195 protein-coding genes, 10 tRNA genes and 2 rRNA genes (2 of these 207 only partly in view) are annotated in these 230,686 nt (G+C 30.2%); 96 read left to right on the top strand and 111 right to left on the bottom strand.

What is annotated here, in order from left to right:
- Window positions 1-350, bottom strand: partial view of a PhoH family protein gene (locus tag ABNT14_RS03145; RefSeq protein ID WP_101902365.1) — the 5' portion only. The gene continues 604 nt to the left of window position 1, outside the view; 350 of the gene's 954 nt are visible here — the first part of the coding sequence; the start codon lies at window positions 348-350; its stop codon lies off the left edge, out of view.
- Window positions 351-483: 133 nt separating this feature from the next.
- Between ABNT14_RS03145 and ABNT14_RS03140 the strand changes: the two genes are divergently transcribed.
- From ABNT14_RS03140 to gldG, 4 genes are all read left to right on the top strand, one after another.
- Window positions 484-1,347: an SAM hydrolase/SAM-dependent halogenase family protein gene (locus ABNT14_RS03140; RefSeq protein WP_101902290.1), complete on the top strand. Its 864-nt coding sequence runs from the start codon at window positions 484-486 to the stop codon at window positions 1,345-1,347.
- 65 nt (window positions 1,348-1,412) lie between these two features.
- Window positions 1,413-1,943, top strand: a complete 531-nt coding sequence (locus ABNT14_RS03135) for a GNAT family N-acetyltransferase (protein WP_101902291.1) — start codon at window positions 1,413-1,415, stop codon at window positions 1,941-1,943.
- On the top strand, window positions 1,943-2,662 hold the full coding sequence (gene gldF / locus ABNT14_RS03130) for a gliding motility-associated ABC transporter permease subunit GldF (protein ID WP_101902292.1): 720 nt from the start codon (window positions 1,943-1,945) through the stop codon (window positions 2,660-2,662). Before ABNT14_RS03135 ends, gldF begins: the two co-directional genes overlap by 1 nt.
- Window positions 2,655-4,298, top strand: coding sequence for a gliding motility-associated ABC transporter substrate-binding protein GldG (gene gldG, locus ABNT14_RS03125; RefSeq protein WP_101902293.1), 1,644 nt, complete (start codon window positions 2,655-2,657; stop codon window positions 4,296-4,298). The genes gldF and gldG overlap by 8 nt, the downstream gene beginning before the upstream one ends.
- 129 nt (window positions 4,299-4,427) lie before the next feature.
- On the opposite strand, the gene ABNT14_RS03120 is transcribed toward gldG, so the two are convergent.
- Entirely contained in the window at window positions 4,428-5,096 is a 669-nt protein-coding gene (locus tag ABNT14_RS03120) for an aquaporin (RefSeq protein ID WP_200809371.1), read from the bottom strand.
- A gap of 132 nt (window positions 5,097-5,228) precedes the next feature.
- On the opposite strand from ABNT14_RS03120, the gene ABNT14_RS03115 reads away from it, so the two are divergent.
- Entirely contained in the window at window positions 5,229-6,446 is a 1,218-nt protein-coding gene (locus ABNT14_RS03115) for an NAD(P)/FAD-dependent oxidoreductase (RefSeq protein ID WP_101902294.1), read from the top strand.
- Here ABNT14_RS03115 and ABNT14_RS03110 read toward each other — a convergent pair.
- Window positions 6,443-7,207: a TIGR02757 family protein gene (locus tag ABNT14_RS03110; RefSeq protein ID WP_101902295.1), complete on the bottom strand. Its 765-nt coding sequence runs from the start codon at window positions 7,205-7,207 to the stop codon at window positions 6,443-6,445. The genes ABNT14_RS03115 and ABNT14_RS03110 overlap by 4 nt on opposite strands.
- 188 nt (window positions 7,208-7,395) lie before the next feature.
- Entirely contained in the window at window positions 7,396-8,757 is a 1,362-nt protein-coding gene (gene rimO, locus ABNT14_RS03105; RefSeq protein WP_101902296.1) for a 30S ribosomal protein S12 methylthiotransferase RimO, read from the bottom strand.
- Between the two features lie 139 nt (window positions 8,758-8,896).
- On the opposite strand from rimO, the gene ABNT14_RS03100 reads away from it, so the two are divergent.
- Complete coding sequence (locus tag ABNT14_RS03100; RefSeq protein WP_145993568.1) at window positions 8,897-10,093, top strand: hypothetical protein; 1,197 nt, start codon at window positions 8,897-8,899, stop codon at window positions 10,091-10,093.
- 63 nt (window positions 10,094-10,156) lie between these two features.
- Here the strand turns inward: ABNT14_RS03100 and ftsY are convergent, their stop codons facing one another.
- The 7 genes from ftsY to ABNT14_RS03065 form a co-directional block, all read right to left on the bottom strand.
- On the bottom strand, window positions 10,157-11,110 hold the full coding sequence (gene ftsY / locus ABNT14_RS03095) for a signal recognition particle-docking protein FtsY (RefSeq protein WP_101902298.1): 954 nt from the start codon (window positions 11,108-11,110) through the stop codon (window positions 10,157-10,159).
- Window positions 11,111-11,319: 209 nt separating this feature from the next.
- On the bottom strand, window positions 11,320-11,472 hold the full coding sequence (locus ABNT14_RS03090; RefSeq protein WP_083501047.1) for a DUF4295 domain-containing protein: 153 nt from the start codon (window positions 11,470-11,472) through the stop codon (window positions 11,320-11,322).
- Between the two features lie 37 nt (window positions 11,473-11,509).
- Window positions 11,510-11,692: a 50S ribosomal protein L33 gene (rpmG, locus tag ABNT14_RS03085; RefSeq protein WP_058884603.1), complete on the bottom strand. Its 183-nt coding sequence runs from the start codon at window positions 11,690-11,692 to the stop codon at window positions 11,510-11,512.
- A 27-nt stretch (window positions 11,693-11,719) separates the two neighbouring features.
- Complete coding sequence (gene rpmB, locus ABNT14_RS03080; RefSeq protein ID WP_101902299.1) at window positions 11,720-11,959, bottom strand: 50S ribosomal protein L28; 240 nt, start codon at window positions 11,957-11,959, stop codon at window positions 11,720-11,722.
- Between the two features lie 258 nt (window positions 11,960-12,217).
- Window positions 12,218-13,465: a competence/damage-inducible protein A gene (locus ABNT14_RS03075; protein ID WP_101902300.1), complete on the bottom strand. Its 1,248-nt coding sequence runs from the start codon at window positions 13,463-13,465 to the stop codon at window positions 12,218-12,220.
- A gap of 43 nt (window positions 13,466-13,508) precedes the next feature.
- The gene (locus ABNT14_RS03070) at window positions 13,509-14,117 is read right to left on the bottom strand and encodes a fumarylacetoacetate hydrolase family protein (RefSeq protein ID WP_101902301.1); all 609 of its coding nucleotides are present in this window, start codon (window positions 14,115-14,117) and stop codon (window positions 13,509-13,511) included.
- Window positions 14,118-14,204: 87 nt separating this feature from the next.
- Complete coding sequence (locus ABNT14_RS03065; protein WP_058884600.1) at window positions 14,205-15,044, bottom strand: 1,4-dihydroxy-2-naphthoyl-CoA synthase; 840 nt, start codon at window positions 15,042-15,044, stop codon at window positions 14,205-14,207.
- A 93-nt stretch (window positions 15,045-15,137) separates the two neighbouring features.
- Between ABNT14_RS03065 and ABNT14_RS03060 the strand changes: the two genes are divergently transcribed.
- The gene (locus ABNT14_RS03060) at window positions 15,138-16,403 is read left to right on the top strand and encodes an alpha/beta hydrolase-fold protein (RefSeq protein ID WP_101902302.1); all 1,266 of its coding nucleotides are present in this window, start codon (window positions 15,138-15,140) and stop codon (window positions 16,401-16,403) included.
- 73 nt (window positions 16,404-16,476) lie between these two features.
- Here ABNT14_RS03060 and ABNT14_RS03055 read toward each other — a convergent pair whose 3' ends face one another.
- From ABNT14_RS03055 to ABNT14_RS03040, 4 genes are all read right to left on the bottom strand, one after another.
- Window positions 16,477-16,926: a DNA-binding protein gene (locus tag ABNT14_RS03055; protein ID WP_101902303.1), complete on the bottom strand. Its 450-nt coding sequence runs from the start codon at window positions 16,924-16,926 to the stop codon at window positions 16,477-16,479.
- A 9-nt stretch (window positions 16,927-16,935) separates the two neighbouring features.
- Window positions 16,936-18,648, bottom strand: coding sequence for a 2-succinyl-5-enolpyruvyl-6-hydroxy-3-cyclohexene-1-carboxylic-acid synthase (gene menD, locus ABNT14_RS03050; protein ID WP_101902366.1), 1,713 nt, complete (start codon window positions 18,646-18,648; stop codon window positions 16,936-16,938).
- A gap of 146 nt (window positions 18,649-18,794) precedes the next feature.
- The gene (gene fsa, locus ABNT14_RS03045) at window positions 18,795-19,448 is read right to left on the bottom strand and encodes a fructose-6-phosphate aldolase (RefSeq protein WP_058884596.1); all 654 of its coding nucleotides are present in this window, start codon (window positions 19,446-19,448) and stop codon (window positions 18,795-18,797) included.
- A gap of 75 nt (window positions 19,449-19,523) precedes the next feature.
- Window positions 19,524-20,324, bottom strand: a complete 801-nt coding sequence (locus ABNT14_RS03040; protein WP_101902304.1) for an SDR family oxidoreductase — start codon at window positions 20,322-20,324, stop codon at window positions 19,524-19,526.
- A gap of 107 nt (window positions 20,325-20,431) precedes the next feature.
- Between ABNT14_RS03040 and ABNT14_RS03035 the strand changes: the two genes are divergently transcribed.
- The gene (locus tag ABNT14_RS03035) at window positions 20,432-22,090 is read left to right on the top strand and encodes a M1 family metallopeptidase (RefSeq protein ID WP_101902305.1); all 1,659 of its coding nucleotides are present in this window, start codon (window positions 20,432-20,434) and stop codon (window positions 22,088-22,090) included.
- Between the two features lie 146 nt (window positions 22,091-22,236).
- Here the strand turns inward: ABNT14_RS03035 and ABNT14_RS03030 are convergent, their stop codons facing one another.
- Both ABNT14_RS03030 and recF read right to left on the bottom strand, forming a co-directional pair.
- On the bottom strand, window positions 22,237-22,533 hold the full coding sequence (locus ABNT14_RS03030; RefSeq protein ID WP_101902306.1) for a DUF721 domain-containing protein: 297 nt from the start codon (window positions 22,531-22,533) through the stop codon (window positions 22,237-22,239).
- A 21-nt stretch (window positions 22,534-22,554) separates the two neighbouring features.
- Window positions 22,555-23,634, bottom strand: coding sequence for a DNA replication/repair protein RecF (recF, locus tag ABNT14_RS03025; protein WP_101902307.1), 1,080 nt, complete (start codon window positions 23,632-23,634; stop codon window positions 22,555-22,557).
- A 112-nt stretch (window positions 23,635-23,746) separates the two neighbouring features.
- Between recF and ABNT14_RS03020 the strand changes: the two genes are divergently transcribed.
- From ABNT14_RS03020 to ABNT14_RS02990, 7 genes are all read left to right on the top strand, one after another.
- Window positions 23,747-24,529 carry a tetratricopeptide repeat protein gene (locus tag ABNT14_RS03020; protein WP_101902308.1) on the top strand — a complete coding sequence of 261 codons (783 nt, stop codon included), beginning with the start codon at window positions 23,747-23,749 and terminating at the stop codon, window positions 24,527-24,529.
- Window positions 24,529-25,035: a 6,7-dimethyl-8-ribityllumazine synthase gene (gene ribH, locus ABNT14_RS03015; protein WP_101902309.1), complete on the top strand. Its 507-nt coding sequence runs from the start codon at window positions 24,529-24,531 to the stop codon at window positions 25,033-25,035. The genes ABNT14_RS03020 and ribH overlap by 1 nt, the downstream gene beginning before the upstream one ends.
- Before the next feature lie 176 nt (window positions 25,036-25,211).
- Complete coding sequence (locus tag ABNT14_RS03010; protein WP_101902310.1) at window positions 25,212-25,484, top strand: riboflavin synthase subunit beta; 273 nt, start codon at window positions 25,212-25,214, stop codon at window positions 25,482-25,484.
- Between the two features lie 11 nt (window positions 25,485-25,495).
- Window positions 25,496-27,364: a DNA mismatch repair endonuclease MutL gene (mutL, locus tag ABNT14_RS03005; RefSeq protein ID WP_101902311.1), complete on the top strand. Its 1,869-nt coding sequence runs from the start codon at window positions 25,496-25,498 to the stop codon at window positions 27,362-27,364.
- Window positions 27,365-27,373: 9 nt separating this feature from the next.
- Window positions 27,374-28,099, top strand: a complete 726-nt coding sequence (locus ABNT14_RS03000) for a rhomboid family intramembrane serine protease (protein WP_101902312.1) — start codon at window positions 27,374-27,376, stop codon at window positions 28,097-28,099.
- Between the two features lie 41 nt (window positions 28,100-28,140).
- Window positions 28,141-29,007 carry a rhomboid family intramembrane serine protease gene (locus ABNT14_RS02995; protein ID WP_101902313.1) on the top strand — a complete coding sequence of 289 codons (867 nt, stop codon included), beginning with the start codon at window positions 28,141-28,143 and terminating at the stop codon, window positions 29,005-29,007.
- 14 nt (window positions 29,008-29,021) lie between these two features.
- Window positions 29,022-30,035 carry an endonuclease/exonuclease/phosphatase family protein gene (locus ABNT14_RS02990; protein ID WP_101902314.1) on the top strand — a complete coding sequence of 338 codons (1,014 nt, stop codon included), beginning with the start codon at window positions 29,022-29,024 and terminating at the stop codon, window positions 30,033-30,035.
- On the opposite strand, the gene ABNT14_RS02985 is transcribed toward ABNT14_RS02990, so the two are convergent.
- Genes ABNT14_RS02985 through ABNT14_RS02975 form a run of 3 tightly spaced genes read right to left on the bottom strand, consistent with a single transcriptional unit; the run spans window position 30,013 to window position 32,502 of the window.
- Window positions 30,013-31,677, bottom strand: coding sequence for an ABC transporter substrate-binding protein (locus tag ABNT14_RS02985; RefSeq protein ID WP_101902315.1), 1,665 nt, complete (start codon window positions 31,675-31,677; stop codon window positions 30,013-30,015). The two genes, ABNT14_RS02990 and ABNT14_RS02985, sit on opposite strands and share 23 nt — an antisense overlap.
- A gap of 4 nt (window positions 31,678-31,681) precedes the next feature.
- Entirely contained in the window at window positions 31,682-31,999 is a 318-nt protein-coding gene (locus tag ABNT14_RS02980; RefSeq protein ID WP_101902316.1) for an antibiotic biosynthesis monooxygenase family protein, read from the bottom strand.
- The gene (locus ABNT14_RS02975) at window positions 31,996-32,502 is read right to left on the bottom strand and encodes a GNAT family N-acetyltransferase (protein WP_101902317.1); all 507 of its coding nucleotides are present in this window, start codon (window positions 32,500-32,502) and stop codon (window positions 31,996-31,998) included. The genes ABNT14_RS02980 and ABNT14_RS02975 overlap by 4 nt, the downstream gene beginning before the upstream one ends.
- Window positions 32,503-32,541: 39 nt before the next feature.
- Between ABNT14_RS02975 and mtaB the strand changes: the two genes are divergently transcribed.
- The 4 genes from mtaB (at window position 32,542) to ABNT14_RS02955 (ending at window position 35,725) form a co-directional block, all read left to right on the top strand.
- Window positions 32,542-33,861 (top strand): tRNA (N(6)-L-threonylcarbamoyladenosine(37)-C(2))-methylthiotransferase MtaB, encoded by a 1,320-nt coding sequence (gene mtaB, locus ABNT14_RS02970; RefSeq protein WP_101902318.1) that lies wholly within the window; start codon window positions 32,542-32,544, stop codon window positions 33,859-33,861.
- 34 nt (window positions 33,862-33,895) lie between these two features.
- Complete coding sequence (locus ABNT14_RS02965) at window positions 33,896-34,555, top strand: alpha/beta hydrolase (RefSeq protein ID WP_101902319.1); 660 nt, start codon at window positions 33,896-33,898, stop codon at window positions 34,553-34,555.
- A gap of 64 nt (window positions 34,556-34,619) precedes the next feature.
- Window positions 34,620-35,522, top strand: a complete 903-nt coding sequence (locus ABNT14_RS02960; protein WP_101902320.1) for a lytic transglycosylase domain-containing protein — start codon at window positions 34,620-34,622, stop codon at window positions 35,520-35,522.
- Between the two features lie 2 nt (window positions 35,523-35,524).
- Window positions 35,525-35,725, top strand: coding sequence for a hypothetical protein (locus ABNT14_RS02955; protein WP_101902321.1), 201 nt, complete (start codon window positions 35,525-35,527; stop codon window positions 35,723-35,725).
- Between the two features lie 24 nt (window positions 35,726-35,749).
- On the opposite strand, the gene ABNT14_RS12375 is transcribed toward ABNT14_RS02955, so the two are convergent.
- From ABNT14_RS12375 to ABNT14_RS02940, 4 genes are all read right to left on the bottom strand, one after another.
- The gene (locus ABNT14_RS12375) at window positions 35,750-35,842 is read right to left on the bottom strand and encodes a DUF2196 domain-containing protein (RefSeq protein ID WP_145993516.1); all 93 of its coding nucleotides are present in this window, start codon (window positions 35,840-35,842) and stop codon (window positions 35,750-35,752) included.
- Window positions 35,843-36,012: 170 nt separating this feature from the next.
- Complete coding sequence (locus ABNT14_RS02950) at window positions 36,013-36,204, bottom strand: cold-shock protein (protein ID WP_101902323.1); 192 nt, start codon at window positions 36,202-36,204, stop codon at window positions 36,013-36,015.
- Between the two features lie 207 nt (window positions 36,205-36,411).
- Window positions 36,412-36,603 carry a cold-shock protein gene (locus ABNT14_RS02945; protein ID WP_101902323.1) on the bottom strand — a complete coding sequence of 64 codons (192 nt, stop codon included), beginning with the start codon at window positions 36,601-36,603 and terminating at the stop codon, window positions 36,412-36,414.
- A gap of 205 nt (window positions 36,604-36,808) precedes the next feature.
- Window positions 36,809-37,000: a cold-shock protein gene (locus ABNT14_RS02940; RefSeq protein ID WP_101902323.1), complete on the bottom strand. Its 192-nt coding sequence runs from the start codon at window positions 36,998-37,000 to the stop codon at window positions 36,809-36,811.
- A gap of 500 nt (window positions 37,001-37,500) precedes the next feature.
- On the opposite strand from ABNT14_RS02940, the gene ABNT14_RS02935 reads away from it, so the two are divergent.
- From ABNT14_RS02935 to ABNT14_RS02920, 4 genes are all read left to right on the top strand, one after another.
- Window positions 37,501-42,447, top strand: coding sequence for a PKD domain-containing protein (locus tag ABNT14_RS02935; protein WP_200809372.1), 4,947 nt, complete (start codon window positions 37,501-37,503; stop codon window positions 42,445-42,447).
- Window positions 42,448-42,474: 27 nt separating this feature from the next.
- Window positions 42,475-42,654, top strand: a complete 180-nt coding sequence (locus ABNT14_RS02930; RefSeq protein WP_101902324.1) for a hypothetical protein — start codon at window positions 42,475-42,477, stop codon at window positions 42,652-42,654.
- Window positions 42,655-42,795: 141 nt separating this feature from the next.
- The gene (gene uvrB, locus ABNT14_RS02925) at window positions 42,796-44,781 is read left to right on the top strand and encodes an excinuclease ABC subunit UvrB (RefSeq protein WP_101902325.1); all 1,986 of its coding nucleotides are present in this window, start codon (window positions 42,796-42,798) and stop codon (window positions 44,779-44,781) included.
- Window positions 44,782-44,808: 27 nt separating this feature from the next.
- On the top strand, window positions 44,809-45,792 hold the full coding sequence (locus ABNT14_RS02920; protein WP_101902326.1) for a hypothetical protein: 984 nt from the start codon (window positions 44,809-44,811) through the stop codon (window positions 45,790-45,792).
- A 79-nt stretch (window positions 45,793-45,871) separates the two neighbouring features.
- Here ABNT14_RS02920 and ABNT14_RS02915 read toward each other — a convergent pair whose 3' ends face one another.
- From ABNT14_RS02915 to sucC, 5 genes are all read right to left on the bottom strand, one after another.
- On the bottom strand, window positions 45,872-46,216 hold the full coding sequence (locus ABNT14_RS02915; protein WP_101902327.1) for a hypothetical protein: 345 nt from the start codon (window positions 46,214-46,216) through the stop codon (window positions 45,872-45,874).
- A gap of 443 nt (window positions 46,217-46,659) precedes the next feature.
- Entirely contained in the window at window positions 46,660-47,082 is a 423-nt protein-coding gene (locus ABNT14_RS02910; RefSeq protein ID WP_101902328.1) for a hypothetical protein, read from the bottom strand.
- A 64-nt stretch (window positions 47,083-47,146) separates the two neighbouring features.
- Window positions 47,147-47,308: a hypothetical protein gene (locus ABNT14_RS02905; RefSeq protein ID WP_180947576.1), complete on the bottom strand. Its 162-nt coding sequence runs from the start codon at window positions 47,306-47,308 to the stop codon at window positions 47,147-47,149.
- 52 nt (window positions 47,309-47,360) lie between these two features.
- Window positions 47,361-51,302, bottom strand: a complete 3,942-nt coding sequence (locus tag ABNT14_RS02900) for a VPS10 domain-containing protein (protein WP_101902329.1) — start codon at window positions 51,300-51,302, stop codon at window positions 47,361-47,363.
- Between the two features lie 279 nt (window positions 51,303-51,581).
- On the bottom strand, window positions 51,582-52,778 hold the full coding sequence (sucC, locus tag ABNT14_RS02895; protein ID WP_101902330.1) for an ADP-forming succinate--CoA ligase subunit beta: 1,197 nt from the start codon (window positions 52,776-52,778) through the stop codon (window positions 51,582-51,584).
- Between the two features lie 226 nt (window positions 52,779-53,004).
- On the opposite strand from sucC, the gene ABNT14_RS02890 reads away from it, so the two are divergent.
- A complete protein-coding gene (locus tag ABNT14_RS02890) occupies window positions 53,005-55,470 on the top strand; it encodes a DUF5916 domain-containing protein (RefSeq protein ID WP_101902331.1) in 2,466 nt (821 codons plus the stop codon).
- Window positions 55,471-55,570: 100 nt separating this feature from the next.
- Window positions 55,571-56,239 carry an ABC transporter ATP-binding protein gene (locus ABNT14_RS02885; RefSeq protein WP_101902368.1) on the top strand — a complete coding sequence of 223 codons (669 nt, stop codon included), beginning with the start codon at window positions 55,571-55,573 and terminating at the stop codon, window positions 56,237-56,239.
- 64 nt (window positions 56,240-56,303) lie between these two features.
- Here the strand turns inward: ABNT14_RS02885 and ABNT14_RS02880 are convergent, their stop codons facing one another.
- A complete protein-coding gene (locus tag ABNT14_RS02880) occupies window positions 56,304-56,777 on the bottom strand; it encodes a thioredoxin family protein (protein WP_159459525.1) in 474 nt (157 codons plus the stop codon).
- Window positions 56,778-56,833: 56 nt separating this feature from the next.
- Window positions 56,834-57,862 (bottom strand): tetraacyldisaccharide 4'-kinase, encoded by a 1,029-nt coding sequence (gene lpxK, locus ABNT14_RS02875; RefSeq protein ID WP_101902369.1) that lies wholly within the window; start codon window positions 57,860-57,862, stop codon window positions 56,834-56,836.
- Between the two features lie 215 nt (window positions 57,863-58,077).
- Here lpxK and ABNT14_RS02870 point away from each other — a divergent pair, with 215 nt between their 5' ends.
- Together ABNT14_RS02870 and ABNT14_RS02865 are read left to right on the top strand one after the other, a co-directional pair.
- On the top strand, window positions 58,078-59,172 hold the full coding sequence (locus tag ABNT14_RS02870; RefSeq protein ID WP_101902333.1) for a Nif3-like dinuclear metal center hexameric protein: 1,095 nt from the start codon (window positions 58,078-58,080) through the stop codon (window positions 59,170-59,172).
- Between the two features lie 6 nt (window positions 59,173-59,178).
- Complete coding sequence (locus ABNT14_RS02865) at window positions 59,179-59,949, top strand: zinc ribbon domain-containing protein (RefSeq protein ID WP_101902334.1); 771 nt, start codon at window positions 59,179-59,181, stop codon at window positions 59,947-59,949.
- Between the two features lie 108 nt (window positions 59,950-60,057).
- Here the strand turns inward: ABNT14_RS02865 and ABNT14_RS02860 are convergent, their stop codons facing one another.
- The 3 genes from ABNT14_RS02860 to ABNT14_RS02850 form a co-directional block, all read right to left on the bottom strand.
- Complete coding sequence (locus tag ABNT14_RS02860; RefSeq protein WP_101902335.1) at window positions 60,058-60,981, bottom strand: PorP/SprF family type IX secretion system membrane protein; 924 nt, start codon at window positions 60,979-60,981, stop codon at window positions 60,058-60,060.
- Between the two features lie 181 nt (window positions 60,982-61,162).
- The gene (locus tag ABNT14_RS02855) at window positions 61,163-62,326 is read right to left on the bottom strand and encodes a cysteine desulfurase family protein (RefSeq protein ID WP_101902336.1); all 1,164 of its coding nucleotides are present in this window, start codon (window positions 62,324-62,326) and stop codon (window positions 61,163-61,165) included.
- 15 nt (window positions 62,327-62,341) lie between these two features.
- Window positions 62,342-62,890 (bottom strand): Smr/MutS family protein, encoded by a 549-nt coding sequence (locus tag ABNT14_RS02850; RefSeq protein ID WP_101902337.1) that lies wholly within the window; start codon window positions 62,888-62,890, stop codon window positions 62,342-62,344.
- A gap of 82 nt (window positions 62,891-62,972) precedes the next feature.
- On the opposite strand from ABNT14_RS02850, the gene ABNT14_RS02845 reads away from it, so the two are divergent.
- Complete coding sequence (locus tag ABNT14_RS02845; protein WP_101902338.1) at window positions 62,973-63,605, top strand: hypothetical protein; 633 nt, start codon at window positions 62,973-62,975, stop codon at window positions 63,603-63,605.
- 1 nt (window position 63,606) lies between these two features.
- Here ABNT14_RS02845 and ppk2 (ABNT14_RS02840) read toward each other — a convergent pair whose 3' ends face one another.
- A complete protein-coding gene (ppk2, locus tag ABNT14_RS02840; RefSeq protein ID WP_101902339.1) occupies window positions 63,607-64,386 on the bottom strand; it encodes a polyphosphate kinase 2 in 780 nt (259 codons plus the stop codon).
- A 1-nt stretch (window position 64,387) separates the two neighbouring features.
- A complete protein-coding gene (gene ppk2, locus ABNT14_RS02835) occupies window positions 64,388-65,245 on the bottom strand; it encodes a polyphosphate kinase 2 (RefSeq protein ID WP_101902340.1) in 858 nt (285 codons plus the stop codon).
- Between the two features lie 69 nt (window positions 65,246-65,314).
- Between ppk2 (ABNT14_RS02835) and ABNT14_RS02830 the strand changes: the two genes are divergently transcribed.
- The 6 genes from ABNT14_RS02830 (at window position 65,315) to ABNT14_RS02805 (ending at window position 71,202) form a co-directional block, all read left to right on the top strand.
- Window positions 65,315-66,262, top strand: a complete 948-nt coding sequence (locus tag ABNT14_RS02830; protein WP_101902341.1) for a lipid A deacylase LpxR family protein — start codon at window positions 65,315-65,317, stop codon at window positions 66,260-66,262.
- An 84-nt stretch (window positions 66,263-66,346) separates the two neighbouring features.
- A complete protein-coding gene (gene dnaN / locus ABNT14_RS02825; protein WP_101902342.1) occupies window positions 66,347-67,465 on the top strand; it encodes a DNA polymerase III subunit beta in 1,119 nt (372 codons plus the stop codon).
- Window positions 67,466-67,687: 222 nt separating this feature from the next.
- A complete protein-coding gene (locus tag ABNT14_RS02820; protein ID WP_232118285.1) occupies window positions 67,688-68,224 on the top strand; it encodes a DUF5683 domain-containing protein in 537 nt (178 codons plus the stop codon).
- Between the two features lies 1 nt (window position 68,225).
- Window positions 68,226-68,927 carry a 4-hydroxy-tetrahydrodipicolinate reductase gene (gene dapB, locus ABNT14_RS02815; protein WP_101902343.1) on the top strand — a complete coding sequence of 234 codons (702 nt, stop codon included), beginning with the start codon at window positions 68,226-68,228 and terminating at the stop codon, window positions 68,925-68,927.
- Window positions 68,928-69,007: 80 nt separating this feature from the next.
- The gene (gene lepB, locus ABNT14_RS02810; protein WP_101902344.1) at window positions 69,008-70,591 is read left to right on the top strand and encodes a signal peptidase I; all 1,584 of its coding nucleotides are present in this window, start codon (window positions 69,008-69,010) and stop codon (window positions 70,589-70,591) included.
- Window positions 70,591-71,202: a WbqC family protein gene (locus tag ABNT14_RS02805; RefSeq protein WP_101902345.1), complete on the top strand. Its 612-nt coding sequence runs from the start codon at window positions 70,591-70,593 to the stop codon at window positions 71,200-71,202. Before lepB ends, ABNT14_RS02805 begins: the two co-directional genes overlap by 1 nt.
- Before the next feature lie 206 nt (window positions 71,203-71,408).
- Here ABNT14_RS02805 and rlmF read toward each other — a convergent pair whose 3' ends face one another.
- Together rlmF and bshC are read right to left on the bottom strand one after the other, a co-directional pair.
- Entirely contained in the window at window positions 71,409-72,263 is an 855-nt protein-coding gene (rlmF, locus tag ABNT14_RS02800) for a 23S rRNA (adenine(1618)-N(6))-methyltransferase RlmF (protein ID WP_101902346.1), read from the bottom strand.
- Window positions 72,264-73,856, bottom strand: coding sequence for a bacillithiol biosynthesis cysteine-adding enzyme BshC (bshC, locus tag ABNT14_RS02795; protein WP_101902347.1), 1,593 nt, complete (start codon window positions 73,854-73,856; stop codon window positions 72,264-72,266).
- Between the two features lie 349 nt (window positions 73,857-74,205).
- Here bshC and ABNT14_RS02790 point away from each other — a divergent pair, with 349 nt between their 5' ends.
- From ABNT14_RS02790 to ABNT14_RS02775, 4 genes are all read left to right on the top strand, one after another.
- Window positions 74,206-76,149 carry a BatA domain-containing protein gene (locus ABNT14_RS02790; protein ID WP_101902348.1) on the top strand — a complete coding sequence of 648 codons (1,944 nt, stop codon included), beginning with the start codon at window positions 74,206-74,208 and terminating at the stop codon, window positions 76,147-76,149.
- A complete protein-coding gene (locus ABNT14_RS02785; protein ID WP_101902349.1) occupies window positions 76,146-77,405 on the top strand; it encodes a dihydroorotase in 1,260 nt (419 codons plus the stop codon). The genes ABNT14_RS02790 and ABNT14_RS02785 overlap by 4 nt, the downstream gene beginning before the upstream one ends.
- Window positions 77,406-77,407: 2 nt before the next feature.
- A complete protein-coding gene (locus ABNT14_RS02780; RefSeq protein ID WP_101902350.1) occupies window positions 77,408-77,734 on the top strand; it encodes a DUF4870 domain-containing protein in 327 nt (108 codons plus the stop codon).
- A 72-nt stretch (window positions 77,735-77,806) separates the two neighbouring features.
- Window positions 77,807-78,445 (top strand): alpha/beta hydrolase, encoded by a 639-nt coding sequence (locus ABNT14_RS02775; RefSeq protein WP_101902351.1) that lies wholly within the window; start codon window positions 77,807-77,809, stop codon window positions 78,443-78,445.
- 34 nt (window positions 78,446-78,479) lie between these two features.
- On the opposite strand, the gene bcp is transcribed toward ABNT14_RS02775, so the two are convergent.
- Entirely contained in the window at window positions 78,480-78,935 is a 456-nt protein-coding gene (gene bcp / locus ABNT14_RS02770; protein WP_101902352.1) for a thioredoxin-dependent thiol peroxidase, read from the bottom strand.
- A gap of 123 nt (window positions 78,936-79,058) precedes the next feature.
- Between bcp and ABNT14_RS02765 the strand changes: the two genes are divergently transcribed.
- Window positions 79,059-79,712: an endonuclease III domain-containing protein gene (locus tag ABNT14_RS02765; RefSeq protein WP_101902353.1), complete on the top strand. Its 654-nt coding sequence runs from the start codon at window positions 79,059-79,061 to the stop codon at window positions 79,710-79,712.
- A gap of 41 nt (window positions 79,713-79,753) precedes the next feature.
- Here ABNT14_RS02765 and ABNT14_RS02760 read toward each other — a convergent pair whose 3' ends face one another.
- Together ABNT14_RS02760 and ABNT14_RS02755 are read right to left on the bottom strand one after the other, a co-directional pair.
- Window positions 79,754-79,897: a hypothetical protein gene (locus ABNT14_RS02760; RefSeq protein ID WP_180948560.1), complete on the bottom strand. Its 144-nt coding sequence runs from the start codon at window positions 79,895-79,897 to the stop codon at window positions 79,754-79,756.
- Window positions 79,898-79,963: 66 nt separating this feature from the next.
- Window positions 79,964-80,551 carry an RNA polymerase sigma factor gene (locus ABNT14_RS02755; RefSeq protein ID WP_101902354.1) on the bottom strand — a complete coding sequence of 196 codons (588 nt, stop codon included), beginning with the start codon at window positions 80,549-80,551 and terminating at the stop codon, window positions 79,964-79,966.
- A 224-nt stretch (window positions 80,552-80,775) separates the two neighbouring features.
- Between ABNT14_RS02755 and uvrA the strand changes: the two genes are divergently transcribed.
- Window positions 80,776-83,565: an excinuclease ABC subunit UvrA gene (uvrA, locus tag ABNT14_RS02750; RefSeq protein ID WP_101902371.1), complete on the top strand. Its 2,790-nt coding sequence runs from the start codon at window positions 80,776-80,778 to the stop codon at window positions 83,563-83,565.
- A 79-nt stretch (window positions 83,566-83,644) separates the two neighbouring features.
- Here uvrA and ABNT14_RS02745 read toward each other — a convergent pair whose 3' ends face one another.
- Together ABNT14_RS02745 and ABNT14_RS02740 are read right to left on the bottom strand one after the other, a co-directional pair.
- The gene (locus ABNT14_RS02745) at window positions 83,645-84,280 is read right to left on the bottom strand and encodes an HmuY family protein (protein WP_101902355.1); all 636 of its coding nucleotides are present in this window, start codon (window positions 84,278-84,280) and stop codon (window positions 83,645-83,647) included.
- Window positions 84,281-84,310: 30 nt separating this feature from the next.
- Complete coding sequence (locus ABNT14_RS02740; RefSeq protein ID WP_101902356.1) at window positions 84,311-86,380, bottom strand: TonB-dependent receptor plug domain-containing protein; 2,070 nt, start codon at window positions 86,378-86,380, stop codon at window positions 84,311-84,313.
- A gap of 100 nt (window positions 86,381-86,480) precedes the next feature.
- On the opposite strand from ABNT14_RS02740, the gene ABNT14_RS02735 reads away from it, so the two are divergent.
- The 5 genes from ABNT14_RS02735 (at window position 86,481) to ABNT14_RS02715 (ending at window position 92,497) form a co-directional block, all read left to right on the top strand.
- On the top strand, window positions 86,481-87,383 hold the full coding sequence (locus ABNT14_RS02735; RefSeq protein ID WP_101902357.1) for a DUF6607 family protein: 903 nt from the start codon (window positions 86,481-86,483) through the stop codon (window positions 87,381-87,383).
- 6 nt (window positions 87,384-87,389) lie between these two features.
- Window positions 87,390-88,880, top strand: coding sequence for an ankyrin repeat domain-containing protein (locus ABNT14_RS02730; protein ID WP_101902358.1), 1,491 nt, complete (start codon window positions 87,390-87,392; stop codon window positions 88,878-88,880).
- A gap of 47 nt (window positions 88,881-88,927) precedes the next feature.
- Complete coding sequence (locus tag ABNT14_RS02725) at window positions 88,928-89,401, top strand: DUF2271 domain-containing protein (protein WP_101902359.1); 474 nt, start codon at window positions 88,928-88,930, stop codon at window positions 89,399-89,401.
- A 13-nt stretch (window positions 89,402-89,414) separates the two neighbouring features.
- Window positions 89,415-91,619 carry a PepSY domain-containing protein gene (locus ABNT14_RS02720; protein ID WP_101902360.1) on the top strand — a complete coding sequence of 735 codons (2,205 nt, stop codon included), beginning with the start codon at window positions 89,415-89,417 and terminating at the stop codon, window positions 91,617-91,619.
- A 320-nt stretch (window positions 91,620-91,939) separates the two neighbouring features.
- Complete coding sequence (locus tag ABNT14_RS02715; protein ID WP_101902361.1) at window positions 91,940-92,497, top strand: YqgE/AlgH family protein; 558 nt, start codon at window positions 91,940-91,942, stop codon at window positions 92,495-92,497.
- Here ABNT14_RS02715 and ABNT14_RS02710 read toward each other — a convergent pair.
- Together ABNT14_RS02710 and ABNT14_RS02705 are read right to left on the bottom strand one after the other, a co-directional pair.
- Window positions 92,494-93,324 carry an aminotransferase class IV gene (locus ABNT14_RS02710; protein WP_101902372.1) on the bottom strand — a complete coding sequence of 277 codons (831 nt, stop codon included), beginning with the start codon at window positions 93,322-93,324 and terminating at the stop codon, window positions 92,494-92,496. The genes ABNT14_RS02715 and ABNT14_RS02710 overlap by 4 nt on opposite strands.
- A 94-nt stretch (window positions 93,325-93,418) precedes the next feature.
- A complete protein-coding gene (locus ABNT14_RS02705; protein WP_101902362.1) occupies window positions 93,419-93,802 on the bottom strand; it encodes an START-like domain-containing protein in 384 nt (127 codons plus the stop codon).
- A gap of 113 nt (window positions 93,803-93,915) precedes the next feature.
- Here ABNT14_RS02705 and ABNT14_RS02700 point away from each other — a divergent pair.
- The 3 genes from ABNT14_RS02700 (at window position 93,916) to ABNT14_RS02690 (ending at window position 95,507) form a co-directional block, all read left to right on the top strand.
- Window positions 93,916-93,989: transfer RNA gene (locus ABNT14_RS02700), tRNA-Met, on the top strand.
- Window positions 93,990-94,315: 326 nt separating this feature from the next.
- Window positions 94,316-94,570, top strand: coding sequence for a hypothetical protein (locus ABNT14_RS02695; RefSeq protein WP_101902363.1), 255 nt, complete (start codon window positions 94,316-94,318; stop codon window positions 94,568-94,570).
- Window positions 94,571-94,757: 187 nt separating this feature from the next.
- On the top strand, window positions 94,758-95,507 hold the full coding sequence (locus ABNT14_RS02690; protein WP_101902364.1) for a DUF4184 family protein: 750 nt from the start codon (window positions 94,758-94,760) through the stop codon (window positions 95,505-95,507).
- 55 nt (window positions 95,508-95,562) lie between these two features.
- On the opposite strand, the gene ABNT14_RS02685 is transcribed toward ABNT14_RS02690, so the two are convergent.
- The 3 genes from ABNT14_RS02685 to ABNT14_RS02675 are packed head-to-tail and all read right to left on the bottom strand — an operon-like array spanning window position 95,563 to window position 110,718.
- Window positions 95,563-97,509, bottom strand: a complete 1,947-nt coding sequence (locus ABNT14_RS02685) for an OmpA family protein (RefSeq protein WP_101902158.1) — start codon at window positions 97,507-97,509, stop codon at window positions 95,563-95,565.
- Window positions 97,510-97,532: 23 nt separating this feature from the next.
- Entirely contained in the window at window positions 97,533-98,447 is a 915-nt protein-coding gene (locus tag ABNT14_RS02680) for a PorP/SprF family type IX secretion system membrane protein (protein WP_101902159.1), read from the bottom strand.
- 10 nt (window positions 98,448-98,457) lie between these two features.
- A complete protein-coding gene (locus tag ABNT14_RS02675; RefSeq protein ID WP_348719396.1) occupies window positions 98,458-110,718 on the bottom strand; it encodes a gliding motility-associated C-terminal domain-containing protein in 12,261 nt (4,086 codons plus the stop codon).
- A 644-nt stretch (window positions 110,719-111,362) separates the two neighbouring features.
- Between ABNT14_RS02675 and ABNT14_RS02670 the strand changes: the two genes are divergently transcribed.
- The 3 genes from ABNT14_RS02670 (at window position 111,363) to ABNT14_RS02660 (ending at window position 111,667) form a co-directional block, all read left to right on the top strand.
- Window positions 111,363-111,435, top strand: a tRNA-Gly gene (locus tag ABNT14_RS02670).
- A gap of 43 nt (window positions 111,436-111,478) precedes the next feature.
- Window positions 111,479-111,551: transfer RNA gene (locus ABNT14_RS02665), tRNA-Gly, on the top strand.
- A gap of 43 nt (window positions 111,552-111,594) precedes the next feature.
- Window positions 111,595-111,667 (top strand) — tRNA-Gly (locus ABNT14_RS02660).
- 412 nt (window positions 111,668-112,079) lie between these two features.
- Here ABNT14_RS02660 and ABNT14_RS02655 read toward each other — a convergent pair.
- Window positions 112,080-112,724 carry a rhomboid family intramembrane serine protease gene (locus ABNT14_RS02655; protein WP_101902638.1) on the bottom strand — a complete coding sequence of 215 codons (645 nt, stop codon included), beginning with the start codon at window positions 112,722-112,724 and terminating at the stop codon, window positions 112,080-112,082.
- Window positions 112,725-112,816: 92 nt separating this feature from the next.
- On the opposite strand from ABNT14_RS02655, the gene ABNT14_RS02650 reads away from it, so the two are divergent.
- Entirely contained in the window at window positions 112,817-113,719 is a 903-nt protein-coding gene (locus ABNT14_RS02650; protein ID WP_101902639.1) for a lysophospholipid acyltransferase family protein, read from the top strand.
- A gap of 103 nt (window positions 113,720-113,822) precedes the next feature.
- On the opposite strand, the gene ABNT14_RS02645 is transcribed toward ABNT14_RS02650, so the two are convergent.
- Both ABNT14_RS02645 and bshB1 read right to left on the bottom strand, forming a co-directional pair.
- Window positions 113,823-113,898: transfer RNA gene (locus ABNT14_RS02645), tRNA-His, on the bottom strand.
- Window positions 113,899-113,963: 65 nt separating this feature from the next.
- Window positions 113,964-114,680 (bottom strand): bacillithiol biosynthesis deacetylase BshB1, encoded by a 717-nt coding sequence (gene bshB1, locus ABNT14_RS02640; protein WP_101902640.1) that lies wholly within the window; start codon window positions 114,678-114,680, stop codon window positions 113,964-113,966.
- 137 nt (window positions 114,681-114,817) lie between these two features.
- Here bshB1 and ABNT14_RS02635 point away from each other — a divergent pair, with 137 nt between their 5' ends.
- The 3 genes from ABNT14_RS02635 to ABNT14_RS02625 all read left to right on the top strand — a co-directional run bounded on the left by ABNT14_RS02635 (window position 114,818) and on the right by ABNT14_RS02625 (window position 116,614).
- On the top strand, window positions 114,818-115,567 hold the full coding sequence (locus tag ABNT14_RS02635) for a Rossmann-like and DUF2520 domain-containing protein (RefSeq protein WP_101902641.1): 750 nt from the start codon (window positions 114,818-114,820) through the stop codon (window positions 115,565-115,567).
- A 10-nt stretch (window positions 115,568-115,577) separates the two neighbouring features.
- Window positions 115,578-116,105 (top strand): KdsC family phosphatase, encoded by a 528-nt coding sequence (locus ABNT14_RS02630; protein WP_101902642.1) that lies wholly within the window; start codon window positions 115,578-115,580, stop codon window positions 116,103-116,105.
- Window positions 116,106-116,188: 83 nt separating this feature from the next.
- A complete protein-coding gene (locus tag ABNT14_RS02625; RefSeq protein ID WP_172505116.1) occupies window positions 116,189-116,614 on the top strand; it encodes a DUF2147 domain-containing protein in 426 nt (141 codons plus the stop codon).
- Window positions 116,615-116,690: 76 nt separating this feature from the next.
- Here the strand turns inward: ABNT14_RS02625 and ABNT14_RS02620 are convergent, their stop codons facing one another.
- The 6 genes from ABNT14_RS02620 to ABNT14_RS02595 all read right to left on the bottom strand — a co-directional run bounded on the left by ABNT14_RS02620 (window position 116,691) and on the right by ABNT14_RS02595 (window position 121,746).
- Window positions 116,691-117,581 (bottom strand): hypothetical protein, encoded by an 891-nt coding sequence (locus ABNT14_RS02620; RefSeq protein WP_101902643.1) that lies wholly within the window; start codon window positions 117,579-117,581, stop codon window positions 116,691-116,693.
- Between the two features lie 167 nt (window positions 117,582-117,748).
- Complete coding sequence (locus ABNT14_RS02615) at window positions 117,749-118,312, bottom strand: phosphatase PAP2 family protein (RefSeq protein ID WP_101902644.1); 564 nt, start codon at window positions 118,310-118,312, stop codon at window positions 117,749-117,751.
- Between the two features lie 12 nt (window positions 118,313-118,324).
- Window positions 118,325-119,371, bottom strand: a complete 1,047-nt coding sequence (locus tag ABNT14_RS02610) for a peptidylprolyl isomerase (RefSeq protein ID WP_101902645.1) — start codon at window positions 119,369-119,371, stop codon at window positions 118,325-118,327.
- A 90-nt stretch (window positions 119,372-119,461) separates the two neighbouring features.
- Entirely contained in the window at window positions 119,462-120,190 is a 729-nt protein-coding gene (locus ABNT14_RS02605) for an FKBP-type peptidyl-prolyl cis-trans isomerase (RefSeq protein WP_101902646.1), read from the bottom strand.
- A gap of 13 nt (window positions 120,191-120,203) precedes the next feature.
- On the bottom strand, window positions 120,204-120,728 hold the full coding sequence (gldI, locus tag ABNT14_RS02600) for a gliding motility-associated peptidyl-prolyl isomerase GldI (protein WP_101902647.1): 525 nt from the start codon (window positions 120,726-120,728) through the stop codon (window positions 120,204-120,206).
- On the bottom strand, window positions 120,718-121,746 hold the full coding sequence (locus ABNT14_RS02595; protein ID WP_101902648.1) for a DHH family phosphoesterase: 1,029 nt from the start codon (window positions 121,744-121,746) through the stop codon (window positions 120,718-120,720). Before ABNT14_RS02595 ends, gldI begins: the two co-directional genes overlap by 11 nt.
- 78 nt (window positions 121,747-121,824) lie before the next feature.
- Between ABNT14_RS02595 and ABNT14_RS02590 the strand changes: the two genes are divergently transcribed.
- Together ABNT14_RS02590 and ABNT14_RS02585 are read left to right on the top strand one after the other, a co-directional pair.
- Window positions 121,825-122,844 carry an alkaline phosphatase D family protein gene (locus ABNT14_RS02590; RefSeq protein ID WP_159459532.1) on the top strand — a complete coding sequence of 340 codons (1,020 nt, stop codon included), beginning with the start codon at window positions 121,825-121,827 and terminating at the stop codon, window positions 122,842-122,844.
- Between the two features lie 92 nt (window positions 122,845-122,936).
- On the top strand, window positions 122,937-123,356 hold the full coding sequence (locus tag ABNT14_RS02585) for a nucleoside-diphosphate kinase (RefSeq protein ID WP_101902650.1): 420 nt from the start codon (window positions 122,937-122,939) through the stop codon (window positions 123,354-123,356).
- Between the two features lie 171 nt (window positions 123,357-123,527).
- Here ABNT14_RS02585 and ABNT14_RS02580 read toward each other — a convergent pair whose 3' ends face one another.
- Together ABNT14_RS02580 and ABNT14_RS02575 are read right to left on the bottom strand one after the other, a co-directional pair.
- Window positions 123,528-124,190 (bottom strand): HAD family hydrolase, encoded by a 663-nt coding sequence (locus ABNT14_RS02580; RefSeq protein WP_101902651.1) that lies wholly within the window; start codon window positions 124,188-124,190, stop codon window positions 123,528-123,530.
- A 94-nt stretch (window positions 124,191-124,284) separates the two neighbouring features.
- Window positions 124,285-124,704: a DUF2141 domain-containing protein gene (locus tag ABNT14_RS02575; RefSeq protein ID WP_101902652.1), complete on the bottom strand. Its 420-nt coding sequence runs from the start codon at window positions 124,702-124,704 to the stop codon at window positions 124,285-124,287.
- Window positions 124,705-124,835: 131 nt separating this feature from the next.
- Between ABNT14_RS02575 and pdxH the strand changes: the two genes are divergently transcribed.
- The 4 genes from pdxH (at window position 124,836) to ABNT14_RS12370 (ending at window position 129,115) form a co-directional block, all read left to right on the top strand.
- Entirely contained in the window at window positions 124,836-125,483 is a 648-nt protein-coding gene (pdxH, locus tag ABNT14_RS02570; protein ID WP_101902653.1) for a pyridoxamine 5'-phosphate oxidase, read from the top strand.
- Window positions 125,484-125,514: 31 nt separating this feature from the next.
- The gene (locus ABNT14_RS02565) at window positions 125,515-126,003 is read left to right on the top strand and encodes a SixA phosphatase family protein (RefSeq protein ID WP_101902654.1); all 489 of its coding nucleotides are present in this window, start codon (window positions 125,515-125,517) and stop codon (window positions 126,001-126,003) included.
- Between the two features lie 9 nt (window positions 126,004-126,012).
- Window positions 126,013-126,909 (top strand): ethanolamine ammonia-lyase reactivating factor EutA, encoded by an 897-nt coding sequence (locus tag ABNT14_RS02560; RefSeq protein WP_101902655.1) that lies wholly within the window; start codon window positions 126,013-126,015, stop codon window positions 126,907-126,909.
- 121 nt (window positions 126,910-127,030) lie between these two features.
- Window positions 127,031-129,115, top strand: coding sequence for an OmpA family protein (locus tag ABNT14_RS12370; RefSeq protein WP_101902656.1), 2,085 nt, complete (start codon window positions 127,031-127,033; stop codon window positions 129,113-129,115).
- Window positions 129,116-129,325: 210 nt separating this feature from the next.
- Here the strand turns inward: ABNT14_RS12370 and ABNT14_RS02550 are convergent, their stop codons facing one another.
- The 3 genes from ABNT14_RS02550 to ABNT14_RS02540 form a co-directional block, all read right to left on the bottom strand.
- On the bottom strand, window positions 129,326-130,771 hold the full coding sequence (locus ABNT14_RS02550; protein ID WP_101902657.1) for a DUF389 domain-containing protein: 1,446 nt from the start codon (window positions 130,769-130,771) through the stop codon (window positions 129,326-129,328).
- Between the two features lie 124 nt (window positions 130,772-130,895).
- Complete coding sequence (locus ABNT14_RS02545; protein WP_101902658.1) at window positions 130,896-132,011, bottom strand: C1 family peptidase; 1,116 nt, start codon at window positions 132,009-132,011, stop codon at window positions 130,896-130,898.
- A 73-nt stretch (window positions 132,012-132,084) separates the two neighbouring features.
- Window positions 132,085-134,493: a TonB-dependent receptor gene (locus ABNT14_RS02540; protein WP_101902659.1), complete on the bottom strand. Its 2,409-nt coding sequence runs from the start codon at window positions 134,491-134,493 to the stop codon at window positions 132,085-132,087.
- A 187-nt stretch (window positions 134,494-134,680) separates the two neighbouring features.
- On the opposite strand from ABNT14_RS02540, the gene ABNT14_RS02535 reads away from it, so the two are divergent.
- Window positions 134,681-135,823, top strand: coding sequence for a M14 family metallopeptidase (locus ABNT14_RS02535; protein ID WP_101902660.1), 1,143 nt, complete (start codon window positions 134,681-134,683; stop codon window positions 135,821-135,823).
- A 15-nt stretch (window positions 135,824-135,838) separates the two neighbouring features.
- Window positions 135,839-136,684, top strand: coding sequence for a hypothetical protein (locus tag ABNT14_RS02530; protein ID WP_101902661.1), 846 nt, complete (start codon window positions 135,839-135,841; stop codon window positions 136,682-136,684).
- 213 nt (window positions 136,685-136,897) lie between these two features.
- Here ABNT14_RS02530 and trxB read toward each other — a convergent pair whose 3' ends face one another.
- Window positions 136,898-137,836: a thioredoxin-disulfide reductase gene (gene trxB / locus ABNT14_RS02525; RefSeq protein ID WP_058884412.1), complete on the bottom strand. Its 939-nt coding sequence runs from the start codon at window positions 137,834-137,836 to the stop codon at window positions 136,898-136,900.
- A 176-nt stretch (window positions 137,837-138,012) separates the two neighbouring features.
- Here trxB and ABNT14_RS02520 point away from each other — a divergent pair.
- The 3 genes from ABNT14_RS02520 (at window position 138,013) to ABNT14_RS02510 (ending at window position 139,165) form a co-directional block, all read left to right on the top strand.
- Window positions 138,013-138,087 (top strand) — tRNA-Pro (locus tag ABNT14_RS02520).
- Window positions 138,088-138,238: 151 nt separating this feature from the next.
- Window positions 138,239-138,604, top strand: coding sequence for an MmcQ/YjbR family DNA-binding protein (locus ABNT14_RS02515; protein ID WP_101902662.1), 366 nt, complete (start codon window positions 138,239-138,241; stop codon window positions 138,602-138,604).
- A 3-nt stretch (window positions 138,605-138,607) separates the two neighbouring features.
- Window positions 138,608-139,165, top strand: coding sequence for a 5-formyltetrahydrofolate cyclo-ligase (locus tag ABNT14_RS02510; RefSeq protein WP_101902663.1), 558 nt, complete (start codon window positions 138,608-138,610; stop codon window positions 139,163-139,165).
- Between the two features lie 64 nt (window positions 139,166-139,229).
- On the opposite strand, the gene rho is transcribed toward ABNT14_RS02510, so the two are convergent.
- Window positions 139,230-140,933 carry a transcription termination factor Rho gene (gene rho, locus ABNT14_RS02505; protein ID WP_101902664.1) on the bottom strand — a complete coding sequence of 568 codons (1,704 nt, stop codon included), beginning with the start codon at window positions 140,931-140,933 and terminating at the stop codon, window positions 139,230-139,232.
- Window positions 140,934-141,134: 201 nt separating this feature from the next.
- On the opposite strand from rho, the gene ABNT14_RS02500 reads away from it, so the two are divergent.
- The 4 genes from ABNT14_RS02500 to ABNT14_RS02485 all read left to right on the top strand — a co-directional run bounded on the left by ABNT14_RS02500 (window position 141,135) and on the right by ABNT14_RS02485 (window position 145,226).
- A complete protein-coding gene (locus ABNT14_RS02500; RefSeq protein WP_101902665.1) occupies window positions 141,135-141,572 on the top strand; it encodes a DUF4293 domain-containing protein in 438 nt (145 codons plus the stop codon).
- Window positions 141,573-141,800: 228 nt separating this feature from the next.
- A complete protein-coding gene (locus tag ABNT14_RS02495; protein ID WP_101902666.1) occupies window positions 141,801-142,451 on the top strand; it encodes a response regulator transcription factor in 651 nt (216 codons plus the stop codon).
- Window positions 142,452-142,668: 217 nt separating this feature from the next.
- Complete coding sequence (locus ABNT14_RS02490) at window positions 142,669-143,367, top strand: hypothetical protein (protein WP_101902667.1); 699 nt, start codon at window positions 142,669-142,671, stop codon at window positions 143,365-143,367.
- A gap of 23 nt (window positions 143,368-143,390) precedes the next feature.
- The gene (locus ABNT14_RS02485) at window positions 143,391-145,226 is read left to right on the top strand and encodes a tetratricopeptide repeat-containing sensor histidine kinase (protein ID WP_101902668.1); all 1,836 of its coding nucleotides are present in this window, start codon (window positions 143,391-143,393) and stop codon (window positions 145,224-145,226) included.
- Here the strand turns inward: ABNT14_RS02485 and ABNT14_RS02480 are convergent.
- Complete coding sequence (locus ABNT14_RS02480) at window positions 145,223-145,717, bottom strand: YfcE family phosphodiesterase (RefSeq protein WP_101902669.1); 495 nt, start codon at window positions 145,715-145,717, stop codon at window positions 145,223-145,225. The two genes, ABNT14_RS02485 and ABNT14_RS02480, sit on opposite strands and share 4 nt — an antisense overlap.
- Window positions 145,718-145,978: 261 nt before the next feature.
- Between ABNT14_RS02480 and truA the strand changes: the two genes are divergently transcribed.
- The 3 genes from truA (at window position 145,979) to ABNT14_RS02465 (ending at window position 149,070) form a co-directional block, all read left to right on the top strand.
- The gene (gene truA, locus ABNT14_RS02475) at window positions 145,979-146,713 is read left to right on the top strand and encodes a tRNA pseudouridine(38-40) synthase TruA (protein ID WP_101902670.1); all 735 of its coding nucleotides are present in this window, start codon (window positions 145,979-145,981) and stop codon (window positions 146,711-146,713) included.
- Window positions 146,714-146,742: 29 nt separating this feature from the next.
- Window positions 146,743-148,479, top strand: a complete 1,737-nt coding sequence (locus ABNT14_RS02470; protein WP_370425186.1) for an ABC transporter ATP-binding protein — start codon at window positions 146,743-146,745, stop codon at window positions 148,477-148,479.
- A gap of 69 nt (window positions 148,480-148,548) precedes the next feature.
- Window positions 148,549-149,070, top strand: a complete 522-nt coding sequence (locus tag ABNT14_RS02465) for a hypothetical protein (protein WP_145993573.1) — start codon at window positions 148,549-148,551, stop codon at window positions 149,068-149,070.
- Window positions 149,071-149,117: 47 nt separating this feature from the next.
- On the opposite strand, the gene cdaA is transcribed toward ABNT14_RS02465, so the two are convergent.
- Both cdaA and folP read right to left on the bottom strand, forming a co-directional pair.
- Window positions 149,118-149,900: a diadenylate cyclase CdaA gene (gene cdaA, locus ABNT14_RS02460; protein WP_101902673.1), complete on the bottom strand. Its 783-nt coding sequence runs from the start codon at window positions 149,898-149,900 to the stop codon at window positions 149,118-149,120.
- 48 nt (window positions 149,901-149,948) lie between these two features.
- Window positions 149,949-150,770, bottom strand: coding sequence for a dihydropteroate synthase (gene folP, locus ABNT14_RS02455; protein WP_101902708.1), 822 nt, complete (start codon window positions 150,768-150,770; stop codon window positions 149,949-149,951).
- Window positions 150,771-150,892: 122 nt separating this feature from the next.
- On the opposite strand from folP, the gene ABNT14_RS02450 reads away from it, so the two are divergent.
- The 4 genes from ABNT14_RS02450 to ABNT14_RS02435 all read left to right on the top strand — a co-directional run bounded on the left by ABNT14_RS02450 (window position 150,893) and on the right by ABNT14_RS02435 (window position 153,616).
- The gene (locus ABNT14_RS02450; RefSeq protein WP_101902674.1) at window positions 150,893-151,438 is read left to right on the top strand and encodes a DUF1599 domain-containing protein; all 546 of its coding nucleotides are present in this window, start codon (window positions 150,893-150,895) and stop codon (window positions 151,436-151,438) included.
- A 16-nt stretch (window positions 151,439-151,454) separates the two neighbouring features.
- Window positions 151,455-152,432 carry a DoxX family protein gene (locus ABNT14_RS02445; RefSeq protein ID WP_101902675.1) on the top strand — a complete coding sequence of 326 codons (978 nt, stop codon included), beginning with the start codon at window positions 151,455-151,457 and terminating at the stop codon, window positions 152,430-152,432.
- Between the two features lie 82 nt (window positions 152,433-152,514).
- A complete protein-coding gene (gene crcB / locus ABNT14_RS02440) occupies window positions 152,515-152,886 on the top strand; it encodes a fluoride efflux transporter CrcB (protein ID WP_101902676.1) in 372 nt (123 codons plus the stop codon).
- A 25-nt stretch (window positions 152,887-152,911) separates the two neighbouring features.
- Window positions 152,912-153,616 carry a crotonase/enoyl-CoA hydratase family protein gene (locus tag ABNT14_RS02435; protein ID WP_101902677.1) on the top strand — a complete coding sequence of 235 codons (705 nt, stop codon included), beginning with the start codon at window positions 152,912-152,914 and terminating at the stop codon, window positions 153,614-153,616.
- Between the two features lie 623 nt (window positions 153,617-154,239).
- On the opposite strand, the gene ABNT14_RS02430 is transcribed toward ABNT14_RS02435, so the two are convergent.
- Window positions 154,240-156,180, bottom strand: a complete 1,941-nt coding sequence (locus ABNT14_RS02430) for an oleate hydratase (RefSeq protein WP_101902678.1) — start codon at window positions 156,178-156,180, stop codon at window positions 154,240-154,242.
- Window positions 156,181-156,549: 369 nt separating this feature from the next.
- The gene (locus tag ABNT14_RS02425) at window positions 156,550-157,428 is read right to left on the bottom strand and encodes a helix-turn-helix domain-containing protein (protein WP_101902679.1); all 879 of its coding nucleotides are present in this window, start codon (window positions 157,426-157,428) and stop codon (window positions 156,550-156,552) included.
- 172 nt (window positions 157,429-157,600) lie between these two features.
- Here ABNT14_RS02425 and ABNT14_RS02420 point away from each other — a divergent pair, with 172 nt between their 5' ends.
- A complete protein-coding gene (locus ABNT14_RS02420) occupies window positions 157,601-158,005 on the top strand; it encodes a DoxX family protein (RefSeq protein WP_101902680.1) in 405 nt (134 codons plus the stop codon).
- 52 nt (window positions 158,006-158,057) lie between these two features.
- Here ABNT14_RS02420 and ABNT14_RS02415 read toward each other — a convergent pair whose 3' ends face one another.
- Window positions 158,058-158,675 carry a DUF1684 domain-containing protein gene (locus ABNT14_RS02415; RefSeq protein ID WP_101902681.1) on the bottom strand — a complete coding sequence of 206 codons (618 nt, stop codon included), beginning with the start codon at window positions 158,673-158,675 and terminating at the stop codon, window positions 158,058-158,060.
- A gap of 391 nt (window positions 158,676-159,066) precedes the next feature.
- Here ABNT14_RS02415 and ABNT14_RS02410 point away from each other — a divergent pair, with 391 nt between their 5' ends.
- From ABNT14_RS02410 to ABNT14_RS02370, 9 genes are all read left to right on the top strand, one after another.
- Window positions 159,067-159,297, top strand: coding sequence for a hypothetical protein (locus tag ABNT14_RS02410; protein WP_101902682.1), 231 nt, complete (start codon window positions 159,067-159,069; stop codon window positions 159,295-159,297).
- Window positions 159,298-160,112: 815 nt separating this feature from the next.
- Window positions 160,113-160,186, top strand: a tRNA-Thr gene (locus ABNT14_RS02405).
- 58 nt (window positions 160,187-160,244) lie between these two features.
- On the top strand, window positions 160,245-160,892 hold the full coding sequence (gene udk, locus ABNT14_RS02400) for a uridine kinase (protein WP_348719403.1): 648 nt from the start codon (window positions 160,245-160,247) through the stop codon (window positions 160,890-160,892).
- A gap of 2 nt (window positions 160,893-160,894) precedes the next feature.
- Entirely contained in the window at window positions 160,895-161,212 is a 318-nt protein-coding gene (locus ABNT14_RS02395; RefSeq protein ID WP_101902683.1) for an FtsB family cell division protein, read from the top strand.
- Complete coding sequence (locus ABNT14_RS02390) at window positions 161,212-162,561, top strand: methylmalonyl-CoA mutase subunit beta (RefSeq protein ID WP_101902684.1); 1,350 nt, start codon at window positions 161,212-161,214, stop codon at window positions 162,559-162,561. Before ABNT14_RS02395 ends, ABNT14_RS02390 begins: the two co-directional genes overlap by 1 nt.
- The gene (scpA, locus tag ABNT14_RS02385; protein WP_101902685.1) at window positions 162,554-164,617 is read left to right on the top strand and encodes a methylmalonyl-CoA mutase; all 2,064 of its coding nucleotides are present in this window, start codon (window positions 162,554-162,556) and stop codon (window positions 164,615-164,617) included. Before ABNT14_RS02390 ends, scpA begins: the two co-directional genes overlap by 8 nt.
- Before the next feature lie 5 nt (window positions 164,618-164,622).
- Window positions 164,623-165,501 (top strand): phosphatidylserine decarboxylase, encoded by an 879-nt coding sequence (locus ABNT14_RS02380; RefSeq protein WP_101902686.1) that lies wholly within the window; start codon window positions 164,623-164,625, stop codon window positions 165,499-165,501.
- Between the two features lie 106 nt (window positions 165,502-165,607).
- Window positions 165,608-168,757, top strand: coding sequence for a cytochrome c biogenesis protein CcsA (gene ccsA, locus ABNT14_RS02375; protein WP_101902687.1), 3,150 nt, complete (start codon window positions 165,608-165,610; stop codon window positions 168,755-168,757).
- 62 nt (window positions 168,758-168,819) lie between these two features.
- Complete coding sequence (locus ABNT14_RS02370; RefSeq protein ID WP_101902688.1) at window positions 168,820-169,335, top strand: hypothetical protein; 516 nt, start codon at window positions 168,820-168,822, stop codon at window positions 169,333-169,335.
- 66 nt (window positions 169,336-169,401) lie between these two features.
- Here the strand turns inward: ABNT14_RS02370 and ABNT14_RS02365 are convergent, their stop codons facing one another.
- Entirely contained in the window at window positions 169,402-170,679 is a 1,278-nt protein-coding gene (locus tag ABNT14_RS02365) for a UDP-N-acetylmuramoyl-tripeptide--D-alanyl-D-alanine ligase (RefSeq protein WP_101902689.1), read from the bottom strand.
- 65 nt (window positions 170,680-170,744) lie between these two features.
- The gene (gene gldJ / locus ABNT14_RS02360) at window positions 170,745-172,460 is read right to left on the bottom strand and encodes a gliding motility lipoprotein GldJ (RefSeq protein ID WP_101902690.1); all 1,716 of its coding nucleotides are present in this window, start codon (window positions 172,458-172,460) and stop codon (window positions 170,745-170,747) included.
- A 305-nt stretch (window positions 172,461-172,765) separates the two neighbouring features.
- Here gldJ and porV point away from each other — a divergent pair, with 305 nt between their 5' ends.
- From porV to ABNT14_RS02335, 5 genes are all read left to right on the top strand, one after another.
- Window positions 172,766-173,854 carry a type IX secretion system outer membrane channel protein PorV gene (porV, locus tag ABNT14_RS02355; protein WP_101902691.1) on the top strand — a complete coding sequence of 363 codons (1,089 nt, stop codon included), beginning with the start codon at window positions 172,766-172,768 and terminating at the stop codon, window positions 173,852-173,854.
- Between the two features lie 83 nt (window positions 173,855-173,937).
- The gene (locus tag ABNT14_RS02350) at window positions 173,938-174,420 is read left to right on the top strand and encodes a cytidine deaminase (protein ID WP_101902692.1); all 483 of its coding nucleotides are present in this window, start codon (window positions 173,938-173,940) and stop codon (window positions 174,418-174,420) included.
- A 183-nt stretch (window positions 174,421-174,603) separates the two neighbouring features.
- Window positions 174,604-175,677, top strand: coding sequence for a 3-oxoacyl-ACP synthase III family protein (locus ABNT14_RS02345; RefSeq protein ID WP_101902693.1), 1,074 nt, complete (start codon window positions 174,604-174,606; stop codon window positions 175,675-175,677).
- A gap of 73 nt (window positions 175,678-175,750) precedes the next feature.
- Complete coding sequence (gene guaA, locus ABNT14_RS02340) at window positions 175,751-177,286, top strand: glutamine-hydrolyzing GMP synthase (protein WP_101902694.1); 1,536 nt, start codon at window positions 175,751-175,753, stop codon at window positions 177,284-177,286.
- A gap of 25 nt (window positions 177,287-177,311) precedes the next feature.
- A complete protein-coding gene (locus ABNT14_RS02335) occupies window positions 177,312-179,171 on the top strand; it encodes a LysM peptidoglycan-binding domain-containing protein (RefSeq protein ID WP_101902695.1) in 1,860 nt (619 codons plus the stop codon).
- 74 nt (window positions 179,172-179,245) lie between these two features.
- Here the strand turns inward: ABNT14_RS02335 and ABNT14_RS02330 are convergent, their stop codons facing one another.
- From ABNT14_RS02330 to ABNT14_RS02185, 30 genes are all read right to left on the bottom strand, one after another.
- Complete coding sequence (locus tag ABNT14_RS02330) at window positions 179,246-180,313, bottom strand: glycosyltransferase family 4 protein (protein ID WP_101902696.1); 1,068 nt, start codon at window positions 180,311-180,313, stop codon at window positions 179,246-179,248.
- 71 nt (window positions 180,314-180,384) lie between these two features.
- Complete coding sequence (rfbB, locus tag ABNT14_RS02325; protein WP_101902697.1) at window positions 180,385-181,410, bottom strand: dTDP-glucose 4,6-dehydratase; 1,026 nt, start codon at window positions 181,408-181,410, stop codon at window positions 180,385-180,387.
- Window positions 181,411-181,464: 54 nt separating this feature from the next.
- Window positions 181,465-182,025, bottom strand: coding sequence for a dTDP-4-dehydrorhamnose 3,5-epimerase (rfbC, locus tag ABNT14_RS02320; protein ID WP_101902698.1), 561 nt, complete (start codon window positions 182,023-182,025; stop codon window positions 181,465-181,467).
- Between the two features lie 13 nt (window positions 182,026-182,038).
- Window positions 182,039-182,911: a glucose-1-phosphate thymidylyltransferase RfbA gene (gene rfbA / locus ABNT14_RS02315; RefSeq protein ID WP_101902699.1), complete on the bottom strand. Its 873-nt coding sequence runs from the start codon at window positions 182,909-182,911 to the stop codon at window positions 182,039-182,041.
- A 3-nt stretch (window positions 182,912-182,914) separates the two neighbouring features.
- Window positions 182,915-183,667, bottom strand: a complete 753-nt coding sequence (locus ABNT14_RS02310; RefSeq protein ID WP_101902700.1) for a glycosyltransferase family 2 protein — start codon at window positions 183,665-183,667, stop codon at window positions 182,915-182,917.
- A 34-nt stretch (window positions 183,668-183,701) separates the two neighbouring features.
- Window positions 183,702-184,508, bottom strand: coding sequence for a glycosyltransferase family 2 protein (locus tag ABNT14_RS02305; protein WP_101902701.1), 807 nt, complete (start codon window positions 184,506-184,508; stop codon window positions 183,702-183,704).
- An 8-nt stretch (window positions 184,509-184,516) separates the two neighbouring features.
- Entirely contained in the window at window positions 184,517-185,782 is a 1,266-nt protein-coding gene (locus tag ABNT14_RS02300) for an O-antigen ligase family protein (RefSeq protein WP_101902702.1), read from the bottom strand.
- Complete coding sequence (locus ABNT14_RS02295) at window positions 185,769-186,827, bottom strand: glycosyltransferase family 4 protein (RefSeq protein WP_101902703.1); 1,059 nt, start codon at window positions 186,825-186,827, stop codon at window positions 185,769-185,771. Before ABNT14_RS02295 ends, ABNT14_RS02300 begins: the two co-directional genes overlap by 14 nt.
- A 6-nt stretch (window positions 186,828-186,833) precedes the next feature.
- Entirely contained in the window at window positions 186,834-187,826 is a 993-nt protein-coding gene (locus tag ABNT14_RS02290; protein WP_101902704.1) for an ATP-grasp domain-containing protein, read from the bottom strand.
- 2 nt (window positions 187,827-187,828) lie between these two features.
- Entirely contained in the window at window positions 187,829-189,013 is a 1,185-nt protein-coding gene (locus ABNT14_RS02285; RefSeq protein ID WP_101902705.1) for an NAD/NADP octopine/nopaline dehydrogenase family protein, read from the bottom strand.
- Entirely contained in the window at window positions 189,010-190,236 is a 1,227-nt protein-coding gene (locus tag ABNT14_RS02280) for an oligosaccharide flippase family protein (RefSeq protein ID WP_101902706.1), read from the bottom strand. Before ABNT14_RS02280 ends, ABNT14_RS02285 begins: the two co-directional genes overlap by 4 nt.
- 39 nt (window positions 190,237-190,275) lie before the next feature.
- Window positions 190,276-191,337 (bottom strand): Wzz/FepE/Etk N-terminal domain-containing protein, encoded by a 1,062-nt coding sequence (locus ABNT14_RS02275; RefSeq protein WP_101902707.1) that lies wholly within the window; start codon window positions 191,335-191,337, stop codon window positions 190,276-190,278.
- 14 nt (window positions 191,338-191,351) lie between these two features.
- On the bottom strand, window positions 191,352-193,778 hold the full coding sequence (locus tag ABNT14_RS02270) for an SLBB domain-containing protein (RefSeq protein WP_348719395.1): 2,427 nt from the start codon (window positions 193,776-193,778) through the stop codon (window positions 191,352-191,354).
- A complete protein-coding gene (locus ABNT14_RS02265) occupies window positions 193,768-194,016 on the bottom strand; it encodes a hypothetical protein (RefSeq protein ID WP_348719394.1) in 249 nt (82 codons plus the stop codon). The genes ABNT14_RS02270 and ABNT14_RS02265 overlap by 11 nt, the downstream gene beginning before the upstream one ends.
- A 173-nt stretch (window positions 194,017-194,189) precedes the next feature.
- Window positions 194,190-194,762, bottom strand: a complete 573-nt coding sequence (locus ABNT14_RS02260) for an acyltransferase (RefSeq protein ID WP_101901927.1) — start codon at window positions 194,760-194,762, stop codon at window positions 194,190-194,192.
- Window positions 194,755-195,720, bottom strand: coding sequence for a Gfo/Idh/MocA family oxidoreductase (locus tag ABNT14_RS02255; protein ID WP_101901929.1), 966 nt, complete (start codon window positions 195,718-195,720; stop codon window positions 194,755-194,757). The genes ABNT14_RS02260 and ABNT14_RS02255 overlap by 8 nt, the downstream gene beginning before the upstream one ends.
- A gap of 1 nt (window position 195,721) precedes the next feature.
- The gene (locus ABNT14_RS02250; protein WP_101901930.1) at window positions 195,722-196,993 is read right to left on the bottom strand and encodes a nucleotide sugar dehydrogenase; all 1,272 of its coding nucleotides are present in this window, start codon (window positions 196,991-196,993) and stop codon (window positions 195,722-195,724) included.
- A 222-nt stretch (window positions 196,994-197,215) separates the two neighbouring features.
- On the bottom strand, window positions 197,216-199,645 hold the full coding sequence (locus ABNT14_RS02245) for an SLBB domain-containing protein (protein WP_348719393.1): 2,430 nt from the start codon (window positions 199,643-199,645) through the stop codon (window positions 197,216-197,218).
- Window positions 199,635-200,660: an NAD-dependent epimerase gene (locus ABNT14_RS02240; protein WP_214983855.1), complete on the bottom strand. Its 1,026-nt coding sequence runs from the start codon at window positions 200,658-200,660 to the stop codon at window positions 199,635-199,637. The genes ABNT14_RS02245 and ABNT14_RS02240 overlap by 11 nt, the downstream gene beginning before the upstream one ends.
- Entirely contained in the window at window positions 200,660-201,985 is a 1,326-nt protein-coding gene (locus ABNT14_RS02235) for a UDP-glucose dehydrogenase family protein (protein ID WP_101902259.1), read from the bottom strand. The genes ABNT14_RS02240 and ABNT14_RS02235 overlap by 1 nt, the downstream gene beginning before the upstream one ends.
- A 200-nt stretch (window positions 201,986-202,185) precedes the next feature.
- Window positions 202,186-202,260 (bottom strand) — tRNA-Val (locus tag ABNT14_RS02230).
- 36 nt (window positions 202,261-202,296) lie between these two features.
- A tRNA-Val gene (locus ABNT14_RS02225) sits at window positions 202,297-202,371 on the bottom strand.
- A gap of 26 nt (window positions 202,372-202,397) precedes the next feature.
- A tRNA-Val gene (locus tag ABNT14_RS02220) sits at window positions 202,398-202,475 on the bottom strand.
- A 68-nt stretch (window positions 202,476-202,543) separates the two neighbouring features.
- Window positions 202,544-203,752: a bifunctional folylpolyglutamate synthase/dihydrofolate synthase gene (locus ABNT14_RS02215; RefSeq protein ID WP_101902260.1), complete on the bottom strand. Its 1,209-nt coding sequence runs from the start codon at window positions 203,750-203,752 to the stop codon at window positions 202,544-202,546.
- Between the two features lie 69 nt (window positions 203,753-203,821).
- A complete protein-coding gene (locus ABNT14_RS02210) occupies window positions 203,822-204,670 on the bottom strand; it encodes an energy transducer TonB family protein (RefSeq protein WP_101902273.1) in 849 nt (282 codons plus the stop codon).
- 55 nt (window positions 204,671-204,725) lie between these two features.
- Window positions 204,726-205,118 (bottom strand): ExbD/TolR family protein, encoded by a 393-nt coding sequence (locus tag ABNT14_RS02205; RefSeq protein WP_101902261.1) that lies wholly within the window; start codon window positions 205,116-205,118, stop codon window positions 204,726-204,728.
- A 1-nt stretch (window position 205,119) separates the two neighbouring features.
- Window positions 205,120-205,806 (bottom strand): MotA/TolQ/ExbB proton channel family protein, encoded by a 687-nt coding sequence (locus ABNT14_RS02200; RefSeq protein WP_101902262.1) that lies wholly within the window; start codon window positions 205,804-205,806, stop codon window positions 205,120-205,122.
- Window positions 205,807-205,890: 84 nt separating this feature from the next.
- Window positions 205,891-207,363, bottom strand: a complete 1,473-nt coding sequence (nhaB, locus tag ABNT14_RS02195) for a sodium/proton antiporter NhaB (RefSeq protein ID WP_101902263.1) — start codon at window positions 207,361-207,363, stop codon at window positions 205,891-205,893.
- A 20-nt stretch (window positions 207,364-207,383) separates the two neighbouring features.
- The gene (locus ABNT14_RS02190; RefSeq protein ID WP_101902264.1) at window positions 207,384-208,616 is read right to left on the bottom strand and encodes a Glu/Leu/Phe/Val dehydrogenase dimerization domain-containing protein; all 1,233 of its coding nucleotides are present in this window, start codon (window positions 208,614-208,616) and stop codon (window positions 207,384-207,386) included.
- Window positions 208,617-208,806: 190 nt separating this feature from the next.
- Entirely contained in the window at window positions 208,807-209,874 is a 1,068-nt protein-coding gene (locus tag ABNT14_RS02185) for an anhydro-N-acetylmuramic acid kinase (protein WP_101902265.1), read from the bottom strand.
- 100 nt (window positions 209,875-209,974) lie between these two features.
- Here ABNT14_RS02185 and ABNT14_RS02180 point away from each other — a divergent pair, with 100 nt between their 5' ends.
- The 4 genes from ABNT14_RS02180 to ABNT14_RS02165 all read left to right on the top strand — a co-directional run bounded on the left by ABNT14_RS02180 (window position 209,975) and on the right by ABNT14_RS02165 (window position 214,680).
- Window positions 209,975-211,117 (top strand): acyl-CoA dehydrogenase, encoded by a 1,143-nt coding sequence (locus tag ABNT14_RS02180; RefSeq protein ID WP_101902266.1) that lies wholly within the window; start codon window positions 209,975-209,977, stop codon window positions 211,115-211,117.
- Between the two features lie 92 nt (window positions 211,118-211,209).
- Window positions 211,210-212,163, top strand: coding sequence for a glycosyltransferase family 2 protein (locus tag ABNT14_RS02175; RefSeq protein WP_101902267.1), 954 nt, complete (start codon window positions 211,210-211,212; stop codon window positions 212,161-212,163).
- Window positions 212,156-213,019, top strand: coding sequence for a lysylphosphatidylglycerol synthase transmembrane domain-containing protein (locus ABNT14_RS02170; RefSeq protein ID WP_215099715.1), 864 nt, complete (start codon window positions 212,156-212,158; stop codon window positions 213,017-213,019). The genes ABNT14_RS02175 and ABNT14_RS02170 overlap by 8 nt, the downstream gene beginning before the upstream one ends.
- The gene (locus ABNT14_RS02165; RefSeq protein ID WP_101902269.1) at window positions 213,016-214,680 is read left to right on the top strand and encodes an ArnT family glycosyltransferase; all 1,665 of its coding nucleotides are present in this window, start codon (window positions 213,016-213,018) and stop codon (window positions 214,678-214,680) included. Before ABNT14_RS02170 ends, ABNT14_RS02165 begins: the two co-directional genes overlap by 4 nt.
- Here ABNT14_RS02165 and ABNT14_RS02160 read toward each other — a convergent pair.
- The 9 genes from ABNT14_RS02160 to ABNT14_RS02120 all read right to left on the bottom strand — a co-directional run.
- Window positions 214,672-215,460: a tRNA pseudouridine(38-40) synthase TruA gene (locus ABNT14_RS02160; RefSeq protein ID WP_101902270.1), complete on the bottom strand. Its 789-nt coding sequence runs from the start codon at window positions 215,458-215,460 to the stop codon at window positions 214,672-214,674. The two genes, ABNT14_RS02165 and ABNT14_RS02160, sit on opposite strands and share 9 nt — an antisense overlap.
- On the bottom strand, window positions 215,461-216,663 hold the full coding sequence (locus ABNT14_RS02155) for an acetate/propionate family kinase (protein ID WP_101902271.1): 1,203 nt from the start codon (window positions 216,661-216,663) through the stop codon (window positions 215,461-215,463).
- Window positions 216,664-216,685: 22 nt separating this feature from the next.
- Complete coding sequence (pta, locus tag ABNT14_RS02150; RefSeq protein WP_101907114.1) at window positions 216,686-218,782, bottom strand: phosphate acetyltransferase; 2,097 nt, start codon at window positions 218,780-218,782, stop codon at window positions 216,686-216,688.
- Between the two features lie 205 nt (window positions 218,783-218,987).
- Window positions 218,988-219,875 carry a PorP/SprF family type IX secretion system membrane protein gene (locus ABNT14_RS02145; RefSeq protein ID WP_101902272.1) on the bottom strand — a complete coding sequence of 296 codons (888 nt, stop codon included), beginning with the start codon at window positions 219,873-219,875 and terminating at the stop codon, window positions 218,988-218,990.
- 6 nt (window positions 219,876-219,881) lie between these two features.
- Window positions 219,882-221,486 (bottom strand): gliding motility-associated C-terminal domain-containing protein, encoded by a 1,605-nt coding sequence (locus ABNT14_RS02140; protein ID WP_348719392.1) that lies wholly within the window; start codon window positions 221,484-221,486, stop codon window positions 219,882-219,884.
- 88 nt (window positions 221,487-221,574) lie between these two features.
- Window positions 221,575-222,462: a PorP/SprF family type IX secretion system membrane protein gene (locus ABNT14_RS02135; protein WP_101907117.1), complete on the bottom strand. Its 888-nt coding sequence runs from the start codon at window positions 222,460-222,462 to the stop codon at window positions 221,575-221,577.
- 6 nt (window positions 222,463-222,468) lie between these two features.
- A complete protein-coding gene (locus ABNT14_RS02130; protein WP_348719391.1) occupies window positions 222,469-227,787 on the bottom strand; it encodes a gliding motility-associated C-terminal domain-containing protein in 5,319 nt (1,772 codons plus the stop codon).
- Between the two features lie 900 nt (window positions 227,788-228,687).
- Window positions 228,688-228,796: ribosomal RNA gene (gene rrf, locus ABNT14_RS02125) — 5S ribosomal RNA — on the bottom strand.
- A 105-nt stretch (window positions 228,797-228,901) separates the two neighbouring features.
- A 23S ribosomal RNA gene (locus tag ABNT14_RS02120) occupies window positions 228,902-230,686 on the bottom strand; it runs 1,091 nt beyond the window's last position.

Genomic DNA, 230,686 nt, shown 5'->3' with positions numbered 1-230,686 from the left:
CGTTGATTTGATGTTTGTGCTTTTATTAAATTTCCATTAACGCCATGCACTAAAACACCTTCTATTTTAGCCGATTTTCTAAATTCCTCTTCTTTTCCTGTGGCTGTTAAAATACGTTCAATACTATTTTCATCTAATTTATTGTACTTATTAAAATACTTAATTAGCATGCCTAAACGTTTTTCTAACTCATCTAAAATTTCTGATTCGCCATATAATTTTAATTTATTTCCTCTAGATACAATTTTAACTTTTGGAAAATACTTTTTTAGCGTTCTAATAGTACTATCTTGCGTTCCAAAAAATTCATTTGGATCAATTTCTGTTATTTCAAAGATACGTTCATTCAAAAGATACATGTTTTAATATTATTCACTTTAAAAATAATGATTATTTTTATTGAATTATGTAATTTTGCCATAAAATTTAGCAGACTATTTAAGGTTTGCCAATTAACAAATAATTAATACGCAATTATATTTAATGTCTATAATTACTTTAACCACCGATTTTGGAACAAAAGACCACTTTGTAAGTGCAGTTAAAGGAGCTATTTATAGTGAATTACCTGAGGTTAAAATTGTTGACATCACACATAACATAACCCCTTTTAACATTACAGAAACTGCCTATATTTTAAGAAATACTTATAAAAGTTTCCCTGATAAAACAATACATATTGTTGGTGTAGATTCTGAATTAAGCAAAGAAAACAAACATATTGCTATTGAATTAGACAATCATTATTTTATTTGCCCTGACAACGGCATTATTTCAATGATTACTTCAGATATAAAACCTACAAAAATTGTTGAAATAAACATTCACAATCATATTGAAACTAGTTTTCCTGTGCTCGATGTTTTTGTACAAGTAGCCTCACATATTGCACGTGGAGGTAGCTTAAATATTATTGGAAAAGAAATTGATGTATATAAAAATAGTGTTGAAATAAAAACAACCGTAAATAAGCAACAAACTATTATTAGTGGCGGAGTTATTTATACTGATAATTATGGGAATGTAATTACTAATATTGATAAAAAACTATTTAAATCCGTAGGAAAAGGACGAAATTTTATTATTACCGCCAAGCGCTATACCTTTACTAAAATTTACAAACGTTATAACGAAATTGTAGATTATTCAATTCCAAAAGAAAAAAGAAATAATGATGGCGAAAAATTAGCCATTTTTAATTCATCAGGATTTTTAGAAATTGCCATTTACAGAAGTAACTTAAATACTGTTGGAGGTGCTTCTACGCTATTAGGTTTAGGTTATAGAGACAGTATTACTGTTGAATTTGAAGCTATTCCTTCAGCTAAATTCACCTCCAAAAACTAAAAAAATAGCTATTTAATAACAAATCTCTAAACTTAGAGTATTAATAAATCCATACGCTTACAATAATGAATTACCCTACAGTTTTCCCAAAAATTTCTACAGAAAGATTAACATTGCGCCAAGTATCTTTTAACGATAAAAGAGCTATCTTTAAATTACACTCTAACAAAGTAGTTAACAAATTAATTACAAGAGAAACCCCTAAAAATTTAAATGATGCTGATGCTTTTATTCAAGCTTGTTTAGATAATTTTGAAACTCAAAACAGTATTTTTTGGGCAATTGAATTGCAAGAAACCACTAAAATTATTGGCTCAATTAATCTTTATGATATAAATTCGGAAGATAATTCAGCAAAAATAAGCTATGAATTAACACCTGATTATCAAAAAGAAGGTCTTATGAGCGAAACCATAAAAACTATTTTAGATTTTGCAAAATTAACTACCAAATTAAAAACTATTGACGCTATTACACATCAAAATAATTCTAATGCTATAACGTTATTAGAAAAAAATCAATTTACTTTACAAGAAACTAATCAAAATTTACCAGAAGACAATGCTGTTTTTCGTCTTGACATAAACCAAGAATAATGTATCCAATACTTAAAAAAGAAATTAACTCATTTTTTTCATCTCCAATAGCCTATTTAGTTATTGGAGTGTTTTTACTCATAAATGGTTTGTTTTTATGGGTTTTCAAAGATGATTTCAACATTTTAAATGCTGGTTTTTCAGATATCAGTTCGTTCTTTTATTTAACACCTTGGTTATTTTTATTTTTAATTCCTGCCATTACCATGAAAAGTTTTGCTGATGAATTTAACAGCGGAACTATTGAACTATTAAGAACAAAACCACTAACCGATTGGCACATTATTTTAGGTAAATTTTCGGCATCATTATTATTAGTTTGCATTGCTTTATTACCTACCTTAATTTACGTTTACACAGTTTATATACTTGGTAATCCTATTGGTAATTTAGACATCGGCATTACCATTGGTGCATATTTAGGGGTGCTTTTTTTAGCTGCAACTTATACCGCAATTGGTTTATTCACCTCTACACTTTCTAAAAATCAAATTGTCGCTTTTATTTTAAGCGTTTTTATCAGCTTTATTTTATTCTACGGATTTGACTCTTTAAGTTCTTCTTTTGGAAATTCAGGATATACACTACAACAATTTGGAATGTACGAACATTTTAAAAGTATTAGCCGTGGCGTTGTAGATACCCGCGATATTATTTATTTTATCAGCCTTACTTTTTTCTTTTTATTGATGACCAAACAACAGTTAAAAAATGAATAAAAAGCTACAATATAGCACCCTTGCTTTCTTCGGATTATTATTGATAAACTACCTTTCAAAATCCGTTTACAAACGCTTCGATTTAACACAAGATAACCGTTATACGATTTCTAAAACCAGTATTAATCTATTAGATAAATTAGAAAATACTATTTTTATTAACGTTTATTTAGAGGGCGATTTTCCTGCCGAATTTAAACGCTTACAAACCGAAACACGTCTGTTTTTAGAAGAATTAAAAGCCCTAAATTCAAACGTTCAATTTCGATTTATCAACCCGAATAATATTCGTGAAAATCTAATAAAAAAAGGCATGATGCCAAGTCAATTAACTGTCGAAGAAGACGGGAAATTGTCGGAAGCTATTATTTTTCCTTGGGCAGAAATTAGCAGCGGAAAAAGAACTGAATTGGTTTCTTTATTACCAAATACGGTGGCTAAAACACAAGAAAAACAGCTACAAAATGCCATTGAAAAACTAGAATATTCTTTTGCAAATGCGATAAACAATATTACAACGAATCAAAAACAAAAAATCGCCGTAATTGCTGGTAATGGCGAATTAGAAGATATCGATTTGTATAGCTTATTGAGCGAAGTTGGCAAAAAATATCGATTAGCAAAATTTACTTTAGACAGTGTGGCTAAAAATCCTCAGAAAACAATCCATGATTTAACCAACTATGATTTAGCAATTATTGCAAAACCTACCCAAAAATTTACCGAAAAAGAAAAATTTACACTCGATCAGTTTATTAGCAACGGAGGTAAAACACTTTGGATGATTGATAATAATTATTCCGATACCGATAGTTTATATAATACGGGGAAAATGCTCGCTTTCCCACGTGATTTAAACCTAACTGATTTATTATTTAGCTATCAAATCCGTATTAATAACTCATTAATTCAAGATTTATATTCAGCTAAAATACCGTTAGCAACAGGAAATACAGGAAATCAGGCACAGTTTAAACACTTAAATTGGTTTTATCATCCGCTGGTAAATCCAAACCCAAACCACCCGATTACCAGAAATATTGCTCCTGTTCGTTTTCGTTTTACCACACAAATAGATACCTTAAAAGGACACATTAAAAAAACACCGTTATTTGTTACTTCTGTATTAACAAAAAAGATAGGCACGCCTAATTTTATTGAATTACAAAGTATTGCTAAACAGCCAAAAGAAAAACAATACAATAGCGGACCACAATTGTTAGCTGTTTTGTTAGAAGGTAATTTTAATTCGGCATATAAAAACAGAACAAAACCTTTTAATACGCCACTTTTTAAAGCAAAAAGTACTGCAAATAAAATGGTTGTTATTGCCGATGGTGATATTGCTAGAAATCAAATTTTAAAAGGAAAACCACACGATTTAGCCTTAGATAAATGGACTGGCGAACACTTTGGAAACAAAGAGTTTTTAATAAATACCATTGATTACTTACTAGACGATACTGGTTTAATTAATTTGCGAAATAAATCGATTGCTATTCATTTATTAGACAAACAAAAAGCCTATACTCAAAAACGTTTTTGGCAATTTATAAATATCGGTGTTCCGTTAATTTTACTTGCCTTATTTGGGCTTGGATTTCGTTATTTTAGGAAGAGAAAATATGAAAATTAAGCAATATCTTCAAAATATATACAAAACCCTAGCCCCGATTGTAGCAATTGTTTGAGCTCCTTTTTTTGATTTTTCTTCAAAAAAAGAGCGAGTGCGAAAAGCGGGAAATAGCTTCTAATAAAAAAGAAATTACTTGACTAATTTCCAAGAAAAAACAGCTAATATCGCACCTAAAATAGGAGCTAAAATATACAACCATAAATGCTCTAAATGCCCTGATATTAAAGCGGGAGCAATTGAACGTACTGGATTCATGGATGCTTTTGTCATCGGGCCTGCAAACATCGCTTCTAGTAAAACTACGCCTCCAATTGCGATTCCTGCCATTACCCCAACTTCCTTGCTTCCTGACGAAACATTGATAATAGTTAGCATTAAAAAGAAGGTTAATAAAAGTTCTAAAATAAATGCACGCCACGGTACAATTGATGGAATTGTTGCACCAAAATATTCACTTTCAGGAAATAAAACACAGAGCATACAGCTTGCTAATATTGCTCCTATTAATTGAAAAACAATATACTTTGGAACTTCTTTCCACGGAAATTTTTTAGCAAAAGCGAAAGCAATAGTGACCGCAGGATTAAAATGTGCGCCCGAAATTTCGCCAAAAGCATAAATCATCGCCATTACAATTAACCCCCAAGTTATGGCAACGCCCGTATGGGTTAAATCTGTTCCACCAGTAATTTCATTTACCGTCATCGCTCCTGTTCCGCAAAAAATTAGGGCGAAAGTTCCTATTAATTCTGAAATATATTTTTTCTTCATTTTGCAAATATCAAATAAATATTTCATATTTATTTGATATTTATTTTACCTTTTTAACAACTAAATTTTCTCTTTTAAATATCCACTGATAAAAACCGAGTTCCTTTGATTTTTTACATTTATAGGACTCTTTCAATAAACAAATAGTAATTTTGCAAAATGAAGAAATCAATAGCCATTATTGGCGGTGGCGCAGCTGCACTTTTTACTAGTGCATTTTTAGATACCAAAAAATTTGACGTTACTATTTATGAGCAAAAAAAATCGGTAGGGCGCAAATTTTTAGTGGCTGGTGATGGCGGTTTTAATCTTAGCCACGGCGAAGATATCCATAAAATGATAACCAGATATACTCCTGATTATTTCTTAAAAAATGCCTTATTAAATTTTTCAAATGATGATTTACAGGCTTGGTTATTAAAATTAAATATCCCGACTTTTAAAGGAAGTAGCAACCGAATTTACCCCGAAAAAGGCATCAAACCAATTAGTGTTTTATCAAAAATTAAACAATTTTCTTCGGATAAAGGCATTCGTTTTTTATGTGATTACAAGTGGAAAGGTTGGACTTCTGATAATAATTTGATTTTTACGCATCAAAATAATACCGAAAATAAAAATACTATTATTTCTGCCGATTACACTATTTTTTCTATGGGTGGCGGAAGTTGGAAAATTACTGGTTCTGATGGTACTTGGTTGCCTATTTTTAAGGATAAAAGCATTAAAACACGTCCTTTTTTGCCTGCAAATTGTGCCTATAAAATTGCATGGAAACCTGATTTTATTTTAAAAAATGAAGGAAAACCTTTAAAAAACATTGCGCTTTCTTGCTTCGAAAAAACCCAAAAAGGAGAGCTTGTAATTACAAAATTTGGCTTGGAAGGAAATGCTATTTATGCGTTAAGCCCAGAAATACAATCGAAACTTTCCCAAAACAAACAAGCACTTATTTATTTAGATTTAAAACCGATGTTTAGTTCAGATGAAATCTTCAAAAAAATAACAGCTTCGAATTATAGCATTACTGATATTCTTAAAAAAGTATTAAAATTAAGCCCTGTTCAAATTGATTTATTAAAGTCATTTTTAACGAAAGAGGAATATCTTGATAAAAATATTTTAGCACAAAAAATAAAGTCCTTGCCGCTTATCATAGAAGATTCTGCGCCGTTAAATGAAGCGATTTCTACAACTGGCGGCGTTTCTTTAGAACAAGTTACTGAAAATTTTGAGCTTAAAAAGCTTAAAAACACGTTTTGCATCGGTGAAATGCTCGATTGGAATGCTCCAACGGGTGGTTATTTATTGCAAGCTTGTTTTAGTATGGGTGTTTTTGTTGCTGATTATCTAAATGAAAAAAATAAATTCTCTTAAAACTTCTCAAAAACTCCCAAACCAAATAAGGCAAAATCATATTTCACAGGGTCTTCGCTGTCTAGTTTTCTAAGCGAAGTATCTAATTCTAACAACGCTTTGGCATCGTTTTGTTTTCGGGTTAAAAGCCCTAATTTACGCCCAACATTCCCTGAATGAACATCTAACGGACACGACAAAATGGCGGGTGATATGTTTTTCCAAAGACCAAAATCTACGCCTGTATTGTCATTTCTAATCATCCACCTAAGCCACATATTAATTCTTTTACATGCCGATTTTTTATACGGATCAGATACGTGTTTTGTGGTTCTGCTTGGATGTTCTATTTCAAAGAATATCTTTTTCAATTCATGAATTGCAGGTTGTAAAGAATCTTGAGAAGCGTGTTTATTGAAAATATTTTCTAAGCCATTATGATGCATATAAATATGTTTTAACGCCTTTATAAAATGTGAAAAATCGATAGCATTAAAAGTTCTATGCACAAAACCATCTAAGTTTTCTAAATGATGCTCTTGATGATTCATGACAAAATCGTAGGGTGAATTTCCTAGTAAATCCATCATTTTATTGGCATTTTTTAAGATGCTTTTTCTATTTCCCCAAGCAATTGTTGCTGCCAAAAAACCCGAAATTTCAATATCTTCTTTTACTGAAAATTTGTGAGGAATAGAAATTGGATCGGGGGCAATAAAGTCAAAATTATTATATTGCTGTACTTTTGCGTCTAAAAATTCTTTTAATTCATTTGGATTCAAAATGGCGGTTATTTTGTGTGATTATTTGGTAAAAGTAATAGATTTAAAAAACAGTAGCAATTTCATTAAAACATAAACATTTTTTTTACAGCAATATTTTAAATTTTAAACTAAAAAAAACCCGCTAAAAGCAGGTTTTTTATAATTATAATCTCTTTAAAAAACTTTTAAAATCTTTCAAAAAATATTTAATGATTTATTTTTTTTCGCTGATGTAAACTTACTGGCTTTTCTTGCTTTACAAGCGGAGTTCCGTATAAGTCAAAATCACCCGCTTCATCAATTTTAATATCGATAAATTCCCCTAATTTAATATAATGTTTAGTAGCATCTACAATTACATCATTATCAACATCTGGTGAATCATATTCAGTACGCCCGTAAAAATATTCGCCATCTTTTCTATCGAATAAACAACGGTACGTTTTACCAATTTTTGCTTGGTTTAATTCCCAAGAAATTTGCCCTTGTACTTCCATAATTTCATTTACTCTTCGGAATTTTACATCAGCAGGAACATCATCTTCTAAAACAAAAGCACCTGTATTTTCTTCATGAGAATATTCAAATGCTCCCATTCTTTCGAAACGCATTTCTTCAACCCATGCCTTTAACTCTTCAAATTGCTCTTCTGTTTCCCCTGGATATCCAACAATTAAAGTTGTACGAATTGCCATTTTTGGCACTGTTTCTCTAAATTTATGAATTAATGAAGTTGTTTTTTCGTGAGTAGTACCACGCTTCATCGATTTTAAAATTTCGGTATTAATATGTTGTAACGGAATATCTAAATAATTACAAACTTTTGGCTCATTTTTCATCACCTCTAAAACATCCATTGGAAAACCTGAAGGAAAGGCATAATGTAAACGAATCCACTCAATTCCATCAACTTTTACAAGCTCTTTTAATAAATCGGCTAAGGCACGTTTTTTATAAATATCCAACCCATAATAGGTTAAATCTTGTGCGATTAACATCAATTCTTTGATACCTTTTTTAGCTAATTTTGTAGCTTCAATCACAAGTTCCTCTATTGGTGTCGATTTGTGTTTACCACGCATTAAAGGAATTGCACAAAATGAACATGGACGGTCGCAACCTTCGGCAATTTTTAAATATGCGTAATGTTTTGGCGTAGTTGTTAAACGCTCTCCAATTAATTCATGCTTATAATCCGCCTCTAAAACCTTTAATAATTCAGGTAATTCATGCGTTCCAAAATATTGGTCAACATTTTTAATTTCGTTTTCTAAATCGGGTTTATAACGTTCACTTAAACATCCTGAAACAAAAACTTTGTCGATTTCCCCCGCTTCTTTTCGTTGTGCATAATGCAAAATAGTATCAATACTTTCTTCTTTTGCTTTCCCGATAAAACCACAAGTATTGATAACAACAATATTTCCATCATCATCTTTATCTTCATGAACCACGTTTTTACCATTCGCTTTTAACTGTCCCATTAAAACTTCACTGTCGTAAATATTTTTAGAACATCCTAAGGTTACTACGTTAATTTTATTCTGCTTTGGTGATTTTGTGCGCATTGTACTGTAAAAATTTAGGTTGCAAAGATACTGTTTAAACAACAAGTTTATAAAAATTATAAGTCTCAATTTGATTTTTGATAAATTTGTATTTTTGCCACTACTTTAAAACTAGTTAAATCTGTAACGATTCATCAGCATGAATAAAATACTACTTATTATCATTATCATTATTTCATCTTCGAGTGTACATTCACAAACGCTTAAAGATTCCCTAAATATTATTTATAAAAACTATTTTGATATTTTAAAGACCCACAAGAAAATAGACACGATTGTTTTAAAAGTTGAAAATTTCAAAGAGTTGATGGAGTCTAACAACCGTAAAATTAAAAGCTTAACCGATGCCGAGCTTTTTAGTTTGAAAAAACAACTCCAACAACGAAGAAAAAAAATAGTCAATACCACAGATTTTGTTTTTGCAGCAAATGCAAGTTTAAATGCCATCAAACAACTAGATGCAACGAGCGATTATCTGACTAAAATATCAAGTTTAAACAACCCTGAAAATGCGGAATTAGGTTTTTCATTATCGAATCAAATTGCTATTATTATCGAAAAAAACATCTTTAAAGGAAAAAGTAAAATCAATGGAATTAAAAAATCGAAGTTTTTACTTTTTGTTGATAATATCATAAAATCGCCGATAACCAAGACAATCAGTAGTGCCATGCCTGTTGTTAATTCGATTAAATCTATTGTCGATTTAGTAATCGGAAACGCTATAAAAGATAAAAATGTATCTATAAATCATATTGTTGAACTAAAAAAATCATTAAAAGTATATTTAGAACATTATGAAGGCTTGGCAAAATGTCAAGTTAATTTTGAACAAAATTTAAGAACCTTAGATATCAGAAAAAAAGGATTAGTGTTGTTATTAACCCAATATACTACCGAACGTTCGAACACCTTAAGCCCTAATATGATATCAGAAAAAGACAAAAAAACCTCCTTAACACAATTAATCAATAGATATTATACCAAAAATATTGTTCAGCAAAAAGTGGCACAAATAATTAATTTAAAACCATCTTCTTACAATGCTCATTTGACCGATAATAAATTAATTTATCCAAATTATGCGTTAAATCAAGCAAAATTTATTAGAGATGAAATTGAATCTTTAAGTAAAGAATACGCTTCTACATTTACCATTTATCAACTTGAACTTAAAAAAGTTTTACAAAAAAGTAAGAATATTGGTGATACAACTAAAATAGATGCTAAAATAATTGACCTTGAAAATAAATTATTAGAAGTAAAAAATACCTTTGAAGATAATTTAAACATCTATAAATTAAATCATACTTTTAAAGATTTAATTCGTTATTAGTTTTATTTAGAATAATATACACGTAAAAAAGCTCTTAAAATTAAGAGCTTTTTTTATGTTTTTTTATTTAAAGAAAGAATCTACAAATTCGTGTTTGTTAAACACTTGTAAATCGTCAATTCCTTCACCAACACCAATATATTTTACAGGAATTTTAAATTGGTCGGAAATACCAATTACAACGCCTCCTTTTGCAGTTCCATCTAATTTGGTAACAGCCAAAGAGCTAACTTCGGTAGCTTTTGTAAATTGTTTTGCTTGTTCAAAAGCATTTTGCCCTGTTGAACCGTCTAAAACTAATAACACTTCATGTGGAGCATTGGGTATTACTTTTTGCATTACACGTTTAATCTTCGTTAATTCATTCATTAAATTAACTTTATTGTGTAAACGACCTGCAGTATCAATAATAATAACATCCGCATTTTGATTTACACCAGATTTAACCGTATCAAATGCCACAGATGCAGGGTCAGACCCCATTTCCTGACGTACAATAGGAACATCAGTTCTATCTGCCCAAACCTGTAATTGGTCAATTGCTGCGGCTCTAAAGGTATCGGCAGCCCCTAAAACCACCTTTAAACCTTGCTTTTTAAATTGCGATGCTAATTTACCAATCGTCGTTGTTTTACCAACACCATTTACACCAACCACCATTATTACATGTGGTTTATTGTTTGTAGAAATAGTAAATTCGGTAGCATCTTTGGTATTTGTTTCTGATAATAAACCTGCAATTTCTTGTCTAAGAATTTGATTTAATTCGTCAGTACCTACATATTTATCTCTAGCAACTCGAGCTTCAATTCTGTCAATAATTTTCAGTGTAGTAACTACACCAACGTCTGAAGAAATTAAAACTTCTTCTAAATTATCTAAAACATCGGCATCGACTTTTGTTTTACCAGCAACAGCTTTCGATAATTTAGAGAAAAAACTTGTTTTTGTTTTTTCTAATCCTTTGTCTAATGTTTCTTTTTTCTCTCTTGAGAAAATTTTCTTAAAAAAACTCATAGTTAAATTTTACAATCATTTATAAAGGTTAAAAACTATACCAAACTTACACTATAGTCAAATTGTCATTGTTTTTGTCATCAATTACAGGTATAATTACAACAAGTTTATGAGAATAAAAATAAGTAACATTCAAAAATACCGTTTTTTAACACAAAAAAAAGCTACTCTCTTATGAAAGTAGCTTTTATATATTTTGTAAACAAGTATTAATTTTTCTTGATAAAATCATTTACTTGTGCAGGATCCATAATAGCTTCAACGAATGTATAAGCTCCTGTTTTTGGAGACTTTACCATTTTGATTGCTTTAGTTAATCTTTTCGCTCCTGTTTGTAACGATGCTACTGATTTCTTTGCCATGTTCTATGGGTTATTTAAAGTTTTAAAAAACTTTTAATTATTTAATTTCTTTGTGAACTGTCATCTTCTTTAAGATAGAATTAAATTTCTTTAATTCCATTCTATCAGGAGTGTTTTTTTTGTTCTTTGTAGTAATATAACGTGAAGTTCCTGGTAAACCAGTTGCTTTGTGTTCAGTACATTCTAATATAACCTGAACTCTGTTTCCTTTTTTTGCCATCTCGGTGAAATTTTATCTAGTAAGGAATTATTTAGTTAAAAAACCATTCTCTCTAGCGCTTTTAATCACAGCAGAGATTCCTTTTTTATTAATATTTTTTAATGCAGAAGCTGATACTTTTAAAGTAATCCACTTATCTTCTTCTGGTATAAAGAAACGCTTAGTCATTAAGTTAGCGTTAAATTTTCTTTTAGTTCTATTTAATGCGTGAGAAACATTGTTCCCAACCATTGCTTTTTTTCCTGTAAGTTCACAAACTCTAGACATCTTCTTGACAGTTTTTAGTATTATTTCTAAACGAGGTGCAAATTTACGCAATTATATTGATTGCGCAAAAAAATCTCTTTTAAATTCTTATTATTTTTGATCTATTCTAACTGAGGTTAAGCATCTAACCTACTGGAAGCGTAACTGACGGCAAATCTACAATTTTTTTTGAATATATATGCCTTATTAAATAAATATTTAATAACTTATTCGCATTTTATTTATCAATAAATAATAACGGGCTAAAAAAACAATTCATTACTCTTTTAAAATACGTTCTCGCAACAAATCTAAAGCTTTAGTAACTGTTCTATTTAACACTTTTTCGCGAGGTTCCCCAAAATTAAACTCATACACCTCAACTCTCTGTTTACTTGCAATAGCAATACAAACAACACCTACACTTTTATCGGTATCATCAGTAGTTGGTCCTGCGTTTCCTGTTACCGCTATAGCAAAATCTGTTTTTAATTTTTTTAAACAACCAACTGCCATTTGTTTAGCAACCTGTTTACTAACAACGCTAAATTCTTGTATTGTTTGTTTTGAAACACCTAATAATTGTTCTTTTAATTCGGCGGTATAGGTTATAAAACCTCCTTTAAAATATGCAGATGAACCTGCTATTGATACTAAATTAGCTCCTATTTTTCCTCCTGTTAGACTTTCGGCAGTGCTTACTGTTTTATTTTTAGCGATTAATAAATCTCCTACTCTTTTCTCTATAGATGCAGCTGTATCAAAACCTACAATAACATCCGAAATTAAAGTATTTAATATTGCTACTTTACTAGCTACTTCTTTTTCTATAACTTCTTTATTCGTTCCTTTTGCTGATATTCTCAGTCTTACTTTTCCAAAAGATGGTAAATACGCTAACTTTATATGTGATGGCAAGCTATTTTCCCACTCTTCAATTCTTTCTGCGATAACAGTTTCACCTACGCCAACTGTCATAATTGTGGTGTGCGATATAAATGGCAGCTCATATTTTTGCTGAATCCGAGGTAATACTTCATTTGTCATTAAACCTTTCATTTCATAAGGCACTCCAGGTAATGACACAAAGACAGTATTATTTTCAAAAAACCACATTCCTGGAGCCGTACCAAATTGATTCATCAACAAAGTTGCTTTTGATGGTAATTCAGCTTGATATTTTTGAACCTGGTTATAAGGATGCTTTATCTTTTCAAATAATTCTTTAATATGGCTAATAACTTCATCATATATAATAACCTTATCATCATTAAAATATTCGGCTATTGTTTTTTTAGTGATATCATCCTTCGTTGGACCCAAACCACCAGTTATAATTACAATATCCGCTCTATTTTCGGCCTCTTTTAAGGCATTTAATATATGTTGTTTCTCATCTTGAATAGATGAAATTTGATATACCGAAACCCCAATTTTATTTAACTCTTGTCCTATCCATTGTGAATTTGTATCAACAATTTGACCGATTAAAATTTCATCACCAATAGTTATTATTTCTGCATTCATATGTTTTCATTAAAAAAGAATCCCGCAAAAAAGCGGGATATATTTATTTTATTTTAATATTAAAAGCTTGCTTACCTTCAATAACACCTGTTAAAACATCATTTTCAACGACCCTACCAACTCCTGCTGGAGTTCCTGTAAAAATAACATCGCCTTTTTTCAAGGTAAAATATTGCGATACATAACTAATTAATTCATCAATTTTCCAAAGCATCGTTTCAGAGTTTCCATCTTGAGCAACTTCATCATTTTTATATAATTGAAAAGAAATACTTTCTAAATTAAAATCTTCCTTCGGATAAAAATTACCAATAACAGCACTACCATCAAAGGCTTTTGCTTTTTCCCAAGGTAAACCTTTTTCTTTACATTTTGCTTGTACGTCTCTTGCTGTAAAATCGATTCCTAAACCTATTTCATCATAATATTTATGTGCAAATTTTGACGAGATATGTTTCCCTACCTTATTTATCTTTACCAAAACCTCCACTTCATAATGAATATCATCAGAAAAAGGCGGAATAAAAAAAGGCATTTTCTTTGGAAGAATTGCCGAGTCTGGTTTTAGAAAAACAACAGGACTCTCTGGCTTTTCGTTTGCCAATTCTTCAATATGTTTGGCATAATTACGCCCGATACAAATTATTTTCATTTATTTTAATTTCGAATTAATAATTTAAAATTACGAATTCTTAAAAAATAACAATTCGTAATTCATCATTGAAAATTTATGAATTGACTATGGTATCCAAGTTTTAGGGAAATTCGGTTTTCTTTTTTCTAAAAACGCATCACGCCCTTCTTTTGCTTCATCGGTCATATAAGCTAAACGGGTAACTTCACCAGCAAAAACTTGCTGTCCAACCATGCCATCATCTGTTAAATTCATAGCGAATTTTAACATTTTTATTGATGTTGGCGATTTTTCTAAAATCTCTTGCGCCCAATCAAAAGCAGTTTGCTCTAATTCATCATGAGGAATTACCGCATTAACCATTCCCATATCGTACGCTTCTTGCGCAGAATAATTTCTTCCTAAAAAGAAAATTTCACGAGCTTTTTTCTGCCCAACCATTTTTGCTAAATATGCTGACCCATATCCTGCATCAAACGACGTTACATCGGCATCGGTTTGTTTAAAAATAGCGTGTTCTTTACTTGCCAAAGTTAAATCGCAAACAACATGTAAACTATGTCCGCCACCAACTGCCCAACCTGGAACCACGCAAATTACTGCTTTTGGCATAAAACGAATTAATCGTTGTACTTCTAGAATATTTAAACGGTGGTAACCATCTTTACCAACATAGCCTTTATCGCCACGGGCATTTTGATCGCCACCCGAACAAAAACTCCAAACACCATCTTTTGACGAAGGACCTTCTGCCGATAATAAAACTACTCCTATATTAGTATCTTCATGTGCATCCTGAAAAGCATCTAACAATTCAGAAGTTGTATTTGGTCTGAAAGCATTTCGTATATCAGGACGGTTAAACGCTATTCTTGCTACGTTATGCGACTTTTTATAAGTAATATCTTCATACTCTTTGGCGACTTTCCATTGAGGTTGTATCATAATTTTATTATAGTATCGTTAATAAGTACAGCAAAAATAACATAATAACTTTGTTTTTCTTTTTTATATTTGAACGATATAATACAAACCTCTATGAAACAACTCTTTTTTTTAGTCGCTTTAGCAATAAGTACTAGCATTTTTTCACAAAAAGTGATTACTCACAATATTAATTCTTCCTTTTTTAAGAAGGGTCGATCTGTAAAAATTTACATCCCCAAAAATTACGAAAAAGATGAAACCACCAAATACCCTTTAGCTATTGTTTTAGGCAGTCAATATCTTTTTGATATGTATGTAGGTAATGCAAAACTATATGCAAATACCGACAAAGCTCCCCGACAAATTGTTGTTGGAATTGATATGGAAACCACCTATAAAAAAGATATTTCTATTATTCCATCTAATAATGCCCTAACAAGTAGTGCTAAAAAATTTCAGAAGTTTATCAAAAAAGAACTGATTCCTTATATGGAATTAAATTATAGAACTTCTCCTTTTATGACAATAGCTGCAGAAGGAAAAGCAGCTAATTTTAGCACCTATTTTTTAAAAGATGCCGAGCCTTTATTTAACGCTTTTATATGTATTACACCACAGTTCACAAAATTTAGTGCTAGCGCTATTGAATCTTATTCTTTAGGAAGATTAGCTCAAAAAGACAATACCTATTTTTTATACACTAGCAACAATAAAAAATACATCAACCCGAAACAACATGAATATTTTAGTGAAATTAGTACTTTTCTAGCTTCTTTTGAAGCAAAAAACCTACACATTACTTTTGATAAATTTGAAAACGCTCCTAGTTATTTATCTGTAATTGGCGAAACCATACCACGAGCATTTGAAAAAATGTTTTATTTATACGCTAAAATAACCAAAAGTGAATTTGACCAAAAAATTAAAGATTTAGATCCTTTAGAAGCAATTAAATATGTAGAGCAAAAATATTTAGACATTCAATATTTATACGGTTCAAATTTAAATGTTCGATTAGAAGATATTTTTGCCATTGAAAATATTGTTATTGATAAACAAGACGGAGATTATTTACGTGTTTTAGGTGATTTTGTAATGATAAAATATCCTAATTCACATATTGGCGATTTTTACGTTGGAAAATACCACGAACTAGGAAAAGCCTATGATAAAGCAGAGTTTTACTACAAAGCAGCCTTTGGAAAAATGAATCCTTCCGACCCAAATGCCAATGCTTTTTATGAGAATATTAAACGTGTAACCAGCTTAAAAGAAAGCCAACCAAAGGAAGAAGCTTTACCTGAAGAAAATTTAGAAGATACTCCAGAGGAAAACCCCGAAGACAATAATAACGAGAATAACGAAGACAGCGAATAATTTTAAGCCTTAAAAATCAAAAAATCCGTAGCTTTTTACACTGCGGATTTTTTTTATTTTTTTCATTTAAAACCTATTTAATCAATTCGATTCTATCTTGTTTTAAAAGGATTTTTTTATCCTTATATAAACCACCAATAGCTCTTTTAAATGCTTTTTTACTCATTTGTAAACGAAATTTAATGGCTTCTGGCGAACTTTTATCCGTAAGCATTAAATAGCCTTTTTCATCTAATTTACGCATAATTACATCGGCATCAGTATCAATTACGTTCCTAAAACCTTGCGGACGTAACGATACATCAATTTTACCGTCATCACGTATTTTTTTAACGTATCCGTAGGTTTCCATGCCTTCTTCAATATCTTGATATACTTCACTATTAAACAATAAACCGTCAAATTCATCATCAATTAAAACAGTATACCCTAAAGGTGTTTGCTCTACTATTTTTAAATTTATTTGGTCTCCTTCTTGTAACCCATCTTGTGAGTCTTCATATAATCCGTCTTGTAATTCCATCTTGTAAGTTTATAAATTTTTAAAATAGTTCTTTAAAACTACGTCATTTATTTCTTTTGGAGTAAAAACCTCCATTATTTTTGGTTTCTCAGATTCCGCATAAAAATCATTCAATCCGTTCAATTCTGCTGTTAATTCTTCTAAATTTGAAATAGCCGTATATTCAAAATCATACATTTTTGCCAAATGTTCCGCCGTTAAATGATGTGGCGTTTCAAAATAATTTGTGGCATTTGTAGTCGATGGTCCAGGGATAAACCTAAAAATTCCACCACCAGCATTGTTTATTATAATAATTCTAAAATCAGTAGGAATATTAGTGTTCCATAAAGCATTGCTATCGTAAAAAAAGCTCAAATCTCCTGTAATAAAAGTGGTTTTTTTGATATTTTTTGTAGCAAATCCCGCTCCGATTGCGGTACTTGTACTTCCGTCAATCCCGCTTGTACCTCTATTACAAAATATTTGCAAGGTTTTATTCGTATCAAATAATTGTGAATACCTGATAATAGAACTATTGCTAATTTGAAGTTGTGAATTACTAGGAATTACTTTTAAAACGGTTTCAAATACTTTTAAATCGGAATATTCACAATTTGCTAAATATTGTTGATGTTTTTGATGTCGTTCTTGCTTTTTAACTAGCCATTTTTGTTGATAAATATTGCTAATTTCTGCTAATTCACTTACTTTATTTTCTTGCTGATTTGCTAATTTTCGCAAAAAATGTACGGGTTTCTCTTGCACAAATTCCGATAAACATTGATAGGTATCCATCGGTTTAAATTCATCAATATGCCAATGATGTTTGGGTGTATATTTTCGTAAAAATTGCTTTATTTTCTTAGAAATTACCATTCCTCCCAAAGTAATTAAAACCGCTGGACGCAATGCCAAAAAATCAGCTTCGTTTAAAGGAATAATCAATTTATCAATGCTGTTGATAAATTTTGAATGATATAAATTTGAAGTCGTTTCTGTAAAAACTAAAACAGACTGATTGTCCGCTAAATTACTTAAAACCACTTGTAATTCATCATCAGGAAAATGACTTCCTACTAAAATAATTTTTTTAGAAGATGTATTCCAAATTTCTAGTAATTTCTGATAATTTTTAGCATTTTTTTCATGATTTTTGTGATTTTCATCTAAATTATCAGAAAAATCAACAGTTTTCAATTCATCAACAGTTTCATACAAAGGCTCATCAAAAGGAACATTTATATGAATTGGTGCTTTTTTTGAAATTGCAATTTGCAAGGCTTTACTTACTAAAGTTTTATTTTGAATAAACTGATTGCCCGATTTATTGGTCGATTCTGTTAAATTTGCCGAAAATAACACATGATTTTCAAACACATTTTCCTGACGGATGGTTTGCCCATCGCCAATATCAATTAAATGTTTGGGTCTATCCGCAGAAATTACCACCAGTGGAATATTGCTATAAAAAGCCTCCGCTATAGCGGGATAATAATTTAATAATGCAGAGCCTGAAGAACAAATCATAGCCACAGGTTTTCGCTTTTGCTGAGCGATTCCTAAGGCAAAAAAAGCGGCACAACGTTCATCAACAACACTTAATGTTTCTATATTCGGGTGATTTGAAAGCCCAATAGTAAGCGGTGCATTTCTTGAACCTGGTGAAATAATAACGGTATCAATATTAAATTGATGACATGCCGAAATAACTAATTGTGCGAGTTCTTTTTTTGGATACATTTTTTTCATTTAATGAGTTTCAAGCTTAGCAAAACTCAATATTACTAAGTATTTCTTTTATTTTTAAAGAAATAAAAAGTCAGAAAAATTAAAGACAAAACATCCTTTTACTTCTCTGACTTCCTATTTTAAAACAGTAATATTGTTTAGTTTCCTTTTTTATAATCTTCTAAAAATTTGGCTAAACCGATGTCTGTTAAAGGATGTTTTAACAATCCTTCGATAGCACTTAAAGGTCCTGTCATTACATTTGCCCCTAATTTTGCACAGTCAATAATGTGCATGGTATGACGTACAGATGCCGCTAAAATTTGTGTTTCAAAATTATAGTTATCATAAATTAAACGAATTTCAGAGATTAAGTTTAATCCATCTGTTGAAATATCGTCTAAACGACCAATAAATGGCGATACATAGGTTGCCCCTGCTTTTGCCGCTAATAACGCCTGACCTGCTGAAAAGACTAAAGTTACATTAGTTCTTATTCCTTTATCGGAAAAATATTTACAGGCTTTAATTCCATCTTTTATCATTGGTAATTTTACCACAATTTGAGGATTTAAAGCAGCCAAAGCATCTCCTTCTTTTTTCATCCCTTCGAAATCTGTTGAAATAACCTCAGCAGAAACATCGCCTTCAACAATTTCACAGATAGCCTTGTAATGATTTATGATATTTTCATGCCCTGTAATTCCTTCTTTTGCCATTAAAGATGGATTCGTTGTTACACCGTCTAAAATTCCTAAAGCTTGTGCTTCTTTAATTTGTGCTAAATTTGCTGTATCAATAAAAAATTTCATCTGTATATATGTTATGTGGTTAAATTAATTTTAATTAAAAGTGATTTTTGACTTTACAGAATATTGCCTGCAAATTTACAATTTATAATGGTTCATTAGTAATTTTTGATATATATTATCTGGTAAAACACGCTTTAAAATTACGGAAAATTTTTCCATAAAACCACCTATTTTATAATGAATTTTCGGGTTTTTATCTTCAATAATTCGATGCAGTGCCTTTGCCATTACATCAGGGTTCATTCCTGATGATACATGTGCATCCATCAACGCTAAATTTTCGGCATATTTTTCTTTATAAGCCGATTTTTCATACACTGGCGTATGGTAGCGTCCTGCGGCAATATTGGTGGCAAAATCACCAGGAGCTACATTTATTACTTTAATCCCGAAGCTTTTCACCTCCATACTGATGGCTTCTGTAACGAGTTCTAAAGCACCTTTACTTGCCGAGTAAATTCCTCTAAAAGGCAATCCCATATACCCTGCGATAGAGGTTAAATTAATAATAACACCCGATTTTTGATGACGCATTTGTGGTAAAACAGCCTTGATAACATCAATCGCGCCAAAGAAATTTGTGTTAAAATTGGCACGCATTTCATCGGTTGGCGTGTCTTCAATCGACCCTGTTATTCCTTTTCCTGCATTGTTTATTAACACCTCTATTTTGCCTTCTTTTTCGATGATAATTTCAATAGCTTTTTGTATGGTTGCTGGTTTTGTAACATCTAAAGCAACCATTTTATATGGTAATTTTAAATCTGATGGATTTCTACTTGTTCCGTAAACGGTGTAATTTTTATGATGCAAATAAGTAGCAACTGCTTTTCCGATTCCAGAAGATGCACCTGTTATTAATACGACTTTTGACATTAAATTGATTTTATGCAAATATCAGAAAAGTTCGCTATAATTAAGAAGAGTTTAAAAATACTTATCTTTGTAATTCTTATTTTTTCAGAAAACAGCAGTATCTTATTATGTATAAAAAATTAATTATAAGTATTTTCTTCTTACTTATCAGCAGCAATATCTTAGCACAAACGGGGCTATTTGAACACCATAAAAATTTCACACATCAAGACAGTTTGAGAGGGTCAATTACACCTGAAAGAATTTGGTGGAATTTGACCTATTATCATTTAGATATTGCTATTAATCCTGATAAAAAATTTATCCAAGGAAAAAACACGGTACAATACACGGTTTTAAAACCACATAATGTATTGCAAATTGATTTACAAGCGCCTTTAAAAATCACGAAAGTTATTCAAAACGGCAAAGAATTAAAAGTAACTCATCAAGGAAATGCGCATTTTATTCATTTAAAAAAGCATCAAAAAACAGGTACTGTTAATTCTTTAGATGTTTACTATCAAGGACACCCAAAGGTTGCTAAAAATGCGCCTTGGGACGGTGGTTTCACCTGGAAAAAAGATAAAAATGGCAATCATTTTGTAGCCACTTCTTGCCAAGGATTAGGCGCTAGTGTTTGGTGGCCAAACAAAGACCATATGTACGACGAGGTAGACAGCATGGCAATTAGCGTGCGTGTTCCTAAAAATTTGATGGATATTTCTAACGGAAAATTACGCAAAATAGAACAACATAAAGATGATACAAAAACCTATCATTGGTTTGTTAATAATCCTATTAATAATTATGGTGTAAATATAAATATTGGCGATTATGTGCATTTTTCTGAAAAATATAACGGCGAAGCGGGTGTTTTAGACATGGATTATTATGTGTTGCGAAACAACTTATCGAAAGCAAAAAAGCAGTTTAAAGATGCCCCTAAAATGATGAAAGCTTTTGAGCATTGGTTTGGGAAATATCCTTTTTATAAAGATGGATACAAACTCGTGGAAACGCCGTATTTAGGTATGGAACATCAAAGTTCGGTTACGTATGGAAATAATTTTAAAAACGGATATTTAGGACGTGATTTATCGGGGACTGGTTGGGGTTTAAAGTTTGATTTTATTATTATTCACGAATCTGGGCATGAGTGGTTTGCCAATAACATTACCAATAAAGATATTGCCGATATGTGGATTCATGAGAGTTTTACCGCCTATTCTGAAAGCTTATTTTTAGACTATTACTACGGTAAAAAAGCGGCTTCTGAGTACGTTATTGGAACTCGAAAAAGTATTTTGAATAACATTCCTATTATTGGGCAATATGGTGTAAACAGTGAAGGTTCTGGCGATATGTATTATAAAGGTGCAAATATGTTACACAACATTAGAACCTTGCTTAATAATGATGAAAAATGGCGACAAATTTTACGTGGCTTAAATTCGGTTTTTTATCATAAAACAGTAACGACCAAGCAGGTTGAAAATTATTTAATAGCACAATCGGGCTTAGATTTATCTTGTATTTTTGATCAGTATTTGCGTACAGTGAAAATTCCTGTTTTTGAATATAAAATCAAAAACAATAACATTTCATATCGATGGAAAAATGTTATTGATGGTTTTAATATGCCGATAAATATTTTAGTTGATAAAAAAACACAGCAATTAAAACCTTCTAAAAATTGGCAAAAAACAACATTTTCTTCGGATAAAACAGCGACTAAAATTACAGTGGATGAAAATTTTTATGTAGATATTAAAAACATAAAATAAACACAACATACATTACGTACAAACACTATCTATCGCGTCTAACATACAGGGTTATAAATAATTTACATCTATAAAATGTTATACCCATAAAAAAGACGCGATAACCGTAAAGAGACGCGATAAATCGACGTCTCTCTACATTATTATTACACCAACATTAATTTTTTGATCAAATTTTCGCCCATTTCTTCGTTCATCATTTTTATGATTTTATCTTTTCCGTAATTTAATTCCTCCCTTAAAACAGAAGAAGATAATCGAACAATTAGCGTTCCGTTTTGCAACCTTACTTCGGTTGTATAAGACGTTACTCCTGCGCCCATTAATTTGGTCCAAGCTTCTGAAATATGAATTTTCTGAAAGCCTTTTTTTAAATTTCCTTCTTTAATATAGCTTCCTAATAAATCTTTTATTGAAAAACTATCGTTTTCTCGTTTTGCCATACTTTTTTAAATTTATGATTACTACAATTTAAAAATCTGATATTCTTGATTGCTATTTTTAAGCACATTTTCGGTTCTATCAAAATGTGTATCGGTTATAAAAATTTGCCCAAAAGCATCATTATTTACCAAAGCAACAATTTGTGCTACCCTATTTTCATCTAATTTATCAAAAATATCATCTAATAAGAGAATTGGCGTTACATTTGATTGTTTTTTTAAAAATTCAAACTGCGCTAGTTTCAGGGCAATTAAGTAGGTTTTTTGCTGTCCTTGCGAACCGAATTTTTTAATCGGATATTGGTCAATTTCAAAATTCAAATCATCTTTATGAATTCCTGATGTTGTATATTGCAACATCCTATCTTTGGCTAAACTATTGGCAAATAAATCAGTTAAAGAAGCGTCGTGCAACTGACTTTTGTAACGCAAATTTACGGTTTCTTTATTGCCTGAAATTATATGGTGTTTTGCATTAAAAATTGGCACAAATCCTTCCAAAAAAGCTTTTCTCTTTTGATAAATTACAGTTCCATATTCTACTAATTGAGCATCATATACCTTTAAATTTAGAGCATCAAAAGTTCTGTTTGCTACAAAATATTTTAACAAGGCATTTCTCTGACTGATAATTTTATTATACGAAATTAAGCTTTGTAAATAATTTTTATCTTGCTGAGAAATAACGTTGTCCATAAATTTGCGACGGGTTTCACTACCTTCTACAATTAAGTTTCTATCGGCTGGCGAAATAATGACTAATGGCAATTGCCCAATATGCTCCGAAAACTTTTCGTAAGGCTTACCATTTCTTTTTAATATTTTTTTCTGACCTCTTTTTAAAGAACATAAAATTTTTTCATTTCTACTAGCTAACTGATATGCGCCTTCAATCATAAAAAAATCTTGCCCATGACGAATATTTTGACCCGCTATCGAATTAAAGTAACTTTTTGCAAACGATAAATAATAAATAGCATCTAACACATTCGTTTTACCAACACCATTACTACCCACAAAACAGTTTATTTTCTCTTGAAAATCAAACGATTGCGTTTCAATATTTTTAAAATTTACTAAAGATAATTTTTGCAAATACATGATTTTTTTTTTTTTCAGAAAAGAAAGCGCAAATTATCATTTTTTCAGGAATAATCCATTTTTAAAATCCAATTTAAAAAGCTATTTTTGTTCCACAAATTTTTAAGCAATTATGGCTACATACAAGAAGAGGGGTTACAAACCTAAAAAAGAAAAGGTTGAGCAAGAAGTTGAAGAGAACTTTGATGAATCGCAAAGTACAACAGCCGAAGTATTTAATACTTTAGATGATACCGCAAATAAATCAGAACAGTGGATTGAAAAAAACAGTAAGAATTTATTTTTAGGATTGGTAGCTGTTGCAGCTGTAATTTTAGGTTATTTAGCGTACAATACATTTATTTCTGAGCCCAATGAAAAAGAGGCGTCAAATGAATTATCTCACCCAAGAGTCTTTTTTGATAAAGCAGAAAAATCAGCTGGTAAACCTGCAGAAGCTCTTTATAATATTGGACTTAATGGTGGTGATGGTAAATATGGTTTTATTGATATTGCTAGTAAATTTAGTGGAACAAAAGCAGGAAATTCAGCAAATCTTTATGCAGGTCTTTCTTTCTTAAAAACAAAAAAATACGAAGAAGCAATTAAATATTTAAGTGATTTTAATTCAGAAGATGAATTATTAGGAGCTATTGCTTTAGGAGCTATTGGTGATGCGTTTGCTGACATTAACCAATCGGAAGATGCTTTAACATACTATCAAAAAGCAGCTAAAAAGAAAAGTAATGATTTTACAGCTCCTTTATTCTTATTTAAAGCAGCACAAACTGCTATGAATTTAAAAGAATATACTACTGCTGAAAAATTATATACAACTATTAAAGAAAAATACGCTAGTACTGACCAAGGTCGAGATATTCAAAAATATATCAATAGTGCAAAATACGCGCAATAATGGCAACAACAAATTTATCTTATTATGATAAAACAACTATCCCAAATGCGAAATCTTTTCGATTTGGGATTGTTGTTTCAGAATGGAATCCTGAAATTACAGAAAACCTTCATAAAGGTGCTATTGAAGCATTTTTAGATTGTGGGGCAGAAAAAAACAACATTATTTCTTGGGATGTTCCTGGAAGTTTTGAATTGGTTTATGGATGTAAAAAAATGATTGAATCTCAAAAAGTAGATGCAATTATTGCCATTGGAAACGTAATTCAAGGAGAAACAAAACACTTCGATTTTGTATGTGATGGTGTTACACAAGGTATTGTAGATTTGAACATTAAATATGATGTTCCTGTAATTTTTTGTGTATTAACTGATAATACAAAACAACAATCACTTGATAGGTCTGGAGGAAAATTAGGTAATAAAGGTATTGAATGTGCTATTGCAGCTATTAAAATGGCAGCACTTAAAAACCTAGACAAACCTTCTACTTCTCTAGGGTTTTAAATATATTATTTAAATATCAGTTAAAATTAAAAAGAACCAAAATATATAATATATTGGTTCTTTTTAACTTTAATTTAGGCTTATTTTTTTGACAATTAGTCATAATTCAGTAACTTTGAATTTAGTCTTAATTTGGTGTAATTTTTGTTGCATTACAGTATTCAAAAGCAGTAACTATGGGATTTATTAAAAAAGAAAATAAAAAATTCGATTACAAACCAACTTACTACAAAGGCGAAGGAAATCCTTATCAAGTAAAACATAAATTTGATAAATATCGTACAACTGTTGGTAAAACAAAAGGATTAAAAGCTAAGTTTACAACAGCAATTGATGAGTTTAAAAACTCTAAAAATGGAGGTTTCAATAGCACAATTTTAATTTTAATTGCTTTTTTTACACTTTTATTTTTATTTATTATCGATTTTGACCTTTCTATCTTTTTATAAAAAAATAACAAATGTCTGATATTATACAATTATTACCAGATCATGTTGCTAACCAAATTGCTGCTGGTGAAGTAGTACAACGCCCAGCCTCTGTAGTTAAAGAATTAATAGAAAATTCAATTGATGCAGGTGCAAATACGATAAAACTGTTAATTAAAGATGCAGGTAAAACCTTAATTCAAGTAATTGACGATGGTAAAGGAATGAGTATTACTGATGCTCGATTAAGTTTTGAACGTCATGCAACATCAAAAATTAAAGATGCTCAAGATTTATTTAACTTAAACACCAAAGGTTTTAGAGGAGAAGCTTTAGCATCTGTAGCTGCTATTGCACATGTAGAGTTAAAAACAAAACAAGAAAATGAAGAACTTGGTTCTTGTATCAAAATAGCAGGAAGTAAAATTGTTTCACAAGAAAGTATTTCTACACCAAAAGGAACAAGTATTGCTGTTAAAAACTTATTTTATAATATTCCTGCACGTAGGAATTTCTTAAAATCTGACAGTATTGAAACCCGTCATATTGTAGATGAATTTCAAAGAGTTGCTTTAGCACATCCTGATATTTCATTTTTATTACAACACAACAATACAGAACTTTATCACCTTAAAAAAAGTAATTTACGTAAAAGAATTGTAGCTGTTTTTGGTAATAAAATGAATGAACGATTAGTTCCTATTTCAGAACAAACAGATATTATTTCAATAAGAGGTTTTACTACAAAATCTGAATTTGCTAAGAAAAAAAGAGGCGAACAATACTTTTTTGTAAATAACAGATTTATAAAAAGTTCATACTTAAACCATGCCGTAGTTATGGCTTTTGAAGGATTATTAGAAGCTGGCTCACATCCTTCTTATTTTTTATATTTAGAAGTTCCGCCAAATAGTATTGATATCAATATACATCCAACAAAAACGGAAATTAAATTTGATAACGAAAAAGTTTTATATGCTATTTTACGTGCAACTATAAAACATAGTTTAGGGCAATATAATGTTACCCCTGCATTAGATTTTAGTAGAGATGCAAACTTAGATACGCCGTATGATTATAGTAAAAAATCTTCTGACTCATCTAAACTTCCTCCAATTACTGTGGACCATAATTTTAACCCGTTTACATCATCTCCTAGTTATGAAGAAAAATCTGACACTTCAAATTACTCTGATGAGCAAAATAACTCAAATTCGGTAAGTTATCAATCTAATTTCAAAAAAGATACAGGCGATTGGGAGGCTTTATATCCTAATAATAAATCGATAGATAATACAAAACAAGAACAACTTTTTGAATCTCAACAAGAAACTGAAACGGGTAAAACCTTTCAAATTCAAAAAAAATATTTATTAAGCTCTATTAAATCGGGGGTAGTTTTAATTAATCAATCGTTAGCACATCAACGTGTTTTATATGAAGAATTTTTAGAAAATATTACCGTTAAAGAAGCTAGTAGTCAACAATTATTATTTCCTGTAAATATTTCTTTTTCTAAATCGGATATAGGAATGATTTATACCATAAAATCAGATTTAGAAAGTGCTGGTTTTATGTTTGAAGAATTTACTAAAGAAAGTGTTATTATTCGTGGAATACCTACTTCAATAAGCGAAAGTCAAATCACCTTAATTTTAGAAGAATTATTAGACGATATTAAATTAGAAGTGCCAGATGCTAGTTTTAGTCATTTTGATGTTATGGCAAAATCTTTTGCAAAATCATTAGCTTTAAAAACAGGAACAGTATTATCTATTAAAGAACAAGAAAACTTAGTAAACGATTTATTTTCTTGTAGAGAACCTAACACATCACCATTTGGTAAACCTACGTTTAAAACACTAACATTAAACGAAATTGATACCATTTTTAATAAATAAAAAATAATTATGGCAAAAATAACCGACGCTATAAAGCATTTAATAATCATTAACGTGATTATGTATTTTGCGCCACAACTTTTAAATTTAGATTTAACAAATATTTTTGCATTACATTATCCAGAAAATGAACACTTTGGGTTTTGGCAATATATTACTCATATTTTTATGCATGGAAGCCCTATGCATTTACTTTTTAACATGTATGCTTTATGGGCTTTTGGTACTCCTTTAGAACAAATGTGGGGTAAAAATAAATTTATTTTCTTTTATTTTTCAGCGGGTATAGGTGCAGGTTTAATATATACGCTTGCTGATTATTACCAATTTAGTGGAATTTATAATCAATTGATTAATTTAGGAGTATCAGGTACTGAGATAAAAAATCTTTTAAATACAGGGCAATATAATGATACCTTAATTACGCTTTCTAATGAAAAAATGAGCGAATTTTATAGCCTTTATCATACTCCTGCTGTTGGTGCATCAGGAGCTGTTTATGGTATTTTAGTTGCCTTCGGATTAATGTTTCCTAATTCAAAATTAGCTTTAATATTTTTTCCAGTACCAATTGCAGCAAAATACTTTATTCCTTTAATGATTGCTGGTGATTTATTTTTTGGAGTAACAAAATATTCTATTGGTAACATTGCTCATTTTGCACATGTTGGAGGAGCTATTATTGGTTTTATTATTGCTTGGTATTGGAAAAAAAATCAATTTAAAAATCATTAATTTAGTATATTACATTGTTTTTTATAAAATAAAGCTAACTAATGGAAACTTTAAATACGTTAAAATATCGATTTAAAAATGCGGGCATTGTAGAACAATTAATCTATGTAAACCTTGCAATATATATATTGGTTTTTATCACCAATATATTTCAACCGAATAATAATTTTATTATTGAATGGTTTTCTTTACCTGCAAATTTTGATGAATTTTTATCAAAACCATGGACAATTATTACTTATGGTTTTTTACATGCTGGCTTTATTCATATACTATCAAACTTATTTGCGCTGTTTTATATAGGTCATTTTTTCAAACAATATTTTACATCAAAACAACTCCTTAATTTCTATCTTTTAGGGACGTTATTTGGAGGTATTATTTTTGTTACTAGTTATAGTTTTTTCCCATTTTTACAACAAGTTACCGATAATGATGTTTTATTAGGTGCATCCGCAGGTATTTCTGCTATTTTTATAGGAAGTGCTACTTATATGCCTAATTATGAATTAAAAATACCTTTAATTGGTTTTGTGAAATTATGGAAATTAGCGGGTATTTGGGTAGCTCTCGATGTACTTCAAATACCTGCTGGAAATCTTGGAGGACATTTAGCACATATCGGTGGGGCGTTATTTGGTTTTTTATATGTTTTAAAAGCAAGTAACAAAGAAATAATAGTTTTTAACACGCTACGAAAAACTGTCAGTAAGTATTTTGAAAAAAAAGAGAAACCATTAAAAACAGTTTATAAATCAGGGAAAAAACCAACCAAAACGACTTTTAAAAAGACTCAAAAATCTAAAAACCAACAAAAAATTGATACTATTTTAGATAAAATAAGTACATCTGGCTATGATACTTTAACCCAAACCGAAAAAGATTTTTTATTTAAACAAGGTAAATAATGCAAGATTAAAAGATGAAAAAATCCCCTATCATACAGAAGTTCTTCTTCTTGATAAATTCAATTTTAGCTACACTATTATTGCTTTGTTATGTTTTACCCTATGTGTCGCCACAGGTAATTCCTGCCCTAGCAGTTTTGAGTTTATTTGTGCCATTATTAATTGTTTTGAATTGCTTTTTTTTCGTTTATTGGTTGCTTAAAATTAATAAAAAAGCGTTACTATCACTACTTATTTTAAGTATCGGATGGGTAAGCTCTACACCACTTATAAAATTATCAAATAAAGAAACAGTTTTAAATGATGACTTAAAAGTAATGAGCTACAATGTGCATCTATTTAATTATTACAAACATATAAATGACATTACCACCGAACAAAAAATATACGAGTTCATCAACAATCAAAACCCCGATATTGTGGCTATGCAAGAGTTTTATCGATCTGAATTATTAGACATAAAACTGCCTTATAAATATATTAAAACCAAGTCAAAATCTAGAAAATTTGGACTTGCTATTTACAGTAAATACCCCATTGTAAACTCTGGTTCTTTAAACTTTAAAAATAGCGCAAACAATACTATTTTTGCCGATATTGTTAAAAATAAAGACACCATTCGTATTTATAACGTGCATTTAGAGTCGTTAAAAATAAATCCGAATAAAGACTATTTTGGCGAAAAAGATTCAGGGCATTTATTTAAGCGTTTGGCAAATGGATTTAAAAAACAAGTATCGCAAACCGAGCTAATTTTACAGCATGAATATTCTTGGAAGAAGAAAAAAATTATATGTGGCGATTTTAATAATACCGCATATTCTTGGGTGTATCAAAAGTTATCTGAAGATAAAAAAGATGCCTTTTTAACCGCTGGAATTGGCTTAGGTAAATCATTCCGATACATGTATCCGATGCGTATTGATTTTATGCTAACCGATAATACCGCCACTATAAATCAATATAAAACATTTAGCGATATTAAATTTTCGGACCACTACCCTATTATGACCCGTTTGCATTGGTAGTTTTTTTAACCCTTTTTAAATTCAATAAATCAATTGGGTTAATACCTAAATTATATATGTTTTTTTGACTAAAACGAATAACTTCATCATAATAAAGAGGAACGATTGGTGCTTGTTCAATAATAATACTATCCATTTTTTGGTATAATTGATAGCGTTTTTTTATGTCAATTTCTTGTATTGATTTTTCATATAAAACATCAAACTTATCATTTTTAAAATGTGTATAATTAGGACCATTAGGTGTGAAATTTTTGCTATAAAATAACGACAAATAATTTTCTGCATCAGGATAATCGGCAATCCAACTAGCTCTAAAAATCGGCAATTTACCACTTGATTTTGCTTGTCGTAAAGTCGATGGAGGAATCACCGATACGGCTACTTGCAATCCTATATTTTGTAATTCTCGTTGGATAAATTCACATAAATCTAAATAATTTCCGTTGGTTGTAATGGTAATTTTAGGGTTTTTATCGCCTGTTTCTTGCATATATTTTTTCACTAATTCTGATGCTTTTTCAGGTTGATACGAATATCCTTTTTGATTATTGAATGACGGCAAACCTTTGGGAATAAATCCATTTTCGGCTGGAGTTCCGATGCCATTTCGTAAAAATTTAATCATTTTTTCACGATCAAATCCTTGATTAATTGCCTGTCGTATTAATTTTGACTTTGTTGGATAATTCTCAGTATTTTCTGAATAAATTCCCAAATATTCCGTGTTTAAATATGCCCCAGTTTGCATGATTATTTTATCAGTATATTTATCTTTTAAAGTTCCATCGGTATTTAAAATATCGTCTTTATAAGAGGCATCTAAACTTTTCATAAAATCAAGATTTCCTTGGATAAATTGCAGATATTCACTTTGTTTATCAGGCAAAAAAGTAATTGCCACGGCTTCTAAATAAGGTAATTTATCCCCATTTGTATCTTTTTCAAAATACAACGGATTTTTACGCAAAACTAATTTGGTATTTTCTTCCCATATTTTAAATTGAAAAGCCCCTGTTCCTATCGGATTTGCTCGAAAAGAATTTCCAAAATAATCCACAGCTTCTTTAGGAACTACCGAACAATATTTCATTGCCAACAATCCTAGAAAAGGCGGAAAAGCTTGTTTTAAATTGATAGTGAAAATAGAATCATTTTCGGCTTTAAAATTTTTTACATTTTGAAGAACCCAGCCACCTGGAGATGCTATTTTTTTTGATACTAATCGATCTAATGAATATTTAAAATCTGTAGCAATAACATTTCTTGTAGAATCTTTACCAAATAAATGATGCTTATGAAACTTCACATCGTTTCTTAAAGTAAAACGATACGTTTTTCCATCTTCAGAAATCGACCATTTTTCAGCAATATCTGGCTGAATATGTAAACTATCATCCAACTGAACCAAGCCATTAAATAATTGATTTACCACCCAAATATTCCGCTGATCTTTGGCAAAAGCAGGGTCTAACGAAGTAATATTTGAATGTTCATTATATCTAAAAACTTGTGAATCTGTAAATTTACTACTTTGTTTGGTACAGGAATACAATCCTATAAAAAGAATGAATAAAATGAAATAATTACTCTTACTTTCTTTTAAAAAGCTACTTAAAATTTTTGAAATTGTTTCGTACATTTAGTTACTTATTAAATCCATATTCACGTTCCACTTTACAAATTCGCAATTGATATTTTTTATACCATTGCGCTCTGCCCATTTCTCTAGCTTCTAGATGTTCAATATTATTTTTCCACTGAACAATTGCATCTAAATCTTGCCAATATGAAACGGTAATTCCGACTTTTGAACGAGCAAATTCGATACCTAAATACCCTTTTTGTTGCTTTGCTAATACTTCCATTTTAGTTGCCATAGCATCATATCCATTCAAATTATCCGATAATATCGTTGTAAAAATAACCGCATAATATGGCGTTTTTAAAGAATCTTCTATCATAAAATTAACTCATATTTTGTTTCAGGTAAGCCAATATCATCGCTTATTAAATTTTTAACTACTTTAAAATTAAAACGTTTTAAAATTTTACTAGAAGCAATATTTCTATCAATAACATAGGCTATAATTTTTTTCATTCCTACCCTTTTACAATAAACAATCAATCCTTCACATAACTCAGTCGCATAACCTTTCCCCCAATACTCCTGAATAAATCGATAACCAATTTCATCATCTTCTTTATTCTCAACATCTTTAATTAAACCTAAAGTACCTATAAAACGACTATCTGATTTTCGTTCTATTGCATAAATAAAAAAATCATTACTTGGTTTTTCATATTTTTTTATCAACGTTTTTAATTCCTTTTCACACTCTAAAATTGTTTTAACCTCACCTGTTGCATATAGCAAAACCAACGGGTTACTTTCTAGGCAATGAAAAGGTTTTAAATCAGTAAAAATAAGTTTTCTAATGAGTAATCTTTCCGTTTCAAAAATCATGAATAAAATTGTAATTTTGTAATCGATAAATGTACAAGAATGAACGCAGATAAAAAAGTAGCTTTTTATACTTTAGGATGTAAATTAAATTTTTCTGAAACCTCAACAATTGCTAGAAACTTTGTAAATGAAGGTTTTGAACGTGTCGGTTTTGATGAAAAAGCCCAAATATATGTAATAAATACCTGCTCGGTAACTGATAATGCCGACAAACGTTTTAAATCGATTGTAAAAAATGCTTTAAAACAAAATGAAGACGCTTTTATAATTGGCGTTGGTTGTTATGCCCAATTAAAACCCGAAGAATTAGCCAATGTAAATGGCGTTGATTTGGTATTAGGAGCAACTGAAAAATTTAACGTTACCAGTTATATCAACGATTTAACTAAAAATGATATTGGCGAGGTTCATTCTTGCGAAATTGAAGAAGCCGATTCGTATATTGGTGCATATTCCATTGGCGACCGAACTCGTGCATTTTTAAAAGTACAAGATGGTTGCGATTATAAATGTACTTATTGTACAATTCCGTTAGCTCGTGGTATTTCTAGATCAGATACTTTAGATAATGTTTTAAAAAATGCCAAAGAAATTTCTGAAAAAGGAATTAAAGAAATCGTGTTAACTGGTGTTAATATTGGCGATTACGGAAAAGGTGAATTCGGAAACAAAAAACACGAACACACTTTTTTAGAATTAGTTAAAGAATTAGATGATGTTGAAGGAATTGAACGCTTGCGTATTTCTTCTATTGAGCCTAATTTATTAAAAGATGAAACTATCGATTTTGTATCGAAATCGAAAACTTTTGTGCCTCATTTTCACATTCCTCTGCAATCTGGTAATGATGAATTATTGAAAAAAATGAAACGTCGTTATTTAACAAAAACCTATACTAACAGAACGCAAAAAATTAAAAAAGTAATGCCAAATGCCTGTATTGGCGTTGATGTTATTGTAGGTTTCCCTGGTGAAACAGATGAATTATTTTTAGAAACATACAATTACTTGAACGAAATGGATATTTCATATTTACATGTATTTACTTATTCTGAAAGACCAAACACAGAAGCTGTTGGTATGGACGGAATAGTTCCCAAAAACGTACGTGCAAAGCGAAGTAAAATGTTACGTGGTTTATCTGTTAAAAAACGTAGAGCATTTTATGAAACTCAAATAGGAAACACCTTAACAGCTTTATTTGAAAGTGAAAATAAAGAAGGATATATTCATGGTTTTACACAAAATTATGTAAAAGTTAAAACTCCTTGGAACCCTGAATTAGTAAATACTTTACACAGTGTTACCTTAACTAAAATTGATGAAGATGGTTTAGTTCGTTTTAATTTTGATGACTAAAATTTAATGAATTTTGATAAAAAAATAAATATTAATGGAAAAAAAACACCTCTATTTTGTACCTGGTTTAGGAGCAAATACCAAAATATTTGAATACTTAAATTTATCAAAAGAAAAATTTGAACTTCATTTTCTAGAATGGTTATTGCCTATTTCTATTGATGAAAGCATCGAAGCATATGCTCGAAGAATGTGCGAAAATATTCATCATGAAAATCCTATTTTAATTGGGGTTTCTTTTGGAGGAATTATGGTGCAGGAAATGAGCAAAATTATTAGTTGTGAAAAAGTAATTTTAATCTCAAGCATTAAAAATAATAAAGAATTGCCAAAACGCTTAAAATTAGCTTATATAACAGGCATTTACAAACTTTTTCCATCAAAAATAATTGCAAATATAGAACACTATGAACGTTACTTTTTTAATGATTATCTAAAAAAACGAGCCGAATTATATAAAATATATTTATCAAAAAGAGATGAAAATTATTTACAATGGTCGGTTTATAACGTATTGCATTGGCAACAAAGTGAAACTTTATCAAACATAACCCATATACACGGAACTGATGATGAAGTTTTTCCTGCAAAAAATCTTCAAAATTATATTAAAATTGAAAAAGGAACACATATTATGATTTTAAATAAAGCAAAAACTATTTCTGAAATTTTAGAAAAAGAATGTTTTAAATAGTTAACTTGTTATAAATAGCTGAAAATTAGAAAAAGAGTTTAAATTTACTTAAAAATTAAAGAAAATGAATAAATCCATCCGTTTTTTATCACTTATAACTATTAGTTTTGTAGCCGTATTATTTACAAACACTATCAGTCAAAAAAAAGAACCCAAAATAAAAAATGTAGCTGAAAGCTATGAAATTAGAGCTGTAAAAGCGCCAAGTTATATGGAATTAGCTGGTGAGCGTGTTCCCTTAGAAAAAGCAGATGTTAAAGAACATATGGACCGTGAATTATTGGTAAATACCTATTGGCAATCTAACGGATTATTATTAATAAAACGTGCCAATAAATTTTTTCCAATTATAGAACCTTTATTAGAAAAATATGGAGTGCCTGATGATTTTAAATATTTATGCGTTGCCGAAAGTGCTTTAATTAATATTCCATCATCAAAAGGTGCCGCTGGATACTGGCATTTTATGCCTGCCACTGGACGTGAATATGGACTAGAAGTAAATAGAAATGTAGATGAGCGTTATAATTTAGAGAAATCGACAAGAGTTGCTGCCGAATATTTAAAAAAAGCTAAGAAAAAACTAGGTTCTTGGACACTTGCAGCAGCTGCTTATAATGCTGGAAATGGTCGAATTTCACAACGTTTAAAGCAACAACAAGTTGATAATTACTATGATTTACTTTTAAATAGTGAAACTAGCAGATATATTTTTAGAATTTTAGCTTTAAAAGAAGTTTTATCAAACCCACATAAATATGGTTTTATGTATGATCAGGAAGACCTATACACCTTTCCTGTAACCTATAATGTTAAAGTAAATACGTCAATCACAAACATTACCAACTTTGCAAAAAAATATGAGGTTACTTATAAAGAGTTAAAATTAGTAAACCCTTGGTTGCGAGAATCAAAGTTAAATAATAAAAGTAAAAAAACATATACTATTAAAATACCTGTTAATTAATAATGAAAAAAGCAATCCCATTTATATATATTATATTAGGAATTTTTATTTTAGCAGAATCAATTTCTAATTTCCTAGAAAACAAAGAATTATATAGAGTTTTTTTCAGTATTACTACTCAAAGTAAATATATATACTTACTTGTAAAAGTATTATTTGCTAGTTTATTTTTAGTAGACGGAATTAAAAAACTTAAAAAATAATAGTTCAACAGCAAATTAGCTTGGCTAGTTTGCTGTTATTTTTTGTACTCTTCCTACAATTACAGGTACTAATTCTACTTTTATTCCATGAGGATAATTTACTGAACTTGTTAATATTTAACTTACAACCCCTGAAGTTAATTTACCTGTTCTTTACTGTTTTAACCACAGTACATTGTAATATCTTTTTTATTTGTTACTGTATATTTAGTTTCTTTTTTAAAATAAAAAAACCTATCAATAAATTGATAGGCTTCTTTAAAAAGTTTTTACTCTGGTAAAATATATTATAATACTCTTACGTCTACAGCGTTTAATCCTTTTCTTCCTTCTTGTAATTCGAATTCAACTTCGTCATTCTCACGAATTTCATCGATTAATCCTGATACATGTACAAAATGTTCTTTGTTTGTTCCTTCTTCTGTAATAAATCCAAATCCTTTTGACTCATTGAAGAATTTTACGGTACCTCTATTCATAATATAAAAAATATATGTTGCTTACTTAATTGATTACAACGTTTTGCAAATGTAACACCAAATATTTAATTTTCAGGTAAATATTTGATATTATTACAATTATATTTTATAAGAAGATACAATAATTAGTTGTTCTGACCTTTTACAACAAAAAGCCTATCAATAAATTGATAGGCTTTTTAAAAAAGTTTACTCTGGTAAAATATATTATAATACTCTTACGTCTACAGCGTTTAATCCTTTTCTTCCTTCTTGTAATTCAAATTCAACTTCGTCATTCTCACGAATTTCATCGATTAATCCTGATACATGTACGAAATGTTCTTTGTTTGTTCCTTCTTCTGTAATAAATCCAAATCCTTTTGACTCATTGAAGAATTTTACGGTACCTCTATTCATAATATAAAAAATATATGTTGCTTACTTAATTGATTGCAACGTTAATTGTATTACAAATGTAATGCCAAAATTTTAAAATAAGGGTGAATTGCAATTATTTTTTTCAACTTATTTGAAAACAAAATTTAAATTCATTTATAACAGCAAAAAAGCCTATCAATAATTAATAGGCTCTCTTTAAAAAGTTTACTCTGGTAATAATATATTATAATACTCTTACGTCAACAGCATTTAATCCTTTTCTTCCTTCTTGTAATTCGAATTCAACTTCGTCATTCTCACGAATTTCATCGATTAATCCTGAAACATGTACAAAATGTTCTTTGTTTGTTCCTTCTTCTGTAATAAATCCAAATCCTTTTGACTCGTTAAAGAATTTTACTGTACCTCTATTCATAATAATTAATTATATGTTAGTTACTTTAGTGTAAACAACGTTTATTTAGTTGCAAATGTATTGTTTTTTTTTTGAAAAAAACAATAAATAATTGTTGTATTATTCTTTTTTCACTTCCTAATTAAAGTTTATAACTCCCTATTATTTAACTAAAAATTAAGCGATTAAAAAACAAATAAACTTTTTAACTATTCTCTTGTTTATCTATTTAAAATAATTAATTTAGCACTAAAACAACATTAAAATTATGATATAAATATTATTAATAGCTTAAAAATGAATTTTTAATAAAACTAAATCAATTATTATGGCTTAATATTACCCAATTCTTTTCATATATTAATAATAACAATACAATAAAACAAATACCTAAGAAAAAATTGAATAACAATAAAAAGAATACTTAAAGTTATCATTATGTAAAAATCAATCATGTAACAAATACTAAAAAAGAAGTTTCTCTTTTTATCTATAAAATTTTATTTAATAAATACATCTTTATGAGTTTCAAAAATTATTTATCAACACTTTGCTTTTTACTGATTGCTTTTACTGCTTTCAGTCAAAAAAAAACCACAAACGGTTGTGGTACAAAACTGTCACAAAAAGACAAAACTAAATTTCGACAATCAATATCAAAATTTAAAAGAGAACAACAAACCAATAAAAGAGTAGGGATAAGAAATTATCAAATTCCTGTGGTTTTTCATATTCTACATAACGGACAAGGTGAAGCAGGTTCTGTTAGTAAAGAAAATATGGCATGCCGAATTAACGACGTAATGGAAGTTGTTAATAAAGATTTTCGTGGTGAATTCCCTAGATGGAATAATTCCGACCCAAGATTTGACGGCGTAAAACAAAAAATGGATAACATCGAATTTTTACTAGCTACCGAAGACCCTGATGGAAACCTTTTAGAAACTCCAGGTATGAATTGGCTTATCGAAGACGGGCTTGTAGAAGATGGTTACGACCCTAAAATTACCACAAACGATTGGTGGTGGGGAAAAAATGGTAAATATTACTTACAAGTATTTATTGTATCTCATTCCAATGGAATATCGGAAGGAAAATGGCAATCTGGACATGCTTTTTTACCTATACAAGACGCAGTTCCAAGAGTTGTATTTAACTGGAGATATGTAGGAAGACAAACTGCTTGTACTGATAATCCATCATCAAGTTCAGAAGGCTATGCAAAAGTAATGTCTCATGAATTTGGTCATTATTTCGGATTAAGACATACTTTTCATGAAAGTGATACCGATAAAGGAACTTGGACTGTTGAAAATGATGGAATTGACGATACTCCTCCAACAATGGGCTCTGAAGGATGTAATAGAGACGTTTTAAATGCTTGTGGCGTATATTCTAATTTGGAAAACTACATGGATTATAATGTTGATTGTCAAATTATGTTTACAAAAGACCAAGTTACCGTAATGAATAAATGGCTTGAAGATACTTCTGAAGCAAAATACCCTAGAAGTTTACTTTGGCAAACAAATAATTTGATTGCTACAGGTATATTACCTCATGCTCCAGTTGCTAATTTTAAAAGCAATGTAACAGCTATTTGTAGTAATCAGCCTGTAGAGTTTAACGACAATTCAACAGGAAATCCAACTTCTTGGAAATGGACTTTCGAAGGAGGAACACCTGCTACATCTTCAGAAAAAAACCCAACTGTTACTTACGCAACTAAAGGACAATACAAAGTAAAATTACAAGTTTGGAATAGTGTTGGTGTAGGTTATAGTGAAATTGAAACAGCAAATTTTATTGATGTTGATCAACATGCAACAGCTGATACTACCGAAAATTTTGAAGGAACTTTTCCTCCTCAAGGATGGAAAGTTATCAATCCTGATGGAAAACTAGCTTGGGGAAAACGTAGCGACGCAGGAAATGGCGATTCGTCATGTGTGGTTATGAACAACGCCGATAACGACAAAATTGGTGAAGAAGACTACTTACAATTGCCTTTTTATAATTTAACAAATGCTAAAAATGCACAACTTTATTTTGATGTTGCTTATGTTAAATTTGATGAAGTGAGTGCCGATATGCTAAAAGCCGAAGTTTCTACCGATTGTGGAGCTACTTGGACAGAAGTATATTCAAAAACACACACCGAATTAGAAACTGCTTTATCTGCCTTATCGCCAAATGATTGGATTCCTAATCAAGAATCACATTGGAGAAAAGAATTAGTCGATTTAAGCGATTATGACGGACAAGCAAATTTAGCCATTCGTTTTAAAAATATATCAGGATACGGAACTCGTGTTTGGCTAGATAACGTAATCGTTGCCTTAGATAATAGCAATGGTCCAGTAGTCGATTTTTATACTAAAAAAAGAAATTCAGTATGTGAAAGTGAAGTGGTTCAATTTTTTGATACCTCAACAGGAACAACAGCAACTTCATGGAATTGGAAATTTCCTGGAGGAACTCCTGCCACTTCTACCGAGCAAAATCCTACGGTTACCTATAATACTTACGGAAATTATAACGTAAGTTTAAAAGTTGAAAATACTGATGGTTCATCAGAAAAAACCATAGAGAATTTTGTCGTTTTAAAAACACCAACGACGCAATCTTTTACTGAAGATTTTTCAGGAACCTTCCCTCCTGCCAATTGGAATATTCGTAATTTCGATGGAAAATTAGAATTTGAACAAAGTAATTTGGCTGGAAATGGCGATGGTTTTTGTATGATGATGAACAATGCCGATAATGAAACTGTTGGTGAATTAGATGAAATTATCATGCCTTCTTTAGATTTATCCGTAGGCGCTACCGATTTTTATTTCGATGTTGCTTATACTAAATTTGATGATGCAAGTCCTGATAAATTGGCAGTTATGGCTTCTAGCGATTGTGGTGCTACTTGGCAAACTTTATACGATAAAACACATACTGTTTTAGAAACTGTAAATGTTGTTGATGACCCTGCAACAGATGCAAATGAACCTAATAATTGGATTCCTACCACAGCATCAGACTGGAGAAAAGAGCGTGTAAATCTTAGTGATTATCAAGGATTATCAAACGTATTAGTAAAATTTGTAAATACATCAGGATACGGAACTCGTATTTGGATTGACAATGTTACCGTTAATTTCGATAGTAAAGAAAAACCAACTTCTAGTTTTGAAAAACAAGGAGAAAGTGCCTGTCTAGGAAACAATGTACAATTTAATGATACCTCAACAGGAGTACCAACTTCTTGGGCTTGGACTTTTGAAGGCGGAACACCTGCAACTTCAACAGAAAAAAACCCAGTAGTAACCTACGATACCGCAGGGAATTATAGCGTAACTTTAACCGCCACAAATGCCACAGGAACAGGAACAACCACCACCAAAACAAATTTTGTTACCGTAAAAGATGTTACTGCTTTACCATATAATCAAAACTTTGAAGGAACATTCCCTATTGCTAATTGGGAAATTATAAATCATGATAATGATGAAATTTTATGGGAAAAAAGAGATGATGCTGGTAATGGAGACTCTTCTTGTATGATTATCAATAATGCCGATAATCCTACGGATAAAATCGATGAATTAATTATCAATCCATTAGATTTTTCTTCGGAAGGAGATAAAAAAATGGCTTTTGATGTATCATATACTAAATTCACCAACGCATATACTACCGATGCAGAATCAGATTCTCCTGATAATTTAATCGTGTTAGTTTCTAAAAATTGTGGATTAACTTGGACGGAAGTTTACAATAAAACACATACTGAATTAGAAACAGTTCAAGTTCGTGACTTAGAAGCAACTCCTGATAAAAATGAGGCAAATGATTTTGTTCCTTCAAAAGCATCTGACTGGAGAAAAGAGAGCATCGATTTAAATGATTTTACAGGAAATTCAAGTATTTTAATCAAATTTAAAAATATTTCAGGATACGGAACTCGTATTTGGATTGATAATTTAAGTGTAACCTCAACAATTACCAATGACGATATTACTTGGAAAGGAACTACGGATAATGATTGGAACACAGCATCAAACTGGAGTACAAATTCTTTACCAACCTCAACGAGTCGTGTGGTAATTCCTGCTGGATTATCAACATATCCAACAGCAAATAATGATGTTGTATTTAACAGTTTAACTATTGAATCGGGTGCTACTTTTATGGCTAAAGCAAACGTTACAGGAACGGTTACTTATAAGAGAAACATCGAAAATACCGATTGGTATTTAATTTCATCGCCTTTAAAAGAGGAAACTCTTGAGAATTTTATTACTGGTGGAACACTTTCTTTTGCATCAGGAACACGAGGAAATATCGGTTTTGCACCTTTTAATAATGAGCATCTTACCAAAGCTTGGGATTATCAAACAATAAATTCTACAGGAAATTTTGACCTAGCAAAAGGATATTCACTAAAATTAGCAACGCCTAGCGATATTTCTTTCACAGGAAAAATAAATACCAATGATGTAAACATCGAAATTAATAACGGTGCTAGGAATAACTATAATTTAGTTGGAAACCCGTTTACAACTTATGTTAATTCAAAAACTTTTACAGCAAATAACGCATCAAAAATTTCTGAAAAAACAATTTGGATTTGGAACGGAACAATTTATGAAACGTATAATGATGAAAATCCGTTGGAAATTGCACCTGCACAAGGTTTCTTTATAGAAACTACTGACGCATTACCTGCAAATAGTAGTATTACTTTTGCAAAAGCAAATCAAAGTCATCAAAATACCGATACTTTTAAAAGAGAAGCACCGAAAACTTCTTTTGAATTATTTGTAGAAGATGAAACTCGTCAGAAATCAACCAAAGTATTTTATGCAAACAATAAAACCACTGGTTTTGATAACGGTTCAGATTCTAAATTATTTGGGGGAGTTTCTAGTAATTTCGAAGTATTTACCGAATTAATTTCTGATAATAAAGGAAATAAATTAGCGATTCAAACCTTGCCAACTTCTAAAATTGAAGAACTAGTAATTCCTGTTGGATTAACAACAAAAATGGGTAAAGAAGTAAGTATTTCTGTAGATGCTAAAAATCTTCCTGCGGATGTAAAAATCTATTTAGAAGATAGAATTGCCAATACATTTACCAATATTTCTGATAAAAAAATTGTAGTTAAAAATAACACAAAAGGAGCTGGACAATTCTATATTCATACAACTTCAAAAAGACCTGATGTTATTGTTAATAAAGGTTTAGAAAATGTAAGTATTTATAAATCTGATAATAATGCGATTACCATTACAGGTTTACAAACACAAAACGCTACTTTAAAAGTATATTCGATGTTAGGGAAAAGAGTTTTTGAAACTTCATTCAAATCAACAGGAGTTAGCCTAATTCAATTACCAAAAACATCGAAAGGCGTTTATATTGTCGAATTAATTTCAAATACAGGAAAAATTACTAATAAAATTATTTTATAATAATTTTTAATAAAAAACATAAATATTATGAAAAAACAAACCGAAGACAATAATAATATTTCAAGAAAAGAAGCCTTGAAAAAAATAGGAAAATACGGAAAATATGCTAGTTTAACAGCATTAGGAACCTATATGATTTTGAATCCGCAAAAAGCACAGGCACAAAGCCCAACTGGTCCTGAAGCTCCAGGTACTGGTGGATTTTAATTAAATTAACTTCTTTTACATTACTAAAACCCTCGAAAAATTCGAGGGTTTTTATTTGCCTATTTTCCTTCAAAATTTCATTATAAAAAACAGCATTGAACACCGATAGTTTTTAACACAAACAATCCGTATTTTTGTTTTATGAATTTTGAATTACACTCCAACTTTAAGCCAACTGGCGACCAGCCAACCGCTATAAAACAATTAGTAAACGGATTAAATACCAACGAAAAACACCAAACACTTTTAGGTGTTACTGGTTCTGGTAAAACTTTTACCGTAGCAAATGTTGTTGCCCAAGTAAACCGTCCTACCTTAGTTTTAGCGCATAATAAAACATTGGCGGCGCAATTATATGCCGAATTCAAGCAGTTTTTTCCTAAAAATGCAGTTGAATATTTTGTTTCTTATTACGATTATTATCAGCCCGAAGCCTATATTCCTGTTACAGGAACTTTTATCGAAAAAGATTTATCTATTAATGATGAAATAGAGCGCCTGCGAATTAGCACCTCTTCATCCCTACTTTCTGGGCGTAGAGATATTATTGTTATCGCATCGGTTTCTTGTTTATACGGAATTGGAAATCCGAAGGAATTTAAAAAAAATGTAATTCCTATAAAAGTCGATCAACAAATTTCACGCACCAAGTTTTTACACAAACTAGTTACCAGCTTATATTCTCGCACCGAAACCGAAATAAAAAGTGGTACTTTTAAAGTAAAAGGCGATGTGGTAACTATTTACCCATCCTATGGCGATAGCGGCTATAAAATTCATTTTTTTGGCGATGAAATTGAAGAAATCGAAACTTTTAACATCGAAAATAACCAACGTATTGAAAAGTTAAACGAACTCACTATTTACCCTGCCAACTTATTTGTAACCTCTCCCGATGTATTGCAGAATGCCATTCACAGCATACAAGATGATATGGTAAAACAAGTCGATTATTTTAAAGAAATCGGAAAACATTTAGAAGCAAAACGCTTACTAGAACGCACTGAATTCGATTTAGAAATGATTCGTGAATTAGGCTATTGTTCAGGAATTGAAAATTATTCTCGATATTTAGATGGACGAGAATCAGGCACTCGCCCCTTTTGTTTGTTAGACTATTTTCCTGACGATTTTTTAATGGTTATTGATGAAAGCCACGTTACTATTCCACAAACTCACGCCATGTACGGTGGCGATAAAAGCAGAAAAGTAAACTTAGTAGAATACGGTTTTCGCTTGCCTGCGGCAATGGATAATCGTCCGTTAAAATTTGAAGAGTTTGAAGAATTACAAAATCAAGTAATTTATGTATCGGCAACGCCTGCCGATTATGAATTGCAAAAAACCGAAGGCGTATTTGTAGAGCAAGTAATCCGCCCAACGGGTTTATTAGATCCAATAATTGAAGTCCGCCCCAGCGAAAATCAAATTGATAATTTAATTGAAGAAATACAAATTCGTGTAGAAAAAGACGAGCGTACTTTAGTAACCACCTTAACAAAACGAATGGCGGAAGAATTAGCCAAGTATTTAACCCGAATTCAAGTTCGTTGTCGTTATATTCATTCGGATGTAGATACTTTAGAGCGTGTTCAAATAATACAAGATTTACGAAGAGGTTTGTTTGATGTTTTAATTGGTGTCAATTTATTGCGTGAGGGTTTAGATTTACCCGAAGTATCGTTAGTTGCTATTTTAGATGCCGATAAAGAAGGTTTTTTACGCAGTCATCGCTCGATTACCCAAACCGTTGGTAGAGCCGCAAGAAATGTAAACGGACGTGCTATTTTATATGCTGATAAAATAACCAATAGCATGAAACGCACTATAGATGAAACCAATTATAGGCGTAAAAAACAGCAAGATTACAATACTAAAAATGGTATTACGCCAACGCAAATCAACAAAAAACTAGATAATACGCTTTCTCAAGATACTATTACTTCTTTTCATTATGATAACGCGATTGATAAGGTTGCAAAACAAGATTTGCAGTTTTTATCTAAAGAAGAAATAGAAAAACGCATCAGAAATAAACGAAAAGAGATGGAATCTGCTGCTAAAAATTTAGATTTTATGGTAGCCGCAAAATTGCGTGACGAGATTGCTGTTTTAAAAAAAGCTTAGAATCATAAAAAAGCCGACTAACAATAAATGAAAAAGCATAACAAAAAAATATTCCTAATAATTACAGTTCTCTTTTTAATACAACAATGCACCGATATTAATTTAATCCCCGCATTTGTATTAAATAAAAGTGATTACAAATATTTAAGCGATAATATTAGTGCTAAAAATTATGTTGTGAACAGAGTTTCAGAATATAATTATTCATTTATTACCTATGATACAATCAATAATTATTTTATTATAGATGATTCATACAGTAAAACAAAAATAGATTCTAAGGGTAATATCAAAATAAAAATACCGCATCCTTCTGGAAATTTACCTTACAAAACTCATTATGTATTTACAGACAGTACAATATGTGACCTTTCTAAAGATAAATTACAAATGATTCAATATTATAAAAAAATAAATCCTGATAAACAGAACTGGTTTTTATTATTTAAAGAATATTACCATAAAGCAACTACCGTTATTTATGGTAATGATGATAAAATCTATTTAAAAATTAAAGAAGGTTGGGTTCTTTTTCGTTCATTTAATGGGCCTTATTTAGATGGCGATTATATCACTGAAAGAACATTAAAAGGGTATCCTGCAAAACAAAGAAAGTTAATCTATTTAAAAAGTTTGAAATCTTTTAGATATTCAGATTGGAGTCACGGTAGCTATTATCCTGAAGATAAAATAAAATACTTAGACCAAAAAATAAAGAAGATTTCATTTAAAAAAATAGGCGTTTCTGGAACATTTACATATACTTCAATAATTTCTCAACATTTTGGAATTGAGTACTATAAATTCAAAAAAAAAAATGGGTTTATTAGGTTTAAAGAAAGTGCTAACAAATACCCTTTTATACTTTTTAAATCTAAACGATACGTAAGTCATTATACTATTCCTGAAAAATTTAAGACAAAAACAGAGGTTTCTTTTATAGATTGCTCTTATCCTTCAAACCAATATGAAAGTAAAAGTGATGGTTTATATATTGTTAAACCTAAATAATTAGTTTTATTATTCTTAAAAACAAAAAAGGCTTCTATGAATATCATAAAAGCCTTTTAATAAAATTTATTCTTTTAAATTATTTAGCTGCCACTAAAGTAACAGGTAAATTATACACATCAGTTGTAACTTTTCCTGCTATTTTCTTGTAATTTAAGCTGGTTTTGATATAGTTTTCTATTCTTTGATTATCATTTTTTGAATTTACAGATAATACTATCAATTCATTTTTACTGTTTACTGTTAATTTAACGATTACAGATACGTCAGAGTTCAATTCAAATTTAGGGTTCTTTAATAATTTATGAACCTCTTTGTTTATTAATACTAATTCTTCTTTTTTATCCGAAGGATTTGTAGCGTTCGCAACTAATACGTTTACTGATAAAAAAAGTGCTACTAATAAAAATTTAATTGTTTTCATAATGTTTTTTAATAAGGTATTTTAACCAAATTTTTGTTTTCTTTATATTTTTTTCTGTCCTATTAACCTTTATAGTTAATTAATTGTCAAAATGTTACTGGGTTTGCAAACCAGTACAAACTTACGGCAGAATAATGGTTACAATGTTAGAAAACCTTTAACATAAACTCATAAAAAAGTTACTTAAAAATGGGTTAAAAAGCTAAATTTATCGCTTTTTTAAAAACAGCTTAAAAATTCTAAATAATAAGATATTAATTAATGAAAGATTTTGATAATAAAATAGAATTATCAGTATCTATTTTGCAACTAAAAACCAAAAGACTTAGAATATCTATAATTTTAAAATTACATATTTACAAAAAAAAGGCGTAACAATTAGTTCACATTAAGAATAAAAACATGATTTACAATCAATTAAACACTAAAAAATATCGTTTTTTTTATCTTCTTAATCGTTTTTTTTCAACAGTTACTTTTCCTTCTAAAATTAAAGGTTTGTTTTTTACTAAAACATTTAACTTTAAATGCTCGATGCTTTCTCTAGGAAAAACAGCCTTCCCTACATTAATACTAACATGATAAGTACCCGCAGATAGTATTTCTTGCTGATTTTTAAGCTTTCCGTTTGGAATTTCAATAATCGTTAAATTTTGATATTTTTTATCAGCAATTTCTATTGATACAATTTTAAACGCCTCTTTTGACGATTCTATAATAACAGAATACTTCATTTTTGAGGTATCAAACCTAGAACCTGCCGAAATATATTGTTTTTTAATGTCGCTTATAAAAACCGATTTACAACTAAATAATAAAGGCATAATTAGCATCATTATAATTTTAGAACTATTATTCAATATCATTTATATATTTTTTATAAAAAACACGATACTACAATTGTAATACCGTGTTTTATACTAATAATTATTAAAAATTTGTACCTGGAATATCAGGTGTATTTGGGCTTTGCGCCTGTGCTTTTTGAGGATTCAAAATTAAATAGGTTCCTAATGCGGTTAAACTAGCATATTTACCGTATTTACCTATTTTTTGTAGCGCTTCTTTTCTATTTATTTTATCTGAATTCATTTTGTCTTAATTTTACGATGCCGTAGTTATTTGGGCTTCATTTTTATATCAATTATTTTACAACAACCTTTTTTGTTGCTCTTTTATTTCCTGAAACAACTTTAACAATATAAACACCTGCTGGTAAATTATTTAAATCTACTCCTTTAAACTCAGCTGGTTTTAGTGTTTTACTTAATACTTTTTTACCTATAATATCAAATAAATCGATTGTTAATGAAATTGAATTATGACCAATTACTTGTAAGAAATTATTATCCGTATAAACTTTTAAACTTGATGCAACTAATTTCGTTTCTAACTCATTTAAAGCTCTTTTAGAAAAATGTATATAAAATCGTCCAAATTCATTTGAGTTTTTCTGTAAAGTTACTTCATAATTTTTGGTATTGCTTATTTCATGAAATTTTGCGGTTTCTTTATCTTCTATAAAAACCTTTATGTTTCCAGGTAAATTATGAATTTCTGATGAAAAAACTACCTTTTCTTTTGATGTTGCGGTAAGTTTTAAAGGAATAATTTGACCTTCAATATCATCCGAAGAAACCGATTGAATTGCATATTCATTACTTTTTACTTCATTTATAATTTTAGAAGTTAAATCAAATGTAGCATCTCCAAAATTTATAATATCCATTGCTACATCAAATCCTTGAGTCGCATTTTTTGAAAAAATAATATCGGTATTTACCTTTATTTTTTCTTTTTCAACAAATACTTTTACAAAAGAATTTTGGCTTCTGTTAAAGGTATTATTCCCCTTTAAAATTGTTTTTGTACCAATATTAGCTTTCTTAAAAATTACTTTTTCATCAGTTGATGATGCTTTTGTTTTGATAAAAAACCCTTGACCTGGCGCTAATACTTTTTGAGTTGATGATGCTAAATTAGTGTAAGCAACATATTTATTTTGAGTACTTTCCCATAAGTATATTGCCTGTGCATTAGCCGCTAATTTACTAGTATTATTTGTGATAAAATTTTCTGAAATACTTTTATTTATAGGATAATATGCCGAAAAAGGATTTCCAATAGCATTCCATTTATCAGAAGATACACTTACATTTAAATTACTATTATACATTGCTCCTGAAAAAGAAACCGCACCAGCTGTTTCTCTAGAAATGGCATAACCTGTTCCGTTTTCAAACAATGTATTTTCACTAATATTTTGATCAAAATACTCCCATTTAGTCCCTACTAAATTGGCGTCATTATATTTCGATATTGCATATTTAGAAGTAGCATTTTTTCGAATATCATTTGATACTTTCGATGCAAAACCTTTAATCGATTGACCAATTACAGGCGATGAAATTAAAGACCATTTATTCGCTAATAAACCACCTCTATTATACATAAGATTACCTGTTGCATTTCCATTTACCATAAAAACACCACTATTGGTTTCATCTGATAAAATTGATACAAAAGTATTGTCGTTTATTGTTGATACATAATCATTAACAACCGTTAAACTATTGGTGTTTTTTATCTCTAATTTAGCATTGTTAATTTCTAATGATTTTACTGTAACTCCATCTACATTTACCGATACTACATCTTGCTCTTGTTTTATTGCAACATCATCAACTGAAGTTGGTAATGTTTTACCTTCCCAATTTGTAATTTCAGACCAATTATTATTGGTAACACTTTTAAAATGTTTTTGATCGTTATAAACCCACATTCCTCTACCAAAAGTACCGACATAAACATTTCCATTACTTTTACTTACTTTAATGTCACTAATAATAACATTTGGTAAACCAGCACCTAATTTTGTCCAGTTAGTAGTTGTATTATTGGTATAATAAAGACCTAATTCAGTTCCTACATAAATAGTTTCATTGCTTTTATTAGTGTCTAATATTATTTTTTTCATGATAATGTTAGGCATATTAGCACTTATATTTACCCATGAAGCACCATTATCGGTACTTTTATAAATTTTTTCACCAGCATTATACGATGCCACTGTTGCATAAACAATAGCTGTATTTGGTACGGCATACACACTATTAATAGATAAATTTGAAGCTGGATTAGAAATTGTAACCCAAGTTGCACCATCATCATTACTTCTTCTTAGTTCTTTATCTGCTCCTAAATAACCTATAGCAAAAATTCTTGTAGCACCATTATATAAAGACACATCTAAAAAAGAAGTTTCTACTAAACCTGTATTTAGAGCCACCCAATTAACACCTCTGTCTGTAGATTTTTTTACATCACCATGCCCTGCGTAAATAGTTGCTGCAATTGTTGGGTGTAAAGCTAAAGGAGAAATAAAATCAGCATCATTTGAATCCGAAAGAATTGTTACAGATGAATATGCACTACTTGAATACCCATCATTTGTTCTGTATAAAGCACCATAAGTTCCGCCTAAATAGCGAATATTTGAATCTGAAATATCAATTCCTGTAGCTGTTCCATCACCTGCTGAACAAGCTACCCATTTTTGACTACCACCTTTTGAAACTTTTGAAAAACCATCATTATCTTGATTTGCCATCATATAATCATCACCATTAAGTCCTTCTGTAATGGCTATATTATAAGGTTGAGAAATTACCAAACCATCTGAGATATCGGTCCAACCACCTGTTGCACTTGTAGCAGTAAAAGCACCTTTATGAACTCCACCATCATGACTATTTATTACGGTAACACCATCGGATAAAAAAGATAAGTAATGATGATCAGGATGTACATAAAAACCGACCCCTCGAGGATCATCATAGGCGTTTAAATACATTGAAAAAGAAGCACCATTATCTGTCGATTTATACACATTTACACCTCCTACAAGAATATCATCTTTGTTTGTAGGCGACACAGCAATACATTGGTTATAACCCCACTGTGAATTAAAATTAGTTATAGTTGTTTCACTAATTTTATCGGCAGCGGTATCGGTATTATCAAAACGAAAAACTGTAAAAATACCATCTTGGGTAATTCCATAAAAATTTTCAGTATCATTTACAGAAGTAGTTAACTTTAACTTTTTAGGATTAAAACCTTGCAAAACTGAATGCTCTGAAAAATTATTACCGCCATCAGAAGAATACCACAAACCTCCATAAGCATCAGATACTACTACTTTATTAGAATTATTAGGATCAAAAATTATAGTTTGAAAATTATCACCAGTATAATTTGGGGTCGTATTCATATTAACCCAAGTAGCACCACTATCTGTAGATTTTTGAATTTCATTATTGGTCAGTGCATAAATTGTAGTAGACGAATTAGGCGCAAAACTTAAATCTCTAATATATTCATTATCCGTTAATGAAAACGTTAAACCTGTTACAGCCCAATTTTCACCTGCATCTATTGACTTAAACAAACCTATTGAATTAACATGTCCTCCATCTTCATCACCAGTAGCCATATATAATATGTCGGAATTTTGAGGATCAATAATAATATCGGTAACTCCTAAACCTGCTAAATCATCTGTTTTAGGCAACCAAGTTGTTCCGCCATCTGTTGTTTTCCACAAACCTCCTGCGGCAGATCCGGCATACATTATTTGTGCATTATTAGCGTCTGTTGCTACTACGTTAACCCTTCCTAAACCTGGATATGCAGTATACCCGTTTTCTAACACATTTTTTTTAGGACCTATTTGCTCCCACGACGTAACGGTATTTGACCTTTGTGATTTTGTATTTGAATTATTTAATAAAAGATCGATGTATTCTTTTTTATTTTCTTTCTTAACAAAAGAACCGTCAGCGTTAATTCTGTCTTTCCAAATCCAAACCCAACGTTCAAACTGTTTTGTTGCTTTCTTTTCTTTTTTTGATACAACCCCTCTTGAGCGTTGTTTTCTTTCCGATAACTCTTTTCTTGTTTTATGTACAATTTCAAAAAAATTTGCTCCTTCTTTTAAAGAGGCTTCTTTGTAATTTGTAATTTGAGCGCTTACCTGAAAGGTAAAAGCAATTAAAAAGAGTAGTTTTACTATTATTTGTTTCATTTATAAATATTTAGGGGATTAATAATCAAAAGTAAGATGAAAAAAGATACAGCAACACACAAATGCGATGAACACACATTAAATAGCAGTAAGAAACTGTTTTTAAGAAGTAAAATTGCCTATACATGATTTTATTGGTACTTTTAAAAGATTCAAAAAACACCTAAAATAATTTATCAGGTAACAACTTTTTCACTTTATTAGGTCTATAAGTTACAAAAAAATCGCCTCATAAATAAATTATGAGGCGATTTCAATATATAAACAAAAAATTAATTTCTAAGCTTCTAAAACTTCTGCAACTTTATCAGCAGCTTCTTGAAATTCAGTAGCTGAAATAATTTCCATTCCACTGTTATCAATTAATTCTTTCGCTTCTTTTGCATTTGTTCCTTGTAAACGACAAATAATAGGTACATTAATTTTGTCTCCCATATTTTTGTAAGCATCTACAACTCCTTGAGCAACACGGTCACAACGAACGATTCCTCCAAAGATATTTACTAAAATAGCTTTTACGTTGGTATCTTTTAAAATAATTCCAAAAGCAATTTCAACACGTTCAGCATCGGCAGTACCTCCAACATCTAAAAAGTTAGCTGGCTCACCACCTGCTTGCTTAATTAAATCCATAGTTCCCATTGCAAGTCCTGCTCCGTTTACCATACACCCAACATTACCATCTAAATCTACATAGTTTAAACCTGCAGCTTTAGCTTCTACTTCAATAGGGTTTTCTTCACGTAAATCACGCATTGCAGCATAATCTTTATGACGATATAAAGCGTTTTCATCTAAAGTAACTTTAGCATCAACCGCCATAATTTTATCATCAGATGTTTTTAACACAGGGTTAATTTCAAACATTGCTGAATCAGATTTGATATATGCTGTATATAAAGCACTAGCAAACTTTACCATTTCTTTTAAAGCAGCACCACTTAAACCTAAGTTAAAAGCAATTTTACGCGCTTGAAAAGGCATTAATCCTAAAGCAGGATCAATTTCTTCTGTAAAAATTAAATGAGGAGTTTCTTCGGCAACAGTTTCAATATCCATTCCACCTTCGGTAGAATACATAATCATGTTTTTACCAGTAGCACGGTTTAATAAAACTGACATGTAATATTCGTCTGGCTCACTAGCTCCAGGATAATATACGTCTTCACATATTAACACTTGGTTTACTAATTTACCTTCCGCTGAAGTTTGAGGTGTAATTAACATCATTCCTAAAATATCATTAGAAATATTTTTTACGTCCTCTAAGTTTTTAGCCAACTTAACTCCACCACCTTTTCCACGACCACCTGCGTGTACTTGTGCCTTAATTACGTGCCAACCTGTACCGGTTTCTTCCGTTAATTGCTTTGCTGCCGCAACAGCTTCTTCTGGTGTATTTGCAACAATTCCTCGTTGAATACGAACCCCAAAACTGTTTAATATTTCTTTACCTTGATATTCGTGTAAGTTCATTAGATATGAATTTTTAAAGTCCAACAAAAATACAAATTCAATTTACAATACATTACTATTTAGTATAATTATTACTATTTTCTTATAACTTTTATTTTGGGTTTTCTTTTCGTTTCATTGTAACACGCATTTTTTAACACCTATTTAATGTAATTAACATTAAATTGTGATTTTAAAGCTTAAATCCTAAATATTTTTACAAACCTCCTTAAGCCCTTGACTAACTATGTATAAAACAACCTCATTATTGATTTTAATGCTATTTATCTGTAAAAATAGTATTGCACAAGAAATTCATAAAAAAAGAAAAAAATTATCCGCTACACGCATACAAACACCCCCGGTTATTGATGGGGTTATAAATGAATCAATATGGGAAAAAGCCCCTATTGCTAATAATTTTGTAATGATGCGTCCCACTAACGGACAAAACGAACCTAGCACTCATAAAACTCAAGTAAAGTTAGTGTACGATAATGATGCTATTTATGTAAGCGCTTTTATGTATGCGCCAAATCCTGCTAAAATACCTGCCGAATTTAACAACAGAGACAACATAGGAAATGCTGATTTTTTTATGCTGATGATAAACCCAAATGATGACGGGCAAAACCCAACCATGTTTATTGTTAGTGCCGCAGGAGTTCAGGCAGATTCAAAAGTAGCTAACGGTAATGAAGATTTTAATTGGAATGCTGTTTGGCAAAGTGCCATTAAAATAAACAAAAATAGCTGGACGGTAGAAATGAAAATACCCTACAGAGCTTTACGTTTTACAAACAGCGATGTACAGTCATGGGGAATTAATTTTCATCGAGAAGTTAAAAATTTAAATGCACGTTTTACATGGAATCCTATTGATAATACACAAGGAAACTGGACACAATACGACGGTTTACTAGAAAACTTAAAAAATATTACACCACCTACTCGTTTAAATTTTTACCCATACACATCGGCAACAACAACTTCTTTTAAAGGAAAAACAAATTTTGATTGGAGCGTTGGTATGGATGTAAAATATGGGCTTACCGAAAATTTTACTTTAGACGCCACTTTAATTCCTGATTTTGGACAAACCGCTTTTGATAATGTTACCCTAAACTTAGGTCCTTTTGAACAGCAATTTTCAGAGCAACGACAATTTTTTACCGAAGGAACGGCTCTTTTTACCAAAGGAAATTTATTTTATTCTCGTAGAATTGGAGGTAAACCAATAAAAAATGCTTCTGTAAATGAGCAAACAGAAACCCTTATTGAATCGCCTAAAAAAGTACAAATGTTAAACGCTATAAAAGTTTCTGGTAGAACAAAAAAAGGCTTAGGTATTGGTTTTTTTAATGCCGTTACTGCCAAAACAATCGCCACAATTCAAAATAACACCACCAAAGAAAATAGAGAACAAGTTATTAATCCTCTGTCAAACTACAATATTTTAGTTTTAGATCAGCAATTTAATCAAAATTCAGCGGTAACTTTAATTAATACAAACGTTACTAGAAATGGACATTTTAAAGATGCTAATGTTACAGGTTTACTTTGGCATTTAGAAGATAAAAACAGTAATTACAATATAGATGGTTCTGTTAAAATGAGTAATATTTCCGATGATAAAAACAACCCGAATACTGGTTATACATTTGACACTAGCATTGGTAAAAAGTCTGGAAAATGGCGGGGTGAAATTGGTTATAACTTAAAAAACAAAGATTTTAACCCAAATGATATGGGAATTTTATTTCGTAATAACCAACAAGCTATTTATGGATTTACGGCATATCATTTATTAAAACCTACAGGTATTTTTAATAATTACAAAATAAATACTGCTTACAATATTAACTTTTTACACAATCCTGGCACTTATACAGGTAGCAATATAAACACCGCTTTTCAGGCAGAAACTAAAAAACGTTTTTCTTTTGGGGCAAACATAATTTATAGCAGTAAACGTAAAGATTTTAACGAACCAAGACAAGGAACAACAAGCGGAATTTACTTTAAAAGACCACAAAGAACACGCATTAGCCACTGGGGATCTACCGATTACAGAAATAAATTTGCTATTGATTATAACTGGAGATATTCTTTTTTCAAAAACAATCCAAAAGAAAATTATGGCTTTAAAATTTCTCCAAGATATCGTTTTAACAATCAATTTTCGTTAGTTTATGGCTTTAAATACGGGCAGACAAACAATGGACAGGGTTTTGTAAATGATATAAATCAAGAAGATATCGATAAAAACCCAATACTTTCTCCTTTTTTAGATGAAATTATCTTCGGTCAAAGAAACTGGACTCGCTTCAATAATTCGTTAACAGGTAAATATAGTTTTAATACAAAATCAACACTTTCTTTAGCTTTCAGACACAATTGGAGTAAAGTTCCTTATAAGGAGCAATTTTATACTTTAAATAAAAATAATGGCGAATTAATTGAAAGTAATTATACCGACAATCATCATAAAAATTTTAATAGTTGGAATATTGACCTTAATTATTTGTGGCAGTTTGCCCCAGGTAGTCAATTAACTGCTTTTTATAGAAATACCATTTCTAATGATACAGATGTTGCTACTCAAAATTTCTCAGAAAATTTAGAATCACTTTTAAAAGAAGACAATCAACATACTTTTTCTGTCCGTCTTGTTTATTTTATTGATTACAACAATATCAAAAAATTAATTTAACACGGTTTTAATTTATCTTTTGAAATCAGACTTGCTTTAAAAGGCTATCTAATTTCTTTTTTATACATTCGTTACCTTGAAAATAAAACGAGGATTATCTATGATTATAGCTAAAAATATCCATAAATACTATGGTGATGTTGAAATTTTAAAAGGCGTAAATCTTCATATTAAAAAAGGAGAAATTGTTGCTATTGTTGGGCCTTCTGGAGCCGGAAAAACAACACTTCTTCAAATTTTAGGAACTTTAGATAGCCCCCAAAAAACACAAAACTACGAGTTATTATTAAATACTATTTCAATCAAAGGATTAAGCGACAAAGCTATTTCTTCTTTCAGGAATAAACACATCGGATTTATTTTTCAATTTCATCAATTACTACCTGAATTTACAGCACTCGAAAACGTCTGTATTCCTGCTTTTATTAGCGGAAAAGCGAAATCAGCAACTCAAAAAAGGGCAAAAGAATTATTATCATTCTTAGGATTATCGCACAGAGAAAACCATAAGCCAAACGAACTTTCAGGAGGAGAGCAACAACGAGTAGCCGTAGCGAGAGCCTTAATTAACGAACCCGCTGTTATTTTTGCCGATGAACCATCAGGAAATTTAGATTCTACCTCAGCAGAAAATTTACATAAATTATTTTTTGAATTACGAGACAAATTTGGGCAAACCTTTGTATTGGTAACCCACAACAAAGAACTAGCTCAAATGGCAGACAGAACCCTGACCATGAAAGACGGAATTATTGTTGATCCAACATAGAAATTTCAACATAAAAAAAAGCGAAACTTTAAGTGTTTCGCTTTTCTATTTTTTATCAAAATTTTTAATTATTCTTTATAATTTTCGTTAAAAACGGGTAATAATACTCCGCCATATATGCCCCTTTTTTCTTTCCTAAAACATTTCCTTTTGAATTAACCACAACCACTGTAGGAAACGCATTAATTCCGTACCTATATTTTAATTCTTTATTTTCTTTTTTAGCTGCTACCGAAACCAAGTCTCTATTTCTAGGAAAATCTGCTTTATAAAAAATTAAATTCCCTTCAGAAAAGTTTTTAAATTTCATTGTTTCAAACAGCTCTTTATCAACTCTTTTACATGGATGACACCAATCTGAGCCTGTAAAAAACACCAAAACAGGCTTATTCTCTGTTTTCGATTTTTCAATAGCCGTATTAAAAGAACTTTCCCATTGTATTTTTTGCGATTCAGCTTGGTGAGCTACAGTATGTTCTTGCGCAAAAGATATTTGAGTTCCTAAAATTAATACTAAAGTTAAAAATATTTTTTTCATTGTGATTCTCATTTTATAACTCAAAAATATCAAAAATAATACCAAAAACTAAAAAATTAACGATTTATTTCGTTGATTATAAAATCAGTAAATAATTTTTCATCTTTTATAAACGTACTTTTTATCGAAATATAACACACCTTTTTAAGCTGATCTTGCAAACGCATATAATCTTTTTCGGTGGTTACAATTATTTTATTGTTTGCTGATAATTTATTGAAATCTGTTTTTATTTTTTCAATATCATTGCTTGTAAAATTATAATGGTCAGGATATTTTAAATGCTTATAATTTATTTTTTCTTCGGATAAAAATGTTAGTAATGATGTCGGATTTGCAATTCCTGTAACCAATAAAACTTCTTTATTTTTTAAATCGGATATTGTCAATGTTGTATCGAGTCCTTTTAAGTTTTCATCATAAGAAATCGTTGTAAAAAAGACTTGCTGATGTGCTTTTGGTTTTATCTTTTTAATAATTTGTTGTTGTTTTTCTTCAGATAAATTTTCAGGACATTTTGTTACAATAATAATTTTTGCACGCTTTGCTCCTCTTCTAGCTTCTCTTAAATTACCTGTTGGCAATATAAAATCATCGACATATAAATCATCATATTTTGTCAATAAAATACTTGTACTTGGCGTTACTTTTCTGTGCTGATACGCATCATCTAACAAAACAACTTGTAAATCTGCATCATTTTTTAATAAATTTTGAATCCCATTTGTTCTATCGGCATCAACGGCAATAGTCGCATCATTTTTAAATTTCGTGTAAAACTGTAACGGTTCATCGCCAACATCATCAGCAGAATGTGTGTCATTTAACAACTGAAAACCTTCCGTTTTTCGTTTATAACCACGACTTAAAACGGCAATTTTATAATCATCTTTTAATAATCGGATTAAAAATTCAATTTGTGGCGATTTCCCTGTTCCGCCAACGCTTAAATTTCCTACCGAAATAACAGGAACTTTAAAAGAAGTAGATTTTAAAATATTAATATCAAAAAACCAATTACGAATTGTTGTAATAACATCGTATAAAACAGCAAACGGAAACAATAAAAATCGAAGTAATTTCATAACATCAAAAGTAAAAATAATTTGAAGCAATTTCCCGCTTTCCGCACTCGCTTTTTTTATTTTTTCGAAAAGAAAAATAAAAAAGAGCTCAAACAATTGCTTCAATCGGGGCTAGGCATTTGTACTCTATTTAAAAATTGTGCATCTTTTAAAATAAAAAACATATCAAAAGCAAGTTTTAGTAACTTTGAAACATCTTTTTTAAATTAAAAAAAATGCAAATAAAAGACGTTACAAATTATATTGAAGAATTAGCTCCACTTGCTTACGCCGAAAGTTTTGACAATGTTGGCTTATTAATTGGCGATTATTCTACAAAAGTAACAGGTGTTTTAGTAACACTAGATACTTTAGAAAAAACTGTTGATGAAGCAATTGCTAAAAATTGTAATTTAATTGTAAGCTTCCACCCTATTATTTTTAGCGGATTAAAAAAACTAAATGGTAAAAATTATGTAGAACGTGTTGTTTTGAAAGCGATTCAAAATAACATTGCAATTTATGCAACACATACTGCTTTAGATAATGTAAACAATGGTGTTTCAGCTAAAATATGTGAAGTTTTAGGCTTAGAAAATTGTCAGACATTAATTCCTAAAAAAGGAATTATAAAAAAACTAACAACCTATGTTCCTATTGAAAATGCCGAAAAACTACGCACAAAACTTTTTGAAGCAGGTGCAGGAAATATCGGAAATTACAATAATTGCTCTTTTAATTCTGAAGGAATAACAACGTATCAAGGAAATGAAAATTCAAATCCGAGAATAGGTGAAAAAGGTGAATTTATATCCGAAGAAGAAATAGCTATTTCGGTAACTTTTATCAATAATTTAGAAGGAAAAATACTTAAAACATTATTTAATAATCATCCGTATGAAGAGGTTGCTTATGAAATAATTACTTTAGATAATAGTCATCAGAATATAGGAATGGGAATGATTGGCGAGTTTAAAACTCCGATGAATGAACATGAATTTTTATCTTTTGTAAAAAAAACATTTAAAACCGATTGTGTTCGACATTCTGAATTATTAGAAAAACCAATTAAAAAAGTAGCCGTTTTAGGTGGTTCGGGAAGTTTTGCTATAAAAAATGCGATACAACAAAATGCCGATGCATATATAAGTGCTGATTTTAAATATCATGAGTTTTTTCAAGCAGAAGGAAAAATAGTACTTGCCGATGTTGGGCATTATGAAAGTGAACAGTTTACAAAAAACCTTTTGGTTGATTATCTTAGCAAAAAATTTAGTACTTTTGCGATTACTTTAAGCGAAGAAAGTACAAATCCAATACACTATATATAAACAGAGATGGCAAAAAAAGAAGTAACGGTAGAAGAAAAATTAAGAGCGTTATACGATTTACAGTTAATCGATTCTAGAATTGACGAAATCAGAAATGTTCGTGGTGAATTACCTTTAGAAGTTGAAGATTTAGAAGATGAAGTTGCCGGATTAAATACTAGACTTTCTAAATTAAAGGAAGAAGCTAGTAGTTTAGATACTGATATTAGTAATAAAAAATCTGCAATTGTAGAATCTAAAGCCTTAATTACAAAATACGAAGAGCAACAAAAAAATGTTCGTAACAATCGTGAGTTTGAAGCTTTAACAAAAGAAATTGAATTTCAAGAATTAGAAATTGAATTATCTGAAAAAAGAATCAAAGAGTACAAGGTTAAAATAACTCAAAAAAATGGGGTTGTTGAAAAAACTAAAGAAAAAGTAAAGCAACAACAAAATCATTTGACCCACAAGAAAAATGAACTTGATAGTATTTTAAAAGAAACTGAAAAAGAAGAGCAATTATTAAAAGAGAAATCTGAAGAATATGCCTTATCTATCGACAAGCATTTATTAACTGCTTACAACAGAATTCGTACTAAAGTAAGAAACGGATTGGCTGTTGTAGCCATTGAACGTGGTGCTGCTGGTGGTTCTTTCTTTACAATTCCTCCGCAAATTCAATTAGAAATTGCAAACAGAAAGAAAATTACAATTGATGAGCATAGTGGGCGTATTTTAGTTGATGCTGCTTTAGCTCAAGAAGAAAAAGATAAAATTGATAGCTTATTTATATAAGTAATTTCATTTTTAAATATATAAAAAAAGCGCTCTTTCGAGCGCTTTTTTATTGTTGTAATTTTAGTAAAAAACATTGTAAAAGAGCTATCAAAAGCCACTTTAAAATTAAAAGAATCTCGGTGATCTGTATTTTTGACCTCTCGATAGTTCGTATTGTAACATAATTTCGTGAGTTCCTGAATTTGTTACATTATAATTAGAAGTTGTTAAATCGTATGAATAACCAATTAATAAAGTATTTGATGCTTGAAACCCTAGTAATACACTTACCGCATCGTCCCATCTCCAACCTAAACCTGCTCTAAATTTATCTTTAAATAATAAATTTGCCGATAAATCTAACGATAATGGCGCTCCTGAAACGGCTTTTAAAAGTGCGGCGGGTTTAAATTTAAAATCATAATTAATATCATACACATATCCTGCTATTAAAAAAAAGTGCATTCTTTCAACCGCTGTTTTTCCTAGTGGTATTTCTTGATCGTAATGTTCTGTTCTTAAAATATTCGGCACCGATAATCCTACATACCAATCTGGCTTGTAATAATAAATTCCTGCACCAATAGTTGGTAAAAATTTACTTACATTTTGTCCAAAAGCAGCTTCTGTATCAGTTGCTTCTCCTTTACTCCAATCAATATTTAAGAAACGTCCTCCTAAACGTAAACCAAATGCTAAACTAGCATCTACATCAGTTTGAATAGTATATGACAGGTTGCTGTCTAGATAAAATTCTTTTGATGGACCTATTTCATCATTCATTATATTAACCCCCAAACCTAAACCTGAAGATCCTATAGGCGTGTGATAACTTATATTTTGAGTTTCTGGAGCACCTTCAAAACCAACCCACTGCGTTCTACCGATTACCGTAATAACGCCGTAATAATTAGAACCTGCATATGCCGGGTTTATATTCATCGTATTATACATATACTGTGAATATTGAGGATCTTGCTGTGCCTGTGTAGTTGTCATAGTGCATATACTAAATACAAATACGCAGATTATACTTAAAAATAACTTCATTTTATGTAATTTTTTTATTTTATGAATACGAATTGTAACCGTATTTAGTATTAAAGCTCATTTCTTACTTTTTTAGGCGCTCCCAAAATGCGCTTTTAAATTTAAAAATCTTCTATAAAAAGATAAAAAGCCTTAAATTAATTAGTTACAAATATATCATATATTTTGATAAAAGATAAAACTAACTAATCTTGAATTTTTTTAATTTTTCAATAACAATATCAATATCATCAAGGCTTGTTAATTTACTAAACGAAAATCGTACCGAAGTTTTTTGAGTTGCCTCTTCATTTAAAAAAGCTCGCAACACGTGTGATCCCTTACTAGCTCCACTTTGGCAAGCACTTCCTCCTGAAGCCGCTATTCCGTGTAAGTCTAACGTAAAAAGCATCATTTTATCTTGTATCGGAAAACGGACATTTAATATAGTGTAACTACTTTTTTCTAAATTTGCTGATGTACCATTAAACTCAATATTTTCAAAATTAGTATTTAACTGTGCTATAAAATACGCTTTTATGCTTTGAATATGTTTTTTATCTTCAAGTAAAGACTCATATGAAATTGCCAAGGCTTTTTCCATCCCTAAAATTCCATGCACATTTTCGGTACTTGCCCTAGCGCCTCTTTCTTGTTCGCCTCCATATAATAAAGGTTTTATCGAAATCCCCTTTTTTACATAGGCAAAACCAACACCTTTTGGTCCATGAAATTTATGCGCACTTGCGGCAATAAAATCAATTGGTGTTTTTTGTAAATCTAACTCATAATGACCAATTGCTTGTACGGTATCGGAATGAAAATACGCCTTATTTTGTGTGCATAACTGTGCTACTTTATCAATTGCTAATAAATTTCCAATTTCATTATTTACATACATTAAACTAACCAAGGTTTTTTCGGAAGATTTTTCAGCCGTGTTTGCTGTATTTTGTTTTAAAACAGCTTCTAATTCGGTTAAATTAATACTACCTTTTTTATCTACAGAAATAAATTCTACGGTTATTTGGTGTTTTTTCTGAAGATATTCAACAGTACGCAACACCGCGTGATGTTCTATTTTAGAGGTAATAATTCTTGTGACTCCTAAATTTAAAACAGCATTGTATAAAATTAAATTATCGGCTTCTGTACCACCTGCTGTAAAAATAATTTCGCTTGCCGATACATTAAAACGTTTGGCAATATTTTTTCGAGCCGTTTCTACAGCTGCTTTGGCTTTTCTACCAAATTGATGCACAGAAGATGGATTTCCAAAATTTGCTAACATTGATGCATTCATTACGGCAACAACTTCGGGCAACATGGGTGTAGTAGCAGCATTATCTAAATAAACAGCTTTCATAAAATAAATATATAATTAATTAGGATTTTGATAAATATAAACTTCGGTAGCTCCTTTACCATATTTTTGATAAGAAGCATCATAATATTTTACAGGATAATTATTCAACAAATAATCTAGTTCGGTTTTTAAAACCCCCTCTCCTATTCCGTGAATTAACACCAATTTCGAAATACTTTTTGAAATACAATATTCCAATTTATGCTTTGCCGTTTCTAACTGCAATGACAATACTTCGTAATTATCCATGCCACGGGTAGATTTCACTAATTTATTAGCGTGTAAATCTACCTCCATAACCACTTCATTCTTATCTTTTACAAAAAAAGATTTTTTCTTTTTAACAGGTTCTTGCGTTTTTTGTTGCAACAGCGCTTTTGAAACACGTGTTTGCCTACTTAATTCATATTGTTCTACCTGAATTTTAATTAATTCTGATGCTAAAAAAGGATACTCCATGCCATCTTGATCTTCAACAAAGAACAGCTCCTTTTCTTTCCTTGTTATAATCCCCCTAATATCAGCATCTAACACCGATACTTTATTTCCTATTTCGAAACACATACTTAACCTTTATTTAATTTAAAAAAAGAGCTTTACAGCGTATTTTTGCAAAAATTACATCTTACAAAAGAACTCTAAAAAAATGATAAACACTAAAAATATCAGTACAAAAATATTCTTTGAACAAGCTAAAAAAAATATAACAATTAGCCCTGAACGCAAAGAAGTACTTACTGATATTGCACACTTAATTATCAATGAGTATCAAGAAAGAGAAAGAATAAATTTAAATTTTATTTGTACCCACAATTCAAGAAGAAGCCAATTTGCACAAGTTTGGAGTTTTTTTGCTATTGAGTATTTTAACTTAAAAAATATTTTTGCATACTCAGGCGGAACAGAAACAACTGCTTTTCATAGAAACACGGTAAAAAGCTTGCAAAAAACAGGTTTTGAATTTAATATTCAAGATTTTTCGCATCAAAACCCTCGATATTTAATTTCTTTTAAAGGATGTAAAAACAACATTTTAGGATTTTCAAAAACCTATGACGACCCTAATAATAGTTATCCATATATTGCCATTACAACCTGCGATAATGCCGATGAAAACTGTCCTTTTATTGCCGATGCTATTGATAGATTTCACCTAGCATACACCGACCCAAAAAGTTCAGACAACACTAATAATACTATTGAAAGCTATTTAAACACCAGCAAACAAATTGCTGGTGAGTTATTTTATATTTTTGAGATGATAAAAAAAGAACAGTAGCTTACACTACGGTATTTTTATCGTAAGGAATACTCTTTAATACATGATTAATTACATTAACTCTAGCAATTGTTTTTCTATTTGCTCGAATTACTTTCCAAGGAGATATTTGGGTATTTGTTTTAGAAAACATAGCTCTTTTATAATCAGTATAATCATCCCAAAGCTCTTGGGCTTTTAAATCTACGGGAGTAATTTTCCATTGTTTTAATGGATTATTTACAATTTCTTTAAAACGTTTAGCCTGTTCTTTTTTATTGATTGACATATAAATTTTAACCAATCGAATGCCCGATTCTAAAATCATTCTTTCAAAATCGTTTACCTGATTCATAAAAATTTGATGTTCTTCTTGGCTACAAAAACCGTTCACAGGCTCTACCACAGCACGGTTGTACCAGCTTCTATCAAAAAAAACAATTTCTCCTGCCTTAGGAAACTGCTCTACATATCGCTGAAAATACCATTGTCCTTTTTCATCTTCATTGGGTTTAGGTAGCGCTACAATTCGCATATGACGTGGGTTAATTCTTTCGGTCATTCTACGGATAGCGCCTCCTTTCCCTGCAGCATCTCTTCCTTCTAAAATAACAATAATTCGTTCATTTTTATGAATAGCCCAAGTTTGCATGCGAATTAATTCTACCTGTAATTTTTTAAGCTTGCGTTCGTAATCTACATATCGAACAGCTTTTTCTAGGTTTAACGGATTCGTTAATAACGACTTTAACCCCTTATTTGTATTAAGTTTATTTACGGCTGCTTGTGTTAACTTTTCCATGTTAATCTAATTGTTTTGCTGAACGATAATAACGCATTACGATATTAGGGTCTGGATTATTTACTATTTTATTTTCTGATGCTTCTTGGTAATCAAATTGCGATAATACATGACGTATGCACTCTATTCTTGCTTTCTTTTTATCATTTGTTTTTACCACAATCCACGGACTGTAGGTGGTATGTGTTTTACTAAACATTTCTTCTTTATAATACGTGTATCTACTCCATAGCTCTTGTCCTTTTTTATCTACAGGACTAAATTTCCACCTTTTTAAAGGATTATCATTTCGAGCATCAAAACGGCGCATTTGCTCATCTTTTGAAATAGACAGCCAAAATTTAATAATGGTAACACCATCTTCATGTAACATGTGTTCAAATTCTGGTACTTGTGCCATAAATTTTTTATATTGGTCTTTACGACAAAAATCCATTACAGGTTCAACCACAGCACGGTTATACCAGCTTCTATCAAAAAAAACAATTTCTCCTGGGTTTGGCAATTCTTTAATATAGCGTTGAAAATACCATTGTCCTTTTTCTACATCAGTTGGTTTATTTAACGCTACTAAACGCATAGATCGAGGGTTTAAATGCTCCATAAAACGACGGATATTTCCTCCTTTTCCTGCGGCATCTCGTCCTTCAAAAATAACTGCTACTCGCTTGTTATTTTTGGCAATCCACTGCTGTAATTTCACTAATTCTATTTGGAGCTTTTTCAACTCTTCTTCATAGGTTATTTTATCAAGAACCTTCTGTATTGGTATTTCTTTTTGTTCAATTAAAGCTACTAATTCATCTGTTGATGAAATACTTTCAAAATCTTCAATGGTAAGCATTTTTTTATTTTTCATTTAAAAAATTTAAGTTGAAATACCTTATATTTAACCCTACATTGCTAAAGTAAGACGATAATAATTGCTATGAAACAAAAAATCTTTTTTTTTTTAATCTTCTGTAAAGCTATTCTTTTTGCACAACAAAAACAGGCAAAGGAATTTAGTATCTTAACAGATAATGATTTATATATTTCGCTAGAACAAGATAGGTATTACACCAATGGAATTTTTTTAAAATATCGGTATTTGGCTAGAAAATGGTCTAAAAATATTGATAAAAAAATAATTGAAATCCAAGTTGGAAATCAAATGTACACGCCTTTTAAAGCATCAGTAGAACATCCTAAAAACCATGACCGTCCTTTTGCAGGGTATTCCTTTGGAAGTTTTGGTGTTTCTAAATTTTATAAAGACAATAGTCTATTAAAAACAACCCTCCAAATAGGAATACTTGGCGCAGCAAGTAAAAGTAAAGAGCTTCAAAGTTTTATACATAATTTATATGGTTATAAAAAAATAACAGGTTGGAAATATCAAATTAAAAACACCGTTGGCATCAATTTAAAAATAGCTCACATAAAAAGTTTATCAAAAGAAACATTTGCAGATATTAACTGGATAAACAGCTTTAATATTGGAACAATTCACACCAATTTAGCCACAGGTTTTTATGGAAGATTAAGCTTAAAACCACTTGAAAAAATTACAAATTCGATTACTTTTAACGCAAATTTAAATAACGAAAAAACAGCTTATACTAACAAAATAGAATCTTTCGTTTATATAAAACCAATGCTTCATTATATTGCCTACGATGCGACCATTAAAGGCGGTTTTTTAAGTGATAATAAAAGCCCGATTACCTACCAAATTATTCCGTTTAAAGTTACCACTGAAATAGGCATTCGTTTTACGGCAAAGCAGTATAATTTTGGTTACGCCATAAATTATCACAGTAAAAAGCTAAAAAGTGCTCGTGTACCTGACTACAATTTTTACGGAACACTACAATTTAATTATGTTTTTAATTAAATTGTTTATCTGAATGAAAAAATAATTTTTAAAATCGTCAAATTACGATACCTTTGCACATCTAATAAACAGAAAATATACTCAATGAAATTTATCGTATCTAGCTCTCAGTTATTAAAACAATTACAAGTTTTAGGAGGTGTTATAAACAGCAATAACACATTACCTATTTTAGACAATTTCCTGTTCGAACTAGCTAATAGCGAACTTCAAGTATCATCTTCAGATCTTGAAACAACGATGAGTTCAATTATAGCAGTAGAAAGTACCGATACAGGATCAATAGCTATAAATGCACGTTTATTACTAGATACTCTAAAAACATTTCCTGAGCAACCACTTACATTTAACGTAGAAGGAAGCAGCATCATTGAAATTATTTCAGAACAAGGTAAGTACGACATGGCGTATTTTAGCGGTGATGAATTTCCAAAAGCCGTTGAATTACCAGCACCTAGTAGTACTGAAATTCCATCACATATTTTAGCTACGGCCATTTCAAAAACAATTTTTGCTGCCGGAAATGATGATTTAAGACCTGTAATGAGTGGTGTTTTTTTTCAATTTAATGCTAAAGAATTGACTTTTGTAGCTACTGATGCACATAAATTAGTAAAATATACACGTACCGATGTTACTACTGAGCAACCAGCAGAATTCATTATGCCTAAAAAACCTTTAAACTTATTAAAGGGAATTTTAAATGGTTCAGAAAACAATGTTACTGTAGAATATAATGATACTAATGCAAAATTCACTTTTGAAAATGCTGTATTGGTTTGTCGTTTAATTGATGGAAAATATCCTAATTACGAAGCGGTAATTCCTAAAGAGAACCCAAATAAATTAACTATTGATAGAGCATCATTTTTAAACTCTGTACGTCGTGTTTCTATTTTTTCTAGTAAAACAACGCATCAAATTCGTTTAAAAATGGCTGGAACAGAATTAAATATTTCTGCCGAAGATTTAGATTATTCAAATAAAGCTGATGAACGTTTACAATGTGATTATCAAGGTGATGACATGCAAATAGGCTTTAATTCTCGTTTTTTAAGTGAAATGCTTAATAACTTAAATTCAAACGATGTTTTAATTGAAATGTCTTTGCCTAATAGAGCCGGAATTTTAACACCTATTGACGGAACAGATCAAGGTGAAAAAGTTACTATGTTAGTTATGCCAGTAATGTTAAACGGGTAAAAACTATCTACAAATATTAAAAGCCACATATTTAACTATGTGGTTTTTTTACATCAAAAGAATAGTGTTACTTTTATTTCTTATCATTTTTAGCTTCAAAAAATGATAAATAATTGTAAATTTACCCTTTTTAAGCGCATTTATAAGAAGACTTTAACCCTAAAAAACTTATTAAAGTAATTGCATACTCGTACTCTCATATTCGTTTTTTGGAGTCTTTTTTTGAGTCAAATATTGGTTGCTCAAAAAGATTCTACAGCTATAAAAGCTAATCAACTGCAAATAAGTAGTAATAAATACAATCCATTATCGCCAAGTAAAGCTGCTTTTTATGCTGCAATTTTACCTGGAGCTGGACAAATTTATAATAAAAAATACTGGAAAGTACCCTTTGTTTGGGCTTCTTTAGCAATACCTACTTATTTTTATATTGATAATCGCAATGAATATAATCGCTACAGAACTGCTTTTAAACTAAGAACACAAGGTGTCAAAGATGAATTTACCAATGCAGAAGGTAAAGAATTAATTTCTACTCCAGGTTTAGAAAATGCACAAAAAGTACTTCGAAAAAATAGAGATTTATCTTTATTAACAGGTGTTTTATTCTATGTTTTACAAATTGTAGAAGCAAGTGTAAATGCCCACTTATTACAATTTGATACCGACGATAGTCTATCATTACAACCAATGGTCTACCCAGATCCATTATTTATAGAAGCCCCAAAAGTTGGTTTAACTTTAAAATACTCCTTTTAATATGAAAATAGCATTACTTGGCTATGGCAGAATGGGTAAAGAAATTGAAAAAATTGCTTTACAAAGAGGTCATCAAATAATAATTAAAGATACAGGAAAAACAACATACGATATTACAAAAGCCGATGTTGCTATTGATTTTAGCATTCCAGATGCCGCTTTTAACAATATCAGTCATTGCATTAACAACCAAACTCCTGTTATTTCAGGAACTACTGGTTGGCTTGATAAATACCAAGAAATTGTTGATTTATGCAACCAAAAACAAGGTGCTTTTATCTATGCTTCTAATTTTAGTTTGGGTGTAAATGTGTTTTTTGAACTAAACAAACAACTTGCTAAAATGATGAGTACTTTAGATGAATATACTATTTCTATTGAAGAGATTCATCATACAAAAAAATTAGATGCTCCAAGCGGAACAGCAATTACTTTGGCTGAAGGAATTATCGAAAACAGCACTAAAAAAGCTTGGGAATTAGATGCTAAAACATCCGAAGAAAATATTCCTATTACCGCTATCAGAACTCCAAAAGTACCAGGAACACACACCACAACGTATGATTCTATTGTTGATTCTATTGCTATAAAACACACCGCTCATAACAGACAAGGGTTTGCTTTAGGTGCTGTTGTTGCAGCTGAATGGTTAGTTGATAAAAAAGGGGTTCACTCTATGAGAGATGTGTTAAACTTAGGTTAATTACGTAACAAATACCTAATAAAGCGCACTAATAACATTGAATTAGATTCCTAATATAGGAACAAAAAAATAGCTAGATTATGACATTTTCAGAATGGTTTTTATTCTTTTTAATACTTCAAGCAATCCACTTTTTAGGAACTTGGAAACTGTACGTTAAAGCTGGTAGAAAAGCTTGGGAAGCTGCCTTACCTATTTATAACGCAATTGTTTTAATGCAAATAATTAACCGCCCGAAATGGTGGGTAATTTTATTATTTATCCCTGTTATAAACCTTTTAATGTTTCCTATTCTTTGGATAGAAACTTGTAGAAGTTTCGGTTTTAATAAAAAAACAGATACATTATTAGCCGTTTTTACCTTAGGATTTTATATTTATTATATCAATTATTTAACCGATACATCTTATATTGAAAACAGAAGTTTACAACCAAATTCTGCTTTAGGAGAATGGGTAAGTTCTATCGTATTTGCTATTATTGCCGCTACTTTGGTGCATACTTATTTTATGCAACCTTATACAATTCCAACCTCATCTTTAGAAAAAACATTATTAGTTGGTGATTACTTATTTGTTAGTAAATTCCACTACGGAGCCCGTATCCCTAGTAGTACAATTGCCGCACCAATGGCACATGATACGCTTCCTCTTTTAGGTGTAAAATCTTTTATTTCTGATGATAAAAATAAAGATGGATTTTTAAATAAAGCATCGTTACCTTACATGAGAATCCCAGGTTTTCAAAAAATTAAACGCAACGATATTGTTGTGTTTAGTTGGCCTGCCGATAGTTTAAAAACGATGTGGGGCGATAAATCGGGCGTGGCAACTTATAAACCTATTGATAAAAAAACGAATTACGTAAAAAGAGCCACTGGTATTGCTGGCGATACATTAGAAGTTCGTGATGGTTACGTATTTATCAACGGAAAAAAAACAATTTTACCAGATAGAGCAAAACCACAATGGTATTTTAAAGTGGATACCCAAGGTAAAAAATTATCAATGGAAACCATCAACGAATTTAATATCAATGGTGAAGGAAAAATGTCTAACGATGGCATTTATTATTTTAATTTAACTGATGATGAAGCTACTAATTTAAGAAAAAACACTATTGTAAAAAGCGTTACAAAATATTTAAAACCTAGCGGAACATATGACGCTTCTGTTTTTCCTCATAACCCTAAATATGCTTGGTCTTCTGATAATTTCGGTCCTCTTTATATTCCAAAAGCAGGAAGTACAGTTGCCTTAAATGAAGATACTATTTGTTTTTACGAACAAATTATCCGAAGATATGAAAATAACGATTTAACCATTTTTGGTGATGCTATTTATATCAACGGAAAAAAAGCAGAAAGTTATACTTTTAAGCAGGATTATTACTGGATGATGGGAGATAACCGTCAAAACTCACTAGATGCAAGAAATTGGGGATATGTTCCTTTTGACCATGTAGTTGGTAAACCTGTAATGATTTGGTTAAGTTGGAATCCTAATGCACCTGATTTTGCTTCTAAAATAAACTCTATTCGTTGGGATAGAATGTTTACAACTGTTGGAGGTAGCGGAAAACCTACTTCTTATTTATGGTTGGTTATAATACTTATTGCAGGTTATACGCTTTATAGTTTTAAAAAAGGTAAAAAGAAATCATAATGTCACTTTTTATACCCACATATTTTGCACCTATTTCGCAATACGCAAAAATTTATAACGCCGATTCGGTAGTTTTTGAATTTGATGATAATTATCAAAAACAAACCTACCGAAACCGATGTTATATTTATGGTGCGAACGGAAAATTATCTTTAAATATTCCTGTAAAACATTTAATTACAGAAAATAGAAAAAAAAGTAAAGATACTTTGGTTGATAATGAAATTCAATGGCAACAACAACATTTTAAATCATTACAATCTGCTTATAAATCATCGCCATTTTTTGAGTTTTTTGAAGATGATATTGCTAAAATATTTCATAAAAAATATACGTATTTACAAGATGTAAATATTGATACGCATTTATTTATTACTGATGCTTTACAGATTACGGAATCGTTTACAAAAACCGAAGTTTACGAAGTAACTCCAAATATACCTGACTATCGAAATTTGGCAATTGCTAAAAAAGGTGTTACAATTGAAATGGATACTTATATTCAAATGTTTGATGATAAACACGGATTTATTCCTAATTTATCTATCTTAGATTTACTTTTTATGGAAGGCCCAAATACAAGTACTTTTTTAGAAAATATTAAAATTTAAGAGACTGTTTAAATTTCATCTGAAAAAATTTATCACAGAAAAATAAAAATTCGAATCCGTCAACCTGAATTTATTTCAGGTTCGCATCCTGATTTGCCGTAGTTCTCCTATTGATGCGATGCTGAAATAAATTCAGCATGACGTTATCAAAAAAAAATCTCAGATAAATTAATTTATCTGAGATTTTTAGTTTTATTTATTTTTTATTAAAATCGCCAACAAACAATACGTGTGACTTTATTTCCTTGACTCATCGGTATTACTTTAAATTCTTTTACTTTTAGTTTTTTAGCAGAATCTTGCAAACTTTTTACATTCTCTTTTTTTGATACTAAACTAGTAAACCATTTACTCAATTCTGGTTGTAATGAACTTTCGTATAAATAGGTATGTAAAAAAGCTTTTTCACCTCCTAAATACCATAATTCATTTGAGTTTCCTGCAAAATTACGAACTGTATTATTTCCTAAATTTCTCGATTTTCTTCTATTTGCACCTCTTGCTTCTTCTTCCGATTTATAAAACGGAGGGTTACACATTGTTAAAGTAAAAGCATCATTTTCTTCTGTTATTCCTTTTAAAACATTTAACTCATCAAATTGTTGGCGTAATTTAATTTTAGCACCTAAATTATTATCATCAATAATATCTTGTGAATAATCTAATGAATCTAAATCTATATCAGTTGCTACAAAATTCCAGTTATAAACCGATGCTCCTAATAATGGATACACACAACTTGCACCTGTACCAATATCTAACACATTTACTTCTTTTTCATCAGCAATTAAATCGGCTAAATGATGAATATAATCTACTCTACCCGGAATTGGAGGACATAAATTTTCATCAGGAAAATTCCAATCTTTAATATTATAATAAGCAAATAACAATGCTTTATTAAATTCTTTAACAGCAACAGGGTCTGAAAAATCAATAGTTTCTTTATCAAATTTTTCAATAACAAAGGCTGATATTTGAGGATACTTTTCTTTTAAAAATTTAAAATCGTATCCGTTTTTGTGCTTGTTATTTTCGTGTAATCCTTTTTTATTTTCCATTTAAAATATCAGTACTGTAAATTCTAATTGTAAAGGTTTTAAGCCTTTTTTTAACTCTTTTATTAAAGTATTTCCATAGGATAAATAATATTCAGAAAAATTACGCTGACGCTCTTCTAAACTTCCATTTGGTAGTATTTCATTTTGTAATAATATAATTCTATCTACCAAGTTTTTATGATTCCGTTTTTCTGCTCGTAACCAACGTTTTTCTAAATTATCTAATCCTTTTAATTGTTTTTTTTCTTGTGCATTTACAGCTCCTACAAATGATATATCTGTTTTTTCGGCAAAGGATTTTAAACTAACAAATTGTTCTTTTAAAAACTCTTTTTGAGTAGTGAAATCTATTTTTTCTTCGGATACTTCTAATATTTTATTTTTAAGTAAGATATTTTGTTTCAAAAAAATCTCTTCTAATGAAATTGATAATTTATCTAATTTACCAGCTTGTTTTTCAGAAATTATTTGTGCCGAATTTCGTAATAACAAAATCGGAAAAGGCACTTCAACTACTTCAAAATAACTTTTTAACTGTAACCAATACGCTAATTCTCCACCTCCACCAACATAGCAAAGATTCGGCAAAATTACTTCTTGATACAACGGACGCATAATTACATTTGGCGAAAATCGTTCTGGGAATTCATGAACTTCTTTTAATAATTCATCTAAATTCCAAGAAATATTTGTGTTATTTACCTTATAAATATCATTTTCAAAAACAATACGCTCTCGAATTTTATCTGTTAAATAAAACAAATTAATTTCTCTCGGATTTACTTGAATTTTATAATTTTCACCTAAAGATTTAATCGTTTCTGTAACTTTTTTATACGATGTTTGATTTTTTAATTCTGTTTCTATAAACGGAATAAACGCACGTTTTAATTCTCGTTCATCTGCATCAATAATTACCAAACCATATTCACCAAATAATTCATTGGCAATATAACGAGTTGCATCGGCTAAGTTAGCACACTTTATATATGCTTCTTCAAATAATTTCTTTAGATATTCTGCATTTTTTGATGTTCCTAAATGATTCGATAAAACCTCTAAAACATCTGCTAATCCTTCGGTTGAAAAACGTCCTACTCCACCTGTTTGCGTAGAATTCCATTGTACTTTTTTACGTTTAAAATTGAAGTAATTAATTTCATCAAAATCATGGTCTTCTGTTGCCATCCAATAAATAGGAACAAAATTTTCTTTCGGATTTTTAGCCTTTAAATCTTCACATAAATTAATAACAGAAATTATTTTATATAAAAAATATAACGGTCCTGTAAGTAAATTTAACTGATGTCCTGTGGTTATTGTAAAGGTATTTTCTAAAGATAAACTAGCAATATTTTGAACTGTACTTGGTGTTGTTGTTACTTTTAAATATTGTTTTTCTAAAACTTTAACAAGCGTTTTTCTTTGTTTTATTGAAAAACTAGCTTTTTTAGTTTTTATTTGATTTTTAAATCCTTCTGAAGATGAAAAATTAGCATAAAAAGGTTTTATTTCTGAAGATTGCTCTAAGTAATCTAACATTGTTTTAGAGAAAAAACCAGTCTTTTTAAAAGGAATATGTGTTACTTTCATTTACTTATTTTTTCTTGAAGTTTACAATCATTATCATTTATAATCATGGTTCAAAAATACTAAAATTTGATGCTAAGTCGAAAACAAAACAATAATCTAACAGATTTTTAACGACATTATTTTTTAAATCAGAGATTTTGTTATTTTTACAATGAATTTAGATTCTTATACTGTAATTTAATTATTTGTAAAAATGCCTAGCCCCGATTGAAGCATCTGTTTGAGCTCCTTTTTTTGATTTTTCTTCAAAAAAAGAGCGAGTGCGGAAAGCGGGAAATTGCTTCAAATTAATCTTATTGTTTTTAATAAAAAATATTCATTAAAAAAATACACTTAACAGTAAAAAAATATGCAATTTAAACATCCTGAAACTTTATACTTCTTATTTTTTTTACTGATTCCGATATTAATTCACTTATTTCAATTACAACGTTTTGAAAAAGTTACGTTTACCAATGTTGCTATTTTAAAAAAATTAGTAACACAAACCCGAAAAAGTTCACGCATAAAAAAATGGCTGATTTTAGCTACTCGTTTACTATTATTTACTGCTTTAATTTTAGCTTTTGCACAACCTTATTTTAGCAATCATAAAAGTGATGAACAACAACATTTTTTTATTTATTTAGATAATTCATTAAGTACAAATACAGCAGGTGAAAAAGGTGATTTATTACAAATTTCAGCTCAAGAAATTATTGAAAATACTTCAGAAAAAGCGATATATTCTTTACTTACAAATGATGCTTATCAGCAAAATAAAACAGCTACGGAATTAAAAAATATTTTATTAGAAGTTAAAAATACCGCCAAAAAAATAGCTTTAGAAACTGTATTATTAAAAATTTCGAGTGAACAACTAAAAAATAAAAACACTAAAAATATTATTATTTCTGATTTTCAGAATGTAAAAAATACAGCACTTAATCAGTTACCTAAAAATACTTCTTTCGTAAAATTAAATCCGCAAGAAAAAAATAATTTATCTATTGATAGTGTTTTTGTAAACACAACTATATCGAAAAATTTAGAGGTACAAATTGTTGTTAAAAATCAAGGAAATTCAAAAAAAGAAGTTCCTATTGCTATTTATAACAACAAAAAATTAATAAATAAACAGCTGTTTTCTATTAAAGAAAATGAAACTAAAAAAGTTGCTTTTTCTATTGTTAATACTTCCGATTTTTTAGGTAAAATTGAATTAAATTTTAAAGATACCTACTCTTTTGATAATTCGTTTTATTTCGCAATTAATACCAATTCTAAAATTAAAATTTTATCTATTGGTAAAAATGCTAACTTTTTAAAACGAATTTATAGTGATGATGAATTTGATTTTAAAGCTTTAAATACACAAAATTTAAATTATAATTTAATTCCGAAACAACATCTTATTGTTTTAAATGAAATTGATAATTTATCAGAAACACTTATTAAAAACTTAGTTGACTATTCAAATAAAGGAGGGAATTTAGTTATTATTCCATCTAAAAACGCAAAAATTCTGTCTTATAATAGTTTATTAAATCGACTTGAAATAGGAAATATCAAGCCATTAAATGACAATCAAAAAAATGATAGCTTAAAAATTACAGATATTAATTACAAACATCCATTATTTAAAAATGTATTTGAGAAAAAAGTGCGTAATTTTCAATATCCTTTTGTAAAAACAGCTTATAATACTACTTTTAAAAATACCAATACTATTGTTTCTTTTGAAAACAAAAAACCATTTATACAACAAATAAACAAGGTGAATTCAAAAGTATATTTTTTAGCATCTCCGCTAAATAAAGAAGATAGTAATTTTATAAATTCGCCTTTAATTGTTCCTGTTTTTTATACAATCGGAAAACAAAGTTTACAACTATCTAAAGAATATTATACTACTGATAAACAAAATAATATTGCTATTGATGAATTTATTTCTAAAAATGAAATAGTATCTATTTCGAACAATAAAACTTCGTTTATTCCACTACAACAAACGCTTCAAAATAGTATAAAAATCACGACAAATAATCAGCCATTAATAGCTGGATTTTATCAAATAAAACAACAAGAATCTGTTTTAAAAAACATTGCTTTTAATTATCCGAAGAAAGAAAGTTTGTTAAACTTTTTAGATTTCACAACTACTGAAAATCAAAAAATTTCTACCTCAGTAAAGCAAACGTTAATAAATAGTAACAACGAATACAAAATTCAATGGCTTTGGAAATGGTTTTTAGTTGTAGCAATTGTATCTTTGTTTATTGAAATTTTGATCTTAAAATTCTTTAAACCATGACAACGCTATTAAAATCGGCAACTATTATTGATGCGCATAGCCCTTACCACCAACAAACTAAAGATATTTTAATTACTGATGGAATTATTACTAAAATTGATAGTAATATTACCGATAAAGAAGAATATCAAATTATAAAACTTGATAATTTACATGTTTCTACAGGTTGGTTTGACACCAGTGTTTCTTTAGGTGAACCTGGATATGAAGAACGTGAAACTATTAAAAATGGTTTACAAGTAGCTGGTAAAAGCGGATTTACAGATATTGCCGTAAACCCAAATACAAATCCTGTTATTGATAACAAAGCAGCTGTTGAATTTCTAATTTATAGAGCCAACGGATTTGCCACAAACCTACATCCTATTGGTACATTAACTCAACAAAGTAAAGGTGTTGAAATGGCGGAATTATACGACATGCAACAATCTGGTGCAATTGCTTTTGGTGATTATAAAAAACCAATAGTGAATGATAATTTATTAAAAATAGCATTACTTTATACACAAAACTTTAACGGATTAGCACTTAGTTTCCCTAAAAATAAGGCAATTGCAGGAGAAGGTGTAGCACACGAAGGTAAAAACAGCACACTTTTAGGTTTAAAAGGAATTCCTGCTTTAGCGGAAGAATTACAAATTTCTCGTGATTTATTTTTATTAGAATATACAGGCGGAAAATTACATATTCCAACCATTTCAACTAAAAAATCAGTACAATTAATTAAAGAAGCTAAAGAAAAAGGCTTAAATGTTACTTGTAGTGTAGCAGTTCATAATTTATTTTTAACAGATGATGAATTGCATCAATTTGATGGAAATAAAAAAGTAAATCCACCTTTAAGAACTTCGGATGATATTAACGCATTATTAGAAGGTGTTAAAAATGGAACTATTGATATAATTACATCAGACCATAATCCGATTGATATTGAACATAAAAAAGTAGAATTTTCTACAGCAAAAGATGGAACTATTGGTTTAGAAACTGCTTTTGGAGTTTTAAACTCAGTATTAGATTTAGAAACTATTGTAACTTGTTTATCTGATAATCCGAAAGAACGTTTTGGACTTCAAAAAACAAGTATCAAAGAAAATGAAATTGCTAATTTATCTATTTTTAACCCTGAAGGAACATCTGTTTTTACTGAAAAAGATATTTTATCAACTTCAAAAAATAGTATTTTCTTAGAAAAAGAAATCAAAGGAAAAGTCTATGGTATTTACAATAATAAACAATTAATTTTAAATATATAACTATGGAAAACTACACTGTAAATGAAGGAAAAACAAATGCTATAATTAGTTATTTTACTATTATAGGAACAATTATAGCGTTAATATTAAATAAAGATAAAAAGAATCCTTTTACAAGTTTTCATATCAGACAAACGCTTGGCTTAAATGCTTTGTATATTTTGAGTGGTTGGGTTGTTATGACTTATATAAGTTTTTTTATTGCAATAATTATTAATATAATTTTATTTATCTTTTGGATAATTGGACTTATCGGAGCATTAAAAGGAGAAGAAGAAAAAATCCCTCTTTTAGGAGATCAATTTCAAGACTGGTTTAAGAATATTTAAACATAAATATATAACAAACATGTAAATAATTAATTTATTTACATGTTTGTTTATTAAAACACATTTATTTAGATGTTAAATTATATTGTAAGAGAGCCTAAACAGGCAACTACTAATCCGCCATTATTAATTTTATTACACGGATATGGTAGTAATGAAGAAGATTTATTTTCATTTGCACAAGAATTACCTGAAAATATACTAATTATTAGCGCACAAGCTCCTTACACTATGGGTGGTAGTGCTTTTGCTTGGTATGCAATTAATTTTGATGCCGTTAAAGGTAAGTTTTCAGATTTAGAACAAGCAGCAACATCTGTAACTAAAATTGCTAATTTTATTGATGAAATTAAATCGAAATATAACACAAATCCTGATAAAACTTTTATTTTAGGTTTTAGTCAAGGTGCTATTTTAAGCTATGCCTTGAGCTTTAATTATCCGAATAAAGTGCAACACGTTATTGCCTTGAGCGGTTATATTGATGAAAAATTAATCAAAAATCAGCAAGAAAATACTAAAATCACAACTGATTATTATATTTCTCACGGAACTGTTGACCAAGTAATTCCTGTTGATTGGGCAAGAAAAGCACCTGTATTTTTAAACGCTAATAATTTAAAAAATGATTATTCAGAATACCCAGTAGGACACGGTGTTGCTCCTCAAAATTTTTACAGTTTTCAAAAATGGATAGAAAACCGTTTATAAAAAATAAAAAACCGAGCTTAAAAGCTCGGTTTTTTTATTCTCCTAAAATTTGACTTGCGTGTTCTTTTGTTTTTACTTTACTAATAACATCTATAATTATTCCTTTTTCATCAATAACAAAAGTTGTTCTATGGATACCATCATACTCACGTCCCATAAATTTTTTAGGTCCCCAAATACCAAAAGCATTAATCACTTCTTTTTCTTCATCTACTAATAAAGGAAAAGGTAAATCATGTTTATTAATCCAATTTTGTTGACGCTTTGCAGAATCAGCACTTGCACCTAAAATAGCATATCCTTTTGCTAAAAAAGACTGATAATTATCTCTTAAATCACAAGCTTCATTTGTACAACCAGGCGTACTTGCCTTCGGATAAAAAAACAACACTAACTTTTTCCCTTCATAATCAGAAAGTTTTACAATGTTTCCTTTTTCATCAACAGACTCGAAACTAGGTGCCTTATCTCCTACTTTTAATGTTGTCATAATTTGTAGTTTAAAATAGTTCGTATAATATCAAAGTTACAACGTTGCTTTTGAATTAACAATAAATTATAGTTGTTCTTTGTTAGTTTGTACCTTTGTTTATCTATGTTTAAAACTCAGAAAATGACCAAGGAAAATAAAGTACAATTTGTTATTGATACCTTAGCCGAATTATATCCAGAAATACCTGTTCCTTTAGATCATAAAGACCCGTATACATTATTAATTGCCGTTTTACTATCAGCACAATGTACCGATGTTAGAGTAAATAAAATTACCCCCTTACTTTTTGCTAAGGCTGATAATCCATACGATATGGTAAAAATGAGCATTGAAGAAATTAAAGAAATTATTCGACCTTGTGGTTTATCACCTATGAAATCAAAAGGAATTCACGGTTTATCTAAAATATTGATTGAAAAACATAATGGTGAAGTACCTAAAAGTTTTGAATATTTAGAAGAATTACCTGCCGTAGGTCATAAAACTGCTGGTGTAGTTATGAGTCAAGCGTTTGGAGTACCTGCTTTTCCTATTGATACACATATACATCGTTTATTATATCGTTGGAATTTAACGAATGGAAAAAATGTAATTCAATCAGAAAAAGATGCAAAACGATTATTTCCTAAAGAATTATGGAACGACCTCCATTTACAAATAATTTGGTATGGACGAGAATATTCTCCTGCTCGTGGTTGGGATTTAGAAAAAGATATTATTACAAAAACTATTGGAAGAAAGACAGTTTTAAATGACTATTATAAAAATAAGTAATAAAAAAAGCTTCAACAATTATTTTGTTGAAGCTTTTCAAACTAATTCAAATTCAATTCAATTAAATAATTAGATTTAGTTTTAATTACTTTTAATGATTTTGAAAAATTAATTAAAAACTGAATAGTTTCTTTTTTAGGATTCATTTTAAAATCTGAAGATTTGTCTAGGTAAATTCTCATCATACTTTTCTCTTTTCTCTTTATTCATTTGTTTTCAAGCATTTAACGACAACAATTTCCCTTTATTGCTTAATTAACTAGAATAATTTTATTTTTCTCTATTATTTTTCTCAAGTTAATTAAAGCATATCTCATTCTTCCTAAAGCTGTATTAATACTTACACCTGTATTTTCAGAAATTTCATTAAAACTCATATCATTATAAATACGCATTTTTAAAACTTCTTTTTGTTCTTCTGGTAATTGATTAACTAAATCTCTTACAGCTAGTAATATTTGTTCTTTAATTATTCTATTTTCTATATTTAACGACCCATCTGCTAATACTGAAAAAATATCAAAATCATCAGTATTATTAAACTTAGGCATTCTATTTTTTTTCCTAAAAAAATCAATAATTAAATTATGAGAAATACGCATCACCCAAGGTAAAAACTTACCTTCTTCATTATAATTACCTTTTTTTAAAGTTCTTATTACTTTTATAAAAGTATCCTGAAATATATCTTCTGTAATGTCTCTATTTTGTACTTTGCTATAAATAAAACTATATAAACGTTGTTGATGACGTTTAATTAATAATTCTATCGCTAGTTCTTTTCCGTTAATGTAGTCTTTTACTAAATCGCTATCGCTTACAATGTCTTTATATACCATAATTACTTTTTTATAGAGTAACTTAGTTACTCTTTTATGAAAGGAGGATGTTTTTTAAAAGTAATTTTTTTAATATAGGCTGTAATTAATTGATTATTAGACTTCAAATATGTGATTTTTTTTTCAAAAAAACAAGAATTGTTTTATTTTTATTAAAAAACTATAAAGCCTTTTCGGCTTATTTAATTGAGAAATCGTATTTTTATAGCTTATTTTTTAAGTACATGAAAAGAGACCTTTCTGCCATCAATCCTAAAGAAAATATTATTATAAAAGGAGCTAGCTTACACAATTTAAAAAACATTGATGTTGTTATTCCTCGTAATAAATTAGTAGTAATAACAGGGCTTTCAGGTTCTGGAAAATCAACACTAGCTTTTGATACTTTATACGCCGAAGGACAACGACGTTATGTAGAAAGTTTATCGTCATATGCTCGTCAGTTTTTAGGAAAATTACACAAACCAAAAGTAGATTATATAAAAGGAATAGCGCCTGCAATTGCTATTGAACAAAAAGTAAACTCAACAAATCCACGATCCACAGTAGGAACCTCAACCGAAATTTACGATTATATAAAATTATTATATGCTCGTATTGGTAAAACTATTTCGCCAATATCAGGTAGCGAAGTAAAAAAACATACTGTTTCTGATGTTCTTAATCATGTAAAAACTTTTGAAGAACGTACCAAACTTTTATTATTAGCTCCAATTATTATCAATAAAAATAGAGATTTAAAAACTGTTTTACAAGTTTTAAATCAACAAGGATATGCTCGTTTAAAATATAATAATACCGTTTTAAGAATTGACGATTTTCCTATTGATGATTTTAATAATGAAGATTTATTTTTAGTTGTTGATAGAATTATTACTAAAAATGAAGAAGATTTTTATAATCGATTAGGTGATGCTATTCAAACTGCTTTTTTTGAAGGAAAAGGAATTTGTTTCGTTGAAAATTTAAATGATAAAAAAATCACAGAGTTTAGCAATAAATTTGAATTAGACGGAATCACATTTTTAGAACCTAATACCCATTTATTCAGTTTTAACAATCCGTACGGAGCTTGTCCTACTTGCGAAGGTTACGGAAGTGTAATTGGTATTGATGAAGAATTAGTTATTCCAAATACAGGATTATCTATTTTTGAAGATGCTATTTTCCCTTTTAAAACAGACAGCTATAAAATTTATAAAGAAAACTTAATTTTAAATGCTATTGATTTTGATATTCCTATTCATAAACCTTGGTTTGAGCTTTCTGAAAATCAAAAAGAATTAGTTTGGAACGGAACTAATAAATTTGAAGGAATACACGATTTATTTAAAAAACTAGAAGAAAAAAGTTATAAAATTCAGAATAGAGTAATGCTTTCTCGCTATCGAGGAAAAACAACTTGTAACAATTGTAACGGAAAAAGACTCCGTAAAGAAGCTAATTATGTACATGTTCATGAAAAAGTAATTTCAGATTTAGTTACACTTCCTTTAGATGAACTATCAGTGTTTTTCAATAATTTAAAACTAAATGAACACGAATTAGCAATAGGAAAACGATTGCTTACTGAAATTAATAATCGCTTACAATTTTTAACCGATGTTGGTTTAAATTACTTAACCTTAAACCGTACTTCAAACACGCTTTCTGGAGGTGAAAGTCAACGAATAAATTTAGCAACATCATTAGGAAGTTCACTTGTTGGCTCTATGTATATTTTAGATGAACCTAGTATTGGTTTACATCCAAAAGACACCGAAAAATTAATTGATGTACTTAAAGATTTACGTGATTTAGGGAACACCGTTATTGTAGTTGAACATGATGAAGATATTATGAAAGAGGCTGATTATATTATCGACATAGGTCCTGAAGCGGGAACTTACGGTGGTAACGTAGTTGCTGAAGGTACTTTTGATGATATTATGAAATCCGATTCGCTAACGGCTAAGTATTTATCCGAAGTATTAAAAATTGAAACCCCTACAATACGTAGAAACTCAAAAAACACCATTAATATTATTGGTGCTCGTGAAAACAATTTAAAAAATATTGATGTTTCTTTTCCGCTAAATACCTTAACTGTTATTACAGGTGTTTCTGGAAGTGGAAAAAGTACCTTGGTTAAGAAAATTTTATATCCTGCAATGCAGAAAAAACTGGTCGGGTATGGTGAAAAAGTAGGTCAGTTTACTGATATTACAGGAAGTTTTGAAAATATAAAAAATGTTGAATTTATTGACCAAAATCCTATCGGACGTTCTTCAAGGTCAAACCCAGTAACTTATATAAAAGCTTATGATGATATTCGAAAATTGTTTTCAATTCAAAAATTAGCGAGTATCAGAAATTATCAACCAAAACATTTTTCTTTTAATGTTGATGCAGGACGTTGCGAGGTTTGTAAGGGCGAAGGAATAGTTACTATTGAAATGCAGTTTATGGCTGATGTGCATTTGCAATGCGATACCTGCCACGGAAAACGCTTTAAAAAAGAGGTTTTAGAAGTTCATTTTGGTAAAAAATCTATTGATGATATTTTAAACCTAACTATTGATGATGCTGTTACTTTTTTCGAAGAACGAGAACAATTTAAAATTGCTCGTAAACTAAAACCCTTGCAAGATGTTGGCCTAGGATATGTACAATTAGGGCAATCATCATCAACATTATCTGGTGGAGAAGCGCAACGTATAAAGTTAGCTTCTTTTTTAATGAAAGGAAATACCAAGGATAAAACTTTATTTATTTTTGATGAACCTACCACAGGACTTCATTTTCATGATATTAAAAAATTACTTACCTCTTTTAATGCCTTAATAAATAAAGGTCATTCGATTATTGTAATTGAACATAATATTGAATTAATTAAATGTGCCGACCATATTATTGACCTTGGTTTACAAGGCGGAAAAAATGGTGGAAATTTAATTTTTACAGGAACTCCAGAAGATTTAATCAAAAATAAAGACTCTTTTACAGCGCATTATTTAACTGATAAAATAATATAAAAAATAGAAAAGCTGCCTAACCTTTTCGGGATAAGCAGCTTTAACATAACAAAAATTAACAAAACTCAATAGTTCTTACTTATTGAAGGTTTTTATCACCTACAGTCGGATTGTATACATAATTAAAAGTATAATATTGTGCACCTGAATTTTTAGGATCGGCAGAATTTGAACTGTCCATATCTTTATAATAACTTAAAATTTCTATTTTAGCATAATTCCCATCAATCGTTTTTACAACAAGTACTTTTCCTGCTACAGGATTTATACTGTGGTCAGAAAAATTATAAGTATACCACAAACTTTTTGGCAAGGCTAACATTCCTTTTTCATCTTGCTTGAAACGAGCAGATTCGGGGGCTTTTGTAATCTCTGAAAAAGTTCCTAAGGCTAAAGCGATACTTGCTTCTCCTGTTCTTTTTGGCTCTTCTTTAACTCCTGTCGATTCTCCTCCATTTACGATAATTGTGGTGGCTCTAAAGGCGATATCCCAATTATCATCGGTTACAATTCCTCCTTTTTTAAAGCTAAACTTTACAAATTCACCTGAAGCCGTTGGAGGATTTACCGCATAATCAGTAAGTTGTTTTGCGTGTAAGTTTTTAATTTGTTTTGCCATAACTGGCTCAAAAACATCATCACTGCTATTATCACTACAAGAAACAGCTAAAAAAGCAACTAAAACGATTAGCCAAATTGATTTTAAAATTTTCATTTTATATATATTTACTTGATTATTTTTTATCTAAAAATTAAACTGAAGGCTTCCGTAGAAAGTTGTTCCTAACTGTAAAACAGTGTCGTTATTTTTAAATGTTTTTTTATTTTCTTCTCCCTTTTCATTAAATAAATTATTAACTCCTACTCGAAGATTCATTCTGTTAAAAAATGTTTTAGTAGCCGCAATATTTATTTGTGTATTTCCTGCTACAAAATCATCAAATTCATCAATAACTCCTTGACTATTATTCGTGTCAAACAAGGCGTATTTACTTCGATAAATAGCTCTAATATTTGCCGAAAAATCATGGGCATAATTTTCATAAAAAACTTTAAAGTTTAGCATGTGCTTCGATTTATTTGGCAAGCCATAATAATTTGACATTTTCATTTTTTGAGAAGGCGAAGTACTTGTTTTTCTAAAAAATATCTCCCCCGATTTCAGCTGATCTTCTTGTAATTTATCTCCTGTATCTAAAAATTGATACCCTGTTAAAATGCTAAAATTTGATGTAATTTTATAGTTAATATCCAATTCTACTCCTTGCATATAAACCTGGTTTCTATTTCTATAAGAAAAAACTCTCGTTCCTATTGGCAATCCTAAAGAAAGTGGTTTTAATCGGGTGTCAAAAGAATCAATCATATCTTTTAAATCGTTTCTAAAAATATTGACATCTAATTTTAACTTTCGAGTAGGTTTTAGTTGAAATCCGAAGTTATAACCAATCGAACTTTCGGGTTTTAACTCTTTTTCAATGGCTTTTATTTCAGGAGTATCTGGAAATAACTGATGTATTGTTTGCGTTCCAAAAACAACATATCCGTTTGCTGAATTTTTAAAATTGAAATGAAGCTGTCTAAAATCAGGCGCTTTAAAACCAAAACCAACCGAGCCTTTTGCTGTAAACCATTTATTTATTTTATAGCTAGAGGATAACTTAGGGGTAAATGCCGATTTATATTGATTGCTTTTTTCAAATCTAGCACCAATAATTACATTTAACTTCGCATTCGGATTAAAATCAAACTGCCCAAAAACATAAGGCGTATCGTATTTTTTAACGCTATTAAATTCCGTCCTTTCTAATGAATTAAAATTTGATCCTAAACCTATAACTAAGGTGTTTTTACCAAAAACAGCAGTCGATTTAATTTCAGGACGCATTAATTTTTCATTGTATAGCTTATCTTGTTTATTAAAAACACTTTCTGTAGTATATTTTGTAGTATAAAACAGGTAGTTTAAACTCCAATTATCCTTTATTTTATGATGTATATTGGTGTTAATATTCCAATCTGTTCGCTTGTTTTTAGCTGATTTAATAGCTTGTTGCGATTGTGTATAAAATCGTGAAGAAACTACGGTTTTTAAATGATCCGAAAAATCATAACTTAGTTTTAAATTCCCTGTAAAATTCTGATGTGCTTCTGTTGTTTTTGAAGCGGTTTCTGGAGATAAATCAAAGCCATTGCTCGAATTTAAATTAATACCAGAAACCAACCCAAATCGCTTCTTTTTTAACTTAATATTACTGTTAATATCTAATTCATTTGCTGCGCCACCTTTTGCTAAATAGCTTACAAAACCTTCTATTTTACCATTTTTTGGCTGTTCGGTAATGATATTAATAACACCACCAATCGCCTCAGAACCATACAAAGATGACGACGGTCCTTTAACAATTTCTATTTGTTTGATGTTGTTTACACTCAGCCTACTTAAATCAATATTTCCTGATGCTCTTCCTACAACAGGAACTCCATCGATTAAAATTAAGGTGTAATCAGCAGCAACTCCCTGAATTTGCACGCCTTGAGAGCCTCCAAAATCAGACACTAAAGTAATACCTGTTTGTTCTAATAAAATATCTTTTAGCCGTACCGCACCTGATTTTTGTAATTGTTCTTTCGAAATTAAAGTAACAGGCACTGGTATTGACGATAACTGACGCTTTGTTCTTGTTGCTGTTATCACCACTTCTTCTAAACCATAAGAAGCGGTACAACCATTGTCAGTCGCCATTTTTTCTTGAGAAAAAACAGTTAAACTGATAAAGGCAAATACACTTATAAACTTCCTATATAGAAACATTCTTAATAATTTTCGGCAAATATATACCCTTATTATTAATCAATCTAAATAAAATGTATATTTTTACAAAAAATTTATTACATCAAAAATAATCCTTAAAATGAAAAATTTATTACTGGGAAGTTTAGTACTTCTTTTCGCTGTTTCGGCAAATTCTCAAAGTAAAAAAACAAAAGATAAAGAGGCTATCAAAAAAATGTGTGGTTGTTTTGAAGTAACTTTTAATTTTGCAGAAACCTTTAATAATAGTAAAGATTCACTATACAAACCTTCGAAAATAAAAATTGATACTGCTTTAGAATGGGCGGAATTAATTGAAGATGAAAATAACAAAATTGCTATACAGCATTTATTACAAGTTGGAAACCCTGCAAAACCGCATATCGTAAAACATTGGCGACAAGATTGGGTATATCAAAACCAAGATTTTTATATGTTTAACGGTGATAATAATTGGGTATATGAAAATAAAACTAAAGCAAGTGTAAAAAAACAATGGACACAAAAAGTGTATCAAGTTGATGACAGCCCTCGCTATGAAGGTTCAGGGTCATGGGTACATGTTGATGGGAAAACTTACTGGGAAAGCACCACTGACGCACCTTTACCTCGTAGAGAATACACCAAAAGAAGTGATTATAATGTAACTGAAAGAGGAAACCGTCATGAAATTACAAACTACGGATGGTTGCACGATCAAGACAATAAAAAAATCATCAGAAAAACAGGTAAAAAAGATGTTATTGTAGCATACGAAAAAGGATATAACACCTATGTTAAAGTTGCCGATTCTAAATGTAAACCTGCACAAAAATGGTGGAAAAAAAATCAAGGAAAATGGCAGATAGTTAGAAATAAGTGGAGCGATATATATGCTAAAAACACCAATCTTTCTTTAGAGAAAAAAGTTAAAAATAAACCTTTATATAAACACTTGTTTTCTGACAAAACAACTACCGATAAAGATATAAATAACATTATTGAAGCCTTTGTTAAAAAATAATTGAAAATGAAATTATTTAAACAATTTTTATTAGCTAATTTTTGCTGTATCAGCACATTGGTTTTTTCTCAAAACACAAACATTTTTTTACAAAGAAATTTTTGGAAAACAAATCCTAGTATTGAACTGATAAATCAAAAAATACAAGAAAAAAATAACGCTACTGCATTAAATTCTCACGGATTTGATGCAGTTACTTACGCTATTTTAGAGAACGTTTCGAATGCTACAATCAAATATTTACTAAGCTTAAAAGGCAATGGCATTGAAAAACTTACACACGACAAAAGAACCTATGTTTTTTGGGCGGCTTATAAAGGAAATATTGGGTTGGTAAAGCATTTTATAGAGAATAACGCCAAAGTAAACATTAAAGATTCGCATCATTTTTCGCCCTTAACTTTTGCCGCTGCAACAGGGCAAACGAATATCGAAATTTATAATTTGTTTATCAAAAATGGGATTAATATTAAAAATGATTTTGATGAAAATGGTGCAAATGCACTTTTATTAGCCATGCCTCATTTTAAAAATTTTAAGCTAATCGATTTTTTTATCTCTAAAGGATTATCACTAAAAAGTGAAGATAATCACGGAAACGGAGCATTTAATTATGCTGCTAAAAAAGGAAATAAAACAATGCTTGAATTGCTGATAAAAAAAGGAATTTCTTATAAAGGATTAAATAAAAACGGCGGAAATGCGTTTTTACTAGCCTCAAAAGGTTCAAGAAATGGCTATAATTCACTTGCCTTTTTTAAGTATTTAGAAGGTATAGGAATTAATCCAAATATCAGTAATATAAAAGGGGAAACTCCGCTTCATAATTTGGCTTACGGTAATAAAGATATTGCTATTTTCAAGTACTTTTTAAGTAAAGGAATTGCTGTAAACAAAACAGATTCCCAAGGAAATACTGCCCTAATAAATGCTGCTAGTAGAAATTCGTTAGCGGTGATTAAATTGTTAGCTTCAAAAACTAAAAACATTAATCAAACCAATAAAAAAGGAGAATCGGTACTTACAAAATCATTAAAAAACAGCCCTGATATTGTAGCATTTTTACTGAAAAAAGATGCAGATATTTCTGTGATAGATACCAAAGGAAATAGTTTAAACTATCATTTATTCAAAACATTTAATGATAAAAAAGAAGCTGAATTTGAACAAAAATTAACCCTATTAGAAACAAAAGGTTTACAGGTTAATCAAACTCAAAAAGATGGAAATACGCTATATCATTTGGCAGTTCAAAAACAACGTTTAGCGATGTTAAAATTTATCAAAAAGTATAAAATTGATATCAATGCTAAAAACAAAAAAGGTTTAACAGCATTGCAAGAAGCTGTATTAATTGCTAAAAACAGCGTTATTATTAAGTATTTAATTGCCCAAGGTGCTAACAAAAATGTAAAAACGGCTTTTCAAGAAACACTATACGATTTAGCAGCAGAAAATGAAGCTTTAAAAAACACTGATATCAATTTTTTAAAATAATCAAAAAATTATTTTTTTTGATTTAGTAAATTATTAAATATTTAAAAATGAAAAAAGTACTTATAATTTTAAGTGTAGCCTTCGGAATTATGGCGTTCAATACCTCGGATGCGCTGACCTATAAATGTATGATTCAAATGAAAAATTATACGGGTGAAGGTGCCTATATTATTGTTTCATTACTCAACCCAAACGGCGAATATGAAAAAACTTTAGCTGTTCAAGGCGATGACCAGGAATGGTATTCAGACATTACCGAGTGGTGGGGTTTTCAAGGAAAAGTTCGTACAGATATTGATGCCATTACAGGCGCAACTATTAGCCCAGGAAACAGAGCAATTACCATGCTTCAAATTGATAGCAAAAAACTAGATAAAGGCTATAAAATTAGGTTTGAATCGGCTGTTGAAGACCAAGAATATTATAAAAATGATATTGAATTTGAACTGACTTCAGAAAACTTAAAAAGTAAAATGGAAGGCAAAGGATTTATCCGATATATTCGCATGATTGCACAATAAATTTCAATAAAAAATGACGATTTCAATTTGGAGGTATAGCCACTTAACTTTGGCTATATCTTCTTTTATTTTTATCCTTACCGCCTCGATTACAGGTATTATTTTAGCTTTTGAACCTATTTCAAATCAGTTAAAACCCTACGCAATACCTACCAATCAAATTAACCTTTCTCAAACAATATCATCTTTAAAAAAAGAATATCAAGAAATTATTACACTAGAGGTCACTCAAAATAACTTCGTTATTGCTTCGGTAATTACCAAAAAAGGGAAAAACAAACGCTTTTACATCAATCCTATTTCTGGTAAAAAAATAAGCAATATTATTCCAAAATCAAAGATTTATAAATGGGCTACAAACCTACACAGATCGTTGTTTTTAAAATCTACAGGGCGGTTTTTAGTTGGGCTATTCTCTTTCTTGCTACTTTTAATTACCATAACAGGAAGTATTTTAATTATTAAAAGACAAGGCGGAATTAAACGCTTTTTCAGCAAAGTTGTTAAGGAGAATTTTGTGCAATACTACCACGTAGTTATTGGGCGTTTTGCCTTAATCCCTATTATTATCATTACTGTTACAGGTGTGTATTTATCTTTAGAAAAATTTAATATTTTACCTAACACTAAAATTAAACACACCTTTAATTCGAGTAGTTTTACGGGGTTTTCTTCGGATAAAAAATCTGTTAAAAAAATTCCTATTGAAGATTTCGCTACTTTTAAAAACATCAAATTAAGTGAATTAGAAAGCATTGAATTTCCTTTTTCTGACGATAATGAAGATTATTTTTTATTAAAATTACACTCAAAAGAACTAATTATACATCAATATTCAGGTAAAATTATTAGCGCTAAAAACATCTCTTTAACAGCTATTTTAGTTGATTGGAGTTTATTTTTACACACAGGGCGTGGCACTATTTTTTGGGCGATTATTTTACTTTTAACAGCTATTTCTATTTTATTTTTTAGCTATTCAGGTTTTGCTATCGCCTTAAAAAGAAAGCAAAAAAGCCTGCTTCCTAAAAATACTATTAAAAAAGATGCTGCCGAAATTATCATCCTTGTAGGATCGGAAACTGGCGAATCTTTTAGAAATGCAACTTCTTTATATAATGCACTTATTATCAGTAAAAAATCAGTTTTTATAGCACATTTAAACGATTATACTTCCTATAAAAAGGCACAACATTTACTATTATTAACCTCCACCTATGCCGAAGGAAAAGCACCTGTAAATGCTACAAATTTTTTAAATTTATTACAAAAAATAACGCCTGAAAACAATATAAAATATGCCGTAATTGGTTTTGGTTCTTTGGCATATAAAAACTATTGTAAATTTGCCATTGATATTGATAATGTCCTTGAAAAGCATCCGAAATTTGAAAAAATAACAGCTCTTTATAAAATTAATAATCAAGATTTTTTAGCCTTAAAAAAATGGAAGTTAGAATGGTGTCAAAAAACAGGTATTGATTTACAGCTAAAATTAAACATAAAAAAACATAAAAAACAACAACAATTTTCGGTAGTTAGTAAAACCTTATTAAACAATGATACTTGTTTTTTAATCCGATTAAAACCTATTAAAAAGATAAAATTTACCTCGGGTGATTTAATGGCTATTACACCTAAAAAAGATGGTATTAAACGCTTATATTCTATTGGAAAAATAGAAAATGATGTTTTATTAAGTATCAAAAAACATGAATTTGGCGTGTGTTCTAATTTACTTTTCAATATTGAAAAAAACACAATTTTAGAAGCAAAAATAGAAAAAAATAAAGCATTTCAATATCCGAAGAAATCAAAAAAAGTTGTTTTAATTGCTAACGGAACAGGAATTGCACCCTTTTTAGGAATGTTAAATAACAGTAATGAAACACACTTATTTTGGGGCGGAAGAACGCAAGAATCCTTAAAAATATACCTACCTTTTTTATCGGGTTTAAACCCTAAAAACATTCACATTTCTTATTCGCAGGAAAATAATAAGTACGTAAAACAATATGTGCAAGACAGCATTTTTAAAGAATCCGATTTAATTGCCGATACCTTAAAAAATAATGGATGTATTATGATTTGTGGTTCTGTTGCCATGATGAATGGCGTTTTAAAAGTCTTAACTCAAGTTACTTTACAAAAATTAAATACTCCAATTGATAAATTTAATGCTACTTATAAGCAGCAAATTAAAACAGATTGCTATTAAAAACCTTACAAAAATGTGTTTTTTAACGGATTCTAATTAACCGAAAATTACACACAATTTTATTACTAATTATGATGAAATAAAAACAAGTAGTATGTGGTCAAACAGCAATTATTCTTCTATCTTAAAAATGTATTTAACAAATAAAATACATTTTAAGATAGCGGATATTTAGTTTTAAAAAACAAAATATCCGCTATCTGTTATAAAAAAAAATGAGATTATTACAATTTTAGTAAAAATATAAATCTTTTTTTTTGTAAATCTCATTAGTTTCATTAATTTTTACCTATTTTGGTCTTGTACTAAACAATAAATATATGGTTGCACTAAAACCCAAAAAAGGTAGGTTGTTAATTGCTGAACCTACTATTTTAAACGATAGTTCGTTTAAACGAACTATTATTTTACTAACTGAACATACCTCAAAAAGCTCTGTAGGGTTTATTTTAAACAGACCATTACAGCATACTTTAAACGACTTAGTACCTGAAATTGACTGTGATTTTAGAGTGTATCAAGGTGGTCCTGTTGAGCAAGATAACTTGTATTTTATACATAAGGTTCCTCAACTAATACCTAATAGTATTGAAGTTGCTAATGGTATTTATTGGGGTGGTAATTTTGAAAATTTAAAAAAACTGTTGGTTGAAAACAAGTTAAAACCAACAGATATTCGCTTCTTTTTAGGATATTCAGGATGGGAAACAAACCAATTAATTGATGAATTAAATATTGATTCTTGGTTTATTTCCGAAAATGATTACAAAAATATTTTAACAACTAATAACGAGAGCTTTTGGAAAAATAAGCTACTTCAAAAAGGCGGTAAATATAAAATTTGGGCAAATGCACCCAGTGATATTCAAATGAATTAACCAGTAATAGCTAATAATTTAAGGCTGCTCTTTATTTTATTAGTTATTTCTGATGTAAATACTTTTTTTCGATAATTAGTAACTGATTGAATACCAATAATAGCATTTGTTATAAAAATTTCATCTGCTTTTTGTAATTCAAATGGAGAAATAACGGTTTCTTCAACAGTATAATTAGGATGTTTTTCTAAAATTTCTAACACTTTCTTTCTAGTAACTCCTCTTATACATCCCTCCGTTAAAGCGGGTGTTTTTATAACTTCATCTTTTATTACAAAAATATTCCCATTAGTAGCCTCAACAACTCCTTTACGTTCGTTAAGTAATATACAGTTGTCTAAATCATTTTCATTAGCAAAAACAGCTGACAAGGTATTTAGCATTCTGTTAGTTGTTTTTATAGTTGATAACAACCCCGAATAATTATAAAAATCTTTATATAAATCTATTTTATAACTCGTTTTTTCTATCGGATGGAACTCACTTGCTTCAATTAAATAATCAATATCATTTGATAGTGGGTTATACAAACCGCCATCCTTTCTATAAACAGTTAATCGAACCCTATAATTTAACGATTTAGGAAGTTCATTTGTTACCTTTAAAATTTCTTCTTGTAAAAATTCAAGTGTAAATTTCATTGGAATTTTCATACGTAGCATTCTCATTGAAGCCATTAATCTAAAATAATGATCTTCCATAAAAACAACCTTTGTATTTAAAACTCTTACCGTTTCAAAAATAGCATCACCATATTTAAAAGCTCTATTATCATTAGATAATTGTAATGCTGTTTTTGGTATTATTTTCCCGTTAAAATTGATCATTTTTAAAAATTTGATTGCAAAATTACAATTTAGGTAATTAGTAGCCATAAAAAAACTCGACTAAATATCGCGTTTTTTTATAAAACGTAAAATACTAAGCTCCTATACTATTTTTTAAGCTTTCAATTTGACTTTCCCATAACATTTTTGCTTCCTCAAGATCGTCTTGATCATCAGCAAAATCAGTAATAATAACAGCTACATCTTTAGTTAATGCATCTACCTGTATTAAAAATTCAAAATAACTTTCATCACCTTCACTTTCAATCCATTTGTATTTTATGCGCTCATTTGCTTTTTTTGCTAAAATTTTAGCCTCCTCTTCTGAGCCATCCCAAGTAAAAGTAATTAATTTCCCACGAGAATTAACGCTATCAGCAAACCATTCTTCTAATCCTGAAGGGGTTGCTAAACTATTAAACAGCATACTTGGTGATGCGTGTATAGGAAATTCTAATTCGTATTTAACTTTTGTCATTTTTTTTTTTTCTTAGTATGGCAAGGTATATATATTTTTTTTAAAAAAAAATTCATTTTTATTACATTTTTTATTGTGTATCTAAAAAGAAGTTGTATATTTGCACCCGCAATGGCGAGATAGCTCAGTTGGTTAGAGCGCAGGATTCATAACCCTGAGGTCGGCAGTTCAAATCTGCTTCTCGCTACTAAAAGACTCTGAAACCCTTTATTTTAAAGGGTTTTTTTGGTTTTTATTGGCTACGAAAACAAAACGTGTCAAAAGTTTTACTGTTGATTTTAATCCAAAAATCAATACAAAAAAAATGTCAAAACTTTAAAATAGTAATAGCCTACTACCTTTTATAGACTATATTCCTGCAGAATTAAAAGAAAATAACCGTTAGGAAATCATCTTTTACGCAAAAGACCCTACGAAACAAAGCAACTAAAAAGAAAACGGCATAGAGTAAAGAATTTAAAATGTAAAAAACAAAGAGGATATACACTCAAACAATCATCATCAAATTAAATATTGATACGAGGTTGGACACCTTTTAACCGTGTCAATAACTCGCCAAAACAAGAACAAAAACTACTAAAAAAAGTAAAATTGTTTGATGTCTTTGATAATTATTTACATCAAATAAATCAACAAATGGCAAAAAAATCGTTGCGACCAGATACTTTAAGAGCTTATACAAGTCATATCAAGAATTTAAAAGTATTTTTAACCGAAAAAAACAAGCAAATTGCGAAGTATCTTAATTCACGTTTTAATAGATCATGAAAAAGTGCCGATTTTCTTTTTTCTAATGATAATCTTAAATCTAGAGAAATACAATTAGAACCTAAAAAAATATCTGATACATGGGCTAAACACAAAAAACAAAGCTTAATACTTAAATGATGTCATTTACTTATCTTTCGCGTTGAATTTAAAATACTTTTTATAAAATAAAATTAATATATAAAAAATGCCGTTTACCTTTTCACACCCAGCAATTGTTATGCCTCTTAAAAATATCTTTGGAAAATGGATTTCTTTGACCGCAGTAATAATTGGTAGTTTAACACCTGATTTTGAATATTTCTTGCGGATGAAAATTCAAAGTAACTTCAGTCATACCATACTTGGAACACTTTGGTTTAACCTTCCCTTAGGGCTCCTATTATGTTTTATTTTTCATCTTATCATTAAAACACCGTTACTAGAAAATTCACCTAAATATATTCAAACACGAACAACTGATTTAAAAGATTTAAACTGGAATAATTATTTTATTAAAAATTGGTTTATTGTTTGTTTATCTATTTTGATCGGAGCATATTCGCACATACTTTGGGATTCTTTTACACATCAAAATACCTTTTTCACAAGCTATTTTAAACTGAATAAAAAAATATTAAATTCTCCAATTTCATACTTTAAAATACTACAACATTTAAGTACGTTACTAGGTGGTTTATTTATTATTTGGTCTTTAAAAAAAATAGAAAAAAAGAATATAAAAGAATATAAACCTAACCCTACTTACTGGATAGCTATCAGTTTAGTAACAATTACTATTTTAATAATACGGTTTTCTATCGGCTTAAAAATAACCGCATACGGAAACATCATTGTAAGCATAATTACCGCTATAATGATCGCTATAACAACAGTTTCTTTTTTCTTTTTGAACAAGAAGGAAATTGGTTATAAACCAAAAAACACGAAGTATTAACCTCGTGTTTTTTTATTATAAAACTTATTTTTTAAGCGTTTAGCAACTACTTTTTTTACTCATTTACTGCCTTTACAATTTCATTTCCTTTAACAATATAAAAATAAGAACGCCTGTTTTTCTGATGCTCTTCTTCCGTACATTTTTTACTGTTGGCATCATCACAATCATTTAATAAATCGTCCTCTCCAAAACCAATCGCACTTTCTATTCTGTTTGATGCAATTCCTCTTGAAATTATATAATCGCGCGTTGATTTTGCTCTTCGATCAGATAAATTTCTATTGTAAGTTTTACTTCCACGACTATCAGTATGAGACTCTATTTTGATAACTAATTCAGGATACGTATTCATTACACTTACAATATCTTCTAGTTCATATTCGGCATCTTCTCGAATGTTCCATAAATCAAAATCAAAATAAATAGGATTAATTACTATCTGATTTCCTACTATTAATGACTGTAAATTAAGATTTACAATAACATCTTGCTGATTAACATCAAGGGTTGCTGCTTGTTCATTTACATTTTTATAGCCTTCTTTTGATGCTACAACTACAAAATTATGCTCACAATCTCTCTGTTTAAAAATATAAGAACCTGTACGTCCTGTTTTTAATGATGATACAACTTCTCCTTTTGGATTCATTAATTGAACAACAACATTAGAAATTGGTTCTCCTGTACGAGAATCACTAATTACTCCTTTGATATCCTCTTTACATTGATAAATTATAAAACTATAAATATCATCATCTCCCTTTCCATTTTTGCGGTTTGATGAGAAAAATCCGTGGGAATGTTTTTGGTTTATTACAAATGAAAAATCATCAAATGCACTGTTTATTGGACTTCCTAAATTTACAGGATTTTCATATTTCCCTTCAACGTATTTTGCTTCAAAAACATCTAAAGCTCCTAAACCTAAATGACCATTTGACGAAAAATACAACTCGTTGTTTGTTCCGATAAATGGAAACATTTCTCTACTTTCTGTATTAATTTCACTTCCTAGATTGATTGATTTTCCAAATTTATTATCGCCTAAAATTCTTGCTTTATAAATATCAGTACCTCCAAATCCATTTGGCATATCTGATACAAAATATAAAGTTTCTTCATCTAAACTTAAAGCTGGATGACCACATGAATAATCATTGCTATTAAAAGGTAATTCTTGAACATTACCCCATATTTCACCTATTTTATCGGCACTGTAAATTTTAAGATGAGATACTTGATCTTCATCACCTTTTAATTTTCTTCCATCGTAATTATCTCTTGTAAAATAGGCTTTTTTTCCGTTTTTTGTGATAATTATATTAGATTCATGATATTTTGAACTTAATCCTTCAAGCATTTCTGATTTCTCTAAATCTAGCATTTTTTTAGATACTATATTATTTTGCTTTGCCTTATAGATGTTCAAAAATGGTTGTTTATTCCATTTATATAACTTTTTATCTCTTTTATTTTTTGGTTTCGTTGATGCAAAATAAAGTGCGTCATCATAAATAAAACCACCAAAATCAGAATATTTTGTATTGCTTGATACATTATGAATATTAATATACGTTTTTTTTGTATTGGAATATTCTGCAAAATAATCTTTATTATTCTCTAATGATTTAACTCTACTATCACTGCTATTTTCTCCTTTTAACTTTAACAACCAAGTATCAGATTCAGCTATTTTACCATTCGTTTTCAATACTTGAGAGTATCTAAATAAATGTTTAGAAGAAACGTTTTCTTCGTGAAGTTCCATTAATTTTGCATAATACTTTTCTGCTTTTGTAAATTCAAAATTGAAATATTGAGCATCTGCTAAACGACTTAATACTAAATAAGAATTATCGCCTTTTTTATAAATTGACTCATATAATTCGGAAGCTTTTTTATAGGCAAATTCTTTATAATATCTATCTGCAGCATATTTACGTTGCCCTAAACTAGCTGTGCTTATTAATAAAATTAGTATGTATATTATTTTTTTCATCTGAATTCGTTTTTCTTTTATCTTTAGAAGAATCTTGGAGATTTTATAGCCTGTTCCTTAAGTATTTCATAACGTAGCATTGCTTCATAAGTTCCTGAATTATAATTACTATAATTTGAGCTCGTTAAATCATATGCAAAACCTAAGTATAAACTTTTATTTACTTGAAATCCTAACAAAGCACTTATAGAATCATCCCATCGCCAAGCCAAACCTCCTGTAAATTTTTCGTTAAACATAAAATTTGCTGACACATCTACTGATAATGGCGCTCCTTTTACTGCTTTTGCCAATGCTGCGGGTTTAAACTTTATGTTATCACTTAAATCAAAAACATATCCTGCGATAAAAAATAAATGCTTGCGTTCTTTTGCTATATCTCCACCATTAACAGTGTCATCATAATGATCGGTGTTTATAAAATTTGGAATTGCTGCTCCTAAATACCAATTATTTGTATAGTAATATAGTCCTGCTCCAATGGTTGGTAAAAACTTATTAATATTCGTTTGTACTTTTTTATCTCCTGTATTTTTAATACGTCCTTTATTCCAATCAATATTCAAATTACGACCTCCGAGTTTTAATCCTAAAGATAAATTCCCTTCTTCGCTTGTACGAATTGTATAAGACCCGTTGATATCTAAATAAAGTTCGTTTGATGGACCTATTCGATCATTTGTTAAGTTGATTCCTAAACCTACTCCACTATAACCTAATGGAGTGTCATAACTTAATGTCTGACTATCAGGTGCTCCATCAACACCAACCCATTGAGTTCTTCCTAATAAATTAATGATACTATGTCCGTTTGACCCTGCATAAGCAGGGTTTACGGTCATTGTATTGTACATATACTGTGTATATTGTGGATCTTGTTGTGCATTAATTCCGCTGATTATACATAGAATTAATAGTATTGAATATCTAATTTTCATATTGTTTTTTTTATCTATTAATGTATAACCAACCTACTTTTGGTTTTGAACCATCTCCTAAATCAATAACATAATAATAAGTTCCTGGTGGTAATTTTTCATCAACAACTAGTGTTGTTCTTCCGTTTGAAATTCCTTTAAATGAAACACTTTCATTATTATACCCTGAAGCTTTATAAACTGTATTTCCCCATCTATTGAATATCTCTACAGTATTATTTGCGTATTCGGGCTTATCAATACAAGAAATAAAGAAGCTATCATTTTCACCATCGTTATCTGGTGTCATGATGTTGTATGGCGTTCCACAAGGAAGTGATTTTTTCTTAACTAAAATCTTAACTTTTGCTGTAGCACAATTTGTTGGATTTGCTCCATTTTCGCAAATCTGATACTCTAATTCATACAATCCTTCTGTTACACTCTCTGAAACCATAATAGTTCCATCAGTATTGAACGTAAATCCTGGTTCATTATTTTGGTTTGGATTGGGGGTTAAAGTAACTTCATCTTTTCCTGTTCCTACAACTATTGGATTTCCATTAAATGTATCGTTATCGATTATAGATGGAGTATTTTCTCCTGCTAATACTGGTGTTGTTGTATAATCGTCAACAATAGGTTCAATTACTGACTCTACATTCACCGTTACCGTTGCTGTTGAACAAAATGATATTGGGATGTCATCATCACATAAAGTATATGTAAAGGTATCTTTTCCTACAAATCCTAATGCTGGTGTATATGTAAATGTTCCATCGCCATTATTTATAACCGTTCCACCTTTCGTACTTGTCGTATCAAAACTCGTGATTGTTGCATTGTCTAAAACACTATCATTTTCTAGTACATTTCCTGTTGTTACAGCTGTATCTTTTAACGTTGATACTTCGTCAGATTTAGCTGTTGGGTTTTCATCATTTCCTAGTGGAATTGTGATGGTTGCTGGTGTTGCATCTTCGCCGCTATCATTATCTATTGCTGCGATATTAAAAGTAGCATCATCATTTGTACTTCCATCAGGATCAAATTTTAAGCCATCTGCTTGGGCTAATGTTAACACTTGATTTAAGGTTACAGGCGTTATTCCATCGGCTAAAAATAAGGTTCCACCGCTTGGTAAACTCGTGATTTTATAATTTTCAACCGTTCCATCGGTATCGTTTCCTGTTGGATTTACAATATCTGTTGCTCCCGCATCACTTGAAATACTTGCTGATGTAATATCATCGGTTGTTGGTAAGACATTTCCTAGTGGAATTGTGATGGTTGCTGGTGTTGCATCTTCGCCGCTATCATTATCTATTGCTGCGATATTAAAAGTAGCATCATCATTTGTACTTCCATCAGGATCAAATTTTAAGCCATCTGCTTGGGCTAATGTTAACACTTGATTTAAGGTTACAGGCGTTATTCCATCGGCTAAAAATAAGGTTCCACCGCTTGGTAAACTCGTGATTTTATAATTTTCAACCGTTCCATCGGTATCGTTTCCTGTTGGATTTACAATATCTGTTGCTCCCGCATCACTTGAAATACTTGCTGATGTAATATCATCGGTTGTTGGCAAGACATTTCCTAGTGGTATTGTGATGGTTGCTGGTGTTGCATCTTCGCCGCTATCATTATCTATTGCTGCGATATTAAAAGTAGCATCATCATTTGTACTTCCATCAGGATCAAATTTTAAGCCATCTGCTTGGGCTAATGTTAACACTTGGTTTAAGGTTACAGGCGTTATTCCATCGGCTAAAAATAAGGTTCCACCGCTTGGTAAACTCGTGATTTTATAATTTTCAACCGTTCCATCGGTATCGTTTCCTGTTGGATTTACAATATCTGTTGCTCCCGCATCACTTGAAATACTTGCTGATGTAATATCATCGGTTGTTGGCAAGACATTTCCTAGTGGTATTGTGATGGTTGCTGGTGTTGCATCTTCGCCGCTATCATTATCTATTGCTGCGATATTAAAAGTAGCATCATCATTTGTACTTCCATCAGGATCAAATTTTAAGCCATCTGCTTGGGCTAATGTTAACACTTGATTTAAGGTTACAGGCGTTATTCCATCGGCTAAAAATAAGGTTCCACCGCTTGGTAAACTCGTGATTTTATAATTTTCAACCGTTCCATCGGTATCGTTTCCTGTTGGATTTACAATATCTGTTGCTCCCGCATCACTTGAAATACTTGCTGATGTAATATCATCGGTTGTTGGTAAGACATTTCCTAGTGGAATTGTGATGGTTGCTGGTGTTGCATCTTCGCCGCTATCATTATCTATTGCTGCAATATTAAAAGTAGCATCATCATTTGTACTTCCATCAGGATCAAATTTTAAGCCATCTGCTTGGGCTAATGTTAACACTTGATTTAAGGTTACAGGCGTTATTCCATCGGCTAAAAATAAGGTTCCACCGCTTGGTAAACTCGTGATTTTATAATTTTCAACCGTTCCATCGGTATCGTTTCCTGTTGGATTTACAATATCTGTTGCTCCCGCATCACTTGAAATACTTGCTGATGTAATATCATCGGTTGTTGGCAAGACATTTCCTAGTGGTATTGTGATGGTTGCTGGTGTTGCATCTTCGCCGCTATCATTATCTATTGCTGCGATATTAAAAGTAGCATCATCATTTGTACTTCCATCAGGATCAAATTTTAAGCCATCTGCTTGGGCTAATGTTAACACTTGGTTTAAGGTTACAGGTGTTATTCCATCGGCTAAAAATAAGGTTCCACCGCTTGGTAAACTCGTGATTTTATAATTTTCAACCGTTCCATCGGTATCGTTTCCTGTTGGATTTACAATATCTGTTGCTCCCGCATCACTTGAAATACTTGCTGATGTAATATCATCGGTTGTTGGCAAGACATTTCCTAGTGGTATTGTGATGGTTGCTGGTGTTGCATCTTCGCCGCTATCATTATCTATTGCTGCGATATTAAAAGTAGCATCATCATTTGTACTTCCATCAGGATCAAATTTTAAGCCATCTGCTTGGGCTAATGTTAACACTTGGTTTAAGGTTACAGGTGTTATTCCATCGGCTAAAAATAAGGTTCCACCGCTTGGTAAACTCGTGATTTTATAATTTTCAACCGTTCCATCGGTATCGTTTCCTGTTGGATTTACAATATCTGTTGCTCCCGCATCACTTGAAATACTTGCTGATGTAATATCATCGGTTGTTGGCAAGACATTTCCTAGTGGAATTGTGATGGTTGCTGGTGTTGCATCTTCGCCGCTATCATTATCTATTGCTGCGATATTAAAAGTAGCATCATCATTTGTACTTCCATCAGGATCAAATTTTAAGCCATCTGCTTGGGCTAATGTTAACACTTGGTTTAAGGTTACAGGTGTTATTCCATCGGCTAAAAATAAGGTTCCACCGCTTGGTAAACTCGTGATTTTATAATTTTCAACCGTTCCATCGGTATCGTTTCCTGTTGGATTTACAATATCTGTTGCTCCCGCATCACTTGAAATACTTGCTGATGTAATATCATCGGTTGTTGGTAAGACATTTCCTAGTGGAATTGTGATGGTTGCTGGTGTTGCATCTTCACCGCTATCATTATCTATTGCTGCGATATTAAAAGTAGCATCATCATTTGTACTTCCATCAGGATCAAATTTTAAGCCATCTGCTTGGGCTAATGTTAACACTTGGTTTAAGGTTACAGGCGTTATTCCATCGGCTAAAAATAAGGTTCCACCGCTTGGTAAACTCGTGATTTTATAATTTTCAACCGTTCCATCGGTATCGTTTCCTGTTGGATTTACAATATCTGTTGCTCCCGCATCACTTGAAATACTTGCTGATGTAATATCATCGGTTGTTGGTAAGACATTTCCTAGTGGAATTGTGATGGTTGCTGGTGTTGCATCTTCGCCGCTATCATTATCTATTGCTGCGATATTAAAAGTAGCATCATCATTTGTACTTCCATCAGGATCAAATTTTAAGCCATCTGCTTGGGCTAATGTTAACACTTGGTTTAAGGTTACAGGTGTTATTCCATCGGCTAAAAATAAGGTTCCACCGCTTGGTAAACTCGTGATTTTATAATTTTCAACCGTTCCATCGGTATCGTTTCCTGTTGGATTTACAATATCTGTTGCTCCCGCATCACTTGAAATACTTGCTGATGTAATATCATCGGTTGTTGGTAAGACATTTCCTAGTGGTATTGTGATGGTTGCTGGTGTTGCATCTTCGCCGCTATCATTATCTATTGCTGCAATATTAAAAGTAGCATCATCATTTGTACTTCCATCAGGATCAAATTTTAAGCCATCTGCTTGGGCTAATGTTAACACTTGGTTTAAGGTTACAGGTGTTATTCCATCGGCTAAAAATAAGGTTCCACCGCTTGGTAAACTCGTGATTTTATAATTTTCAACCGTTCCATCGGTATCGTTTCCTGTTGGATTTACAATATCTGTTGCTCCCGCATCACTTGAAATACTTGCTGATGTAATATCATCGGTTGTTGGTAAGACATTTCCTAGTGGAATTGTGATGGTTGCTGGTGTTGCATCTTCGCCGCTATCATTATCTATTGCTGCGATATTAAAAGTAGCATCATCATTTGTACTTCCATCAGGATCAAATTTTAAGCCATCTGCTTGGGCTAATGTTAACACTTGGTTTAAGGTTACAGGCGTTATTCCATCGGCTAAAAATAAGGTTCCACCGCTTGGTAAACTCGTGATTTTATAATTTTCAACCGTTCCATCGGTATCGTTTCCTGTTGGATTTACAATATCTGTTGCTCCCGCATCACTTGAAATACTTGCTGATGTAATATCATCGGTTGTTGGTAAGACATTTCCTAGTGGAATTGTGATGGTTGCTGGTGTTGCATCTTCACCGCTATCATTATCTATTGCTGCGATATTAAAAGTAGCATCATCATTTGTACTTCCATCAGGATCAAATTTTAAGCCATCTGCTTGGGCTAATGTTAACACTTGGTTTAAGGTTACAGGCGTTATTCCATCGGCTAAAAATAAGGTTCCACCGCTTGGTAAACTCGTGATTTTATAATTTTCAACCGTTCCATCGGTATCGTTTCCTGTTGGATTTACAATATCTGTTGCTCCCGCATCACTTGAAATACTTGCTGATGTAATATCATCGGTTGTTGGCAAGACATTTCCTAGTGGAATTGTGATGGTTGCTGGTGTTGCATCTTCGCCGCTATCATTATCTATTGCTGCGATATTAAAAGTAGCATCATCATTTGTACTTCCATCAGGATCAAATTTTAAGCCATCTGCTTGGGCTAATGTTAACACTTGATTTAAGGTTACAGGTGTTATTCCATCGGCTAAAAATAAGGTTCCACCGCTTGGTAAACTCGTGATTTTATAATTTTCAACCGTTCCATCGGTATCGTTTCCTGTTGGATTTACAATATCTGTTGCTCCCGCATCACTTGAAATACTTGCTGATGTAATATCATCGGTTGTTGGCAAGACATTTCCTAGTGGTATTGTGATGGTTGCTGGTGTTGCATCTTCACCGCTATCATTATCTATTGCTGCGATATTAAAAGTAGCATCATCATTTGTACTTCCATCAGGATCAAATTTTAAGCCATCTGCTTGGGCTAATGTTAACACTTGGTTTAAGGTTACAGGTGTTATTCCATCGGCTAAAAATAAGGTTCCACCGCTTGGTAAACTCGTGATTTTATAATTTTCAACCGTTCCATCGGTATCGTTTCCTGTTGGATTTACAATATCTGTTGCTCCCGCATCACTTGAAATACTTGCTGATGTAATATCATCGGTTGTTGGTAAGACATTTCCTAGTGGAATTGTGATGGTTGCTGGTGTTGCATCTTCGCCGCTATCATTATCTATTGCTGCGATATTAAAAGTAGCATCATCATTTGTACTTCCATCAGGATCAAATTTTAAGCCATCTGCTTGGGCTAATGTTAACACTTGATTTAAGGTTACAGGCGTTATTCCATCGGCTAAAAATAAGGTTCCACCGCTTGGTAAACTCGTGATTTTATAATTTTCAACCGTTCCATCGGTATCGTTTCCTGTTGGATTTACAATATCTGTTGCTCCCGCATCACTTGAAATACTTGCTGATGTAATATCATCGGTTGTTGGCAAGACATTTCCTAGTGGTATTGTGATGGTTGCTGGTGTTGCATCTTCGCCGCTATCATTATCTATTGCTGCGATATTAAAAGTAGCATCATCATTTGTACTTCCATCAGGATCAAATTTTAAGCCATCTGCTTGGGCTAATGTTAACACTTGATTTAAGGTTACAGGCGTTATTCCATCGGCTAAAAATAAGGTTCCACCGCTTGGTAAACTCGTGATTTTATAATTTTCAACCGTTCCATCGGTATCGTTTCCTGTTGGATTTACAATATCTGTTGCTCCCGCATCACTTGAAATACTTGCTGATGTAATATCATCGGTTGTTGGCAAGACATTTCCTAGTGGTATTGTGATGGTTGCTGGTGTTGCATCTTCGCCGCTATCATTATCTATTGCTGCGATATTAAAAGTAGCATCATCATTTGTACTTCCATCAGGATCAAATTTTAAGCCATCTGCTTGGGCTAATGTTAACACTTGGTTTAAGGTTACAGGCGTTATTCCATCGGCTAAAAATAAGGTTCCACCGCTTGGTAAACTCGTGATTTTATAATTTTCAACCGTTCCATCGGTATCGTTTCCTGTTGGATTTACAATATCTGTTGCTCCCGCATCACTTGAAATACTTGCTGATGTAATATCATCGGTTGTTGGCAAGACATTTCCTAGTGGAATTGTGATGGTTGCTGGTGTTGCATCTTCGCCGCTATCATTATCTATTGCTGCGATATTAAAAGTAGCATCATCATTTGTACTTCCATCAGGATCAAATTTTAAGCCATCTGCTTGGGCTAATGTTAACACTTGATTTAAGGTTACAGGTGTTATTCCATCGGCTAAAAATAAGGTTCCACCGCTTGGTAAACTCGTGATTTTATAATTTTCAACCGTTCCATCGGTATCGTTTCCTGTTGGATTTACAATATCTGTTGCTCCCGCATCACTTGAAATACTTGCTGATGTAATATCATCGGTTGTTGGCAAGACATTTCCTAGTGGTATTGTGATGGTTGCTGGTGTTGCATCTTCACCGCTATCATTATCTATTGCTGCGATATTAAAAGTAGCATCATCATTTGTACTTCCATCAGGATCAAATTTTAAGCCATCTGCTTGGGCTAATGTTAACACTTGGTTTAAGGTTACAGGTGTTATTCCATCGGCTAAAAATAAGGTTCCACCGCTTGGTAAACTCGTGATTTTATAATTTTCAACCGTTCCATCGGTATCGTTTCCTGTTGGATTTACAATATCTGTTGCTCCCGCATCACTTGAAATACTTGCTGATGTAATATCATCGGTTGTTGGTAAGACATTTCCTAGTGGAATTGTGATGGTTGCTGGTGTTGCATCTTCGCCGCTATCATTATCTATTGCTGCGATATTAAAAGTAGCATCATCATTTGTACTTCCATCAGGATCAAATTTTAAGCCATCTGCTTGGGCTAATGTTAACACTTGGTTTAAGGTTACAGGCGTTATTCCATCGGCTAAAAATAAGGTTCCACCGCTTGGTAAACTCGTGATTTTATAATTTTCAACCGTTCCATCGGTATCGTTTCCTGTTGGATTTACAATATCTGTTGCTCCCGCATCACTTGAAATACTTGCTGATGTAATATCATCGGTTGTTGGTAAGACATTTCCTAGTGGAATTGTGATGGTTGCTGGTGTTGCATCTTCGCCGCTATCATTATCTATTGCTGCGATATTAAAAGTAGCATCATCATTTGTACTTCCATCAGGATCAAATTTTAAGCCATCTGCTTGGGCTAATGTTAACACTTGGTTTAAGGTTACAGGCGTTATTCCATCGGCTAAAAATAAGGTTCCACCGCTTGGTAAACTCGTGATTTTATAATTTTCAACCGTTCCATCGGTATCGTTTCCTGTTGGATTTACAATATCTGTTGCTCCCGCATCACTTGAAATACTTGCTGATGTAATATCATCGGTTGTTGGTAAGACATTTCCTAGTGGAATTGTGATGGTTGCTGGTGTTGCATCTTCACCGCTATCATTATCTATTGCTGCGATATTAAAAGTAGCATCATCATTTGTACTTCCATCAGGATCAAATTTTAAGCCATCTGCTTGGGCTAATGTTAACACTTGATTTAAGGTTACAGGCGTTATTCCATCGGCTAAAAATAAGGTTCCACCGCTTGGTAAACTCGTGATTTTATAATTTTCAACTGTTCCATCGGTATCGTTTCCTGTTGGATTTACAATATCTGTTGCTCCCGCATCACTTGAAATACTTGCTGATGTAATATCATCGGTTGTTGGTAAGACATTTACAGTTAATTTAGCGCTAGCTGTTTTATCTAAACACTTATTGTCAGCATGGGTAACTTTTAAATAATACTCTTTTCCAGTTAAACCTGTAGCATCACTAATATTTAAAATTGCTGTATTAGAATCTGTATATACATCTGTTGTTATACTATTATCAATTAATACACCTGTAGTAGCAGGATCACCAATATACCATTGGTATTCTATGCCTAGATTTGCATTCCCCAGTGTTCCGTATGTTGGTACTCCAGCAGCATAAGAAGTCGCCTCATCTGCTGTTGCAGATGTTAAGGTAAAGCTTGTTGCTTGCCCTTCGGTTACTGTTTTATCAACTAAAGCAGTAAAATCGGCAGTTAATTTTGTCGCTTTTATTTCGTTACCTGTTACGCCATTATAGCTGCTTGCTAGTATTGCTCCTGATGTTGTTACTTGCCCAGTTGCATTAAAACCGTCTCCATCTAAAATACCATCATTATTTGCATCTATTCCTCCAGATTCAAGAACGTCATTACAACCATCACCGTCAGAATCTAAATCTAAATAATTTGGTACTCCATCATTGTCAGTATCACAGTGATTAATTTTAACAATTACATTATCGACATATTCATCGGTAGATACACTAATGGCTGCATTATTTAACCAAGGATAATTACTTGCTGCACCTAAATCTATTTCATTTGCTATAAAAGGAGCTCCTAAAATTCCTGAAGCATCATATTGATACCCCTTATTATCAGCATATAAATGCAAAATACCAGATCCGTTATCTTTAACATAATAAGTTGTAGATTGTCTAAACCAACCTTTTACCCTTGGAGGTGCTGTAAAATTAGGTAATGATGAATTAGGTTCTCTAATTAAAACACTTCCATGTCCATATAAAAATACACCATCTGGAGCTCCTGTATAATCTTCTTTCCAAATAGGGTCTTGATTAGGTGCACCAATAGCAATACCATATTCATTGCTTTCATTTGTTAAAGTTGAACCTGTAGCTTGTAACCCTAATGAAAAATCAGCTTCAACAGTATGTTTATCTCCATTTAATAAATTTACTTTATTTAAAACGATAAATGAAGACATTTGCTCTTTATCAACTATTCCTCCTCCATTTGCATCAATTACGATACTTGGATTACCATCAACTCCAGAAATAGATTTATATTCCCCTACATTTGTTGTACTCGTATTCCCTGGGTGTGAATTATAAGCTTCTTTTAGACCATCAATACCTGATACCCCAACCAAACTTCCTTTTGGAATATCTGTTCCTACTACTCCAGCTTCAAATGTTTCATTTATGATTATTTCTTCTACTATAGAACCAGTACAATTAGCATCTTCTTCTGCATCTAAAATACCATCATTATCATTATCTAAATCCAACGAATTAGAAATACCATCACCATCAATATCTCCTTCTGATACTACTGTAATTAAGATATCAGCACTATCATTCTTTGAACCATTAATAATATAGTTTATTGTTGGCACAGTACCATAATAATTTGCTTCAGGTACGAATACTAAATCTCCATTTACACTTAACGTTAATGTTCCTATTTTTGTTGCCGAAACTTCAATCTCTGTTGCTATTCCTAAATCTAAAGCAGTTGGAGTTCCATCTCCATTTGCATCTACAGTTGCGCTTACTACTGTTAACATTACGCTTTCTGAATCACTATCAACTCCATTTCCGTTATTTCCTGTGATAACATTTCCAGTGATATCCCCGCCATTTTCATTTCCTGAAAAATTATCATTAGTTGCCGTGGTAGTACAAGTATTTACTTTTACCGTAACTTTATTGGTTAATTCAATATTACATGTTCCTTTTGTTGCATAAATATTATAAACAGTTGTTGTAGTTGGCGTCACCTTAAGCGTTAAATCACTAGTTAACAACTGTGTAGCAGAAGCTCCTGTTACTTCACTATCATCACTTTCTAAACGCAATTGATAAGTTACTCCAACCTCTGCACTTGTTATTGTTATTGAAGCTTCTGAACCGCTACAAATGGTCGGGTTACTAACTATTAAACTATCATCAGGATTAACACAAATAACACAGGTAGATCCTTGTTTATCTTTATCATAAGGATTTGTAGTTAAATCAATAGGATCTTTTAAAATTCCAGAATCTACAGAAGTTTCTAAAGCATCATATAAACCATTTACTCCAACACCCATTGCAATTTCTGCTGGAGTTAAAGCTTTTAAACCTGCTTCTGTACCATCATCACAGCCGTCACCATCAGCATCTGTATTTAAACCTCTAGTACATATTGGGTCAATTGGAAATCTAACAACTTTAACAGCGTCTATAGTCACTACATCAGAACTATTCGTTCCCAGTTTTACATTAACAGAGGTTGATGTTGCTTTAAAAATGACCCTGTATACTTTCCAGTTAGGATCTAATGGTTGACTAGTCTTTGAAACTGTACTTGGAAAATCGGTAATAGCATAAGCACCAAAATCTGGATCATCACTAGTTAAAACATCACCACCTGTTATATCAACATAAGTTGAAGGAGCATAGCTAGATATACTTCCTGCATCACTATACCTAGGTAAAAACCCCATTTCATAAGTAAACTCATAATTTTCTCCTATAGTTAAACCTGTTAAATTATTAGAAATAGCCTCATTATTTAATGAAAAAATAATAAAAGCTCCACCATCAGTAATCGACTGCTTTATTGTAGGATGATAATCATTAGCTTGTTGATTAGAAGAAACTATATATTGCCCTTGTGTCCAATCTACTGACTCATGAAATATCCAATCATCTTTCTTTCCTATATCTCCATTTGCTGTAGGCATTTGATCCTCTAAATGTACTGTATAAAAACTTCCATCACTAGCCGTTTTCATTTTCCAACTTCCATCAAAATCACCTGTAGTTTTGGTAGGGTCATACTCAAAACTTCCACTAGAAGTTAAATCAGAAGTACATTCAAATTTATCTATAATACCATCATTATCATCATCAATATCAATATCATCAATAATTGAATCCCCATCAAAATCACTAATTATTGTAAATTCAGTAGCATCACTATAACAAGGACTTCCGTTATCATCACCTTCAAAAACGGCATAATAAGTTCCTGCTAAAACTTGTGATCCATTTGGTATTTCACTATCAACACTTGCTGGTAAAAAATAATACCATTTTACATTTTTTGTTCCTTTATTAGTTATCGTAGCATCAAAAGTGTTTAAATCAAATGTTGATTGACCTGTAATAGGTATCGTCGGATTCGTTGCAAACTGTGGTGGATTACCTCCCGCAGTACAAGGGTTACACTTAATTGTTTGTATTTTGACTGCATCTAAATATATTCTCGTTGTATTAAAACCATCCCAGCCTTTTCCTACTAAACGAAGCCATTTATACCCTGCCGCTGTATCAATACCTACTCCATTAGGTACTGTTATAGTAACTTCTCCCATAACATCTTCAGGAAAAATAGGTGTTACCACTTTTGTTGTGTTGAACACTGTATTAGAGTTTCCAAACTCAATTGTTAACGGCTCATCATATTGAGAATAATAACCCCTAAAAGTAATAATAGCTCCTTCTGTAAACTCTTCTGCATATTCTAAAACTAAAGGTGTATTTCCAGAGTAATAATAATTAGAATTATCAGGACTTCCTAAAACTTGTGTTGCACTGCTTATTGCAACGTAATTATCAATTGTTAATTCCCCATTTGGGCAACCCTGCGCCAATACCAACGAGGGTATCAGAAATAAATAAGTGATTAAAAGCCCTGAGAGTAAAAGCTTATTTTTAATTAAGTAATAATTGACCTTCATAATAATTTAATTTTTTAAAGCATTAATGTAAAAAACACACTTGAAACTACATGTATATGTTTTTCTCTTAGAAAAACATATACTAACTTGATTTATTTACTTAAATACATACTACTTGAAGGGGGAGGAAATAATATGAACGCAAACAAATATTACGCCTATGCAAAATTAATGTTTTTTTTGTAAAAAAAGGATTTTAACAAAAAAAAAAGTACTGTAATAAAGAATAAAACATATTAAAAACATTTACTAATTAAATATTAAATTGTTTAAACTCTTACATAAATAAACATTAACCTGTAGACACGTTATTTCTAAAAAAGTCACATAGCTAGTAAAAAATGCCATTTTTTTATCCTAATACCTCAAACTAAGTATTCATCAAGTATTTTATTCGATGAATTACTTTACTTGATTCAGAGTAAAAGTGATAAAATAATTTTAAAAATTTGTTCTATAATTTTTTTAAAAACTTACCACGCTCATTTTATGAATATTACATTTAAATAAAAAAAAAACAAAAAAAATATAGACAAATATTTTGTAGCTTCTATAAACTGTTATATATTTGCAACCGCTTAGAGATATGTTTTTTTCAAAAAAATAATTCAAAGCTTGCAAGAAATTGCAATAACTTTACCAATGCGAAAGTAGCTCAGTTGGTAGAGCGTCAGCCTTCCAAGCTGAATGTCGCCAGTTCGAACCTGGTCTTTCGCTCATAGTCTTTAGAAGATAGACTTTAAAATCTTTATTTACCAATGCGAAAGTAGCTCAGTTGGTAGAGCGTCAGCCTTCCAAGCTGAATGTCGCCAGTTCGAACCTGGTCTTTCGCTCATAGTCTTTAAAAGATAGACTCTAAAATCTTTATTTACCAATGCGAAAGTAGCTCAGTTGGTAGAGCGTCAGCCTTCCAAGCTGAATGTCGCCAGTTCGAACCTGGTCTTTCGCTCAAAAGCCGAAACATCTGTTTCGGCTTTTTTTATGCTTTTAGTTAGATTCAGATTTTGTTCTTGTAAACTTCTAATTTTTTTTAAAAAATCACCTTTTATAGAAAATCTAATCTGTTAAACTAAACCCTCATTAATCACATTTTTTAGCTTTTTTTAATAATTTTAATCATTCGAGTGTTCTCGATATATTTTTTAAAAGAAAAATCACTCGAAATGACAGCGTAATTTTATTCTATTTTGGTTTTTAGGCAAGAGTTCTAAATGTTGTTTGAAGTTCTATTTTTACTTTTTAACACAAATGCCTAGCCCCGATTGTAGCAATTGTTTGAGCTCTTTTTTTGATTTTTCTTCAAAAAAAAGCGAGTGCGGAAAGCGGGAAACTGCTTCAAAAAAGACACACCTGTAATAAAATTATTTAACCTTTAGTTTATCTCCAAATAAAAACAAACCAACAATAATTGCACCGACAACTCCAATCATTAAAGGATTATTCGAAATAACAGTCGGTTTTAACAATAAAGTAAGTAAATAACCACCAATAGCACCGCCTAAATGCGCCGAATGACCAACATTATCTGCCTGGTTTTTCATACCGTAAATTGAGTATAATAAATACCCTATTCCGAAAACATAGCCAGGTAAAGGAAGTGGAATAGGAAACATTATTAGAGTCATATCAGGATACAAGATAATTGCCGAAAAAACAATTCCCGACACCGCACCAGATGCTCCAACAGCGCTATAATAATAGTCGTTTTTATGTTGATATAACGAATATAAGCTTCCCGCAAACAAACTTCCAAAATAAATAAACAAGAAATAAGGCGTTGAAAAATTACCCAAAACTGTTTTTCCAAAAAGATATAAAGCGTACATATTAAACCCTAAGTGCATCCAATCGACATGTAAAAAACCCGAGGTTAACATTCTGATTTTATCTCCATTTACAATTTGTTGAATTTGAAATTTATAGCGATTAAAAAAAGTAATATCGTTAAATCCTTTATAGGAAACCAACACGTTTGCCGCTATTAATAGTAAAATACTTTGACTCATATTTTTCGTTTAGAACCACAAAAATAATCAAAAGTTTATAAAGTAAATGATTGATAATTAAATACGATATTTGCATTTTTAAAATTTAATCTATGAAGTTTTTAAGTTTCGCACTTGTATATCCTTTTATTTGGATATTTTCAAGATTACCAATGCGTATTTTGTATGTTTTTTCTGATTTCTTTTTCGTGATATTGTACTATATTATAGGATATCGAAAAAAAATAGTTGAAACCAATATAAAAACTGCTTTTCCCAATAAAAATGAAGCAGAAATCACCCAATTAACAAAAAAGTTTATCAGTCATTTTGTTGATATTATTTTTGAGAGTATTAAGTCGTTTTCTATTAGTAAAAAAGAAATAAACAAACGCTACAAATACCTAAATGCCGATTTAATAAACAAATATGCCAAACAAGGGCGAAGTATTGTTTTAACAGGTGCGCATCAGGCAAATTGGGAATGGGCTTTTGCATTGCCACAATACTTAAATATTAGTTGTTATGGCGCATACACCAAACTGCAAAACCCTTATTTTGAAAAGGTAATTAAAAGCTCAAGAACCAAATACGGTTTTGATGGTGTGCCAACAAGATTATTTAATAAAAAAATTAATGAAAGACAGGCAAAAGGTATTCAAAGTTTATACATTTTATTAAGTGACCAATCCCCTCAATTAGCAAGAGCTAGGTATTGGGCTACTTTTTTAAATAAAAAAATCCCTGTACATACCGGAGCTGAAGTTTTAGCTAAAAAATATAATTTAGTTGTTATTAATATGAATGTTACTAAAATTAAAAGAGGGTATTTTGAAACATCTTTCGAATTAATTACAGACACACCAACTGATTTTGAAAATTATCAGATTACCGATAAATTTTTAGCATTGACAGAAAAAAATATCAAAGCACAGCCCGATTTTTATTTATGGTCGCACAAACGCTTTAAGCATAAAGATAAATATGATGAATGGTTAGAAATTAAAAAAAAATAAGTTTTTAATACAATATAAAGACAAGGTTTAAAAAGCCTTGTTTTTTTATATCTAAATTTTACGCACAAAAAAATCCTTCTTAAAAAAGAAGGATTTAATTTTTGGGTGGAAGACGGGATTCGAACCCGCGACCCTCGGTACCACAAACCGATACTCTAACCAACTGAGCTACAACCACCATTTAATTGCGAGTGCAAATATATAACTCTTTTACTGTTCTACCAAACTTTTTTTAAAGTTTTTTTTAAATTAATTCACTTATTTTTCTCACTGCTACGTAACGCTCTGAGGTAAAGCCTTCTGCAAAATCAACATTAATTAACCTTCCTAAATCTTTTGCTCTATAATTTATACTATCGGTAAAATTTTTACTGGTAATAGGTGTTTCAGGCTCCTTACTGTTCGGATCAAAAAATTGAGAAGCGTATGCTAAGACCGATTTTTCCTTTTTATCCATAAAACCTGTTACATCAACTACAACATCTGGGTCAATATTTTTCCACTGTATATAATGATAAACTAATTTTGGTCGCCACTTTTCTTGAACCTCGCCATTTAATATTGTTTCAATCTTTAATAATCCGCTTAAAAAACAAGCGTTCGATACTAAATCGCTTCCTTTTGGATGATCAATATGACGGTCATCAACAGCATTACATAAAACAATATCGGGTTGGTATTTTCGAAGCATTTTTATAACCGCTAATTGATGTTCTTTATCATTTTTAAAAAATCCATCGGCAAAACCTAAATTTTCACGTACTGAAACCCCCAAAATAGCAGCGGCATTTTCGGCTTCTATATCACGTAACTCCGCAGAACCACGTGTTCCTAGCTCTCCCCTAGTTAAATCTACAATACCTACTTTTTTACCCGAAGCGATTTCTTTGGCAATAGTAGCCCCACAACCTAACTCTACATCATCTGGATGTGCTCCAAAAGCTAATATATCTAATTTCATCTTCTTTATTTTAATATTTATTTTGATAGGCTAATTTACAAAATCGGCAGTAATGAGTTATAGATTGTCGTTATTTTATAATTCGCTTTTTTAAAATAGCCAAATCACTATCATATAAATTCAATATCTTCGTGCCCATGATTAGAATTGTCATTATCGGAGGTGGAAATGTTGCCCTGCATTTAGCCAATGCTTTTTGTAAAACAAAGGAAATTTCTTTGGTGCAAATGTATGCTAGAAATATTCAGCAAATCAGCCATTTAAAAAAACAAGTTGCTATTACTGATAACTTAAATTTATTAGCAGCTGCTGACCTTTATATTATAGCGGTTTCTGATGATGCTATTTCAGCGGTTTCATCAAAAATAAACAAGAAAAATAGCTTAATTGTTCATACCTCAGGAAGTGTTTCTTTAAATTCGTTACAAAATAACGGGAGAAAAGGTGTTTTTTATTTATTGCAAAGTTTTTCTAAGGATAAAAAAATTAATTTTGATGAAATACCATTTTGCTTAGAGGCGCAAAATAACGATGATTTTAAGCTCTTAGAAAGTGTAGCAAAATCGATTGGAAAAAAAATATATCCGATTAGCTCTCAGCAGCGAAAAACCTTGCACGTAGCCGCTGTTTTTGTAAATAATTTTACCAATCATTTGTATAAAATTGGCGATGATATTTGTAAAGAACACCGTGTTCCTTTTGAAATTTTACATCCTTTAATTGAAGAAACAGCTAAAAAAATTCAAGAATTATCGCCTACAGAAGCCCAAACAGGCCCTGCTAAAAGAAACGATAAAAAAACCATTCAAAATCATTTAGAACTACTCGATAAAGAACAACAAGAAATTTATCAACTTATTACAAAACAAATCCAAAAAACAACATAAATCCAACGAAATGGAAAAAAGTTATAAAGAAATATTGCCACAAATAAATACGTTTATTTTTGATGTAGACGGTGTACTAACCAACGGAATTGTAACGGTTTTTCCGAATGGTGAATTAGTGCGTCAAATGAATATTAAAGATGGATATGCCCTGAAAGCCGCAGTAAAATCAGGTTTTAGAGTGTGTATTATTTCTGGTGGTAAAAATGAAGGCGTGCGTACTCGTTTAGCGAATTTAGGAATTGAAGATATTTATTTAGGTGCTCACGATAAAATTAAGCAGTTTAATGAAATTATCAGCAAGTACAATTTAAACCCTGAAAATGTGTTATATATGGGTGATGATATTCCTGATTATCCGGTGATGAAATTAGTAGGTATGCCTTGTTGCCCAAATGATGCTGTTAGAGAAATTCAGCAAGTATCTAAATATATTTCTGATAAAAATGGTGGCGAAGGTTGTGCCCGCGATGTTTTAGAACAGGTATTAAGAGTGCAAGGAAAATGGGCTGAAAATTTTGATGCTCAGTACGATTAACCTTCGTTATTGTAGCGGTACTATTATTATTGGAGCAATTTTTGAAGTTATTTTTAATTAATTATTAATACAACCCAACAAACATGAGAAAATTATTTTTAAGCATCTTATTACTGTTAGTAGCAACAACAATTAATGCACAGTCTATTTTTGGCGAATGGGAAAACCGCAATGAAAAAACCAATACCGTAGATTCTGTAATTAAAGTCTATGAAAAAGATGGAAAAGCATTTGCTAAAATTATTGAAATAACCAATAAAGACAAACAAAAAGCAGTTTGCGATAAATGTAGCGGAAATCGTAAAAACACGCCTATTTTAGGCATGAATATTTTAACAGGCTTAAAAAAAGATGGCAATGAATGGAGCGGTGGAACTATTGTTGATCCTAAAAATGGAAAAGAATACAAATGTTATATCGAGCTTGAAAATGCCGATAAATTAAAGATTAGAGGCTATATCGGTTTTGCTGTTTTTGGTAGAACTGCGTATTGGTATCGAAAAAAATAAGGTTAATTTTACACTTTATTTTAATATTTTTTGATAAAAAAATGCTAACAAACTTAAAGTTTGTTAGCATTTTTTATTAATACGGAATTTCTAATTGTCCATGATTTTCGATATGGCTTGGCGGAATTACCGAAATTATTTTTGTTGCCTGATAACTAACTCGTGGTTTATTTGATGAGCTGGTATGAATTATTTTTAAATTAAATTTCAAATAATCATTTGGCTGAATTACAAATTTTCGATTATGATATTCCTCTAGCCAAGCTTCATCTGTAATTTTAACGTCAATAGGAGCACCTTCTCTTTGTAGTTTCCAATAAGAATTATCCGACAATAAATCCATTGTATTTATTTTTAAAACCTCTACCCTTTCTTGTGCTATGCTTGCATCGCCTAGTTCACTTAAAATTTTAGGAACATCAACAAAGCTTTTATTGGTTAATTTCGCTTTATTTTTTCCGCTTTTAAAACAAAAATACTCACCCCTCTTTAACTTACTTGTTTGTAGGCTAATTTCTTTAACGGTATTTAAAATGTAATAATTGTTTACCGAAAAAAATAATAAATGGCTGGGTGTTTCCTTTTTTATTTTCCTATTTATTTCGTTGGTTAATTTGTCTAACCCTTTTTTAGAAGATATTTGTTGTAGCTCAATTGCTTTTAAAGTTTTGTACTTTATGTGAACCAATAAATCAGCTAACCAAGCGGTTGGTTTTACACCATTTTTTAAGTAATCTCCTGGAGTATTAATTAAAACTTGCTTAATTTTTGTATTAATAGCTTCATATTGAATATCGACTAAATCGTATTCAACTTTAGCTTCTACAGAAATATTATAAACAATATGCCTGTCTAAAACCAATAATTTATCATAAAAGCCTGACAAATTATCAAATATTTTTGCTGGATTTTTAACACCTTTCAATTCAAAATTTAGTTCAAAATCATGTGCTGTTATCATTTCCATATATATTTTTTTACTACAATAACCGTACTTGTTTTTAAGGCTGAATTTCGTAACAAAAAACACCCTTATAACTCGTTTTTTTAAAACCTACAAAATTACTAATTTTCGGGTTATTTAGCTAATATTTTTTATTGCATAAAAATATAGCTAATCGTCTTTTTAATCTCTTATAATTCTCTAAATATTTTAGCCGATAAAAACTGATGTAATTTAGCTGACAAAAAGCCTATTATTAATCCATTTATAAAACCACAAAATATATCAATAGGAAAATGAACACCTAAATATAACCTACTATAAGCAAAAACTAATGGAAAAAACACCAAATATTTTATAGAAGGTACGTGTTTTTTTAAAAGTATAATTAAAAAAACAGTAACAACTGTAGAAGTGGTTGCATGACCTGATACAAAACTAAAATTCCCTGGATTTATTAATCTTCTTAATGAATTTTGTATTAATGGATTTCTATTAGGGCGCAAGCGTTCAAAAACAAGTCTAATTGCGTTTGTTAACTGATCTGAAAAAGTAATTAAAATAGCTATGAATACTAATGTAAATAGTGTTTTTTTCCAACCGAGGTGTTTAAAAATTAAAAATATTAAATATGCAAATAAAGGGATCCAATTAAACTGATTGGTAATTCCTAACCAAAGCCAATCCCATTGCTCACTTCCTAGATTATTTAAATAGATTAAAAGTGCTTGGTCTTTTTGTATGATATCTTCCATAAAATTACGTTGTTATTTTCCTACTTTTAATACTTCAATTTCAAAAATTAAATCAGATTTTGCAGGAATTGGCCCTAAAGAATTTTCGCCATATCCTAAATAATAAGGAATAAAAAATACTGATTTATCACCTTCTTGCATAGTTTGTACCCCTTCTTTCCATCCTGCTATTAAAGGCATATTTACATCGTTAAGCGTAAAGGTAAATGGCTTTGTTTTACCTACACTTGAATCTATTTTTGTTCCATCAGTTAAAAACAACGTGTAATGAACCGTTGTTGAAATAGCTGGATTTACTTTTTTGCCTGTCCCTTTTTTTATGGTTGCTATTTTTAAGCCAGAATTTGTTTTAACAGCGTTATTAATTCCTTTTTTTTCTTGAAATTTACGTTTTAACTCGGCTAATACTTTTTTACGTTCAGCTTCTTTTTTTGCTACGTTGGTTAACTCATGTTCAAAAACAGTAGCTGCTTTAAATTTTTTAGCATCTTTACCTATTCTGATAATTTCTAAATGATTAATAAAATCATTTTGTTGAATAGTATCTACGATATTTTGTCCTTGTAATACTTTACCAAAAATAGAATGTTTACCGTCTAGCCAAGGCGTTTCTTTATGGGTGATAAAAAACTGACTAGAATTAGTTGCTTTTCCTGAATTTGCCATCGACAAAACTCCAGGAGTATTGTGCTTATAAAGTAATTTTCCTTTTTCATCCATTGGAAATTCATCTGCAAATTTATATCCTGCATTTCCACGACCTGTACCTGTAATATCACCTCCTTGTACCATAAAATCTTTAATTACTCTGTGAAATTTAGTGTTATCGTAATATGGTTTTCCTTTTAATGAATCGGCTATTTTAGGATGATTACCTTCTGCTAACGACACAAAATTAGCAACGGTCATTGGCACTTTTTTTTCGTGTAATTTTATTAAAATATCACCACGATTTGTTTGTATATCAGCATACAATCCATTTTCTAAATCAGGATATTTAACTGATTTACAAGCAGAAAACAACACTATTACGACTATTAAAATTTTATATATTTTCATTTTTTATTATTTTAGATATGCTTATAAACAATCAATTAGGTTAGCAACGAGTACTAACCTAATTGATTTACAGATATTTATATATTACAATTACTTTACTTCTAGTAACTCTACTTCAAAAATTAAAGTTGCAAAAGGTTTAATTTTACCACCTGGTCTTGGTGTTGCTCCGTATCCTAAATCTTGTGGAATAAAAAACTTATATTTTGCTCCTGGATTCATTAACTGTAAACCTTCTGTCCATCCTTTAATTACTTGACCAACTCCAAATTCTGTTGGTTCTCCTCTATCAACAGAACTATCAAAAACAGTTCCATCAGTTAATGTTCCGTGATAATGAACTTTCACACGTGAACTTACTTTTGGTGCATCACCTTTTCCTTGTTTTAAAACAACATATTGTAAACCTGTAGCAGTTGTCTTTACTCCTGGTTTTGTTTTATTTTCAGCTAAAAACTTTTCACCTTCTTTTTTATAGTCTCCAAATTCAGTCATTGCTTTTTTAGTCTGAGCTTCTTGTTGCTCTTTCATTTTCTCTTCTTGTTTTTTCTGAAAAAATGACCTTAAAATATTATTGATATCTTTAGACTCTACTAACAAATTGGTTGAGTCCATTCCGTTTTTAAACCCTTGAACAAATAAATCTTGATCTAATTCTTTAAAATTCGTTTTAATTTTATTTGCCATATCTAAACCAATACTATAACTTACAGAATCTACCTCTGTAGCTAACGACTTTTTGGTTTTAAACTCACTATTACCACACGATACAACTGATAAAGTTACAACTGTTGCTGCTAAAATTTTAATTAATTTCATTTTTATTTATTTGTTATTTAATTTCGATTAATGTTACGGTACTTTGTATAGGTTGATTAACCATTATTTTTTTTCCATCGCCAATAACGCCAAAAGCCCTATATGATGGAATTACAAATGTAATAATTTCTCCCTTTTTCATCAACTTTATTCCGTCTTGTAATGCAGGAATAAAATCTTGCTGATCTACCTTATAAGTTCGTTCTTGCTTTTGGTAAATTACATTACCGTTTATATCGGAAATATCATACGATAACAACACCGTGTTTGTTGATTTTGCTAGTACTGTGCTTACAGTATCTTTAACTACATATCGATACCAAAAACCATTTTTAGAAGCTTTATAAGTATGCGTAGAGTCTTTAGATATCCAATTTTCTAAACGTTTTTTCTCTAAAGCATTTAATTTTTTATTTTTCTTAACTACTTCTTTATAAAAATTAACAGTTCCTTGTTTTTTAGGATGTCTGGCTTGTGGCTCTTTACAAGAAACTACTGTTAAAATAATCAGGATAAAAAAAATAAAATTATACTTCATAAGACCTTTCTAAAGCTGTTTTATACTCAGGTAATAACGCAGTAAAAGTAGCAATAGTATCTTGCATCGAAAAATCACTTTTTCCACCAGCAGCATTATCGTGCCCACCACCATTAAAATGATTTCTAGCAAACTGATTTACTGAAAAATCTCCTTTACTACGAAGCGACATTTTAATAATACCTTGCTCTTTATCTTCAATAAAAATAGCAGCAAATACAATTCCTTTTAACGAAAGTGCGTAATTTACAACGCCTTCGGTATCGCCTTTTTCGTAATTAAATTTTTTCTTTTCTTCTTCGGATAAAGTAATAAAAGCTGTTTTATACTCAGGCAATAATTTCATATTACTCAACGCTTGCCCTAATAAAAGTAAGCGACTGTATGAATTTGCATCAAGCACATTGCTATGAATTTTATCATTTTCGGCTCCTTTATCAATTAAATCGGCAATAATTCTATGCGTTTTACTTGTGGTTGATCTAAAACGGAACGAACCAGTATCGGTCATAATTCCAGTATATAAACATGTCGCAATATTTTTATCAATTAAAGCAACATCGCCCATCATTTCAATAAAATTATACACCATTTGACAAGTTGACGACATCGAAACATCTGAATACATATATTCAAAATCATCAGGTTGCTGATGATGATCTATTAACGCAAAATTATTTTCGTACTTTTCTAGCGTATTTTGCATATCGCCACCAACTCGGTGAAGCGCATTAAAATCTAATAAAAAAATTAATTCCGAAGCAACTAAAGCACGATGGCTTTGCTTGTTTTGGCGGTCAAAACGATATACCGTTTCAGAACCAGGAATCCAGTGTAAAAAATCAGGATATTCATTAGGCATTACCACCTGAGCGGTGTGTCCTTTTTTATCTAAATAATGCTTCAAACCTAAGGTTGAACCAACGGCATCTCCATCAGGATTTCTATGTCCTATAATAACAATATTTCTAGGGATTGATAAAAATTCTTGAAGCTGTGTAAAGTGTTTTAAAATCATATTTCGCAAATATACAAATTAATGATTTATTAATCTTTTATGCTTTTATTTTTGTTGTTTTGCTTAAAAATAATCTTCATGGTTTATACTAAATATCCTATTACTTTATTCTTGCTTTTAATTGCTTTTATAAACACTTTTATTGCCAATTGTTATAGTCAAGATAAATTCACCCTAGCCTTTGGTTCTTGCGATAATCAGAGAAAAGAAAATCCTTTTTGGGAAGATATTATTGCTTTAAAACCCGATGTTTGGGTTTGGGGAGGCGACAATATTTATGCCAATACTAATAATATGAAAAAAATGGAAAAATTTTATCAGCAACAAAAAAGAGATACTTCGTATCAAAGGCTAATAAAAAACACACCTATTTTAGCTACTTGGGATGACCATGATTATGGTAAAAATGATGGAGGAACTCATTATCGAAAAAAAGAAGAAAGTCAACAATTATTTTTAGATTTTTTAAACATTCCTAAAAACTCTCCTAGAAGAAAACAAGCAGGAATTTATCATTCAAAAACTTTTAAAATCAAAAATAATACTGTAAAAATAATTACCTTAGATACCCGTTACTTTAGAAGTAACCCAATAAAATTTAGTCGTAAAAAAAAACAGCTATCAAACAAAAGAAAAGGAAGTATTTTAGGGCTTAATCAATGGAAATGGCTCGCAAAAGAATTAACAAATTCTACGGCAAACTTTACGGTTATTGTAAGTAGTATTCAAGTACTGTCAAGTGAACATCGTTTTGAAAAATGGAGTAATTTTCCAAATGAAATGACTAATTTTTTTAAATTAATTGAAACTTCAAAAGCAAAAAATGTAATTTTTCTTTCTGGTGACAGGCATATTTCAGAGTTTTCAAAAGCAACTATAAATAATATTCCGTATCCTATTATCGATTTTACATCAAGCGGTTTAACACATTCTTACACATCTTTTTCATCAGAAAAAAACAAATATCGAATTGGTAATGTTACAAGTAAATTAAGTTATGGCGTATTGTTTTTTGATTTTATTTCAAACAAAGTAACCTTTCAAATGCGGGGTAAAAATAAGGTTATATTACAAGAAATCAACCAAGTATATCCTTAATTTTTTAATAAGATTAAAAAGTGTATTTTTGCGCCGATTTGTGCGAAGTTCGCACTTACATTTTATTTACTTTAATTAGAAACTCAATTACAATGGCAACAAATAGAACTTTTACAATGATTAAACCAGATGGTGTTGAAAACGGACACACTGGCGCAATTTTAGACAAAATTAATGCTGCAGGTTTTAGAATCGTAGCAATGAAAAAAACGCAAATGACTACTCGTGATGCTGAAGCTTTTTACGCTGTGCATAACGAACGTCCTTTCTTTGGTGAATTAGTTGAGTTTATGACTCGTGGTCCAATTATCGCTGCTATTTTAGAAAAAGACAACGCTGTTGAAGATTTTAGAACTTTAATCGGTGCTACAAATCCTGCTGAAGCTGCTGAAGGAACTATTCGTAAAATGTTTGCTACCTCTATCGGTGAAAATGCTGTTCACGGTTCTGATTCTGATGAAAACGCTGCTATCGAAGGTGCTTTTCACTTTTCAGGAAGAGAGGTGTTCTAAGAACAATAATTCTTTTTAAATATATAAAAACTCGTTACAATTGTTGTAACGAGTTTTTTATTTTTTGAAGCTATTTCCCGCTTTCCGCACTCGCTTTTTTTTGAAGAAAAATCAAAAAAAGAGCTCAAACAATGCTTCAATCGGGGCTAGGAATTTCTGCTTATAACTTAATTACACAACATCTTTTACCAAGTCATATTTTATTTCATTGTAATTCGCAATTACTTTTTGCGCCAACGAATAATCTTGTTCTTTAGAGTGTTCACTTTTATAAGCAACACAGTAAATTCCGCCATCGTAAGCTGCTCTAATTCCGTTGGTAGAATCTTCAATTACTAAACATTCTTTTTTATCGAAACCAGCAATATCGGCTGCTTTTAAAAATATTTCAGGATGCGGTTTTGATGCTTTTAAATCGGCACCGCTAATTTTCCCTTTAAAATATTTATTTAAATCGAACTTATTAAAAACATTATCAATAGTAACCATCGATGCCGACGATGCCAAAACTAAAGTAACGCCGTTATTATAATAATTTTTAATTAAATCTAAAACACCGTTCAATAATTCTAAATCATTATCATCAGAAAAAAAGAGTTCTTTAAAAAAAGCACGTTTATAATTTACCAATTCGGTAGCCTCGATTGTTAAATTAAATTTGGCTACTAAATCTTTACAAATTTCTAAAGTTGATTGCCCTGTGTAGGAATTGTAAAGCTCCTGTGAAACCTGAATTCCTACCTTATCAAACATTAAAAAATATGCTTGTTTGTGTAACGGTTCGGTGTCAACAATTACCCCGTCCATATCGAATAAAACTGCTTTTAAAGCCATAGTATTTAGTTTGTGTTGTGCTACAAAAATAATCAATTACTCCTTACTTATTGCTATTATTAAGCATCACTTTGCATGAATTATTTTGTGAAATTTATTTTATATGAATAGTCATTTTTATCGACTGAATTACATCAAATTTTGCATCTTTATATTTAGGAGGTCCTATAAAACCTTTTGCATCATTAGAAATACCTATTGGCTCTTTAGGAATTCCTATAAAATTGGTATCCATTTTTTTGTTATCATTCACATCATGAAACGCCGAAATTGCATAAGTTCCTGCTATCATATTCTCAAATACTAGGCTCGCTTTTTTATCTGAAATCTTTATTATTCTTCCCTTTATAGCTTCTTTTAAAAAAGCTTTTTTATTATTATAAATTGCTACATACAAATTACCCTTATCAGATTTCATTCCTTCAAAATATACTGTAATTGTATGTTTTTCTTGACTTATTGAATTTAAAATTCCTGTTAAAATAAAGAATACTGTTAAAATAATTTTCGGCATATTTTTTTATTTTATAATTAAGTCTTTAAGTGATAGTCTAAATATCTTATTTTTCATTCTTGCTATTTTTTAACAAAATACGCTAAAATAATTGATAAAAAATGTATTTTTACATAGCATAAAAAATAATAATGTCACACGATTTAAGCGATTATAGAAAATCATACGAAAAAAAAGAGTTACTTAAAAAAAATTGTCCTGAAAATCCGATGGAATTATTTAGAGACTGGTTTTTTGAAGCAGATGCATCAGAAATGGTTATTGAAAGTAATGCTATGAACGTTTCATCAATAGGGTTAGATGGTTTTCCTAAAAATAGAATTGTATTGTTAAAAAAATATACTTGGGAAGGTTTTATTTTTTATACTAACTATAATTCAGAAAAAGGAAAAGCAATTTTACAAAACAACAATGTGTGTCTTTCTTTTTTTTGGGCTGGCTTAGAACAGCAAATCATCATCAAAGGAAAGGCTGAAAAACTAGCTAAAAATTTATCTGATGGTTATTTTGAATCAAGACCTGACGGAAGTAAATTAGGCGCTTGGGCATCTAACCAAAGTGAAGTTGTTGCCACTCGTGAACTACTCGATGAGCAACTTGAAAAAACAACCGAAAAATTTCAAAATAAAGAAATTACACGCCCGCCACATTGGGGAGGTTTTATGGTAAAACCCGTTTCTATTGAATTTTGGCAAGGTCGTCCAAATAGAATGCACGATAGAATACGATATACCTTAGAAAAAGATTTTTCTTGGAAATTAGCACGTTTAGCGCCATAATTTTATATTTACATACATTTTAATCATTTAAATGAAAACACTTTATATTGTTCGTCACGCAAAATCTTCTTGGCTATACCAAGGTATTAAAGATATTGATAGACCTTTAAAAGAGCGTGGTATTAAAGATTCACATCTTTTTTCTAAGTTTTTATCGCAAGAAATACCAAAGCCAGATGTATTTGTTTCTAGCAGTGCGAATAGAGCGCTACATACGGCTATTATTTTTTGTGAAAATTTTAAATACCCACTCTCTAACCTACAAATAAAACGTCAGTTATATAATTTTAGTGATGGTTATTTAGTGAAAACCGTAAATGCTTTAGACGATAATTTTAGTAGTGCTATTATATTTAGTCACGACCACGGTATTAATAGTTTTGTAAATAATTTTGGTGATAAGCCAATAGCTCACGTGCCTACTTGCGGAATTATAGGCATTGAATTTAAAGATAAACACTGGAAAAACTTAAAAAAGGGACGTACTATTTTAGTCGATTTCCCTAAAAATCATAGATAAAATTATATTATTTTGAAAATTAAAAAATATGGCGCTATAGATATCGGTTCAAATGCTGTAAGACTATTGATATCAAATGTTATTGAAGAAAAAGATAAAGAACCACTATTTAAAAAAGCTTCTTTAGTTAGAGTTCCTATTCGTTTAGGTACCGACGCATTTGTTACAGGTATAATATCTGAAGAAAATACCGCCCGAATGATTGATGCCATGACAGCTTTTAAATTGATTATGAAAGTTCATGGTGTTGAAAAATATAAAGCATGCGCCACCTCAGCAATGAGAGAAGCTCAAAATGGAACTCAAGTTGTTAATACTATATTAAAAGAATCAGATATAGAAATTGATGTAATTGATGGTAAAAAAGAAGCCGCAATTATATTTTCTACCGATTTACATCATTTAATTAAATCAGAATCTACCTATCTTTATGTAGATGTTGGTGGTGGTAGTACTGAATTTACCTTATTTTCAAAAGGTAAAATTGTAAAATCAAAATCGTTTAAAATAGGTACTGTTCGATTAATCAATAATAAAAAAACAGAAAATAATATTATTTTCAAAGAAGTTCAAGAATGGGTTGAAGAAAATACCAAAAACTACGGACGTATTTCTCTTATTGGTTCTGGTGGAAATATTAATAAAATATTTAAAATGTCGGGTAGAGATTTAGGAAAACCTATTTCTTATATCTATCTAAATGCACAATATCAATTTTTAAAAAAAATGAGTTATAAGCAGCGAATTTCTGAACTAAGTTTAAATCCCGATAGAGCTGATGTTATTGTTCCTGCAACTAAAATTTACCTTTCAGCAATGAAATGGAGTGGTGCTCGAAAAATATTTGTTCCTAAAATAGGCTTATCCGATGGAATCATTAAAAGTTTGTATTTCAATAAGCTATAAAACCCTTTAACAGTTCTTTAACATTAAATAAAATACCTATATTTGTTTAATTATGTGACCTTTATTTATATAATGTGTCACATGAATAAGTTAAATAATATCAAACAAATTTAGAATTATTATGAAAAAATTACTATTAACAGGAGCGCTTCTAGCCTTCTATTTTAGTGCTTCAGCACAAGATTTACCCACAAATGCAGAACCTGGAAAGTGTTATGTACGTTGTAAAACACCTGAAGTATGGAAAAATCAAGATGTAACGATTGAAATTGCACCTGCTTACAAAAGAATTATTACACATCCTGCTGCTTATAAATCAGTAACAGAACGTGTTTTAGTTAATGAAGGAAGTCAGAAATTAGTTATCGTACCAGCAAAGTACGAAGCTCAAACTTATTCGGTAGTTACCAAAGAAGCTAGTCAGCGTATTGAAAAAGCGTTATCAAAACCTAGTTCTGCTACTGAAACTATTGTTGTAAAAGAAGCTTCTCAAAGATTAGAGCTAGTACCTGCGAAGTACGAAATGCGTGATGTTGTTGTAGTTACTAAAGAAGCTACACAACGTTTAAAATTAGTTCCTGCAAAATACGAAACTAGAGATGTTGTTGTAGTTACAAAAGAGGCTAGCCAACGTTTAGTTAAAGTTCCTGCTACTACAAGTGTAGTTTCTGAAACAATTGTAGTAAAAGAAGCAGCACAACGTTTAGTTAAAGTTCCTGCAAAATATGAAATGCGTGATGTTGTTGTTACTGTTAAAGAAGCATCGCAACGTATTGAAGTTATTCCTGCAAAATATGAAATGCGTGACGTTACTGTAATAGTAAAAGAAGCTTCTCAACGTTTAGTTGTTGTTCCTGCAGTTTATGGAACTGAAACTATTTCTTACAAAAAAAGAGATTATGGAAATAAATTAAGTGTAATTCCTGCATCTTTTAGTAACGATAGTGAAACTATTGAGGTTAAAGCTAAATCTGCTAGATGGCAAATGAGTGAAAAAGCACCTGATTGTGAATCTTCAGATCCTAACGATTGTCGTTACTGGTGTTATAAAGAAGTACCTGCTCAATTCCAAACAATTAACAAAACTGTTTTAGGAAATGATGCTAGTGTTGTTTCTACTCCTGAATGTAATGAAAGTACTTCTCCTAACGGATGTGGTAATTCAACCTATACTAAAAAAGTTGTTAAGACTCCTCCTACAACAAGAGTTGTTGCAGTTCCTGAGGTAACGAAAGTTATTAAGAAAAGAGTAATGGTAACTCCTCCTACAACAAGAACTATTGATATTCCTGCTGTAACGAAAATTATCAAGAAGCGTGTAATGACTACACCTCCTACAACAAAGACAATTGCTATTCCTGAGGTAACTCAAACTATTAAAAGAACGGTAACAACTCCTGAATCTACAAGAGTTATTGCAATTCCTGAAGTGACTAAAGTTATTAAAAAAACAGTGATGGTAACACCTCCATCAACAATTACAGTTCAAATTCCTGAAGTAACTAAAATTATTAAGAAAAGAGTAATGGTAACTCCTCCTACAACGAGAGTTATTGCTATTCCTGAAGTAACTACGACTGTTAAAAGAGTAATTCCTTCGGTTACAACTACTAAAGTTATTGCTATTCCTGAGGTAACTACAACTTTAAAGAAAACTGTAATGACAACTCCTCCTACTTCTAGAGAAATTAAAGGAGATGCTGTTTATAGTAACTTAAAGAAAACTGTTTTAGTAAAAGATGCTTGGAAGGAAGAAGTTCCTGTAGCTGCTAAATACAAAACAATTACTAAAGAAGTATTAGTTTCTAAAGGTGGGTTAACATCTTGGAAAGAAGTTGAATGTAAATTAATTGAAAATACACCTTTACCAATTAACTGGAACTTAGGAAGTGCTACTTTAACTTCTGGAGCTAAACGTTTAATTGACACTAGATTATTACCAATTTTAAAGACTGGTGTAGCTGCTGCTGTTGAATCTCATACTGATTCAAGAGGTAGTAACGTAAGCAACCAATCTTTATCAGAAAGAAGAGCTCGTTCAGTTGTAAACTACTTAATTTCGAAAGGAGTTAACGCTAGTCAATTAACTGCTAACGGTTACGGTGAAAACAAATTAACAAACAGATGTGCTGATGGTGTTTCTTGTACAGAACGCGAGCATGCTGCAAACCGTAGAACTACTTTTAGAGTAATCAATCAAAAATAATTTTTGATAAACATACTATAATTAATATTTTGATATTAAAAAAACCGAGCTTTTGCTCGGTTTTTTGTGTTTTATAGAGTATTTATCTAAGTGCCTGTTTAAAATTAAATAAAGACTAAACAGACGCTAGTAAAAACATCATAAATAATATTACGATAAACAAAGAGAAACGTGATAAGCTTCGATTCTAAGTATTTAATTTATAAGAAATTATTTAACAATAATAACTTTTAATTTCAGTTCTTTTTCAACCCAACTTTTTAGTTCTTTCTCTTTCTTTTCAATTACTGAATCAGTTATTTTTTTATTCCAAACTACTGATAACTCAGGAATTGTATCTATTTTAATAAAATCAGTAGAAGATAATTTTTTAGAAAAACTAATTCCTTTAATATCGTTAAATCTAATTTTAGCTTCCTTGGCTATTTTACTAAAAGGGATACTATTTTCATCTTGCTTTAAAGCATTTTGTTCTATATTATTATTTAAGCTTGAAATTGTTGTTTTTAAATCGCTAATTTCTTTTTGTAAGCCTTTTATAATATTATCTTTTTGATCTAAATCAATAATTGCTCTATCGTAGGCATCAACAACTCTATCGACACTTCTGGCTTTATTTTCATTCACAACCAATTCGTAAACATCTAATTTAGGATAACTTTTTAATTCATTTCTTAAAAAAGTTTCGGTAGCATCGGTAACATCACCATTAAAAAATAAATTAATTTTTTTAGTCTTTTTATCGATATTTTCTCTTTGTAGCCATAAATCTTTATTGGCTAAAATTTCATCTTTTAAAAATTTATCATAATTTGATTTAACCACGCTTTCTTTATAAACACTTACAAAAGTAAACATAGCGGGTACCATTACTAAAAAACCGATAAAAGAAGCCACTTGTGCTATTCGTTTTCTCTTTTCAGAATTTACATAACGAATCATGGTAAACCCTAATAATTTTAGCACTAAAAAAGTAGCTAAAGCGATAAAAATAGTATTAATTGTAAATAAATACATTGCTCCAAAAAAGTAATCAAATTTACCAATTGCTAAGCCATAACCTGCCGTACATAAAGGTGGCATTAAAGCAGTAGCAATAGCAACACCAAATATTACCGATGCTATTGTTCCTTTTTTTGTTCTAGCGATAATTAAGGCTAAACCACCAAAAAAAGCAATTAACACATCTCGAATATCGGGTTTTACCCTTCCTAATAATTCTGAAGTTTCCTCTTTTAAAGGAAACAAAAAGAAGAATAAAAATGCGGTTAATAAACTCAACACAATCATAATTGCTAAGTTGATTAATGATTTTTTTAAGGTATCAATGTCGTTAATAGCTAACGACATTCCAATTCCTAAAATAGGTCCCATTAATGGCGATATTAACATGGCTCCAATTACCACAGCGGTTGAATTAGCATTTAACCCAATCGATGCTACAAATATTGAACAAATTAAAATCCAAACAGTAGCTCCTTTAAAAGGAATATCATTTTTTATGGCTTCAATGGTTGCTTCCTGGTCGGTATCATGACGAAAATCTAACAATTCCACCATAAATATTTTAATACTTTCCCACAATCCTTTAGCATCTTCTTGAACTGCTTGTTTAGACTGTGCTACACTTTCATCTTGCTTTATTTTTTCTTCCATATAAATTGATTTTATAACGCTCGAAAGATACGGAATTATCACTTTATAGTATCAAAACAAAAAAGCCCAAAGAAATATCTTTGGGCTTTTACTCGTATTTTTAAAAATTTCTTAAAAAAATAAATTACTTGATGTTTAATTTCTTTTTTAAACCTCTTGAAATACCATCTTTATGTAATAAAACTGAAATTGTTTTTAATTTAAAATAAGGAACAGACATATAAATATATCCTTTATTTCCTACTTTTGAACCCCAAGAATTTTTAACTTTAAAATACTTATTTCCTTTCTGATCTTTCATTAATCCTACAATGTGCATTAAATGATCATCGGTAGTATTAAAGTTTTCAAATTCTGATTGACGAAAACTAGGAGTAATTTTCTTTTCTTTAACAAGTTCTGTTAAGCCCTTTTCACTATCTGAACTGCTTGCAGGAATAATTGCAATACCATTTTTTGCTGAAAATGTTTTTTCAGAAACATCACAATCTAAAGCAATTGTATATCCTTTTTCAATAGCATTTTCTGTTACAGAAACTAATTCATCTAATGAAACATTATAAAACGCTCCGTTTGAAAAATTATCAGGAATATTCAATACAAATTCATCATACATTTTTGCATGCTGAAAAGATGTTATTGAAACATAATTTTCAGGATTAATTTTGATATGTTCTGCAAAACTTTTTGGTGTATAATTAACGCCTTCAAATTCAAAATTTGCTTTATTTTCACCTAAATAAACATCTAAAACGCTTTCTGTAGCTTTTTTCCATCTAGGACTTAATTCTTTTGCAGGATTTTTAATATACGTATTTAACATCGATTTTAAAACTGCAACAACCTCAGCATGATTATGTCTGTCTTGCCCTACTTCTAATCCAGAAAAAACCACATCAGGGGCTAACCCATTTTTAGCTACAGAGTTAATTACATCATGCGCTAAACCTCCTTGACTAAATTGTGCTTTTCCTTGACGGTATAAATAATTATTTGCCTTCTCAGAATAGGTATTACGAACGGTGTACATTTCTGATAAATCAATATTTTTACCTGTTAACCTTATAACTTCCGACTCTAAAAACGATGTTGTTGAAAAACTCCAACAAGTACCAGTGCTTCCTTGACTTTTTACTTGGGTGCTTTCTATATCTTCTAATGTTTTGAATTTATATTTTTGAGCGGTAATTGAACCAATACTTAAAAAAGCAAAAGCGGCTCCGATAAACAAGTTTTTCATGTGATGTATTTTAATTTAACGAGCAATTTAGCATTTTTACTTATTTTTAACATCATTTTTATCGTTAAAATGTTTAAAAATCTACAATCACTCCAATTCTTGGTAAAACATTACCCGATGTACTTTCTATTTCTTCTAAAACATATCTTGATGAATCATTAGGATTTGAAACTCGTCCATCAGCATCTTCTATTGGTAATAAAAAAGGTTGCTCACTAGCACTATTAGCATAAACATTCTGAATATCAACATAAAAGTTAACAGCTATCTTCTTTAAAAACCATGTTTTATCAACTCTTAAATCTAACTGCGTGTATGTATCAAAACGTTTTTCGTTTAATCTTGAAAAATCTAAAATAGCTCCATTTGCAACATCATAATTAGTTTTTAATGATGAAGCATTTCTATCATAAGGCGTGTAAGGTCTTCCTCCAACTAATCTAAATTTAGTTCCTATTTCCCAATTTTTCTTTAATTTTTTTCCTGCTGTTATTGTTAAAAGATGTTTATTATCCCAAGTAGAAGGAATATAACTTCCTAAAGTATCTTTAAATTCACTTCTTACAAAAGTATATGAAGCTAATCCATATAAACCATTAAATGATTTTTTTTGAGCCAATATTTCAAAACCATAAGCCCGTCCTTTTGAATTAGAAACCACTTCTTCATTTCCTACCACACCAAAACCAGCACCTAAATTTGCCAAACTAATTTTATTTCTTACTGAAAACGGATAATTATCATATGCTTTATAAAATCCTTCAAAAGTAATTTTAGAATTCGTATTTGGTTTGTATGATAAACCACTTACAAAATGGTCAGACTGTATATATTTTAATCCTTTTTTATTGATAAATTCTCCTGAATTATCTTTAAATCCTAAAACGGTATAAGATGGCATTTGATAATAACGTCCTAATGATGAACTTAAACTCATTTTATCATTTAAGCTATAATTTAATGAAAATCTTGGCGAAAATTGATTGAATGAATTTTTCATTTCTTTATTATAATCAACACCATCAATTCTAAATCCGAAGGAAACACCTAATTTATTATCTAAATATTCTTTTGATATCTGACCAAAAATACCATATTTAATAAAATCAATATCAGAATTAAAAGTATCTTCAAAAACTCCTTGAGAATTTGCAACTTTTCGATACGTATTATTTAAATATCTAGCTGTTTCTATATTTGTACCTATGTTAATTTTATAATTATTCAAAGTGCTAAAATTATTTTCATATCGAAACTTAGTTTCTATTTCTTTAGAACTATAATCTAACAATAAATTTACTGGTACTTCTTGATTCATCAAGTATTTTTCAGCGGTATTTTTCAGCTCATTTCTACTTAAAACGACTAAATGTGTCGAATTTTCAGCAAAATATTTATAACTCGCACCAACCGTATAATTCCATTGACTATTTACAGGAACAGTATTTAAAACAATAGTATTTCTTTTTAAAATATCTTCATCTGTTATGTCATCATTTACAGATTCATTCAATTTAAAATTATCGATTGCTCCTAAAGCAATTATTGATAATTCACTATTTTTTGATAATTGCGATTTTACATTTAACTGAAAATCGTTATAAGTTGGTAAAAAAGGTAATTTTATCAACTTGAATAAAAACTGTAAATATGATTGACGAACAGACAACATAAAAGTAGTATTATCTCCTAAAGGACCATCTAAAGTAATTCCTGCATCAGAAGTTCCTAGAGTAGCTCTTGTATTTAAAGACGTTGGATTTCCTCTTTTTTGTGTAAATTCTATTACCGAACTTAACGTGTTTCCTCTATTCGCAGGAAAAGCACTCGAATAAAAATCGACCTTACGGATTAAATCGGCATTCATTATTCCTACAGGTCCACCAGTTGCGCCTTGTGTTTGAAAATGATTAATTACAGGAACTTCAATACCATCTAAATAAAATTTATTTTCAGATGTTGCCCCTCCTCTAATTATAATATCATTTCTAAAACCAGGATTAGAAGCAACACCAGGAAAAGATTGAATTACTTTTAAAACATCTCTATTTCCTCCAGGGTTTTTTTCTATTTCAGCAACTCCTAAAGATTGTAAAGACAACGGACTTTGTACCGATTTTTTAAACAAATTAGCCTTTACCTCAACTTCATTTAAATTAGTATCACTTTCTTTTAATTCGATGGTTACAAACGGAATATTATCATTTGTAACTAAATACTCATCAGAAATTAAGGTTTCATAACCAATAAATGATACTTGTATTTTATTATATCCTAAAGGAATATTAGTTATTTTAAATGCTCCATTTTCATCAGAAACAACTCCTTTTGTAGTTCCATAAACCAATACATTTACAAAAGGAATAACATCTCTTGTTTTAGCATCAATTATTTTTCCTGAAATAGCACCATTATTTTTATCTTGACTTATCACAATTAAGGAATGCAAAAAAACTACAAACAATAAACATATATTTTTCATAAATAATCTGATTTATAGGTTGCTAAAATACATACTATTGAATAAATTAAGATAAAATAAAGACTAGAAAATAAAGTATCTATTTTTATCTCTTACAAATTAATCGTATTCTTTACCTTTGAAAAATGCTTCGTTATTTAGCCACCACAGCTATAGTATTTAAAATTTTATCAAAAAAATAAACATTATGCAAATTACAACAAACTTTGATGCTGGTAATATTACCCTAATATCACAGCAACAAAATAGCGCACAATTAAACATTAGAAAAGATACCAATTCTCATTTTTTTCAATGGTTTAATTTTAAAATCACCGATATTACCATAGGAGAAACCTATACTTTTTGTATTGAAAACGCTAGTGAAAGTGCCTTTGCCGATGGTTGGGAAAATTACAAAACCAACGCTTCTTACGATGCTAAAAATTGGTTTCGTTTACAAAACACCGAATATAAAAACGGCAAACTTTACTTTAGTATCACCCCTACAAAAAGCGAAGTGAGTTTTGCTTATTTTACGCCTTTTACCTACGAGCAACATCTTAATTTAGTAGCAACAGCAAGTAAAAGTAATTTATGTACAACCACTATTTTAGGCGAAACTATCAATAAAAAACCCATAGAACTTTTACAATTCGGTACACCTAGCGATACCAAGAAAAATATCTGGATTATTGCACGTCAGCATCCTGGAGAAAGTATGGCGGAATGGTTTGTCAACGGGATTGTAAATCGTTTTGTTGCTGAAAACATTTCAAAAGATACTACCATTGATAAACTACTAGAAACCTGCTGTTTTTATATCATTCCGAACATGAATATTGATGGAAGTATTGCAGGAAATTTACGTGTAAACACCTTAGGAATTAATTATAATAGAGTTTGGGAAAACCCCAATAAAGCTACTGAGCCAGAGGTTTTTTATTGCAAACAAAAAATGCAAGAAACAGGTGTTGATTTTCTATTAGATGTTCATGGCGATGAAGCAATTCCTTATAATTTTGTAACCAGTTTAAGAGGGATTCCTAGTGTTACTGATAAAATCTTATCAGAAGAAATACGTTTTAAAAATGAATGGATGTCGGTAACTCCAGAATTTCAAGATGTGCATAAATATGAAGATAGCTTACCTAATATGGCAAATTTAGCGGTTTGTTCTTATCAAATTGGTGAACTTTTTAAAGCACTTTCTTTTACCTTAGAAATGCCTTTTAAAGATAATGACGATGTTCCTGAACCAACAAAACAATGGTCTGATAAACGTTCAGAAGCATTAGGTGCTTCTTTTTTAACAGCGTTAGAAGGATTTTTACTAGGGATTAAAAATTAAAACCGTTAAAAAACTATGAAAACTACTTTTAAAATAAGTTATCAAATAAATGATCTCGCTAAGCTGAAAGGTCAATTTATTTTTGATAAAAAATCAAATACGGCGGTAATCAGTGAAAATGATATCGCAATTATTTTATCTGAATTAACGGCATTAATTATTTCTTTAAAAAAGAAACATAAAATATATCAATTTAATTATAGCATTGGTTTAATCGATGAAAATAATAACATTGATACGCCAAAAATATTATTTACTGATGAAAAAACACTTTTTAATGAAGTGTCAAAATACAGTGCTTTAACATCGGCAACAATTACATATCTTCAAGCAACTGACCACGGCGAATATGATTCGAGAATTTGGGAAGATTGCGAAAATCCGCTAGGAACACAAGCTATTTTATCGTTAGTTACTAAAGATAAAAAATGGATGCCTGAATATATCTATTTTTTAAGAACCTGCGATTTAGACCACGAAGTAAATCAAGGTAGCGACATCGAAGAACTTATTGAAAAATACCGATGGAACGAAGAAACTTGTACCCTGGCAATTGCTCGATTAATAACCTGCTGCGGGCAACATGGAAGTGAACAATTTGAAGATTTCTTAGAGGATGGTTTTTCTGATTATATTCAAGAAAATAAACCCTTATTTCTTGAAAAATTAATAGAAGAATTTAAATATGCTTTAGATAGTGACAGCTGTTATTCGCCAAGTTTAAATGCCTCAAAAGAAGATTATTTGAGTGAATTTTTTGAATATATCGAAGCGCTTAATAGTATTTTTGATAAAAATGATTTTGATAAAATAAATACCTACCTTTTAAAGTATTGGGATGATTTTAATGCTAAAGAATAATAGAATTTCTGTTTTTTTAGAGAGTTATTGGCTTTGCGTTAGCGATAGAGCGGTTTGTTTGAGCTCTTTTTTGTTTTTTTCAAACAAAAAAAGCGAGTAGCGAAAGCGCGACCCTTGGGTAACGCCCAAAATATTTCTGGTAAAATACCTAACAAAAAAGAGCGTTTACAACTATGTAAACGCTCTTTTAAATTTTTAAAAGATACTCCTATTTTATTCTAAAGCACCTAAATAACGCTCAGCATCTAGGGCTGCCATACATCCTGAACCTGCTGCTGTTACTGCTTGTCGGTATTCTTTATCTTGAATATCACCTGCTGCAAAAACACCTGGTAAATTGGTTTTAGTCGATTTTCCTTTGGTAATTAAATAGCCAACTTCGTCCATATCTAAAACATCTTTAAATAAATCAGAATTTGGTTTGTGTCCAATAGCGATAAAAACACCTGTTACCGAAATTTCGGTTGTCTGCTTGGTTTGATTGTTAATCGCACGAACTCCTTCAACAACATTATCGCCTAAAACCTCATCGATTTCGGTATTGTATAATACTTCGATATTTGCTGTTTTATTCACACGATGTTGCATTGCTTTTGATGCTTTCATGTAATCTTTTCGAACCAATAAGGTCACTTTATTACAAATATTTGCTAAATAAGTTGCTTCTTCGGCAGCAGTATCACCAGCTCCTACAACGACAACATCTTGCCCTTTATAGAAAAAACCATCGCAAGTAGCACATGCCGAAACTCCACCACCTATTAAACGTTGCTCGCTTTCTAAGCCTAAATATTTAGCGGTTGCCCCTGTTGATATAATAATTGTTTCCGCTTCTATTTCAATAGATTCATCGACAATTACTTTGTGGATTCCTCCTACTTCGGTACTCAAATCAACCTTTGTAACCATTCCAAAACGAACGTCAGTTCCAAAACGTTCTGCTTGTTTTTGCAAATCGTTCATCATTGCAGTTCCGTCGGTTCCGTTAGCATATCCTGGAAAATTATCAACTTCGGTAGTTGTTGTTAACTGCCCACCCATTTGCATTCCGGTGTACATAACAGGTTTCATGTCTGCTCTTGCAGCATATATTGCAGCGGTATATCCTGCTGGTCCTGAACCTATAATCAAACATTTAATTTTTTCTGCCATCATCTAATTTTTTGGTCTTACAAATGTAATTTTTTTTTATCGCTATTATCTTTTTTTAATATCTATTTTGATTATAAAACCATAAACGAAAACTATTTTAATTTTTTTTTAAAAAAATAATATTTTTTTATTGCTAATCTATTTATTTGTTGTAAATTTGCACACCGATAATCGTACGGGGTGTAGCGTAGCCCGGTCATCGCGCCTCGTTTGGGACGAGGAGGTCGCAGGTTCGAATCCTGCCACCCCGACTAAAAGACTTAAGATATTTTTCTTAGGTCTTTTTTGTGCGCTTTATTTAAAGTAATTATTTTTTTTAATGATTTCATTTTTATGTAATTTCGTGATACTTGAGGATTTAAAAACACTAGTATTCTTCCTATTTTACTAAAACACACCATAATGAATATAGAGCAACTTCGTAATTATTGTATGGCTAAAAAAGGCGTTACCGAGCATTTTCCTTTTGATAATATTACGCTTGTTTTTAAGGTGATGAATAAAATGTTTACTTTAACTAGCTTACATAGTTGGGAACAAGGCGAAGCTAAAATAAACTTAAAATGCAATCCTCAGTGGGCTTTAGAACTTCGAGAAGAATATGAAAACATACTTCCCGGATGGCATATGAATAAAAAACATTGGAACACCATTTTAATAAACAATACTATTACTGATGCTTTTATTTTTGAATTAATAGATCATTCTTATAGCTTAGTTGTAAAAGGTTTGACAAAAAAAGCACAAACAGCACTTCATTTACTATAAATTATGGATAAAAAAACACTTAGAAAAATATATAAACAGAAAAGAACGGCATTAACTGCGCAAGAAATAAACGTATTTCAAGAAAGCATTTACGAGCAAATTTTCAATGCAGAAATGATTGATTTCAATGCGATAAATAATGTTCATTTGTTTTTATCTATGGAAAAATTTAAAGAAATTGATACCCAACCTATTATTGATTTTTTCAGAAGTAAAGGAAAAAAAATAATTGTTAGCCAATGTAATTTTACTGATGATTCGCTAACTCATTTTTATTTAGAAGAAAATACGGAATTAAAATTAAATAAATTCGGCGTTCCCGAACCTGTAAATGCTACAGAAGTTGCTGTTACAGAAATTGATGTTGTTTTTGTACCGATGTTAATTTCTGACATTGAAAATTACCGAGTTGGTTATGGGAAAGGTTATTACGATCGTTTTTTAGCCGATTGCAGAAAAGATACCAAAATAATTGGGCTTAATTTTTTTGCTCCAATTTCCGAAATTACCGATTGTAATAAATATGATATTCCTTTAGATTTTGTAATATTTCCTACATAAAAAAATCCCGCAATTTGCGGGATTTTTAATTTTATATATTTAATTTCAATAAATTATGAACAAACTATCCGTTCATCGAAATTAAAAACTCTTCGTTATTTTTAGATACTCTAATTCTGTCATTAATAAAAGTCATTGCTTCTACAGGATTCATATCGGCTAAATATTTACGCAGCACCCACATACGTTTTACCGTTTTTGGGTCTAATAATAAATCGTCACGACGGGTACTTGATTTAATTAAATCAATGGCTGGGTAAATTCTACGGTTCGAAATATTACGATCTAATTGTAGTTCCATATTTCCTGTTCCTTTAAATTCTTCAAAGATAACCTCATCCATTTTCGAGCCAGTTTCGGTAAGTGCGGTAGCTATAATTGTTAACGAACCTCCATTTTCAATATTACGAGCCGCTCCAAAAAAACGTTTTGGTTTGTGTAAAGCGTTGGCATCAATACCCCCTGATAAAATTTTACCTGAAGCTGGTGCAACCGTATTGTACGCTCTTGCTAAACGCGTAATTGAATCTAATAAAATAACTACATCGTGTCCACATTCTACCAAACGTTTTGCTTTTTCTAAAACAATATTTGCAACACGAACATGTTTATCGGCAGGTTCATCAAAAGTAGATGCAACCACTTCTCCACGAACATTACGTTTCATATCGGTAACTTCTTCGGGTCTTTCATCAATTAATAAAACAATTTGATATACTTCAGGGTGATTTGCCGCAATTGCATTTGCCACATCCTTTAATAACATTGTTTTACCCGTTTTTGGTTGCGATACAATCATACCACGTTGCCCTTTTCCGATGGGAGAAAATATATCAATAATTCTAGTTGATAAAGAACTTCCTCTTTCGGCTAAATTGAATTTTTCATCTGAAAACAATGGTGTTAAATGTTCAAAAGAAACTCTATCACGAACAATATTCGGGTTTAAACCGTTAATTTTTGATACTCTAATTAAAGGGAAGTATTTTTCACCTTCTTTGGGCGGACGAACATTTCCAAGAACAGTGTCTCCTGTTTTTAGTCCGAATAATTTTATTTGAGATTGTGAAACATAAATATCATCGGGCGATGATAAATAATTATAATCTGATGAGCGTAAGAACCCATATCCGTCAGGCATCATTTCTAAAACACCTTCACTTTCTATAATTCCGTCAAATTCAAAATCAGGGTCTCGGTATTTGTTAGCGCTTTTATGTTTTGGTTTATTTTGATACTGATTTTTATGTTGTGGTTTTTTACCTACCTCAACAGATTCCCTTGGTCGTGGCACTGTTTTTTTGGGTTCTAATTGGGTTCTAGGTTTTGTCCCTTGCTTTTTAGCCGCCTCAACCTCAGCCCTTGGTCTTGGTCTTGAAGTTGTTTTTTTAATAACTATTTTTGAAGTTGTTTCAACAGCTTCTTTAATATCTACAGCTGGTTGAGGCACTTTTTTAATTATTTTTTTTTCAACTGATTTAACAATCTTTTTTTTAGAATTTTCTGTTTTTTCTTCTTCAACTTTTTCAACAACTTTTTTTACAGGTTGCTTGATAGTTTCTTCTGATTTTTCAATTCTTTTTCTCTTAGGTTTTTCAGCTATTGGCTTAGCTTGGTTAGCGCTAACACCAACTTCTGTTTGTGCGTCTAAAATTTTATAAACCAAATCTAATTTCTTTAATTGACTTACTTTGGTTAAACCTATTGTTTTTGCAATTACTTGTAAATCTATTAATTTTTTAGTTTTTAATTCTGAAATATCGAGCATTGATAAGATAATTAAGTTATACAATCCTTTAAGAAAAAGGATTTAATTGTATTTAAATTTTTATATGGTTTCAATTATATAGGAACTATATAATTATTTTACTGTGTGCAGGTCTTATTATTACAAATATATACAAATAATTTAACTTGTAATATTTCTTTTTAAAAAAATAAATATTACATTTGCTATCCAATAAATCACATGATACAAAGAAAACAATCTATATATTTATTAATTGCGGTATTAATTTCTGCTGGTTTAACTGCTTTTTGTAGTATTTGGACTAAATCAGAAGCAGATACACCTGTTTACATAATAAATTTATTTTCAGGAGCTAGTTTTTTAGAAAAAATAACACCCGTATTATTTTTTCTTTCTGCTTTATTATCGGCTGTAACGCTTTTTTTATTTAAAAATCGTGAGTTGCAATTTGTTTTAGGGCGTGTTAACATATTGATTAACTTTTTTTTATTAGGGATATTAATATATCTTTCACAAACATTATCTGGAGAAACTTTAGTTTCTGAGAAAGGTATTGGGATGTTTTTTCCAATTCTTGTTATTTTGCTGTTAGTTTTAGCAAATAAAGCCATCAAGAAGGATGAAGATCTTGTAAAATCTGTAGATAGATTACGATAAACCTATTATATTAGTATATTTAGTGCGAAAAAAAACCGGAATCTTTGATTTCGGTTTTTTTATTTTTAAAAACCTACTAATCAAGATGCCAATACCTAAAATGTTAATGAAATGTTAACAAAATTAGGGTTAACCCTAATTGAATTAGGGTTAACCCTAACAATTAATTAGGGGTATTGGGTATTGTGTACAATAAATACATGCTATAAATTTGTAAACGAAATAACAATGAATCAAAAGATTAAAGTTCACATAGCTGATGACCATAAAATCTTAATAGATGGAGTCATCGCCTTATTAAATACAGAGGATAACTTTGAAATAGAAGGATACTCTTTAACAGGTAAACAGGTAGTAAATTGGTCGACTAAAAACAATGCCGATGTACTAATTTTAGACATTAATATGCCTGAAATGGATGGAATTGAAGTTTTAAAAACGTTTAAAAAACGTAATATAGAAATTAAAACAATAATTCTATCTGGCTTAAGTGATGCTAAATTAGTGCAACAAATGGTTTTATTAGGTGCTAATGGATTTATCGATAAAAGTTGTGCTAGTGAACATATTATAGAAGCTATAAAAGATGTGTATAATGGTGCACAATATTTTAGTGATACTATTAAAACTAACCTATTGGAATTGTATGTTTCTGAAGCAAAAATTGAAGAAAATCTTTTAAATAAAGAAGAATTAACAGAAAGAGAAATTGAAGTATTAAAGCAAATAGCTTTAGAAAAAAACTCCTCTGAAATAGCACTACATTTATTAGTGAGTGTAAAAACGATAGAAACATATCGTAAGAGTTTATATAGAAAATTAAAAGTAAAAAATGTAGTAGGTTTAGCGATGTACGCTGTGAGAAACAATATAATATAAAGTAATAGTCCCCCGTAATATAGCACTATACATTATAAAAGTACATCGTTAATGACTACTAAATTAAATAAATATGAAATAAAACTTAGCGATGTACTTGTTAGTAATACCTAACATTTTTAAAAAACCCTTCATTTTGTTTTGATTATCGTACTATGTTTTTTTAGTGCATCGCTTTTTTATACTATTAAAAAGAATAAACTAAACCTAGTAAATTATGATTAAATTAATCCCATTTTTAGTAGCTTCAACCTTAATTTTAACATCGTGTTCTTCTAACCAAACAGAAGCTCCTAGTGCTCCACAACAAAAATTATTAGAATCTTACAGTCTTAAAAGAGATGCAAATGGCGCATATTCTATCGATTTAAAAACAACAAATTATACCGATGTAACTAGCCTTAAAAATAGCGAAAATACTAATGAAATTATTTTATCAGAAGCAAGCAACAAAACGGCTAAGAAATACAGTAATAATTTTTTAATAGAAAATGAGCAGTTAGTTATTGGGTTTTTAGATGCTAATAAAGGAAATAGAAAAAAAATAACTATTGAAGACCAAAATAGTAACCTTTCTAAAAGGAATATTACCGAATTTTTAAATTCTTATAGTGTTACCGAAAATAACGATGGTACTTATTTACTTTCTTTTAAGGTTAATAACAATGTTGCTACAACGTTTACCTATAATCAAGAAATAGCAACCTACGAAGTTCATTTATCTGAAGGAAATACTACTCAAAAAGATTTCTCAGAAACTATTGCTCTTTCTCCTAATGAAAATACCTTAAGAATAGATTTTGTAAATCATAAATATTCAACAATAAATAAAGGAATTACGAGTTCTCGTAAAGCTATGGGAGCTTATGGTAGAAAACCAAGACTTATAATTGAAACAGGAGAAGATGGTGAATAACTTAAAACAGTCTTTTAGATAGAATGAAAAAATATATTAAAAATAACCAAACGATTGAACTAATCATCTTCTGGTTATTTTTTTTTATTTCCTCTAACACAATTGCTAATATTAAGCCCCCTACTAAATCAAACCAAAGCTCTATTGTTCAGAATGATTCTATTCTAAAAAAAGAATATCAAAATATATTAAAAAAATATAAAAAAAGAGAATATATTTCTCCTCTTAAAAATAGTTTTTTATTATTTGAAGCTAGTAAAAAAAATAAAAATCACAGGTTATCTCACCTAATAGCTAGATTAATTGGCGATATTTATAATAAAACTAATAACTACAAACAATCATTAGAGTTTTATAAAAAAGCACTTTATTTTCTTAAAAAGAATAAAACTATAGATACAGAAAATTTTTCTGCTAAAATTTATTTAAGAATTGGAAGTGCCTACCAAAAAAATCATAAAAATCTAAAAAACAAACAAGTAAAAGAAGAAGCAAATAAAGATTCCGCTATATTTTTCTATAAAAAATTACAAAAAATTAACTCTATAAGTAAAGAAAGCTTAAAACATAAAGCTTTTTCATACATCAATTTATCAAATATATACCAGCAAGATTCTCTTTTTGAAAAAGCCGAAATCTTTGCTTTAAAAGCAATTAAAATTCATAAAAAAAGAGCTGATAATGTAAAGCATGCAAGTTCTTTAAACAACCTTGCTAGTATTTATTTATCTTTAAATCAATTCAAAAAAGCTAAAAATACCTACTTAGAAGCTATTAGCTTAATACAAGATAATAACAGCTCTATAGCTGTTAAACATAAATCTACATTATACTACAATTTGGCGTGGGCTATGCGGAATTTAAAAGATTATAAAGCCTACGATTATCAAGAGTTATCATACGATATTGAAGACAATCAACGAGAGAAAGAAGTTCGAAGTATTATTGAAGAGATAACCGTAAAACACAAAGAAACTTTAGAACAACAAAAAGTAAACTTAGTAAAAGAACAAAGAAAACTTGTAGAAGCTAAAGATAATAAAACAACATGGTTATTTGGTGCTTTAAGCTTATTGGTTATCATTATATCGGCAGGTGTTGTTTATAACTACAAACTTCGTCAGAAAAACTTACAACTAAAACTTTCTGAAAATAACTTACGAGAACAACAGGCTATTGAAAAACTGAAATCAGAAACACAAACAAAAATATTAAATGCTACTATTGATGGTAAAGAATCTGAACGAAAACAAATAGCAGAAATTTTACACGACAATGTAAGTGCCTTATTATCATCGGCAAATATGCACTTAGGTGCCTCAAAAAAACAATTTAAAAATAATGTTCCTGTTGAAATTGAAAAAACACAAGCAATTATATTAGAAGCTTCTAAAAAAGTTAGAGATTTATCACACAATTTGGTTTCAGCTGTTTTATTGAAATTCGGTTTAGAATATGCTTTAAAAGATATTACTAAAAAATACTCTAACCATCAATTAAGGTTTGATGTTTCTGCTCAAAATATTGATAGATATCAACAAGATTTTGAAATGAAAATATATAATATTATTCAAGAACTTATAAATAATATTCTAAAACACAGTGAAGCTAGCTATGCACAAATAATTATAAAACAACATAATGATGCACTAAGTATTCTTGTTAATGATGATGGAATTGGATTTTCTATGGTTAACTCGGCAATTAATAACGGTATCGGTTTAAAGCAAATATCGGCAAGAATTGAAATGATGAAAGGTACATTTACCATTAAGTCGGATAAAAATAAAGGCACAAAAATAACTATTATTGTACCTGTTCAACATAAAGAAACATTTGATTTTTCATCAATAAGTTAACGTTTAGCTAATTCTATAACTTCCATATTTTTTATTTCTCCTTTATCTAACTCAAACCTTAACATAGTTCTTATTTTATGAAAACCATGCTTTCCTGCTGCTCCTGAGTTTAAATGTAATAAATTAAATTTTTTATCGTATTGTACTTTTAAAATATGTGAATGACCACTAATAAATATTTTTGGCGTTTTTTTTTGTAACTCCTCCCTCACTCTAGGTTTATAAGCATTCGGATAACCGCCTATATGCGTAATCCAAACTGAAACACCTTCTATAGTAAATTTGTTGTCTAACGGAAATTCTGCTCTGGCATTATTATCATCAATATTACCGTAAACGGCTCGTAAAGGTTTGATTTTTTTTATGGTATCGGTAACTTTTAAATTGCCAATATCACCCGCATGCCAAACCTCATCGGCTTGTTTTACAAATTTTAATATTTGGTCATCGATGTAACTATGCGTATCAGAAAGTAGTAGTATTTTTTTCATTATAACAAAACTAATCAATGTGAAGTAAATTTTAGTTTCTTTTTGAATTTATAAAAAGTAGCACAAATGCCTAGCCCCGATTGAAGCATTTGTTTGAGCTCCTTTTTTTGATTTTTCTTCAAAAAAAGAGCGAGTGCGAAAAGCGGGAAATTGCTTCAAAAAATAATTATCTAAAATAAAAATTCTGTAGATATTTATTTGAATAGCCACAACAAATCAAGCTATTATTTCATAATTTAGCCACTTAAATTTTGTAGTTTTTTGAGATATTTTATTGAATTAGCGTATAAAGGAAAAAATTATCATGGTTGGCAAATACAACCTGATGCAGTTTCGGTACAAGAAAAAATAAACAAGGCTATTAGCACTGTTTTAAGAGAAAACATAAGTATTACAGGCGCAGGAAGAACAGATGCTGGCGTACACGCATCGCAAATGTTTGCGCATTTTGATACCGATGTGGTTTTAACCAATAAATTTGCCTTCCGATTAAATGCACTTTTACCTGATGATATTGTAATTTTTAACTGTAAATTAGTACACAATGATGCACATACTCGTTTTGATGCAAGTAGCAGAAGTTATGAATATAAAATTTGGCTTGGTAGAAATCCGTTTTCATTAGATACCTCTTGGCAATTATATAATCAGAAATTAGATATTGAGTTGATGAACCAAGCCGCCAAAATTTTATATGAACATGAAGATTTTGAGTGTTTTTCGAAGGTGAAATCTGATGTGCATACCTTTAATTGTGATGTTACCAATGCCGTCTGGGAGTTAAATGGCAATGAATTGACATTTCATATTAGCGCAAATCGATTTTTAAGAAATATGGTTCGTGCCATCGTTGGTACTTTAATCGATATTGGAACAGGCAAAACAACAATTGATGATTTTAATAAAATTATCGCTAGTAAAAACAGAAGCAACGCAGGAACATCAGTTCCAGCAAAAGGATTATTTTTAACTAAAGTAGTATATCCCTATATATAGTGAGTAAAAAAACAGGAAAAGCGTTCGATATGAAAATTTTTGTAAGACTTATGAGTTTTGCAAAACACTACCGTACACGATTTATTATAGCAGCAACCTCTACCATACTTTTAGCAGTATTTGCAGTGTTGAATCCTGTTATTTTAATGATGGCTATCGATGATTTTACAACTCATAAAGATTTAACTCGATTATTGTACTACACAATAGCCATGTTAATTACTTTATTAGTACAAGTTTTATTTCAGTTTAGCTTTATTTATTACGCAAACTGGGTAGGACAACATATTATTCGAGATATCCGAAAGAAAACATTTCGGAAAATTTTATCTTTTAAAATGAGTTATTTTGATAATTCATCGGTAGGAAAATTGGTTACTCGTGTTGTTTCTGATATTGAAACAATTGCAAATTTCTTTTCGCAAGGAGTTTTTATGATTATTAGTGATATTTTAAAAATGGTTGTTGTTATTATAGTAATGCTATACACTAACTGGAAATTAGCACTTATTGCACTAGTAACCTTACCTATTTTAATTTATGCTACAAAAATATTTCAAATAGCGATTAAATCAACTTTTCAGGATGTACGAAATCAAGTAGCAAACCTCAACGGATTTGTTCAAGAAAGAGTTACAGGAATGAAAATTGTACAGCTTTTTAATCGTGAGAAAATAGAATATCAAAACTTTGTTAGCATTAATGATAAACATAAAAAAGCCTACATAAAAACGGTTTGGTACTACTCTATCTTTTTTCCAATTGCCGAAATTTTATCATCAATAGCTATTGGTTTAATCGTTTGGTACGGCGGATTGCAAGTTATTGCAGATAACGCAGTATCGGTTGCTGCCATTATTGGTTTTATAAAAATGGCACAAATGTTATTCAGACCGCTACGTCAAATTGCCGATAAATTTAATCAACTACAAATGGGAATTGTAGCTGGTGAACGTGTTTTTGATATTATTGACACCGAAAGTTCAATAACCAAAAGCGGAACAATTACTACAAATAATTTAGAAGGAACTATCTCTTTTAAAGATGTACATTTTAGTTATATTAAAGGAGAAGAAATTTTAAAAGGCATTTCTTTTGATGTTAAAAAAGGAGAAACAATTGCCATTGTTGGAGCTACAGGTGCAGGAAAATCAACTATTATCAATTTAATCAATCGTTTTTATGAAATAGATAGCGGTACTATTTGCTTAGACAATATATCTGTTAATGATTACGAAATAGATGCTTTGCGTGAAAAAATTGCCGTTGTTTTACAAGATGTATTTTTATTTTCTGATACTATTTTTAATAATATCTCTTTAAAAAATGAACATATTACTTTAGATGAAGTAAAAGAAGCTGCTAAACAAATTGGTATTCATGATTTTATTATGAGCTTGCCTAATAATTATTCGTATAATGTTAAAGAACGTGGAGGAATGCTATCTTCAGGACAGCGACAATTAATAGCCTTTTTACGTGCTTATGTTAGCAAACCAAGTATTTTAATTTTAGATGAAGCTACCTCATCGGTTGATACTCATTCCGAAAAAATGATTCAATATGCTACTGATAAAATCACCAAAAACCGAACATCAATAGTAATTGCCCACAGATTAGCAACTATAAAAAAAGCAGATACCATTATTGTAATGGATAAAGGTAATATTGTTGAAAAAGGTAGTCATACCGAGTTACTAAACAAAGAAAGTGGCTACTACAAAAATTTATATAAAAAACAATTTAAAACTGAAATTAATTCGTAATTAGTTTGTTTACAAATCGCAATACAATACATTTGCCCTATCAATCTATAAACTAAAAATCATAAAACGATGAAAAAAGTAATTTTAACTATCTGTGTTGCTGCTTCTTTATTAGCAACTTCTTGTAAAAAAGCTGCTGATGCTAAGGATGCAACTGTTGAAGCTGCAACAAAAGCTGCTGATGCTACTACTGATGCTGCAACAAAAGCTGTTGACGCTACTACTGACGCTGCAACAAAAGCTGTTGATGCTACTACTGACGCTGCAACAAAAGCTGTTGACGCTACTACTGAAGCTGCAACAAAAGCTGTTAATGCTGCTACTGAAGCTGTAACATCTAAACTTGCTGGAGTTTCAATTCCTGCATTTAAAGACCCTAAAGTTGCTGAACATTTAAACAACTACGCTTCTTACGCAAACGATTATATTGCTGCTAAAGGTGATGTTTTAAAGAATGCTTCTTTAGCTAAGAAAGGTGTTGAATTAGCTGCTAAAGGAAAAGAAATTGTTGCTTCTTTAGATGCTGAAGGTGTTAAAAAATATAACGGTGTTATGAACGCTATTATGGCTAAAATGGCTCCTGCTAAATAATTTTAGATTTCCATACAAATTAAAAGCTCGTAATTTACGAGCTTTTTTTATGTAGTTAAATCATTTTGAAGCTTTATTAGTAAATTTTCTAATGTTTTATACAATACAAATTCACCATTATTTATATACGATATTTCACCAGTTTCTTCCGATACTAACAAACAAATAGCATCTGTTTTTTCGGTTACACCAATTGCCGCTCTATGACGTAAACCAAAACGAGCAGATAATTTAGTACTATTAGAAATAGGTAAAATTACACGTGTTGCTACAATAAAATTATCTCTAATAACTGTAGCTCCATCATGTAGTGGACTGTTTTTATAAAAAATACTTTCTAAAATAGCTTCATTTACCAAAGCATTCATTTGATCACCTGTATTTATTAAAAAATCAAGATTATTTGTTTTTTCGATAACAATTAAAGCACCTGTTTTAGTTTTTGCCATACTAATGCATGCATTTAAAATTGTTTTAATATCTGTTTCTGAATTAATTTCTGCCTTTAAAAAGGTCAATTGATTTAAAAAACCTCTTTTAGTAGAAAAATTAGTCGTTCCTATCATCAATAAAAATTTTCTAATCTCTTGCTGAAAAACAATAATTAAAGCAATGACTCCTCCCGATAATAAATATCCTAAAATACCACTCAACATTTCCATGTGAAGCGCTTGTGTTATTTGCCAAATTACAAAAATTAAAGTAATACCTATAACTATATTTACAGCAACTGTTCCTTTTAGTAACTTGTAAATATAATACAATAATATCGCTACTAAAATAATATCCAGCAAGTCAAGAAATGAAAAATCAATAAAATCTAAATTCATTAATTATAGTGTTTTTTTTAGTAAATGTACTCCTTTTAAAACACGTAACTACTCCACTTGCTTTACAATTTTTACTGCTTCTACTGCTTGTTTTACATCATGAACTCTTAAAATATTAGTTCCGTTTAACAAAGCGATGGTATTGGCTACCGTTGTTGCATTTAAAGCATCGGCAGGTAAAATATCTAATAATTTATACAACATTGATTTTCTAGAAACACCTGTTAAAATAGGCACTTCTAAACTTTCAAATAGCGATAATTTTTGTAATAATTCGTAATTATGTGCGGTTGTTTTTCCAAAACCAAAGCCAACATCAATTATAACATCGTTTACTTTTAAAGCACGAAGTTTAGCTAATTGTGTTGCAAAAAATAAGATTACTTCTTTTACAATATCAGTATAAACAGGGTTTAATTGCATGTTTTGAGGCGTTCCTTGCATGTGCATCATAATATAAGGAACTTGTAATTTTGCCACAGTTTCAAACATTTTAGCATCTAAAACACCGCCAGAAATATCATTTATAAGTGCCGCCCCTGCTTGCACGGACTGCTTTGCAACTTCACTTCTAAAGGTATCTACAGAAATAATTATTTCAGGAAAAGTACGCACTAATAATTTTATCACAGGAATAATTCGAGCTAATTCTTCTAGTTCAGATACCTCCTTTGCCCCTGGCTTTGATGAGTACGCTCCAACATCAATAAAAGTAGCTCCATCAGCTAGCATTTTAGCTGTTTGACTCAAAATAGCTTGTTCATCCTTGTATTTTCCTCCATCAAAAAAAGAATCGGGAGTTACATTTAAAATCCCCATTACTTTAGGGGTTGTAAAGTCTATTAAATTTCCTTTGCAATTAATTGTCATCATCATTAATTCTAAATCTTCGTTATAAAAATCCAACTTTTAAAGTTAAAATTTTCAAAAGTAAAAATAAGAAAAGCTTGTAATATTTATTACTTTTGAAGTATTACTTTTAAATAAAAAAGATGCAGCACACCTCTGAACAATATGACGTAGTAGTAGATCAATGTAGAAGTTTGTTTATCAAAAAGATGAGCGATTATGGAAGCGCTTGGCGAATTTTAAGACTTCCTTCATTAACCGATCAAATTTTTATCAAAGCACAGCGTATTCGTCAATTACAAGAAAATACCCAGCGAAAAATTGATGAAGGTGAAAAACCAGAATTTATAGGTATTATTAATTATTCAATAATGGCACTTATTCAATTAGAATTAGGTGTTGTTCAGCAGCCCGATTTAAACACCAATCAGGCAACTATTTTATATGATAAACACATCAAAATCACCAAAGAATTAATGGAAAATAAAAACCATGATTACGGTGAAGCTTGGCGAGAAATGCGAATTTCATCATTAACAGATTTGATTCTTCAAAAATTACTTCGTGTAAAACAAATTGAAGACAACAAAGGAAAAACCTTAGTTTCTGAAGGAATTGACGCAAATTACCAAGACATGATTAATTATGCTATTTTTGCATTGATTCATCATTCAGAGTCAAACAGTTAAACTTAAACCTTAAAAAATGATATTAAAACTTTTAACACATGTTTCAAGAATATTAATCGGGCTTTTATTCATCTATTCCGGATTCGTAAAATTAGTAGACCCTATTGGTTCTCAATATAAATTTCAAGAATATTTTAGCCAAGACGTCTTAAATTTAGAATTTTTAATTCCCTACACCCTACCTTTTTCAATTTTATTAATTGTTGTTGAATTGGTTTTAGGTGTTATGTTATTGGTGGGCTACAAACCTAAATTTACCGTTTGGAGTATTTTTAGTTTAAACCTAGTATTCTTATTTTTAACCTGGTATTCATACGTGTACAACAAGGTAACCGATTGCGGTTGTTTTGGAGATGCCTTAAAATTAACACCCAAAGAAACCTTCTATAAAAACGTGGTTTTTATGGTTTTTATTATCATTTTAATTATTGGTTTAAAATATATAAAACCGCTTATTTCAATCAAAGTAAGCGCTTTATTTACTGCTATAGCCCTGTTCTTTTCATTAGGAATTACCTATCATGTATTGCATCATTTACCTATTATTGATTTCAGGGCCTATGCCATAGGAAAAGATATTGCCAAAGGAATGGAATACCAAGAAGGTAGCGATGATGTGCCGCCAATTCATGATTTTATGATTGAAACCGATGATGGTGATTTATTAGAAAGTATGTTAAAAAAAGACAAAGCAATGCTTGTTTTAATGTATAATTTTGATAAAACTGAAAAACAAGGAATTGCAGCCGTATCAAAAGCTGCTGCAAAAGCAAAGGCAAGTGGTTATGAAATTTATGTATTAACAGCGTCGTATATTGAAGATTTAGCTGCTACTCAAAAAGAATTTAACCTGCCATATACCTTCGGTTTTTGTGATGAAACTGCTTTAAAAACAGTCATCAGAGCCAACCCAGGAATTGTTACCGTTGAAAAAGGTGTTATCGCAGGGAAATGGAATTGGACAGATGCTCAAGATGTTACTTTAAAAGAATAATATTTTATCGCCATATTTTAAAACTATTTTTATAATATAAAACCTCGCTAAAATAGCGAGGTTTTCTTATTTTAGCAGTACTATGAAACAATTACTACTCGTTTTTATGGGCGGTGGCCTTGGAAGTGTTTTACGATTTTTAATCGGAAAATTTTTAAATAACCCCCAAACAGGAATTCCGTACGGCACCTTTACAGCAAATATTTTAGGAAGTTTACTGATTGGTTTTATTTTAGGATTCGCCGCTAAAAATAACGCATTAACCCAAAATCACACCTTATTATTAGCCACAGGTTTTTGTGGTGGTTTTACCACATTTTCGAGCTTTGCTTATGAAAATCATGTCTTTTTAAAAGCAGGCGATTTTACAACCTTTGCCTTTTATACCATTGCCAGTTTTATCCTGGGTTTTTTAGCCGTTTTCGCAGGAATATTTTTAACTAAATTCATTTAATTTTCACTAAAAAATATATTTTATTATGAGCGCATTAATCGACTATACATCCGAAGAAAATTACGTAATTATTACCCTTAATAATGGTAAAGTAAATGCCATATCGCACGAAGTAATCGATTCATTAAACCAATTGCTAGATAAAGCCGAAGCCCAAAAAAAAGTAGTTATTTTAACAGGGCAACCAGGTATTTTTTCGGCAGGATACGATTTAAAAAGCATGACTACCTCGCCCGAATCAGCTTTAAAACTGGTTACAAAAGGCTCAAAATTATCACATAGAATGCTATCGTTTCCTACGCCAATTATTACCGCCTGTACAGGTCATGCTATTGCAAAAGGCGCATTTTTACTACTTTCTGCCGATTACCGATTAGGCGCTGAAGGAAATTTTAAAATAGGATTTAACGAAGTATTAATAGGCATGACTATGCACAATGCAGGGGTTCAAATTGCCAAAGGTCGCTTAACGCCTAATTATGTAAATCGCAGTGTAAATAATGCTGAAATGTACAGTCCCAAAGATGCTGTTACCGCAGGTTTTTTAGACAAAATAGTTCCTGAAATTCAGGTATTGCCAACAGCTATTAAAATTGCAGAAATGTTTGCTAAATTAAACCTAAAAGCACATCATCAAACAAAATTAAAGGTTAGAAAAACAGCTTTAAGGTCTTTAAAAAAAGCGATTAAAAAAGATGCAGAAAATGGTTTAAATCCACCATCAAAATAAAAAATACGTTTTAATAATTTTTAAAAACCCATCGCAATTTCAAAAATGTGATGGGTTTTTAGTTTAAAAGTAATCTTATAAAAAAATAAAAATTATTTGAAGCAATTTCCCGCTTTCCGCACTCGCTTTTTTTTGAAGAAAAATCAAAAAAAGAGCTCAAACAAAGCTTCAATCGGGGCTAGGCATTTAGTCCATCAAACTTTATTTTTCAACTAAAATTGAATAAACCTGTTCAAATTCTCGATACTATTTTAATTCCTTTTAGTCATTAAAATCACTCGAATTGACAAGAATCATCAAAAATAACTGTCAGTTCGAGTGTTTTTTTCCTTCAAAAAAATGTATCGAGAACTTTTTTAGTATCAACAGAAAATAATTCAAATTCTCGATACTATTTTAATTCTAGACCTCACAGGTTTTAAAAACCTGTGAGGTCTATTTTTTCTAGTAAATTACTAGCAATTTATAAAAACCGCTAGCGCAAGCATCTTGCTTGTGTCGACTGCCGACACCATAAAATATTCAAACAATTTTGTTATACAATACTAGCGTCACGCTTTAAAATCACTCGAATTGACAAGAATTATCAAAAGATGAAACTTAAAACAGGCGCTAAAAATTAATTAAAGATTTTTTGCCCAATCTTGTAATTTTTCAAATTGTTCTGCAATAAAAGATTCATGATGTTCTTCTGCTTCTTCTTGAATATCAACAGGTAAAATATGTTCAAAATAGGTGTCTTTTAATACACGTTTTAAAATACGTTCTCCCGGAAAAGGTTTGTTATCATTTAAAGCTTTGGTGGCTTTTAATATTTGACGAATATCGTATTGAGTTGAAGCAATATCAGGCACTTGTTTGTTTGAATTTATCAATTTATACACCGCTGTTCTTGCTGTTCTTACCGATGATTCTACCGTAAAAACAACATCATTATTTGTTTCTACAAATTGCCCTACAAGCCCTAAATTTTTACATCCGTTAGGCACAATTTGAGGTCTATCGCCAGTGGCTCTAGGTAAAAACATCGATGTAATATATGGCATAAAAGCAGTACGAACAATCGTGTTTTCTATCACGTTTTCAAGTTGATTTTCTAATCCTAAATGAAAACATAATTCTGATAAAATTTCATTCCCTGTACATTGAGGCATCGGTTTTTTAATATGATTTCCTTCTTTATCAATATATAAAGCGTACAGCCAAACCACTAAAATATCATCGGGCTGGGTTGGGTAATGTGGTTGGCGATTGATGGTAAAACTCATCAACCAATTGGAATCGGTAATGGTTACAATTCCTCCCGTAGCAGTTTTTCCTGAATATGGGTTGTTTACACAATATTCTTTGAATTTTTCGGTCAAATCGGAAGGGCGACAGGTTAAAGTTGCCGATTGCCAAGCCGATTTTTCAATATTTTCGCAAAATTTTTCAGGGTTTCCGAAATCAGGTGATTTTGAAGCTAAATTTTGCCATAATTTCCAACCGTCGCTTTTACCACTTTGGCTGTTATCAATAGTTTCAATCGCTGGTTTTGTGTTCGTTCCGTACGACGTATCTTCAGTCATAGAACCTGTGGTTACAATTACGTAATCGTTTTTGGTTACAGGAATAACAACTTCTTTTCCGTTTTGTTCGGTGATAATTCCTTGTACAAGTTTGCCCTCGGTATTAATTCTGATGTCTAAATCTTTTACTAAAGTATCAAACTCAATACTTACGCCTTTCGATTTTAAATGCTCGGTTAAAGGTTTTACAAAGGTATCATACTGATTGTATTTCGGAAAAACCAAGCAAGATAAATCTTTCATTCCATCAAGAGTATGTAAAAATCGGTGCATATATAATTTACATTCTAATAAACTATGCCAGTTTTGAAAAGCAAACATGGTACGCCATAAAAACCAAAAATTACTCTGTAAAAACGACTCACTAAAATAATCTTCAATCGATAAATCGTTTAAATCTTCTTTGTTTTTCAATAATAATTTTACAATAGCTAATTGGTCTTTTTTATCTAAACCGAATTTGCTAAAATCTTGAACTTCTCCTTTATTATGAATTAATCGAGATTTTGAATAATTTGGGTCATTGTCGTTTAACAAACGATATTCGTCTAAAACGCTATAAGGTTCAGGCATTTCAACGGCTGGAATATCTTGAAAAATATCCCATAAATTTTCATAGGTCATTTCCATTTCTCGCCCTCCTCTAATAATATAACCGTCATCGGCATTTCCCGCACCGTCAAGCGAACCACCTTCTACCGATAGTTTATCTAAAAAAACAATATTTTCTGGCGAAAAATGTCCGTCTCTAATAAAATAATAGGCCGCCGATAAACCTGCAATTCCACTTCCTACAATATAAACTTTACTGTCTTTAAATGATTTTGAAGGAATCCCTTTATTTCGCTGATAATTTCCTGTTAAATCGGCAAAAGGCATCGGAATATCTTTTGAATGATGAACCACATCTTTACTCGCATCAGGAGTGTGATTTACATTTCCTAAAAAAGGAGAAACATTTAATACTTTATCGAATTTCGAGATATTTTTTTTCATTTCAGATAGTTTTTAATTGACTGTTTAATTCTTTGTTATCCAAAGTTACCACTATCCTTAAATTAACTTGTGTCCCTAAATTCAGCAAAAGTATCCTTAAATTATAAGTCGATTTTTTGTACTGTGTTTTAGTATGGTATGAAAAGTAAGTTGTTCTCTTTAGTTTATGGCGCTATTTTTATATCGAAGTAAAATATTTTATAAAATAGCACAATGCCTAGCCCCGATTGACGCTTTGTTTGAGCTCCTTTTTTGATTTTTTTCAAAAAAGAGCGAGTGCGGAAAGCGGGAAATTGCTTCAAAAAAAAGATAGTAAAAAAATAAAAAATCCGAAGACGTAAAAGTGTTTTTAGAGCAAATAGAAAGGGTTTATTTTTTGGTTTTTCGATATTCCGAAGCAGAAATAGCAGTTTGTCGTTTAAAAAATCGCCCGAAAGCCGAAATCGAATTAAATTGAAGCTGATAGGCAATTTCAGAAATTGCTAAAACAGGGTTTCCTAACAATACTAAGGCCTCTTTTAGCAAAGCTTCTTCAATAATTTGATGCGGTGTTTTTCCTGCTATTTTTTTAGTAATTTCGATTAAATATTTATTAGAAACACAGAGCTCACTAGCATAAAAACCAACGGATTTTTCTTGTAGAATATGCTCTTGCACTAATTTATTAAACCGTAAATAGGTATTTATTTTAATGTCTTTATTTGCAATTATATTTGATGTAGTGCAATGAATAATTTCGGCAATTTCTAGTAAAAGATTAAAAATTAAGGTTTGAATAAGCTCTTTGGTAAAATTCCCGTTACGCTGTTCTTTTTCTTTTAAATTATTGATAATACTTAATAAAATCTGTGTGTTTTTTTTGGATGTATTTACAACAGAATAAGAATTTTGCTGAAACAGCGCCATTTTTTCGATAATAAATGGATCGGAAATATTGGTTAGTAAAAAATTCTTTTCAAAAAACACAATTTGAATTTTAAAATTAGCACTTGCATTTAAAAAATGGACAATCGTAGAAGGCGCAGAACAAAAAATACTCCCCTTGCTAATTTTATAATTAATGGCATTAATTTCTAAATCGATTTCGCCATCTGTGCAAATACAAAAGGCATAATAATCCATGCGAAATGGGTTTTCAGGAAATTTAAAAATGGATTTCCCAGTCGATATATAATAGGAGTTATGACAATCAATATTAAAAAAAGAAAGGGTGTCTTGTAGATTTTCGTAATTTTTATGATTTTTCATTAATGCGTTTTATTGATTTTTTTTCAATTTAAAAACAGCTTTTAAAAATAAACTATTTGAGAGCGATATTCTTACTTAAATTTATAAAAAAATCAAGCAAATTCCAAAAACATAAATAAAAAAATGAATAATCATTCTTTTTTGTACCTTGCGCTATAAAATCTATCTTATAATGACAAAAAAACAACTATTTTGGAATGTATTAAAAATAATACTTGGCGTATTTATGATATTTGGCGGAGTACAGCATTTTATTAAACCCACTTTTTACTTACCTTTTGTTCCTACATTTTTACCCTTTCCGATCATGATTATTTATCTGTCAGGAATTTTAGAAATCGGTTTAGGGATATTATTATTTTTGAATACTAAATACGCTAAACTTGGCGCTTTAGGAGTATTTTATTTGATGCTTTTATTTTTACCCGTTCATATTTGGGATGTGTTTTCTGCAACTCCTGCCATCGGTTCACATACGGCAGCGTTAATTCGATTGCCTTTTCAATTTTTATTTATCGCTTGGGCTTGGAAAATACACAAAGAAATTTCGAGTAGTATTGCTATCAAAAATAATTAAAAAAAATCGCCAAAAAGTAAAAATCATAAAAACGCTAAGTTCGAGTGATTTTTTACTTTTTATACGCCTTTACACCTGCCTTTATTTGAATATCTAAATAATTATCTCTCGGTGTAATTGGGCAAGAATACCGATTACTATATGCACAATAAGGGTTATAAGCTTTGTTAAAATCAATGATAATAGTATTGTTTTTCGTTTCATCCGTGGTTAAAACATCAATAAAACGCCCCCCTTGATAACTAGTTTTTCCATTTGTTTTATCTAAAAAAGGCAAAAACAAATTATTTTCATATTTTTTGCTTGGTTTTGTATCTTTATAGATAGCTAGTTTAAAATTTTTATCCGCAATTTTAAATAAAATATTTCCATATTTTTTATAGACAACCACAGTACCTTTTGTGGTTGGAAAATGAAAATTTGGAGCGTCGGGTGTTTTTATAAGTTTTGCGGTTACTTTATAGGTTGTATCAATTTTGAAAAAATCTAAGCCTTTAAATTTTCGCAACCCACTTTTTGTTAAAGGCGATTTTGACGCATCTTTAAATTCCGAATTCATTTCTTTTTGAAAAGTAGAATTCCCAAGAGGTTTTCTTTTCTGTTTACTGCTACACGATTGTAATATAATTACAATTATCAGTATTAAAATTTTTCTTACACTAACACTCATTTTAATTATTTTTTATTAAGAATTTTACAAAACACATGTAAATATACCCCAGAACTTCTACTTTTTTAAGTTAAAAATTCATAATTTTAATGTAAATTAATTACAACCTGTTAAAATTCTGCTAATAAATTTGATATTTAAATATAAAATCATTATATTTATCTTAACAAAATCAATAGTTACGTACTAAAAAGCCTGTTCTTACATATTAAGAACTATATAAAGAAAATTTATATATAAATAAAACAATTTTATTGTTTTATGACAGGTTAATAAAAGATTACTATATATTTGCCCCCCATTTTATTTTAGTTTTAATCTTTTTTTTGACCAAAATAAATACGAAACTGGAATTTTAAAAGGATAATTTAATTAAATAAGTAAGTATTTTATGAATTCAGAATTAATTAGTAAAGCAGACGAATTTGAACACAGAAAATTCAAATTCATTACTACTAGCGATAGAATATTAGCTTCAAGAGAAGTAAAATCTCTAATACTAGAGATAAATGAAGTATATAAAGAAACCAAAGATGTTGCGTTAATGGATGCTATGAAGCGATTAACAGTAGTAAAACAAAGAATTGAAAAACGATTAAAAGGAAAACCTTTAACTGCATAATTTATTACAACAATAAATTATGTAATTACTCGTTATATGATAATAGAATAATTTTTTTAATTTATTCTTGATAATTTATATTCTCTATAAAAGTTCTAGTTAAGCTAGAGCTTTTTTTGTTCAAAATAGTTTTAATAAATATCAGGAACCTATGAATTTATTTAAAACTCGAATAATTTTTCCTCTTCAAATTACTTTTAGTCATTAAAATCAGTTGAATTGACAAGGGACGTCAATCAAAAAGAGAATAATTACGGCAAGTCAGGATACGAAACTTAAGCGAAATTCAGGTTGATGGATTCGATTTCATTTTTTTCTGATATAAAACTTTTTCAAAACAACTAAGCCTTGATAAACGTCATACTGAACTTAGCTCAGCATCTCATAAACAAGAGAACTATAAAAAATCAGAATCTAAACCTAAAATAAATTTAGGTTAACCAATTCGATTTTTTTTCTACAATATTTTTTCAGATAAAACTTTAAAAGGCTAAATATTTTGAATTAAACTTCACTAATTCGATTTATTTAACATGTCATAAAACTTTTTTTAGATAAAATTTACAAGAATTTTAAAGTTTTTAAAAAATCCAAAGACAATATCAGTTAAAAAAGAAGAGTAAAAGCCAATTTTCATCTTCTATTATTTATTAATTTAATAATTTTATTATTTTTTTTTAAATAAATAAGACTACATACAAATATGTAAATCAATAAGTTATAAAAATACCCGAAAAAAACTTCAAAAAAAGTTAAAAAAAATTTTGTCAATCCTTAAAAAGGTCATATATTTGCAGCGCTCTTAGGAGCAACAAGCCGATGTAGCTCAGCTGGCTAGAGCAGCTGATTTGTAATCAGCAGGTCGTGGGTTCGAGTCCCTCCATTGGCTCAAAATAAAAAGTGCTAACTGTAAAGTTAGCACTTTTTTTATGCAGTTATTTCCCTAAATTTGTTGTCATTATTATACCTTAAGAAAAACTATGAAAAATATATTTGTAATCGGCATCGCTGGCGGAACTGGTAGCGGAAAAACAACCGTTGTAAACCAAATAATAAACGAACTTCCTCAAAACGAAGTTTGTATACTGTCACAAGATTCTTATTACAGCCAAACAGATGGTCTAAGCCATGAAGAACGCTCAAAAATAAACTTTGACCATCCTAAATCTATCGATTTTGAATTACTGACAGAACATTTAAGTAATTTAAAAAATAATAAAACCATTGAACAACCTATTTATTCTTTTGAAAAGCACAATAGAATTAATAGCACTGTAAAAACACTTCCTAAAAAAGTGATTATTATTGAAGGTATTTTAATTTTTAATAACGAAAAATTACGAGATCTTTGTGATATAAAAATATTTGTACATGCCGATGCTGATGAACGTCTTATAAGACGTGTTCGTAGAGATATTAAAGAAAGAGGAAGAGATGTTAACGAAGTTTTAAGCAGGTATCAAGACACCTTAAAACCAATGCACCAACAATTTATTGAACCTACAAAAAGCTATGCAGACATTATCATCCCTAACGATAAATACAATACTGTAGCTGTTAATATTGTTAGAACCGTAATTACTAATCGCCTATAGTTATGAATTTAAAATCGATAAAAAACAGTCCTTATTATAAAATAATAACAAATCCTTATGTTCTTATTTTAACCGTATTTGTAATTTGGATGGGTTTTTTTGATGAAAATTCGTATCTTACACATAGAGAGTTTAATCATGAGATTGAAAAATTAAATCTTTGGATAACTTATCATGAAAATAAAATCAAAAAAGATAAAGAAACCATAAATAAGCTTCAAAATTCTGTACAGCTAGAGCATTATGCCCGTGAAAGGTATTTAATGAAAAAAGAGAATGAAGATATTTATATTATAGAATTTGATACGATACCTAAATAATGAGTAATTACCTATTTAACGAGTTTCAAAAAAGTAGCGCTGCGCAATGGAAGCAAAAAATTCAAGTTGACCTTAATGGGAATGACTACAATAACACGCTACTCTGGAAAACCGATGAAGGGATTACAGTTAAACCTTTTTACACAAAAGACGACCAAACAAACACCAATATAAATACGCCTGAAAAAGGATTTACCATTTGTCAATCAATTTATATTGAAGATGCTAAAAAAGCAAATAATTTTGCAATCGACTCTTTAAAAAGAGGGGCAAAAGCCATTGAATTCAAAGCAAAAACTCCTTTTGATTATAAAATACTTTTAAAAAATATCGATGTAAAAAACACCTTATTGTACTTTAATTTAAAGTTTTTAACGGCTGATTTTGTCATTGAATTATCAACATTTATAAACTCTAAAAATTGTTATTTCAATATTGATCTTATTGGTAATTTAGCAAGTACCGGAAATTGGTTTAGCCATTCGAGTAACGGTATTAAAGAGCTTAAAAAAATTATAGAGCATAGCAATAATAGTATTTGTATCAATGCTTCTATATATCAAAATTCAGGGGCAACGATTACCCAACAACTCGCCTATACCCTAGCCCATGCTAATGAATATTTAAATTATTTTGGCGGTAAAATAGCCAATCAAATTCATTTTAATTTTTCGGTAGGTAGTAATTATTTCTTCGAAATTGCAAAACTTAGGGCTTTCAGAATTTTATGGGAAGCACTTTTAAAAGAATATGACGTTATTAATAATAAAGCACATGTATTTGTAAAGCCAACTTCCCGAAATAAATCTATGTACGACTATAATGTAAATATGCTTCGAAGCACGTCAGAATGTATGAGTGCTATTTTAGGAGGAGCTGATACCGTTAGTAATATTTCTTATGATGATATTTTTCATCATTCAAATGAATTTGGAGAGCGTATTTCAAGAAATCAACTGTTAATTTTACAACAAGAAGCCGAATTGTCAGAGGCTCAAAATTTTGCTGATGGTGCATATTATATTGAATCGATAACAAAGCAACTTTCACAAAATGCTTTAGTAGTCTTTAAAACCATTGAAAAAGGTGGTGGTTTTTTAAAACAATTAAAAGAAGGCATTATTCAACGAAAAATTAAAGATTCTTCGGATAAAGAACAAGCAAAATTTGATGCTGGCGAAATCGTATTAATAGGTGCTAATAAAATGGCTAACGATAAAGATTTAATGAGTAACAAATTATCTCTTTATCCTTTTATAAAAATCAGAAATGATCAAACACTTATTCTACCTATTATACAAAAAAGATTAGCAGAAAAGTTAGAACAAAAAAGGTTAAGCAATGAGTAGAAAAAACATCGCTAACATACAGTTAAATTTAAATGAAAAACAATCCGTTGACCACAAAAAACATGAAGATTTTGTAGCGGGTACTGCTCCAAATCTGCGAGGTCCTTACGCTACAATGTATGTTAATAAACCTTGGACGATTCGTCAGTATGCAGGGTTTTCTACTGCACAAGAAAGCAATGCTTTTTACAGAAAAAACTTAGCGGAAGGTCAAAAAGGACTTTCTATAGCTTTTGATTTAGCAACACATCGTGGTTACGATTCTGATCATCAGCGTGTGCAAGCTGATGTTGGTAAAGCAGGTGTGGCTATTGATTCGGTTGAAGATATGAAAATACTATTCGACCAAATTCCGTTAGATAAAATGTCTGTTTCTATGACTATGAATGGTGCAGTTTTGCCCATTTTAGCCTTTTATATTGTTGCTGCCGAAGAGCAAGGTGTAGCTCCTGAATTATTATCAGGAACTATTCAAAATGATATTTTAAAGGAATTTATGGTGCGTAATACATACATTTATCCACCAACCCCTTCCATGAAAATTATTGCTGACATTTTTAAATATACGGCTAAAAAAATGCCTAAATATAATTCCATTTCTATTTCTGGCTATCACATGCAAGAAGCAGGTGCTACCCCCGAAATTGAATTAGCTTACACACTTGCCGATGGTTTAGAGTATCTTAGAAAAGGGCTTTCCGTAGGAATGGATATTGATACTTTTGCTCCTAGACTGTCTTTTTTCTGGGGAATTGGCATGAATCATTTTACAGAAATTGCAAAAATGCGTGCAGGAAGAATGTTGTGGGCTAAAATAGTACAACAATTTAATCCTAAAAACCCGAAATCATTAGCTTTACGAGCACATTGCCAAACAAGTGGATGGTCATTAACTGCGCAAGATCCTTTTAATAACGTAGCACGCACCACTATTGAGGCAATGGCAGCTGTATTTGGCGGCACACAAAGTTTACACACCAATGCCTTAGATGAAGCGATGGCTTTACCTACCGATTTTTCGGCACGTATTGCTCGTAATACCCAACTATATTTACAAGAAGAAACACATATTACCAAAACAGTCGATCCTTGGGCGGGAAGTTATCATTTAGAACAATTAACCCAAGATATTAGCAATAAAGCATGGGAATTAATTCAAGAAATTGAAGCTTTCGGTGGTATGACAAAAGCCATTGAAAAAGGAATTCCTAAAATGCGTATTGAACAAGCAGCAGCTAAAAAACAAGCACGAATTGACAGTGGTCAAGATGTAATTATAGGTGTTAATAAATACCCCTTAACTAAAGAAACTCCAATTGCTATTTTAGAGGTTGATAACCAAGCGGTACGTTTATCTCAAATAAAAAGATTAAACGACATCAAAAGTAAAAGAGATAACGATCGTGTTCAAAAATCGTTGACTAATTTAACCAACTGTGCCATATCAAATAAAGGAAACCTATTAGACTTAGCCATAAAAGCGGCAAGAAACAGGGCTACTTTAGGAGAAATCTCAACAGCTTTAGAACGTGTTTTTAAACGACATAAAGCAATACCTAAAACTATTTCGGGAGTCTATGCTGACGAAATTAAAACCGATAAAACATTTAGAGAGGCAGCTAAATTAGTTTCTAAATTCATAAAAACACAAGCCGTAAAACCCCGAATAATGCTAACTAAATTAGGGCAAGACGGGCATGATAGAGGCATAAAAATAGTCGCTACCGCTTTTACTGACTTAGGTTTTGAAGTATTTATTACTCCCTTATTTCAAACACCTGAAGAAGCTAGTAAACAAGCTATTGAAAACAATGTTCATATTTTAGGCGTTTCTTCATTAGCTGCGGGGCATAAAACTTTAGTTCCACAAGTAATTAAAGCATTACAAAAACACGATTCTGAAAATATTATGGTCGTTGTTGGTGGTGTAATTCCTACAAAAGATTATCCATTTTTATTTGACACGGGGGCTGTTGGTGTTTTTGGTCCTGGAACCAAAATTGCACAAGCAGCCATTGATATTTTAACTATTTTAATTGATCGCACAGAAGCGTAAAAGTTATGAAAATACAGTTTATTGACAGAAAATCAGGAAATAAAATTACAGAAACACCTCCAGGTGAAGGTTTTTTAAAATTATTATATCATAATCCGTTTGGTAAAATGGCGCTTTTACCAATTGTAAAACGCAAATTTTTATCTTCTTGGTATGGCAAACTAATGAACAAACCCAATTCGGTTACTAAAATTGATGGTTTTGTAAAGGATTTATCTATCGACATGAATGAAGCCCAAAAACCAATAGAAGATTATGTTTCTTTTAATGATTTTTTCTATAGAAAACTAAAACGAGGCGCACGTCCTATTGAAAATGGATTTGTTTCGCCTGGCGATGGAAAAATGTTGGCTTTTGAAAATATCGCTGATATTGATAATTTCTTTATAAAAGGACGACAATTTACACTAAAAGAGTTTTTAGCCGATGATGCTTTAGCCGAAAAACACAAAAATTCATCGTTAATTATTTTACGATTAGCTCCTAACGATTATCATCGTTATCATTTTCCGTTTAAAGGAACACCTTCAAAAATGACTAAAATAAAAGGTAGTTATTTTTCCGTTTCACCCTATGCCCTAGCCGCTAATTTTACCAAAGTTTTTTGTGAAAACAAGCGAGAGTACTGTATTTTATCATCCCAAGTAAAAGGCGATATTATTGTAGCCCCTGTTGGCGCTACAATGGTTGGAAGTATTATAGAAACCTATACAGCTAATCTACCTGTAAAAAAAGGAGATGAAATGGGTTATTTTGCTTTTGGAGGCTCAACGATTGTTTTAATTGTTGATAAAAAAAATATTAAAATAGATGCAGATATTTTAAAAAACACTAAAAATCGTATTGAAACCTTTGTTAAAATGGGTGAAAAAATAGGCTTATAATTGCTTTTATTTTAACTTTTTCTTTGTTTAAAAATGATTAAAATCTTAAACGTATTAACGCATTAATATGTAAATTTGCCATGTTTTACACATAGCAGATTTACAAATGAAAAAAATCTTTGACATTCTTTACTCTACCCGCTTAACAGCCGTATTATTCTTCATTTTCGCAATAGCAATGGGAGTTGCAACCTTTATAGAAAATGATTTTGGAACACAAACTTCTAAAGCCCTGGTATATAATGCCTGGTGGTTTGAGTTAATTCAAGTATTTTTCGTGGTTAATTTCTTTGGAAATATCTTCAGGTATCGATTATACAAAAAAGAAAAATGGGCTGTACTATTATTTCACGTAGCCTTTTTATTGATTTTAATTGGCGCAGGAATTACCCGTTATATTAGTTATGAAGGATTAATGATTATTGATGAAGGAGAAACTACCAATACTTTTTTATCTGATGTCAATTATTTAAACGTAGTTATTGATAATAACGAATTTCAAAAAGAAACAAATAACAAGCTATTACTAACTGCTTTAGGACGTAATTCAGCAAGTTTCACCGAGTATTTTCAGCCAAAAAAAGATGGTAAAAATCATAAAATAACATTTAATTTAGTCGATTATATTCCTTGGGCTGAAGAAAAATTGGTTGAAGATAAAAATGGTACTGAGCATCTTTTATTTGTAGAGAGTTCTAGTGGAAGCAGACACGAACACTATATTAAAAGTGGTACAATTGAAAATATTCATAATATTTTAGTTGGTTTTGATGCTAAATCAGAAGACACAAATATTAATATTTTTAAACAAAACGATACCTTAAAAATACAAACAAAATCGGCAGGTAGTTATCAAGTAATGGCAACCCAACACAAAGGATCGGTTAAAAAAGATAGCATTCAGAATTTTAACCTTCGATCTTTATACCAAATTTCGGGGCTTCCATTTGTTGTTCCTCAACCTGCTGTTAAAGGAGAAATGAAAATTCTTAGAGGTGAAAAAAATGACCAAAAATTTGACATGGTTGTTTTTGATGTTACTTTTAATAACAAAACAGAACGTGTAAAATTAACTGGTGGTAGCTTTAATGTTGAAGGAAAAGAACAATTTAGTATTGATGGCTTAAATTTTAGAGCTTGGTACGGTGCAAAGCAACGCAAAACACCTTTTAGTGTTAAATTAAATGACTTTCAATTACAAAAATACCCTGGTTCAGAAAATGCCGCTTCTTTTGCTAGTGAAGTAACCGTTATCGACAAGGAAGAAAACTTTGATTATCGAATTTTCATGAACAATATTTTAGATTATAAAGGCTATAAATTATTTCAATCTAGTTACAAAATTGAAGGAGATAAAGAACAAACTCACTTATCTGTAAACCATGATTATATGGGAACTTTAGTTACTTATATAGGTTATTTTTTATTGTTTTTTGGTTTAATTGCCTCATTATTTGTTAAAAATACTCGCTTTGATGATTTAAAAAAATCATTAATTAAAATTAGAACAAAAAAAGCCACCCTTACAATCTTATTTTTAACAAGTAGTCTTTTAGGTTTTTCACAGCATCAAGAACAACAACATCAAGTTAAAAAATTACCAGAAAACGAAATTGAAACGCTTTTAAAAAAATCAGTTGTAAATAAAAAACACGCTACTTTATTTAGTGAACTGGTAATACAAGATACAGGTGGACGTATGAAACCAGCACATACTTTTGCTTCAGAATTAGTTAGAAAAGTAGCCCATACCAACAGCTTTAAAGACTTAACACCAAGTCAAATTTTAGTTTCTATTACCGAGTCTCCAATGTTTTGGTTAAATGTTCCTTTTATTTATCTAGAGAAAGGAAATACCAAAATCCGTGAAATATTAGGTGTTAAAAAAGGAGCTGAATATGCTTGTTTTATAGATTTTTATGATAAAAACGGAACCTCTAAAATTAGTAATCTTGTTATTGAAGCTCAAAAAAAACAAATTCAAAGCAAATTTGAAAAAGATGTTATAAAAATAGAACATCGTGTGTGGCTGTTGTCACAAGCATTAGGTGGTGGAATTTTAAAGATTTTTCCTATTCCTAATGATGAACAACATAAATGGGTATCGCAACCTGAAACTTCACAAGCAAATTTTAAAGGAACTGATTCTGTTTTTGTAAGACAATCATTACCTGTATATTTTCAATTATTACAAGAAGCTAAAAAAACAGGAAATTATACCGAAACCAATAAAATTTTAGATGGAATTAAAAAATTCCAACGAAAATTTGGTAAAGAAGTTATTCCTTCTAAAAATAAAATAAGCCTAGAAATAGCCTACAATAAAGCCAATATATTTGTAAAATTATCTAAATACTACGGATTTATTAGTTTTTTAATGCTTGTTTTTGTCTTTTTTCAAATATTTAATAACAAGCCTTGGGTAAATTACGTTATAAAAGTCTTAATCGGTCTTGTTATTATCCTTTTTATAGTCCATATTTTAGGGCTAGCTTCTCGCTGGCAAATTAGTGGAAATGCCCCTTGGAGTAACGCTTATGAGTCAATTATATTTGTAGGACTTGCAACCATGTTATTTGGTTTATTATTAGGAAAAAAATCAGCATTAACAATTACTGCTACCACATTTTTAACATCTATTATTTTATTTTTTGCGCATCAAAACTGGTTAGATCCTGAAATTGCTAATTTAGTACCCGTATTAAATTCTTGGTGGCTATATGTTCATGTATCAATTATTGTAGCAAGTTACGGACCTTTTGCTTTAGGGATGATTTTAGGTATTTTCTCTTTATTTTTAATCATTTTCACCAATAAAAAGAATAAAAAGAAAATGGATATTCACCTAAAAGAACTTACCGTAATTAACGAAATGGCAGTAACTGTTGGTTTAATTATGCTGGTAATCGGAAATTTTTTAGGAGGTATGTGGGCTAATGAAAGTTGGGGGCGTTACTGGGGCTGGGATCCGAAAGAAACTTGGGCGTTAATATCAATTATGATTTATTCTTTTGTACTACACATGCGTTTAATTCCTGGATTAAGATCAAGATATACCTTTAATTTATGGTCAATAATGGCTTTCGCCTCTATTATGATGACCTATTTTGGTGTTAATTTTTATTTATCAGGACTGCATTCTTACGCTAGTGGCGACAAAGTAATTACCCCTAACTCTATTTATTATTCAATTGCTTTTGTTGTAATAATAGGCTCTTTAGCATGGGTTAAATATAAAAAGTTTTATAAAAAATAAAGCAACAATTATTTTAACAGAAAAAATGTACTTTTACAAATTAATAAAAAACAAAAATTAAAATGTTTAATAAAAATATAAAATTAATTATAGCAGGTGTAATCAGTTTATGGGCTATTTATGAATTTGCTCAATTTCATATAATGAATGGAATTTCGATTCTTTTATTAGCAGGTATTTTCGTGTTTTTCTACTTTAAAAATGAATTTATTTTACTTGCATTTATGCAATTACGTAAACAAAATTTTGAAGGAACTAAAAAATGGTTAGACTATATTAAAGAACCATCAACAGCATTAATTCAAAAACAAGAAGGATATTTTAATTATCTGCAAGGAATTATGTTAAGTCAAACAAACATAACACAGGCTGAAAAATTCCTAAAAAAAGCTGTTCAATTAGGCTTAGCAATGGATCATGATTTAGCTATGGCAAAATTACAATTAGCAGGAATAGCCATGACCAAACGTCGAAAACGAGAAGCAACTCTTTTAATGAATGAAGCTAAAAAGTTAGACAAACATGGTATGTTAAAGGAGCAAATGCAAATGATGAAGAAACAAATGACTAAAATTTAATGTTACTTTATATAAAATAAAACTCCACTTTAATGGAGTTTTATTTTTTTACAATAAAATCACTATTTAACTATATTTTACAATTCTTTCCAACGCCATACCTCTAGAACCTTTTATTAAAATAGTACTTTCTTTTACAGGGATTTTTTGTAAATATTCTTTCAGTGCTTCAAAACTTATACATTTTTGACACTTTATTTCATCTTTTATTTGACACTTAATTTCGGTTTTATTAAAATTTTCACCTACAAAAAATGCCTTATCAAAATTAAAACTAAGCGTTAAATCTACAATAGTTTGATGGGCTCTTTTACTGTAATTTCCTAACTCAAACATATCTCCTAAAATAACCGTTTTATGTTTTGCATCTAAAATATTAAAGCTTTCTAACGCCACTTTCATACTCGTTGGATTGGCATTATAGGCATCTAAAATAATACTGTTATTTTGAGTTTTAATAACTTGTGAACGATTATTTGATGAGGTATATTTCTCTATAGACGCTTTAATTTTTTCTTTAGATATCTTAAAATAATCTCCTATTGTAATAGCGGCTGATATATTTGAAAAATTATATGCTCCTATTAAATTACTTTGTATTTCTAATGATGCAAAAGATAATTTTACAAAAGGATTTGCCCTTATAAAACCAATAGATTTTTCAAACAAAACAGCATTTGCATCTTTAGTTTTAGCTACTTGAATAGCATCTTTCGGGTTTACAAAAATATTTTTATTGTTCTTGATAAGAAAATCATATAATTCTGATTTTGCTTTTATAACACCTTCTAACGACCCAAAACCTTCTAGATGTGCGCTTCCAAAATTAGTAATGTATCCAAAATCTGGCTGTATAATTTTCGTTAAAAAAGCAATTTCATTAGGATGATTTGCACCCATTTCAACAATACCTATTTCAGTCTTTTTCGTCATTGATAATAACGTTAAAGGAACTCCTATATGATTATTCAAATTACCGATTGTTGCAATCGTTTTATAGGTTGACGACAATACAACGTTAATTAACTCTTTAGTAGTTGTTTTTCCATTGCTACCTGTTATTGCTATGATAGGTATTCCTAATTTTTTTCGATGATAACTCGATAAATCTTGCAGGGTTTTTAACACATCTTCAACTAAAATAGTTTTGTCAGATGTTTTAAATGCTACTTCATCAATAATAGCAAATTTAGCGCCTTTTTTTAAGGCTTGCTCTGCAAACTTATTACCATTAAAGTTCATCCCTTTTAAAGCAAAAAACAAGGTATTTTCTCTAATATTTCTAGTATCGGTATCAACTAAACCATGTTGAATATATAGGGTATATAAATCAGCTATTTTCATTGTGCAAAAATAAAAAACCTCATTGAAAATTCAATGAGGTTTTAGTATATAAAATATTTAATTGTTTATCTTTTATTCATTGAATACCTTGGTGTAGCAGTCTTACGCTTATTTAACATCATAGGTCCCATTTTATCAGTAGCACATCTAAATCCGATAAAATTCGTAGCCATATATTCAGGGAAATACCTTCTTTGAGCTGGATCTAACCAATACTCTCTATCTGCCCATGAACCACCTTTATAAACTCTAGATTTATCACTAATTAAAGTTGCTCTGTTTTTTGAATCGTATTTATAGTTATTAACTACGTTTCCTAACGAATCTCTATCTGCTTCAGGCTTTTCAGGTGAGTTGTACATTCTTGACATCTCTCCTAATTGGTCTTTTTCTAATTGATAATCTTTTGAAGAAGCTTGATCTCCATCACCTAAACTTGAATTATCCGCTAAATTATAGTTTCTTCTCATGTAAGTATCTTCCTTTGTAATAGGGATAAACTTAACACTACCAGGTAATTCTTTAGGTACGATTCTTCCATTTTCTAGAGTATCGTATTCAATTTCGCCCATTTCATCGCCAACAATAACGACTTTACCATCTTGATTTATTAATTTTTTAGTAAAAATATTCCCTCTAAAATAGTTAAAATCATTTGCTTCAGAATCAATAATAGGACGGTATACATCTTGTACCCATTCGGCTACATTACCTGACATGTCAAATAAACCAAAAGCATTTGGAGGGTAACTTGCTGCTGCATTAGGAATATCTGCCATATCACTACTCCAACCTGCGATACCACTATAATCTCCTTTTCCTTGCTTAAAGTTTCCTAATTGATCTCCTCTTCTTCTTTTATCTCTATCACGTGTATATTTACCGTTCCAAGCGTATTTTTTTCTTCCACGGATATTGTTATATTCACGGTTTTCAAAAATTGCTTTTGCAGCATATTCCCATTCAACTTCTGTTGGAAGTCTAAATTTTTGTGCTAAAATACCATCTGATGAAGTAACTTGTCTTCCTGAAAACTTATCTTTATCAGGTCTTGGAGCTCCTTTTTTTCTTGGTACAGGAATTCCTTTTTTATAAATAGTAGAATCTCCATCGAACAACGCGTAAGGATTAGTTAAATAAGTATCAGTATCAAAATTATTCTTACCTTTAAAGCTTAATGAATCTTCTTTAAAGATATTTTTAATAACACCTTTATCCATTAATATTTTTAAATTTACGGCATTCGTACGCCATTTACAGTATTTACTAGCTTGTAACCAACTTACTCCTACAACAGGATATTCGGCATACGAAGGATGTCTTAAATAACTTTCTGACAGTAAATTAGTATTACCTAATCCTTTTCTCCAAACTAACGTATCTGGTAAAACAGATTGATAAATATTTTTAAACTGAGGGTCTTTTGGAGGGAAAACATCTTTGGTATATTGCATAAACAAACCATATTCTGCATTTGTAACCTCTGTTTCATCCATATAAAAAGACCGAACGTGCATTTTTTGAGGAGTAGTATTCCAGTCAAACATTACATCATCTTGCACTAGCCCCATAGTAAAGCTTCCACCTTCTATATGTGTCATTCCTGGAGGAGTTTCTTTTCCTTTTTTATCTTCTCCTTTTATATAACCTCCGTAATTAGGGTCATTAAAATTCCATCCGGTTAATGAAGATTTACTTGAACCACCACTATTGCTCTTACAGGAAGCAACCAATAATACTGTGATAACCAATAAACTAAATAATTTTAACGTGCTTTTCATGTGTTTTTAACTATTTTAAGGCTGGCGCAATTTACAATATTTCTAATTCCTAACAACTAATTTATTTATAAATTGAAACATAAAAGAGCCTTACTCTTATAGAGTACAAACGTTCCTTTTATATATTTATTATGTTATTAATATCAAAATTTCATATAAAAGTAACTTTTTTTATTATAAAAACAATAAATAATTACTGTTTACATACTTTTTTTTTTTTTATGACGTTTAAGCTTTATAAAAAACAAATTTAACTTTTAATAAATATATTCTATATTTGTTAAATTTAATAACCAAACCCTTACATGAAAAAATTATCATTTTTTTTGTTTCTTGCTTTCTTTGCCCCTCAAGTAAAAGCACAAATTACAACAGCAACCCCTTTTTTATTAATTTCATCTGATGCACGTGCAGGAGGTATGGGAGACGTAGGAGTAGCAACCTCAGCAGATGCTTTTTCTATTTTTCATAACCCAGCTAAAACAGCCTTTAATAAAAATAAAATAAATATTGGTTTAAACTATACCCCTTGGCTACGAAATTTAACCGACGATATTTTTGTAGGGAATATTTCCTATGTAAATAGGTTTCAAGAAAACTCTGCTTTTGGAGTAGATCTTAAATACTTCTCTCTTGGTCAAATAGATCTTAATGAAGTAAAAGTAGGCGGAGGAATACGTGACTTAGGGTACAAAAACCCGAATGAATTTTCAATTACAGGAATTTATTCAATGAAATTAAGTGAAAAATTTTCAATGGGAGTTGGCTTAAAATACATCAATTCAAACTTAGATGTTAATGACAATAACACAGGTGCTGTTAGTGCTTTTGCTGTAGACATTTCTGGTTTTTATCAATCTGAAGAAAGAAATTATGGGAATTTTAATGGACGATACCGTTTAGGTTTCAATATTGCAAATATTGGCCCGAAGGTTGCCTATACTCCTGGTGAAGAATATTTTATACCTACAAATGCTAAGTTTGGTGGTGGTTTTGACTTCATCTTAAATAGTGAAAATACCGTTGGTTTAAACTTAGAATTTACCAAATTATTAGTTCCTTCAAGTAGTGCTGCTTCTAGTAGAGGCTGGATAGAAGGAATGTTTACTTCTTTAGGCGATAGAGACTTTAGTGAAGAACTTCAAGAAACTACCTGGGCATTAGGAACTGAATATATATACAATAATGCCTTTGCTCTTAGGGCTGGTTACTTTCATGAAAGTAAAGAAAAAGGGCAACGACAATTTTTAAGTTTAGGAACAGGTTTTACCGCCAAAGCCTTTACCTTAGATTTGTCTTATTTAGTAAACACATCACAGGTTAATAACCCTCTAGAAAATACGTTACGTTTTTCTTTATCATTTGATTTAGGAGAAATTTATGACAACTTATAAATTTCAATTTTATTAAATAGCTTCGTATCAAATACTATAAAAGCAGTCGTTTAGACTGCTTTTTTGACTAATATAATTTTTTTATGGAAAAAATAGACTTAAAAACAACTGTTACCATTTTTGAAAACACAACAGAATTAACAGAACAAGATACCTTATTAATGAATAAAGCCATAGAAGCAAGAGCCAAAGCTTATGCGCCTTATTCTAAATTTAACGTTGGCGCCGCTTTTTTACTAGAAAACGATGAAATTGTTTTAGGAAACAACCAAGAAAGTGCAGCATATCCTTCAGGAATGTGCGCTGAAAGAGTTGGTGTTTGGCGTGTAGGATCTGAATTTCCTGGGGTCAAGATTAAAAAACTTGCCATTACTGCTGCTTCTCAAAACATGACAGTAGACAAACCTATAGGTCCTTGTGGTGCTTGTAGGCAAACCTTATCGGAGTATGAAATTAACCAAAAAGAACCGATGGAAGTTTTATTTATGGGAGAAGTTGGAAAAATTATAAAAACAACCTCACTACTTTCTTTACTTCCTTTTTCTTTTGATAGTGAATACCTATAAAAAAATAATATTGAAAATGTAAAAAAAACGTTATTTATCTATGAAATAAGCAACTAAAAGATTATTTTATAAGGAAAACATAATTATAATAAATAGAAAAGTAATTAAAGTGTTTTTTACACTTAAAATGCTTTACTTGTATGTTTTTACAATTTTACAGAAAAAATAACTAAAATAATTAAGATGACATCAGCAGTAATTACAGGAACAGGTTCATATATCCCTGTTATAAAAAAAGAAAACAATCAATTTTTAGAAAATTCTTTTTTAAATGCTGATGGAACATCTTTTAGTAGCCCGAACGATATCATTATTGAAAAATTCAAATCAATAACAGGTATTGAAGAACGTCGATATGCCAATGATGACTATCAATCATCTGATTTAGGTTATTTAGCAGCTAAAAAAGCCATAGAAAATGCCAATATTAACCCTGAAAGTTTAGACTATATCATTTTTGCTCATAATTTTGGTGATGTTAAAAAAGAGGCTGTTCAAAGTGATATGTTGCCTAGTTTGGCAAGCCGTGTAAAACATTTATTAAAAATAGAAAACCCAAACTGTGTTGCCTACGATCTTTTATTCGGATGCCCTGGATGGGTGCAAGGTGTTATTCAGGCACAAGCCTTTATTAACGCAGGAATTGCCAAAAAATGTTTGGTTATTGGTAGTGAAACATTATCAAGAGTTATTGATGCTTACGACAGAGATTCTATGATTTATAGTGATGGTGCTGGAGCATGTATTTTAGAAGAGAAAGAAAATTCTAGTAGCGGAATTTTAAGCCACGCTACCCAAACATTCACCAAAGAAGAAGCCTATTTTTTATTTTTTGGAAAATCTTTTAATCAGAAAAAAAATAATTCTGAAGAAAATACTCGTTACATAAAAATGCACGGGCGTAAAATTTATGAATTTGCACTTAATAATGTACCAAAAGCCATGAAAACAGCTTTAGATAAAAGTGAGGTTGAAATTGACGAGGTTAAAAAAATATTTATCCATCAAGCTAACGAAAAAATGGACGAAGCAATTATCAAACGTTTTTATCGTCTTTATAAAAAACCTGTGCCCAAAAAAATAATGCCAATGAGTATTCGTACCCTAGGAAATAGCTCTGTGGCAACCGTACCAACACTATTAGACTTGGTTTTAAAAGGAAATATCGAACATCAGCAAGTAAAAAAAGGTGATGTAATTATGCTTGCATCCGTAGGATCAGGAATGAATATAAACGCTATTGTGTATCGCTATTAAAAAACCTTGAAAAAAGTTTAAAAAATCTAAAATCAAATACTTAAAATCTGAAATCTAAGTACTATTTTTGCGCATGCAACAACACAACGTACTTATTTTAGATTTCGGATCGCAATACACACAGCTTATTGCCCGCCGAGTGAGAGAATTGAACATTTACTGTGAAATTCATCCGTATAACAAAATTCCAACAAATTTAAACGACTTTAAAGCCGTAATTTTATCTGGTAGCCCAAATTCTGTTCGTTCAGAAGCTGTTTTACATCCAGATTTAACAGAAATTAGAGGTAAAAAACCTGTATTAGCTGTTTGTTATGGAGCGCAATACTTAGCCCACTTTTCAGGTGGATTAGTAGCGCCTTCAAATACCAGAGAATATGGTAGAGCGAATTTATCTTTTGTAAAAGAAGGAGAAGCGTTTCTTAAAGGAATTTCAATAGGAAGTCAAGTTTGGATGAGTCATTCAGATACTATTAAAAACTTACCAACTAACGGAACTTTATTAGCAAGCACAAATGATGTAGAAAATGCTGCTTATAAAATTGAAGGTGAATCAACATACGCTATTCAATTTCATCCAGAAGTATACCACTCTACTGACGGAAAACAATTATTACAAAACTTCTTAGTAGATATTGCAGAAGTAGCACAAACTTGGACACCTGACTCTTTTGTTGATGAAACAGTAGCTAATATTAAAGCAAAAGTAGGAAATGACAAAGTAGTTTTAGGATTATCTGGTGGTGTAGACTCTACAGTAGCAGCAGTATTATTACACAAAGCAATTGGTGCAAACTTACACTGTATTTTTGTTAACAATGGTTTATTACGTAAAAATGAATATACCGATGTATTAAAACAATACGAAGGTATGGGCTTAAATGTAAAAGGTGTTGACGCTTCGGCACGTTTTATGAATGAACTTGCAGGATTAAGTGACCCTGAAGAAAAACGTAAAGCAATTGGTAAAGTTTTTATTGATGTTTTTGATGATGAAGCAAACCAAATTGATGATGCTAAATGGTTAGCACAAGGAACTATTTACCCTGATGTAATTGAATCTGTTTCTGTAAACGGAGGTCCATCAGCAACTATTAAAAGTCATCATAATGTAGGTGGTTTACCTGACTTTATGAAACTAAAAATAGTTGAACCTTTAAGAATGATTTTTAAAGATGAAGTTCGTCGTGTAGGAGCTTCTATGGGTATTGATAAAGATTTATTAGGTCGTCATCCATTCCCTGGACCTGGATTAGCAATTCGTATTTTAGGTGACATTACCGAAGAAAAAGTACGTATTTTACAAGAAGTAGATGCTGTTTTTATAAACGGATTAAAAGAAGACGGTTTATACGACAAAGTATGGCAAGCAGGAGCAATTTTATTACCAGTAAACTCTGTTGGGGTTATGGGTGATGAAAGAACTTATGAAAAAGTGGTTGCTTTACGTGCTGTTGAAAGTACTGATGGTATGACTGCTGATTGGGTAAATTTACCTTATGAATTTTTACAAAAAACATCAAACAAAATAATAAATAATGTAAAAGGTGTTAATCGAGTTGTGTACGATATAAGCTCTAAACCACCTGCTACAATTGAATGGGAATAAATTCCTTACACTAAAAAGCTACTAGATGAAGAAGTTACAATTTTTACTTTTAATTTGCATTTTAACCTTTACCGTTTCTTGTGGTCAGCAGAAAAGGTATGTATCTTATAAGGTTCAGCAAGGTGAAACAATACGCCAAATTGCCAAGCGATTGGATATGAAAACCAGGGATTTATTACGTTTAAATCCTCATGTTGATAGACGACCGAGTGCCAATACAGTTATTATTATTCCTAATATTGAAATAAAAAAAGGAACTCCTTCGTCTAATAGTACTAAAGAGGTTGTTACAAGTAGTACTGAACCCGAAAATTCAGCTACCTCTGTAAAAACCGATACTCAAAACATACCTACCACTCCTAGTGAAACTGTTTTTAAACAAACCGTATATGAATACAAAACACATACAGTTAATGCGCAAGAAACAGTGTATCGAATTACTAAAAAATATGGTATTTCTAAAGATGATTTAATAAAATGGAACCCAAAACACCCTGGTATTGAAAAAAATATTTTAAGTGTTGGACAGGTTTTAAAAGTAAAAGCAATCGCCAAAACAATAGCTATTGATAAAGAAACTGTTCTTAAAAACTTTTTAACACACACCGTAAAAAGTAAAGAAACAGTGTATAGCTTAACACGTTTTTATAATATTTCTAAGCAAAACTTAGTTCAACTAAACCCTGAATATACCGAAATAGCAAACAACGAATTAACCGTTGGCCAGTTATTAAAAATAAAACCAATTGAAGAAATAAATCCAAACGAAAATTATTCTTTTTACAAAGATAATATTGAAGAAAATACAAGTATTAACTTAACTATTTTACTTCCTTTTAAAGCAAAAGAATACACTGAAACTACCGCTACTGATATTTTTAGTAAAGAAAAAAATAGTTCAGCTAAATTAGCCAATATGGTTACTGAATTTTATTTAGGTACTGAAATAGCCATCGATTCTATTCAAAAACAAGGAATTAATGTACATGTAAATATTTTTGATACCGGAAATAGAGGTAAAAACATTACTTCAATATTAGCTAAAGATAAATTAAAAGATACTGATGTGGTTATTGGTCCTTTTTATGCTGATAAAGCAGAAACTGTTGCTAGTAAAATTAATGCTCCTGTTATGTTTCCTCACTTTTCTAAGAGTCAACATAAATTTTCAGCAAAAAAACTAATTAAAACAGCACCCGATAAAAATAACTATACCGATTATTTAATTTCTTACTTAAAAGAAACCTATAACGGACAGCAAATTTTTGTAGTTGGCGATGGAAAAATAGCTTCTAATAGTAAAATAAATAAAATTGTAGCCCAATTAAAAAGCCACGATTCTATTAAAAACATACATGTTTTAAAACCTAAGAAAGGTTATATTAAAAAGACATTATTTACTAGTAAAATGAGCGCCAAAAAAGACAACTGGGTACTTATAACTTCTGATGATAATGTTGCTATTGCCGATGTTTTAAACAGTATGATTGGTATTCCTGATAATGTAAAAGTGCATGTTTTTGCTGTAGAAAAACATAAATCTTACAATAAAATAGAAAATAATAAACTAGCAAGTGTTGATTTTACATATGTATCAGATGCTTTTACTGATGAATATTCAAAAGATGTAATAACTTTCAATAAAAAATATTACAAAAAAAACAATACAATTCCTTCAGATTATGCCATTAAAGGTTTTGATATAACCTATGATGTTTTAATGCGTTTAGCTTCAGGAAAAGCCTTAACCGATACTTTTAAAGAAGGTGTTTCACTGCGTTTAGAAAACAAATTTGATTATCAAAAGAGCTCAGAAATTATGAGTAATAAAGGTTTGTTTATTGTAAAATATAATAAAGATCTTAGCTTAACTAGACTAAAATAAACAATTTAAATTAAGCAACATAAAAAAGCGCACATTTAAAATGTGCGCTTTTTTTATGATATTTAAAAATTTTATTACTTAGATAATTTCAATTTTTGTTTTAATTTTAAACGATAAATAATAGAATAAAACAAAATACTTAATAAAAAAAAGATAATTAATAAGAAAAAACTATTAAGTATCAATGATAAAAAATAAATAATTATAGTAAATATTAAATTAATACAAACAATAAATAAAGTTGTTTTTCTATGAGAAAAGCCTTGATCAACAAAAATATGATGAATATGATTTCTATCTGCTATAAAGAAGCTTTTTTTGTTTATTATACGAATAATAAAAACTCTTACTGTATCTAAAACAGGTATTGATATTATAGATAATAGTATTAAAAATAGATTTTCTGATGGTATACCTAACTCTTCAATTTCTGCTTGAAATGTTAATACTTTAAAAGCTAATACTCCTATTAAAAATCCCATAATCATAGAACCAGTATCTCCCATAAAAATCTTTTTATTCTCAGATAAATTGAAACGTAAAAAAGCCAATAAAGTACCAACTATAACAACACATAAAAAACAATAATAATCTTGATTCAATAAATAAAAAAAGACACCTAAAAAAGTAAAAATAGTTATACCTACTGATGATGCTAAACCATCCACACCGTCTATTAAATTATATGAATTTAGTATGAAAAAAATTGAAAAATAAATAAATATAATATAAATCCAGTAATCAATTTGTGTTATTCCTAAAAAACCACCTAATGATTCTATTTCTAAGTTATTGTCATAAACTAAAAATGAAATTGCTAATATTTGAGCTAAAGCCTTTGTTTTTGCTGATATTTCTATTAAATCATCTTTTAAACCTATAATAAATAAGACCGTTAAACTAACCATTAAACCAGTACTGAAACCATCTGTGTCCCATTTTTTCAAGAAGAAAAAAGAGATAATTATTGTTATAAAAAAAGCTACACCACCTAACGTTGGAGTTATCTTCTTATGAGAGCTTCGACTATTAGGCTCATCAAATAATTTTTTATAAAAAACAACCTTTATAATTTTTGGTATAACTAAATAAGTAATAAAAAAAGCACTTATAAGAAATAAACTTAAATAGGTAAAAAACATAACTAATTTTTTTAAACACAAAAGTAAGTTAATTTTAACTTAAAAATAAATGATATTATATCTTTTAATTCTTAAAAAATTCTATTCTTTTCATTTATACTCTTTAACCATTCTTGATTATTCAAATACCATTGAATTGTTTTTTGAATACCTTCTTCAAATTGTAAAGAAGGCTTCCAACCTAAATCTTTTTGTAATTTTGATGAATCAATAGCATATCGATAATCATGTCCTGCCCTATCAGTAACATATGTTATTAAATTATTTGAAGTTCCTAATTTTCTACCTAATAAAATATCTACTTCTTTAATTAATAACTTAATTAAATCGATATTTTTCCATTCATTATCGCCTCCTATATTATAGGTTTCACCTGTTTTTCCTTGATGAAAAATTACATCAATTGCCATTGCATGGTCTTCTACATATAGCCAATCTCTAATATTTTCGCCTTTTCCGTAAACGGGCAACATTTTTTTATTGATGATGTTATCGATAAAAAGAGGAATTAATTTCTCTGGAAATTGATTTGGTCCATAATTATTAGAACAATTAGAAATTACAATTGGTAAACCATACGTATCATTAAAAGCTCTTACAAAATGGTCAGATGATGCTTTTGATGCTGAATAAGGTGAATGAGGGTCATACGCTGTTTTTTCAGTAAAAAAACCTGTTTCTTTTAAACTTCCATAAACTTCATCTGTAGAAATATGATAAAATAATTTGTCTTCAAAATTATCTTTCCAACTATTTTTGGCATTTTCTAACAGGTTTAAAGTTCCAAAAACATTGGTTTTAACAAACGAAAATGGGTCTGAAATAGAACGGTCAACATGCGATTCTGCAGCTAAATGAATTACAGCATCTATATTATAATCTTCAAAAATATTTTTGACTAAAACTTCATCACAAATATCTCCTTTTATAAAAGTGTAGTTTACATTATCTTCTATATCTGTTAAATTATCTAGATTTCCTGCATAGGTTAAAGCATCTAAATTAATAATTTGATATGTTGGATATTTATTCGAAAATAATCGAACAACATGTGAACCAATAAATCCTGCACCGCCTGTAATTAAAATACTTTTCATTAAAAGAATTGTTTATAAGATAGATTTCAAATTTACAATTCTTAAAGTATTTAATTAAAAAGGAGAATCAAAGTTTTCAAATGTTCCTAAAATTTCATCTTTTGCTGATAAAATTATTTTTTCTTGGCTTATATTCCAATCAATATTAAGTGTTTTATCGTTCCATAAAATACCATCTTCATGCGAAGGAGCGTATTTATTATCTACTTTATACGAAAAAATAGCTTCTTCGGATAACACCACAAAACCATGAGCAAAACCTCTTGGAACAAATAATTGTTTTTTATTTTCTTCGGATAAAAAAACGCTAACGTGTTTACCGTAAGTAGCTGATTTTTTACGTAAATCGACTACAACATCTAATACTTTTCCTTTATTACATCGCACTAATTTTGCTTGTGCAAAGGGTGGTTTTTGAAAATGCAAACCTCTTAAAACTCCAAAAGTAGATTTTGATTCGTTATCTTGAATAAAATTAGTCGCACCTATATTTTCGCCAATATTTGCGTTGAATTTTTCTTGACTAAACGATTCATAAAAATAACCTCTTTCATCTTTAAAAATAGTTGGTTCAATAATAACCACATCAGCAATTTCTGTTTTAATAAACTTCATTAGACTATATTAATTATTTTACTAAGTTTAATAAATACTGTCCGTAGCCATTCTTTTTTAAAGGTTCGGCAAGTTCACGTACTTTTTCTTTGGATATATACCCCATATATAAAGCAATTTCTTCCAAACAAGCTACTTTTAAACCTTGTCGTTTTTCGATGGTTTCAATAAATTGACTTGCCTCTAATAATGAATCGTGTGTACCTGTATCGAGCCAAGCAAAACCACGTCCCATAAGTTGAACTTTTAGCTGATTATCTTCTAAATACTGTTGATTTACAGACGTAATTTCTAGCTCTCCTCTTTCTGAAGGAACTACTTTTTTTGCTATTTTGATAACATTATTCGGGTAAAAATACAATCCAACAACTGCATAATTTGACTTCGGATTTTTAGGTTTTTCAATAATTGATATTGCGTTTCCATTATCATCAAAATCAACGACTCCGTAACGTTTTGCATCTTTTACATAATAGCCGAAAATAGTTGCTTTTTTATCATTTTGAACATTATGAATTGCGGATGCTAACATTTCTGGCAATCCGTGACCGTAAAAAATATTATCGCCTAAAATTAAGGAAACATCATCATTTCCTATAAATTTTTCACCAATGATAAAAGCTTGTGCTAATCCATCTGGAGATGGTTGTTCAGCATATTTTAAATTGATTCCTAAATCGCTTCCATCGCCTAATAATTTTTTAAAATTAGGTAAATCATCAGGTGTTGAAATAATAAGAATTTCTTTAATTCCTGCAAGCATCAAAACGGATAACGGATAATAAATCATCGGTTTATCGTACACAGGAAGTAATTGTTTTGATACGCCTTTTGTTATGGGGTATAAGCGTGTTCCTGATCCGCCTGCTAAAATTATGCCTTTCATTTATTATTTTAAATATTTAACTACCCCATTAATTGAATAGTATATAAAGTAATACACCGATTTAATAAAACTAACTTCACCACATTCTCTTAAAACTTTATAATGATATGAAGCTGCTTTAAATTTATTACTCGATATAGAATTTGATCTTACTCTATAATAGGCTAAAACTTCATCATAAATACCCTCAGTGTGTTTTATATCTTTAAAAATAGTAAGCCATAAGCCGTAATCCTGTCTTTTTCTAATAGTAGGCATATATCTTTTACCTAGCCTATCAGTATCATAAATAGCTGTTAAACATCCTATTGTACATGTTTTTAATAAACTATTAAAGGTTGTTTTTTGAGGTGGAAAAATTTCTGCCCCTTTAACACCTTTTTCATCCATTTTTTGATATGCACAGTAGGTAAAAGATAAATCTTTTTTAAGCATAAAGCTTAGTTGTTTTTCTAGTTTATCACTTTTCCATACATCATCACTATCACAAAAAGCAATAAATCTACCTGTAGCATTTTTAATAGAATTATTTCTAGCTATTCCTGCTCCACCATTTTCTTCAAGCTGAAAAAGTTTTATTCTATCTGTTTTTTTTTGATACTCTTTTACAATATCGATTGTTTTATCAGTAGAACCATCATCTGTTATTAATAATTCCCAGTTGGTATAGCTTTGATTTAGTATTCCTTCAATGGTTTCTGAAATAAATTTTTCAGAATTGTAAGATGGCGTTATTATGGAAACTTTGTTATTCATTTAACAATTTATATCTTAAAAAAATGTATTGAAATTATTTTATATCAAAAAAACCTTTAAAAAAACAAACAAAAAAATAGATTGAATGTTTAACCGATTTTATTTTACTGCGATGCCTAATTAAAAAATAAAAGAAAAATATAAATCCTACGAGTCCAAAAAGTCTTCTAGAATACCCTCCTAAAAAAGTCATTAATTTTTGATCAAACTTATTAATTTTCCCAGAACTCTCATAAGGATGGTTCACTAAATAAAAAGGAAAATAAACTATTTTCAATTTTTTAAATATAGCATCTCGTATAAAAATACTTTCTTCACCTCCAGTTGAATATTTAGGAGAACCTAATCCGAAATTCTGATCAAAAGTTAAATTATTATCTATGATACTTTTTCTTCTAAATGCTATTTCAACACTACTAATGTTTTTGAAATTAAAAAAGGTTATTTTTTTCGATTCTTTTTTATACTCTTTATACTCTTGTTCACCAGGATTTGTTTTAATTTTCCCTGATAAAATATCTAATGTAGTATCTTTTATAAACTTATCTTTTAACTCATCAATATAAGAGTCTTTATAACGTACATCATCATCTGCAATTACACAAATATCTGATTTTGCGTTTTTAAGACAATTATTACGATTCAAAGACAATCCTCCTTTTTCACAAAAAACTAATTTTACATCTTCTCTCTCTTTTAAAATACTAGGAATATCATAAGAAGTGTCGTTTAATTTTTGAATTGAAACAATATAGAAAACATCCGCTCTTTGATTTAATAAAATCATTGGAATATTTTTCACATTTGAACTGATTGTAGATATTAATATATCAACTGTCATTAGTTTATTTATTTATTTTTTATTTTTTCAAATTCTATTTCAGATACAATATAAAAAACCCAAAAATACATCATATAAGGTAAGTTTCTATTATAATCATTAGACATATTAAAAAAACAAAATACAACTAAAAATAATAATAAGAATAAACCTAGTCCTTTATTTTTACTTTTTAACTTAATTGATAAATAAAAAAAACGTATTGTTAATAATAAATACATCAATAATCCTATTATACCATAATTAATAAAGGTCGATATGAATCCGTTTTCAATCATAACCCCATTATAATTTTTAACATACTCTGCTTTTGGTGTAGATGTACCTATACCTTTACCCCATATATATTCTATAAAATCCATCTTATCAAAAGCATTATTCCAGTTAATAACTCTTGCATTAGATGTATATTCTTTAGCTTCAAAAAGGTTTTGAAACCTTGATAATACTAAATCAATATTAACTCCTTCTAGTAAAAACCCTATAATTGAAAGTAATATTAAAGATATTAAACTTACAAAAACTACCCTATTAAAAAACCCTTCTATAATGAGAAAAAGAGATAAAAAAGCTGTAAGAATAAAAACAATTAAAGATGTTCTACTTAAAGTCATAGAAACAATAAAAAAAGTTAATAATAAAATTACTGGGTAAAATATTTTTATTAAAAGTTTACCTCGATTGTTTAATATATATAAATAAGCTACTATCCATATTGATAAAGTAGCTCCTAAATTAATTGGATTTCCTGCGGTAGACATTAATCGTTGGACTGAAAACCAATTAATATGAGGAATATCATCTAAGCTTTTTCTGTATAAAAAAGTTAAAATATTTTGATCAAAAAACTCGAGAAAACCAACGACTAAAGTAATTATACCTTGATAAAAAAGAATTTTTATTAATATATCAAAATTTCTTGTTTCAGAGTAATTACTATTAAAAATAAGAAGGGCTAAAAAAGGAAATATAAACTCAAATTTAAATCCATCCATTTTTAAAAATAAACTACCAGAGCCTATTAAATGACAAAAAACATAAAAAACATAAATTCCTAGTAAAATAGAATTTCTTCTTATATCTATTTTATTATTTATATAAATTTTAAACAAAAATAAAAAGATAGATAAAAAAACTAAAAGATACTTTATAGATGTTAAAACAGATAAAGGTATTTTCAAAAAAAAGTTGATTTGTGCTGTAACTATTTGCCAAAAAGGAAATAATATAAAGATTAAAATCAATAAATTAAAATTAATCTTATCTATTTTCATAAATTAACTTATATTGGTTTGCTATTAAGTTGATATCATATTTTTGTTTCATTACTAAAAATGGCTTTTTTTTCAATAAAATTTGATCTATTAAATTAATAGGTACTTTATCAAAAGTATCATTTAAAATAAACCCTGCTTCTTTATGATTAAAAATTTCTGAAATTACACCATCTAATTCACTTGTTATAGGAACACAGTTATTAGACATAGCCTCTAAAACTACATTAGGTAACCCTTCTTTTGAAGAAAAAAACAATAAACATTTTGATTTATTTAAAATATTCTGTGTTTCTTTTTTAGAAATAAGTCCTGTAAAACTTATTCTATCCTCCATTTTATTTTCCTTTATTAAATCAAAACATTTCTTAACATAGTTTTCATCAAATTCGGGATTATTTTTTACATTTTTATAAGGTCCTACTATAGTAAAAAAAGCATTATTTATTTTTGAATAATTTTGAATAAAGTATAATATACTTTCATATGTACGCTTACGCTCACAAACTAAACCTACGTAGCAGAAGTTTTGTTTCTTTTGTTCTATAGACATTAAGTTATTTTGAAGTAAAACTCCATTTGGTATTAACCTAATTTTAGTTTTATCTATATAATTTGAATTAATTTCCTTAAGTTTTTTTGATAAAACGATATTAAAATCAATATGCTTCAATAAAAACTTATTAATCCGCCATCTTTTACTTTCTTTTAATGACTTAAAATCATCGCTACCTAATAATGTTGTTTTTAGAATTAATTTTCTTTTTGTAAAAATACCTAAAAATAAACCAATCGTAAAAAACCCATGAAAATGATATATATTAATTTTTTTTGTAATAGTTTTATACAAGATAATTATAGCTTTTATTAAACTATTTGACGGTAAATCAACAACCTCTATTAAATCATCTACTTTAGATACTTTGTATTTACCATTATTATGATTAAATATTAAAATTTTTTGATTTATCGTTTTTGCTAAAAGTAAAGCTTGCTGAGCAGCTCCACTATAACTATCTAATTTATATACAAAATATGCTATCATCTATATTTATTCAATATCTTTTATTATTTTAACAAAATGTTCAACTCTTAACAAATTACTTCCAAGTTTATTAAAGATTCCTTCTTCAAAAACAAAATCATTATTAATGAATTTATATCTTCCTTTTTTTCCATCAACTAACATCTGATACTCTAAATATGACCCAAAAATAGATTGCAATTCATTAACCATAAACTCGTCTTTTTTCGTTTCAAAAACATCAATAGCCATAGAATAAAAATTACCTTTTTCACAAATATTTTTAACTAATTTTAAAAGGTGTATTGGAGGTTTTACCCAACCAACTTTTCCTGTACCACTAGCAAACTCTCCATCTAATAATTTCTGATGTCCAAAGTAAGAGTTTCCAATTTTTATAATTCTCCATTCCCACTTTATTTCATGGAATTTTTGGATTAAAACAACGTGTTTTTGCACATCTCCATAGAGAGGTATCGTAATATTAAATTTTTTCTTTTTCTTAGGATTACCAAGTGTTAATAAAGGATTAAACCTGCCGAAAATATTTTTAATTATTTTATAAGCCTTCTTTTTATTTTTGACAATTTCAACACCTGTCGAACCAGCACCTGTATTTGATTTAAAGACAACAGGTAATTCAGTATTATCAATATAATTTAAAGCTTCTTCTTTATTTAAAAAAACTTTTGTTTCTGGGTGGCAAATATCATTTATTTGTAACCAACTAGCCATATTTCTTTTATTTTCATATAGCTTTAATTCATTATAACTAGGATATATTTTTTTATTTAAAGTATTATTTAAAAAAAACAATCGCTCCATATACACATCATTGTGTTCTTGAAAATCATGAGATGGGCGAACTAAATATCCATCACAGTCTAAATTTTCTTTAATATTATTTAGCCAATTTGATGATAGAAAATCGATTATAACATAATCAATTCCTAATTCAATACAACTCTTCTCGTATAACTCGTGATGTTTATAAAAATCTGTTAAAATACCTAATTTCATAATTAATTTATAGCGTTTTCCAATTTATTGATACCATAATAAGTTGGAACTCCTAATTTTTTATTTTCATAATTAATTTTTCCGTCCTCTGTTAAAAACTTTTCATCTAGCACTACCTCTGCCCATCTTAAAATTTTGTCAATCATTTCAACTTTAATATTAAGTTCTTCTGAAAACCATTTAGCTATAATAATACCATTGTATATATCATCAAAGAAAAATCTATGATTTTTATTTAAACTATAAGTTTCATTTACCTCTTTTTGTACAGGTGTTTTTATTGCTCCAAGAGTCTTTGAATTAACGAAAGAAGATATGATATTCGTATTTTCTGAACCATAAGAAAGCCTTTCAAGTGATAGATAATCTAACATATAGTCAAAATTTTGATCTCTAAATATTTTTTTTATTCTCTCTCTTATAAGAGTATAATCACTATCTAATCCTTCTAATAAGTCTGCTGATATTTTATTATAATCCTTATAAAAATAAGGTACATCTTTTTCTGAGTCCCATACGCCTCCATCAGTTAAAAATAATCCATACATTCTAGACGGATGTATAATTTGATTATCTACAGAAAGTGTTAAGGATATAAAATTTTCCGACTCTACAAATTTACCTTTACCAAAAAAATTATAACACAAATCATTTAAAAAATCCTTTCTTTTGGCAAACTCTGTACTATCATTAAATGCTATACAATTTAATTCTTTAGAACCATAAGTAATACCCTTTGCTCCATACAAATTAGTTCTTGATATCCAAGGTATTAACCCAAGTGCAAAATAATTTAAATTAGGTAAATTAAAATTATTTTTTATTGATTCAACCATCCAATTAAAACCTCCTTGCCCATATATAGTACCTAAAAGAGCTTTATTTTTTTTAATATGTGGAGCTATTCTATTTAAAGCATTATAATATTGATAAACGGGCATACATAATATTATAATATCAGCATTAGTTATTACATCTTCAGGTTTATCTGAAATAGTATCTATATCTCCGTGATAAACATTTAATACATCACCTTCATTATTCTGTAATTCTGTTTCAATATTATGATTCCATTTTTCAGGCTGTCTAGTTAATAAATTTATCGTGCGGGAAGGACTTGTTAAAAAGGGTATTAATACATGAGCACTACTTCCTCCTCCAACTATTGTTATTATTTCTTTTTTCATATTTTCACACCTTTTTTATACGTTAAAACTGACATAATTAATCTTGTTATTACAACCGTAAATGCTGCTCCATAAGCTCCATAAATAGGTATTAGTATTAAAGCTAAAACAAAACCTATTAAAGAATATTGTATGGTAATATTTCTCATTATCTTATCTTTTTTCATTACTAGTAATCTATTAGCACCATAAGAAATTGTTATCGAAAGGAATAAAGGACTTAATCCTAATATATATAAGAAAATTAAACTTTCTTCTCCTGTTTTCCCAAAAACTAAAGGAACAATTAATTTAGAAAAAATAAAAACACAAACAGAAAAAATAAGACCAACTGTTATTATTATTTTTGAAATAACATTAATTTTTGTTTGATCTTTAATTAAATAAGGATAAGTAACATTTCTAATTACATAAATAAAACTATTAAGAACACCTACTAACTTCATAGCTAAGGCATAAAAACCTACAATTTCAAGAGGTGCAAAAATTCCTAAGAAAAAAACAGAAAAGTTATTATAAAGATTTGGCAAAAAATCTATTATAAAAATATTCCAACCATCAACTAAATATTTCTTTAAGGTTAAAAAACTTTGAAATTTAAATTTTATTTTAAAATATTTTTTTAAAATAAAAAAAGATAAAATACCCGATAAAATAGCTCCCGATGAATTAAAAATAGGGACTAATAAAATATCTTCTTTTTCGTTAATAAATACAAATATTGCTATTGTAAAAATAGTTTTAGAAATAACATTAAGGTAGGTTATATATTTCATTTTTTCCATTCCTTGAAAAAACCAAACAGGAAACAATACCTGACCTACAACAATTCCAAAAGTACATAAGTAAATACTTGTGTTTGAATTAAAAAGTTCAAAGAATAAAATAAGTATTAGTAATATTAAAAAACAAATTGTCATTAATATTATTTTTATTGAAATAACACTACTAAAAATTTCTGTAAGCTTATCTAAGTTATCTCTATTTATTGAAATTTCTCTAGTTGCTGTTAAATTAAAACCATAATCTACAACAACATTAAAGTAAGTAATTGTAGCAATGGAAAATGATATAAGTCCAAAATATTCAGCACCTAAAATACTAATTAGATAAGGGTATGTTAATAATGGTAATACTAAATTAAAAATTTGTAAAACTGCTAAAAACGAAAAATTTTTAAATATAGAGGAATTAGATTTTATTATTTTGGTTATTTTCTTCATCAAATTTATTGCTAATAAAACTTTTATTTTAAAGAAATATTATTGTTTATCAGAGTTCAAATTATTTTTTACTTTAGCATAGAAATCTTTTATAAAAACATAGAAGATGATTATAAATAAATTTAAAAACAAACCTATAACTAAAATTAAACTAAGTCTTAATCCTGATTTTTTAGTCGGGATAGAAATAGGCTCTATTACAGAAATAAAAGGAGTTTCTTCTTTTAACTGAATTTTTTTTGTTTCAATTTTATTTTGTAACTCACTGCAAATATTAAATAATAAATTATATTTAGATTTTAAGTGTAATAACTTAATTTTAGCTCTTGAGCTTTTTAAATATTGATTTTTATCTTCAAAAGAGGCTAATTCAATTTCAGCTATTTTAAATTTTTTATTATTTTCCTCATATCTTTGCTCTATAAATTCTAACTCATTAGCTCTTTTTTGTGTTTTAAATATTCTTATTTCATCTTTTAAAATATTAACAGCATTAAACACCAATTCTGATGAAGGTAAAGCTTCAGCAAAAGAAGACTCTATTGAAACTATATTTTCTTTCGAGTCATACTCTAACCTTAATATTTGACTGATGCTTTTAAAAATATTTAACTCTGTTTTACTATAAATTTTTATTTTACCATCAACTAAGTTATTATGTGATTCTTTCTTTTTTTCAGAGATAAATATATTTTTTATTCTAGAAATAAATGAAACAGGTAAACTTTTGTAATACTCCCTGTAAGAAATTTCCTTAAGTTTATCTTCAATTATAATTGAAATTTTACTTCTAGACATTTTGTCTAAAAAAGGTTTACTTGTAATTATTTTTGAATATATTAATGGTGATATTACTTCACTTTTTCTACCTCCAATATTAATACCTGTTAAAGCAGCAACCCCACCTAAACTAGATAATAAAGAACTCTGTTGAGAAACTTGAGGTATAAATACTATTTTCGATTGATAACTTTTTTTATGAATAAAGAAAGCATAAATAACAGTTAACAAAAAAAACAACGTAAATATTTTTATTATTATTTTTTTTTCCTTGTAAAATTTTAATACAAATACAGATATATCTAATCTATCTTCTTTCATTTTTATTTATTTATTTATTTATCTGTTAATGTTTTCACTAAAATTCCTAAAGTAGCTAAACCTGAAGTTATTGCAATAACTTCTTGAGTTGAAACTCTCTTAACATTTTGAGGTTTATTAGGAACTAAAATTATAGAGCCTGGCTTTACTTTTGGATATGATTTAAAAAATAAAAAGTGTTTTGTTGTTTTAATATCGCCATTAGCATGAATTACATACGCCCTATTTTTCTTTGCTTTTGCAGAAAAACCTCCTGAATTTTCTATGTAATATTTAAAACCTTTTCTCTTATCATACCTAACTAAAGATGGCGATAAAACCTCACCTTCTACCTTTACCGTTTGCCTTTCTGATGGAATAAAAAGCTCATCTCCTTCTTCTAAAATTAAATTATATTTTGATGATGCCCCGCCTTTTGCTAAAATCTTTTGTAAGTTAATTCCGATTTTAAATGTTTTTTTACTCTTTATACCCTTATTTACAATACCTATTGTATCTTTTTTAGCAAATTCAGCAAGCATTTCTGATTGCTTTTTATCTTCTTTTGTATTATTTTTTCTAGTTAAAAAAGCTCCTTCAACATAGGCAAATTTAGTTAAGCCTCCTGCTTTTTTAATTAAATCCGATATTTTTTCATTTTTTAAACCGATTGAATACTCACCTTCAAAATTTGTTTCTCCTTTGATAAATACCGTTTTTTGCTTAGTATATCCTTTTAAATAACGAACTGATATTATATCAAAAGGCTTCAATATAAAATGATTACTAGCTGTTCCTTCTAGGCTTGTATTTGCACTAAGATTAAAGTTTTTACTTATTGTTTCAAAACTTCCATCTTTTAACCTTCTTGAAACATCTATTTTTTTTACATCAGCACCATCTTTTAACCCTCCTGCAAGTACGATTAAATCTTCTATTTGCATTCCTTGTGTAAAATCAAACTTACTACCTTTATTTACAGCACCATTAATAGTGATAAATTCTTTTTCTTTTAACTCTTCTTTACTAAAGATATAAACTTCATCATTTTGTTTTAAAAATAACTTATCATTATTTTCTTTTAACGAAAAAGAAATAGTCTCTTTATTTGTTTCATCATAAGTTCTTGTAATGATTCCTCTATCTAAAAAAGCATCTTTTGTTATTCCTTCCGCCTTATTTAATAAAGCTGTTATCGATAAATTTTCAATATATTCATAATTCCCTGGTTGAAAAACAGCTCCTTTTATGCTAATTTTATTTGAAAAATTATCGGAAACTTTATTAATTTTTATAAAATCCCCATCTTTTAAACTTTCTATAGATAATTTTGTTTCTGGTATTTCTACTATTTCTTTTTGAATACCATTTATTCTTTCTATAACGATATTTTGTTTATAGGCATTTGATGCAAATCCACTACAATAGTTTAATAAATCTGAAACTGTTTCACTAGCCTTCATTTCATATAAACCAGGTCTTTTAACAGCTCCTTCAATAGTTACTAACTTTTCATAAGGTTTAACAATAATAACATCTTGATCTTGAATCGTTATGTTGCCTGTTTCTTCTCCGTTTAATAGAAAATTATAAAAATCAAAATCGGCAATTTTAGTTCCCGACCTAAAAAGTCTAATGTTTCTAAGTGTTCCATTTTTCGTTGGACCTCCAGCTGCATACAATGAGTTTAAAACTGTTGAAAAAGCACTTAATGAATAAGAACCTGGTACTTTTACCTCTCCTACAATATTCACCTGAACATTTCTGACCTCTTTTATAGAAACAGCTATATTCACTTTATTGTAACTAGTTGAAGAAGATGTTATTCCTGCATAAATTCTCTTTAAATAATTTTTGATTTTTGATTTGGCTGCTTTAATTGGCAAACCTACTAAATGAATATAACCAACTCCTTGAATATTTATAGCTCCTTGCTTGTTTACTTTTTTCTCGTAATTAGCCTCTGATGCCCCCCATAAATCTATAGAAATAACATCGCCAGATCCTATAATATAATTTTCAGGGCTTGCTATATTTAAATTTGGTGTAAATGATATATTTGGATTATTAAAAAAATCATACCCAAAAAGTTTAGTTGTTTCTTGCGCTTCGCCTTTTTTTCCTGTTAAACCAAAATATATATCATCTTGAACACCTGTTGTTTTTTTAACAGTTTCTTTTGAATTTTCACTATTAACAGTACCTAAATTAAGAATTCTAGTTTTTAATTTATCAGCCTGTATTTCAGACATACCCTTCGTTTTTGCAATGACTAAGGCTTGCTCTAAGGTATATCCTTGATTTTTAATTTTATCTCGATAGCTTGCTACTTGTTTATCTGAAAGACTATCAACTTCTAAATTATTTAATTGTGTAGACTGAGCGTATGTTACCATACTAAAAAAGGTAATAAAAAGTATAAAAACAACTTTTATCACTTTTACTATTTTATTATTTTTCAATTTCAAAAATTTTAAACCAATTTATAAACTCTTTAATCACTTTTACTAAAGATGTACTAGGCTTGTAATTATAATCTTTTATTAATTCATCTACATTTGCCCATGTTCTCTGTACATCACCTGATTGCATTGGTAACATCTCTTTTTTAGATACCTTACAAAGGTTTTTTTCTATTTCTGATATAAAATCTAATAATTTTACTGAATTATTATTTCCGATATTATATATTTTATACAATATTAAAAAATGAAAAGCACAATAAAATCAGTATGAGTAATTGAGACAAATATAAATAATAATTCATGAAAGAAACAAAAAATATAATTTATAAAAATAGTAAAATTATAGGCAATACCCCACTAATAATCACAGATAAAATAATCATTTTTTTTTGTTAAAATAAATTATGATTATTGTTGAACTACTTGTTTATTTATGATGTAATACACACTATTGTCATATAAATCAACAGCTTTACCACTTTTATTAAATTTTAAAGTATTTCCTGCTTTACTCACCCAACCTATTTGTTTTCCTGGCACACCTACTATTAGCGCGTATGGCTTAACATCTTTATTAACAACCGTACCTGCACCAACCAAGGCATATTCTCCAATAGTAACACCACAGATAATCGTTGCATTTGCTCCTATTGAACAACCTTTTTTTAGTAATGTTTTCTTAAATTCGTCTTTTCGAACAATAAAACTCCTAGGATTAATAATATTGGTAAAAACCATAGAAGGACCTAAGAAAACATCATCTTCAACTTCAACGCCTTCATAAATAGATACGTTATTTTGTACTTTTACCCCATTTCCTATTGTTACATTAGGACCAACAACACAATTTTGCCCAAAAGAACAATTTGAACCTATATTCGTCTTCGCTAAAATATGACTAAAATGCCATACTTTAGTACCATTACCAATTTGCACATCTTCGTCTATAAATGAAGACTTATGTATAAAAAAGTTACTCATTAATTACATTTTTACAAAATGGGTGATAATCTCCTTTTAAACCAATAGCTTTTGAATTTCTAATACTAGTAACTGTTTTTATAGAACCATAAGCTTCATTTAAACCAAAACCATTTCCTTTTAAAATTTCTTCATAACTACGGGTGTGTAAATCTGTAAAGCCACCACTGAATTCTATTTCTTGACCATCAATGGTTATCGATCTAAAAGTAGTTAATCCATTTGCTTTAACCTCTTTTGGAAGATACTTATAATTGATTGATAAAAACCAACGTACATTGGCATTTTTTAATTTAAAACTTCCTGCATTGGTATCTGCCTGTTTTAAATGTACGATATTCTCTTGAACATCGCCAAAAACCCAGCATAACATATCATAAAAATGAACCCCGATATTAGAAGCAATACCACCTGATTTTTCTTGATTTCCTTTCCAAGAAGCAAAATACCATTTACCTCTAGAGGTCAAATAAGTTAAATCAATATCATATATTTTTGATGGGGTTTCTTTTAATTCTTTAGCAACTTTTTCTTTTAATGCTATAATTGAAGGATGCAATCTTAGTTGAAGAATATTATATACTTTTTTACCTGTTTCTTGTTCAATAATTTTTAACTGATTGATGTTTTCAGGGTTTAAAACTAACGGTTTTTCTGAAATTGCATCAGCACCATTTTTTAAAGCAAATCGAATATGAGAATCATGTAAATAATTAGGTGAACAAACAGATATATAATCAATTCGTTTGCTTTTATTATTTCTATGCCAAGTATCTATAAAGCTATCAAATTTTTCAAATTCTGTAAAAAAATCTGCTTGCGGAAAATTACTATCCATTATTCCGATGCCATCGTAAGGGTCTAAGGCTACAATTAAGTTATTTCCTGTTTCCTTTATCGCCTTCATGTGTCTTGGAGCAATATATCCTGAAGCTCCTATTAATGCAAAATTTTTCATTTTATAATCTCCAACTTGGATTTTTTACTATTCCTTTTATATCCATTATTACAGGTATATCTTTTGATATTCTTTGATAATCAGCCCTTGTTAATTCTTTAAATTGTTTATGAGCAACCGCCACAACAATTGAATCATATTTTTTAGTTCCTTTAAAAGGGTTTTCAATAATACCGTGTTTGTAGCTATTATAATTTCCATTAGGATCTATCCACGGATCATACACATCTACATTACATCCATAATTTTTTAATTCAGAAATAATATCTACCACTTTTGTATTTCTCATATCAGGGCAATCCTCTTTAAAAGTAACTCCTAAAACTAAAACTGATGATTTGTTTATTTTTTTATCACTGGAAATCATTACTTTAACTGTATGTTCAGCAATATATTTCCCCATACCATTGTTAATTTGCCTAGCACCTAAAATTAAGTTTGGTTTGTAGCCTAATTCTTCAGCTTTAAAGGTTAAATAATACGGATCTACACCAATACAATGTCCGCCGACAAGCCCTGGAGATAATTTTATAAAGTTCCATTTTGTTGCTGCTGCCTCTAAAACCTCGTTGGTATCAATGTTCATGGTATCAAAAATCAATGCCAATTCATTAATTAAAGCAATGTTTACATCTCTTTGTGTATTTTCAATAACTTTACTCGCTTCGGCAACCTTAATACTAGACGCTTTATGTGTGCCTGCAACAATTATTGACTTATACAACTCATCAATTTCAGTTGCTATTTCAGGAGTTGACCCCGAAGTAACTTTTAAAATTTTAGTAACAGTACGTTCTTTATCACCTGGATTAATTCGCTCAGGACTATATCCGCAGAAAAAATCTTTATTAAATTTTAAAGTAGATATTTTTTCAAGTTCAGGAACACATATTTCTTCGGTAACACCAGGATAAACTGTAGATTCATAAATAACAATATCTCCTGTTTTCAAAACACTTCCCACTAATTGTGATGAATTAATTAAAGGTGTTAAATCGGGACGATTACTTTTATCAATAGGTGTAGGAACTGTTACTATAAAAATAGTTGCCGATGAAATATCAACTACTTTAGAAGTGTATTTTATTGATTTTTTTACTGCACTTAGTTGATTTTCATTAATTTCGAAGGTTCGGTCGTATCCTCTTTTTAACTCTTCTATTCTTTCATTATTGATATCAAAACCTACAACTTTAAATTTATTTGCAGCAAAAGCATGTGCTAAAGGTAAACCTACATATCCTAATCCTACAATACATATTTCTTTACTCATTTTTTTATTTTAAGATTATCAACTTTTTATTTAAATAAATGATAAGAATTTTTATCCTCAGATAATTAAAAAGAACTATATAAAAATGTTTTTTTTTATTACGTTAAATTTCACTAATATAATACTAACCTTAAAAACTTATTCATTATTACCATAAAAAAGTAACATACATTAAAAACTGTATGTTACTTTTTTTATTCCTATTTTATAATATGTTAGGTACTATTTTTTATCTGTTAATGTTTTCACTAAAATTCCTAAAGTAGCTAAACCTGAAGTTATTGCAATAACTTCTTGAGTTGAAACTCTCTTAACATTTTGAGGTTTATTAGGAACTAAAATTATAGAGCCTGGCTTTACTTTTGGATATGATTTAAAAAATAAAAAGTGTTTTGTTGTTTTAATATCGCCATTAGCATGAATTACATACGCCCTATTTTTCTTTGCTTTTGCAGAAAAACCTCCTGAATTTTCTATGTAATATTTAAAACCTTTTCTCTTATCATACCTAACTAAAGATGGCGATAAAACCTCACCTTCTACCTTTACCGTTTGCCTTTCTGATGGAATAAAAAGCTCATCTCCTTCTTCTAAAATTAAATTATATTTTGATGATGCCCCGCCTTTTGCTAAAATCTTTTGTAAGTTAATTCCGATTTTAAATGTTTTTTTACTCTTTATACCCTTATTTACAATACCTATTGTATCTTTTTTAGCAAATTCAGCAAGCATTTCTGATTGCTTTTTATCTTCTTTTGTATTATTTTTTCTAGTTAAAAAAGCTCCTTCAACATAGGCAAATTTAGTTAAGCCTCCTGCTTTTTTAATTAAATCCGATATTTTTTCATTTTTTAAACCGATTGAATACTCACCTTCAAAATTTGTTTCTCCTTTGATAAATACCGTTTTTTGCTTAGTATATCCTTTTAAATAACGAACTGATATTATATCAAAAGGCTTCAATATAAAATGATTACTAGCTGTTCCTTCTAGGCTTGTATTTGCACTAAGATTAAAGTTTTTACTTATTGTTTCAAAACTTCCATCTTTTAACCTTCTTGAAACATCTATTTTTTTTACATCAGCACCATCTTTTAACCCTCCTGCAAGTACGATTAAATCTTCTATTTGCATTCCTTGTGTAAAATCAAACTTACTACCTTTATTTACAGCACCATTAATAGTGATAAATTCTTTTTCTTTTAACTCTTCTTTACTAAAGATATAAACTTCATCATTTTGTTTTAAAAATAACTTATCATTATTTTCTTTTAACGAAAAAGAAATAGTCTCTTTATTTGTTTCATCATAAGTTCTTGTAATGATTCCTCTATCTAAAAAAGCATCTTTTGTTATTCCTTCCGCCTTATTTAATAAAGCTGTTATCGATAAATTTTCAATATATTCATAATTCCCTGGTTGAAAAACAGCTCCTTTTATGCTAATTTTATTTGAAAAATTATCGGAAACTTTATTAATTTTTATAAAATCCCCATCTTTTAAACTTTCTATAGATAATTTTGTTTCTGGTATTTCTACTATTTCTTTTTGAATACCATTTATTCTTTCTATAACGATATTTTGTTTATAGGCATTTGATGCAAATCCACTACAATAGTTTAATAAATCTGAAACTGTTTCACTAGCCTTCATTTCATATAAACCAGGTCTTTTAACAGCTCCTTCAATAGTTACTAACTTTTCATAAGGTTTAACAATAATAACATCTTGATCTTGAATCGTTATGTTGCCTGTTTCTTCTCCGTTTAATAGAAAATTATAAAAATCAAAATCGGCAATTTTAGTTCCCGACCTAAAAAGTCTAATGTTTCTAAGTGTTCCATTTTTCGTTGGACCTCCAGCTGCATACAATGAGTTTAAAACTGTTGAAAAAGCACTTAATGAATAAGAACCTGGTACTTTTACCTCTCCTACAATATTCACCTGAACATTTCTGACCTCTTTTATAGAAACAGCTATATTCACTTTATTGTAACTAGTTGAAGAAGATGTTATTCCTGCATAAATTCTCTTTAAATAATTTTTGATTTTTGATTTGGCTGCTTTAATTGGCAAACCTACTAAATGAATATAACCAACTCCTTGAATATTTATAGCTCCTTGCTTGTTTACTTTTTTCTCGTAATTAGCCTCTGATGCCCCCCATAAATCTATAGAAATAACATCGCCAGATCCTATAATATAATTTTCAGGGCTTGCTATATTTAAATTTGGTGTAAATGATATATTTGGATTATTAAAAAAATCATACCCAAAAAGTTTAGTTGTTTCTTGCGCTTCGCCTTTTTTTCCTGTTAAACCAAAATATATATCATCTTGAACACCTGTTGTTTTTTTAACAGTTTCTTTTGAATTTTCACTATTAACAGTACCTAAATTAAGAATTCTAGTTTTTAATTTATCAGCCTGTATTTCAGACATACCCTTCGTTTTTGCAATGACTAAGGCTTGCTCTAAGGTATATCCTTGATTTTTAATTTTATCTCGATAGCTTGCTACTTGTTTATCTGAAAGACTATCAACTTCTAAATTATTTAATTGTGTAGACTGAGCGTATGTTACCATACTAAAAAAGGTAATAAAAAGTATAAAAACAACTTTTATCACTTTTACTATTTTATTATTTTTCAATTTCAAAAATTTTAAACCAATTTATAAACTCTTTAATCCCTTTTACTAAAGATGTACTAGGCTTGTAATTATAATCTTTTATTAATTCATCTACATTTGCCCATGTTCTCTGTACATCACCTGATTGCATTGGTAACATCTCTTTTTTAGATACCTTACAAAGGTTTTTTTCTATTTCTGATATAAAATCTAATAATTTTACTGAATTATTATTTCCGATATTATATATTTTATACAAACTTCTATTTTTTACTTCATCGATTGATTTTGAAATTATTTTTTCAATTCCTGTAACAATATCATCGATATATGTAAAATCACGCTCCATATCACCATGATTAAACACTTTTATAGCACGATTATTCGTCATTGCATCAGCAAATAGAAAAGGTGCCATATCAGGTCTTCCCCAAGGTCCATAAACAGTAAAAAAGCGTAAACCTGTTGTTGGTATTTTATATAAATGACTGTAAGTATGCGCCATTAATTCATTACTTTTTTTAGTCGCTGCATATAAACTTACAGGATGATCTACATTATCAGAAGTCTCAAAAGGCACTTTTTTATTAGCACCATATACACTTGAACTACTCGCATACACTAAATGTTTAATATCATTATAACGACAACATTCTAATATATTTAAAAAACCTACGATATTACTTTGTATATACGCATCAGGATTCTCAATACTATAACGAACTCCTGCTTGTGCAGCTAAATTACAAATAACATCAAATTTTTCTTTTTCAAAAAGAGCTGATAATTCTGTCTTATCTTCTAAATTAAGTCGGATAAATTTAAAATTACCCATAGAAATACTCTTTGTTTCTTGATAAAAAACATGAGCTTTCTCTCTGTTTATTCCGAGTTCTTTTAATCGAGAATATTTAAGATTTACATCGTAGTAATCATTGATATTATCTATACCAATAACCTCAAAACCTTTTTCTAAAAGTCTTTTACTTAAATGAAACCCTATAAAACCTGCTGCTCCTGTAACTAAAACTTTCATTAGTTTTTTCCTATTTGATAATATTCAAAACCTTTTTCTTCTAAATTAAATACATTATATTGATTTCTTCCATCAAAAATAATTGGCGCATTTAATTGTTGTTTAATTTCGGTAAAATCTGGCGAACGGAATTCTTTCCATTCTGTTAACATAATTAAAGCTGCTGCTTCTTTTAAAACATCATATTTCGATTCAAAATAAGAAACACCTTCAACATCTTTTAAATAAAAATGCTCTGCTTCTTCCATTGCTTTAGGGTCATAAGCTTTTACTTTAGCACCTCTTTTAATTAATTCTTTTACAACGTAAATCGCTGGTGATTCTCGCATGTCATCTGTTCCTGGTTTAAATGCTAATCCCCAAAGTGCAAATGTTAATCCTGATAAGTCTTCACCAAATCTTTTTATTATTTTCTCTGCGATTACAAATTTCTGACGATTATTTACTTCTTCTACTGATGTAATTAATTGTGCATCGTACCCATTTTCTTCAGCTATTTTTTTTAATGCTTTCACATCTTTTGGAAAACAAGAACCTCCATAACCTGCTCCTGGATAGATAAAGCTATATCCAATTCGACTATCAGAACCAATTCCTACACGTACATTATTTACATCCGCACCTACTTTTTCACAGATATTAGCTATTTCATTCATAAATGAAATTTTAGTAGCTAACATTGCATTTGCAGCATATTTTGTCATTTCTGCCGAACGAATATCCATCGATATAAAACGCTCGTGCGACATTGTAAACGGTGTATATAACTGTCTCATTTTTTCAAAAGCATATTCTGTTTCTGCACCAATAACAACTCTATCAGGCTTCATAAAGTCACTAATAGCGTCTCCTTCTTTTAAAAATTCAGGATTTGAAACTACATCAAAAGTAATATCTAAATTCCTTACATCTAATTCTTTTTGAATGGTAGCTCTTACTTTATCAGCTGTTCCAATTGGCACAGTTGATTTATCAACAACAACAAGTCTTTTTGTCATTTTAGCACCTATTTCTTTAGCTACTGATAAAACATATTGTAAATCAGCGGAACCATCATCGCCCATAGGTGTTCCTACTGCAATAAAAACAATAGCTACGTCATTAATAACATCTTCTAACTTTGTGGTAAAAAATAAATTTTTTTGAGTAATATTTTTCAATACCATCTTCTCTAACCCTGGCTCATAAATAGGTATAATTCCTTGGTGTAATTTATCTATTTTTTTTTGATCTATATCTACACAAGTTACTTTATTACCCATTTCTGAAAAACACGCACCTGATACTAAACCTACATAACCTGAACCTATAACCGCTATATTCATCTACTTTTCTTTTAACTTTTTTAACAAAAAAATAAACCTAACTAAATATTCTTTTTATTTTTCCATTGCAAATATACTTTTATCTATTTAAAAACAAATATTTTTCAGCATATTAAAATATTTTTGCAGTAAGTATTTCATATAAATACTATTTAACTGTACACCAAAAAAAAGTCTCATCAAAATGATGAGACTTTTTGTGGGCGCGAAGGGATTCGAACCCCTGACCCCTTGGGTGTAAACCAAGTGCTCTGAACCAACTGAGCTACGCGCCCAAAATATTTTTCGGGACTTTTATTCGATAATTTATGTGGGCGCGAAGGGATTCGAACCCCTGACCCCTTGGGTGTAAACCAAGTGCTCTGAACCAACTGAGCTACGCGCCCTACTATGCAATTAACCTTAGGTGTTTTGGTGGGCGCGAAGGGATTCGAACCCCTGACCCCTTGGGTGTAAACCAAGTGCTCTGAACCAACTGAGCTACGCGCCCTATACGCTAATTGCGGGTGCAAATATATAACTCTTATTTAGATTGACAAAACTTTTTTTCAGTTATTTTTATAAAATTTCTGCAACAACAAAGGTACTTCCACCAATATAAATACAATCTTCGGAGTTTGCCTGTGTTTTTGCCGATTCAAAAGCCTCATTTACAGAACTAAACAATTCTCCTATTAAATTAAACACCTCAGCTGTGCCTTTTAATTTTTTTTCTGATAATCCTCGTATAATATTTGGTTTACAAAAATAATACCTCGCATTTTGAGGAAACATCGGTAAAATAGCTGCTAGGTCTTTATCAGAAACTACACCTAAAACAATGTGTAAATTTTTATATTGTTCCTTTTTAAGTTGTCCCAAAGTATAAATTAAGCCCTCTTTATTATGCGCAGTATCACAAATTACTTTAGGATGTTGCTGTAAAATTTGCCAACGACCTTTTAAATTAGTGTTTTTTACAACTTGTAATAATCCATTTTTGATGTTTTGTTCAGAAATAACAAAATCTTTTAATTGACTAATCGCTTTAACGGCTGTTTTTACATTCTTCGATTGATAATCCCCTAACAAATCGGTTTTATAACTATAATCCTGATCAGAAGCAAATACTATTTTTGTATTACACTCATTTGCTTTATCTATAAAAACCTTTTCAACTTCTTTCTGACGCTCTCCAATAACAACAGGTGTGTTTTCTTTTATAATCCCTGCTTTTTCATACGCTATTTCGGGTAATGTTTCACCTAAAAACTGCGTATGATCTAAACCGATATTGGTAATTACCGAAACTTCTGGAGTAATAATATTTGTAGAGTCTAACCTACCTCCTAATCCTACTTCAATAACAGCAATATCTACTTTTTGTTTGGCAAAATAATCAAAAGCCATGCCTACAGTCATTTCAAAAAACGATAATTTTTGAGCTTCTAAAAACTGTTTGTTTTCAGAAATAAAGTCAACAACACTTTCTTGCTTAATTTCCTGCCCGTTAATTCGAATACGTTCTGTAAAATTTTTAAGATGCGGCGACGTATATAAACCTACCTTATAACCTGCTTCTTGTAAAACTGAAGCAATCAGATGGCTTGTAGAGCCTTTCCCGTTAGTTCCTCCTACGTGAATTGTTTTAACTTTTTTTTCAGGACTATCTAATTCTTTACTTAAAGCAATGCTATTTGTTAAGTCTTTTTTAAAAGCTGTTTTACCTTGTTTTTGATACATTGGTAATTGTGAAAACATCCAATCTAAGGTTTCTTGATATGTCATTTAATATATTATTTTACAAGCTTTCGATATCATTTCAAAAGCTTGTATTAATTTTAAAGAATCTGCTATTTATTGCGATAAAGAGAACTTATAGATAATGGTTCCTCTTTGTTTTGATGGGGCGTTTCCATCGGCATTCCAAGTTGTTTTCAAAGCAGCTTCTTTGGCTGCTTTTTCCAAACAAGGAGCTGAACTTGTACTACCTTTTAAACCACCAGTTTGTGCTTTAATCACTTTTCCATTTTTATTTACTTCAATGCTAACCACAATTGTACCCTCTTCCTGACAATTTGGTTTTTTTATTGGTTTTGATAAGGCCTTTCTACCCGCTAAATTATAATTACCCCCAGAGCCACCACCTGAATTACCGTAATATTTAGATGAAGAAGCTTTTCCGTCTTTATCTCCTTTTACGCCCGACTTAGTGTCGTTACCCTCTCCTTTTTTCGTTCCGTTTTTTGATGTTCCGTTTAACAAACTATTCAAAGCATCGGTAGCAGCTTTTGATGGACTTGGTTTTTTCTTCTTCGGCTTTATTTCTTTTTTTTTTTCTTTAGAATCTTCTTTTACATGTTCTTTAACTTCTTTTTTTAATGTTGTTTTTTCAACAACAGGAACATCTTCTGCCGTATCATCTGTAATAACATCTTCTTGAATTTCTTCGGATGCTTCGCTTGCTTGTTCTTCAAAAATTTCTTCTTGAAATTCTTCTTCAATCTCTTCGGATGACACTTGAGTTTCTTGAACAGGCTCACCGCTACCAATATCCGAAGTACCTAAATTAATGGCTATACCATATTCTATTGGTGGATCTAAATATTTCATTCCAAAATTAAAAATTCCGAATAATAAAAGCATCAAAATAAGAGCCGTAATTACTGCTGATTTTCGTTTATGTGCTGTTTCTAATATTTTCATCGATACTATTTTTACACTCATTTATCAAAAACAAGTTGAAAATATACTTAAATAATTACTTCGCCTTTACGGCTAAAATCATTTTTAATTTATTTCTATTGGCGATATCAATTACTTTCATTACATTTTTATATGCTACGTTTTGATCGCCTCTGATAACAACTGTTTTCTTTTTATCAGAACCAACTTTAGTTAATATTATTTGTTCTAAATTATCAGTATTTACTTTTGTTTTATCAATATAAAAATCAGAATTTTCAGTAATACTTACAGCGATTGATGTACTATTTTCTGTTTTACCTCCTCCTTTCGGTAATAAAACATCAATGGCATTTACCGTTACTAAGGTTGATGTTAACATAAAAAATATCAACAATAAAAAAACAATATCCGTCATTGACGACATATTAAAACTTGGATCTACTTTATTTCTTCCCTTTAAATTCATTTTATGCAGGTTCGTTTAATAAATCTAAAAAATCAACCGATACGGCTTCCATTTGATACACCACCTTATCGGTACGAACCACCAAATGATTGTAAGTTATATAAGCTACAATCCCTACAATTAACCCTGCAACGGTGGTTGTCATAGCGGTATATAATCCGTCAGATAATAATTTAATATCGATTTGTCCACCTGAGTTTGCTATTTCATGAATGGCAATAATCATTCCAATTACTGTTCCTAAAAACCCAATCATAGGAGCTGCTCCTGCAATAGTTGCTATTACTGAAACATTTCTTTCAAGTTTATAAACTTCTAATTTCCCAGCATTTTCAATGGCTTTATTAATATCTTCTAAGGGTTTTCCAATTCTTGAAATTCCTTTAGCAATTAATCTTGCGTTAGGTGAATTGGTGTTTTTACACAATTCTTTGGCACTTTCTAAATTACCACTTGTTACAAAATTTCTAATTTCATCCATAAAATTTTTATCTACTTTTGAAGCTGCTTTAATGGCAAAAAATCGCTCAAAATAAATGTATAATGCTACAGCTAATAAAACAAATAGGATAGCAATAATAATTTGACCTCCTAGCCCTCCGTCTTTAATTAACTGAATAATCGATAATGTTTTTTCAGCTGATACCCCATCAACTAACTGTGTTTTTTCTTGAATGTATGCAAACATGAACGTCATTTTATTTTATATAATACTAAAAAAATCCTGAATATATATTCAGGATTTAAAAATACACTATTTTTTTTATTTATTTTAAGACAATAATAGCTTTACCATTAAATATCCTAACCCCCCTAAAACTATAGTATAAGGAAATGCCATTTTCACCATTTTACCATACGATAAATTAATTAAAGGTGCTAATGATGATGTTAATAGAAATAAAAACGCCGCTTGCCCATTAGGTGTTGCAACACTTGGTAAATTAGTACCTGTATTAATTGCAATGGCTAATTTTTCAAAATGTTCTCTTGTTATATCGCCATTTTTAAAAGCCTGTTCTACCTCACCAATATATACGGTTGCTACAAATACATTATCGCTAATTGCTGATAAAAACCCGTTAGCTACATAAAACAATCCTGGTTGTGATGCTGGGTCTTGACTTAACGCCCAGTGAATTATTGGACTAAATAAATGCTGATCATGAATCATTGCTACTACTACAAAAAAGACTACTAATAATCCTGTAAAAGGTAATGCTTCTTCAAAAGCAGGTCCTAATTGATGCTCATCAGTAATACCAATAAAGGCTGTTTGCACAATAATTAATGCCAAACCTATAAAACCAACAGGAGCAATATGTAACGCCAAACCTGCAATTAATAATATTGCCGATACTCCTTGAACAATTAAAGCATATTTTTCTTTAGCTGTTCTTTTAGCATCTTCTTCTTCGGTATATTTACTGATAATATTTGCCGCTACAGTTGGTAGTTTTTGCCCAAAACCAAACGCACCTGTTAATTCTAAAACAACTGTTGTTGCCATACCTGCGGCTAAAACAGGTAAGGTAATTGGCGCCATTTTTAAGAAAAACTGTACAAAATCCCAACCTAATCGTTCACCTATTAGTAAATTTTGAGGCTCACCAACTAAGGTACAAACTCCTCCAAGAGCTGTACCAACAACACCGTGCATAATTAAACTACGTAAAAAACTACGGAATTGCTCTAAGGTTTCACCACTTAATTCTTTTCTATCTAAAACTCCATCATGGTCATAATCTGAGGAACTCGAATGTATTTTGTGATACACACCATAAAAACCAACAGCAACGCTAATTAATACCGCTGTTACAGTTAAAGCATCTAAAAATGCCGATAAAACTGCCGCTAAAAACACAAATAATAATGATAATAATACTTTCGATTTTATTTTTGTAAAAACCTTACTAAAAATAAACATTAGCAAAGGTTTCATAAAATAAATACCCGCAACCATAAATACCAAAAGTAATACTACTTCTAAATTCTGAGCTACTTCATGATAGGCATTTTTAGCGGTGGTTAAGCCCAATGCAACTGCCTGAATAGCTAGCAAACCTCCTGTTAAAAGTGGGTAACATTTTAACGCCATGGCTAAGGTAAAAATAAACTCTGCTATAAAAAGCCAAGCGGTTATCGTTTTCCCTAATACAAAGAAAGAAAACACGTTAAAAACTAAAAAACTAAGCATGGTTATTTTAAACCACTTAGGGCTGTTCCCTAAAAAATATTTAAACATCATTTTTATTTATTGTGCCTTTAAACCAACTCTTTTAGAGCAATTTCAAAAGCTGTTGAACAAATTTTTGTTTTCGAACCACTTTTAGAAAAGGTTCGTTGTAATGCTTTTTTTATCGTGTTTGAAGTATCGTCAAAAATAGCCTTATCTTCCATTGGTAAAGCTACTTTTGCTTCCATTAAGTAAGCAAAGACTCTAGCAATACCACAATTAGAAATAAAATCAGGCAATAAACTTACATGATTATCGGTATATTCCATTATAGATCCGAAGAAAATTTCTTTATCAGCAAAAGGAACATTTGCCCCTGGCGATATTACTTCTAAACCTGTATCAATCATTTTTTGTACTTGGTCTTGAGAAACTAACCTTGAAGCTGCTGCTGGCACAAATATTTCGGCTGACACATTCCAAATTTTTTCATTAATTTCATCAAAAGGAATCATTTTATCAGACACCAATTTATTACCGTCTTTTGCTAAAAATAACGCTGTGATTTCTTCCATAGAAAAACCAGCTTCATTAATAATACCACCTTCTCTATCAATAATACCAACTACTTTAGCACCTAATTGTGTTAAATAATAAGCAGCTGCCGACCCTACATTTCCAAATCCTTGAACAATGGCTCTTTTATCAGTAATATTTCCTCCATAAAGATTATAATAATGTTTTACTGCTTCAGCAACACCATAACCTGTTAGCATATCTGCAACGGTATATTTTTTTGATAAATCAGGTGAAAATTGCTTATCTTCAATTACTTTAATTACTCCTTGACGTAATTGCCCAATTCTATTAATTTTATCGGCTTCAGTTGGTTTAAAATGACCGTTAAAAATTCCTTCCTGCGGATGCCAAACACCACAGCTTTCTGTTAAAGGAATTACATCTTTATCGGCATCAACATTTAAATCGCCACCTGTTCCATAATAATGTTTTAATAAAGGTGTTACCGCTTTATACCAACGTTCTAAAACACCTCTTTTTCGAGGGTCGTTAGGGTCGAAGTTAATTCCTGACTTTGCACCACCAATAGCAGGTCCTGAAACAGTAAATTTCACTTCCATTGTTTTTGCTAATGATAATACTTCATTTTTATTTAAACCTTTACGCATTCTGGTTCCACCACCTGCTGCACCACCTCTTAAAGAATTGATAACTGTCCATCCTTCAGCTTCTGTTTCTTTATCTTTCCAGTGAAAAACGATTTCTGGCTCTTTGTTTTCGTATATTTTTAATAATTCTTTCATAATTATGTATTTAATAAATGTTTACCTTAAAGTTGCTACTGTTTTGTTTTTGAAATACGCTATTGAGCGAAGTTAAAGTTGATTCATTTAAATTATTTTTTGAATTATTATACTTAGTTTAAAAAGACACTGTCACAAATTTACTATAAAAAAATGATAGGTAACAATTTTTTATTTTAAAAATAAATAGCTATTTATTAAAAATAACACCCGAAGAATGGTCTTTTTTTGCACCTGTAACACTCTTCAAACAATTTACCTGATTTCCAGCACGTAACAACCCTAAGAAAGCGAAAATTAAGGCTTCTTTGTAATTAATAAGTCCTTTTGATGGGATTTCAATTTTTTGTTCTGCATAAAATGAAATTCTATTTATTAAGAAATCGTTAAAAACACCACCTCCTGTTATTAAAATAGCGTCGTTTTTATGAATTATTTTACCAATTTGAAAAGCCGAGTGTTCAATAAAAGTTCGTAAAATAATAGGAATGTTTTTTTCTGATGCGTCAATTAATGGAAAAATAATTTTTCGAACCCACTCCAATCCTAACGATTTTGGTGCTGATTTTTTATAAAAATCTAAGGAATTTAATTTTGCTAATAATGCTTGATTTATTATTGCCGATTTAGCAATTTTGCCTTTATCGTCATATTCAAATCCTAATTTTTGCACATAATGATTCAACACAATATTTACAGGGCAAATATCAAAAGCAATTCGAGTATTATCTTGATTTTTTTGCTGATACGAAACATTGGCAAAACCACCTAAATTTACGCAAAAATCATACTCCGAAAATAGTAATTCATCACCAATAGGAACAAGCGGTGCACCTTGACCGCCTAAAAAAACATCTTGGGTTCTAAAATCGCAAATTACTTTTTGATTCGTTTTTTCTGAAATAATTTTACCACTCCCTATTTGAAGCGTAATTCCATCATCTGGTTGATGTAAAATAGTATGCCCGTGCGAGGCAATAAAATCAATATTATATATTTTATTTTTTTTGATAAATCCATTAATTTCTTCTGATAATAAAACTGCATATTCAATATCTAAACGAATTAAAGCATCTTTAGAAAAAGAAATAGCCATTTGTAATTTATGTTTCCAAGTATGGGTATAAGGAATTGTTTCCGATGCCAAAATTTCAAAATTCTTATGGTTTTTTTTATCAAATTTAACAAAAACCAAATCAATTCCATCTAATGATGTTCCTGACATCAAACCTATTATAAAATAAAAATCATCATTCATATCTGTAAAAATAATAAAACACCGCTAAAAATACGCTATTAAAAAAGTATCTTTGGATGAACTTTTTACGAATTTAACAATTATTAAACAATTATTAATTATGGATTTTAACTTAACAGAAGAACATATCATGATTCGTGATGCCGCGCGCGATTTTGCTCAAACCGAATTATTACCAGGCGTAATTGAAAGAGATAATAAACAAGAATTTCCTGATTCTTTAGTAAAAAAAATGGGGGAGCTTGGTTTTATGGGAATTATGGTGCATCCAAAATATGGCGGAAGCGGTATGGATGCCATTTCATATATTTTAATTATGGAAGAATTGTCTAAAATTGACGCGTCGGCATCAGTAATGGTTTCTGTAAATAATTCGTTAGTGTGTTATGGGTTAGAAGCTTTTGGAACTGAGGAGCAAAAACAAAAGTATTTAACAAAATTAGCAAGCGGACAACAAATCGGAGCATTTTGTTTGAGTGAACCCGAGGCCGGTTCTGATGCAACTTCACAAGCCACCACTGCCCAAGAAAAAGAGGACCATTATCTAATAAACGGAACAAAAAACTGGATTACAAACGGTGGGCGTGCCGATGTGTATTTAGTCATCGCACAAACCGACCGCAGTAAAAAACACAAAGGAATCAATGCTTTTATCGTTGAAAAAGGAACAGAAGGTTTTCACATTGGTCCGAAAGAAGATAAATTAGGAATCCGTGGCTCAGACACGCATACCTTGCAATTTAACAACGTAAAAGTTCCTAAAGAAAATAGAATTGGTGAAGATGGTTTTGGCTTTAAATTCGCCATGAAAACTTTAGCTGGAGGAAGAATCGGAATTGCGGCTCAGGCTTTAGGAATCGCTTCTGGAGCATATGAATTAGCCTTAAAATATTCAAAAGAACGTAAAACTTTTGGTACAGAAATTTGCAATCATCAAGCAATTGCTTTTAAACTTGCTGATATGTATACCGAAATTCAAGCCGCTAGAATGTTAGTAATGAAAGCTGGTTGGGACAAAGACCAAGGAAATAATTATGATACTTCTGGAGCAATGGCAAAGTTATATGCCTCAAAAGTGGCAATGGAACAATCGGTAGAAGCCGTGCAAATTCATGGAGGAAATGGTTTTGTGAAAGAATATCATGTAGAACGTTTAATGCGTGATGCAAAAATCACACAAATTTACGAAGGAACTTCAGAAATTCAAAAAATAGTGATTTCAAGAAGTATTTTGAGAAATTAATTTTAAAGGATACATAATAAGGTTCGTTACTCTAAATCTTTATCGTAAGTTATCCTAAATTATAGTAAATTTGCCCCACAAAATAATTATCTATGCTAGCTAACAAAAAAAACTTTGGTTGTATCTCTGTTCTTATCCCCGTATATAACGAGGAAGATAACGTAATTCCTTTAACAAAAGGAATCGATGATAGTTTACAAGGTTTTGATTATGAAATAATTTTTATTGATGATTTTTCTACCGATAGTACCAAGAAAAAAATCAATGATATGAAAAATCCAAATGTAGTGCTTATCGAACTTCGTAAAAATTACGGACAAAGTTTAGCGTTAGCAGCAGGTCTCGATTATGCAAAAGGTGATTATGTGGTAACCCTTGATGGCGATATGCAAAATGACCCTTCGGATATTCCGCACATGATTGAAAAAGCACACAGTGAAGATTGGGACGTAGTTACAGGAGTTAGAGCCAAAAGAAAAGATTCTATTTTTAAAACTTTCCCTTCAAAAATTGCAAATTTTTTAATCAGAAAAGCCACTCGTTTAGATTTAAAAGACCAAGGTTGTGCGATTAAAGTTTTCAAGAAAGATATTGCCAAAAGTTTAAATTTATATGGTGAAATGCACCGTTTTATTAATTTATTAGCACATTTGAATGGTGCTAAAATTGCCCAAGTCCCTGTAAAACATCACGCTAGAATGCACGGTGTTTCAAAATACGGATTAGGTAGAACTATCAAAGTAATTAACGATATTGTCTTAATTATCTTCCAAAGAAAATACCTACAACGCCCAATTCATTTATTTGGTAATTTCGGATTATTTTTTATGCTTATCGGCTTAGGAATTAACTTTTACTTACTTATTTTAAAACTTTTAGGAGAAAATATTTGGGGACGACCGTTATTAATTGTTGGGGTAATTTTTGTGGTTATCAGCATTCAGTTTTTCACCGTTGGTATTATTGCCGATTTATTAATGAGAACTTATTACGAGTCGCAAAGCAAACGCCCTTACGCAATTCGAAAAATTCATACCAGTGCATAAAAAATTATTTAAAACAATTGCAAAAATTGGCATAAGTTTTCTGCTATTGTACTTTGTGTTTACAAAAATTGATTTTAATCAAATAGTCGCTTTATATAAAAATTCAGATACTTTTTATCTTTTATTATCAATTGTTTTATTTGTTTTTTCACAATTTATATCATCAATTCGATTAAATTATATTTTTCATCAAAATGATTTTTTATTAAAACATTCCAGCAATTTAAAACTTTATTTTGTTGGAATGTTCTATAATTTTTTCATTCCTGGAGGTGTTGGAGGTGATGCTTATAAAGTCTTTATCCTACATAAAAAATTCGGGTGGAAAGCCAAACAACTCACACAATGTGTTTTTATCGATAGATTAATCGGTTTATTGGCTATTTTAATTTTAGTACTGTTAATGTCGAGTTATTTATTTTTCTCAAATTCATTAATTTTGATAATTGGAATTATTGCTTGTGTATTGTCATTTTTCTTGGGAAAAATAATTTTAGCACGAATTTTCAAAAAAATAAACGACTATTATAGCCGTAGTTTTTTCTATTCGATAATAATTCAATTATTTCAACTAGGAACAATTATTAGTTTTATGCTTGCTTTTAAATTAAATGTTGCCAATATTTTAGGATATTGTTTCACTTTTTTAATTTCTTCGGTACTCTCTGTCGTTTCGTTTGCTGGTTTTGGTGCAAGAGAATATGTTTTTTTAAAAGCTTCTAATTTTTTAGGAACTGATGAAGCCATTGCCATTAGTATCGGACTTTCTTTTAACATTATTACGGCATTATTATCTTTAGTTGGCGTATTTTTTATCCTTTATAAATTAGATTTAAAAACAACTTCTATAAAATGAAAAATTATTTAATGAGCTTTTTTTACGAGCAAAAAAATCGTAAATATTTATATATTTTACTAGGATTCGTTTATTTTATAGGAATGTTTATTCCTTTAATGGCAAATGATTCGGCACAACATGCAACCATGGGAATGCGTATGTTTTTATCCGATAATTTTGCTGAATTATTAAAAGGTGAAAATCCGTATTTAGATAAACCTCACATGCACTTTTGGTTAGCAGGACTTTCCTTTAAAATTTTCGGATTACACCAATGGGCATATCGAATTCCGTCTATATTGGCGACAATAATTGGTGCATATTCAGTTTTTCAATTAACTAAAAAACTATATGATAAAAGCGTTGCACACTACGGTTCATTGATTTTTTTAACAAGTCAATCTATTATTTTAGCCAATCATGATGTGCGTACAGATGCTATTTTAACAGGTGCTACCATTTTTGCGATATGGCAATTATTTGAATATGTATCGACTAAAAAAACAGTCAATATTGTTTTGGGAGCAATTGCCATGGGAATTTCTTTTTCAACAAAAGGTTTTTATGGTGTTGCCATTATTGTTTTTGCAATTTTTAGTCAAATTATCTATACTAAAAAATACAAAGTACTTTTTTCGTATAAAATACTATTGGCTTTTTTGGTTTTCTTTTTAAGTATTACGCCTGTTTTATATGCGTATTATATTCAATTTGGTTGGGAAGGTGTTGAATTTATTTTATGGAAACAAAATGTAAATAGAGCTACAGCAAAAGGTTTTAATCAAAGTAGCCCCGATTATTTTTTCTTTTTTCATTCCTTGCTTTGGGTATTTTTACCGTGGGCATTTTTAATGTATTACGGAATGTTTTATCAATTAAAAAAATGGATAAAAAACAACTGTAAAAAAACCTCAGGAATCGAATTTCTAACTATTGGGAGTGTTTTAATAACACTTCTTATCATCAGTTTTTCTAAATTCAAATTGCCACATTATTTAAACCCGTTATTGCCTTTATTAGCTGTTTTTACGGCAGGGATTTTATATAATTTAAAGAAAGATACGCAACAAAAAACATTAAAAATATTTACTGGAATTGTTTATTTCCTAACATCGTTAATTGTTATTATCAGTTTTTTACTGTTATTTTTCACTTTTAACACACCAAATATTTTAATCATATTAGTGAGTTTTATTTTATTATTATTTCTTTTATTGAGTATCTTTAAAAACGAAGATTTTCCCAATAAAATAGTCATAAACTCCGTTTTATTGATGATTTTGGTCAATTTCATACTAAATTCTTATTTTTACCCTGAATTATTAGAATATCAGGGTGGTATCAAAATTGCTGAAATTGTCAATAAAAATGATAGCATAAATTTAGACGATGTTTTTTTATATGAAGATGATATTTGTTGGATATTTGATTTTTACACACAAAGAAACACTCCTCATCTGACCAAACAAACATTAAAAAAGATGGATAAAGAAGTGTGGCTTTTGATTCGAAATGTTTCTTTGGAAACTATTAAAGAAGATGGTTTTGTAATTAGTGAAAAGTACGAAGTAAATCATTTTCGAGTAACAAGATTGAATTTAAAGTTTTTAAATCCAAAAACTAGAGCTTCAAAACTAAGAAAAATTTATCTTCTAAAAATTAAACCATCTTTAAACTAGTTTTTTAAAATCTAGTTTATGCAAGTGTAATCCTGAAGCGGGTGCGATATTTTTAATAAATTCAATGTCTGTTTCAGGATTTAAACTATCTTTTATAAATTCTAAATCATATTCTCCTTTTCCTAAACTGTGTAATCCGCCCATTATTAAACGGATTTGATTTCTTAAAAAACCTTCCCCCCTAACAATTAAGACAAAACTTTCCTTAGGAAAAAAAGAAGCTGTTAATTCGGTGTTTTTTTCAATGCGACAATATTCAATTGTTCTTTCCACCTTTGTTTCTTCGGATGGTTTTGTACAATATCTTTTAAAATTATGAAAACCCTCAAATAATTTCGCGCCTTCTTTCATTATTTCGATATTTAAATCATCTCTAAAACGAGTTAAAAAAGGTGCGGCATACGGATGATTTTTTTCGCCATAAGAAAAATAATAGCGATATTCTTTTAGCTTCGGATGCTGAATTATATTGAATTTTTTATCAATATTTTCAATTTTTAATGCCCGCATATCACCTGGAGCGTTTGCATTGAAATCAATCATAAACTGCTCAAAATCTACGGTTTCGTCAATAAATAATTGAAATGCAAAATGAGTAGCCGATACTCTTGCATCGGTTCTACCGACCCCCAAACTTTTTAAGCGGATTCCTTTAAAAATAAATTTTAACGTTTTATCTAAAAATAAATGCCCCGTTTTTAAATTTGGCTGTTTTTGCCAGCCATGAAAACGAAATCCTAAATACTGAATGGTAACTAAATACGTGTTTTTGTAATTCATTTATTGTAATAAATCGTATGCTTGTGTTGCTATTTCTAATTCTTCATTGGTTGGAATTACCAATACTTTTACCTTGGATGTTTCTTTATGAATTTCTGTTAATTCTCTGGCTTTTACATCATTTTTATTTTCATCTAACTCAATACCAAAATATTCTAACCCTGTACAGGTTAATTTTCTGATAAGTATTGAATTTTCGCCAATTCCAGCGGTAAAAACAATCGCATCAACACCATTCATGACCGCAATATAAGAACCTATATATTTTTTAATTCTATAAGCATTCATATCGAGGGCTAACTGACAATTTTTATCGCCTTTTTCAGCCGCATCTTCAATATCACGCAAATCGCTAAAACCTGTTAAACCTAACATTCCGCTTTGCTTTTGCAACATATCTGATACATATTTAGCATCATAGCCTAAATTTTCTATTAAATAGAAAATTAACGAATGGTCAATATCACCCGAACGAGAACCCATAATTAAACCTGTAACAGGGCTAAAACCTAAGCTATGGTCAATACTAATTCCATTTTCAATAGCCGTAATACTACAACCGTTTCCTAAATGAATGCTTATAATTTTAGATTTTTCTTGCTGTAAACAGTTGTTTTTATGCAAATATTCGATGGCTTTTTCAGAAACATATTTATGACTTGTTCCGTGAAAACCGTATAATCTTATTTTATTTTCTGTTAAAAATTTATTGGGAATAGAAAATTTATGCGCTTTTTCAGGAATGGTTTGATGAAATGCCGTGTCAAAAGCTGCCACTTGAATAGCATCTGTAAAAATAGTTTCGGCAACCTGTATTCCTTCTAAATTTGCAGGATTATGAAGCGGTGCTAATGAAAATAACTCTTCAATTTTCTTTTTAACTTCTGAAGTTGCTACGGCTGTTTTTTTGAAAGAATCACCACCATGAACAACTCTGTGGGCCACGACATTTATTTGATTTGTACTGGTAAGTACGCCTATTTTTTCATCTAATAATAAATTAACTACTTTTTGTAAACCTTCTTTATGATTTTTAATATCAGAAATTTCTTTACTTTTATTTTCTTCTGATTTATAATGAACAACGCTTTTTTTCAAGCCAATTCTTTCAACTAAACCTGCACAAATAACCTGCTGTTGTGGCATTTGAATTAATTGATATTTTATTGATGAACTACCTGAATTTATAACTAATATTTTCATGTTTTATTTTGTATTAGAAAGCTTATTGATCTTGTGCTTGAATTGCGGTTAAAATTATGGTATTAAAAATATCATCAACAGTACACCCTCTACTTAAATCGTTTACAGGTTTATTTAAACCTTGTAACATTGGTCCGATTGCCAAAGCTCCTGTTTCTCTTTGCACGGCTTTATAAGTATTATTTCCTGTATTTAAATCAGGGAAAATTAACACGTTTGCTTGCCCTGCTACTTTTGAATCTGGCATTTTCTTTTTTCCGATAGATGGATCTACAGCCGCGTCATATTGAATAGGACCTTCTACTTTTAAATCGGGTCTTTTTTGTTTGATAATCGCTGTTGCTTCTCGAACAGTATCGACATCTTCACCTTTTCCTGAAGCGCCTGATGAGTACGATAACATCGCTATTTTCGGGTCAATTCCGAAGGCAATACTCGAATCTGCCGATGAAATAGCAATTTCTGCCAATTGTATCGCCGTTGGATTTGGGTTAATTGCACAATCGCCAAAAATAGATACTCTATCTTCTAAACACATAAAAAATATTGATGAAACTACCGAATATCCAGGTTTTGTTTTAATAAATTGTAATGCCGGTTTTATGGTGTGTTGCGTAGTATGTGCAGCTCCTGAAACCATTCCGTCAGCCAAACCTTTATGTACCATCATGGTTCCAAAATAAGAAACATCAGCCATTAAGTCTTCTGCCATAGCAGGACTTAACCCTTTGTGTTTTCTTAATTCGAATAAAGTATTTGAAAAATCACTAAAATAATCCGATTCAATAGGATTTATAATATCAATTTCATCAAAATCAAAAGAAATATTTAAACGTTTTACAGCTGCCTGAATAAGTACTTTTTTTCCTAAAATAGTTAATTTAACGACTCCTGTTTTTTGAAGTTGTGATGCTGCAATTAATATTCTATCATCATTTCCTTCAGGTAACACAATGTGTTTTTTAACCTGTTTTGCTTTTTTCAATAAATTATATTGAAACATTCTTGGCGTAAGAACATCGGTTCCTTTATAGGTTATTAATTTTTCATTTAAAGCGGCAACATCTACATATTTTTCAAAAATATTGATAGATCTTTTTATTTTATCAACGTTTTCGGCGTAAATATGCGCTCTTACATTTCCTAATTTTGTAGTAACTGCAAAAGTTCCTTCTTTTACCCATAAAATAGGTACGGTTTTCTCTAAACCTTCAATTAATTTAATTATTGATGGATTTAGTTCAATTCCCCCTGTTAAAACAACCCCAGAAATTGGCGGGTAATTCGTTGAAATATTTGCCTGTAACGTTCCTAATAAAATATCAGACCTATCGGCAGGAGTAACAATTACACAATCTTCCGTTAAATGATGCAAATAATTTGCCAATTGCATGGCTCCTACTTTTATATCGCCAGTAATATTATTTAAATAATTTTCACCAAATAAAACTTTAGCATCAATTCTATCTGAAAGCTCTTTAATGGTTGGGTTATTTAATTTTTTATTGATAGGGATTGCATTAATAGAAATATCTTTTGGTAAGTTTTTTCCAACTTCTTTAATGATAATATCAATATTCGATTCTTCAATTTTATTAGCGACAACCGAAATTACTTTAACATCTTTGTTTACAAAAGAATCGTAGGTTAAGCGTAAACCCTGAATAAAATCACCTAATGTTTTATTTAATCCGCCAGAAACTATAATTACAGGAATCCCTAAATTTTTAGCAATTAAAACATTTAAATCCATTTCAATAACAGCTCCGTGGTCTGAAAAATCAGTTCCTTCTACTATTACAAAATCATTTTGTTCTTCTAAAATTTTATATTTTTCAATAATTTCACCAATAACTTCATCTTCTTTATCATCATTTAATTTATTGATTAAATCTGATCGTGTAAAAGCATAACAATCGTCATAAGCACACTTAATTTTAAAATAATTAAGAACGGTATTTATATGATTGTCTTTTTTACCTGCTATCGGATTATCTATAATAGGCCTAAAATAACCAACCTTAGGTTTTTTTCTGAGCAATAATTGCATCAAACCTAAACTCAGCATTGATTTACCTGAATTAGCTTCACTTGCAGCAATATAAACAGCTTTATTCATTTTTATTTTATTTTTTTGCAAAACTAGAATAATTAAAATTACTTTTTCATGATAATTGTTAGTATAAATTACGGCTTTATAATAGACAAAAAATCATAAAAATTACAAGGCTTAAAATAGCTATTTTTTTTTATATAACTATTCAACTCATAAAAAAACCTCTTAAAATATTTTAAGAGGCTGTTTGTTAACATCGTTTATTTTACTATAATATTTCATCTATATTAAAACGAAGCAATACTTCATGCGTTCCGTTTTGATAGGTACTTAAATCATTTAAATATAAGTTGTATCCGTAGCCAATATCAAACCATTTTGTTGCCGATATTAAGCTATTTAATTGAACTGAATTATTCCATGAATATGACATTCCTACATTATAAAGCTCTTTTATATTTAAAACCGTATTTACATCAAAAGACAAAGGCGCACCCTCAATAAAACGAACCAAAACCGATGGTGTTAATTTTAATATTTCGTTTAATTCGAATGTATATCCACCGCCTATATTAACATTATAATGGTTTTTATTTTTTGATTTTCTTTTTAACTCATACAGATTATCAGTCAATAAATTATCAATATATAAATGAGTGTAATAATCTTCATGAACAATAGCAGCTCCAATACTAAAGTTTGGGTTAAATTTATTAATAGGCACCGAAAATAATGCATCATTACTTTGCGCTGTTCTAATTTTATCAATGCTACCACTATAGATATTTCCTTTGGCTTTTATACCAAATAATAAATCGTGATCTCTAGACATTTTAAGCTTGTAAGAAAAATCTAAAGCTACAACCGTTTGATTAAACACAAATATTTTATCGTTAACCACACTTAAACCTAGCCCTACAGCTCCTTTTAATGGAATATTTAAAGAAAAAGTACTTGTTTTTGGTGAATCAGGAATTCCTGACCATTGTTTTCTAGATGAAATTAATAATTCCGTATTATTTTTTTGCCCTGCAAAAGCAGGATTTATTAAGTTTAAACTATAATTATACAATGAATAATCTACATTGTTTTGAGCAATACCCGTGTAAGCCAACGTGATTAATAGCACGAAGGTTAATTTTTTTAATAACATCATTTTTGTTTAGTAATTTATATAAACCCAGCCTTTTAAAACCTTTTTTGTAGCGTTGTTTAACTCTAAAATATAGACATAAGAACCTGCAGGAAGTTTTGATTTTTTGCTTAGTGTTATTTTTCCGTTAGAAGTACCGTCCCAATCATTGTTATACCTAAGCGCCTTATACACTAAATTCCCGTGTCTGTTATAAATACACATCTTATTCTTTGGGTATTTATTTGCAATATCTGCTAATATCATCCAAGTATCATTCACGCCATCACCGTTTGGCGAAAATGCGTTTGTCGTTTTCTGATTCCTTTTTACACGAATTGTAGCGCTGGTGTTTTTTACACACGGGCTTGTTGAAGTGATTGTATAAATATAGGTATTACTGTTCTTTTTAACCCAAGAACCATCAGTAGTTGCAAAGCCATTTAAGGCTGCAAAAAGCTCCTCTTCAGTAGGCTCATAATCTTTTAATATTGATAAAACACCATCTTCACCAGCGCTTTTAACATCCGTTTCTTCTTTAACTGTAATAGTTGCTTTTTTCGGATTACAACCTAAACTTGTAGTTTGTGTATAAGTGTGTACTAAGCCGATTGAAACCCAAACTCCACCTGTTTCAGGAGAACCTCCTAAAGCATCAAATAATTGTTTCCCCGTAGGATTTGTTCCTTTACAAACAGTTAAAGTTCCATCTGTTCCGGCACTTTTTGCTTCGGATTGAATACTCAATTTAAAGGTTTTAGTCGCTGTAACTGACTCTTTTGTAGCCGTTAATGTAAGGGTTACAAAACCTTTAGTCGCATCTTGCTCGCTAGGTGTGTATTTTGATAATAATTTGGTATCATCTTCAAAAACACCAGAACCATCTGTTGTCCATTTTAAATTTGGGTTTTCGGTAACACTTACATCAGAAAAAACAAAACTATTATTTTTACAAACACTAGCTTCTGCCGGGTTTTGCATAGTAATTACAGGCGGCGTAACTTGATCTTGCTTAAATCCGATAATTACCCTAGGTACTTTACGCTCTTTAAGTAAGCCATAATATGAGTGATCACTACCTACATATCCATATTTATTTCTATAACCTGCACGATAGCCAGCTGTCCAAAAAATTTGAAATTTAGGAGTAGGTTTATTATAATCATACGGCATCTGCCCTCCCGAATTTTCATTAATTTCAACCACTAAATTTTTAGTATGATTGTATTTAAAGGGAGTCGAAAAAACAACCGTTACCTCTCCGTTAGCTTGGTTATATTGTATATTTCCGTCAAATACTCGTGTAAAACCAGTAAAGGGAGTTACTGAATTTCTAAAAGTGCTAAGCTCCGTTGTTTTAGCAGCAATTTCTTTCAACCCTAATGTCCATCTATTGAAAGAAGCAATGTTTAAATTACCTGTAGTATTTAATTTAAATGTAAGACTTTTAATATTTCCCGATGTTTTAATTTCAGAACCTAGATATATAAATTGACTATAATTACCATTTTTATGCAAAGCAAGAGGCATGTTTTCACTTACACCTTCATTGTTACCAACACTAATTTTTTGTGCCGATAAAAAGAAGCTAAAAATTAAACAAAAAAAGAGTAGGGTATTTTTTAAAACGAACATTTTTTTTGTCCCAGAGTATTTACTATAACGCATATTTTTATTCTTTTATAAGGAGTTGTAAGAGTCTATTTATCAAAGGTGATGTCGTTTATAATATTTCATCTATATTAAAACGAAGCAATATTTCATGCGTTCCATTTTGATAGGTACTTAAATCATTTAAATATAAGTTGTATCCATAGCCGATATCAAACCATTTTGTTGCCGATATTAAGCTATTTAATTGAACTGAATTATTCCATGAATATGACATTCCTACATTATAAAGCTCTTTTATATTTAAAACCGTATTTACATCAAAAGACAAAGGCGCACCCTCAATAAAACGAACCAAAACCGATGGTGTTAATTTTAATATTTCGTTTAATTCGAATGTATATCCACCACCTATATTAACATTATAATGGTTTTTATTTTTTGATTTTCTTTTTAATTCATACAGATTATCGGTCAGTAAATTATCAATATATAAATGAGTGTAATAATCTTCATGAACAATAGCAGCTCCAATACTAAAGTTTGGGTTAAATTTATTAATAGGCACCGAAAATAATGCATCATTACTTTGCGCTGTTCTAATTTTATCAATGCTACCACTATAGATATTTCCTTTGGCTTTTATACCAAATAATAAATCGTGATCTCTAGACATTTTAAGCTTGTAAGAAAAATCTAAAGCTACAACCGTTTGATTAAACACAAATATTTTATCGTTAACCACACTTAAACCTAGCCCTACAGCTCCTTTTAATGGAATATTTAAAGAAAAAGTACTTGTTTTTGGTGAATCAGGAATTCCTGACCATTGTTTTCTAGATGAAATTAATAATTCCGTATTATTTTTTTGCCCTGCAAAAGCAGGATTTATTAAGTTTAAACTATAATTATACAATGAATAATCTACATTGTTTTGAGCAATACCCGTGTAAGACAACGTGATTAATAGCACGAAGGTTAATTTTTTTAATAACATCATTTTTGTTTAGTAATTTATATAAACCCAGCCTTTTAAAACCTTTTTTGTAGCGTTGTTTAACTCTAAAATATAGACATAAGAACCTACGGGAAGTTTTGATTCTTTATTTATCGTTATTTTTCCGTTAGAAGTACCATCCCAATCATTATTATAGGTAAGCGCCTTATACACTAAATTCCCGTGTCTGTTGTAAATACGCATAATATTCTTTGGATATTTATTTGCAACATCTGGCAGTACTATCCAAGTATCATTCACACCATCACCATTTGGTGAAAATCCATTAGCCACTTCTTGATTCCTTTTTACACGAATTGTAGCTGTTTTATTTTTTGTACATGGGCTGGTCGATGTTACAGTATAAGTGTAAGTATTACTATTGTTTTTAGACCAAGAACCATCCGTATCAGGGAATCCCTTTAAGGCTGTGAATAAATCTTCTTCCGTTGGCTCATAACCCTGTAATATTGATAAAACACCATCTTCACCAGCACTTTTAACATCCGTTTCTTCTTTAACTGTAATAGTTGCTTTTTTCGGATTACAACCTAAACTTGTAGTTTGTGTATAGGTATGTACTAAGCCATTATTCCTCCATGTTCCGCCAGTTTCAGGAGAACCTCCTAAAGCATCAAATAATTGTTTCCCCGTAGGATTTGTTCCTTTACAAACAGTTAAAGTTCCATCTGTTCCGGCACTTTTTGCTTCGGATTGCTCCATCACAATTACTCTTGAAGAATTAGGATTACATCCCAAACTAGCTACCTGTGTATAGGTATATATTAAGCCGTTTGATGTCCAAGTTCCACCAAGATCAGGAGAACCTTCTAAAGCATCGAACAATTGTTTTTCTGTTAAAACTGTTCCTTTACAAACAGTTAACATTCCATTTTCACCAGCATTTCTTGCTGTATCTTCAGTAACAGTTACACTTGCAGATTTCGGATTACAACCTAAATTAGTAGTTTGTGTGTAGGTATGTACCAATCCGTTTTTTGTCCAAGTTCCACCCAATTCAGGATTTCCTTTTAATGCTTGAAATAATTCATCATTTGTAGGATTTATTCCTTTACAAACAGTTAATGTTCCATCTAATCCTGCACTTTTTGCTTCGGATTCTTCATCAACAGTTACACTTGCTGATTTATTATTACAACCTAAATTAGTAGTTTGTGTGTAGGTATGTATCAAGCCGTTTTTTGTCCAAGTTCCACCCAATTCAGGATTTCCTTTTAATGCTTGAAATAATTCATCATTTGTAGGATTTATTCCTTTACAAACAGTTAATGTTCCATCTAATCCTGCACTTTTTGCATCGGATTCTTCATCAACAGTTACACTTGCTGATTTATTATTACAACCTAAATTAGTAGTTTGTGTATACGTATGTACCAATCCGTTTTTTGTCCAAGTTCCACCCAATTCAGGATTTCCTTTTAAAGCAGCGAATAATTCATCATTTGTAGGATTTATTCCTTTACAAACAGTTAATCTTCCGTCTAATCCTGCACTTTTTGCATCGGATTCTTCATCAACAGTTACACTTGCTGATTTATTATTACAACCTAAATTAGTAGTTTGTGTGTAGGTATGTGTCAAGCCGTTTTTTGTCCAAGTTCCACCCAATTCAGGATTTCCTTTTAAAGCAGCGAATAATTCATCATTTGTAGGATTTGTTCCTTTACAAACAGTTAATGCTCCATCTAATCCTGCGCTTTTTGCTTCGGATTCTTCATCAACAGTTACACTTGCAGATTTATTATTACAACCTAAATTAGTAGTTTGTGTGTAGGTATGTACCAATCCATTTTTTGTCCAAGTTCCACCCAATTCAGGATTTCCTTTTAAAGCAGCGAATAATTCATCATTTGTAGGATTTATTCCTTTACAAACAGTTAATGCTCCATCTAATCCTGCGCTTTTTGCTTCGGATTCTTCATCAACAGTTACACTTGCAGATTTATTATTACAACCTAAATTAGTAGTTTGTGTGTAGGTATGTACCAAGCCGTTTTTTGTCCAAGTTCCACCCAATTCAGGATTTCCTTTTAAAGCAGCGAATAATTCATCATTTGTAGGATTTATTCCTTTACAAACAGTTAATCTTCCGTCTAATCCTGCACTTTTTGCATCGGATTCTTCATCAACAGTTACACTTGCAGATTTATTATTACAACCTAAATTAGTAGTTTGTGTGTAGGTATGTATCAAGCCATTTTCTGCCCAAGTTCCACCCAATTCAGGATTTCCTTTTAAAGCAGCAAATAACTCATCATTTGTAGGATTTGTTCCCTTACAAACAGTTAATCTTCCGTCTAATCCTGCACTTTTTGCATCGGATTCTTCATCAACAGTTACACTTGCTGATTTATTATTACAACCTAAATTAGTAGTTTGTGTGTAGGTATGTATCAAGCCATTTTCTGCCCAAGTTCCACCCAATTCAGGATTTCCTTTTAAAGCAGCGAATAACTCATCATTTGTAGGATTTATTCCTTTACAAACAGTTAATGCTCCATCTAATCCTGCACTTTTTGCATCGGATTCTTCATCAACAGTTACACTTGCAGATTTATTGTTACAACCTAAATTAGTAGTTTGTGTGTAGGTATGTACCAATCCATTTTTTGTCCAAGTTCCACCCAATTCAGGATTTCCTTTTAAAGCAGCGAATAATTCATCATTTGTAGGATTTATTCCTTTACAAACAGTTAATGTTCCATCTAATCCTGCACTTTTTGCTTCGGATTCTTCATCAACAGTTACACTTGCAGATTTATTATTACAACCTAAATTAGTAGTTTGTGTGTAGGTATGTATCAAGCCATTTTCTGCCCAAGTTCCACCCAATTCAGGATTTCCTTTTAAAGCAGCGAATAATTCATCATTTGTAGGATTTGTTCCTTTACAAACAGTTAATGCTCCGTCTAATCCTGCACTTTTTGCATCGGATTCTTCATCAACAGTTACACTTGCAGATTTATTATTACAACCTAAATTAGTAGTTTGTGTGTAGGTATGTATCAAGCCATTTTCTGCCCAAGTTCCACCCAATTCAGGATTTCCTTTTAAAGCAGCGAATAACTCATCATTTGTAGGATTTATTCCTTTACAAACAGTTAATCTTCCGTCTAATCCTGCACTTTTTGCATCGGATTCTTCATCAACAGTTACACTTGCTGATTTATTATTACAACCTAAATTAGTAGTTTGTGTGTAGGTATGTACCAATCCATTTTTTGTCCAAGTTCCACCCAATTCAGGATTTCCTTTTAATGCAGCGAATAATTCATCATTTGTAGGATTTATTCCTTTACAAACAGTTAATGCTCCATCTAATCCTGCGCTTTTTGCATCGGATTCTTCATCAACAGTTACACTTGCAGATTTATTATTACAACCTAAATTAGTAGTTTGTGTGTAGGTATGTACCAAGCCGTTTTTTGTCCAAGTTCCACCCAATTCAGGATTTCCTTTTAAAGCAGCGAATAACTCATCATTTGTAGGATTTATTCCTTTACAAACAGTTAATGCTCCATCTAATCCTGCACTTTTTGCTTCGGCTTGAATATTTAATTTAAACGTTTTAGTATCGCTTAATTTTCCTTTTGTAGCTGTTAAACTAAGCGTAACAAAACCTTTAATAACATCTTGATCGCTAGGTGTATATTTTGATAACAATTTGGCATCATCTTCAAAAGTACCCGAACCATCTGTTGTCCATTTTAAATTTGGATTTTCAGTAACACTTATATCTGAAAAAGTAAAACTGTTATTTTCACAAATACTCGCCTCTGCCGGGTTTTGCATGCTGATTACAGGCTGTATTGGTATTGACGCGGGGCTAAATTTAAAATAAGCAATAGGAAGCTCTTTAGAAATAGTTCCTTTAGTCGTTTTTTTACTATTGTTTTTATATCCAGCATAAGCAACTCTATTCTCTCCTTTATTATCCCATAAAAATGAAATAGAACTAAACATACCCATTGCTATTCCTGACTCATTTTCGTAATAGACTAATAAATTTTTTGTTCCAGAATACACAAACTCTTCCGTTAGTGTAATATCACTTCTAGAAGTATCAAAACTAGCACCTGATTTCCAAGTATATTCACCATCAAATACTTTTGTAAAAGTACTCAAATCAGGATGGCTATTATTTGTAATTTCGTTTTCGCTAACCTCCTTTACATAAACACGCTGTTTTTTAGCACGTTTATATGCTTTATTTTTACAATCAGTATAAAAACCAATCGTAGTTAATTTTCCTGCTAAATTATTTAGATCACTTGCCTTATATAACATTAGCGACCAACTATTTTTTTTGCCGCCATTCCAACTTCCGTTATCATATTTTGCAGGACTGTTAGATTGTACCGATTGTCCACAACCACCAGTACCTACAGTAACCTCCATAACTTTAGTAGCTTTAATATTTGCAGGAGTTTTTATTGTTACTTTGGTTTTATCGGCACTAGTAATAGTAGCTGTAAAACTATAATCATTAGGAGTGTTTGTTTTAAATTTAGCAGTATAAGTACCATCCCCATTATCTGTAATATTTGAAATGCCAACAGGTGAAAAACTTAATTTCCCTCCCGATTTATTTAATTTTTTCCCATCTTTATCTTTTAGAACAACAGTAATCGTAGCTATCTCTTTATTATTAGCCCCAATTACAGGCTTGTCAACACTAAGAGTAGAATGTAATTCCGATGCTTTTACAGGCGGAGTATTTACAACAGCTTTAAACCCTATGATTACTTGAGGAGTAGAATTTTCTTTTAGTAAACCATACCTAATTTGATCATGAGTAATATAACTATATGCAGTTCTATAACCAAATCTATCTCCACCCGGCCAAAAAACCTTAAATTTAGGCGAAGGAGTAGGAGGGTAATATGGTATGTACATTGCTCCAGGGGTATTTTCTGTAATTTCTACGACTAAATTTTTATGTTTAACGTAATTAAAACTAGAACTAAAAGGGATTTTTACATAGCCTGTATTCTTATCGTATTGAATACTCCCATTAAATACCTCAGTAAATCCACTAAATTTCTTAACAGTCTGACCTCTACCGTAATCAAATTCACTTGATCTTCTTGAAATTAACTTTAATCGAACTGTCCAATTTCTAAATGAACTAATATCTATATTACCAGTTGTATTTAATTTAAAAGTAAGACTTTCTATTTTTCCGCTTTGTTTTATCTCCGAACCTAAATAAATAATCTGACTATAATTATTACTTTTTCGAATATTAATAACAGAATTATCACCAGTACTTCCACCACCACCTATAGATACATTTTGTGCCGACAAAAAGAAACTAAAATTTAAACAAAAGAAGAGCAGAATACTTTTAATAAAGAATATTTTATTACCCCTAATAGATTTACTAAACAACATGTTTTGATTATTTTTGCGCAAATTTATATTTATTTATTCTAAATAAAGATTGAAATTCACATTATTTTAACAATTATATAATACTAACAACTCTTTCATTTAAAATACTATGGAACTCATAATGTAATAATCTGAACTACAGGTTAATGTATTTTCTTAAACACTATACAAATGCGAATTATTTTTTATAAAAAATTTAGAATGAATAAAAAAAAGCCTTTTATCCGCTGCTTTTTGACATAAAATCAAGAAAATTATTATTTAAAAAAGCTTAACAATAAAAAAGAGGATCATAAAAATCGCTATCTAATTAAATAAAATATTGAATACGACAGGTTCTTTTAGTTTAAAAAATTATAATTTTACCATTTCTAGTTCAATTTAGTGCAAGACATTTCTATTTTTTGAAGCAATTTCCCGCTTTCCGCACTCGCTTTTTTTTGAAGAAAAATCAAAAAAAGAGCTCAAACAAAGCTTCAATCGGGGCTAGGCATTTTTGCTAATTTTCATAAATCGATACATCAATTATAATTCCACCAATCTCTACCCTGTTAGTCCGAGTACGAGTAATTTTTTCCTTCAAAAATTAAACAAACGTCATGCTTAATTTAGTTAGTTCAGCATCCCATCAAAAAGGGAACTACGATAAAACAAAAAAGACCTCACAGGTTTTAAAACCTGTGAGGTCTAACTCACTACTATTTAATAAGAATTTTAACTTTGGGTAAATAAACTAATCTTTATATTTTTTTTAGAAAAACAAAAAAATAAGACACAAAAAAAACCTCAATCTAAAAAGATTGAGGTTTCAAAGAAAGGCAACGACCTACTCTCCCACCATTGGCAGTACCATCGGCGCAAATGGGCTTAACTTCTCTGTTCGGGATGGAAAGAGGTGAGCCCCATTGCGATAATCACCTTAAATCGTTTCAGTATATTTCAACTGTATAAGTTAACATATTGGTAAAAATTACATCGTAAATAATCAAAAGAGTTTCGCTTGCGCCCTTACGAGCGCAAGACTTTCTACATAAGCCTATGGGTTATTAGTAATACTCGGCTATGACATTACTGCCTTTACACCTGTATCCTATCAACGTGGTAATCTTCCACGACCCTTTAAAGAAATCTCATCTTGTGGTGGGTTTCGCGCTTATATGCTTTCAGCGCTTATCCCTTCCCAACGTAGCTACTCTGCAATGCTCCTGGCGGAACAACAGATACACCAGAGGTTAGTTCAACTCGGTCCTCTCGTACTAAAGTCAAATCCACTCAAATTTCTAACGCCCACAGCAGATAGAGACCGAACTGTCTCACGACGTTCTGAACCCAGCTCGCGTGCCACTTTAATGGGCGAACAGCCCAACCCTTGGGACCTTCTCCAGCCCCAGGATGTGACGAGCCGACATCGAGGTGCCAAACCCCCCCGTCGATGTGAGCTCTTGGGGGAGATCAGCCTGTTATCCCCGGAGTACCTTTTATCCTTTGAGCGATGGCCCTTCCATGCGGAACCACCGGATCACTATGCTCTACTTTCGTACCTGATCGACCTGTATGTCTCTCAGTCAAGCTCCCTTATGCCATTGCACTCTACGCACGGTTACCAAACGTGCTGAGGGAACCTTTAGAAGCCTCCGTTACTCTTTTGGAGGCGACCACCCCAGTCAAACTACCCACCACGCACTGTTCTCATTGCTGAGTTAGATTCTAGATAAGCAAAGGGTGGTATTTCAAGGACAACTCCACAACGCCTAGCGACGCCGCTTCATAGTCTCCCACCTATCCTACACATTACTTATCCAAAACCAATACGAAGCTATAGTAAAGGTTCACGGGGTCTTTTCGTCCCGCTGCGGGTAATCGGCATCTTCACCGATACTACAATTTCACCGAGCTCATGGCTGAGACAGTGTCCAGATCGTTGCACCATTCGTGCAGGTCGGAACTTACCCGACAAGGAATTTCGCTACCTTAGGACCGTTATAGTTACGGCCGCCGTTTACTGGGGCTTCATTTCATTGCTTCGCCGAAGCTAACAACTCCACTTAACCTTCCAGCACCGGGCAGGTGTCAGGCCTTATACATCATCTTTCAATTTAGCAAAGCCCTGTGTTTTTGATAAACAGTCGCCTGGACCTTTTCACTGCGGCCCATCCGAAGATGGGCGACCCTTCTCCCGAAGTTACGGGTCGATTTTGCCTAGTTCCTTAGCCATGAATCACTCGAGCACCTTAGAATTCTCATCCCAACTACCTGTGTCGGTTTACGGTACGGGTTCTCATAATCTGAAGCTTAGAGGTTTTTCTTGGAAGCCTTTAGGCACACTATCAACGCATCCGAAGATTTGTTGTACTATCACATTTCACCTAGATCAGCGGATTTGCCTACTGTTCTAATAGCTACATGCTTCAACGAACTATTCCGTCAGTTCGCGGTGCTTTCATTACTCCGTCACCCCATCGCAATTATAAGAAGTACAGGAATATTAACCTGTTATCCATCGACTACTCCCTTCGGATTCGCCTTAGGACCCGACTAACCCTCAGCTGATTAGCATCGCTGAGGAAACCTTAGTCTTTCGGTGAGGGGGTTTCTCGCCCCCTTTATCGTTACTTATGCCTACATTTTCTTTTCTATCCGCTCCAGCATTCCTTACAGAACACCTTCGGCGCAAATAGAATGCTCCCCTACCACTTATACAAAGTATAAATCCATAGCTTCGGTAATATGTTTATGCCCGATTATTATCCATGCAAAACCGCTCGACTAGTGAGCTGTTACGCACTCTTTAAATGAATGGCTGCTTCCAAGC

This window comes from Tenacibaculum dicentrarchi (assembly GCF_964036635.1).
Lineage (GTDB): Bacteria > Bacteroidota > Bacteroidia > Flavobacteriales > Flavobacteriaceae > Polaribacter > Polaribacter dicentrarchi.
Note: the sequence above shows the minus strand (reverse complement) of the source record. Positions and strands in the feature narration are given on the sequence as shown.

Coding starts and splice junctions, on each gene's coding strand:
- ABNT14_RS03070 (WP_101902301.1), bottom strand. CDS start 14,117: ATGAAAATAATTTGTATCGGGCGTAATTATGCCAAACATATTGAAGAA.
- ABNT14_RS02890 (WP_101902331.1), top strand. CDS start 53,005: ATGTATAAAACAACCTCATTATTGATTTTAATGCTATTTATCTGTAAA.
- ABNT14_RS02610 (WP_101902645.1), bottom strand. CDS start 119,371: ATGAAAATATATAAAATTTTAATAGTCGTAATAGTGTTGTTTTCTGCT.
- ABNT14_RS02470 (WP_370425186.1), top strand. CDS start 146,743: ATGAAAATTTTTGTAAGACTTATGAGTTTTGCAAAACACTACCGTACA.
- ABNT14_RS02255 (WP_101901929.1), bottom strand. CDS start 195,720: ATGAAAAATTTTGCATTAATAGGAGCTTCAGGATATATTGCTCCAAGA.
- ABNT14_RS02900 (WP_101902329.1), bottom strand. CDS start 51,302: ATGAAACAAATAATAGTAAAACTACTCTTTTTAATTGCTTTTACCTTT.
- ABNT14_RS02965 (WP_101902319.1), top strand. CDS start 33,896: ATGGAAAAAAAACACCTCTATTTTGTACCTGGTTTAGGAGCAAATACC.
- ABNT14_RS02885 (WP_101902368.1), top strand. CDS start 55,571: ATGATTATAGCTAAAAATATCCATAAATACTATGGTGATGTTGAAATT.
- ABNT14_RS02860 (WP_101902335.1), bottom strand. CDS start 60,981: ATGAAGTTATTTTTAAGTATAATCTGCGTATTTGTATTTAGTATATGC.
- ABNT14_RS02960 (WP_101902320.1), top strand. CDS start 34,620: ATGAATAAATCCATCCGTTTTTTATCACTTATAACTATTAGTTTTGTA.
- ABNT14_RS03010 (WP_101902310.1), top strand. CDS start 25,212: ATGGGATTTATTAAAAAAGAAAATAAAAAATTCGATTACAAACCAACT.
- ABNT14_RS02180 (WP_101902266.1), top strand. CDS start 209,975: ATGGATTTTAACTTAACAGAAGAACATATCATGATTCGTGATGCCGCG.
- ABNT14_RS02210 (WP_101902273.1), bottom strand. CDS start 204,670: ATGAAAATATTAGAAACAGCACATAAACGAAAATCAGCAGTAATTACG.
- ABNT14_RS02395 (WP_101902683.1), top strand. CDS start 160,895: ATGAATTTAAAATCGATAAAAAACAGTCCTTATTATAAAATAATAACA.
- rpmB (WP_101902299.1), bottom strand. CDS start 11,959: ATGTCTAGAGTTTGTGAACTTACAGGAAAAAAAGCAATGGTTGGGAAC.
- trxB (WP_058884412.1), bottom strand. CDS start 137,836: ATGGCAGAAAAAATTAAATGTTTGATTATAGGTTCAGGACCAGCAGGA.
- dnaN (WP_101902342.1), top strand. CDS start 66,347: ATGAAATTTATCGTATCTAGCTCTCAGTTATTAAAACAATTACAAGTT.
- lepB (WP_101902344.1), top strand. CDS start 69,008: ATGACATTTTCAGAATGGTTTTTATTCTTTTTAATACTTCAAGCAATC.
- ABNT14_RS03090 (WP_083501047.1), bottom strand. CDS start 11,472: ATGGCAAAGAAATCAGTAGCATCGTTACAAACAGGAGCGAAAAGATTA.
- ABNT14_RS02485 (WP_101902668.1), top strand. CDS start 143,391: ATGAAAAAATATATTAAAAATAACCAAACGATTGAACTAATCATCTTC.
- ABNT14_RS03035 (WP_101902305.1), top strand. CDS start 20,432: ATGTATAAAAAATTAATTATAAGTATTTTCTTCTTACTTATCAGCAGC.
- ABNT14_RS03020 (WP_101902308.1), top strand. CDS start 23,747: ATGGCTACATACAAGAAGAGGGGTTACAAACCTAAAAAAGAAAAGGTT.
- ABNT14_RS02540 (WP_101902659.1), bottom strand. CDS start 134,493: ATGAAAAATATATGTTTATTGTTTGTAGTTTTTTTGCATTCCTTAATT.
- ABNT14_RS02380 (WP_101902686.1), top strand. CDS start 164,623: ATGAAAATACAGTTTATTGACAGAAAATCAGGAAATAAAATTACAGAA.
- ABNT14_RS02550 (WP_101902657.1), bottom strand. CDS start 130,771: ATGGAAGAAAAAATAAAGCAAGATGAAAGTGTAGCACAGTCTAAACAA.
- gldI (WP_101902647.1), bottom strand. CDS start 120,728: ATGAAGTATAATTTTATTTTTTTTATCCTGATTATTTTAACAGTAGTT.
- ABNT14_RS02365 (WP_101902689.1), bottom strand. CDS start 170,679: ATGAAAATAGCTGATTTATATACCCTATATATTCAACATGGTTTAGTT.
- ABNT14_RS02920 (WP_101902326.1), top strand. CDS start 44,809: ATGAAAAAGCATAACAAAAAAATATTCCTAATAATTACAGTTCTCTTT.
- menD (WP_101902366.1), bottom strand. CDS start 18,648: ATGTATCCAAAAAAAGAACTCGCACAATTAGTTATTTCGGCATGTCAT.
- gldF (WP_101902292.1), top strand. CDS start 1,943: ATGTATCCAATACTTAAAAAAGAAATTAACTCATTTTTTTCATCTCCA.
- ABNT14_RS02735 (WP_101902357.1), top strand. CDS start 86,481: ATGAAAAATTTATTACTGGGAAGTTTAGTACTTCTTTTCGCTGTTTCG.
- ABNT14_RS02235 (WP_101902259.1), bottom strand. CDS start 201,985: ATGAATATAGCGGTTATAGGTTCAGGTTATGTAGGTTTAGTATCAGGT.
- ppk2 (WP_101902339.1), bottom strand. CDS start 64,386: ATGGAAAAGTTAACACAAGCAGCCGTAAATAAACTTAATACAAATAAG.
- ABNT14_RS02140 (WP_348719392.1), bottom strand. CDS start 221,486: ATGTTCGTTTTAAAAAATACCCTACTCTTTTTTTGTTTAATTTTTAGC.
- ABNT14_RS02285 (WP_101902705.1), bottom strand. CDS start 189,013: ATGAAAAAAGAAATAATAACAATAGTTGGAGGAGGAAGTAGTGCTCAT.
- ABNT14_RS02950 (WP_101902323.1), bottom strand. CDS start 36,204: ATGAATAGAGGTACCGTAAAATTCTTCAATGAGTCAAAAGGATTTGGA.
- rho (WP_101902664.1), bottom strand. CDS start 140,933: ATGCTCGATATTTCAGAATTAAAAACTAAAAAATTAATAGATTTACAA.
- gldG (WP_101902293.1), top strand. CDS start 2,655: ATGAATAAAAAGCTACAATATAGCACCCTTGCTTTCTTCGGATTATTA.
- ABNT14_RS02740 (WP_101902356.1), bottom strand. CDS start 86,380: ATGTTTCTATATAGGAAGTTTATAAGTGTATTTGCCTTTATCAGTTTA.
- ABNT14_RS02870 (WP_101902333.1), top strand. CDS start 58,078: ATGCAAATAAAAGACGTTACAAATTATATTGAAGAATTAGCTCCACTT.
- ABNT14_RS02445 (WP_101902675.1), top strand. CDS start 151,455: ATGATATTAAAACTTTTAACACATGTTTCAAGAATATTAATCGGGCTT.
- ABNT14_RS02855 (WP_101902336.1), bottom strand. CDS start 62,326: ATGAAAGCTGTTTATTTAGATAATGCTGCTACTACACCCATGTTGCCC.
- ABNT14_RS02490 (WP_101902667.1), top strand. CDS start 142,669: ATGATTAAATTAATCCCATTTTTAGTAGCTTCAACCTTAATTTTAACA.
- ABNT14_RS02335 (WP_101902695.1), top strand. CDS start 177,312: ATGAAGAAGTTACAATTTTTACTTTTAATTTGCATTTTAACCTTTACC.
- ABNT14_RS03100 (WP_145993568.1), top strand. CDS start 8,897: ATGAATAAAATACTACTTATTATCATTATCATTATTTCATCTTCGAGT.
- rfbC (WP_101902698.1), bottom strand. CDS start 182,025: ATGAAGTTTATTAAAACAGAAATTGCTGATGTGGTTATTATTGAACCA.
- ABNT14_RS03120 (WP_200809371.1), bottom strand. CDS start 5,096: ATGAAATATTTATTTGATATTTGCAAAATGAAGAAAAAATATATTTCA.
- ABNT14_RS02435 (WP_101902677.1), top strand. CDS start 152,912: ATGAGCGCATTAATCGACTATACATCCGAAGAAAATTACGTAATTATT.
- scpA (WP_101902685.1), top strand. CDS start 162,554: ATGAGTAGAAAAAACATCGCTAACATACAGTTAAATTTAAATGAAAAA.
- porV (WP_101902691.1), top strand. CDS start 172,766: ATGAAAAAATTATCATTTTTTTTGTTTCTTGCTTTCTTTGCCCCTCAA.
- ribH (WP_101902309.1), top strand. CDS start 24,529: ATGGCAACAACAAATTTATCTTATTATGATAAAACAACTATCCCAAAT.
- ABNT14_RS02185 (WP_101902265.1), bottom strand. CDS start 209,874: ATGAATGATGATTTTTATTTTATAATAGGTTTGATGTCAGGAACATCA.
- ABNT14_RS02805 (WP_101902345.1), top strand. CDS start 70,591: ATGTCACTTTTTATACCCACATATTTTGCACCTATTTCGCAATACGCA.
- ABNT14_RS02290 (WP_101902704.1), bottom strand. CDS start 187,826: ATGAAATTAGGTATTTTAACAGATTTTTATAAACATCACGAGTTATAC.
- ABNT14_RS02190 (WP_101902264.1), bottom strand. CDS start 208,616: ATGAAAGAATTATTAAAAATATACGAAAACAAAGAGCCAGAAATCGTT.
- ABNT14_RS02300 (WP_101902702.1), bottom strand. CDS start 185,782: ATGAAAATAGATAAGATTAATTTTAATTTATTGATTTTAATCTTTATA.
- dapB (WP_101902343.1), top strand. CDS start 68,226: ATGAAAATAGCATTACTTGGCTATGGCAGAATGGGTAAAGAAATTGAA.
- ABNT14_RS02240 (WP_214983855.1), bottom strand. CDS start 200,660: ATGAAAGTTTTAGTTACAGGAGCAGCAGGTTTTATAGGGTTTCATTTA.
- gldJ (WP_101902690.1), bottom strand. CDS start 172,460: ATGAAAAGCACGTTAAAATTATTTAGTTTATTGGTTATCACAGTATTA.
- ABNT14_RS02535 (WP_101902660.1), top strand. CDS start 134,681: ATGCAAATTACAACAAACTTTGATGCTGGTAATATTACCCTAATATCA.
- ABNT14_RS02615 (WP_101902644.1), bottom strand. CDS start 118,312: ATGGAAGATATCATACAAAAAGACCAAGCACTTTTAATCTATTTAAAT.
- ABNT14_RS02725 (WP_101902359.1), top strand. CDS start 88,928: ATGAAAAAAGTACTTATAATTTTAAGTGTAGCCTTCGGAATTATGGCG.
- pta (WP_101907114.1), bottom strand. CDS start 218,782: ATGAATAAAGCTGTTTATATTGCTGCAAGTGAAGCTAATTCAGGTAAA.
- ABNT14_RS02790 (WP_101902348.1), top strand. CDS start 74,206: ATGCAATTTAAACATCCTGAAACTTTATACTTCTTATTTTTTTTACTG.
- ABNT14_RS02260 (WP_101901927.1), bottom strand. CDS start 194,762: ATGAGTAACTTTTTTATACATAAGTCTTCATTTATAGACGAAGATGTG.
- ABNT14_RS02910 (WP_101902328.1), bottom strand. CDS start 47,082: ATGATATTGAATAATAGTTCTAAAATTATAATGATGCTAATTATGCCT.
- ABNT14_RS02580 (WP_101902651.1), bottom strand. CDS start 124,190: ATGGCTTTAAAAGCAGTTTTATTCGATATGGACGGGGTAATTGTTGAC.
- ABNT14_RS02850 (WP_101902337.1), bottom strand. CDS start 62,890: ATGTGTTTCGAAATAGGAAATAAAGTATCGGTGTTAGATGCTGATATT.
- ABNT14_RS02465 (WP_145993573.1), top strand. CDS start 148,549: ATGAAAAAAGTAATTTTAACTATCTGTGTTGCTGCTTCTTTATTAGCA.
- ABNT14_RS02510 (WP_101902663.1), top strand. CDS start 138,608: ATGGATAAAAAAACACTTAGAAAAATATATAAACAGAAAAGAACGGCA.
- ABNT14_RS02155 (WP_101902271.1), bottom strand. CDS start 216,663: ATGAAAATATTAGTTATAAATTCAGGTAGTTCATCAATAAAATATCAA.
- uvrB (WP_101902325.1), top strand. CDS start 42,796: ATGAATTTTGAATTACACTCCAACTTTAAGCCAACTGGCGACCAGCCA.
- pdxH (WP_101902653.1), top strand. CDS start 124,836: ATGTCACACGATTTAAGCGATTATAGAAAATCATACGAAAAAAAAGAG.
- ABNT14_RS02980 (WP_101902316.1), bottom strand. CDS start 31,999: ATGATAGAAGATTCTTTAAAAACGCCATATTATGCGGTTATTTTTACA.
- ABNT14_RS02690 (WP_101902364.1), top strand. CDS start 94,758: ATGCCGTTTACCTTTTCACACCCAGCAATTGTTATGCCTCTTAAAAAT.
- nhaB (WP_101902263.1), bottom strand. CDS start 207,363: ATGTTTAAATATTTTTTAGGGAACAGCCCTAAGTGGTTTAAAATAACC.
- ABNT14_RS02955 (WP_101902321.1), top strand. CDS start 35,525: ATGAAAAAAGCAATCCCATTTATATATATTATATTAGGAATTTTTATT.
- rfbB (WP_101902697.1), bottom strand. CDS start 181,410: ATGAAAAGTATTTTAATTACAGGCGGTGCAGGATTTATTGGTTCACAT.
- ABNT14_RS02975 (WP_101902317.1), bottom strand. CDS start 32,502: ATGATTTTTGAAACGGAAAGATTACTCATTAGAAAACTTATTTTTACT.
- ABNT14_RS02915 (WP_101902327.1), bottom strand. CDS start 46,216: ATGAAAACAATTAAATTTTTATTAGTAGCACTTTTTTTATCAGTAAAC.
- mtaB (WP_101902318.1), top strand. CDS start 32,542: ATGAACGCAGATAAAAAAGTAGCTTTTTATACTTTAGGATGTAAATTA.
- mutL (WP_101902311.1), top strand. CDS start 25,496: ATGTCTGATATTATACAATTATTACCAGATCATGTTGCTAACCAAATT.
- cdaA (WP_101902673.1), bottom strand. CDS start 149,900: ATGAATTTAGATTTTATTGATTTTTCATTTCTTGACTTGCTGGATATT.
- ABNT14_RS02515 (WP_101902662.1), top strand. CDS start 138,239: ATGAATATAGAGCAACTTCGTAATTATTGTATGGCTAAAAAAGGCGTT.
- ABNT14_RS12370 (WP_101902656.1), top strand. CDS start 127,031: ATGAAAAAATTACTATTAACAGGAGCGCTTCTAGCCTTCTATTTTAGT.
- ABNT14_RS02760 (WP_180948560.1), bottom strand. CDS start 79,897: ATGATGAGAATTTACCTAGACAAATCTTCAGATTTTAAAATGAATCCT.
- ABNT14_RS02605 (WP_101902646.1), bottom strand. CDS start 120,190: ATGAAATTAATTAAAATTTTAGCAGCAACAGTTGTAACTTTATCAGTT.
- folP (WP_101902708.1), bottom strand. CDS start 150,770: ATGACAATTAATTGCAAAGGAAATTTAATAGACTTTACAACCCCTAAA.
- ABNT14_RS02500 (WP_101902665.1), top strand. CDS start 141,135: ATGATACAAAGAAAACAATCTATATATTTATTAATTGCGGTATTAATT.
- ABNT14_RS02420 (WP_101902680.1), top strand. CDS start 157,601: ATGACAAAAAAACAACTATTTTGGAATGTATTAAAAATAATACTTGGC.
- ABNT14_RS02880 (WP_159459525.1), bottom strand. CDS start 56,777: ATGAAAAAAATATTTTTAACTTTAGTATTAATTTTAGGAACTCAAATA.
- ABNT14_RS02655 (WP_101902638.1), bottom strand. CDS start 112,724: ATGAGTCAAAGTATTTTACTATTAATAGCGGCAAACGTGTTGGTTTCC.
- ABNT14_RS02620 (WP_101902643.1), bottom strand. CDS start 117,581: ATGGAAATGATAACAGCACATGATTTTGAACTAAATTTTGAATTGAAA.
- ABNT14_RS02370 (WP_101902688.1), top strand. CDS start 168,820: ATGTTTAATAAAAATATAAAATTAATTATAGCAGGTGTAATCAGTTTA.
- ABNT14_RS02250 (WP_101901930.1), bottom strand. CDS start 196,993: ATGAGTAAAGAAATATGTATTGTAGGATTAGGATATGTAGGTTTACCT.
- rpmG (WP_058884603.1), bottom strand. CDS start 11,692: ATGGCAAAAAAAGGAAACAGAGTTCAGGTTATATTAGAATGTACTGAA.
- recF (WP_101902307.1), bottom strand. CDS start 23,634: ATGTATTTGCAAAAATTATCTTTAGTAAATTTTAAAAATATTGAAACG.
- rimO (WP_101902296.1), bottom strand. CDS start 8,757: ATGCGCACAAAATCACCAAAGCAGAATAAAATTAACGTAGTAACCTTA.
- ABNT14_RS03140 (WP_101902290.1), top strand. CDS start 484: ATGTCTATAATTACTTTAACCACCGATTTTGGAACAAAAGACCACTTT.
- ABNT14_RS02775 (WP_101902351.1), top strand. CDS start 77,807: ATGTTAAATTATATTGTAAGAGAGCCTAAACAGGCAACTACTAATCCG.
- ABNT14_RS02685 (WP_101902158.1), bottom strand. CDS start 97,509: ATGAAAAAAATAATATACATACTAATTTTATTAATAAGCACAGCTAGT.
- ABNT14_RS02830 (WP_101902341.1), top strand. CDS start 65,315: ATGAAACAAAAAATCTTTTTTTTTTTAATCTTCTGTAAAGCTATTCTT.
- ABNT14_RS02650 (WP_101902639.1), top strand. CDS start 112,817: ATGAAGTTTTTAAGTTTCGCACTTGTATATCCTTTTATTTGGATATTT.
- ABNT14_RS02135 (WP_101907117.1), bottom strand. CDS start 222,462: ATGATGTTATTAAAAAAATTAACCTTCGTGCTATTAATCACGTTGTCT.
- ABNT14_RS02390 (WP_101902684.1), top strand. CDS start 161,212: ATGAGTAATTACCTATTTAACGAGTTTCAAAAAAGTAGCGCTGCGCAA.
- ABNT14_RS02730 (WP_101902358.1), top strand. CDS start 87,390: ATGAAATTATTTAAACAATTTTTATTAGCTAATTTTTGCTGTATCAGC.
- ABNT14_RS03135 (WP_101902291.1), top strand. CDS start 1,413: ATGAATTACCCTACAGTTTTCCCAAAAATTTCTACAGAAAGATTAACA.
- ABNT14_RS02940 (WP_101902323.1), bottom strand. CDS start 37,000: ATGAATAGAGGTACAGTAAAATTCTTTAACGAGTCAAAAGGATTTGGA.
- ABNT14_RS02280 (WP_101902706.1), bottom strand. CDS start 190,236: ATGAAGAAAATAACCAAAATAATAAAATCTAATTCCTCTATATTTAAA.
- ABNT14_RS02680 (WP_101902159.1), bottom strand. CDS start 98,447: ATGAAAATTAGATATTCAATACTATTAATTCTATGTATAATCAGCGGA.
- ABNT14_RS02845 (WP_101902338.1), top strand. CDS start 62,973: ATGATAAACACTAAAAATATCAGTACAAAAATATTCTTTGAACAAGCT.
- ABNT14_RS02630 (WP_101902642.1), top strand. CDS start 115,578: ATGGAAAAAAGTTATAAAGAAATATTGCCACAAATAAATACGTTTATT.
- ppk2 (WP_101902340.1), bottom strand. CDS start 65,245: ATGAAAAATAAAAAAATGCTTACCATTGAAGATTTTGAAAGTATTTCA.
- ABNT14_RS02410 (WP_101902682.1), top strand. CDS start 159,067: ATGAATTCAGAATTAATTAGTAAAGCAGACGAATTTGAACACAGAAAA.
- ABNT14_RS03075 (WP_101902300.1), bottom strand. CDS start 13,465: ATGAATGCAGAAATAATAACTATTGGTGATGAAATTTTAATCGGTCAA.
- ABNT14_RS02935 (WP_200809372.1), top strand. CDS start 37,501: ATGAGTTTCAAAAATTATTTATCAACACTTTGCTTTTTACTGATTGCT.
- ABNT14_RS02565 (WP_101902654.1), top strand. CDS start 125,515: ATGAAAACACTTTATATTGTTCGTCACGCAAAATCTTCTTGGCTATAC.
- ABNT14_RS02705 (WP_101902362.1), bottom strand. CDS start 93,802: ATGACAAAAGTTAAATACGAATTAGAATTTCCTATACACGCATCACCA.
- bshB1 (WP_101902640.1), bottom strand. CDS start 114,680: ATGAAATTAGATATATTAGCTTTTGGAGCACATCCAGATGATGTAGAG.
- ABNT14_RS02745 (WP_101902355.1), bottom strand. CDS start 84,280: ATGAAAATTTTAAAATCAATTTGGCTAATCGTTTTAGTTGCTTTTTTA.
- ABNT14_RS02715 (WP_101902361.1), top strand. CDS start 91,940: ATGGTTGCACTAAAACCCAAAAAAGGTAGGTTGTTAATTGCTGAACCT.
- ABNT14_RS03065 (WP_058884600.1), bottom strand. CDS start 15,044: ATGATACAACCTCAATGGAAAGTCGCCAAAGAGTATGAAGATATTACT.
- sucC (WP_101902330.1), bottom strand. CDS start 52,778: ATGAACTTACACGAATATCAAGGTAAAGAAATATTAAACAGTTTTGGG.
- crcB (WP_101902676.1), top strand. CDS start 152,515: ATGAAACAATTACTACTCGTTTTTATGGGCGGTGGCCTTGGAAGTGTT.
- ABNT14_RS02545 (WP_101902658.1), bottom strand. CDS start 132,011: ATGAAAAACTTGTTTATCGGAGCCGCTTTTGCTTTTTTAAGTATTGGT.
- ccsA (WP_101902687.1), top strand. CDS start 165,608: ATGAAAAAAATCTTTGACATTCTTTACTCTACCCGCTTAACAGCCGTA.
- ABNT14_RS02765 (WP_101902353.1), top strand. CDS start 79,059: ATGACCAAGGAAAATAAAGTACAATTTGTTATTGATACCTTAGCCGAA.
- ABNT14_RS02165 (WP_101902269.1), top strand. CDS start 213,016: ATGAAAAATTATTTAATGAGCTTTTTTTACGAGCAAAAAAATCGTAAA.
- ABNT14_RS02865 (WP_101902334.1), top strand. CDS start 59,179: ATGGCAAAAAAAGAAGTAACGGTAGAAGAAAAATTAAGAGCGTTATAC.
- ABNT14_RS02480 (WP_101902669.1), bottom strand. CDS start 145,717: ATGAAAAAAATACTACTACTTTCTGATACGCATAGTTACATCGATGAC.
- ABNT14_RS02495 (WP_101902666.1), top strand. CDS start 141,801: ATGAATCAAAAGATTAAAGTTCACATAGCTGATGACCATAAAATCTTA.
- ABNT14_RS02175 (WP_101902267.1), top strand. CDS start 211,210: ATGCTAGCTAACAAAAAAAACTTTGGTTGTATCTCTGTTCTTATCCCC.
- ABNT14_RS02785 (WP_101902349.1), top strand. CDS start 76,146: ATGACAACGCTATTAAAATCGGCAACTATTATTGATGCGCATAGCCCT.
- ABNT14_RS02425 (WP_101902679.1), bottom strand. CDS start 157,428: ATGAAAAATCATAAAAATTACGAAAATCTACAAGACACCCTTTCTTTT.
- fsa (WP_058884596.1), bottom strand. CDS start 19,448: ATGAAATTTTTTATTGATACAGCAAATTTAGCACAAATTAAAGAAGCA.
- ABNT14_RS03000 (WP_101902312.1), top strand. CDS start 27,374: ATGGCAAAAATAACCGACGCTATAAAGCATTTAATAATCATTAACGTG.
- ABNT14_RS02995 (WP_101902313.1), top strand. CDS start 28,141: ATGGAAACTTTAAATACGTTAAAATATCGATTTAAAAATGCGGGCATT.
- bcp (WP_101902352.1), bottom strand. CDS start 78,935: ATGACAACATTAAAAGTAGGAGATAAGGCACCTAGTTTCGAGTCTGTT.
- ABNT14_RS02295 (WP_101902703.1), bottom strand. CDS start 186,827: ATGATAGCATATTTTGTATATAAATTAGATAGTTATAGTGGAGCTGCT.
- ABNT14_RS02985 (WP_101902315.1), bottom strand. CDS start 31,677: ATGTACGAAACAATTTCAAAAATTTTAAGTAGCTTTTTAAAAGAAAGT.
- ABNT14_RS02430 (WP_101902678.1), bottom strand. CDS start 156,180: ATGAAAAAAAATATCTCGAAATTCGATAAAGTATTAAATGTTTCTCCT.
- ABNT14_RS02350 (WP_101902692.1), top strand. CDS start 173,938: ATGGAAAAAATAGACTTAAAAACAACTGTTACCATTTTTGAAAACACA.
- ABNT14_RS02930 (WP_101902324.1), top strand. CDS start 42,475: ATGAAAAAACAAACCGAAGACAATAATAATATTTCAAGAAAAGAAGCC.
- ABNT14_RS03060 (WP_101902302.1), top strand. CDS start 15,138: ATGAAACAACTCTTTTTTTTAGTCGCTTTAGCAATAAGTACTAGCATT.
- ABNT14_RS02945 (WP_101902323.1), bottom strand. CDS start 36,603: ATGAATAGAGGTACCGTAAAATTCTTCAATGAGTCAAAAGGATTTGGA.
- ABNT14_RS02330 (WP_101902696.1), bottom strand. CDS start 180,313: ATGTTTTTTACCTATTTAAGTTTATTTCTTATAAGTGCTTTTTTTATT.
- ABNT14_RS02595 (WP_101902648.1), bottom strand. CDS start 121,746: ATGATTTTAAAACACTTTACACAGCTTCAAGAATTTTTATCAATCCCT.
- ABNT14_RS02720 (WP_101902360.1), top strand. CDS start 89,415: ATGACGATTTCAATTTGGAGGTATAGCCACTTAACTTTGGCTATATCT.
- ABNT14_RS02675 (WP_348719396.1), bottom strand. CDS start 110,718: ATGAAGGTCAATTATTACTTAATTAAAAATAAGCTTTTACTCTCAGGG.
- ABNT14_RS02200 (WP_101902262.1), bottom strand. CDS start 205,806: ATGTTTGCATACATTCAAGAAAAAACACAGTTAGTTGATGGGGTATCA.
- ABNT14_RS03040 (WP_101902304.1), bottom strand. CDS start 20,324: ATGTCAAAAGTCGTATTAATAACAGGTGCATCTTCTGGAATCGGAAAA.
- ABNT14_RS03030 (WP_101902306.1), bottom strand. CDS start 22,533: ATGGCAAAACGAGAAAACGATAGTTTTTCAATAAAAGATTTATTAGGA.
- ABNT14_RS02205 (WP_101902261.1), bottom strand. CDS start 205,118: ATGAATTTAAAGGGAAGAAATAAAGTAGATCCAAGTTTTAATATGTCG.
- ABNT14_RS02905 (WP_180947576.1), bottom strand. CDS start 47,308: ATGAATTCAGATAAAATAAATAGAAAAGAAGCGCTACAAAAAATAGGT.
- ABNT14_RS02275 (WP_101902707.1), bottom strand. CDS start 191,337: ATGAAAGAAGATAGATTAGATATATCTGTATTTGTATTAAAATTTTAC.
- guaA (WP_101902694.1), top strand. CDS start 175,751: ATGCAACAACACAACGTACTTATTTTAGATTTCGGATCGCAATACACA.
- ABNT14_RS02415 (WP_101902681.1), bottom strand. CDS start 158,675: ATGAGTGTTAGTGTAAGAAAAATTTTAATACTGATAATTGTAATTATA.
- ABNT14_RS02585 (WP_101902650.1), top strand. CDS start 122,937: ATGGCAACAAATAGAACTTTTACAATGATTAAACCAGATGGTGTTGAA.
- ABNT14_RS03055 (WP_101902303.1), bottom strand. CDS start 16,926: ATGGAATTACAAGACGGATTATATGAAGACTCACAAGATGGGTTACAA.
- ABNT14_RS02710 (WP_101902372.1), bottom strand. CDS start 93,324: ATGATCAATTTTAACGGGAAAATAATACCAAAAACAGCATTACAATTA.
- ABNT14_RS02530 (WP_101902661.1), top strand. CDS start 135,839: ATGAAAACTACTTTTAAAATAAGTTATCAAATAAATGATCTCGCTAAG.
- ABNT14_RS03115 (WP_101902294.1), top strand. CDS start 5,229: ATGAAGAAATCAATAGCCATTATTGGCGGTGGCGCAGCTGCACTTTTT.
- ABNT14_RS02780 (WP_101902350.1), top strand. CDS start 77,408: ATGGAAAACTACACTGTAAATGAAGGAAAAACAAATGCTATAATTAGT.
- ABNT14_RS02145 (WP_101902272.1), bottom strand. CDS start 219,875: ATGATGTTATTAAAAAAATTAACCTTCGTGCTATTAATCACGTTGGCT.
- rlmF (WP_101902346.1), bottom strand. CDS start 72,263: ATGGAAAATAAAAAAGGATTACACGAAAATAACAAGCACAAAAACGGA.
- ABNT14_RS02160 (WP_101902270.1), bottom strand. CDS start 215,460: ATGAATTACAAAAACACGTATTTAGTTACCATTCAGTATTTAGGATTT.
- rfbA (WP_101902699.1), bottom strand. CDS start 182,911: ATGAAAGGCATAATTTTAGCAGGCGGATCAGGAACACGCTTATACCCC.
- ABNT14_RS02450 (WP_101902674.1), top strand. CDS start 150,893: ATGCAGCACACCTCTGAACAATATGACGTAGTAGTAGATCAATGTAGA.
- ABNT14_RS02575 (WP_101902652.1), bottom strand. CDS start 124,704: ATGCCGAAAATTATTTTAACAGTATTCTTTATTTTAACAGGAATTTTA.
- ABNT14_RS02305 (WP_101902701.1), bottom strand. CDS start 184,508: ATGACAGTTGATATATTAATATCTACAATCAGTTCAAATGTGAAAAAT.
- ABNT14_RS02590 (WP_159459532.1), top strand. CDS start 121,825: ATGGTTTATACTAAATATCCTATTACTTTATTCTTGCTTTTAATTGCT.
- ABNT14_RS02310 (WP_101902700.1), bottom strand. CDS start 183,667: ATGAATAACAAAGTTTCCATAATAACGCCATCTTACAATTCTGAAAAA.
- ABNT14_RS02755 (WP_101902354.1), bottom strand. CDS start 80,551: ATGGTATATAAAGACATTGTAAGCGATAGCGATTTAGTAAAAGACTAC.
- ABNT14_RS02625 (WP_172505116.1), top strand. CDS start 116,189: ATGAGAAAATTATTTTTAAGCATCTTATTACTGTTAGTAGCAACAACA.
- ABNT14_RS02215 (WP_101902260.1), bottom strand. CDS start 203,752: ATGACATATCAAGAAACCTTAGATTGGATGTTTTCACAATTACCAATG.
- ftsY (WP_101902298.1), bottom strand. CDS start 11,110: ATGAGTTTTTTTAAGAAAATTTTCTCAAGAGAGAAAAAAGAAACATTA.
- uvrA (WP_101902371.1), top strand. CDS start 80,776: ATGAAAAGAGACCTTTCTGCCATCAATCCTAAAGAAAATATTATTATA.
- lpxK (WP_101902369.1), bottom strand. CDS start 57,862: ATGAAATTACTTCGATTTTTATTGTTTCCGTTTGCTGTTTTATACGAT.
- ABNT14_RS02990 (WP_101902314.1), top strand. CDS start 29,022: ATGAAAAAATCCCCTATCATACAGAAGTTCTTCTTCTTGATAAATTCA.
- bshC (WP_101902347.1), bottom strand. CDS start 73,856: ATGAAAGTAACACATATTCCTTTTAAAAAGACTGGTTTTTTCTCTAAA.
- ABNT14_RS02345 (WP_101902693.1), top strand. CDS start 174,604: ATGACATCAGCAGTAATTACAGGAACAGGTTCATATATCCCTGTTATA.
- ABNT14_RS02635 (WP_101902641.1), top strand. CDS start 114,818: ATGATTAGAATTGTCATTATCGGAGGTGGAAATGTTGCCCTGCATTTA.